Raw genomic sequence first — 230686 nt, forward strand, 5'->3', positions numbered from 1 at the left:
AGTAAGATGTGAGAGGTAACCTATGGTTAATACCAGCCTCAGCAATGACTGGCATCACAAGTATCGAATCACTTTATCCGATCTTGTTCTTATCCTTCCTTCTTATATGGTGTGCGAGGAAAGCTCCTCGCTTATCCATTTTTGTATTACTTACCTTTATCTCTTTTTATACTTATGCCGGTGTTAGTGATGCTCGAAATAATACGCATCTATCTGGAAAAGAATCGAGCATAATGGGAAACGTTCATTCGATCCCAACTATCGATGGATCCAAGCTTTCTTTTGAATATAAAACGATATCTAACGAGAAGTTAATGGTGGTGTACTATATAAGTTCAAAACGCGAAAAGGAAAACCTAAAAAGTCTTAAGGTAGGTTCATCCTGTACACTTTCAGGAGCATTAGAAGCCCCTCTGGCACCGGGTGTTTCATCACAATTTAATTATAAAAAACATCTCCAACATCAGCATATTCATTGGATTTATGAGCTTGATCAATTTCCTCAATGTAACCCCTCGCCTAAATCCCTAGGGACCCTTTTTCAGAATATAAGACAGGAAATACTTGTAGATATTGAGAAACACTATCCTGATGAATTAAAAGGCATATCAGCTTCCCTGCTGATTGGGGAAAGAGGTTTAATGGACCCTGATGTAGAAAAAGCGTATCGAGAACTAGGATTAAGCCATGTATTAGCCGTGTCGGGTTTGCACGTTGGAATCGTGTGTGGTCTGGTGTTTTGGGTGCTTATTCGTATAGGTTTTACAAGAGAGCGTGTATATGAGCTACTGTTCTTTTTGTGTCCTATTTACATGGTTATTGCCGGTGCTGCTCCTTCTGTAGTTAGAGCTTCGATCATGATGATGTTTATCTCCATGATTTTAAGAATGAAACGATCCCCTAACCCGCTTGATGCCATTTCTAGTGCTTGTGTACTCCTTTTGATCTACGATCCCTTTGTTGTTTACCATATCGGGTTTCAACTTTCTTTTCTCATAACATTTGCTTTGATCATCTCTTCAAAAAGTATTTTCCACAGGTATCAAACGCCATTCACTCAATTGTTTATCGTTTCACTGTTGGCTCAAGTTGTTTCCCTTCCCCTTATTTTATTTCATTTTTATGAGATATCCCTCCTCAGCTTACCTTTAAATATATTATACGTACCCGTAATCTCAGTCGTAATCCTTCCTGCTGTATTTGGATTGGCTATTTTAAGGTTGTTCCATCTTACTTCAATCTTTCAAGTTTGTTCTGCCGTCCTATCTTTCTTTGTGGAGATCATTCATCGTGTATTCGTATGGTTGAATCAGTTCAACTTCTCATTGATCTTTGGAAGTCCTCCCATGATTGTGCTCATCTTAGTGTTTATCAGTACCTATCTGGTTCTCTTGATATGGGAAAAGAAGACTGTGATTAAGGGAATGATCGCGTGGGTTTCTGTTATTTTCGTAATCTATATGCTGCCGTATATGAACCCCTATGGTACAGTTGCGTTTTTAGATGTTGGACAAGGTGATTGCATCATCATCACACTGCCTTTTCAAAGGCAAACCATTGTCATCGATACTGGTGGAACACCAGTATTTGGTGAGAAGGAAAGGTGGGAGCAACCACAAAGCCAATTTGATGTAGGCGCTGACATAGTCGTACCGTATTTAAAATCAAAAGGCATACGTTCTATCGATCTTTTGCTTTTAACTCACGGTGATTTTGATCATGTGGGTGGGACGATAGCAATTTTGAATGAGATTAGTGTTAAGCATATAATGTTGGATCGAAGTGATGAACAGACGAATACTGAAAAAGAGATCATGCAACTAGCGAATAAGAAGGGGAGTAAAATGTTAAAAGCAAGTGAAGAATTAAAATGGAATTCTGGTGGAGCGTTCTTTTCGATTGTTCAAGCTTTACAGGTTAAAGAAGAAAACGATGGTAGTATCGTTCTTTATGCGGAGCTAGGAAAGTATCGCTGGCTATTTTTAGGCGATATAGAAGAAGTGGGTGAAAAAGAGTTGCTTAGTTCGAATGACAACATAAAAGCTGACATCCTTAAGGTTGGGCATCATGGAAGTGATTCATCGAGTTCGGAAGAATTGATTCGTGGAGTCGATCCAAAGATCGCGGTAGTCTCAGCAGGAAAAGATAATCGCTATGGACATCCACATCCCGATGTGATTGCACGCTTTAAAGAACTAGGTGTGAAGATGATGAGAACGGATGAGAGTGGTACGATAACTTACAAATTTCTCTTAGGTAAACGGGGGACATGGCACGGTCAAAGAAACGAAAAATAGACTGCCTGAAGGCAGTCTATTTAGCTGATTGCTTTAATTGCCACAGCTGTGAAAAAAATGATGGAAAAGAATAGAAATGGTACAACAAATCCAACAGCTGATTCAACTGCATCATTGGACTTATGCTGAACATCTTTTTCGAACTCGTTCATTAGTCTTCCCTCCTGCTTCCCTGTTAGTATGAACAATCAACTACCTTCGTAGTCATTATGTAAGAAGGTATCATACAGGTGCATTTCATTCCATATTGTAACATGTTTTATATGAGTTGTCTTTATTGTGGTGTGGGAGATTTGTCATTTTGAAGAATATTGGATTAACAATGAATTCGCTCCCTTTCCTGTAAAGAGTTGTCACCTATACTTTATCTTTGCATAGGATATCCTATCTACTACAACAGAATATCGTTGGTGGGCGGGAGTCCTAGGCCCCTCTCATCAGCGTTTACTATAAATGGGAGGCTGGTGTCTGTAGCCGGCTTCCCTTTTATGCTTGCCAATAACGATGTCTCCAATTAGGATAGAAATGGACAAACGAAAATTGAGGTGTAGGATTATGTCCGTTTCGGAAATTAAAAAGAAGATAAAACAAGGCAATCTTGACCCCGTTTATCTTTTGACGGGTACAGAAGCATTCTTAATTCATGATTTAGTGAAGTTAATTATTGAGAAAGGACTTCCTGAGGAAGAAAGAGAATTTAGCTTAGCTACATATGATTTGAACGAGACGCCAGTTCAAGAAGCGATCGAAGAAGCAGAAACGATGCCGTTTTTAGGAGAAAAGAGAATTGTCATTTTGAAAAACCCTACTTTCTTAACTGCGGTAAAAGATAAAAGCAAAGTCGAACATAACATCGATGTGCTTGTAAAGTATGCAGAGAATCCTTCACCGTTTACTATTCTCATTATAGAAGCTCCTTATGAAAAATTGGACGAGCGAAAAAAATTAGTCAAATCCTTAAAAAAGTCAGGAGCTTTTGTAAAAGCCGAAGCTCTACAAGATCATCACCTGGGAGATTGGCTTCAACTAAGAGCGAAGGAGCTCAACGTGACTTTGGATAAAGAAGGGGAAGAGCGTCTCGTACAGCTCATCGGTAGCCACCTGATGTTGTTACAACAGGAAATTGACAAGATGGCTCTTTACGTTGGCGAAGGTGGAACCGTAAGCGAGGACATCGTCGACCTATTAGTCGCTAGGACGTTAGAGAACGATATTTTTGCGCTAATCGATCGTATCGTGAGAAAGGATCTAAATACAGCCTTTCGTATTCTTTATGATTTGCTGAAGATTAATGAAGAACCGATTAAAATCTTATCTTTAATAGGACGGCAATTTCGTATCATCTATCAAGTCAGTGAGCTTGCTAAACGAGGGTATGGTCAAAAACAGATGGCTTCACAGCTGAAGCTGCATCCTTATGCGGTAAAGATTGCACATCAGCAAAGTAAAGCGTTCAATGAAGCTCAGCTTTTATTTATTTTGGATCAAATTGCAGAGACTGACTATGAGATGAAAACAGGAAAGATGGAGAAAAAATTACTGTTAGAGCTGCTTCTAACGAAAATAAAAAGTATTTAAAAAAGCTGTTGGGGTTGCCCCCAACAGCTTTTAACATTTTTAGAAATTAAGCGGAGATCTCGTTATACATTTTAGCAAGACGAGATTTTTTACGTGCTACTGAATTCTTATGGATGATTCCTTTATCAGCAGCTTTATCAATGCGCTTAGAAGCTTCACGTAGAGCTGTTTGAGCAGCATCAACGTCTTTTGCTTCAGCTTTGTTTTCAAAGTCTTTGATAGCAGAACGCATTGCAGATTTGATCGCAATGTTATGAGCGCGACGATCTGAAGAAGTCTTAACGCGTTTAACCGCAGATTTAATATTTGGCATACCTTTCACCTCCTTGCAAGGCTTCACAATTCCATGTCATATCCGTGCATAGAACAAAAAACATTCTATCAAATAGATCGGCTAAATGCAATAGAGAATGAAAAGCTAATACAAAGGAAAGGCTAACATTTAAAAGATGGAAATTAGAGGTGAGCCTATGGTTGATTTAGATATGTACCAAGTGAGAACAGATTTAGCGGTTGAAGCTCAGGAAATGGTGAAAGAGAAAAAAGCAAAGGAAATGAAATCTGAAAAACCAGATGAGCTACAAGGTGTAATCGTAAAGGAAAGAGACCAAGAAGGGGTAAAGATCACCACGGTTGAAGTGACAGAAGCAGGGGAGAAAGAAATAGGGAAAAAAGCTGGCCATTATATCACGTTTGAAGTGCAAGGAATCCGTAGAAAAGATTCAGCTCTTCAGGAAACGGTTCAGAAAGTATTTGCAAAAGAATTCGCTGCATTTATTGATCAACAGGGCATAAAAAAAGACGCGAGTTGTTTAATTGTTGGGCTTGGGAATAGACAAGTAACGCCTGATGCACTCGGACCCAATGTTGTTTCGAACTTATTAATCACAAAGCATCTATTTGAATTACAGCCAGAGACAGTTTCAGAAGGCTTTAGACCTGTGAGTGCTATTACTCCTGGAGTGATGGGGATCACAGGAATTGAAACGAGTGACATCATTCACGGCGTTATTGAAAAAACGAAGCCTGATTTTGTTATTGCAGTAGATGCATTAGCTTCTCGTTCGATCGAGCGTGTAAATACGACTATTCAAGTTTCCGATACTGGAATCCACCCGGGGTCAGGTGTAGGTAACAAAAGGAAAGAGCTAAGCTTTAAAACACTCGGTATTCCAGTCATTGCGATCGGAATTCCAACCGTAGTCGATGCTGTATCGATTACGAGTGATACGATCGATTATATCTTGAAACATTTTGGACGTGAACTTAAGGAAAAAGATAAGCCATCTAAATCTCTTGCTCCTGCTGGGATGACCTTTGGAGAGAAAAAGACATATACAGAAGAAGATCTTCCTGATGCAGAAAAGCGTCAGACGTTCTTAGGTATGGTCGGCACGTTAGAAGACCATGAAAAGCGAAATTTAATCAAAGAAGTGCTAGCTCCTATGGGGCACAATCTTATGGTTACTCCAAAGGAAGTCGATGTTTTTATTGAAGATATGGCGAATGTTATTTCTGGAGGACTAAATAGTGCTCTTCATAGTGAAGTCGATCAAAATAATAGTGGCATGTACACGCATTAAGTCATAAAGAGTAACAATTTGCATACGCATAATGAATAGGACAGGCATTTAATACGGAAGGGGTATGGCTATGGTAGCCTTTTTTCTAAAGTGCTTTCTGCTGATCTCTTTATTGTTGTTCGGTGTTTTACTTGGAATGGAACAAGCTTCAAAAAATATGAATACAATGCAAGGAAGCGATGAGACAGGCGCGTTTCAGCTGACGAAAGCATCAGAAGGAGTGGAAGCTGAGATTCTTGGGACTTCCATCACCAATGAAGATATAGAAGAAAAGCAAAAGATCCTTGAGAATGCCAATGAATTTAATGTATTGGGTGATTTGGGGACGAAGATCAGTGGAGTAATTTCCTCTATGATTCAAACATTGCTCACTTTTATACTGACACTTGTTACTGAAGTTCTTTCTCTTTTTAAATAAAATAAGTCACAGAAGTGGCTTATTTTTTTTGATGAAGAGTTCAGCAGGATTGCTAATTGATTATGGACAGCGGTATTGCTATAATCTATACTAGCGCAGTTTCGCCTTTAGGAGTGATTATAGATGAACCGTGAACAGAAATTAGAAAGACAGTCGAGGATTCGTAACTTTTCCATCATTGCACATATTGACCATGGAAAATCTACGTTAGCCGATCGGATATTAGAAAAAACCGGCGCCCTCACTGCACGAGAAATGAAAGACCAGACGCTCGATGCAATGGATCTGGAACGTGAAAGAGGAATTACAATCAAACTGAATTCCGTTCAGCTAACTTATACAGCGAAAGATGGCGAAGAGTACATCTTTCATCTCATAGACACACCTGGACACGTAGACTTCACATATGAAGTTTCAAGAAGTCTTGCAGCTTGTGAAGGTGCGTTGTTGATTATTGACGCAGCGCAAGGCATTGAAGCTCAAACACTAGCGAATGTGTACCTTGCTCTAGACAATGATCTTGAAATCTTACCTGTTATCAATAAGATCGATTTACCGAGTGCAGAGCCTGAACGTGTTGCTCAAGAAGTTGAAGATGTAATCGGTCTCGATACTTCAGACGCTGTATTAGCTTCGGCTAAAAACGGCATTGGAATCGAAGAAATCTTAGAGCAAGTTGTTGAGAAGGTTCCTGCACCTCAAGGTGATCCGGAAGGCCCTCTTCAAGCACTGATCTTTGATTCGCTCTATGATCCATATCGTGGTGTAGTTGCTTACATACGAATTACAGAAGGTTCCGTTAAGGTCGGCGAGAAAATTCGCATGATGGCTACTGGAAAAGAGTTTGAAGTTACTGAGCTAGGTGTATTTACGCCAAAGCCTCAGTCAAAGGATGAGCTAACAGTTGGAGATGTAGGTTTCCTTACTGCAGCGATTAAAAATGTTGGAGACTCCCGTGTGGGTGATACGATTACATCCGTAAAGAATCCTGCTGATAAACCACTACCAGGTTATCGCCGTATGAATCCAATGGTATACTGTGGGCTTTATCCAGTAGATTCTGCTGAATATAACGATTTAAGAGAGGCACTCGAACGTCTAGAGTTAAACGATTCTTCTCTTCAATATGAAGCAGAAACATCTCAAGCTTTAGGATTTGGCTTCCGTTGCGGATTCTTAGGTCTATTGCATATGGAGATCATCCAGGAACGTATAGAGCGTGAATTTAACATCGACCTCATCACTACAGCACCAAGTGTTATTTATCAAGTTAAGTTGACTGATGGTGAAGAGAAGATTATCGATAATCCAGCCTTGATGCCTGACGCCCAATCGATTACTGAAGTTCAAGAGCCGTTTGTAAAGGCTACGATCATGGCGCCTAACGATTACGTTGGTGCAATTATGGAACTATGTCAGGGAAAACGTGGAGAATTCATCGACATGCAGTACCTTGACGAGACGCGGGTAAACATCGTTTATCACATTCCACTTTCTGAAATCGTATATGATTTCTTTGATCAGCTAAAATCAAGTACAAAAGGGTACGCCTCGTTCGATTATGAGATGATGGGTTATAAGCCATCCAACCTCGTTAAGATGGATATTCTGCTTAATGGAGAAACGATCGATGCACTTTCCATCATCGTCCACAGAGATTTCGCTTACGAACGTGGTAAAGATATTACTGAAACGCTAAAAGAATTGATACCTAGGCAGCAGTTTGAAGTGCCGGTTCAAGCGACGATCGGACAGAAAGTTATTGCTCGCTCAACCATTAAAGCAATTAGAAAGAACGTGTTGGCAAAATGTTACGGGGGAGACATCTCTCGAAAGCGTAAATTGCTTGAGAAACAAAAAGAAGGTAAAAAACGAATGAAGACGGTCGGTAAAGTCGAAGTTCCACAAGAAGCCTTCATGGCAGTTCTTCGTCAAGATAATACTAAGAAGAACTAACCCGTTCTATTTGAAGAAGACATGTTATTTTTATAGTATTAGGTTAAGGAGACCGCAGAATTTTCTGCGGTCTTTAGATTATGATTAGAAAGCAGTGATTAAAATGGTCAACGCTGTTTATTTACACATTCCATTTTGTGATTATATATGTCATTATTGTGATTTTAATAAAGTGTTTATGCAGGGGCAGCCTGTGGTGGAGTATCTAGACCACATGGATATCGAGATGGAAAAGACGCTCAATCGCTTTCCTACATCTTCCATCAATACTATTTTCGTTGGGGGAGGTACCCCTACCGCTCTAAACGATCAGCAGCTAGAACAATTTCTGCACTCAGTGACTAGCAGATTCCAGCCATACGTAGAAGATGGGTTAGAGTTCACGATGGAAGCGAATCCAGGTAGTGTTACACCAAGTAAACTAGAAATCATGAAAAAGTACGGTGTGAACAGGCTTAGTATTGGGGCGCAGGCGTTTCAAGATTCTTTATTAAAACGTCTTGGAAGAGGTCATAATGTAGATGAGATCGGGGAGATCGTAACGATGGCCAAGCATGCAGGGTTTGACAATCTCTCTCTAGATCTAATGTTTGGACTGCCAGAACAAACGGTAGAGCAGCTTTCAAGTTCCATTGATGAAGCGGTCAAACTTGGTATCACTCATATTTCTTCTTATTCGCTTCAAGTTGAAAAGAAAACCGTGTTTTATAATCAATGGAGGAAAGGTGAGCTACCTCTACCGACTGAAGAAACTGAAGCTGAGATGTATGCTGAGCTGATTAGACGTTTGGAAGAAAAAGGGTTCAATCAATATGAAATTAGCAACTTCGCGTTACCTGGTTATGAGAGTCAACATAACATCACGTATTGGAAGAACAATGAATATTACGGAATCGGTGCTGGAGCGCATAGTTATGTTGATGGGGTGAGACGTGCGAACGCAGGTCCTCTAAAACAATATATGACTAAGATCGATGAACATGGTTTCCCTTATATGGATGAAAATGAACTTACAAAGGGCGAGATGATGGAAGAAGAGATGTTCATGGGTCTTCGCATGAGAGAAGGCGTCTCAAAACAAACGTTTGAGATAAAATACAATCAGTCAATCGAATCCGTTTTCGGTAAGCAGCTAACAAATCTAATCGATAAGGAACTGCTTAAGGATACAGGAAGTCATATCGCTTTAACAGAACGAGGGTTTTTCCTAGGAAATGAAGTATTTCAGGAATTTCTTGCAGTGTAACCGTTTCGTATCGGTCAAAAGTATCGCCCGTTCAGCGTTTCAGAAGCGGGTCTAAAAGCAACGACCACAACACGTAACGTAATCATTGACAACTAAAATAATTTTCTGTTACCTTATTATTAGATTTAGCACTCGAGGAAACAGAGTGCTAACAGAGGTGATGAGAGGATGTTAACTGAACGTCAACTGTTTATTTTACAGATTTTGATCGAGGATTACATTCGAACTGCTGAAGCTGTAGGATCACGCACGCTCTCAAAGCGAAAAGAAGTAACGTTTAGTTCAGCTACAATTCGTAATGAGCTTGCAGATTTAGAAGATATGGGGTTTATTGAGAAAACTCACAGTTCTTCAGGTCGTGTTCCTTCAGAAAAAGGCTATCGCTTCTATGTAGACAATCTTCTATCACCGCCAGTCTTATCTAACAGTGATGTGAAAGATATTCACTCGCTTTTTGCAGAAAAAATGGTCGAGGTTGAGAAAGTTATCCAGCAATCTGCTAAGATCCTTTCTGAACTAACACAGTATACATCGATTATTCTTGGTCCTGAGGTTTTCGAAACAAAGCTTCGCCAGGTGCAAATCATACCACTCTCGAAAGAGACGGCCGTCGTAATTCTGGTAGCTGACAGTGGCCACGTGGAGAATCAAACCATTAAGATTCCACCATCTGTAAGCATGTCTGATATCGAAAAGGTCGTTAACATTATGAACGAACGTCTTAAAGATGTTCCATTAGTATCACTTAAATCGACCATGATGCAAGAGATGGCTACAGTTTTGAAAAAACACATAGAAAACTATAATCAAGTGAATACGATGCTTGATAATCTTTTTCTCTATACCAATGCAGAAAAAGTGTACTACGGCGGTAAGACGAACATTCTAGCTCAGCCCGAATTCAAAGATGTTGAGAAAGTAAGACTATTATTAAACACCTTTGAGCAGGATGATTTGATGTACAACATCCTTCGTCCTGAGAAGAAAGGGATCGAAGTTAGAATCGGTCAGGAGAATGATCTTGAGGCGATGCAGGAATGTAGTATCGTGACAGCAGACTACTTTATCGAAGGGAAACGTATGGGGTCACTCGCTTTACTTGGACCAACGAGAATGGAATATCACCGTTCGATGAGTCTTTTAGGCTTTCTGGCGAATGACCTTACGAGTACATTAACTGAGCGATATCGAAGTTTCAAACACTGGTAATTTGGTAATAGTGAAAAGGGTGGGAGATCGATATCTTCCATCTATTTCTATGAATATACATGTAGATTACGTTGGGGAGGTGAAATTCGTGGAAAAGCAGAACAGTCATCATGAGGAAGAGATCGTAACTGAAGAAGCTGAAAATCTTGAACAAGAAGTTGAAGAAAATCAGGAATCTGAGGTTATCGAACCTGAAATGAATGAGGAATCAGAGCTTGAAAGCTTGCAGAAGCAAGTTGATGAGCTTGAAAATAAATATTTGCGTACACAGGCGGAGTATGATAACTTCCGTCGTAGAACGCGTGAAGAGCGCAGTGCTGATGCGAAATATCGTTCTCAAAAACTTGCTGAAGAACTTCTACCGGCAATCGATAATTTTGAGCGAGCGCTTGCTGTTCAAAGCGATCATGAAGAAGTGAATTCTCTACTAACTGGCATGGAGATGGTCTATCGTCAGCTAAAAGATGCTCTTGCAAAAGAAGGTATTGAAGAAGTAGGAGCACAAGGGGAAGAATTTAACCCTCACCTGCATCAGGCAGTTATGCAAGTCGAATCAGATGAGTATGATTCAGATGTCATTGTAGAAGTGTTGCAAAAAGGGTACAAGTTGAACGAACGTGTCCTTAGACCTGCAATGGTAAAAGTAAGTTCATAATTACATATGAAGATATAGGAGGTAGAAACAATGAGTAAGATTATTGGTATTGATCTTGGTACAACAAACTCTTGTATTGCTGTTATGGAAGGCGGCGAAGCGACGGTAATTCCTAACCCAGAAGGTAACCGTACGACACCTTCAGTAGTAGCATTCAAAGATGATGAAAGACTAGTGGGTGAGGTTGCAAAGCGTCAAGCGATCACGAACCCGAACACGATTCAGTCAATCAAGCGTCATATGGGTACAGACTACAAAGTCGATGTAGAAGGTAAGTCTTATTCTCCACAGGAAATCTCAGCGATTATCCTTCAAAAACTTAAGTCTTACGCAGAAGACTATCTTGGTGAAGGCGTAGAAAAAGCTGTTATCACAGTACCTGCATACTTTAACGATGCTGAGCGTCAAGCAACAAAAGATGCTGGTAAAGTTGCTGGTCTAGAAGTTGAGCGTATTGTAAACGAGCCAACGGCTGCAGCGCTTGCTTATGGTCTAGATAAAGAAGACGAAGATCAAACTATCCTTGTCTTTGACCTTGGTGGTGGTACATTCGACGTATCTATCCTAGAATTAGGCGGAGGCGTATTCGAAGTTAAATCAACAGCTGGTGACAACCGTTTAGGTGGAGATGACTTTGACCAAGTGATCATCGATCACCTTGTTGCTGAATTCAAGAAGGAGAACGGTGTAGACCTTTCTCAAGATAAGATGGCACTTCAGCGTTTGAAAGATGCTGCTGAGAAAGCGAAGAAAGACCTTTCTGGAGTAGCTCAAACTCAGATTTCACTTCCATTTATTACGGCTGATGCTTCTGGTCCTAAACACCTTGAGCTTAACTTGACTCGTGCTAAATTCGAAGAACTTTCTGCAAACCTTGTAGAACGCACAATGGGACCTACTCGTCAGGCTCTTAAAGATGCTGGCATGTCACCTTCTGAAATTGACAAGGTTATCCTTGTAGGTGGTTCTACTCGTATTCCTGCAGTACAAGATGCGATCAAGAAAGAAACTGGTCAAGATCCACATAAAGGCGTTAACCCTGATGAAGTAGTTGCACTTGGTGCAGCAATCCAGGCTGGTGTTATCGCTGGTGATGTGAAGGACGTTGTTCTTCTAGACGTAACACCACTTTCACTTGGTATCGAAACAATGGGCGGCGTATTTACAAAGCTTATCGAGCGTAATACAACGATCCCAACAAGTAAATCACAAACATTCTCGACTGCAGCTGATAACCAGCCTTCAGTAGATATCCATGTGCTTCAAGGTGAGCGTGAGATGGCTCAGTACAACAAGACACTCGGTCGCTTCCAGTTGACTGATATTCCTCCAGCTCCAAGAGGAACTCCTCAAATCGAAGTATCATTTGATATCGACAAAAACGGTATCGTGAACGTTCGTGCGAAGGATCTTGGTACAAACAAAGAGCAATCTATCACAATCAAATCATCAAGCGGTCTTTCTGATGAAGAAATTGAGAACATGGTGAAGGATGCTGAAGCGAACGCAGAAGAAGATAAGAAGCGTCGTGAAGACGTAGAAACTCGTAACGAAGCAGATCAGCTTGTCTTCACTACTGAGAAAACTCTTAAAGACCTCGAAGGTCAAGTAGAGGAAGAAGAAGTGAACAAAGCTAATGAAGCGAAAGACAAAGTTAAAGCTGCTCTAGAGAATGATGACATTGAAGCGATTCGTTCAGCAAAAGATGAACTTCAAGAAGTTGTTCAAGCTCTAACGACTATGATGTATGAGCAAGCAGCTCAAGCTCAACAGGCTCAGCAAGCTGAAGGCGCTGGTTCTGAAGCGAAGCAAGATGACAACGTCGTTGATGCTGAATACGAAGAAGTTAATGAAGACGACAAAAAGTAATAAATAAGATAAAGAAAAAGTCAAAGTCAAGCGTATCTCGGCTTTGACTTTTTTCTTAGTGGAAGCAAGTTTTTAATAAAATGTGGCGCGGCCATTCTATCTTTCGTTTTAGTATGACAATGCCGGCCTGCGGGCCTTGCAATATAGTATTGCAGTTCGTAATAAATCAATGGTAAGATAAAGGTTATGTGAAGAGAATCGGGAGTGGATACGATGAGTAAACGAGACTATTATGAGGTGCTTGGCGTAAGCAAAGATGCCTCAGAAGCTGAGATGAAAAAAGCTTATCGAAAGCTTGCTAAACAATACCACCCGGATATCAACCAGGAACCGGGGGCAGATGAAAAGTTTAAGGAAATAACTGAAGCATATGAAGTGCTGAAGGATCCGCAGAAAAAGGCACAATACGATCAATTTGGTCATACTGATCCTAACCAAGGATTTGGAGGCGCAGGTGGCGACTTTGGTGGCTTTGGTGATATTTTCGATATGTTCTTTGGCGGCGGAGGTCGAAGAAATCCAAACGCACCGAGACAAGGTGCTGATCTCCAATATGCGATGACACTTACTTTTGAAGAAGCGGCTTTCGGAAAAGAAACGGATATTTATATTCCAAAAGAAGAAGATTGTTCTACATGTGAAGGTTCGGGTGCTAAGCCTGGAACTACACCTGAGACGTGCCACCACTGTGGAGGTAATGGTCAGCTTAACGTGGAGCAGAACACACCATTTGGTCGTGTTGTAAACCGAAGAGTATGCCATCACTGTGAAGGTACAGGCAAACTTGTTAAAGACAAATGTAAAACATGCCGTGGAAAAGGTAAAGTTGAAGTTAAGAAGAAAATTCATGTTAAGATGCCTGCTGGAATTGACGAGGGTCAACAGATTCGAATCACTGGAAAAGGTGAAGAAGGCGTTAACGGTGGACCTCCAGGAGATCTTTTTGTTGTCGTCTATGTTAAGCCGCATGAGTTTTATGAGAGAAACGGAGACGACGTGCATTGTGAAATGCCGATTACATTTGCTCAAGCTGGTCTTGGCGATGAAATTGAAGTACCAACCCTTCATGGTAAAGTCATGCTGAAAGTTCCAGCTGGAACGCAAAGCGGCACAAACTTCAGATTAAAGGGCAAAGGGATACAAAATGTACGTGGTTACGGTCAAGGTGATCAACACGTGAAGATCCAAGTTGTAACTCCGAAACATTTAACTGATCGCCAGAAAGAACTTTTACGTGAATTTGGTGAGATATCTGGGCAAGTACCTGAGGAACAGCATGAGAATTTTTTCGCTAAAGTGAAAAAAGCGTTTAAAGGGGAATAACAAAGGAGAAAGCTGGTAACAGGAAGCAGGTCTAGTGATTAGACCTGCCTGTTTCCTTTCCGAGAAAAAAGGATCCAAAGAGGAGTGGAAATGAATGAAATGGTCTGAGATTAGCATTCATACAACAAATGAAGCGATAGAAGCAATATCGAATATATTGCATGAAGCCGGTGCAAGTGGGGTGGTTATAGAAGACCCTATGGACCTTGTTAAAGTTTGGGATACCTCGTTCGGAGAAGTCTACCAGCTTAATCCAGATGATTACCCTGAAGAAGGGGTTGTTCTTAAAGCATACTTACCTGTGAATAGTTTTCTTGGTGAAACCGTTGAACAAATAAAGGAAGCGATCAATGGGTTGCTTGTGTATGATATCGACCTTGGACGAAACACAGTTCAGATTAGTGAAGTAAACGAAGAAGAGTGGGCAACAGCTTGGAAGAAATACTATAAGCCAGTCAAAATATCTGAGCGAATAACCATCACTCCAACTTGGGAAGAGTACACGCCGGTTAATACAGATGAGATCATTATTGAACTTGATCCAGGAATGGCGTTTGGTACAGGAACTCATCCGACTACTGTCATGTGCGTTCAAGCGCTTGAAAGGATTATCGAACCTGGTCAAAAGGTGATTGATGTTGGAACTGGCTCTGGAGTATTAAGTATTGCCGCTGCAAGCCTCGGAGCTGAGACTGTTGAGGCGTTAGATCTTGATGATATCGCTGTTAAGAGTGCGTACTTAAACGCAAAACTTAATAAGATTCATAATAAGATAGATGTCAGACAGAACAACTTACTTGATAATGTAGAGGATACGTATGACGTGGTCGTTGCAAACCTTCTATCGGAAATCATAGTGCGTTTTACTGATGATGTAGCGAGAGTACTTAAGCCTGGTGGAGCGTTCATTACTTCAGGTATTATTACCGCGAAAAAGCAAGAAGTTAAGCAGTCGATTATGGAACAAGGTCTTGTAATAGAGGAAACTCTCCAAATGGAAGACTGGGTTGCTTTCATAGCTAGAAAGCCCGTCGAGTAGGGAATTCAATGCAAAGATATTTCATTCCAGATGCTACCATAAATGATGAGACGATTAAGATAGACGGTGAAGATGTCAAGCATATAGCTAAAGTCATGAGGATGGAGGCGGGCGATGAAATCATCGTTTGTTCTTCTTCTGGACAATCAGCTGTATGCGAATTAACAAGTGTGGAACAGGGCCAGGTGTTAGCAAAGCCTGTTCGATGGTTAGGTGAAGACAAGCAACTGCCTCTATGTGTGACCATCGTTCAAGGTTTACCAAAAGGGGATAAACTGGAGTTGGTCATCCAAAAAGGCACAGAGCTTGGAGCAGATCAGTTTGTTCCTTTTAAAGCAGAGCGTTCTATTGTAAAATGGGATAAGCAAAAAAGCGACAAAAAACTACAAAGGTTAAATAAGATTGCAAAAGAAGCCGCTGAACAATCTCACCGAACGACGATTCCCGCAATCGATGAGCCTTGTACGCTCTCACAGCTTATCGCATTAAGCGAGTCTTATGACCATAAGATCATTGCTTTTGAAGAAGAAGCAAAAGCTGGAGAATCTTCAAAACTTGCTCAAACGCTTCAACAAGCGAATGAGAATGACCGTTTCCTAGTTGTATTTGGTCCTGAGGGTGGTCTCTCAGACAATGAAGTAAGAAAACTTGAAGAGTCAGGTTTTACTTCCTGTGGTCTGGGTCCACGAATTTTGCGAACTGAGACGGCTGCTTTATATGTACTTGCAGCAATCTCATATCATTTTGAATTAATGAGGTGATCCTATGCCTTCAGTTGCTTTCCATACATTAGGTTGTAAAGTTAATCATTATGAAACGGAAGCGATATGGCAGTTATTTAAAGAACAAGACTATGAAAGAGTCGAGTTCGATCATGCTTCGGACGTATATGTAATCAATACGTGTACGGTTACGAATACTGGTGACAAGAAGAGTCGCCAGGTTATTAGGCGTGCGATCAGAAAGAACCCAGATGCAGTCATCTGTGTTACGGGCTGCTACGCACAAACGTCCCCTGCAGAAATAATGGCTATACCAGGGGTAGACGTTGTAGTTGGTACACAAGACAGAGTTAAAATGCTCGATTATATCGAACAATATAAACGAGAAAGAGAGCCTGTAAACGGCGTAAGCAATATTATGAAGGCTCGAGTATATGAAGAACTAGAGGTACCTGCCTTTACTGACAGGACTCGTGCATCCTTGAAGATTCAAGAAGGTTGTAATAATTTCTGTACGTTCTGTATCATCCCATGGGCTAGAGGCCTCTTACGCTCTAGAGAACCAGAAGCAGTTATCGAACAGGCGCAACAGCTTGTTCAAGCTGGATACAAGGAGATCGTTCTTACAGGCATCCATACAGCAGGATATGGAGAAGACCTTAAAGATTACAACTTTGCTCAACTTTTACGTGATTTGGACGCAAAAGTGGATGGTTTGAAGCGTATAAGGATCTCTTCTATCGAAGCTAGCCAAGTTACTGACGAAGTTATAGAAGTATTGAATGCTTCGGACAAAGTTGTGCCACACCTCCATATTCCACTTCAGTCTGGATCGAATACGGTTCTTCAAAGAATGAGAAGAAAATATTCGATGGAAATGTTCGGAGAACGTCTTGAACGTTTGAAAAAGGCTCTACCTGGACTCGCGATTACGTCTGATGTGATCGTTGGCTTCCCTGGTGAAACTGACGAAGAGTTTAAGGAAACATATGATTTTATTTCGAAACACAAATTCTCAGAACTGCACGTTTTCCCATTTTCTAAACGTACAGGAACACCTGCTGCAAGAATGGATGATCAGGTTGATGAAGAAGTGAAGAATAAACGTGTTCATCAATTAATTGAGCTTTCGAATCAGCTTGCAAAAGAATATGCTTCTCAATATGAAGGTGAAGTACTGGAAGTAATTCCCGAAGAAAAATTCAAAGATTCACCTGAATCTAACTTATATGTAGGGTATACTGCTAACTATATGAAGGTAATTGTTGAAGCTTCTGAAGAAATGATCGGTAAGATCGTTAAAGTAAAGATCACGAAAGCTGGATACCCTTATAACGAAGGACAGTTTGTTAGAGTGATGAACGAAGAGGAACCAGCTTCAGCTGTTGCATCATTATAAATTAAGGACTGCCGAACTCCTTAAGTTTCGGCATACATAAGATTTGGAAGGATGATATGAAATGAACCAAGAACTAGCAAACATGATCGATCACACTGCACTTAAACCTGATACTACTCGTGAGCAAGTAGAAAAGCTTTGTCAAGAAGCAAGAGAGTTTAATTTTGCATCTGTATGTGTAAACCCTACATGGATTACATTAGCAGCAGACATGCTTAAGGGTGCAGAAGCGAAAGTATGTACAGTAATCGGTTTCCCACTTGGAGCTACGACTACTGAAACAAAAGCATTTGAAACGAAAGATGCGATCGAAAAAGGTGCAACTGAAGTGGATATGGTAATTAATATCGCTGAGTTAAAAGCGGGTAACGATGACTATATCGTTAACGACATCAACGCAGTTGTAGAAGCAGCAAAAGGCAAAGCACTTGTAAAAGTTATCATCGAAACGTGCCTTCTAACTGACGAAGAGAAGAAGCGTGCTTGTGAACTAGCTGTTAAAGCTGGAACAGATTACGTGAAAACTTCTACTGGATTCTCTACTGGTGGTGCAACTCCTGAAGATATTAAGCTTATGAGAGAAACTGTTGGACCTGAAATCGGCGTTAAAGCTTCAGGTGGCGTACGTGACCTTGCAGGAGCACAAGCAATGATCGATGCTGGTGCTACTCGTATCGGTGCAAGCGCAGGAGTAAAAATCGTACAAGGCGAAACTGCTGACACAGATTATTAAGAGTAACTAAAAAACCAACCCCTAGGGGTTGGTTTTTTATATTGCCTTGCCGCCATGTAGGCGTTCGATCATAGTAGCAAGGATGCCGGCTAAAGGTAAGAAAAGCAGGGATGAAAACACATTGAATATGATTGAGACGTGAGCGAGTTGCACATCTGGTAATGTGGTAACGTATTCCACCATTCTACTGAACACGTCGATTAAAGGATAAAACAACAATACACCAAGAACATTGATCCAAATGTGTGCATAAGCTGATAATTTAGCTTCTCTCGAACTTCCGATACTTGCGAGCCATGCAGTTACACATGTGCCGATGTTAGCTCCATATAGAATCGCGATTGCAGAAGGAAGTGTGAGCAAATCTTGATTGATGAAGCTCATTGTAATTCCAGTCGTAGCTGAGCTCGATTGAATAAGCGCAGTAAGGATCGTTCCAATTCCTATCCCGTAGAGTAAACTCGTGTTCGTTTCGTTAATAATGTGATCGAAAAAAGATAAAGATGATAGCGGAATGGACATTGCTTCAAGCCCGTGCATCGAGACAAAGATACATCCTAGTCCAAACAAAACTGTTCCGATACTAAAAAGGATTTGTTTTCTAATCTGTAAGAAGATGAAGCCTACAATCAATAAAGGTATCGTAAACTGGTCAGGATTCAATGTCATTAGTTCTGCTGTAATCGTAGTACCGATGTTAGCACCGAGTATAATACCGATTGATTGTCTAAATGTTAACAGCTTTGTGGCGATCAGCCCTACAGTTATAACCATGACAGCTGAACTGCTCTGGATGAGGGCAGTCACGAGCATCCCCATGATGAGACCTCGAAAAGGAGTTGCTGTCATCGAGGTTAACAGTCTCTCAACCTTAGCTTGAGAAAACGTTTGGAGGCCGATGCGAAGAATCGCCATACCAAATAGAAAGATACTGATAAAAACGATAAACGATGCCACGTAGGGACTCATATCTCGCCATCTCCTCTCCATAGAAAGTGTATGGACAGGACCGGAAACACATGCTTGTTTTTTATTAACATAAAAAAATCAAATAAAGAAATGTTGATAAACCGTTCGGCATGTATTATAATTGCAGGTGACATGTCTTTGTTAGAAAGTCATGTGTTATGATTGTGTATGTTTTGGAGGGAGGGATAGAGATGGCGGAAACTCGCGTGCGTAAGAACGAGTCGATCGATGATGCTCTGCGTCGCTTCAAGAGAACGGTTTCTAAAGAAGGCACTTTGGCTGAAGTTAAGAAGCGCAAGCACTATGAAAAGCCAAGTGTAAAGCGTAAAAAGAAATCTGAGGCAGCAAGGAAAAAGCGTAAGTTCTAAGAGAGGGTGTTAGGTCAGTGAGTCTAAATGACCGTTTAACAGCAGATATGAAAGTAGCGATGAAGAACAAGGAAAAGCAGAAACTATCTGTTATTCGTATGGTGAAATCTTCACTTCAGAATGAGTCCATTAAATTGGGTCATGACCTGACGGAAGAGGAAGAACTTACCGTTCTCACTCGCGAAGTTAAGCAACGCAAAGACTCCCTCCAAGAATTTGACAAAGCTGGTCGAAGTGATCTTGTGCAGAATCTCGATGAAGAGCTGTCGATTTTAACTGCCTACCTGCCGAAACAATTGTCTGAAGAGGAAGTCGAAACACTAGTTCAGCAAGTGATTGCAGAAACTGGTGCTACTTCCAAACAGGAAATGGGTAAGGTAATGGGTGCGCTTATGCCTAAAGTAAAAGGCAAAGCGGACGGCGGACTTGTAAATCGCCTTGTACAAAAGAACTTATCATAAATATGATCAAGCTAAATCACGCCCTGTGTAAGCAGGGCGTGTTTTTATGTATTGTGTCACAATTCTTGCTAGCTTTTCCTTATTCAATTTGTCATACTTATAGTAAATTACATACATTTTTGAAACCTGTTTGTGAGTTGATCCGTATATATAGAAAGCTTGAAAGGAGGGATTGACATCAGAAATGACGCCATCAAGCTAATGGGAATCATCGCGGTCTTAATGGCTATTGGATTCTCGTTCTTTGGACAAAGTGCAAACGGGCAAGGAGAAGGACAGGTCGTTTATTTTATACCTGTTGAGCAGGAAGTTGAACGTGGTCTAGAGGCATTTTTGAAGCGATCGATCGAGGATGCTGAAGAAGCTGGTGCAGACCATATTGTTCTAGAAATAGATACGCCTGGTGGTGCAGTAAACGCTGCGGATAATATTGGAGAAATCATCAAAGCAACAGACGTACCGATCACTGCGTATATCGCTGATAGAGCTTTATCTGCCGGTGCTTATATAGCTCTCAATACAGATCAAATCATAATGGAGCCAGGTGCATTGATGGGATCAGCGGCTATAATCGATCAATCAGGTAATACTGCTGGTAAGAAAGCTGAGTCGTTTTGGCATGCAGCGATGAAATCAGCAGCTGAATTGAACGATCGTGACCCAGAAATCGCGCTTGCAATGGCTGATCCAGACGTTGATCTACCTAAGTACAACGCACCAAAAGGGGAATTATTGACCCTTAATGATGTGGAAGCTAGTGAAGTGGGGTACTCCGAAGGTACTGCTGAGGACAGGACAGAGTTAGTGCAAATACTTAATCTTTCTGATGCAAAAATGATGGATGCTGAAGTCACCATAGCTGAAAAGATAGCTAGGTTCGTTACAAATCCAATCATCATACCCATCTTACTTTCTATTGGGAGTTTAGGTCTCGTATTGGAGCTCTATTCTCCAGGTTTTGGGATCCCTGGATTCATGGGTGCAGGTGCACTATTGCTATTCTTTTTTGGACATATGATAGCCGGTTTTGCAGGGTGGGAATCTATCTTGTTGTTAATAACTGGTATCGTCCTAATTCTTGTGGAAATCTTTATGCCGGGCTTTGGTATATTCGGTGTATTGGGAGCATTAGGAATTGTGGGGAGCATCGTGCTTGGCTCAGGTCAGTCATTACAGTATGTATTGATTGCAGTTCTGTTAGCAGTGGCAATAACAATCGGCGGCTCTTACCTCTTTATCAAATTATTTGGCTATCGAGGCTTTTTCAAAAAGATCGTTCTATCTGATTCTACCAAGTCAGAGCAAGGGTACGTATCGAACGTCTCTCGAAATGAGCTGATTGGAAATGAAGGTACTACGGTGACGCCATTACGGCCTGCTGGAATAGCAGATTTCGGTGATGAACGATTGGACGTTGTTACAGAAGGTGATTATATACCAGTAGGTACCACTATTACGATTACGAAAGTCAACGGATCGCGCATTGTTGTTCGAACCGTTAACAAATAAAAAGGAATTATAGGGAGGAAAACAATGGATACAGGTTCATTAGGTTTGATCATTATAGTCGGTCTTGTGATTATTGGTCTTGCGATCTTATTCACATTTGTACCGGTAATGCTATGGATTTCAGCTCTCGCAGCTGGTGTAAGGGTAAGTATTTTTAATCTTGTAGGAATGAGATTAAGACGTGTTATTCCATCACGTGTTATTAACCCTCTTATCAAGGCTGTTAAAGCAGGTCTTGATCTGAGTACCAACCAATTAGAGAGTCATTACTTAGCGGGTGGTAACGTTGACCGAGTTGTAAACGCGTTGATCGCTGCCCACCGTGCTAACATCGAACTTAGCTTCGAGCGTTGTGCAGCAATTGACCTTGCAGGTCGTGATGTGCTTGATGCTGTTCAAATGAGTGTTAATCCAAAAGTTATCGAAACTCCGTTTATCGCTGGTGTTGCGATGGATGGGATCGAAGTAAAAGCGAAAGCAAGAATTACAGTACGTGCAAACATCGACCGCCTTGTGGGTGGTGCAGGTGAAGAGACTGTTATAGCTAGGGTTGGAGAAGGGATCGTAAGTACAATCGGTTCTTCTCACGATCATAAGAAGGTACTGGAAAATCCAGATATGATTTCTCAAACCGTTCTATCAAAAGGTTTGGATGCAGGAACAGCATTTGAAATTTTGTCGATCGATATTGCAGATATCGATATCGGTAAAAACATTGGAGCTGTACTTCAAACTGATCAGGCAGAAGCAGACAAGAATATTGCACAAGCGAAGGCAGAAGAGCGCCGTGCGATGGCTGTTGCTCAAGAGCAAGAGATGAGAGCAAGAGTTGAAGAAATGAGAGCGAAAGTTGTGGAAGCTGAAGCCGAAGTACCAATGGCTATGGCAGAGGCACTGCGTTCAGGTAATATTGGTGTAATGGATTATATGAACCTAAAAAACATTGAAGCCGATACTGATATGCGCGATATGATTGGAAAATCAGATCAAGAAGAAGATGAGGATGATCGTTAATAATCCTCTCAGCAGATGGAGGTGACGATGTTGGAGGGTATTATTGAATTACTGTTAAATAACATCGTTTTCGTAATTATTGCAATCGGAGGGATCTTAAGTTTCTTCAAGCGAATGGGCTCGGAGGAAGAGGAAACAAAGCCTCCTTCTGGTCCTAGACGAAGCATAGGGTCAAATCAGGAGAATCCCTATTCATACGAGGACAACTCTTCAGAGCAGAGCTTTGATTTAAAACCGGAGCAGTATGATGCTTACGAAGAGGCTTTAGAACGTATCTCATCTAGAGATAATGCGTCTGAAGAACTTAAGGTGTATAAGCCAAATTCTTCAAAGCACCGTGAGTTTGGTGGAATTTCTATAAAGAAGAAGGATGTTAAGAAAGGGGTTATCTGGTCAGAGATCCTCGGACCTCCACGGTCAAAAAACCCGCATCCTTCAATGATGAAGATGAAGAATTCCAGAAGGTAATTTAGAGGTCTCATTCATCTTATTAAGCCGTCGAGAAAAACTCGGCGGCTTTTTTGTATGGAAAATGGTTCAGAGTACTTTGATGAAAAAGTGATAGTTTGGCTTTGAATATCATAAAGATGAGATGAAAGGGGGAGTATCCATGGCAAAATGGAGGCATGGCCTAAAGGGATGGTTAACGAGTAGATTAAAGCTTCCTGCAGATGCAGTCATGGACTTACCGCGTATCACAATGGTGGGACAGCTTCATATTTACATAGAAAACCACCAGGGTGTATTAAAATTTTCTAATGAAGAAGTACGACTCCTCCTAAAACAGGGTCAGTTGTTGATAAAAGGAAAAGACTTCATGCTAAAAACGATATTGCCAGAGGAAATTTTGCTCGAGGGAAAAATCGAACACGTTTCCTATCTTGAGAGACCTGAAGACTTGTAGGGGGCTTTCAAGACCCGAACTGAATACAGGGGGTCAATGATGAAAGAATATATTCGAGAACTCTTTTCAGGATACGTTCGGATTAAAGTCGTGGGAAGTTATACTGAATTGTTTATTAACCGCTGTATCGAATACGGCATTCCCATCTGGAATATCAAACGCTTAGATGAACAAACAATCGTATTATCCTTATATATTTCTGATATTAGGAGGATAAGACCACATTTAAAAAGGACGAGATGTAAGGTTAGAATCCATGAGCGAAAAGGATTTCCGTTTATGGTTCAAAGAATTGTTACATCTAGAGGGTTTCTTGCTGGAGTAATCGGTTCTATTTTACTGATCTTGATTTTATCCAATATGGTCTGGGCAATCTCCGTTAATGGTGCCTCACCTGAAGTAGAGCACAAGCTTAGAAAAGCTGCGTATGAACTTGGTATCAAAAAAGGGAAGTTCATTTTCCAGCTTCCTACCAACCAGGAAATCCAGCAGGAGCTCTCAGAAAGTTTGAAAGAAGTGACATGGATCGGTGTTAAACGAAATGGAACCTCTTATCATTTTCAGGTTGTTCAGAAACAACTTCCTGAAAAAGAGCCTGCCGCAGATCCTAGACATATCGTTGCAAAAAAGAAAGCTGTGATTACGAAAATGTACGTTGAAGAGGGTCAAGCTAAAGTGAAGGAAAATGCATATGTAAAACCAGGTCAGTTATTAATATCAGGATTTATTGGGAAAGAAGAAAAAAGCCAACTCGTTCCTGCTAAAGGAAAAGTTTACGGTAGAACATGGTACGTCTCATCTGTTGATATTCCACTAAACTCTTCATTTGTGACGCACACGGGTGAGAGCAAAACGAATTATTCTTTACGTGTTTATGGGTTCAATATTCCTATTTGGGGATTTAAAGCACCCGATTTTAAGCATTACGAAGTGAACGAGCGCGAAACAAATTTCCGCTTTCTTAAATGGCAATTGCCAATTTCGATTTCATTCAAGCATATGTTAGAAACGAAAGAGGTCGAGCGAACATATACAAATAAAGAAGCGGTTGATGCAGCACTGACTGTTGCTCGTGAAGACATTAAGGATAAAACAGCGGAAGATGCTGAAATTAAAACAGAAAAGATTTTGCACGAGAAGGTAGAGAATGGTAAAGTAAACGTAAAGATACACTTTGAAGTGATAGAGGAAATTGGAAAAAATATACCTATTGTTCAAGGAGATTGAGGTCTATTGACAGAACGAGTTGTTGACTTATCATTACAATTAGAAAATTCTAACGAAGCTCAGACTCTATTTGGTCCAGGAGATGAGCATCTCAAAATAATCGAAGAAGCACTAGAGGTTTCACTGGTTACGCGTGGTGAAGGGATAACTGTAAAAGGCAGCGAAGAGGCTGTTGATATGGTGAAGGACGTTATGTCCACCCTTCAGTCACTTATTAAACGAGGAGCTAGCATCTCTGGTAGAGATGTTGTATATGCATGTCAACTTGTTCAACAAGGCATGATCGATCAGCTCCTTGAGCTCTATCAAGAAGAAATCACTACGAACGCAAAAGGTAAACCTATTAAAGTCAAAACTTTAGGGCAACGTCACTATGTGTCTACTATGAAGAAGAACGACTTAGTATTTGGAATAGGGCCCGCAGGTACAGGGAAAACCTATCTAGCTGTCGTAATGGCGGTAGCAGCATTAAAATATAATCAAGTAAAGAAGATCGTGTTAACTCGTCCTGCTGTGGAAGCTGGGGAGAGCTTAGGCTTCCTGCCGGGTGATTTAAAAGAGAAGGTCGATCCTTATTTACGCCCTTTATATGACGCTTTGCACGATGTGTTAGGAGTCGAACAAACCTCACGCTTAATTGAACGTGGGACGATTGAAATTGCCCCGTTAGCATATATGAGAGGTAGAACACTTGATGATAGCTACGTTATTCTAGACGAAGCTCAGAATACCACATCTCAGCAAATGAAAATGTTCTTAACAAGATTAGGGTTCGGTTCTAAGATGGTTATCACTGGTGATATCACACAGATCGACTTACCAAAAGGCAAAGAGTCTGGACTCGCTGCAGCCGAAAAAATATTGAATCGAGTGAAAGATGTTTCGTTCATCTATCTTCAGCAAACGGATGTTGTACGTCATCCTCTCGTTCAAAGGATTATTGACGCGTACGAACATACCGATAAGTAATCATAAACTACCTGAGTTCTACACAAATAGAGCTTGGGTAGTTTTTGTTTTGAAAAGCTGTTTGATGTGCTTATTTTGTCTATTCTCATCCTTTTTGAAGAGAATTCTGATAAAATATTAGAAGGGTATTCGTGTTAAGGGTTAAATCTGTGAGGTGAAGCAATTGATGTTTACGAGGATTAAGAGCTTTATCCAGCATAATCTCCGTCATCTTGAAGGTGGTCAAATAACCAAGTGGTCGTTATATGCTGTAGCTGCAATCGTTATGTACGTAACCATGCTTTCAAATGTAATACCAGAGTCTTTAAATATTTCTTTGTATTCAAGAGCCAATCATGATATTGCTTCACCGATTACGATCGAAAATAGAAAAGCAACTGAAGAAGCACGTTCCAAAGCCGCTCAAATCGAAGGCAAATATGTTTATAGAGATGAAGTGCTGCAAGGTCAAGTAGACAATCTCAATGACTTGTTCTCAGGAATCGAGAAAGTAAAGATGACTGAAGAAGGCGATAAAACGGTCACAGAACAACTAACAGAATTAAGAACACTTTTATCATCTTCTATGGCTGAAGATATTAGCAATGATACGCTGAAACCATTATTAGAAGCAGAACGTACTCAGATCAGCTTAATTAAGGAACTTACGCTTTCTGAAGTGATGGAAGTAATGACAGATAAAGTTTCGATCGACAACCTAGAACAAGCACAAAGCGATGTTGAAACGAGCTTATCGTTAACTTCTTTGCCAAAGGATCAAAAACAAGCTATGATAACAGTTGCTCAACAGGCAATCGTTCCTAACTATTTTTTAGACCCTGAATTAACTGAGCAAAGTCGGCAGGAAGCGATTGAATCCGTTCAACCTGTTATGATTCGAGAGGGTCAGATCATCGTTCAAGAAGGTATGATCATCAATCGAGAAGTGATGGACAATCTTAGACTAGCAGGGCTGTTAGATGACGGCTTCGATCCTATCCCATATATCGGTTTAGCATTACTCGTCCTGTTGCTAACAGGCTATTTATATTATTTCGTTCAAGATATTGAAGATCGGGTGCGTACGAAAAACACGAATCTTTTAATTATTGTACTAGTGTTTTTTAGTACCTTGCTCGTATTGAAACTTTCTAGTCTACTCGGTACGGTCGAGTTTCCTGGTATTACATATATCGTACCAGCGGCTGTAGGATCTATGCTTATAAAGATGTTGTTTAATGAGCAGATTGCAATCGCTTCCAGTCTATTGTTCGCTGTATGTGCAGGTGTGTTTTTCAATGGAGAAATTACTGGACCTATGAACGCTTCACTTTCCTTTTATGTACTCATGAGTTCGTTGTCCGGTGTGTTTTTTCTCGGTAGAAGAAACCTCCGCTCGAATATTCTTAAGGCTGGTTTGCTCGTTTCATTGATAAACATTTTATCTGTGGCAATATTATTAATGTTGAAGAATGGTCAATATGGTGGTGTTGAAATCGGATACCATATGATATTCGCTTTCCTATCCGGGTTTCTATCATCTGTTCTTACATTAGGGTTGATGCCATTTTTTGAAGCTGGGTTTCGAATTGTATCGACTACCAGATTAATCGAGCTATCAAGTCCGAATCATCCTCTTTTAAGAAAAATACTCGTTGAAACGCCAGGAACGTATCATCATAGTGTCATGGTCGCAAATTTATCTGAAGCTGCTTGTGAGGCGATTGGAGCGAACGGACTTTTAGCTAGAGTTGGAGCGTATTATCACGATATTGGGAAAACGAAGAGACCTCACTTTTTTATTGAAAACCAAATGAACATGGAAAATCCACATGATAAGATTGCTCCGCAGTTGAGTAAAACAATCATAATCTCTCATGCTACGGATGGAGCAGATATGTTAAGGAAACATCGCCTTCCGAAGGAAATCGTGGATATCGCTGAACAACATCATGGTACAAGTTTGTTGAAATATTTTTATTACAAAGCACTCGAGCATACAGACCATGGAATTCCAGAATCAGATTTCCGTTACCCAGGTCCTAAAGCACAAACAAAGGAAGCTGCTGTTGTAGGAATCGCAGATTGTATTGAGGCTGCTGTAAGGTCTATGCCGAAGCCGAATCCTGACAAAATTGAGACGCTCGTTAAGAAGATCATCACAGAAAGGCTCGAAGATGGACAATTCGATGAGTGTGATCTATCACTGAGGGAGCTCGATATTGTAGCCAAAACGATACTCGAAACCTTAAACGGCATCTTTCATAGTAGAATCGAGTATCCAACAGAAATAAAAAAGAAGGTGACATCATGAGCATAGAAATAGAATTTTTTGATGAAACAGAGAAGATAACAGAGGAACATTTTAAGCTGATCAATGATTTACTTAGTTATGCAGCAGAAAAAGAAGAAGTAAAGGGTAGTGAACTGTCCATTACATTCGTTGATGCAGATAGAATTACTGAGATCAACCGAGAATACCGCGGCAAGGATTATGCTACAGATGTTATCTCATTTGCACTTGATGACGGTGAAGAAGATCCGGTTATTTTCGGTGAAGATTTCCCTCACTTACTCGGTGAAATTGTGATTTGTGTAGAGAAAATTTCAGAACAAGCAAATGAATATAACCATAGTTTCGAAAGAGAGCTAGGCTTCCTTACTGTTCATGGGTTTCTTCATCTACTAGGTTACGACCATATGACTGAAGAAGACGAAAAGGAAATGTTTGATAAACAGAAGGACATTCTGGAGCAATATGGACTTACACGATAGGAACTCAAAATCCAGGCTTACACGATTTTTGAATAGCTTCAAATACGCGTCACAAGGGTTCAACTATTTAATTCGAAATGAGCAAAACTTTCTATTTCACCTTATCGTAGGGATGATCGTACTAATCATGGGACTCATTCTAAACTTATCATTAGTGAAAATGAGTATCCTACTATGTGTAATCGGAATCATGTTAAGTATTGAAGCCCTAAATACAGGCATCGAAAGAGTGGTTGATTTGGTTACGGAAGAAGAGCATCCTATAGCTAAGGTAGCAAAAGATGTATCAGCAGCAGCAGTCTTTCTTTTTGCGATTATTTCGGTTATAATCGGATTCCTTCTATTTTTTGAACCAATCACACGTTTGTTACAGTCATAAGGAGGCTACAAAACATGGATAAAAAAATGTTGATAGAAGAGGCAAGAAAAGCAAGAGAAATGGCATATGTGCCATATTCGAAATTCAAAGTAGGAGCAGCATTACTATCAGAAGATGGTACTGTATTTGGCGGGTGTAACATTGAGAATGCTGCGTACAGTATGTGTAATTGTGCTGAACGAACCGCTCTATTTAAAGCATATTCAGAAGGTCACACGAAATATAGCGCGATTGCAGTCATTGCAGATACGAACCGACCAGTACCTCCGTGTGGAGCGTGTCGACAGGTTATCTCTGAACTATGTGACCCAGCTATGCAAGTGATCCTTACTAATCTAGATGGACAAATTCAAGAATTAACAGTCAGTGAATTGCTTCCTGGCGCATTTTCACCGGAGGACTTAAATGAGTAAAGAAGCGTTTAAATCTGGCTTTGTTTCCATAATCGGCAGGCCAAATGTTGGTAAATCGACGTTGTTGAACCACGTGATTGGCCAAAAAATCGCCATTATGAGTGATAAAGCACAAACAACACGAAACAAAGTACAAGGAGTTTATACATCGAACGATGCACAAGTTGTCTTCATCGATACTCCAGGAATCCATAAACCTAAGCATAAATTAGGCGATTTTATGATAAAAATGGCCCAGAGCTCGCTGAATGAAGTTGATCTTATCCTATTTGTGATCAACGCTGAAGAAGGATATGGAGCAGGAGATCAATACATCATCGAACGTTTACAAAACGTTGATAGTCCTGTTTTCCTAGTCATTAATAAAATTGACCAAGTTCATCCAGATGAACTATTTCCATTGATTGATTTTTATAAAGATAAATATTCATTTGCAGAAGTCGTTCCTATTTCTGCTTTGCAAGGAAACAATGTGAATACCTTACTCGAACAGGTTATTAGTTATATGGAAGAAGGTCCTCAATACTACCCGAGTGACCATGTTACAGACCATCCAGAACGGTTTATTGTTTCTGAACTTGTTAGGGAGAAAGTCCTTCATTTAACGAGAGAAGAAATTCCTCATTCCGTAACTGTTGTAACCGAACAAATGAAACAGCGAGAAGGATCAGATGTGATCGATATCCACGTAACCGTCGTTGTAGAGCGGTCTTCTCAAAAAGGTATCATCATTGGAAAACAAGGAAAGATGCTTAAAGAGATTGGAAAGAGAGCAAGAAAAGATATCGAATCGTTGTTAGGATCAAGGGTTTACATGGAAATCTGGGTAAAAGTAGTGAAGGATTGGAGAAACAAAATGACTTCACTCAGAGACTACGGCTATAAAGAAGACGATTATTAAGAAAAAATTTGTCAAATATTCCATCACATAAACCAACATAACAAAGGTCAAGCTACTTAGTAAGAGGAAAACTTTTTACAAATTGAAAGGTGGGATCTGAGATGTTGGAATTTACCTGGAAAGTGTTTTGTGAAACAGGAAACATCGATACTTATCTTCTTTTAAAGGAAATGGAATTCCTGGATACAGAAGATGCTGAGCCACTGATAGAACATGAAGAGGTGCCTCGTACACACTTGACATTGTGATGGAATTAGAGACAAGGAATGGGTTGGTGAAGCTCCTTGTTGAAAAAAGTAGAAGGTATTGTGATAAGAACGGTTGATTATGGAGAAACCAACAAAATAATTACTCTTTATACAAGAGAGACGGGTAAGGTTGGCGTCATGGCAAGAGGCGCAAAAAAACCAAAAAGCCGTCTTTCTTCCGTTTCTCAACTATTTGTATATGGACATTACTTATATCACCACACATCAGGACTTGGTGGGTTAAATCAAGGTGAACCAATCGACTCCTTCCGTTCAATACGTAATGATTTGTTTTTAACATCCTATGCAGCTTACGCTGTCGAGCTCGTTGATAAATTAACGGAAGATAACAAACCAAATCCGTACTTGTTTGAAATGCTTTATCAGGTCATGCATGCGCTAGATGAAGAGAAGGATCCAGAAGTTGTGCTGTTTATTTTCGAACTTAAAATGTTGCGTGTTGCAGGAATCAATCCTCAGCTAAGTTCTTGCGTAAATTGCGGGTTAGACAATGGGAAGTTTGAATTCTCTATACGAGAAGGCGGTTTTCTATGCCATCGTTGTTTGTCTATTGACCCTTACCATATTCCACTCAAGAAAAAGACGGCTGAACTTCTACACCTGTTTTCACACATGGATCTTGGACGACTCGGCAATATTTCTCTAAAGACAGAAACAAAGAAAGAAATCAGAGAAGTATTAAACCAGTACTTTGATGCATATTCAGGACTTTTTTTAAAATCAAAGAGATTTCTTGAGCAGTTGGATCGTTTTAAGCTTGAATAGCAAAAACCCTGGCACGTTTCCAGGGTTTTTGCTATTTAATGTTAATTTTATGCAGAAAGCTTACGGATAAAATCGAACACTTTTACGAAAAGTCATTAATAGTATATAATAATGAAAATAAAGTATAACATTTTAGTAAGGTGGTGAGCCAAATCGAACTGAATAACCGTCAAGAAACAATCCTTCAGATCGTAAAGAATGAAGGTCCAATAACGGGTGAACATATTGCTGAGAAACTTAGTCTAACACGGGCTACGCTTCGGCCAGACCTTGCCATTTTAACGATGGCTGGTTATCTTGATGCGAGGCCAAGAGTAGGGTATTTTTATACTGGTAAAACTGGTTCTCAGTTACTTACCGAAAAAGTTAAGAAGATTAAGGTAGACGATTATAAGTCGATTCCGGTTGTTGTGCAGGAAAACACGAGTGTGTATGACGCGATTTGCTCGATGTTTTTGGAAGATGTAGGAACATTATTCGTGGTTAACAAACAAGCTCACCTCGTTGGGGTCCTATCAAGAAAAGATTTGCTAAGAGCTGCTCTCGGTAAACAGGATTTACAGAGTATCCCGGTAACGATTATTATGACAAGAATGCCTAATATTACAGTTTGCTTTCAAGATGATATGCTTATTGACGTAGCGAATCGATTGATTGAAAAGCAAATTGATGCACTACCCATCGTCAAGGAAGTGTCTGAGGGTATGGAGGTAATCGGAAGGATAACGAAAACCAATATCACAAAAGCGATGGTCGACTTAGCAAAGAATGAAATTATTTAGTATAGGAGGTACATATGACAAATACAACAAATCGTGCGGTCGTTTATGTTATTTCTGACTCCGTGGGTGAGACTGCTGAGTTAGTCGTAAAAGCTGCTACAAGCCAATTTGATCCTACTGACTTTGATGTCAGAAGGGTGCCATATGTTGAAGATACTGCGACGATACAAGAAGTAATGACACTAGCAAAAGAAATGAACGCGATCGTTGCTTTTACTCTTGTTGTACCACAGCTGCGAGAGTTTCTATTAGATGTGGCAGCAAAAGAACGTGTTCAAGTGGTTGATATCATCGGACCGATGATCGACCACATCCAAGAGGCGATTGGTAAAGAGCCCCGAAACGAGCCAGGGCTAGTACATAAGCTTGATGAAGATTACTTTAGAAGAGTTGAGGCAATCGAGTTTGCAGTAAAATATGATGACGGAAGAGATCCTAGGGGAATTGGGCTAGCGGACATCGTCCTCGTCGGAGTATCTAGAACGTCTAAGACGCCCCTTTCTCAATATTTAGCGCACAAACGGCTTAAAGTTGCGAATGTTCCTATCGTCCCTGAAGTGGAGCCTCCAGAAGAATTGTTTAAAGTATCTGAAGGCAAGTGCTACGCGTTAAAAATAAGTCCAGAAAAATTAAATGATATACGAAAAGAACGTTTGAAAGCATTAGGTCTAAATGCAGAAGCAAGTTATGCAAACATGTCTCGTATTAAAGAGGAACTAGAATATTTCGATAAAGTTATCCATAAAATGAATTGTCAGGTAATTGATGTTTCCAATCGTGCAGTTGAGGAAACAGCTAATTTAATTCTAAGCTTGTACAGAGGGAAGCATTCGTCTTAATTCTATATGAAAAACATACTACCAAGAAAATGTTCTGGTAGTATGTTTTTTTGCGATAAATATCTGTTCAATTTAAATAATTTAGTATATAATCAAATATTGTCAATAAAATTTGTCTATAATCATAATAATAACTTTACCGACCGCTACACCATTGCAGAAGCGGTTAAAATTCTGAAAGTTAAAACATAAATGCTAAAAGAAGGATAACTCAGGGAGATGTAGAATAGAGAATTATGACGAAAAAGAAACTGACGCTTTTTGTCGATGCAGACGCATGTCCTGTTCCAATTAAAGAAGAGATCGTATCTTTTCAACCAGCACTTATGAATGCTGAAATTGTTTTTGTAGCTTCATATGCTCATATGAGCACAACGTTCCAAAGTGCAAGGTGGGTTATGGTAGACTCAGAAAAAGAAGAAGCAGATCTTTACATTCATCGCCATGTTACAAAGGGAGATATCGCCATTACGCAGGATTATGGACTGGCAAGTCTTCTTTTACCAAAAGGCGTTTTTATTCTGTCCCCAAGAGGGAAAACGTACACAGAAGAGAACATTTCCACTCTTCTACATACGCGGTATCTAGCTTCAAAAAGTAGACGTGCTGGCAAACATACGAAAGGACCAAGGAAGTTTACGAACGAGGATCGTGAAAACTTTCGTAAAGAATTTATTAAAATTTTGTCGAAATATGAAGGAGATTATTTCTGTTTATCGAAACTATAAAAGCCTGTTGGTGATAAATGATGAGTGGCAGAATCCCAGAAGAAAAAATTGAAGCGATTCGCCGTTCCACAGATATTGTGGATGTAGTAAGTGATTATGTCCAACTGAAGAAGCAAGGCAGAAGCTTTTTTGGACTTTGTCCATTTCATGGAGAAAGTACACCTTCTTTTTCGGTAGCTCCTGATAAACAAATCTATCATTGCTTTGGATGTGGAACAGGTGGAAATGCCTTCTCATTCCTAATGGAGATCGAAGGATACAATTTCATAGAAGCTGTTCAAATTTTAGGACAAAGAGCTGGTATCGAGCTACCTGAAATCAATAGTGATCATCAATCGAACTCCAAGGCTTCATCCGATAAAGATGTCATGTTAAAAGCACATGATTTTCTAGGTAAACTGTATAATTATTGCATGCTTAACACTTCGGAAGGGAATCAGGCTAAAGAGTACCTTGAGAAGCGTGGTTTTACAAAAGAAATGATTGAGAAATTTCAACTAGGGTATGCACCTGAATCGTGGGACTACGCTACGAATTATTTAACCAAAAGAAATTACCCTCTTTCGAAGGTCGCGGATGCAGGTCTTCTCTCAAGAAGGGAGTTTGATGGAAAATACTTTGACCGTTTTCGAAATCGAATCATGTTTCCAATTTGGGATGCGAAAGGTAGAACGGTCGCATTCGGAGGGAGAATCGTTGGAAGTGGTGAGCCAAAGTATCTTAATAGCCCAGAGACTCCTATTTTTCAAAAGGGAAAGATGCTTTATGGTTTCCATCTGTCACGTTCTTCAATTCGTATGAAAGATCAAGCAATCCTTCTCGAAGGTTATGTTGACGTGATTAGTGCTTACGGGAATGGGGTAGAAAATGTTGTAGCGAGTCTTGGTACTGCTTTAACAAAAGAACAAGCACGTTTGATTCGTAGGCAAACTGATTCAGCAATCATCTGCTACGATTCAGATAAAGCGGGTATAAGTGCAGCGTTAAGAGCAGCCGAAGAGCTTCAAGAAGCTGGCTGTTACGTAAGGATTGCCAAAATGCCTGATGGTCTTGATCCCGATGACTATATCCAGAAATACGGTGGAGATCGTTTTGAAAAGGATGTAATAGGGGCAGCGCCAACTGTAATGGCTTTTAAAATGGAGTTTTTCAGAACTGGAAAAAACCTATCGGATGAAGGAGAACGAATCCGCTATATCGAAGAAGTACTCAGAGAAATAAGCGGACTGACAAAAGCTGTTGAACGGGATCACTATCTTAGACAGCTATCACAAGAGTTCTCGCTTTCGCTTGATGCTTTAAAACAGCAAGCGGCCCAATTTTATAAGGAGAGGAAGAATAAGAAGGATAATGCCCCTCCTAAAAGGGATAATAATGCTAGGAAAAATTTCTATGTGAAGAAAAAACTTCTGCCCGCGTTTCATAATGCAGAACGTATCTTACTTGCTTACATGATGCGTGATCTGGATGTAGCTGAAAAAGTTCAGGAAGAAGTTGGCGGTTCGTTCAATATTGACGAGCATAGTGCGATTGCAGCGTATTTATATAGCTTCTATGCTGCAGGCCATGAGGCAGATATCAGTCACTTTATGGAACAGCTCACTGATTCAAACCTTGTAAAGATTGCTTCTGAGCTTGCTATGATGGATTTAAATGACGACGTGTCGGATAAAGAGTTACAAGATTACATTCGACAGGTGTTAATTTATCCAGAATGGATAAAGATAGAAGAGAAAGAAAAAGAGAAAAAAGAAGCTGAATCCAAACAAGATTTTGTACAGGCAGCAAAAATCGCTATGGAAATTCTTGAGATGAAAAAGAACCTTAAAAATTCATCTTAAGCTTACGAATAATTGATGTGTTGAGATGTATGGAAGGAGGGGATCGAATGGCTGAGAAACCTACACGCCAGCCGGCGGAAGGTGAATTAACCATCGATCAAGTAAAAGAGCAGTTAGTAGAGCTTGGAAAGAAGACAAGCTTGATTACTTACTCTACGATCGTTGAACGGTTATCGCCGTTTGAGCAAGATTCAGACCAAATGGATGAATTTTTTGAGTACTTGGAGGAACAGGGTATTGAAGTTATTGAAGACAATACAGATAACCCTTCTCCGCAAGAAGTTCAAAAAGAAGAAGAGTTCGATTTAAACGACCTGAGTGTACCACCGGGTGTTAAGATAAATGACCCAGTACGTATGTACCTTAAGGAAATCGGTCGTGTAGACTTGCTATCAGCAGATGAGGAGATCAACCTTGCTCAACGTATTGAGGAAGGCGATGAGGAAGCGAAACGTCGTCTAGCTGAAGCAAACCTTCGACTTGTGGTAAGTATCGCCAAGCGATATGTCGGAAGAGGTATGCTGTTCCTTGATTTAATTCAAGAAGGAAACATGGGACTAATCAAAGCCGTTGAAAAGTTTGACTATCGTAAGGGTTATAAATTTAGTACGTATGCAACTTGGTGGATTCGTCAGGCCATCACTCGTGCGATTGCCGATCAGGCTAGAACGATACGTATCCCGGTTCACATGGTTGAAACGATCAACAAACTGATTCGAGTACAACGTCAACTTCTACAGGATCTCGGTAGAGAACCATCCCCTGAAGAGATCGGTAAAGAAATGGAGCTTTCACCTGACAAAGTTCGCGAAATCTTAAAGATTGCTCAAGAGCCAGTATCTCTTGAGACACCGATCGGAGAAGAGGACGACTCTCATCTCGGTGACTTTATCGAAGACCAGGATGCTTTAGCGCCATCAGATGCCGCTGCTTATGAACTATTAAAAGAGCAGCTTGAAGACGTATTAGATACTCTTACTGATCGTGAAGAAAACGTACTTCGACTTCGCTTTGGACTAGACGATGGCCGAACAAGAACGTTAGAAGAAGTAGGACGCGTTTTCGGCGTTACACGTGAAAGAATTCGTCAAATTGAAGCAAAAGCGCTACGTAAGCTTCGCCATCCTAGCAGAAGTAAGCGCCTAAAGGATTTCTTAGAATAGAATAATCAGTAAAACTCTCTGGCTGTTGAACTACAGCAGGGAGTTTTTTTATTCTAGCTAAATTCTCCTAGCTAAAGATACATTTCTTGTCATTTATTTTACTGATTTTTCATTCGATTTGCAAATCCACATTTCGGTTAAAAAATTATGGAACCTTCTGTAGCAACAAAAAACCTAAGGAATTAACGAAAAATTAACATTGTATAATTATTTTATTTTTTTAAATGTTGAAAAAACAAAACATAAACGAGATAATAAAATGTAAGCGTATTCAAATAGTGTTTTAACAGGAGGTTCTTTAGCATGCATTTTGACTTAACAGAAGAACAGAAGATGATTCAAAAAATGATTCGTGAATTTGCAGATGAAGTGGTTGCTCCAGATGCAGAAAAGCGTGACAAAGAGAAAAAGTTTCCTTTAGAAATTTTTAAGCAACTGGGTGACCTTGGAATCATGGGCTTGCCGTTCCCTGAAGAGTATGGCGGTGGAGGAGCAGATACGATTAGCTTTGCGATCGTTGTAGAAGAATTAAGCCGTGCTTGCGGATCAACGGGTATCACTTATTCAGCTCATGTGTCTCTAGGTGGCGCTCCATTAAACCTTTTTGGAACTGAGGAACAAAAACAGAAGTATCTTGCACCGATCTGTTCAGGTGAATCTTTAGGAGCTTTCGGTTTAACAGAACCTAACGCAGGGTCTGATGCTGGGGGAACAGAGACAGAGGCCTATCTCGAGAATGGTGAATGGGTGATCAACGGCAGCAAATGTTATATCACCAACGCATCATATGCGAAGCATCTCGCTTTAACAGCAATCACAGATCGTAAAGATGGACAGAAGGAGATTAGTGCAATAATCTCGCCAACTGATGCTAAAGGGTTTAGAGTAATCGATAATTATGAAAAGCTCGGTCTTCATTCTTCAAACACAACAGAATTAGTTATGGAAGATGTGAGAGTGCCTGAAGAAAACCTTTTAGGAAAGCGTGGGGACGGTTTTAAGCAGTTTTTAATTACATTAGATGGTGGACGTATCGGCATCGGCGCGATGGCTGTAGGGATAGCTCAGGCGGCATACGAGAAGGCGTTGCAGTATGCGAACGAGAGAAAACAATTTGGACGTCCAATCTCTAAGTTTCAAGCGATTCAATTTAAGCTAGCTGATATGGCGATGAAGATTGAACTTGCCAGAAACATGGTACACAAAGCTGCATGGTTAAAAGACCAAGGCAAGCGATTTACAAAAGAGGCATCGATATGTAAGCTTTACGCATCTGAAATTTGTATGGAGGTCTGCGATCAAGCTGTTCAAATACACGGTGGTAATGGATACATGAGAGATTATCATGTTGAAAGGTACTTTAGAGATGCTAAGCTTCTAGAAATTGGTGAGGGAACTTCCGAGATTCAACGTACGATTATTGCTCGAGAAATTGGCTGTTAAACTGAACGAGCGCTCGGTTAGAATAAACGATAGGAGTGAGTGTATGTCGGAACTGCTTCATGAAACGATTGGTGAAATGCTTGAACGCCAAGTTGAACGTTATCACAGCAGGGAAGCTGTGGTTTATTCAAAAGAGGGATTACGCTATACGTTTAAAGAATTTAATGAGGAAGTTGACCGCACTGCCAAGGCTCTCATGAACCTTGGCGTTGAGAAAGGTGAGCATGTGGCAGTATGGGCGACAAATGTTCCGGAATGGCTTCTACTTCAATTCGCGACGGCAAAGGTTGGTGCAGTCCTTGTAACAGTCAATACAAACTACCAGAGTACCGAATTGGAGTATGTGTTAAAGCAGTCCGATGCTACGAGGCTATTCTTGATAAACGGGTTTAAAGGCACGTCCTACCCTGAAGCATTCCTTAGTCTTTTGAAACGTGACGACAAGATAGTGAATGGTAGTTGTGCAATAGGAGCACTGCCCCATCTAACAGATGTGGTATACATTGGATCTGACCGTTATGAGCAATTCAAATCTTGGCATGCTTTTGTGGACGGATATAAAAACATTCCGGAAAATCAGCTGCAAGAACGAAAAGAGAGCCTTACTCCTGATGAAGTGATCAATATGCAATATACATCTGGTACGACTGGGTTTCCGAAAGGTGTTATGCTCACGCACGCCAACATCCTGAACAATGGCTATCATATAGGACAATGCATGGAGCTTTCAGAAAAAGATCGCTTGTGCATTCCTGTTCCTTTCTTTCATTGTTTCGGCTGCGTACTAGGCACCTTAGCAGCATTCTCTTCAGGAGCATCAATTTTCCCAATAGTAGAATTTGACCCTGAACAAGTACTTGAAACGGTGGAGAAAGAAAAATGCACTGCCCTTCATGGAGTACCTACGATGTTTATATCTGAATTGAACCTTCCATCGTTTAGTAAATATGATCTGAAAACGTTAAGAACGGGAATAATGGCAGGTAGTCCATGTCCGATCGAAGTCATGAAGAAGGTCATGGATGAAATGAATATGACTGAAATTACGATTGCATATGGGCAGACAGAAGCATCTCCTGTTATTACTCAAACTAGAACGAACGATCCAGTGGATTATCGAGTGAATTCAGTTGGTAAAGCTCTACCGGAAGTGGAAGTTAAGATTGTTGATCCGGTTACAGGAAATGACGTAGGAACAAATGTAACGGGCGAACTGTGTACAAGAGGGTATCACGTCATGAAAGGCTATTACAAAATGCCTGATGAAACTCGAGAAGCCGTTGATAATGAAGGTTGGTTACATACAGGAGACCTAGCTGAAATGGACGAGGAAGGATATGTGAAAATCACAGGCCGTTTAAAAGACATGATTATCCGCGGTGGAGAAAATGTTTATCCTCGTGAAATCGAAGAGTTTTTATACACACATCCAGCCGTTCTGGATGTTCAAGTAATCGGGATACCTGATGAGAAGTATGGCGAGAAGGTCGTTGCATGTATTCAGAAAAAAGAAGGGCACGACCTAACAGAAGCCGATATTCTGGAGTATTGTCAGAATAAGATAGCGAGATATAAAACGCCAGCACATGTTTTCTTTATCGATCACTATCCGATGACGGCATCTGGGAAAATTCAAAAATATCGCCTTCGTGAGACGGCAGTGAAATGGGTAGAGCAAAACACTGGAGTATAACCCACTTGATGCACCAGCTCAATTGCTGGTGTATTTTGTTTTATGAAGAATATTTGCTATGATAGAACAAGGTTAAACAAAGATTGACAAATATGTGATTTGCCACCGTTCCCCTTTTCTTTCATAGCGTTTTCAAGTAAAATATATAATGATTTGTTTACTCTTACATATTTGGGGAAAACTACATCAGCGAATCGGTACAAGGAGGAAAAAAAATGAAAAAGAATCCGCTTATTCCATTTGCATGGACAGCAGTCATCGGATTTATTCTCATTATTGGCGTTTCTTTTTGGGCAATGCAACAGGGAGGCGAAGAAGAAGCTTCTGGAGGAAAAGAAGGACAGAAAGCTGAAGCAGCCGCTCCTGAAGAGATCTATTCTCAGAACTGTGCATCCTGTCATGGTGGAGACCTTGGAGGACAAGTTGGCCCAGCATTAAATGCAGTGGGTAGTAAATTATCCAAGGATGAAATCCTTGATATTATCAACAATGGTAAAGGCTCTGGTATGCCTGCCGGTCTAATTCAAGGAGAACAAGCAGAAGCTGTAGCCCAGTGGCTTTCTGAGAAGAAATAAGATGTGTATTGAAGCTTTCTGTGCAAACAGAAGGCTTTTCTATTTGTTAAGAGCGAAATTGGTATGAAGGTGTAAGCTGATGACTCTTAAGGGAAACATATAGTGAAAATCTAATAAGTAGTGGTGACATAATGAACGATAAACTATTATCAGAGCGTTTGAAAATGGTAGCGAGTTTTGTACCAGAGGCTAGTTCAGTTGCAGATATAGGCTCAGATCATGCATACTTGCCTTGTTATTTAATGAATCAACGAAGAATTTCCCATGCGATAGCTGGGGAAGTGAATGAAGGTCCTTTTCAATCTGCTGTTAATCAAGTGAAACGAAGTGGCTTTACAGAAACGATATCAGTAAGAAAAGGAAATGGGCTAGAAGTTTTAGAACCGCGTGAAGTAGATGTTATTACGATTGCAGGTATGGGAGGGCAACTGATTCGAAATATTCTTCTTGAGGGAATAGAAAAGTTAGAGGGTGTCTCTCGACTTATTTTGCAGCCAAATGTTGCTGCTCACCTTTTAAGAGAACGACTTGCAGATTTGGGATGGGAATTAGTAGACGAACGTATTCTCGAAGAAGATAAGAAGATCTATGAAGTTCTCGTTTTTGACCGCGGTGACGGTAACAAACCATATCAAGATTTAAGTGAGCGTGAACGTGCCAAAGCACTGCTATTCGGACCGATGCTTACTCTAGAGAGGAATCAGGCGTTCGTAAAAAAATGGAGCCATGAACTAGAGAAAAGAGAACGAATTCTACGTTCTATGGAAAACTCTGATGCTACATCTGAAAAAGAAGCGCAAGTGAAAGATGAAATCCAATTAATTAAGGAGGTCATTTCATGAGTAAACAAGCTTCAGGACAAGCGATCATCCAAGAATTCGAATCTTGGTCAAAAAAGAAATATGCGGAAGACGGTGATCCGATAGGCCTGCAGGTTGGCCGTCTTAATAAAAAGATTAATAAGGTTATGACGACGCTTGATGTACTGCCGACAGTAGTTGAAGAAGCGATTCGTGAAGAGGTAGACTTAATCATCGCCCATCATCCTATCCTCTATAAACCGCTTAAGAAAATCAACTTGGATACTGAACAAGGAAAGATGATTGAACAGCTTATCAAACATGATATTACCGTTTATGCAGCTCATACAAACTTAGATGTTGCACCAGGTGGAGTGAACGATATGCTAGCGGAAGCGCTAGGGCTAATAAATACACAAGTACTTGTAAACACGTTCAAAGAGCCTTATAAGAAAATCGCAGTTTTTGTGCCGGCAACACATGAAGCAGAAGTTCGAGAAGCCCTTGGTCAAGCGGGTGCAGGGTTTATCGGTGGGTATAGCAACTGCACATTCAGTTCTGAAGGGACTGGCAGGTTCAAACCAACGGAAGGTACGAACCCATATATAGGTGAACAGGGCAAGATCGAGTCTGTAAATGAAGTGAAGGTAGAAAGCATCTTTCCTGCTGGTGAACAGACAAAGGTTTTGAGAGCAGTTTTAAAGGCACACCCTTATGAAGAAGTAGCGTATGATATTTACCCAATCGAGAATGAAGCAAAATCATATGGCCTAGGGCGTGTTGGTTATTTGGAAGATGAAATGACTCTTGAAGCCTTTGCTCAAATGACCAAAGACCAGTTAGGTTCTAAAGGTGTGAGGATAGTAGGCGACCTTTCTTCAACGGTGAAAAAAGTTGCCGTGCTCGGCGGTGATGGCAATAAGTTTATCAGTGCAGCACGATTTAGTGGAGCGGATGTGTTTGTTTCTGGAGATATTTATTACCATGTCGCACATGATGCGATGATGGAAGGATTGCAGATCGTCGATGCAGGTCATAATATCGAGAAAATTATGATCGAAGGAGTTAGGAAGAAGCTTCAATCGTTTATGGACGATAAAAAGTATTCGACTGAAGTAATCGGATCAGCAGTAGATACGGACCCATTCAAATTTAGATAAAAAAAGATTCCGTCCATGACGGAATCTTTTTTGTTTATTTCTTTACTTTTACTTTTGGAAGAATCTTTGAAGACGGAACATTTCGTTCTCTTCCCCAAGTTTCTGGGTTCTCTGCATCGTATTGATCTAAGAAACGAATGACTTCTTTAGTAATAGGTGTCGGAGTAGATGCACCAGCAGTAACTCCTACTGTTTCAACGCCATCGAGCCACTCTAACTGTATTTCAGTTACATCAGCAATTCTGTATGCTGGTGTGCCGGCAACTTCGATAGAAACCTGTGCTAATCGATTAGAGTTGTTACTCTTTGGATCTCCGACTACAAGCAATAGGTCTGTGTCACCAGCTTGTTCAGCTACCGCTTCCTGTCGAACCTGTGTTGCGTTGCATATCTCATTATGAATAACAGCATGAGGATATTTTTCCATGGATCTTTCCATGATTTCTTGAACATCCCATTGACTCATTGTCGTTTGGTTTGTAATGATGATGCGTTCTGAGTCGATGTTAAGATCATCCACTTCTTCTGGTTTCTCGACCAGGTGAACGATATCAGGAGCGATTCCCATAGCACCTTCAGGCTCAGGGTGTCCTTTTTTACCTATATAAATGACATGATAGCCTTCTTCTTTTTTCTCACGGATTAAATCATGAGTTACTGTGACGTCAGGGCATGTAGCATCAAGTACGGTAAGCCCCTTTTCTTCAGCAAGCTCTCTTACTTGTGGAGACACACCGTGCGCAGTGAAAATAACAGTTCCTTTATCGACCTGTTTAAGAATCTCCATGCGGTTAGGACCATCGAGCGTGATGATTCCTTCATCTTCAAACGCATCTGTAACGTGTTTATTATGAACAATCATGCCGAGAATGAAAATTGGCCTTGGTAATGTTTTATCCATTGCTGCGTTGCGAGCGATGACCATAGCATCGACTACACCATAGCAGTATCCTCTAGGTGAAATTTTCTTTACGTTCATCGAGTACCTCCTCAATCCAGATGGATTGTCGTATAACCTATCTTTGGTTAATTATAAAGCAGATTGAGGCATATCTCAATGAATTGACGTTAAACGTATAGTTTTGGCTTGGATTTGCTTGTATGATTTATATTCGCTTTTGAACTGCTTTTCGTACTCTTTTTCTTAGCTTTTGGGGGTGGTGCCTTCTTAGTTACATTGCTAACTTCTTCATTCGATTCTGTTTCTTCACTAACGTCGGTTTCTTCATCTTCTGTACTAGAAGAGTTTTTATATTCTTTAAATAAAGCAATCATTTCGGGCAGTTGTTTTACCATCGGACCATATTGTTGGACCATCGGTTTGATCGTATCTGCAGCTTGCATGACCTTTTGGACATTTTGTACCATGCCCATCATGTCCATTCCGCCCTGCGAGCTTCCCTGTAATAAGTTCGTAAGCATACCACCAGCTCGTTCTGCTCCTCCAAAACCGCCGGCTTGCATACCTTGAGAAGATCCAGGAGGCAGTGGAAGTGATTGAGTTGAACCTCCGCCTAACAGTCTAGATAGGAGCCCGCCCACTCCGGATTGAGTAGGTTGAGGAACGGTAGGACCTGGTGCTCCTCCAAATCCACCGGAGAATGGAAAACCCATCCCCGAACCTAAACCACCTGGAGGGGAGGGAGGGAATTGATTCATATGTTGTCCTCCTTTCCATAAGGTGACCATTGTATATTCTGATTAATAATAAGATATGCTGATAAAATTTGAAGGTGTGGGAACTTGAGATAATGGGCATGACAGAAGTAAGAAGGTTTGTATACACCAGTAGTATGTATGGCGTATTTGTCTAATCTGGTCTATAATACAAGGTGGATTAATGGATGGAGGAAAGATAATGAAACAACTTTTTAATAGATTAGAACTTAAACCGTTTTTAATCAAATCACTCGAACAACAAAATTTCACAAGGCCAACAGAAATTCAAGAGCGTCTTATCCCTGCGATTCGTAACGGAGAGAGTGCTATAGGACAATCCCAAACAGGATCTGGAAAGACTCTTGCTTTCTTATTGCCTTTAATTCATAGGATCGATCAAACAAGTAATGAGTGTCAGGCGGTTATTACAGCACCGACACGTGAGCTTGCTAATCAAATTTATGATGAAGCAGTAAAGCTTGTGGCGACACTTCCTGAAGAAGAAGCGATTTCGATCAAACAAGCAGTTGGTGGAACAGATCGTAAACGAATGATCTCTAAGATGAAAAACACACCTCATATCGTGATCGGAACGCCAGGAAGAATTAAGGACCTCGTAGAAGAGCAGGCATTGAATGTGTATACAGCCTCGATGCTCGTTGTAGACGAAGCAGATCAAATGCTCGATATGGGCTTTATCGAAGATGTCGACTACATCGCTGCTAGGATGGCCCAGAAGCTACAGATGCTAGTATTCTCAGCTACAGTGCCACAAAGCTTACAGCCTTTCTTGAAGAAATATATGAACAACCCGAAGTTTGTTCAGGTAAATGCTGAAAAGGTGACTGCCGACAAGGTAGAGAATATTTTTGTACCTGCAAAATACCGAGAAAAGAATGATGTTCTTCTAAATATAACGAAAGCAATCAACCCTTATCTTGCGCTAGTATTTACAAATACGAAACAAACAGCGGATGAAGTAGCTGATTTCCTTATTGAAAGTGGTTACGATGTTGAAAGGCTTCATGGTGATGTACAACCTCGTCAACGTAAACAGATCATGAAGAAAATTCAACGTGCTGAATGTCAGTACGTAGTGGCTACTGATCTGGCATCACGAGGAATTGATATCAAGGGTGTCTCTCATGTTATTAACTACGAGCTACCGAAAGATTTGGATTTCTATATTCACCGAGTTGGTCGAACTGCAAGAGCAGGACTAGATGGTATCGCGTATACGCTAGCAGAACCTTCTGATCAGCAGGCGATTCAAAAATTGATCGATAAAGGAATAGACGTTATCTATAAAGAAGTGAAGAATGGGGAATGGGTTGAAACAAAACCATTAACACCAAGGAAAAAACCTACCTCTTCTAAGCCAGATGTATTCGTACCAAAGCCTAAAAAGGTCAAGCCGGGTTATAAGAAGAAGATGGAGCGCGAACGCGAGCGTCTTCAACATAAGCGCAGAAAATAACCACAAAAGCCCTCTTAACATGAGAGGGCTTTTGTTTACTTTACCTTGTAAAAGCAGCTGTGCTATCATAAAAGTTGTGTTAAGAAAGGATGAAGATATATGCTTAAGATTGGATCGCACGTCTCTATGAGTGGTGATAAGATGCTCTTAGCTGCAAGTGAAGAAGCAGCATCGTATGGAGCTACTACGTTTATGATCTATACGGGAGCTCCACAGAATACAAGAAGAAAAGCAATTGAAAAACTTAACATCGAAAAAGGAACAGCACATATGAAGGAGCACGGCATCGAAAACATCGTTGTACATGCCCCATACATTATTAATATAGGAAATACGACCAAGCCTGAAACGTTTCAACTAGGCGTAGATTTTCTTAGATCGGAAATCGAACGTACCCATGCACTTGGAGCTCGTCAAATCGTTCTACATCCTGGTGCACACGTGGGAGCGGGAGCAGAAAAAGGCATCGACAAAATTATTGAAGGGTTAAACGAAGTTCTTACTGCTGATCAAGAAGTACAAATTGCTCTTGAGACGATGGCAGGAAAAGGCTCAGAGTGTGGAAGAACGTTTGATGAACTTGCAAAAATCATCGATGGTGTCTCACATAACGAAAAGCTTTCAGTATGTTTCGATACGTGCCACACCCATGATGCTGGGTATGATATCGTTAATAATTTCGATGATGTTCTAGATGAATTCGATAAGATTGTGGGAATTGACCGTCTAAAAGTACTGCACGTTAATGATAGTAAGAATGAGCGTGGTTCTCACAAAGATCGACATGAAAACATCGGCTTCGGCCATATTGGCTTCGATGCTTTAAATAAAATCATTCATCACGAGCAGCTCAAAGACGTGCCAAAGATATTAGAGACACCTTATGTAGGGGAAGATAAGAAAAACAAAAAAGCTCCTTATAAGCTAGAAATCGAAATGCTTCGAGCACAGAAGTTCGATGATCATCTAAAAGAAAAGCTAATGACGAAGTAACAATTAAAAAAACCGCTGAAAAAGCGGTTTTTTATTACTCGTTGAGGAAGGATTTTATCAGCTTATTAACTTGTGATGCTACTCCAGGATTCACTTCACGACTAATTTTCATCAAAATTCTTTTTCTCTGAGCTTTGTTTGATATATCGATGTTTTCTTGTTTTAGTATCTGAACGATTTTCTCAGCATCTTTTCTTGAAAGCGTTAGATTATATTGCGAAGAGAGCTGAAGTAACTCATCAGTGGTGATCCTGTTAAGTTTGAAGTTAACAAGTTGAAGCTGAATTGGATTCATCACGATTCCTCCTTTGACTATCACATACTATGCATGTAGTCGTTCGAGGTGTTAACAAAATGCAAGGATGATCCATGGAATGGTATACTAATTTGTGAAATGTTTTATATAATAGTATTTACATATTTACTATGCCTAGGAGGGCACAATGCAAAAAAAACAACATCGAAAAGAAAGTAAAACGCACCTTGTCTATCGGTTGTTGATGATTTCGATAGGCGCTTTTCTTGCCGCAGCAGCAATTGAATTATTTCTAGTTCCTAACCAATTGATCGATGGTGGAATCATCGGTGTCTCGCTGATTCTAGATCACATCACTCCGTTCAATTTTGCCGTGTTGGTCATCATCTTAAATATTCCGTTCATGTATTATGGGTACAAACAGATAGGAAAGACGTTTGCTTTTTCCACTTTGTTCGGTATTATTGGACTCGCAGCATTTGAGACACTCCTCCATCATACAGAACCTTTCACAACTGAACCGATATTAGGAACAGTTTTTGGAGGACTTACACTAGGAGTAGGCGTGGGACTTGTCATCCGTCACGGCGGATCAATGGACGGCACTGAAATCTTGGGTATCTTACTTACGAAAAAAGTTCCGTTTTCTATCGGTGAATTTGTCATGTTCGTCAATATTTTCATCTTCACCTGGGCAGGATTTGTCTTCAGCTGGGAAAACGCGATGTATTCAGTAATGGCCTACTATATTGCGTTTAAAACGATCGATACCGTAATTCAGGGGTTAGATGAGACGAAAGCTGTCCTTATCGTATCGGATGCATATGAAGAAATCTCAAATGCTATTCTTGACCGATTAGGTAGAGGGACAACTAAGCTTGTTGGTAAAGGCGGATATACGGATGAAGAAAAAGAGGTCATTTACGTTGTTATTACGAGGCTCGAAGTAACGAAGTTAAAAGGTGTCATATACGATATCGATGACCATGCATTCATCACGATTATGAATACTCAAGAAACACGAGGAGCAAAGTTCAAATCTCCTATTCATTAGACTTCCTATGTGGAAGTCTTTTTTGTTATGTGAAGGGACGTGCAGAAGCACTATAGTAGAAATGTTTGAGATTAACGTGATAGGGTATAACCTTAACTGGTGCTCTCCAGAATTAAATACCAGTTGTAAAGGAGTGCAAGACTATCAATTTTTCTCAACGAAATTCCAGAACGAAAGTATCAGTTATCACTGCAGTTGTTCTTACAATCGTACTAGTACTAGTTCTCATTAATTCTCATCTACTAAAAGAACAAGTTGCTGACGCTGAAACAACAGTCGGGGTTCTAGATAAGAAATCAACATCCCAGAACGATTCAATGAAAGCTCAAACGGAGCTTTTGAAACTGGAAAAAGAAACAGGTTATTCTTTGGATGCTAGCTCAATTAGTATCGAAGAATGGAAACAAGCAAAAGAATACTCAAAGAATTTTTATGAAGACAGCGATGGAAAATTTAAAGAGAAATGGGGATTGTTCCTAGCTTTTCAAGCGATGAAGTCTGATATCGATCCAGCCATTGTTTATGAGTTATTGAAAGTGGAAACTGGTGATAAGTTCGATCCTGAACTCACAGGTCCACAAACAAAGTATGGACGAGCATATGGAATGGCACAGTTCATGAAAAACACTGCCCCATGGATAGCAGATATGGCCGGTATCGATTATTCTGAAGAAAAGCTATTTGATCCCTATTATTCCATGACGTTATCGGTCACGTATTTAGAGTACCTTTATCAAAAATATGATAATTGGGATGAAGCCCTGACGGCTTATAACCGTGGCATAGCTGGTTTGGAGACTTACGTATTAGAAAAAGGAACGCCGAAGAGCGATTATTCTGAAGAAATACAAGAAAAAGCAAGTCTCCATGAAAGTTAATACCGACATTGGAATAGCACCTGCGTTTCATTACATGAAACGAGAAAAGGACCCGACCGGGTCCTTTTCATATGGTTAGAGTGGGTCTTGCATCAATTTCCTTTGACTATCTATAGTAAGTTCATTCGGCTTTTTTGAAATATAATGATACTGCCCTTTAGCATCCTGTTGTCTGGCTTTCACATTATCTTTCCAGATGATATCAAGGGTACCCTTTACTTTTTTCTTCAATTCATTCTGATAAATTGGGAAAAGGATTTCGATTCGCTTTTCCATGTTCCTGGTCATCATGTCTGCAGATGACAAGAATGTTTTCTCTTCTCCGCCATGATGAAAATAGAAAATTCGAGTGTGTTCTAAAAACTGCCCTACGATGCTACGCACGGTAATCCTATCACTTATCCCGTCGATTCCAGGTCTTAAGCAGCAAATTCCTCTAACGATGAGATCGACTTTAACACCTGCTTGTGATGCACGATAGAACTGCATAATTAAGTCTTTATCCGTCAAAGAGTTCATCTTAGCGATAATGTGACCTTTGCCTGTGTTTTGGTGATGCTCCATTTCTTCTTCAATCAGATTGATGAACGTATTCTTTATTTCAATTGGCGCAATAGAAAAATGATACCAATCTGGTTTCGTCCGATAACCGCTTAAATAGTTAAAGAAATTGGTTGCGTCGATTCCGAGTTTTTTATCTGACGTAAGCAGTCCCATATCAGTGTAGATTTTTGCGGTTGCGTCATTGTAATTACCTGTACCAAGATGGACGAATCGTTGAATGACGTTTCGATCTTTTCTAACCACAAGAGTAATTTTACTGTGTGTTTTTAAAGACGTCATTCCATAGATTACATTAACACCTGACTTCTCAAGCTTTTTAGCCCATTGAATATTATTTTCTTCATCAAACCGCGCTTTTAATTCAACAAGTACAGTTACGAGTTTTCCGTTTTCGGATGCTTTGGCCAACTCGTTAATAATTGGTGAATAATCACTTACACGGTATAGCGTTTGTTTAATAGCTAGTACTTTTGGATCGCTAGCAGCTTGTTGAATAAACTGAACAATAGGTTCAAAAGATTCGAAAGGGTGGTGGAGTAATATGTCTTTTTGGAGTAAAGTTTGAAAAATAGGTTTGTCATTATTTAATGCACGAGGGTATTTTGGAATTACTTTATCGAATACTAGATGGTCGGAAGTTTTACTTAAGATTTTATAAAAACCGAATAGAAACGTTAGGTCGATTGGTCCGTCGACAATATAGACATCCTTATCGTGTAACTCTAGATTATCTTTTAGAAACTGGATAGACTTTTTGTCATTCCAGTCTCTTCGTACTTCAAGTCTAACTGCAGCTCCCCATTTACGCTTTTTCAATTCCTCTTCAATGACTTCTAAAAGGTCACTCGCACCTTCTTCATGAATTGAAAGATCAGCATTTCGCGTGATACGAAACTGGGAAGTGGAAATAACGCGATATCCTTCGAACAGTTTGAAGCAATTGTGACTTATCACGTCTTCAAGTAATATGAAAGATTGTTCACCTTGTTCAGAGGGCAATTTAATAAATCGTTCAAGTGCTGGAGGTATACGAACGATAGCAAGATAATGCTCTGCATCACTACTGTCTACTTTCTCTAACATAACGGCAATGTTCAATGCCTTGTTAGGGATTACAGGAAATGGTCGGTAAGCATCTATTGCCATCGGTGTTAAACTAGGGTAGATTTGGGATTCGAAATGTTCGTCCAAAAAGGTTAAATGCTCTTGAGAAAGCTCGTGTATTTTACGTAAACGAATCTTTTCTTTTTCAAGTTGTGGTAGTATCACATGGGAAAACGTCTCATATTGACGGTTGACTAATTCGTGATTGATTCGGAAAATTTCAGCAAGCTGCTCTTTAGGTGTAAGGCCAGCTTTGTTTTCTGGTTTGTCAAATCCGGCTGCTACCTGATCCTTAAGTCCTGCAACTCTTACCATGAAAAATTCGTCCGAATTCGAGCTGAAGATAGCAAGAAACTTAAGTCGTTCTAGCAAGGGGTTTCTTGGATCAATTGCTTCTTCAAGCACCCGTTCATTGAATCCAAGCCAGCTCAGTTCTCTATTATTGTAATAAGTAGAAGCGCTGATATCCAATTCTTCTGTGGTGTAATGGTGTTGGTTCATTGATTTACCTACCTGCCTTTTTGTCGACTTGACTAAAGTGTAACAGAGAACTTTTTACTATTGTTATCACGAAATGTAAAGATATTGTAAAAGAAATCAGTCATTTAGGTGGAACTCAATATAAACCATTTTATTTATCCCTTTTTCTAAATGCTTAATATGTTTTTCGCATTTAGCTTTCTCGAAATAGTAGTGTCCATTCACAAATATCTTGAGTTTTAACGACCCATCATCGAGAATATCTAGTGCAAAGTGCTTAATGATATTTCTGTTCGTTATATTTAAGCAGTGGGAGAGTTTCAAAATAGCCCCAACTACTTCAAATTGTCTTCTTTCGTCACTGTTGAACCAATCTGTAAATGGTTCGATGAATTGGTTAAAACTTGAACGATTTTTAAATGAAGAGAGTAAGGCTAGAATAACTCGTTCCTTATGATTAAGTCCGTTAATCGCAGTGTTTGTCAGGATGTAGAATGTATGATGATTTACAGATTCACCTTCGATATGATGTCCGAGATAATTTAGTTGTGAAGCCAATTCAATCTGTTTTTTCCACTCTGACCAAGTAATAAAACCTGCTTTCTTGAAGCATTCGGTCAATTTAAGAGCTGTTTGCGTGAGGTGTGTGACTTTGTTTTGATCGATTTGATATTTATGACTTAACTCTTCAACACTTTTAGCAGTAACACTCGGATAGCGTTCCCTGAGACTCTTCTCAATCAAGGTGTCATACATATAACCTTCTCTAAGACCTTTCCTACACATAAGAAAAGAGGGGGCTTCAACATATTCAGTAAATGAGGAGATGGCTTGGATTGCTGGTATGATGATGTCTGCTCGTTCTTTTGAAAGTCCTTCTATCTTCTTTCTGTTAGATAGTGTTTCTTGTCTCAATGTCTCGATAACGGTTTTCATCTCTTCTGCAGGAAATTCATAATGGTGTATGCCAGATAAAGGGTATGCACATTGCCTTTGATGAATGAGTGAGAGGTTTCTAGCACTACCTCCAATGCCTGCAACCCGTGCTCCTCGAACCTTTATCCACGGAATTTTTGAGAATTCATGCTGTACATGTTTGGTGATCTGTTGTAGTTCCGTCATGGTTGGCTTTTCATTTAAAATGAAATCTTGATTTAATGTCAATGCTCCAAATGGAAAGCTGTGATAATGCTTTATTTTTCTGTTCTCAATATATGTAATTTCGGTGCTGCCTCCACCTATGTCAATCGTATAGCCATCCTGCAAGTTTGTAGTGTGGATAACAGATAGGTAACCAAAGTACGCTTCTTCTTGTTCGCTCAACACGCGAACTGTCAAATCTGTTTCTTTCTCTATTCGTTCTACGATTTGTTTTTTATTCTTCGCTTCTCGTATCGCTGCAGTAGCGATGATCTCAATTTGTTCTAGTTGGTAGTGATTTGTTATTTCGTGAAACAGTGATAAAGTGTCTAATATAACATCGATTCCTTTTTCGTTTATCGAATGACTCTGATTAAAGTATGTTCTTAGCCTAGCTGTATATTTTAAATTTTGCACTTCTTGAAGTTCATTAAAGGAATTAAGTTTATAGATAACAAGCCGAATTGTATTCGAGCCCATATCGATGACTCCGTAGTAAGGTTGTGTAGGCAATGTCAACATCCTCTCTAAGCATGTGATTAATGCAAGTATTTTGAATATAAGAGATTAATCGTATAAAATTTACAAAACCACTTAATAAAGGTATACTACTAATGTAAATCGTAATCATTCTTATAAAAATAAAATGGCAGGTTTTAAATAATGACAAACACAAATATGGTGGATGCAACGAACGTTTCGTTTCACTATGGTGATCGTTATGTTCTAGAAGATGTGTCCTTTACTGTTCCAAAAGGTGCCTTCGTAGGATTAGTAGGGCCTAACGGATCAGGTAAATCAACACTAATTAAGATTATACTTGGTTTATTAAAGCCACAAAAGGGTCAAGTACATTTGCTTGGAAATCAGGTTAATAAATTTCAACAGTGGAGCAAGGTAGGGTACGTTTCTCAAAAAGCAAACAGTTTTAACTCAGGCTTTCCTGCTTCAGTATTTGAAGTCGTATCCATGGGGCTTACTAGCAAACTTGGCTTGTTTAAGTTCATGAACGCTAAGCATAAAAAAGCGGTATATGACGCACTCGCACTTGTTGGAATGGAAGCCTATTCCGACCGAAATATAGGGGAACTATCAGGTGGGCAGCAACAAAGAGTCTTTATCGCTAGAGCATTAGTGAGTGACCCAGACTTTCTCATACTAGATGAACCTACTGTGGGCGTTGATGTTGGTTCTACAAGTGAATTTTATAATTTGCTCGGAAGATTAAACAAAGAGAATGGCATCACACTGCTGCTCGTTACGCATGATATCGGGACGATCACCGATAAGGTCACGCATGTGGCTTGCTTAAATCGAACCTTGCATTTTCATGGTGAAACGGAAGAATTTGAACAGTTTAACGAAAGTGACCTCTCTGACTTTTATGGACACCATGTACATGTTTTAAATCACGACCATGGTCATGGAGGAGTCTAGATGATTCAAGCATTATTGAAATTTGAATTTTTACAGAATGCATTCTTAGCGGGAATATTAATCGGTGTGATCGCTCCGCTTCTAGGAGTGTTTCTTGTCGTTAGAAGACAGGCGTTGATTGCTGATGCACTTTCTCATATCACCTTAGCAGGTATTGCCGCTAGTCTTCTTATGGGGAAATATGTAACAAGTTGGCAGTTAGTTAACCCTGTTTATATGGGGATGGGCTTTTCTGCAGTAGGCTCTTTGTTTATCGAACAACTTCGAAAAGTTTATAAGCATTTCGAAGAGCTTGCTATTCCGATTACGCTCTCAGGTGGAATTGGATTAGGCGTTGTTTTCATATCCTTAGCTGATGGATTTAATTCGGATCTTTTTAATTATTTGTTTGGAAGTGTAATTGCAATAAGTAGAAGTGATTTGTTAGCAGTTACTGTTATTACGATCATTGTCTTAGCTGTTGTGATCTTATTATATAAAGAGCTTTTCTTCCTATCGTTCGATGAGGAGCATGCTGTGGTTTCAGGAATAAGAGGGAAATGGATTCACATCGTCTTTATACTGATCGTAGCATTTGTGATAGCTGTATCGATGCAGATTGTTGGAGTCCTATTGGTTTCAGCACTGATGACCCTTCCTGTCGCTGCAAGTATTCGTATTGCGAAAGGATTTAAACAAACGATCTTCCTCTCCATCCTCATAGGAGAAGCTTCAGTGATCGGTGGATTGATTCTTGCCTACTATCTCGATATAGCACCTGGCGGAACAATCGTACTTTTATCTGCAATCATATTAGTCATAATTCTCATCTTAAAACGCTGGCAACAAGGGAAATCTTAATGTGAAGAGGTGGAAAGATGAATGTATCTAGTGCACTAGAAATCCTAAAAAACGAAGGATATAAATATACTGAAAAACGAGAGGACCTTGTGGTATTTTTTGCCAAAGAAAAAAGGTATCTTTCTGCAAGGGAAGTACTGACGTATATGCAGAAAACATATCCTGGCATGAGTGTGGATACAATTTACCGAAACCTTACTCTTTTTAGAGATTTGGGTATCCTTGAGGAAACAGAATGGAATGGTGAAAAACGCTATCGCCTAAGCTGTGCGACTGATGCTCATCATCATCATCTCATCTGCCTTGATTGCGGAAGAACACGGCAAATCGAGGCTTGTCCAATGGACAATATTCCTGTTTACGATCCAGATTTTGAAGTAGTAGGGCATAAATTCGAGATTTACGGTAAATGCGGAGAATGTCAATAAGGTATGAAAGAAGCGGAAGGGGCTACCTTCCGCTTTCGTAATGATAAAGCCATTTTTTTGCTTCGATCCAACTGTTCATCCGAATCACTCCCGAGGGAACTGCACCTTGGTTATACGGTGTATTAAAAAGGATGACGGGAATGTTACAGTCTTCAGCGATCGCACACGCATTATCGTGTTTATCTTCGAAGAAAACGTCAACTTGATGACGCTTTATGGATTCGATCTTGTTGTGTTTACCGATTAATTCAATATGATGATACGGTACATCGTTAGTGGTAAACCATTCTTTCGTCGTTTCAAACAGGTGATTCCCTCTTGCGCTAATGTAAACAAGCTCATAATCATCTTTCCATCCGTGTAAAGTGGGGTGAGCGTGTTCTGCCATAAACGCGTTGGAATAAATTCTTTCTTCATTTGCTTTTAACCAATTTATAAAATCATCTTTAGAAACATTTAATAGTCCTGCAAGATCATATTGTGTAATATCTTCAAGTACTAATTGTTTGTTGAAGGACGAATTCAAATAAGGTAAAAAGGTTTTTGGGCTTGTAATAGTTCCGTCGATATCAAGCCCTAGTCTTTGTAGTGGCATAAAAAAACTCCTTTTCATTCACTCTCCTTCAATCATATCATATTCAGTGGATCTCGATTGAGGAATTGGTAGTAACTTACTTCATAATAGCAAATAACCTTCCGTATCTTTGCGAATACTAAACATGCTCCACTACAGATTAAAGGTGAGGGATGTATATGACAGAAGACAGACGTGAGGATTTGGAACTTCTGGAGGAAGAAAGAGTTGATCTACAATCGGAAGAAGATTATCTCGAAGAATCAGCTGCAGAAGTAGCACCTTCTGGAGTTCTTGATCGTCCTTATTTACAGTCGCCTGAAAATGAACGTCCAAGAGCTGAGGAGCGCGAAGAACATTTTGAAGCTAAAAGACAGGAGCAAGAGAAAACAGGAGTCGGTGTCGGTATAGCCGCACTAGCTCTTTCGGTCATCTCCCTGTTCATTTTACCCGTCATATTTGGAGCAGCGGGTATCGTAGTAGGGTTTATAGCGAGAAGGAGAGGACTTACGACTCTAGGTAGCTGGGCTATCGGTGTCGGGGTAGCCTCAATGATCATTTCGTTATTCTTCGCACCGTTCTTTTAGTGGATAAATGTAAAAAGAGCCTGTTCATTTGAACAGGCTCTTTCTTTATGCGTTTGATTCAGCTTTTGCTTTTTCTTCTTCCATCTTCTTGTAATGCTCTTCAGCAATCTTATCGACTTCTTTTTTCAGTTCGTCAACCATAATTTCTTCCGGGACTTTTCTTATGATTTCACCATGACGGAAAAGTAGCCCTTCACCACGTGCACCTGCGATACCGATATCCGCTTCACGTGCTTCTCCTGGTCCATTTACTGCGCAACCTAGCACTGCAACTTTGATTGGAGCCTTAATCGTGGAGATGTATTCTTCAACTTCGTTGGCGATACTGATCAGATCGATCTCGATCCTTCCGCAAGTTGGGCAAGAAATCAACGTTGCTGCATTAGAAGCAAGTCCAAACGATTTAAGAAGTTCTCTTGCGACTTTGACCTCTTCTACAGGGTCAGCACTTAGAGAGATACGTGCAGTATTCCCGATCCCTTTTGAAAGAATGACTCCGAGACCTGCTGCGCTTTTTACAGTCCCTGCAAAAAGAGTACCTGATTCTGTAATTCCTAGATGCAGCGGGTAGTCAAAAGCTTTCGCAGCAAGTTCGTATGCTTCTGTTGCAAGGTTTACATCGGAAGCCTTCATAGACACAATGATGTCATAGAAATCAAGGTCTTCTAGAATCTTAATGTGATGAAGTGCACTCTCTAACATTCCTTGTGCTGTTGGATAACCATACTTCTCCAAGATCTTTCGTTCAAGTGAACCAGCGTTTACTCCGATACGAATAGGAATGCCTTTTGCTTTTGCTGCTTTAACAACTGCTTCGACTTTCTCTCTTCGTCCGATATTACCTGGGTTGATACGGATCTTATCAGCTCCACCTTCGATAGCTTTGAGAGCGAGCTTATAATCAAAATGGATATCTACTACAAGCGGAATGTTGATTCGCTTCTTTATTTCTGGAATGGCATTTGCTGCGCGCTCATCAGGACAAGCAACACGAACAACCTGACATCCAGCTTCTTCTAAACGCTCGATCTCAGCCACAGTGGCTTCGACGTCGTGTGTTTTAGTCGTTGTCATACTTTGAATGACGACTTCATTGTTTCCACCTATAGTCAAAGGACCAACTTTTACAGGTCTTGTCTTTGTACGGTGAGTAATTTCATTCATGCGAAAATCGCTCCTTTTACATGTAGGATCATACCTCATGATTAGATAGCTTAAATTATTTCTTTCCTGCATAAGGATTTAGACTCATTAATAATACTATCTCATTGTAGCAACTTATGAATACGATTGACAAGAAATAATCACTGGGTTTCCACATCCATGTAAGATGGAACTTTATATTGTTCTCCTATTTGGATATGTGTAGGGGGAATTCCGTTTAACTGTTTAAAATCATTTACCACAGTATCTATAGATACTGGAATCGAACCGTTCGTCTTTTCAACAATTGAAAGAACTGTATCTCCCGCAGCTACTTTGTAGAGGACATAAGGCTTTTCTCCCTGCTCGTTGGATTCGGAAACAACTTGTACTGCAGGAGGATTATACGTTGCAAGAGTCCCGGTAGTTAAATCGTAATAGGTGGTGTGAAGGACGAGAATTATTATAAAAGCAGTTAGTAGTTTACGCATTGCAAACCCCGCTTTCTTAACTGTTTTTACTTTTACCTTATGCTTGTCCCACGAGGTTATTCCTCTGTTTTTCGAATTTTCTTTTCTTTGAGGAAGGACTGCAGTAAAATAACATGCATATAGGTGTATTACTTTCCTTACTTCTAAAATAAAGGAGAATGAATGATGATCAAAAAACTTTTACCATACTTATTAACAGTTAGTTTGCTTGTGTTCGTATTACCTATAGATGCATTGGCTGATGCCAGTGAAGGGGACGTCATCATTACGCTTGGTGAAGATTTATCAGAGAGTCAACAACAGGAATTATTGAAAGAAATGAATGCTCCAGAAGAAGCATTAACCGTTACGGTATCGAATGAAGAAGAACATAAATACCTTGGTGATTATATAAGTAAAGGCTTGATCGGAACACGTGCTCTTTCATCATCATCGATCACGATAGGCAAAAAGGATGAAGGGTTGAGTGTAGAAACCAACAATATCAATTGGGTAACCGATGAGATGTATACAAACGCTTTGATAACGGCTGGTGTTAAGGATGCTGCCGTTTATGTCACTGCACCCATTGAAGTGTCTGGAACGGCTGCACTCACTGGTTTGATAAAAGCGTATGAAGTCAGTATGGACAAAGTGATACCAGAAGAGCAAAAACAAGTCGCAAATGAAGAGCTTGTAAAGACAGCTAAGCTAAGTGAAAGCATTGGAGCTGAAAAAGCTACAGAATTAATGACAAAGATAAAAGATGAGATAGCATCGAATCCACCTGAAACAGAAGAAGAGCTTAGAAGTCTAATTCAACAAATCGCAAAAGACTCAGGTATTGAATTAACAAATGAGGAGTTAGACGGCCTTGTTGCGTTATTTGAACGAATGAAGAATTTAAATATTGATTGGGACCAAGTTAGAAGCCAATTAGAGAATGCAAAAGAAAACTTGAATGAATTTCTAAACAAGGAAGAAACAAAGAATTTTATTAGCAAGTTTATTGATTTTATTAAATCGATCATCGATAGCATCGCTGGGGCGTTTCAATCATAAAAACCGAGAAACTTTTTTGATCTTCATTCGTATATAGGATAGAGGAATAAATAGGGAGGCGGTTTTGGATGGATATTTTAGCTGTACCTGCGATTGGATTCATCGTCGTCTTATTAGGGGTCTTATTCTTATTCGGGGAAATTCTAGTGCGCACAAAAGGTATTTTTGGACTGATTGGGATATTGATTTTAACGCTTTATTTCAGTTTCCACCTTACGTCGACAGTTTCAATCCTCTGGATGGGATTGGTCTTTGCAGTAGGTCTTGGTTTAGTGGTGCTTGACGGAAAGTTACTAAACGATGGTACCTTTGGATTAATTGGTATCCTTATCATGATTACTGCTGTCGCGTTACCTTCACCTTCTTTCATATACGGACTTCTCGTATCTAGTGGTTTTCTATTAGGAGCAGCTGCATCATTCTTATTCTTGAAGGTATTTACTGCGAGGAAGATGTGGACGAAAATGACCTTAAAAGATCGATTAAGTGGTGATATGGGTTATAACTCGATGAATAGTGAATACAAAGACCTGGTAGGTCATACAGCAAAAGCGATCACACCATTTAGGCCAAGTGGAACGATCGAAGTGAATAATAAGAAGTATAGCGCTATTTCAGTTGGAAGATGGATCGATGAAGGTACTACTGTAACGATAACAGATGTGGATGGAACAAGAATCTTGATAGAAGAAAAAGTAGCTGATGAAACACTGCAAGTGTAAAGAAGTCCTCCCGGCACACCGGGAGGACTTCTTTTTGTTCTAACGATTATTCTTGCCTCTTTTTGGGGAGTGGAATTTCTTTCAGTACCATATACAATAGCAAGATCGCTACGAACCAGTATACTAAAAAGCCAAATGGAACTTGCGTACGTAACAGGCTCATAATAGTGAAAAATAACGTCGGTATCGTTACAGAATAGGCAGAAAGTATCCAAAGCTGCTTATAGGAAACTCTTCTCTTGGTCATATTTTTCAAGGTCAAACCAATTGTAGCAAGGACCGTCACACCTATAAATTTAAGACCTGTTTGTAAAAGATACACGACGAAAATGACAAGGGGTATAAAGATAGGAAGCAAATCATCGAGTGTTTGTGACAGTTCAATCACATCACTTTTTGTGAAACTCATCGTACTGAAGTTACTATAATCAAATTCCTGTAATGTACCAGAGTCTTTAATCATTATTCTGTCTCCTAAAAATGCAATGACAGTCTGATATCCTTCTACATCATCAGGTTTTGTTTCACCAGTAGCGTCAAAGATAAATGTTTCTCCGTCTTCCTTCGTTATATACGGCTCATCTTGATCAGCAGATAACGTTCCATCTACAAGTTTAAATTCAGGAACGTCACTTATATGGGATTTCAATTCATCGTAAGCATTCGTAAATGTAACGGTGGTTAGAATTCCAACTGGTACGGATGCAAGAAGCATTAAAAGAAAAACATATAAGATCGGTTTTCCAAGCTTTTGAAAACGAAAGCGCGCCATCATCTTTGGAGAGTAAAGGCTGTAAAATAGTTGTTTAAATATGTTCAAATTCAAATCTCCTTCCATTAATTACACAAACCCATAAACTAGTTTAGCTTATATTCCACTTAGGGAACAATAAACTCGGTTAAAGTTTTTCATTCCCTTTGTGAATAAATCATTACAAAATCTATATTTAGTCTTTACAAAAGAAAGGGTGATGTAGATAATAGACAAGGGACTTTGTTGAGTATTGTCGAAAAAAATAAAATGGTGCAAGGGGTTGAAATGATGGAACTCAACGTTCAGGAGATGATCTTTCAGTTTGTGGGAGGTCTAGGTATTTTCCTGTTTGGACTTAAGTATATGGGTGATGGCCTTCAAAGATCAGCGGGCGATCGATTAAGAGATATATTAGATCGCTTCACAACGAACCCATTCATGGGTGTGTTAGCAGGTATAGTCGTTACTATCTTGTTACAAACCAGTTCAGGAACTACAGTTCTTACAGTAGGACTAGTAAATGCAGGATTTATGACTCTTAAACAGGCTATCGGAGTTATAATGGGAGCAAATATAGGAACAACTGTAACAGCATTCATAATTGGTATACCTATCAAAGATTACGCACTACCTATCCTATTTATTGGTGCAGCATTGATCTTCTTTGTTAAAAACAAAAAGATAACGTATCTTGGACAGATCATCTTTGGTTTTGGTGGTTTATTCTATGGTTTAGAACTGATGAGTAACGGTATGAAACCTTTAAGAACTCTTCAGGTATTCCAAGATCTTACGGTTAGTATGAGTGAAAACCCAATATTGGGAGTAGTCATTGGTACCGTATTTACTGTCATCGTACAAAGTTCAAGTGCTACGATTGGCGTTCTGCAAAGTTTATTCTCTCAGGATGCTATGTCCCTACAAGCTGCTATGCCAGTTCTATTCGGAGATAACATAGGAACGACAGTAACTGCTGTTTTAGCATCGATTGGTGCCTCAGTTGCAGCAAGAAGGGCAGCACTTACACATGTTATATTTAACTTAATTGGTACTACAGTGTTCTTGATTATATTATCACTGTACACACCTTTCATTGCATATATCCAAGATGCACTTAATTTAAATGCAGAAATGACTATTGCATTTGCACACGGTATTTTTAATGTTTCTAATACAATCATTCAGTTCCCATTCATTGCATTACTTGCTGTATTAGTAACAAAAATTATTCCTGGTGATGATACTGCGATCGAGTATAAGCCAAAGCACCTTGATCCGGTATTTATCGAACGTTCTCCATCTGTCGCGCTTGGACAAGCAAAAGAAGAAGTTATTCGTATGAGCGAATTTGCTTATAAAGGTGTAAAAGAAGCTTCGAAATATGTCACTTCAAAAGAGCAAAAAAGTGCAGAGAAAACTGCTCAATATGAAGACGCGATCAATAACTTAGACACAAAGATCACAGATTATTTAATTCAGCTATCTGCAACCTCTCTTTCAGCTGAGGAGTCAACTCGACATGGTATGTTGATGGACTCGGTTCGTGATATTGAGCGAGTTGGAGATCATATGGAAAATATCGTCGAGCTCGTTGATTATCAGATCAGCAACAAAGTGAAGATGACTGACGTAGCTATGAAAGACCTTGATCAAATGTTTGATCTTACGCTAACGACTCTTCAACAGGCATTTGATGCATTGGATAATTGGGATGTTGAGAAGGCTCGAGAAGTTGTGAAGTTAGAGAATAAGATCGATAAAATGGAAAGATCTCTTCGTAAGCAGCATATCATGAGGTTAAATGAAGGCGAATGTACAGGAAGTGCAGGAATCGTCTTTGTAGATATGATCAGTAACCTAGAACGTATAGGTGATCACGCTGTTAATATTGCAGAAGCAGTTATCGGAGAAGAGTAATAAAAAGTCGGGGCTTAGCTAGCCCTGACTTTTTTTATTCTATATAATAGAAGAAAAAGGGGGGCAACATGGATATCTTATACTGGGTACTCATAATAGCATCGTTTGTAGTGGCGTTTGTAGGACTAATCTATCCAATCATTCCATCGGTTCTTTTTATTTACATAGGATATATTGTGTACGGTGTATTTTTCGAATTTAGTTCAATGACAATTTCTTTTTGGATTATTCAAATTCTATTTACCGCGCTACTATTTCTTGCTGATTATGCTAGCAACTTATTTGGAGTCAAGAAATATGGAGGATCGAAAGCAGCCATATGGGGAAGTACTATAGGGTTATTGGTCGGACCTTTCGTTATCCCTTTTCTAGGAATTATTCTTGGTCCTTTCATTGGGGCAGTGGGAGCGGAGTTAATCTTTCATCGAAAACCATTAAGAGAGTCGATTAATGTAGGAGTCGGATCTTTACTTGGTTTTCTTGGGGGAGCGTTAATGAAAGGTGTTATTCAGGCAATAATGATTGTTATCTTTCTTGTTTATGTTCTTTAGTAATCTTGATGAAGGGACAAAACCATGCTATAGTAATTTCATCGCTGATTTTTCAGCAATAAAAATTATATCACAAAAGTTATTGACTTCTTTTTAAACTATATGGTATAGTTATTCTTGTCGTTAAGAGATATTCCACAGTAGCTCAGTGGTAGAGCTATCGGCTGTTAACCGATCGGTCGTAGGTTCGAATCCTACCTGTGGAGCCATATGGCGGTGTAGCTCAGCTGGCTAGAGCGTACGGTTCATACCCGTGAGGTCGGGGGTTCGATCCCCTCCGCCGCTACCATATTAACTTAACACAATGGCGATTGTGGCGAAGTGGTTAACGCACCGGATTGTGGTTCCGGCATTCGTGGGTTCGATTCCCATCAGTCGCCCCATTTACATTGGACCCTTAGCTCAGCTGGTTAGAGCTGACGGCTCATAACCGTCCGGTCGCAGGTTCGAGTCCTGCAGGGTCCACCATACGCGGAGGAATACCCAAGTCTGGCTGAAGGGATCGGTCTTGAAAACCGACAGGGGCTTAACGGCCCGCGGGGGTTCGAATCCCTCTTCCTCCGCCATCTTTCTTCTAAGTATGGAAAAGTAAGTTAATAATCGTATGATTTTATCGTCGCGGGATGGAGCAGTTCGGTAGCTCGTCGGGCTCATAATCCGAAGGTCGCAGGTTCAAATCCTGCTCCCGCAACCAAAATAAACTTTTAACTACGTCGAATAAACATCGTTGTTAAAAGTTAATCGTAGTCCCTTTAGGGGCAACCTAAACGCATAATAAACAGTTACATCTTTAAATTGTAAAGACATTCTACATAACCATTCACGTTTAGATTGAATTATTAATTGAATTAACAATCATGGCTCTGTAGCTCAGTCGGTAGAGCAGTGGACTGAAAATCCACGTGTCGGCGGTTCGATTCCGTCCGGAGCCACCATATTAACATCGATTCACCACCTTGTAGGTGGTTTTTTTATGTTTACGATTCTTTATGTGTGGAATTATAAAAAGTGGTGACGATATCACGATGTTAAACATTTGAAAACAAAGGATAAATCTGCTACTGTAAAAATGTGATACATTGTGATCATGACTTGTGACGCAATAGTCACAAGGGTTACATACTTTTAAAGGAGGAGATTTACAATGGCTAAATTTGAACTACCACAACTACCTTACGATTTTAACGCTCTAGAGCCACATATCGACGAAGAAACAATGAAGATTCACCACGGCAAACACCACAATGCTTATGTTACAAAGCTAAACGGTGCACTTGAGGGTCATGAAAACTTAGCTGACAAAAGCCTTGAAGATCTTCTTGGCAACCTGGATGCTGTACCTGAAGGAATTCGTACTGCAGTAAGAAATAATGGTGGCGGACATGCTAACCACACACTTTTCTGGCAAGTACTTAGTCCAAACGGTGGCGGCGAACCATCAGGTGACTTGAGCGAAGCAATCAAAAAGAAATTTGGAAGCTTTGAAAGCTTCAAAGACGAGTTCGCTAGTGCTGCTGCAGGACGCTTTGGTTCTGGCTGGGCATGGCTTATCGTTAAAGGTGGAGAACTAGAAATCACTAGTACTCCAAACCAAGATACTCCTGTAATGGAAGGCATTACTCCAATTCTTGGCCTTGACGTTTGGGAGCATGCTTACTATCTTAAGTATCAAAACAAGCGCCCAGATTACATCAGTGCATTCTGGAATGTTGTTAACTGGGATGAAGTAGCTAAGCGTTACGAAGCTGCAAAATAATCGCCAAAACCCCGACAGTATTGTCGGGGCTTTTTTATGGTTCTATTCTTGTATAGACGCTTCCCAGATGTTCTAATAGATAGCCAATAACAAGGTCTGTAATTGCACAGCCATCATTGAAATCGTACTTGCTATAGGAAAAAATTTGATTTTCCCTGATCGATATGAAGAATGTAGGCAGCGTTAATGAATTTTTTTCTTCATTATATGTATGTGGCTGCTCAAGTTTTGTCGCAAAAGAAATCAGTTGTGATAAAAGAGTATTCTTAATTTGATGAGAAATGACGTCCCCTGTATAGATAAAATAATACATCGAACTCTCCTTTCAAAAACATCTTACCCATTTCTAATCTTTCGCATAAGGAGACAGAATTAATACAAAATAAGGGAGGAGGAAAAAAGGGGAGTTTGCCATGAAAGTACTTAAACACGTAATGGGTGATATAGCTGTTACAAAAGATCTACTCTTATTATTAACGATCGGCGGATTGTATGCTTTGAGCATTGCTCTTTCAAATACGTTTGTAAACGTTTATTTATGGAAACAAACAGGTGAATTTGCAGATATTGCGATTTACAACCTTTCAGTTGTCATCAGTCAACCGCTTACATTTATTTTAGCTGGACGATGGGCTAAAAAGATGGATCGAGTGATTGTATTGAGAATCGGCGTAATCTTTTTGGCGCTATTTTATATTACGGTTTTACTACTAGGGCAAAATGCTGGCCAGTTACTCGTCTTATTGGGAGCACTGCTTGGAATTGGGTTTGGGTTTTATTGGCTTGCGTTTAATGTATTAACATTTGAAATAACTGAGCCTGATACGAGAGATTTTTTTAATGGTTTTCTAGGACTTCTAACTTCTTTTGCTGGAATGATCGGTCCTATTTTCGCAGGAGTAGTCATTTCAAGTCTTGAATCATACACGGGGTACAAAATCATATTTGGAGTCTCACTGGTGCTTTTCTCAGCTGCGGTTATCTTGAGTTTTTTCTTAAAGAGGCGATCAGCGAAAGGCAACTTTTCATTCATGAGAGTTTTCAACGAACGTAAATCGAACAGCGATTGGCTAAATGTTCTTCATGCTCACTTCTTCCAAGGGTTAAGAGAGGGAACATTTATTTTTGTCATTGCTGTTCTCGTATTTATTACGACTGGCAGTGAGCTTGCGATAGGAACATTTGGTTTGGTGAATTCCGCTGTTTCGTTCCTGGTTTATTACCTTGCGACAAGATTAATAAAACCACGTTTTCGTATAAAAGCAATTCTTTATGCAGGAATTATGCTATATGTCTCAGTGGTTATTCTTTTATTTGAATTAACGTTCCCGCGCTTGCTGCTTTACGGCATTTGTATTTCAATCGCTTATCCCGTTTTGTTTGTTCCATATGTATCACTAACATACGATGTGATCGGAAAAGCTTGGAATGCTGCGGAAATGAGGATTGAGTACATTGTAGTAAGAGAGGTGTATTTAAACTTTGGAAGGGTTGTATCGATTACAGTGTTTCTAATAGCGATCTCGATTTCAAACGATGTTCAAATCGTACCTACACTATTGATGATCCTAGGAATTGGTCATTCCATTATTTTCTTCTTCTATAGAAAACTCAAGATTGTTAGGGCTTTTAGTGAAAAGTCGGTAGAGCCAGTTCAATAGCTCATTATACCCTTTACAATTGGTGTATCACTAAGTATAGTAAATAAATATGGGATAGGGCACCTGTACTCTACAGGTGCCTAATTGTTTGTTGAAAGGAAGAATAACGTGAATCCTAATAGAAAGAAAAAGAACCACGTGCCGATAAGGTTAAATATATTATTCTTGTCCGTTTTTATTTTATTTTCAGTTCTTGTATTGCGTCTTGGCGTCATTCAAATTGTGGACGGTGAAGAATATGAACGGGTATCAGAGCAGACTGAAAATGTAACGGCAGAATCAAGTGCGCCTAGGGGAAAGATGTATGACCGTTACGGAAGAGTTCTTGTAGATAATAATCCCGAGTTCGCTCTTACTTACATAAGAACACAAAATACGAATCAATCAGAACGATTAGATCTTGCAAGAAAACTCGCCGAACTAATCGAGAAAGATTCTGAAGAAGTTACAGATCGGGATTTAAAGGATTATTGGATCGTGACTCGCCCAGAAGAAGCGAAACAGAAGCTCTCAGAACAAGAGTGGGAGAATTTAGATTCAACAGAGGCTTACAAGCTCCAAATAGAGCGCATCGATGATAAAGATTTAGCTGAAATAAAAGCTGATGAGACTGAACTAGAAGTAGCAGCCATAAAGAGAGCGATGGATAATGGGTACGCTCTTTCTTCTCAAACGATTAAGATGGGGTTAACGGAAGATGAGATCGCACGCATTAGTGAAAACCTCGGTGAATTACCTGGAGTTGATATTCAAGCTGACGCGACAAGGGAATATCCATATGGTGAGACGCTTCAAACAATCTTTGGAAATGTAGGACACATTCCTCGTGAAAGCCTTACTTACTACCGAATTAGAGATTATGATAGGAATGACCAAGTAGGTATTAGCTATCTTGAGAAGCAATATGAAGAATTTCTCAAAGGACAAAAAGAAAAACAAAAATTTGTAACGGATAAATCCGGTGAGCCGATTGGTGAGCCAGAAGTAATAGAGGGACAACGCGGAAATGATCTTGTTTTATCGATCGATATCGATCTACAACAACAAGTAGAGGAAATTTTAGAAGAAGAATTACGTGATGCCAGAAAATATGGTGCGACTAGAGGGTATGTTGTGATGATGGACCCTGCTACTGGTGAAGTTCTATCAATAGCAGGTAAAGCTTATAATAATGGGAAGTATACGGGCAGAACCTTTGGTGTGATCGGAGATTCATATGCGATGGGCTCTACGATTAAGGGAGCTACAGTATTAACTGGGTATCAATATGATGTCATTAATCCCAACGATATGCTAGTAGATGAGGTGCTTCGATTTTCGAATGGTCAAACCAAATCTTCTTATACCTCTAGAGCGATGGGCAGAATATCGGATTTAGTGGCAATACAAAAGTCTTCAAACGTCTATATGTTTAAAATCGCAATGATGATGGCAGGGTATGACTACGAACCTAATAAGAGGAGTAGCTATAATCCTGAAGCGTACAATCAAATGAGAGAAGCATTCTCTCAATTTGGATTAGGTGTTCCAACTGGAATCGATCTCCCTGGTGAAAGTGCAGGTCTTAATGGAGGAATTGGGGTGTTCGGTAATTTACTTGATTTGTCGATCGGACAGTATGATACGTATACGCCAATGCAAATGGCGCAATACGTTTCTACGATTGCAAATGGAGGCTATCGCATTAAACCTCATCTATTAAAAGAAGTACATGAACCATCAGAAAGCGATACACTGTCCAATACTGTTCTTTTTCAACATACTCCTGAAGTATTGAATAAAGTAAAAATGAGCAAAGATGAAGTAGAACACATTCAAAGGGGAATGTGGATGGTTATGAATACGAAAGAAGGAACTGCAGGAACGAATTATAACTTCTTTCAGAGTGATGACTATGTTGCAGCTGGAAAGACAGGAACGGCTCAGATCGGAGAGGAGTACAATTTGACCCTTGTAGGATTTGCTCCTTATAACGATCCTGAGGTTGCCTTTTCTGTTGTCATACCGGAAGTAAACGATTCGAGCTCTGGCTTTGTTAATAAGAAAATAGGCGGAAGAATATTAGATGCCTATTTCGACCTCAAAAACAAGGCGAAAGTACCTAGTGGAAGTGAAATTGAAAATAAGGATAAAGAATGAGATAAAAAACCGCAGAAATGCGGTTTTTTCTTTTTGGTTTGGGAAGAGTAAGGATTAATCAGGTCTAAAGTCCTGCGATTTCGACAACAATTCACAATTATATGCAAGAAAATCAGCATTTCTACAAGCATTTACACTATCTTTACAATCGGTTTATATGCAATTAATAAACAAGCTGTATTCTTGTAATTGTGGTTGAGAGGTCAGTAGCAGTCCTAATGACCCATACAAAAAAACACATCCATTTAGGGGGAAAAACACATGAAGTTTAAAGGCATCGCACTAATGCTAGTAATGTCATTGATTTTGGTTTTCGCAGCAGCTTGTGGAAACAACTCAGAAAACGCAGGAAACAACGCTGGCGGTGAGTCTGGAAACGGAGAAGAAGTATCAGGAGAAGTAATGGTTGACGGATCTTCTACTGTATTCCCGATCTTTGAAGCTCTAGCTGAAGAATATGCAGCTGCTCAACCTAAGGTTCAAGTTAGTGTAGGTGTTTCCGGTTCTGGCGGTGGATTTGAAAAATTCTCTAACGGTGAGACTGACATGAGTAACGCATCTCGTCCGATCAAAGAAGAGGAAGTCGCTGCACTAGAAGAAGCTGGAATTGAATTTACTGAATTCGAAGTTGCAAAAGATGGACTTTCTATCGTTGTAAACGCTGAGAATGATTGGGTAGATCAGCTTACAATTGAAGATCTCAAGAAAATCTGGACTGGCGAAGTTTCAATGTGGAGTGAAATCAACTCTGAATGGCCTGAAGAAAAGATCGAACTATTTAGCCCAGGTACTGACTCTGGTACGTATGACTATTTCAATGAAGTTGTTCTAGAAGAAGAGCAAATGAATAAAGAAGCTACACTTTCTGAAGATGACAACGTTCTTGTTAACGGTGTAACTGGATCTAAAAACGGTATGGCATTCTTCGGATATGCTTACTACCTTGAAAACAAAGATAATTTAAATGTTGTTCCAATTGTAAATGGTGAAGGCGAAGCAATTGAGCCAAACGCTGAAACAATTCAAGATGGAACGTACGAGCCACTTTCTCGTCCACTATTCACTTATGTTAAGCATTCTGCTGTAAAAGACAATCCTGCAGTATATGACTTCAATAAGTTTATGATTGAAAATGCTGGTGAGATGGCTGAAGCTGTTGGTTATGTAGCTCTACCTGATGAGAAGTATACAGAAGCTATGGATAAGCTTAACGAGATCGCTGGAAAATAATGAATTGAAAACAGTTTGGTGAGGAGTGAACTTACTCCTCACTTTAACCTGTTTTGCTCTAGTGTGAGGGGGAGTACTATTATGGAAAGATCAATTCGTCAGATGATTAAAGATAGAAAAGATAAGCAAAAAACAAGATTAAATTTTATGGAGAAATTGGTTCCTGGTTTATTGCTTGTATGTGCTATTCTTTCAGTTCTAACGACGCTAGGAATCGTGTTTACACTTATTGTTGAAACCATTACGTTCTTTAGCCGCGTTTCAATAGTGGAGTTCTTTACAAATAAAGATTGGTATCCTTTCTTTGAAGGAGATCCTGACTATGGTATTTGGCCGCTTATTTCAGGAACTCTTATGATTACAGTTATTGCTATGCTTGTAGCAATCCCATTCGGATTAGCTGCTGCCATTTATTTGAGTGAATATGCAAGTGATCGTGTAAGACGATTTATTAAACCGATATTGGAAGTACTAGCAGGAATTCCAACGATTGTTTACGGATTCTTTGCGCTAACATTTGTAACTCCGGTATTGCAGAACGTTATTCCAAATCTTCCTGTATTTAATGCTTTGAGCCCAGGAATTGTGGTTGGGATTATGATCATACCAATGGTCGCTTCCCTATCTGAGGATGCTATGAGTTCTGTCCCAAATGCAATTAGAGAAGGTGCTCTCGGACTAGGTGCAACTCGTTTTGAAGTTGCGGTGAAAGTCGTTCTACCTGCAGCTCTCTCTGGTATCATCGCTTCATTTGTTCTAGCTATTTCAAGAGCGATTGGAGAAACAATGATCGTAACGGTAGCTGGTGGTGCTACACCTAAGCTAACAATGGACGTAACCGAGTCTATTCAAACGATGACTTCGTATATCGTTCAGGTGAGTCTTGGAGATGCTGGATTTGGTACAACGATCTACTATAGTATCTATGCAGTAGGGATGACGCTGTTCTTATTCACTCTGATCATGAACCTCATCGCTCAATATATTTCTCGAAGATTCAGGGAGGAATACTAATGCAATTAATCGATCAATCAAAAGTTAAAAGTAAAATGCAAACGAGGTTGATGAAGAACAACGTTCTAAAAGGAGTCTTTTTTGGGGCTACTATGTTCGCACTTGTTGTTCTCGTTATCCTCCTTTATCGGATATTCACTCAAGGAATTGGGTATTTAGACTTGGAATTCTTTCAAAACTTCGCATCACGTTTCCCTGAAAAAGCAGGAATAAAGGCTGCATTTTATGGGTCACTGTGGGTAATGGGAGTCATTGCACCTGTTTCATTAATTCTAGGAGTTGGAACAGCGATTTACCTTGAAGAATACGCAAAGAAAAACCGATTTACAACGTTCATTCAATTGAACATTTCAAATCTTGCGGGTGTGCCATCTATTGTATTTGGTTTACTCGGTCTAACTGTATTCGTTCGTATGCTTGAGATGGGACGTAGTGTTCTTGCCGGTGGGTTAACGATGAGCTTATTGATCTTGCCGATCATCGTTGTAGCTTCACAGGAATCCGTTCGTTCTGTGCCGAAAGAATTAAGGGAAGCATCTTACGCAATGGGAGCGACGAAGTGGCAAACCATTCGCAGAGTCGTACTACCAGCAGCAATTCCAGGAATCTTGACTGGGGGAATCTTGGCACTATCAAGAGCTATTGGTGAAACAGCACCACTCCTAATGATTGGAGCTCTTACGTTCGTTGCCTATTTACCTGAGAACCTTCTTTCTGGTTTTACTGTTATGCCGATTCAGATCTTTAACTGGACAAGTCGTCCACAAACTGAATTCCATGACGTAGCGGCAGCTGGAATTATCGTTTTACTCGCTATGCTTTTAATCATGAATTCTATCGCAGTGTTAATTCGTAATAAATTTTCAAAACGTTTATAAGAAAAGTCGTGCTCTACTCATCAACATGAAAAGGGGAATGTTATCATGAAAACAATTATGGATGAAAAAAAGATCCAAAAACCTCAACGTGCTGAAGCTGAACAAAAAGCAGATGGTCAATCAGTATACAAAATTGAGAATTTCAACTTATGGTATGGGAAAGATCAAGCGTTAACGGATATTAACTTTGAAATTCCTGAACATAAGGTCACTGCAATTATCGGACCTTCAGGTTGCGGAAAGTCTACATTTATCAAAGCCCTAAACAGAATGGTTGAAATGGTGCCGATCGTAAAAATGTCTGGTGATATTAAATACCGTGACAATAATATCTTCGATAGCAAATATAAAGTTGAAGATCTTCGTACAAAAGTAGGAATGGTGTTCCAGAAGCCAAACCCATTCCCGAAATCTATCTATGAGAATGTGGTATACGGCCCTAAAATCCACGGAATCAAGAATAAAAAAGTACTCGATGAAATCGTAGAGAAAAGCTTAAAAGGCGCAGCTCTATGGGAAGAAGTGAAAGATCGATTGAATGAAAATGCATACGGTCTTTCGGGTGGACAGCAACAGCGTCTTTGTATTGCACGCTGTCTTGCAATCGAACCAGATGTCATCTTGATGGATGAGCCAACATCCGCACTTGATCCGATCTCTACACTTAAAGTTGAGGAACTCGTTCAAGAATTGAAGAAAGAATTCAGTATCATCATCGTTACGCATAACATGCAGCAGGCAGCTCGAATCTCCGATAAAACAGCCTTTTTCCTTAATGGTGAAGTGGTTGAATTCTCTGATACGAACAAGCTGTTTTCTAATCCATCAGATAAGCGTACAGAAGACTATATTACTGGCCGTTTCGGTTAAAAATTTCGGGGGTGACTGTTTATGGTAGTTAGAGAAAATTTCCAAGAACAATTAGATGAAATCAAAGCTCAACTGTTAGAGCTAGGTTCTCTTGCTCAGCTCGCTGTTGACGAATCAATTAAAGCATTGAAAAACCAGGATGTAGAGAAAGCTCTTGAAATCATCGATAATGATCACGAAATTAATGAACTCGAAGAAGAGATCAACGAAAAAGTAATCTGGCTTATTGCAAAAGAGCAACCACTTGCTTCAGACTTACGTCGTTTGATTTCAGCGCTTAAAATTTCTACTGATGTTGAAAGAGTAGGCGATCTGGCTGTTAACATCGCGAAGTCGATCATCCGAATCGGTGATAAACCTTTCGTAAAGCCAATCGAAGAGATACCTGCTCTTGCTGAAAAAGCAAACAACATGCTAAGAGAAGTATTGTCATCCTTCTATGAAGAAGATGTGAATCAAGCGAAAGCTGTTGCGGATGCTGATGACGAAATCGATACGATGTATGGTCGATTGGTAAAAGAACTACTCGAACTCATGACAAAATACCCTGATAGTATTAGTCAGATTCAGCAACTCGCATTTATCTGTCGTTACATTGAGAGAATTGGTGATCACTGCACGAATATCTCTGAAAGTGTGATTTATGTTGTAAAAGGTAAACGATACGATTTGAACGCTTAATATGTAAGCCGTCTTCCTATATAGGAAGGCGGCTTTTTTTATGTTTATCTCTCGTACAAGTAATCTCTCGAAGGTTTGTGAAATACACTAAAATAGATGTGGACGAGGAGGGACAAGATGCCTAGACACTTAGTGATTGGAAACGGACAGCTCTTGATCAATATGGATCAGTTCTTGCAGATTAGAGATATCTATTACCCTTATGTAGGTCAGCAAAATCATGTTCAAGGACATGCAAACAGGATTGGGGTATGGGTAGATGGGAATTTTTCGTGGTTACATTCATCCGAATGGGAAATAAACCCTGATTATGACGAAGATACTCTTGTTACTTACAGTTCAGCATACCATCCTCATCTTGGATTGAAATTGATATTTGAAGAAGGTGTCCATCAGAGGGAAATGTTGATGATACGTAAGATCACGATTCAAAACTTAGAAGAAAAAGAAAAGGAAGTCCGTTTGTTCTTTCATCAAGACTTAAACATATATGAAACTGAAGTAGGAGACACGGCTTACTTTTGTCCAGACACTAAATCCATTATTCATTACAAGCGGTATCGATATTTCTTGTTTAATGGAGAGGTGGATGGTGGAGGTATCGAGCAATATACAACAGGGGTCAAACGATTTCAATCTGCAGAAGGTACGTGGCGCGATGCAGAAGATGGTCACCTCCATGTGAATCCGATCGCACAAGGATCTGTTGATAGCACATTTTCGCTTGAAACGAAAATTGCTGCTAACTCTGAAACGACTGCCTATTATTGGATGACAGTCGGCAGAACGAAGGAAGAAGTTAACAACCTACATGCGTATGTGAGTGAAATCGGAACTCGTTTAACGGTTGAGAAAATCCGAATGTATTGGAACAGGTGGGTAAACAAATCAGTTATTCCTGAATCTGATCTTAGTCCTCATCTACTATCTCTATATAAGAGAAGTCTTCTTATCGTTCGTACTCAAACTAACCAGAACGGAACGATCATCGCTGCTAATGATTCTGATATCCTTCATTATAATCGCGATCACTACAGCTATATGTGGCCGAGAGATGGGGCATTGATAGCCGCTTCATTATCTAAAGCAGGTTATCACGGCATGGTCTCAAACTTTTATAGATGTTGTGCTGAGCTGTTGTCCGTTGATGGCTACCTTCATCATAAGTATAATCCAGATGGATCGGTTGGTTCGAGCTGGCACCCTTATATCGATCGAAAAGGATCTCCGCAGCTTCCTATTCAAGAAGATGAGACGGCTCTTGTTCTTTGGGCCTTTTGGGAGCATTATCAATCAACGGGAGATATCGAGTTTGCTCAATCACTTTATAAATATCTTATTCGGCCTGGTGCTAGATTTCTGCTCGATTATATGGATGAATCGCTCAGTTTACCTCACCCTTCCTACGATCTATGGGAAGAGCGTCTAGGTGTGTTTAGTTTCACTGCAGCAGCAACGTATGGTGGGTTAATGGCCGCATATTCATTTGCGACACTATTTGGTGAAGACGATCGTGCAGAGAGTTATTTTGCAGGTGCAGAGAAAATTAAAAAAGGAATCGAAAAACATTTTTACGATGAAGACCGCTCGTGTTTTATTAGGGGGATTTATACAAATAGTGAAACAGGGGAGATAACGAAAGATTATACGATCGAGAGTAGTGTATTTGGATTATTTGCATTTGGAGTACTACCGCCTGATGATCCGAGGATTGTTAGAACAATGGAATTAATAGAAGAGCGCCTTTCTGTAAAAACATCCGTCGGTGGAATAGCTCGCTACGTAAGCGATTATTACTTTCAACAATCACAAAACGTAGAAGAGGTACCGGGAAACCCTTGGATCATTTGCACATTATGGATGGCGAAGTGGAAAATCGCAAAAGCAAATTCGGTCGAGGAGTTAGCCCAAGCAAAGGTACACCTTGAATGGGCACACCAGCACTCCTTATCAAGTGGCATACTGCCTGAACAAGTCAATCCCTATACAGGAAAGCCGCTCTCGGTTGCTCCGCTTACGTGGTCACACGCTACGTATGTTGATGTAGTCAAGGATTATATAGAAAAATATAAAGTTCTCTCAGCACTAAAAACAACTTGATAGAACCATATTTGTTTGTTATCATAATAAAGTATGTTGTTAAATGAACAGTTTGATAGGATTTGGAGGGATATTCATGCGCGTACAAATTACATTGGCTTGCACTGAAACTGGCGATCGTAACTACATTACAACAAAGAACAAACGTACAAACCCAGATCGTCTTGAACTTAAAAAATATAGCCCAAGACTAAAGAAACACACGTTACATCGCGAAACAAAGTAAGCAGTAGGTTATCCTACTGCTTTTTTATTTGTCTTCTTTCCCTTACACTGATAGTAACGATCATATAGAGGAGAGGTAATGATGCAAACAAAGCAAATGTTGCGAACCAATATGAAAAGCCGTCTAAAGGAAATGACAAACAAGGAAAAAGTAGAACTTGATGACCGGATCCTCGAAAACCTTTTTACATATGATCCCTATAAAGAAGCAGAGACAATCGGACTAACAGTTGCAATGAAAAATGAAGTGAATACAAAGAAAGTTATTGAGCATGCGTGGTCAGTTGGGAAGAAAGTTGCTGTACCGAAATGCCATCCAGAGGATAAGTCGATGACATTCCGCTACTTAAACAGTTGGGATGAATTAGAAACAGTGTATTTTGGTTTGAAAGAGCCTAAACCCGAGCTTACAAAAGCTTGTGAGCCAAAGAACATTCAGCTATTGGTCATACCGGGATTATTGTTTGATGAGAACGGTTACAGGATTGGATTCGGAGGAGGCTATTATGACAGGTTTTTGCAGCAATATGATAATCAAACCGTGTCATTAGCATATAGCATTCAATTAGTCGAGAAATTACCTGTCGAGCCTTTCGATCTTCCAGTTGAAACACTCATTACAGATAAAAAGATTTTACGCTTCACATGATGCTCCTTTATTTCATCGTTATTCTTTTGACAGGTGTCGTTGGCTTGAAGATGGGAGCATTGTCTAGAAAAGGTACTGTTGCCGCTATATTCACCGGAAATGCCATCGCATATGGTTTTGGGTGGAAAGGGTTAGTGTTACTAGGGGTTTTTTTTGGAACTTCTACACTATGGAGTAAGTATAAACAAGATCGAAAGCAAGAAACAGAACGAATCGTTGTAAAGGGTTCAGCGAGAGATGAGTACCAAGTGTTAGCTAACGGAGGAGCAGCAGCATTTGCAGGTGTTATGATGGCAATGTTTCCTTCTCTATGGTGGATTGCTTTTTTTATTTCAGCTCTTGCTGCATCAAATGCAGATACGTGGGCATCAGAGCTCGGCGTACTCTCAAAGAGAGACCCATACCATATCCTCAAGTTACGTACTGTACCTAGAGGCACCTCTGGGGCAGTGAGTATGCCTGGTTTACTAGCATCATTTCTTGCTTCACTACTAGTAGCGGGAGTCGGCTTCTTTCTTTTTGATCTACCATTCACACTTTTTCTTGTGATCACTGGTGCTGGAGTGCTGCGTAGTATGATCGACACCATAATCGGTGCTACCATTCAGGAAGAGTTCTATTGTGAGACGTGTTCTCTCAAAACTGAACGCACCGTACACTGTGGGGTTGGCACCACAAAGATAAAAGGAATTAGTGGAATAAATAACGATGTCGTTAACATGGTTTCCTCTCTATGTGGAGGCATAGCTTGTGGAGTGTGGTTCCTATGAAAGCATGTGGTGTATTGTTAGCAGGAGGAGAATCACGAAGGTTTGGTCACGATAAAGCTTTTGTCCAATACCAAGGTTCACCTTTCTATAAGACAATCGTCAATGAGTTAACGAAACATGTGCATAAATGTCTCATCGTTACAAAGCCAGAGCTTATGGCGAGATTCAAATCGGAAGAGCATGCAGATATTATTGTGGATGATCGGAGATTTAAAGGGATGGGCCCACTAGCAGGTCTTATTTCTGCGATGGGTGTAATAAATGCAGACTACTATGTTGTGGTTGCTTGTGACATGCCACTCGTTACTGCAGATCTTTTTTCTAAACTTATACAAGAGGCAAAACACCATCCGGAAGCTGATGCCATTATCCCTATTGCTAATGGTCATATACAGCCACTTTGTGCATTGTACAAATACACTTGTAAGGACAGCATCGAAAATGAATTACTACTAGGCGATAAACGAGTGATGGCTGCACTTAAACAGCTTAAAGTACGACATGTGATGATTGAAGATAAAGACCTTGAATCCTTTACGAACGTGAATACCATAGAAGAATATATGTTAATCCGAAAGGGGCCGAATCAATGAGTCAGTACCAGCGTTATTCACGTCAGATGTTATTTTCACAAATTGGAGAAGAAGGACAGAAGAAATTTGGGGACACAAGTATTCTCATAGTTGGAATGGGCGCGTTAGGAACTGCTATAGCTAATCATATGGTAAGAGCAGGCATAGGCAAAGTTCGAATCGTTGACCGTGATTATGTAGAGAAGAGCAACTTACAACGTCAGATGTTATTTGACGAGGATGATGTTGAAGCTACTTTGCCAAAAGCTGTTGCAGCGAAACGAAAGCTTGAAAAAATGAACTCTGAGGTGACGATCGAAGCCATTACGGCTGATGTAAACGCGTCAAATATTCTTGAACTAATGGAAGAGATCGATATGGTGATGGATGGAACGGATAATTTCTCTACGCGCTTCTTACTCAATGATGCCGCATTCAAACAAGGAATTCCTTATGTTTATGGAGGTGCTGTTAGTTCTCGTGGAATGACCGCTCTCTTCATACCTGGTGAAACCCCTTGCTTGAGATGCTTTATTCAAGACGCCGGAGGGACTACTGGTGAAACATGCGATACGATTGGTGTTATCTCGCCAATTGTAGATATTATCGCTTCTTATCAAGTGACAGAGGCGATGAAATACATTGTAGGTGCTTATGAGAAATTAAATCGTTGTTTACTGACTGTAGATATATGGAATAATCACACGTATTCCATGAAGTATTCTTCGCCGAAAACAGACTGCCCTGCTTGCCAAAAGAAAGAGTTTCCAGCATTACAGCATGGTGCAGCCAGTGAGGTTGCTTCCTTATGTGGTAGAGAAACGATACAGATCAATCTTGAGAAGGCGTTTGATCTGAAAGAGTGGTCTCTTAGACTCGAAAAAGTTGCTAAAGTAAAGAAAACGCCGTTCTTACTCAAAGCAGAGCTAGAAGAAGGTGAGCGGTTGGTCATATTTCCTGATGGGCGAGTGCTCGTTCAAGGAACAAGCGATAGTGGGCGGGCTAAAGCTCTTTATTCTAGGTATATCGGCATGTAACACAGCACCAGTTCTCACTGGTGCTTTTTTATATGTCTTGACAGACTAAAGAATTAGGTATAAAATAACGGTATTACTTAAACGCACAAAAGCATAAAAGTGGAAAAGTTATGAATCAGTCGAGTAGCTTGTGAAATAGCAGCATCAGAGACCCGGTGGAAGGTGTGAATCGGGGCAGTCAGAAAGTGAACTTACAGCTGAGGAACTAGGTAGTAATACCCGGCATTCCAGTCGATATTATGGAGCTTAAGAGGACAGCATATGCTGTTAATTAGGGTGGTACCGCGAGACAATTCGTCCCTTCTTTATAGAGAAGGGATTTTTTTATGGAAAAATAGAGATAGGACAAACTTATTAATAGTCATTTAAGAAAAAGGGAGAGTTAAACTGTGAAAAAATTATCATTTTCATCTGCGCTCATCGTCATTTCATTACTTATGGGCTGGATGCTTTTCAGTATTATCATTATGAAGGTAGAACCACACATGCCTCTTTTAGTTGGAATTGTAGGGACTAGTCTTTTTGGTCTTTTAAGGGGAATCAAGTGGGACTCCATTGAGAAAGGCCTGCTAGAAAGTATTACAACTGGATTAAAACCTGTTTTGATCTTATTTATTGTGGGAATGATGATTGCAATCTGGATGCAAAGCGGGACAGTTCCTGCACTGCTCTATGGAGGACTCAAGTTTATACAACCTGAATGGTTTTTAATTAGTGCTTTATTAATTACAATTATTGTTTCGAGCTTCACGGGTAGTTCATTTACAACAATCGGTACGATAGGTATTGCTATGATGGGAATTGGAACAGCGATGGGAGTCAATCCAGCTCTAGCTGCAGGAGCCGTCATATCTGGTGCTTGTTTTGGAGATAAGATGTCTCCATTATCAGATACGACAAACTTCGCTCCTGCTGTGTCTGGTGTCAATCTATTTACGCATATAAGACATATGATGAATACGACTATTCCTGCCATCATCGTGACGATTATCTTTTTCTTCATCATGAGCAATCAATTTTCCGCTTCTGTTGATCCAGAAGATTTATCGAAATCCCTTTCCGTGCTATCGAGTGAGTTTAACCTCACGTTTTGGACATTATTACCTCCATTGGTAGTTCTCATTCTAGCTCTTAGACGTGTTCCTGTATTATTAACGTTAATTTCTGGTTTGATTGCAGGGATTCTAGTTGCGATTGGAGCACAAGGAGTCTTTTCTGCAACAGCGATCTTGAACACGATGCAAAATGGATTTGTACTTGAAACATCGAGTGAGCTAGTTAATGGAATTATTAACAGAGGTGGCTTACAATCGATGATGTGGAGTGTTTCCTTAATTTTACTTGCTCTTGCACTAGGTGGTGTACTGCAAGTATTAGGAATTATTCAAGCGCTCATGACGGGGCTTACAAAATTATTGAATCGCAAAGGACATTTGATCTCAGCAACTGCTGGTTCTTCTATCGGGGTCAACTTGTTAACGGGAGAACAATATTTATCAATCTTGTTACCAGGCCAAACCTTTGAGCCGTTCTTTGATAAGGCTGGTATCGATCGAAAGTACTTATCGAGAACGCTAGAAGATGCTGGAACACTTGTGAACCCCCTCATTCCTTGGGGAGTTTCTGGAGCATTCTTCGCAGAAACACTAGGTGTTTCTGTACTGAGCTATTTGCCGTTTGCTATTTTCTTATGGCTTTCTCCGATATTTACGATCGTATTAGGATACGTAAACGATATGCGCTTTCAAAAGTCTAAAACGCTCCAAAATGGATAAAACAACACCCTCCTGTAAACAGTATTAGTAACATACTGTTTACAGGAGGATATACCATGAAACTATCTAGATTGATCTTGTTGCTATCGTTTGTAATCGTTATTTATGAATACCGTTATAGAATAGTAAACAGCTTACTTGGCATTGCGATGGTAAGACGTTTCGTAGTAGGGAACTCATTGAAGATACCAGGTGTTCGCAAAAAGCTGTTCTCTTCGTTTTTATCTTAAATCTCTGCCATCTGGCGGAGGTTTTTTAGGTGGTGGAAACATGTATTGGACACATATTTATTTTGATTTAGATAATACCCTCTATGATCACGAGAAAGCTTTTCGTAAAACAATACTGCATTGTGCTGATGAAATGCTTACTAGAAAAAACGCATCTGTTTCTCCTGATAAGTGGTTTGATGTTTTTAAACATTACTGTGATGAATATTGGGAGTACTATGAATCTGGACAGTGGACGAGAGAAACGTATCAGATCAATCGCTTCCAAGCTGCTAATAAGACATTCGATATCTCAACATTTAATGAGGAAGCACTCATCTTTCAAGATCAATATGAAGCCAACGTAGCAGCATTCGCAGAATTATTTCCAGGTGCAGAAAGACTTCTAAATGAACTCTCAGATCAACATGTACGCTTAGGTATCATAACGAACGGTTCTAATGAGGTTCAGCGTTCAAAAATCAAAGAGTTACGATTAGATACATGGTTCAAAGATGAAGATATTTATATTTCTGAACAAGTTGGTATTGCAAAACCAGATCTTCAACTCTTCTACTATGCTAAAGAAACGAAAGGAAACTACTTATATATTGGAGACTCCATGAGTCAGGACATCAATCCCGCTATAGAAGCTGGATTTGATGTCATCTACTTTAATTCAAGACAAACGGCTTCAAAATCAATAGACAAAGCTGTACCTGAGGTGATTAGCTTTCAAGAACTTTCAACTGTGATAAAGAAATATTAAGCTAATTCTTATCAGGCTCTCTAATGATAGGTTTATTAAGATATTGTATGAGCTGAACATTTTTACCACTTTTCGTTTGATAAAGCACTAATAAATATGGTGATTCTTTGTGAAGGAGGATATATGGAATCGTACTTCCTATAGGTGTTTCAAATTCACCTTCTTCTGGCTGAATCCCAAGAAAATAGTATTTATATAACCCCTCCCATATTCCTCCGATCGCATCTACCGACTGTGCCTTTGTTAGACCAGGTAGAGGAGAATCTTGATAGTTGTGCAATTTTGTTAATGGAATTATATAATAATCACTTGGATTCACCTGAAACTGATCGAGTAATGATTTAAATACGATCTGTGCCTGTTGTGAAGTGGCGTGATCTAAGAGTTTTTTCCACTCTTCCTCCTCACTGCTGGTTGGAACTGTGAAGGATTCGAGTGGTGTCATCGGAGAATCAATCACGTAGAGTTGATCATAGCTCATCGCTTGTGCGCTTTTAATAACATCATTAGGGTAATGAATCTCACCATAATGGTACGAGATCGCTTCGTAATGACCGCTATCTTCACTCTTAACTTTTTTTCGATTGGTAAGCTTTTTGGCATTTTCTTCCCACTTGGACATCGTTTCTAATAAGCGTCCTTCTTCATACAGTAATGTGATGTCCTGCCTGAGGTATGCTGTTTCACTCAAATTTGATTCTGTTTTCAAGCTTAGCGTGTATTCATCTTCATCTTCCTGCGTTAAGATGGAAAGAGAGGTTTGTGATGACTCAAACGTTGTGTTTGGATCAGGAGGAAAATAAGTGAATGTTTCCCTCACCGGATTACTGTTTGTGTTTACGAGGATGAGTGCAAAAAAACCTATCATACTAAGCATGATGATATAATGTATTTTCTTAATCATCCTGAACCTCCAAAATTAATAAGCTTGTCATCATACTATGATGGAATGTTGATTTTTAGTAGAGTAAAAAGCATGACGATTATTGGGATAGGAAAGGGAGTATTCGAAATGGGTAATCAATTTAATGCAGATGAATTATTGAAAACGACAGAGGAACTAGTCAGTATCCCTAGTCCATCAGGATATACAGATGAAGTCATCAGCTGGGTTGAAGGAAGACTGCAAGAATTAGGGATGTCATGCAGGAGAAATAATAAAGGTGGCCTTCTCACAACGATTGAAGGAAAAGACACGACGAAACATCGGATGCTAACTGCTCATGTTGATACTTTAGGGGCGATGGTAAAAGATATTAAGAGCGATGGTCGACTCCAATTATCATTAATCGGAGGTTTTCGTTGGAATGCCATCGAAGGGGAATATTGTGAAATCATTACGTCCTCTGGTAAGAGGTATACTGGAACGATCTTACTTCATCAAACATCTGTCCATGTGTATAAAAATAACGGTGAAATTAAAAGAGACGAGAAAAACATGGAAGTTAGATTGGATGAGCAAGTACACTCTAAAGAGGATGTATTGAATCTCGGAATCAGCGTAGGAGACTTCACATCGTTTGACCCTCGCGTTCAAATAACAGAAAGTGGATTCATTAAGTCAAGGCACCTAGATGACAAAGCGAGCGTTGCTTTGCTTCTAGCAACGATTAAGAAGGTTAAAGAAGAAGAGATAACCCTACCTTATACGACACATTTTCTTATCTCTAACAATGAAGAAATAGGCTACGGTGGAAACTCAAACATTCCTCATGAGACGATTGAATACATAGCAGTGGATATGGGGGCTTTGGGTGATGGACAATCGTCAGATGAATATACGGTTTCCATTTGCGCAAAAGATTCAAGCGGTCCCTATCATTATCGCCTTAGAAATCAATTAGTGAATTTAGCAGAGTCTTTCGATATTGACTATAAAGTAGATATCTATCCATATTACGGGTCAGACGCATCCGCGGCTATACGTGCAGGAGCAGATATTCGACATGCTCTTATCGGTCCAGGAATCGATGCGTCCCACGCATATGAGCGCACCCACAAATCATCCATGCTTCACACAGCAGAATTAATATATCGATACATCCAGTCTTCGATGATCGATTAAGAAAATCAGCCCTTTCGGCTGATTTTTTTTGTGCCCAATTATTCTTCATGTATGCACAATATGGTATTGGTTAATGATGGATATATGGATATGAGGAGGGGGACGTATGTCTGAGGATAAAATTAAAAACCCAGTAACGAAGTCATTTGCAGATAACGTGAACTATTTACATAAAGAGCTCGGTGTCGGAAAAAGCTTTGATGTTATTCAGCTTGACTTACAATACGCAGGTAGAAGCATGGCGATGTTTTTAATAGATGGCTTTGTGAAGGATGATATTCTACATTACTTGATGAAATTACTTTCGCAGTTAGATCCAGATCAGCTTGAGCCAGATCCACTAGAAAAGTTGATGCAGGTTCACTTACCCTACGTAGAAATTGATAAACAGAATGATCTTGATGCGGTAATCGATCAGGTGTTATCAGGCCCTACTGCTCTAGTAGTAGATGGGATTGATGAAATCATTATGATCGATGCTAGAACTTACCCAATAAGGGGTCCTCAGGAACCAGACTTAGAAAGAGTAACAAGAGGCGCAAGAGATGGGTTTGTCGAAACAATCGTATTCAATACTTCGCTAACAAGAAGAAGAGTGAGAGACAAAACGCTCAGGATGGAGTATATGCAGGTTGGAAGGCGTTCTAAAACGGATGTCTGTATCAGTTATATAGAAGATATCGCGGATCCTTCAATTGTGAAACGAATTAAAGATTCTTTAGAAAAAATTGATACAGATGGCATTCCGATGGCTGAGAAGACCATTGAGGAGTTTATCTGTGGTCGTCCTTTGAATCCGTACCCTCTCGTAAGGTATACAGAACGCCCAGACACTGCAGCTGTACATCTTTATGAAGGACATGTTTTGATCTTCGTAGATGGTTCTCCTAGTGTATTGATCACACCAACTACGTTTTGGCATCACCTTCAACACTCGGAGGAATACAGACAAAAGCCGTTAGTGGGTGCATACCTAAGACTGATTCGCTTTTTTGCTGTTTGGCTAGGTATTTTTATCTTGCCGTTATGGTATTTGTTTGCATCGAACCCTGAATTACTCGGTGAAAACTTGCAGTTTATTGGAACTGAAGATACAGGAACCATACCGATCTTCCTACAATTCTTAATGATTGAGATCGGACTCGATATTTTAAGGATGGCTACGATACACACCCCTTCTTCACTTGCTACAGCCCTTGGTCTTGTAGCTGCCATCCTTATCGGACAGGTTGCGGTTGAAGTTGGTTTATTTATCAATGAAGTCATTCTATACTTAGCATTAGCTGCGATGGGTACATTCGCTACACCTTCTTATGAATTGAGTCTTGCGAACCGTATCGTCCGAATTGGACTGTTGATTTTGACTGCCGCTTTTGGAGTAGTTGGATTTTCGATTGGAATCACGCTATGGATTCTGCTGCTCATCCGTACAAAATCATTCCATATTCCCTATCTATGGCCGTTCATTCCGTTTTCTTACCGTGCATTTCGAGATGTTATCCTACGTTCTCCAATGCCGATTAAGAACAGAAGACCAACCGTACTGCATCCGAAAGACCCAGATCGGTGATAATTAGGCATTCTCTTAAGAGAGAATGCCTTTTATTTGTGCGGAATCATTTTACTTGAGGGTGTGGATTGCTATAATAAAACTGGTGAGTAAAATGAAAAAAACAGTCTTTGAAGTACAACAGCTCCTAAAAAGGTTCGGAATGTTCGTCTATACTGGGAACAGACTAGGAGATCTTGAACTGATGGAGGAAGAATTACACGAGTTATATGACATGAAAATGATTGATCAAGATTTGTATCTCGAAGCAAGAATGATACTTAAAGCTGAAATGACTAAAGAGAGGGACAAATATGAATCAAACAATTGAAACACTACTAGAACACCGTTCTATCAGAGCATTTGAAAACAAACCTTTAACAGAAGAACAGATCTACACCATTGTACGATCGGCTCAAGCTGCCTCGACTTCTAGCTATATTCAAGCGTATTCAATCATTGGGGTCAAAGATGAGATGAAGAAGAAAAAGCTAGCAGAATTAGCGGGTAATCAGAGTTATGTTGAAAAGAATGGTCATTTCTTTGTCTTCTGTGCTGACTACAATCGCCACCATGAAGCAGCGAATCTTCATAACATAGATGTAACAGAAACAACTGAATCAACCGAGAAATTTATGGTTGGCTTGATCGATGCGTCATTGGCTGCTCAAAATGCCACGATCGCTGCTGAATCTATGGGTCTAGGCATATGCTATATCGGCGGACTTCGAAATTCACTAAGTGAAGTAAGTGAGCTTCTAAACCTTCCTTCCAAAGTGATTCCTTTATTTGGTCTTTGCGTAGGTTATCCAGAACAAACACCAGATAAAAAGCCGCGATTGCCCATGCGAAATGTTTATCACGTTGACGAATACGAACCTAACAAACAAGCGTTCATAAATGGATTGAAGGAATATGATGAAACAATTTCTTCTTATTATGAAGAGAGAACACAGGGGCAGCGTAAGGCTGGGTGGACTTCTCTCATGGCAAATAAGTTAGCAAATCCCGTTCGAACTTATATGAAAGAGTTTCTACAGAAAAAAGGTTTTCCGTTAAAATAAGACAGAGAGAAAAAGGTGGATGATGATGGTGGAAAAGAAATGGTTTATCGGAGTGGACCTTGGAGGCACAACAATAAAATTAGCATTTATTAATTATTATGGGGAAATACAGCATAAATGGGAGATTCCTACTGATAAAAGTGAAGAAGGGCGTCATATAACGACACATATCGCTAGAGCTTTGGATGATAAGATGGAAGAATTGGGCTTACCGAATAGTCATTTTATCGGAATCGGTATGGGAGCCCCTGGCTTTATTGAAATGGAAACTGGATTTATTTATCATGCGGTGAACATCGGCTGGAGAGATTTTCCTTTGAAAGACAAGCTTGAGATGGAAACGGGGCTACCAGTAATCATTGATAATGATGCCAACATAGCTGCTCTTGGTGAAATGTGGCGAGGAGCAGGAGATGGAGCAAGAGATCTCTTATGTGTAACCCTTGGGACTGGGGTAGGTGGAGGAATTATCTCTGGTGGAGAAATTATTCATGGAACGAATGGTATGGCTGGAGAGATTGGTCATATTACATCGATCGTTGATGGTGGCGTTCAGTGTAACTGTGGAAAGAAAGGGTGTCTAGAAACGATTGCATCTGCTACCGGTGTTGTCAGAACAGCGCTCGAAACGATGGATGAACATCCAGAAGGATCCTTACATAAAATAAGCGGAGAAATTACGGCACGTGACGTTTTTGACGCGTATCGAGCAGGTGATGCTCATGCAACAGAAGTCGTAACCTTCACTACATCTCATCTAGGACTTGGCGATCGCTAACCTTGCGAATGCTTTAAATCCGTCGAAGATCGTGATAGGCGGAGGCGTGTCTAAAGCTGGAGATACATTGCTTTTACCATTAAAAGAAGAATTCGATAAATTTGCACTTCCACGTGTAAAAGAAGGTGCTGATTTTGCAATTGCAACGTTAGGAAATGATGCTGGCGTCATTGGTGGCGCTTGGTTAGTCAAGACGAAGCTTATGCAAAAGTCCTGATAAAACATGTTTAATCCTTAACATTACCGGGAATTAATGAGGTCTGAACAATAAGACCTCTTTTTTTTATGTAAAATAACCCAAATTGAAACTTTTTATTCGGATGAATCGTTATTATTAGTAGGGAAAAGACAAGTTTTTAAATGAAAACGCAGATTTTGGAGGAAAATAAGGAGAAAAGGTAGTTGAATTATTTCCAAAAACGTACTATCATATCGTTTATGTATGGTTGATAACGAAACAGATGGTAGCTCTTTCCTTATAGCCAACTAAGGAGGTACTAAGTAAATGATGAAAAAGCTACAAAACAAATATTCATTTTTCTTTATTGTAGCAATTATGCTTTGGATTAAAACGTATTTTGTATATGAATTTGCTTTTAACATTGAAACAGAGAATAAAATGGAAGGGATTATCCTCTTTCTGAATCCATTAAGCTCTATTCTATTGTTCCTAGGTTTTGCTTTATTCGCATCTCCTAAGTATAGAAACAGAGTTCTACTAATAATCGATTTCATTGGTTCTTTCATATTATTCGCTAACGTCGTTTATTATCGTGAGTTTACAGACTTCATCACGATCCCATTGTTATTCCAAACAAATAACATGGGTGAACTTGGAAACAGTATTACGGAGCTCGTAAGTGGATATGACTTCTTCCTCTTCCTTGATATCATTGTGTTAGCTGTTTACCTCATGGTACGTAAGACAAAAACATTTGAAGTGAAGAAGAAAGAAATCGCTATTGTTTTCGCAAGTGCAATTGCGCTTTTCGCAGTCAACGTAGGTCTTGCAGAGACAGAACGTCCACAACTGTTAACACGTACATTTGACCGTGAAATGCTTATTAAATATATCGGAACATTTAACTACCATGTTTACGATGCTGTTCTCCAGTCTAAAGCAAAAGCGCAGCGTGCTTTTGCAGATGGCAGTGAGATTGTGGATATTGAAAACTATGTCAAAGCCAATCACGTCGAACCAAACCCAGAAATGTTTGGAAAAGCAGAAGGTAAAAACGTTATCCTCGTTTCACTCGAATCTACACAAACCTTCGTTGTTAACGAAGAAGTAGATGGTAAGGAAATCACACCTTTCCTTAATGATCTAATTGAAGATAGCTATTATTTCCCTAACTTTTATCACCAAACAGCACAGGGGAAAACATCTGATTCAGAATTTATTGTTGAAAACTCCTTGTACGGACTTCCAAGTGGAGCGGTTTTCTTTACACATTCTGGAAATGAATACAATGCTAGCCCTGAGGTTTTAAGTGAAGAAGGTTACTACAGTTCAGTGTTCCACGCAAACAACAAGAGTTTCTGGAACCGTGATGTTATGTATGATGCTCTTAAATATGACAAGTTCTATGACATCAATGATTTTTCTGTAACTCCTGAAAACTCGATCGGGTGGGGACTGAAAGATGAGTACTTCTTTGATCAGTCGATTAAATATTTGAAGACAATGCCTGAACCTTACTATGCAAAGTACATCACGCTCACAAACCATTTTCCTTTTACACTTGAAAAAGAAGATGAGTACATTCCAGAGTGGACTTCTGATGATGGAACAGTGAATCGTTTCTTCACGACTGTAAGATATCAGGATGAAGCACTTAAGAAGTTTTTCGAACGCATGAAAGAAGAAGGGCTATATGAAGACTCAATCTTCGTATTGTATGGAGACCACTATGGAATTTCTCAGAACCACAACAAGGCAATGGGAGAATTCCTTGGTAAAGAAATCACGCCATTTGAGACCACTCAATTACAACGAGTACCATTAGTCGTTCATATTCCTGGTCAAGAAGGGGAAGTGATGGAACAGGTAAGCGGTCAAATTGACCTGAAACCAACAATTATGCACCTTCTCGGAATCGAAACCAAAGATATGATTAAGTTCGGTAACGATTTATTCGCAGAAAAGCAAGATAACTTTACAATTCTTCGTGACGGAAGCTTTATCACCGAAGACCACCTTTATACCAATAACGTTTGTTATGACAAAGAAACTGGAGAGGAAACGGATAAAGCTGCCTGTGAACCATACATGGAGAAAGCTAAAACGGATCTTGCCTATTCCGATAAAATCGTCTACGGCGATCTGCTTCGTTTCTTTGGTGAAAACAACGAACAACCCGCTGATGAAAGCGAAAAAACAGAACAGTAAGTAAAGAACCATGCCCACAGGGCATGGTTCTTTTGTTTTGGTTTATTAGCATACTACGATGAGCTCTCTACATAGCATAGTATGAAGGCTTCTAGGGTGGAGGGATTGGATATGAGAGTAAGAGTGAAGAGTGGAGATACAATGTGGAAGTATAGCAGAGTATTTCAAATACCAATGCAGCTTATCATCGATAGCAATGAAAGCGTTGATCCAAATCGGCTAGTCATAGGAGATATGATCAATATACCTGGCTACGTAACGAAAAGCTATACGATACGAAAGGGAGATACGCTCTGGAGTATAGCTTTGTGGTATGACGCGCCTCTGGATGGAATCTTACTCATTAATGATGCCAATCCTTTCGCGTTACAAGTTGGAGAGAAAGTAAACGTCCCCATTCGAATGATTTGGCCTCTTGTGAATCCAGAGCAAAATTATACTTATGAAACGATGGTAAAAGATATACAAAAGCTGTTAGCTGTTTATCCGTTTATAAAACGGTCTGTTATCGGTGAGTCTGTTATGGGGAAGCCTATTCCGGAATTACGAGTAGGCGTGGGTTCCAAGAAAGTCCATATGAATGGGGCCTTTCATGCAAATGAATGGCTGACAACAGCCCTATTGATGAAGTTATTAAACGATTACTTAATGGCACTTACGAACACTCAGGTGCTAAGTGGTGTTTACTTGCCACCTCTTTACGATTCTACGTCCCTTTCAATTGTTCCGATGGTAAACCCTGATGGAGTAAACTTGGTCATTGATGGCTTGCCAGAAGAAGAGCCATATCGCACGTTAGCGAACGATCTAAATAATGGGAGTGGAGACTTTAATCGCTGGAAAGCGAACATACGAGGTGTAGATTTAAATAATCAGTATCCTGCTAAATGGGAAATAGAGGCAGAACGGAAGCCGAAGAAACCATCACCGAGAAATTTTCCTGGTTATGAACCTTTAAGTGAGCCTGAAGCAATTGCAATTGCAGAACTCTCACAACGTAGGAATTTTGACCGAGCACTTGCATTCCATTCTCAAGGAGAGGTCATCTTTTGGGGATATGAAGGTCTTGAGCCGCCTGAATCTGAAGTTTTAGTAACTGAATATTCAAGGTTGAGTGGCTATCGCCCGATTCGCTATGTTGATAGTTTTGCAGGCTATAAAGATTGGTTTATTCAAGATTTTAGAAGACCAGGCTTTACAGTAGAGATAGGAAAGGGAGAAAACCCGCTTCCTATAAGTCAATTTGGTAAGATTTATAACGATACGATAGGGATATTTCTATCCTCTCTCTATATGTAATTTACTTGTCATCATTATGATTGTTTGCCATAATGAAAGAGAACTGAATAGTTGTTGACTAGGGGTGCCTACGTATTCGGGTAGGCTGAGAATAGGAAACCAATACTTTCTATACCCTTGAACCTGATCTGGTTTATACCAGCGTAGGGAAGTCGGTAGAGGTATTTAATATGATAACTGCCCTCATTCCATACGCGGAATGAGGGCTTTTTATATTTTTCTGAGAAAGGAAGGATAAAAATGAAAGATTTTAACCTATATGTTATCACCGGTGAAGAATTTCATCCTGATAGAAGTTTATATGATGTGATGGAGGAGGCAATGTTAGGCGGAGCTGAGATTATCCAACTTCGTGATAAGCACAGTAGCAAGAAGGTGATTTTGGAAAAAGCCAGGATACTCCGTGAATTGACAAGTAAGCACAATGTAACGTTTATCGTTAATGATCATATTGATGTTGCACTGGCTGTAGATGCAGATGGTGTTCATCTAGGACAGGATGATCTACCGATAAGCGTAGCGAGACAAATTATAGGTACGGATAAAATCATAGGAATCTCTACCCACAAGATAGAGGAAGCGCGCCTTGCAGAAAAAGAGGGTGCGGATTATATAGGAGCTGGACCTGTTTATAAAACGAATAGTAAAAGCGATGTGGTCGATCCAGTGACTACAGCTTACATTAAAGCCGTTGCATCAGAAATTACCATACCGTTTGTTGCAATAGGTGGAATCAAGCTCCATAACGTGGAGGAAGTTTTGAGTGCTGGTGCGTCCCGAATATGTGTAATTAGTGAGGTTGTAGGTAGCTCTAACGTTCAAGGTACTAGTGAAGCATTCATTGATAAGATTATTCGTTCAAAGGAGGTTAATCATGAGACTGCATATTAATGGCGAAACGTATGACCTTGAAGTAGCGACTATGGCGGATGTGGTTCATCACTTCCAGTTACAAAAAGGTTTGGTAGCGACTGAATTAGATGGAACGATTATAGACCGTGACCGTTGGGACGATACGGAGCTAAGAGATGGCATGAAAATTGAACTTGTTCAATTTGTGGGAGGTGGATGAATATGAACGATGTACTAACAATCGGTGGAAAACAATTCGACTCTAGATTGTTCCTAGGAACAGGGAGGTATCCAAATCCCTTTGTACAAAATCAGGCAATAGAAGCTTCAGAGGCTGAAGTATTAACCTTTGCAATCAGGAGAGTCAATTTGAACTCTCCTGACGAGGACGCGATTCTTCAGCACTTGGGTGACAAAACGTTTCAATACTTGCCCAATACATCTGGTGCTACATCTGCTGAGGAAGCGGTAAGAATTGCTAAATTAGCTAGATCTTCAGGGTTGAGCAACTGGATAAAGATTGAAGTGAGCAGAAATGATAAGACGCTATTGCCAGATCCAATCGAAACAGTAAAAGCGACAGAGATCTTAGCGAACGATGGATTTGTAGTCTTACCATATACATCGGATGACCCAGCATTGTGCTACAGGTTACAGGAAGCTGGAGCAGCTGCAGTCATGCCCGGCGGGTCTCCCATCGGAACTGGGCTAGGAATATTGAATCCATATAATATCGAACTCATTACAGAGGAGTTGACGGTTCCTGTCATCGTTGATGCGGGACTAGGTAGCGCAGCAGATGTAACAAAGGCGATGGAGCTTGGTGCCGACGGTGTGCTGTTAAACACGGCAATAGCAAAAGCAAGAAATCCGGTCAAGATGGCTGAAGCAGTAAAACACGCGATTAAGGCAGGAAGACTTTCTTATTTATCAGGTCGAATACCTAAGAAAAAGTATGCCACTGCGAGTAGTACGGTCGACTATATTTCGAAGTAGAAGGGTGTTGTAAGCATGGCTAGCGTTTCAATAGTTGGTGGAGGTGTCATCGGCCTGTCGATCGCTTATGAGTGCAGGAAACGAGGATTTGAAGTTACCGTAATTGAATCGGGAGTATGTGGTGGACAAGCATCTGGTGCTGCTGCTGGGATGCTTGCTCCTTATTCCGAGATAACTGAAGACCCTGATGATTTTTTTAAATTATGCCAAAGAAGCCTTAATCTATACCCTGATTGGGTCGAGCATATCATGCAATCATCGAATGAATCATTTGAATTTAGCAATTGTGGAAGCCTTTATGCTATTTTTCATGAAGCCGATCTCCTTTCGCTAGAAGCAAAGAAACGGTGGCAAAGTGAATATGGAATACAATCCTACTTGTTATCAGGAGATGAAGCTAGAGAAAAGGAGCCTTTACTCTCTGACGAAGTATACGCTGCACTTTGGTGCCCTGCTGAAAGTCATATCTATGCACCGGGATATGTAAAAGCATTGATTCAAGCATGCAGAAATGCTGGTGTTAGCATCATAGAACATGCTGGCGAGGCAGAGTTAGTAGATGGTGAGCCTCACCTCGTTAGCACAGATAAAGGTTTGATAAAAGGTGACTTTATTGTGCTTGCAACCGGAGCATGGTCACAGAACTGGGAAAAAGGACTAAATTGCTCATTACCTGTTTTTCCGATCAGAGGACAGATTTGTGCATATGATGGCCCATCATTAAGTCATATCGTGTTTACCAGTCAAGGTTATTTTGTTGGAAAAGAGAACGGAACGCTAATTGCAGGTGCTTCTGAAGATATTGCCGGTTTTGACACTAGTGTTACGGAGCATGGGATAAACCGTTTAGAATCTTGGAGTAAAAAAGTGTTACCTGATCTAAGGGAAGAACGACCGTTTCATAAATGGGCAGGGTTAAGGCCAGCCTCACAGGACGGTTTTCCGATCATAGGAAAGGTTATTGAAAAACCATCAATCCTCATAGCATCAGGACATTACCGTAATGGAATATTACTCAGTCCAGTAACGGCTGAAATCATCGCAAATGAAATCGAAGAAATGCCTCAAGAAATTCCAATCGAGAGCTTTAGACCGGAACGGTTTCAGTTCGTTTAGAAAGGAATGAAAGGAAATGTATAAAGTACTTACGATTGCAGGGTCTGATAGCGGAGGGGGAGCTGGGATTCAGGCTGATCTAAAGACGTTTCAAGAGAGAGATGTCTACGGGATGAGCGTTATAACTGCACTAACTGCCCAAAACTCTCTAGGTGTTCATGGCATCTATCCACAATCTTTAGAAGCGATATCGAAACAAATCGACGCAGTATTATCGGACATCGGAGCGGATGCGATCAAAACAGGGATGCTCTTTTCTGCAGAAATCATCCAAACCATTGCTTTGAAATTGAAAGAGTACAACATAACGAACCTCGTGATCGACCCTGTCATGATTGCAAAAGGAGGTTCGACGCTTTTAGAAAAAGAAGCAGTTGAGTCATTAAAAACAGACCTATTGCCGTTAGCCTCCGTTATTACTCCAAATATTCCTGAAGCTTCGGTGTTACTGAACGGTATGGAAATTCAAACGATCGAAGACATGGAAAAAGCGGCAATGGAACTGACTAACTACGGATGTCAAGGAGTGTTAGTCAAAGGTGGCCATATGAATGGGAAGGATTCTGTAGATGTTCTTTACGTAGATCAAAAATACTATTACTACGAATCTAAAAGGATCGACACGAAACACACTCATGGTACCGGCTGTACCTTTTCGGCTTGTATCGCAGCAGAACTTGCAAAAGGAAAGTCCATTTCTGAGTCTGTATCCGTTGCGAAAGAATTTATTACTTCTGCGATACAGCATTCCCTTCCTCTAGGTAGTGGAATCGGTCCTACTAATCATGCTGCTTATCGAATAAATCAAAGCGTTGATACCCACTCCTATTGAAGTGGGTATTTTTATTGAACCCTTATAACTGGTGAATAGAAACTGGATATGTTATAAACGATAATGATAACTCTATTGAAGAAAGGTCAAGTAATGAAACCAATAATCGCTGCAAAGAATGTGAGAAATGAACGTGTGAAGAATGTTGATTTTGAACTGATGGAAGGAACGTTAACTACGGTTATTGGACCTTCAGGTTCTGGGAAGAGTAGTTTACTCATGCTATTGAATCGCCTAACGGATCCTGAAGAAGGTGAAATTTCCTACAAAGGGAGGCCGATGGCTGACTATCCGATTGACGAATTAAGAAGAAAAGTGGGGATGGTGTTTCAGCAAGCTAACTTATTCGATGGTACCGTTGAGGATAATTTGAAGTTCGGTCCTTCACTAAAAAAGGATTGGGATTCTAAACTTGGCGTTTCTCTATTACAAAAAGTCCATCTACCTGAGGACATGCTAACGAAAGATGTTGAACATCTTTCTGGTGGGGAACAACAAAGAGTAGCGTTAGCTAGGACGCTTGCTAATGATCCTGATGTGCTATTACTCGATGAAGCAACGAGTGCGCTAGATATGAGAACAGTCGAACTAATAGAAGAATTATTAGATTGCCTCGTAACTGAAGAAGGGAAGACAATCGTAATGATCACGCATGATTTGAAACAGGCGAAAAGAATTGGGACGTACACCCTCTTTATGAATGAGGGAAGTCTTGAGGAAAAAGGGAACTCTAAAGAGTTATTTAATAATCCGACTTCTGAAGCTCTTATGAGATTTCTTGAGGGTTAAGGTATGACAGAGATATCAAATTTGTCCCTTCTCACCATGATTATTTTTGTAATGATACCTGTCTCAATGTCATATTATTTCTCGCTCGGAATAAGTAAATCAGCGATATGGTCATCTTTTCGAGGGGTCGTTCAATTATTTCTGATCGGTTATGTTCTTACTTTATTGTTCTCATTAGAAGACTGGCAAGGTGTAGGCTTATGGGTAACCGTCATGCTTGTGATTGCCTCGTTGCAGGCAGCTAAGCGAGGTAAGGGTGTTCCTTTTGCCTTTACGCTATCGTTTGTTTCTCTATTGATTATTGAGGTTTTCGTCCTTTCCGTTTGGATTGTATTCGATATTATCCCATTCAAATCAGAACAGGTTATTCCGATGAGTGGTATGATCATTGGGAACAGTATGGTAGCTACAGGGCTTGCATTTGAGAGAATGAAAAATGAATTCAATGACGGCAGGGGTAAAATCCTCGCAGCATTATCATTAGGAGCTAAGCCAGCAGAGGCGTCCAAAATGATTATACGAAAAACAATCAGAGCATCAATGATTCCGAACGTAGATACACTGAAAACAATCGGGTTGGTTCAGCTCCCCGGAATGATGACTGGACTTATTTTAGGTGGAGCTTCTCCAATAGATGCAATTAGGTATCAAATCGTTGTATCCATAAGTATCTTTTCGTGTGTTTCAATATGTGCAATGATTATATCGCTTGTTACATATAGATTTTTCTTTAACAATGATATGCAATTACAAACTCTTGGAGGAGGAGATTGATGTGGCAATTGTAGATGTAACAGTTATTCCAATTGGAACCAAAGAGCCAAGTGTTAGCAAATATGTGGCTGAGGTCCAAAATATCCTAGATTCTTATACAGATCGGATTAGTTACCGTTTGACACCTATGAGTACACTGATCGAAGGTGAGTTGTCAGATCTATTAGAGGTCATTCAAGCGATCCATGAATCACCATTTCAACAAGGGATCGAAAGAGTAGCAACAAATATTCGAATAGACGATCGAAGAGATAAGAAGGTTAAGATGGAAGATAAACTAGCGTCAGTAAATAGACATAGAAACTAAAAAAAAACAGCCAAATGGCTGTTTTTTTAGTGGCCTCCGCCGCCTCCAGATCCGAAGAGAACATCGATCATTGTAGCAACGGTAAATGCGCCAAAAACTAGAACAGTTAAACCTGCAAAGGCAAGGCCCATAAAGTTTTTTTCACGAAAGGAACGTAATAAGCCCCAAACAGAAAATAACGTGACGAATGCAAAAATAATTGCTAAACCCATCCGGAATACCTCCTTATCCATGCAATCATTATCAGTATACCCTTAATTTAGGATGATATGGCATGGTTAAATCTGAACAAATTTTAACTTTAATGGATATGTACATAAGTCCTTTATTATTTTAACCGTTTTCTTATGATTTGTCGAGGCGTCATTCCTTCAAAAATGTTAGCTCGATTTGGTAAGCCCTTGCGATGCCTTCCATCAACTCTTTTTGCATAACGTCTACATAAAACACATTGTTGTCAGAAGCAATGAGATGTTCTTCAATTTGGAGAAGCGCCATTTCAATTTGTTCTTCATCCCCTCTTTCAATAGAAAATGCTGTTACCATATCTTCGTATAAATAATGCCTGTTGTTTTGAGAAGTAAATCCATAGTCAGGTAGTTGAGGGGTCGTTCTACATGATTCGGATAACCTGATGAGCGTATATGTTTCACCAAATGCATGTTTTGAGTCATAGAATTCTGCTAGCAAGCTAGCTTCTTCTTCATGAGATACAATGACGAGCTTTCCATCACGGTCGATCGCATGAACGAGTTCACCTGTTTTTTTTACAAGCTGAGAAATGAGACCTGGCAAAGCACCAGAAGGAGGGATCAATTCGACTCCATAAACGATAGACATCTCGTACATCTCCTTTTAAATCGAGTTTTTTATAGTGTAGAATAAGTAACATAAACTTTCAATGGAGGCGATTTGAATGAATTGGAAACAGATAGCGGTTGGTCCTGTACAGGCTAACGCAGCAATAGTATGGAACGAAAAGAAAGAAGCTCTCATCATCGACCCAGGAGCAGAAGGGCGTAAGATTTCAGGAGAAATTGAATCTCTAGGACTGAAGCCTATTGCAGTGTTACTCACGCATGCTCATTTCGATCATATCGGAGCAGTTGATTTTATTCGCAACCAATATCGTATTCCGGTCTATTTACACAAAGCGGAAGCGAAGTGGCTTGAAGATCCGAAATTGAATGGTTCTTCACTGTTCCCAATGGTAGAAGATATCGTCGCGAAACCAGCTGACAATCTTATTCAGCAAGAACAATCGTTAACTGTCGGATCGTTTAGTACTGATATATATGAAACACCGGGACATTCTCCAGGGAGTGTATCTTTTCATTTCAAAGAGCTTGGCGTTGTGTTTTCAGGAGACGCACTTTTCCAGGGAAGTATCGGCCGTACGGATCTTCCATTAGGAAACCATGAGCAGTTGATCGAGAGTATACATAGCCGTCTTCTAAAGTTGCCTGAGAGTACGATTGTAGCGTCAGGTCATGGTCCTGCTACGACAATCGAGGACGAAATGATGAATAATCCGTTTTTAAATGGTTTTACCCTATGAGATATGTCAATTTTAACTAAGATTAAGTCAGAAATAGCTAACTCTACTGAAAAAGCAATCTCTTATGAACGGTTTATGGAAATAAGCTTGTACGACGAAGAAGGGTATTATGGAACTAACCGTAAAAAGACTGGTAAAGCAGGAGATTTCTACACTTCTCCTGGGGTACATGAGGTATTTAGTCGTGTTATGGGAAGAGCTCTTGCAACAGCGATTGAAACAGATGTACTACATCCCTCAATCGTTGAGATTGGAGCAGGAGAAGGTGAATTTCTGCTCTCATGCCTTGATGAGATACAATCGTTCGATAAGGAACTGTACAAACGTCTTACGTACTATGTAGTCGAGACAAGTCCATATCATAGAAAAATCATTGAGAATAAAACGAAGAACCTCGATAAAGTTATGGTTTACAGCTCGATCGAAGAGTTAAAGAGCGCACTCAAATCATTCGAAGGCATCATCTTTTCAAATGAGTTACTAGATGCTTTTCCAGTCAGAGTGGTTGAGAAAAAGAACGGGATGTTGTACGAAGTTCTAATTGGGCTATCCGAGATTGATGGAAAGTTAATCGAGGTATACAAACCTTGTACAGATTCAGCTATCTTAATTTGGATAGAAAACTATGGCTTCCTAATGAACGAAGGGCAAAGAATAGAGGTCCCTCTTTATATGATGAGTTGGTTTATCTCCATTGCTAATTGGATGAAGAAAGGGCGAATCTATACGATCGATTACGGCTACACAGATGACGAGTGGAATCATCCAGCAAGAAGCTCAGGGAGCTTAAGAGGTTATTATAAACATCAGCTCGTTCAAAACCCTCTAGAAAATATAGGTGAAATGGATTTAACGACTCACATACCGTTAGATGCTTTGAGGAGGATCGGTGAAGAACATCATTTTAGATGTCTTGAATGTGAGGTACAGGGGCGCTTTCTCGTTAATCATGGCCTGCTGGATTTCGTTGAAGATAACCGAGAGAATGATCCATTTTCCCCTGTACACAAAAAAAATAGAGCTGTAAACTGGCTGTCACAAATGAATCAATTTCAGGTTGTCGTGCAGCAAAAGTAAGCAACGAAAAAGACGATGCACATGCATCGTCTTTTTCGTTGCTTTAATTAATGACCGCCAGAGCCTGGTGTCATCATAAACACTGACCAGTAGGAAAAACCGACCATAAATAACGTTAAGTATACACCGAAAATATAAAGATAAGTACGTTCAGTTAAGTTCAAAAGACTTAACGCAAAAAACATGCCGGCCTGACCAAGGAAAAGCAGTCCGACTACAGGCATACCACCGACAAAACCCATCAGTGAGAAGATACCTGTCCAGAAAGCCAATACTTTGTACATTCTAGGCATAAGAAGTTCCTCCCTTGCTCGTTCATTCCCATACATATCGTATTATATATGAGTTGTTGATAAAAAGTAAATGCTAGCCTCATGGCAAATTTGTGTCGAGTACATCCTACCCTTGTAAAGGGTTCCAATTTATTATCCCAAATCGTTATTAAAATTACAAATCATTTTCTTGTACAATATTTGTTTAATAGTTGTATAATTTGGGTAGAGTTACTTAACGCGAAAAAATGAAAAGGGGAGAAATAAAATGGAAGATAAATTATTATTTTATACGTATCCAAGCTGTACATCATGTAGGAAAACGAAAGCTTGGCTAAAGGAAAATCATGTTGATTTCGAAGAAAGACATTTATTTAAGGATACACCTACTATTGACGAGTTGAAGCAAATTATCACGATGTCAACAGAAGGCATAGAAGAAATCCTAGCAAAAAGAAGCACATCATTCAAAAAGCTCGATATGAACATCGAAGACCTAACTGTGACTGAGATGCTCGAATTGATGCATAATGAACCAAAATTACTAAGAAGACCAATCGTAACAAATGGAAAAAAACTTATTGTTGGATACAATAAATCTGAATTACAGAATTTAAACCAGCGAAAGAAAAGTTTCGCAGTAGTATCATAAAATTGGCTGGGCTAGCTGGATTCGAACCAACGCATGACGGAGTCAAAGTCCGTTGCCTTACCGCTTGGCTATAGCCCAATGCCTGTTTACAAATGTTAGTATGAGCCTATAGTAAAAACTTATACATTTATTTTGGAGTTATTTTAATTACTTGGACCAAAAATAGAAAAAACGGTAATGTCCAACCAGTTTCTTGAATACGATGAAACATAATCTATGTCACAGCGATATGCAGGAAGTTTTTCCGCGTATCGCTTTTTATTGGTTTGTTACATAATTGTGAATTGAGAAGGGTTATTTACCTCCACGATGAAGCTAATATGGTAGAGGGAGGTAATAATAATGGAATGGGAAATTAAAAACGTTGTGACAGATAGAGGATATTTTGAAGTGTTTGTAAAGGGGAGTGGCTCTCCAATATGTGTGACGCACCTATATTCAGAATTTAATGCGTCAGGGGATTATTTTGCAGATACATTTACAGATCATCACACTGTTTATCTCGTTAACTTAAAAGGTGCCGGAAAATCTTCTGCAGCGGATGAACCTCATGAGTATTTTATGCTCGACACAGTATTTGATCTAGAATCGATCCGAAAAGAGCTAGGCTACGAAAGCTGGTCATTCGCAGGGCATTCAACGGGAGGAATGCTAGGCTGTGTGTATGGGATCTATGCTACAGAAGGGCTTTCTAAACTAATTCTTGCAGGTGCAGCTGCACGTGAATATGCTTCTTCGTCTAGAAACTGTATCTATCATCGTGAACATCCAGAATATGATGACATGCAGCGTTATATTGAACAATTGAAAAATCCTGCCTTATCTCCAGATGAGCGTCAAACGATCTCAATGAATCGTACAAAACTTTCTCTTTATAACCCAGATCAGTATGAAGAATTATTTTCTAAGGGAATACATAAGGGGCTTTCGGCAGTAAGGATGAATTTTTTTGCTAGAGAAATCATGCACTTCGATGTCACGAGACAGCTCAAGAAGATAACCGCGCCTGCGATGATCCTATGTGGTAAGCATGATGTGCAGTGTCCATTACCTTTTTCACAAGAAATGGCTGACAGTATTCAAAACTCAGAGTTCGTTGTTTTTCATGAAAGTAATCATTATCCATTCCTTGAAGAGCGGAAAAAGTTTCAAAAAGTCATACAAGATTTTCTTGAAAGGTAAGAAGGAATAAAGAATCAGGTAACGAATACTTCTTCTTACGGTTTGAAAAGTGTCGTTTTCTGCCGTCATATCGAAGCGGAAGAAGGTGTATTTTATCTGAACATCGAAGCAAAAGGCCAAGAAATTATCAAACAAGCAGTGGAGGTGGGAGCATCAGACGTTCATTTTCATCCTAAAGAAAAGGGAACGTTGATCCAATTTCGAGTGGATAATAAGCTTTATGATGCAATGTGGCTCTCTTCTTCAATAAGTCAAAAGGTGTTATCACATTTTAAATTCCTTAGTGGAATGGATATTGGAGAGAAACGTCGTCCACAAAACGGAGCGATGGACATTGTTCTTTATCCCCATCGTTTTCACCTTCGTTTATCTACAATCCCTACGCCATATCACGAAAGTCTCGTACTCCGCATTCTCCCACAAGATGAAACACATGCCTTTAAAGAACTCTTCTTATTTCCTACAATAGCAAACCGTCTCCTTCAAATTGTCAGCTACAATAGTGGGCTTTTCATGATTACTGGTCCAACAGGCTCTGGAAAAACCACTACGCTTTATTCTCTTCTGCAAACCCTCAGTGTAAAACGGCAGCGTCGTGTATTAACGATCGAGGATCCTATTGAGAAACGAAACCCTGACTTTATACAAATGGAAGTGAATGAAAAAGCAGGGCTGTCTTTCTATGAGGGGTTTAAAGCAGGACTACGACATGATCCAGACATACTAGTCGTTGGTGAAATTAGAGATGAGAAGACAGCGCAGCTTGCGATAAGAGCAAGCATGACAGGGCACTTAGTTGTATCTACCCTCCATACAGGCAGTACGCTTGAGTGCATCCCCCGCCTTCTTGAGTTTGGCATCCCCCTTAGCTATATCGCACAAACCCTTAGAGGAGTAGTGACACAAAGACTCGTCGCTATTAAATGCCCTTTTTGTGAAGTTTGTTCACTTGAATGCTTAAAGAGAAGAAAGCACCGAAAACTCGCGGTCGTTGAAATACTTGCCGGTTTACATCTCCAAAAAGCACTTCATGATCCGACGCTCCTTTCAATACAAGGTCAAACGACGATTAAGGATTATGTTCTCAGAGCGTATGCCCTCGGATTTATCGATAAAGAAACTGTTGAAAGAGAATTGGGGTTATGGAACCGTGAATCGATCCAAATGGAGGCTTGAGCAGAAAGCTGATTTTCTTTGTCGCACAGGTAAGATGCTAAGAGAAGGGTACACATTAGGGAATGCCCTCGAAGTTTATTCGATTTATCAAAAAGATCATATTAAGAAGAACATCCAAACGATGATCATTCGTCTAAAAGAGGGAAACGCATTCCACGATGTACTATCCGAGTTTCAATTTCCAGATGATATCCTCTCTTATCTGTGTATGTCTGAACAGCGTGATTTCGCTAATGGCATTGTTGCTTCAGGAGAATTGATGAAGAAGAGGAGTGAATGGCAGAAGCGACTGAGAAGTACCCTTGCATATCCCATCATCTTATTCTGGATGACAGCTGTTATGCTGTTCATTGTAGGCCACTACTTATTACCGAAGTTCAACGTTCTCTACCAGTCCCTCGATGTTCCTCTTCCTATCGTTTCGCGTCTCTTCATGTATCTTATCCAACTAACCCCACTATTTTTAACTTTATTAGTTTGCACGATGATCGTAAGCTATCTTTTTTTCGTCATGAAACAAAGACAGTCGTCTGCTGTTGCAAAAATCCAAATGTATTGTAAGCTCCCATTCGTAAAAACCTTCCTTCCAATATACATCACTCATCATCTTACTCTTCATCTAGGTTTGTTATTGAATAGTGGATTATCAATTTCAGCTGCGTTCGAGCTACTACGAAGACAATCTCACTTCATCCTTTTACAAGAAGAAGCACACCGGATTTCGATTTCACTTTTGAAAGGGGAGAAGCTAGAAGGTTTGTTCGAATGTAAAAGCCTCTATATTCAAGAAGTAAAAGAAATTTTCATGCATGGACAAGCGAGCGGTAATTTGGGCAAGGAGTTAATACTTTATGGGGAGGTGATGGGGGAAAGGTTTGAAGAGCTTGTAAGAAAAGGATTTTTGGTATTGCAGCCTATTAGTTTTGTTGGAGTAGGTGTAGTAGTTATGCTGATGTTTATGTCGATATTATTACCGATGTTTTATTATTTGCAATCTATCTAGGAGAGGAACATGTGTCGATGAGAATACTTATAAAAAACGAAGCGGGTTTTACACTGATCGAAATGATGATCGTGATCATGATCATTTCGATGCTATTATTAATTGCTGTGCCAAGTTTAACGAAGAATAACGAAGTGGTTGGTGAAAAAAGCTGTGATGCAACAGTCAAAGTGGTTAAGGCTCAAGTTGCAGCCTATAAAGCTGACAACGACAGTTTGCCTACTTCGATCAGTACGTTAACGAGTGAGGGCTATTTAGAAGAAGGAGCAACGGTATGTCCGAGTGGAGAAGCGATTACAATAGATGGTAGTGGGGTTGTATCTGTTGAGAGTACATCGTGATCAGCTGTCTTGTTCTGGTTATACATTAATCGAAATCTTGATCGTTTTATCCGTGTTCTCTATTTTGCTTGGAATGGTGATTTTGCAAATCACACCCACTCAGACAGCCTCTTCCACACGGCAATTCCTCGAAAAATTACAATCTGATATACGGTATACACAGCAATTAGCGTATAGCACAGGTAAACCTCATCGTTTGTCTATCGCTCCATCCTCACACACATATACCATCATCAATAATGCAGCGAACGTAGTGAAATCAGTTAAACTCCCAGAGAATATTACAATTCATCAAGGCACATTAGGACATCAAATCATTTATGTCGGGAGTGGGAATATACAAAAAGCAGGAACACTATTGATCAGTGATGGCAAGGAGGAATATAAACTTGTCGTTCAGCTTGGAGCGGGTCGTTTTTATATTGAGAAAAAATAATGGGTACACACTGATGGATGCGCTGGTTGGTTTGACGATCCTGACCACACTCTCCATAAGTATCTTACCTCTATACACCCTCCTATATGAGAAGCGCATCATTACATCACAACGAGTAGAGAGTCTAATGATTTTGGATGGAGTCTGGACTGACTATGTTCTACTACATTTACCGCCCCCTACTATGATTGAAAAAGAAACAGAAATTTATATGGTTGATTTGGAGCATAATCGGTTGTGCGTTAAGTCGCAAAACGGTAAGGGTGTCTGTCGGAGTTTACCTCATGGTTCGTAGCGAGAAAGGGTTTACTTTGATCGAAGTATTGATCACGCTTATGGTAGTACTTGTTTTGATTGGGCTACTTCCATCCTTGATGGTAGCATCTGTAAGACCAACAGGTTTGGATTATCAGCTTGAAGAAGAACAGCTCTTTCATTCGTTGCTATCAAGAGAGGTTAGAGGAGCAACCGCTGTGGTAACGAATGGGAAGCAGCTCACCCTTACTAGCGCAATGGGAGACACCATTTTATATGAACAGTACGGAAATGTAATAAGGCGGCGTGTGAATGGAGCAGGTCACGAAGTTGTACTACAAAAAGTGAAGACGATAAAAGTTTTAGTGCAGGGTCAGCGTGTTATCGTTACCTTCGAATTTTCTAACGGATCTAAAAAGGAGGAAATGTATTATCAAATGGGAGGAGCGTCTTAACGAGAGAGGATACATGACGGCAACCATGATGTTAGTAAGCACGCTACTGATTGGATACATGCTTCACCTTAGTACGATTACAGCAAGTGAACGAGCATTTGTTGAACAGAAGGAATTGCACCTTAACAAGGTAGCCTTGCTAGTTCTTGGTATGAAAGATACAATTTTATATATACAAAAAAGTGGAACGATTTATGGAGAAAAAAGCTTTGCCTATAAAGAAGGTACGTTGATTGCCAAAATTACCTCGATCTCAGATAGTGATCAACAAATTATTTTGACTGGCGTAACTGCTTCAGGTCAGCAAACATCTGTAACGTTCTACTATGATCGATTAAATAACAAAGTGTTGAAGTGGGGAGACGAGTTAGGATGAGAGCAGTATACTTAACAGGGTTCATGGGATCTGGTAAAACATCTGTAGCTTATCAGTTGGCAAAAGAACTATCGATGCCTCTTGTTGATACAGATGAAACGATCGTTTCTAAAACGGGGAAAGAGATTTCTTCGATCTTCGAAAATGAAGGTGAGGAAGCCTTTAGAGAGTATGAGACAGCTACCCTTAAAAAATTACCAGTAGAAAATGTCATCGTTAGTACGGGTGGTGGCATCATATTAAAAGAAGAAAATCGGAATCTTATGAAACAAAATGGAAAGGTGATCTATTTACACTGCGAACCGCGCGAAATCGTAAAACGACTTGAAGGTGATTCTTCAAGACCGTTGCTCGATGTTAAGAATCGAAGCGAGCAGATTGAAAAGATTTTTTCTGAGCGGATTTCATTTTACGAAGATGCGCATGAAACGATTGATACAACTAACTTAACAGTAGAGGAAGTCGTTGAACAAATAAAGCGTTTAATCGGTTAAATGTAGCAAGAAGTGGACATCCTAAAGCTAGAATAACGTAAAGGGTGATCCTGATATGTCCTCGAATGATTTAGTGAAATTTATGACGCAGCAAGTTGTTTCTTATATAGATCAGCCAAAAGAAGAAAGAGTAAACCAGAGGGAGAAACGAAAAGCGGCCAAGCAGCCTTTTCTATTTCGATGGTTTGGCGTTATTCCGATGGCGATCGGCATGTTTATAAGAAGGAAGAAATAATGCTCGGACCCATTGTCCGAGCATTTTTATTATGGGGAAAGATAAAAGATACCTCCGTTAATAACCTCCGCTGTAATGACTGGCTCATATTGTTTTCGTAATGCTTCTTTTTCAACAGCATAGCTTTCAGCATCAACATTATCTTCATAAAATTGATCGAGTAGTATCTGATCTGCAGCCCACCTTTTTTTCGCCTCTTCAGACCATGAATGATCTTCTTTGGCGATTACCATTTCAACAACTTTCTCGAGCCGTGCGATTCCGCTTGCTGGTTTAATGATCGGACTGATTGTGAACGTGTAGTCAGGAATTTTTGGAGTTAAGTTCTTTTCATTAAGTTTGTCATGAAAATCATCTACTACTGTTCCACTAACAAGGTGTAGACCGAGTGACAGGAGACGGTCTTTTTTTCGATCACACCGATAAGAAACTTTAACGTTCAAACATAGCCATGGGTGAAGAGGAGAGTGCTGCTGTGACGTCGATTGAATGTTTTCATAAAGCCGTATGAACGATGCTAGTTTTTTTGTTGATGAAAAGATTTGATGAAGCCTTGGTGCTCCGAAGTGGACGAACTCTCCTTTAATCTCATCCTCATCCTGGTTCGTGATCAACGTTAACGACATTGGATTAGGTGTTCCACCTGTCTTTTCTAGATAATGCCAATAAAAAGGGCGGTTCATCAATTCTTTGTCTAAATCGACCGTCAGTTGAACAGAAAGGACACCTTGTTTTTCTTGTATGATTGGACAATCGTTCGCAAGAAAGTATGAGCGTAAATAGTTATGAATATTTTCTTGTTGCATCACTTTCCTCCTTGTGATAATTGATCAATTCTTTTATGTTGTCCATTTTAATGCGGATTTCACCCTCACTTTCAGAATGAAGTAAGATATCAGAAATATGTTTTTCGATATCACGCATACCCAAACGGGTCAGGATTTCATCCAATTGTCCTATGACGCTTTCAAATAACTGGATCTTTTCATAAAGAAGTGAAAGGATGTGTTCTTCGACGGTATTTTTCGTAGCAAAATTATAAATATGAACGTCTCCTTCTTGTCCCAATCGGTGAATTCGCCCAATACGTTGTTCGATTCTCATTGGGTTCCAAGGAAGGTCATAGTTAATGATGTGCTGGCAGAACTGTAGGTTTATTCCTTCACCACCTGCTTCTGTCGCAATCAATACTTTGGCGTGATTTTTAAAAAGTTCTTTCATCCAGTCTTTTTTGCTGCGCTTGAACCCTCCTCGAAACGGAACAGATGAAATACCATGCTGTTGAAGAAACCACTGCAGATAGAGCTGAGTAGCACGATACTCTGTAAAGATGATTACTTTCCCATCGATTGATTGAATGATTTCAAGCGCTTTTTCGGCTTTCGAGTTTGAAGGAATCGTTTCGATCTTCTTCATAAGTTCTAAAATGATGGACTCTGTGTTGTCTTCTATCGTCTCTTTTTCAAGCATCTTCTTAAGCGTCATGTAAGCCGCTTCACGGCTAGAACATATTTCACGAAGCAACGTAATGATAGAAAACTGGCTTCTTGTTGCAACTGGATGTTGTTTTAAACTTTCCACAGCTCTATATAGGGATTCTTCTTCATCGCTTAAGTGGATCGGTACAGTTTTTACAATGCGTTCTGGCCAGTCCATCTCAGTATCTTGTCTTCTATTACGAACCATAACCTTTTGGATCAACGTACGTAAGCGTTCTTCGTCCTCGATGCTTTTTTCTTTCCCCTTATAATCCTTCTCAAAATGTTCATAGCTTCCAAGGTGCCCTGGTTTTAATAATGATACGAGGTTAAAAACTTCCTCCAACCGATTTTGAACAGGTGTTGCTGTAAGGAGAAGACAGAATTTCTTTTGTAGGTGTTGGACAAATTCATAGTTTTTAGTACGGCTATTCTTCAGTCGGTGAGCCTCATCGATAATTACCATATCGTAGTCTTGTTCATAGACGATCGAACGGTGTGGTTCTCGTTTTGCCGTATCGATTGAGGAAACAACAACATCGCATTGATCCCAAACATAACTTTTTCTTTGAACGACAGCAGGTATGTAAAACTTTTGATTCAATTCCATCGCCCATTGTGAGACAAGTGACGCAGGTACGAGGATGAGTACTTTTTTTACAAGTCCTCTTATCATGTATTCTTTGATGATGAGTCCAGCTTCAATCGTTTTTCCTAACCCTACCTCATCTGCAAGGATTGCTTTGCCGTTCATGTCTTCTACTACTCTTCTTGCGGCTTCAAGTTGATATGGATGAGGCGTCAAATGAGGAAGGTGAGCTGGAGCCTGTAATCCCGTAAATGAGGGGATCGTCGTATGTCTTTCTGCTTCTATCGCTAGTTTAAAAAGTTCCCAGTTTGTCCATGGGCCATCATCTTCTATGTGTTTTAGAAAATCAGATTTCCATTCCTCGTTAAAGGCTAGTTCCATCCTCATTATGAAAACCCTCTCTTAATAATTGTTATTCACGAATCTTAAAAGGAAATGGTTGCTTATTGTTCGTGATTTATCCACTTGTGATAATACTCTTATTCTTAAAAATATTGTTGCCAATGCATTAATGGTAGTGGTAGGATTGAAATCGAAAGCACTATTAGTATGAAACAAACAGTATCATCCAATACCTTAAAACTGAAAATTGGCGAATGAAAGCAAGAGGAGAGACTGTCGCAGGACAGCGCCGAAGGAGCAAGCGATTATGTGAATCTCTCAGGCAAAAAGACTCTTGCTAGACGCACCTCTGGAGAGAGCTATTTTAGCCGCCAAAGATGTAATTCCCTTATCTTGGGAAGAAACTTTCAGGTCAACAGGACAGAGAAACTATGCTGCAAACAGCGGGTTTTTCTGTCTTTTTTTGTGCTTGGTAAGATGGTTTTATGAAGTCTCTCTTTTGTAGAAAGAAAGCACTGAGGTAAAAATCAAGGAGGGTAATGATGGAAACATTATTGAAAACACCGTTATATGATACCTATAAAGCTATGGGAGCGAAGACGATTGACTTTGGAGGATGGGCTCTGCCAGTTCAATTCTCGAGTATAAAAGAAGAGCACCATGCTGTAAGAAATAAAGCAGGACTATTCGATGTTTCTCACATGGGTGAAATCGAAGTAAGAGGTGAAGGTGCATTAAGCTACCTTCAGAAAATGATGACCAACGATGTGAGTAAGCTTAAAGTAAACGGTGCTCAATACACAGCGATGTGTTATGAAGATGGTGGAACAGTCGATGATCTCCTTGTATACAAGTTTTCTGATACTCATTACTTATTAGTCGTGAACGCAGCGAATATTGAAAAAGATTATGACTGGTTGAACAAGCATGTCGATGGAAACGTTTCACTTGAAAACAAATCCGAAGAGATGGCTCAGCTTGCGATTCAAGGACCAGAAGCGGAGAAAATTTTACAGCGTTTGACTGAGGCTGATTTAAGTGAAATTGGATTCTTTAAATTTAGGGATGAAGTCGATCTATCAGGTGTAAAGTCTTTAGTTTCGAGAACGGGTTATACAGGAGAAGATGGTTTCGAAATCTATTGTGCTTCTGCAGATGCTCCTAAGCTATGGAACCTAATCCTAAAAGAAGGAGAATCAGAAGGGATCTTACCTTGTGGGCTTGGAGCAAGAGATACGCTTCGTTTCGAAGCGAAGCTCGCCCTGTATGGTCAAGAATTAACGAAGGATATTTCTCCATTAGAAGCTGGAATCGGATTTGCTGTTAAGACGAAGAAAGAAGAGGACTTTATTGGTAAAGAAGCTCTTGTTTCACAGCGTGAGAATGGTCTTGAGCGTAAGCTAGTAGGTATAGAAATGATCGATCGAGGTATTCCTCGTACGCATTACAAGGTTTATATTGGTGAGGAGCTTATTGGAGAGGTAACAACAGGTACTCAATCGCCTACGCTACAGAAGAACGTTGGACTAGCATTATTGAAGAAAGAATATACAGAACTTGGTACGGTAGTAGAAGTTGAAGTAAGAAAGAAGCGGTTAAAAGCAAAGGTAGTTTCAACACCATTTTATAAAAGACAGAAATAAATGGGAAACAACGAGGAGGAGAATACATGAAACATCGCTATCTGCCTACAACGGAACAAGACAAAAAAGAGATGCTCGAAACAATCGGTGTGAATTCAATAGAAGAATTATTTGCAGATATTCCTGAATCTGTTCGATTTAAAGGAGATCTACAAGTAGAAAAGCAGCTTTATGAGCCAGAACTGATCCGCTATATGTCTAAGCTCGCTTCAAAAAATGTGAACACGATTGAAAATGCCTCGTTTCTAGGAGCTGGCGTCTATGATCATGCGATCCCTTCCGTGGTAGATCACGTGATCAGGAGATCTGAATTTTATACTGCATATACGCCATATCAACCTGAGATTTCACAGGGTGAACTTCAGGCCATCTTCGAATTCCAAACGATGATCTGTGAACTAACTGGAATGGATGTTGCGAACTCTTCTATGTATGATGGTCCAACTGCGCTTGCTGAAGCTGGATTATTGAGTGCAGGACAAACAAAGAAGAAAAAGATCATCGTATCAAAATCCGTTCATCCAGAAGCTAGAGCTGTTATCGACACTTATTCAAAAGGGCAGCATCTACATGTAGTCGAAGTAGATTCGGTTAATGGAGTAACGGACCTTGAAAAGTTGAAAGAAGAAATGGATGATGAAACGGCATGTGTGATGGTTCAATATCCTAATTTCTTTGGCCAGTTGGAACCTCTTCCAGAACTTGAAAAGATCGTTCACGAGTACAAATCGATGTTCGTGGTATCAAGTAATCCATTGGCGCTCGGGCGTTTGACGCCTCCAGGAGAATTAGGTGCCGATATCGTAGTAGGTGACTGTCAGCCATTTGGAATTCCTGCACAATTTGGGGGACCGCACTGCGGGTATTTCGCAGTAACGAAAAAATTGATGAGAAAAGTGCCGGGACGCTTGGTAGGTGAAACAAAGGATGAAGAAGGTCAGCGAGGATTTGTACTAACGTTACAAGCGCGCGAACAGCATATCCGCAGAGATAAAGCTACTTCTAATATTTGTTCCAATCAAGCTTTGAACGCGCTAGCTTCATCTGTAGCAATGAGTGCTCTTGGTAAAGAGGGTGTTCGAAAAATGGCAGAACAAAATATCAAAAAAGCTCATTATGCAAAAACACAGTTAGAAAAAGCAGGAGTTGCTACTGTATTTGATGGTGTTTACTTCAATGAGTTTGTTGTGAAACTGAACGGTTCTGTTAAGGAATTGAACAAAAAATTGCTGACTAAAGGCATCATTGGCGGATACGACTTAGGACGTGATTATCCTGAATACGAGAACCATATGCTTGTAGCGGTTACAGAAAACCGTACAAAAGAAGAAATCGATACGTTTGTAAAAGAAGTGGGGGGAGCGCAATGAATACGAACCAAGACCAATCATTAATATTTGAACTTAGTGAACCTGGGCGAATTTCTTATAGTCTTCCGGAGCTTGATGTCCCTGAATTAGATTTAAACGAGTGGCTACCTGAAGAATTTAACCGTCAAAATGAACCAGAGCTCCCTGAAGTATCTGAACTTCAATTGATGCGTCATTACACTGCACTATCAAAACGCAATCACGGTGTGGATTCTGGTTTTTATCCGCTTGGTTCATGTACGATGAAGTACAACCCAAAAATTAATGAAGACGTAGCAAGATACCCAGGATTTGCGTTCATTCATCCACTTCAAGAGGAGGACACAGTCCAAGGTGCGCTTGAGATGATGTACAATCTCCAGCAAAACTTGGTAGCTGTTACAGGAATGGATGAGGTGACACTACAGCCAGCTGCAGGTGCTCATGGGGAATGGACTGGTCTGATGATGATCCGTGCGTATCATGAAGCAAACGGAGATTTTAATCGTACGAAGGTAATCGTTCCTGACTCCGCTCATGGAACCAACCCAGCTTCAGCAACAGTTGCTGGATTTGAAGCTGTTACAGTGAAATCAAATGAAAAAGGTATTGTAGACCTTGAAGACCTTAAGCGAGTAGTCGATGAGGATACTGCAGCTTTGATGCTTACAAACCCTAATACTCTTGGATTGTTTGAAGAGGATATCATCGAAATGGCTCAGATTATTCATTCAGCCGGCGGGAAGTTATATTATGATGGTGCGAACATGAATGCCATCATGGGAGCTGCTCGTCCAGGAGATATGGGCTTCGATGTGGTTCATTTAAACCTTCATAAGACGTTTACTGGCCCTCACGGAGGTGGAGGTCCTGGTTCAGGCCCTGTTGGAGTTAAAGCAGACTTAGTTCCTTATCTTCCAAAGCCAGTTTTAGTAAAAGAAGAAGATGCGTACAGATTCGATTATGATCGTCCTGATTCGATCGGACGCGTAAAACCGTACTACGGCAATTTCGGAATTAATGTTCGCGCATATACGTATATTCGTACGATGGGTCCTGAAGGATTAAAACAAGTGTCAGAAAATGCTGTTTTGAATGCTAATTATATGATGAGACGCTTACAGGATGCATTCGTGCTCCCTTATACTCAGCATTGTAAGCATGAGTTTGTCATTTCAGGCAAGAAGCAAAAGAAACTCGGGGTTAGAACCTTAGATATGGCGAAGAGGCTGCTAGACTTTGGCTATCATCCTCCGACGATCTATTTCCCAATCAACGTTGAAGAATGTATGATGATTGAGCCAACAGAAACGGAATCGAAAGAAACGTTAGATGAATTCTGTGATCGCCTCCTCCAAATTGCAAAAGAAGCAGAAGAGAATCCAGAAATCGTCCAGGAAGCTCCACATACAACAGTAATCAAAAGGCTCGATGAAACGACTGCAGCAAGAAAACCAATCTTGCGCTACCAAAAAGCATAACAAAAAGCAGCTGCACACAAGCAGCTGCTTTTTACTTTTTCTTCTTAACTTTGCCGCCCCATTTTTTGAAGCCGCCTTTTAATTGATAAAGATCACGAATACCGTTTTTCTTAAGCATGCTTGCAGCACGCGCAGTGATGATTCCATTATGATCATACATATAAACAGGTTGATCTTTACGGATTTCTTTCATTCTCATCTTAAGCTGACTAACTGGAATATTTCTTGCACCGAGGATATGACCATTTTCGAAATCTTTTGGTTCCCGAATATCGATTAACTGGGCTTTTCGATAACCTGCCCTAAACTCTTCCTCGGTTAGCGTTTTCAAGTTCTTTTTTTGTAGAAATCTCGAAATGACTACATATACAATGATTGCAACTAGTAACGCGATAATCCATTCCATTATTCCGTACACCCTTTCAACTAAAATCGACAATACTAAGTTTACACGTCTTTTCGTTTTTCCGCAAAAAGAAAATAGCAAATTAGGAGGAAAGTTTATTGGTTATCTCGTTATAGCTTTGCTAAACTAAACGAGTATGGTGGAAATATGGAAAGATAAAGGAGTATTTGTATGAGGCAATGGGCATTTATTAATTCAGGAGATCGTTCTCCTGCCTATAATATGGCACTTGATGAAGCATTATTAAAATGGCATAGCGAAGGGTTGATCCCTCCCGTTATCCGGTTTTATGGATGGGACCCAGCTACTCTATCAGTTGGCTATTTCCAGCAAGTAGATCGAGATATTGACCTTACAGCAGTTGAAAGATACAATCTGGGTTTTGTAAGAAGACCTACCGGTGGACGTGCTGTACTGCACGATAAAGAAGTTACATATAGTGTAATCGTAAATGAAGATTATCCAAACATGCCAAAAACCGTTACTGAAGCCTATAGGGTGATCTCTGAAGGTCTGAGGTTGGGCTTTGTTGAGTTAGGACTAGATGCGTACTTTGCCATTCCACAATCTGAAGAGGAGAAAGCTGAACTCCGCTCGCCAAGGTCTGGCGTTTGCTTCGATTCCTCTTCTTATTATGAACTAGTCGTTGAAGGGAGGAAGGTCGCAGGGAGTGCACAGACGAGGCAAAAGGGTGTTATTCTTCAGCACGGTTCTATCCTACTAGATATTGATGAGGACAAACTATTCGATTGTTTCAAATTTAAAAATGAGCGGATACGTGAAAGAATGCAACGCGGTTTTAGAAAGAAAGCAGTAGCGATAAATGCATTAAGAAGTGAACCAGTGTCAACAAATGATGCGATCCAGGCATTCTATAATGGATTCGAAGAAGGTCTTGGAATTGAACTCGTGCCGTATGAGCTCTCAGATGAGCAGGAAGCTTATGTGAATAACCTTGCTGAAGAGCGCTATATGAGCGATGAGTGGAATTATAAAAAATGAGCATCCGAACTGGATGCTTTTTCATATTGACTTCATAAGAACAAGTGTTCTATTCTAAAGAAAGGTACATATAACTATTAAAAACACGATGGTAAAAAAAGCAATTAACGAAATTTCTCTTTTTATAGGGTTATGAGCTGTCCTGCTATCATAATCGATTGTTTTCAATGAAAATCGCTCGATTTGAAAGTTGACAAATTTAGTTGAATCATGGCGAATCACTATATATAGTGTTTGATAAATAAATTAAAGTACTATATGTAGTTTAAAATGATTGTCTCGTGAATGGACATGTGCTACTATTAATCCAGATGATACTTAAGAGTTTTTACATCGCTGTTGTAAGAGATAAAAGATTTTGAAACGGAGGGGTTCAATTGACCATTAAGACTGGAGAAAGAAGACGGTCAATCAACATTGAGCAGTTAAACAAAGATATCGAAATGTTTTCCCAAGTTCATCCCGTTACGGATGACATGCACTTAAGTCACGATGGTGTAAGTCGACTGGTGATGTTGGATCGATATGCTTTTAAAGATACAGAGAAAAGAACCCTGAAAAAAGGAGACTTTGTCGTACTAACGATTAAGGAAGACCCGAAGTTTCCTGCACGAGGACTTGGCTTTATCGAAGAAGTCGATCACGCCACAAAGAAAGCACATGTTGCGGTTCACGAAGATTATGTAGCTGTATTAGATTCTGAAGAAGAACGAGAAACAGGAATGATCGTAAGGTCTCTTGATGTTATAGAGAAGCCGCTGGAAGTTTATTATGAGCAGATCGCACGACGAAATGCACGTGGTCTTGCTGAGGTAGAAACAACGAGTGGTGAAAAAGAATATTGGGAAGAGCGGTTTTATAAAGAGCTATCTTCGATGAACTTTGTACCAGCTGGACGAGTTCTTTATGGTGCTGGTGCCGAAACAGAGGTTACCTACTTTAACTGCTACGTAATGCCTTATCCTCAAGATTCACGTGAAGGGATTTCTGAGCACCGAAAACAGGTGATGGAAATTATGAGTAGAGGCGGAGGAGTTGGCACGAACGGCTCAAGTCTACGCCCTCGAAATGCACTTGCAAGAGGTGTGAATGGAAAATCTTCAGGATCTGTTTCCTGGTTAGACGATATTGCAAAATTAACACATCTTGTTGAGCAAGGTGGATCAAGACGCGGCGCGCAAATGATCATGTTAGCAGATTGGCATCCTGACATTATTGAATTCATCATCTCTAAAATGCAAAACCCAAGAATTTTGCGATACCTAGTAGAAAATACAAAAGATGAGCAGATTAAGAAACTCGCAGAGGATAAGTTGAAGTTTACTCCTCTGACAGAAACCGAACGTTCCATGTATCAAAGCATTCTAAACTACCGAAGTATTCAAGGTTATGGAGGCTTCGAAGAAAAAGTAATTCAGAATGCACACGAAAAGATCCAAACCGGAGGGACATATTCTGTTCATAATCCAGATTTTCTTACCGGCGCGAACATTTCAGTATGTTTGACAAAAGACTTTATGGATGCGGTTGAAAATGATGACGACTACGCTCTCAAGTTCCCTGACGTAGAAAACTACACAAAAGAGCAGATGGAAATCTATAACCAGAAGTGGCATGAAAGTGGAGATGTACGAGATTGGGAAGCGCAAGGATTTCCTATACGTACTTATCGAAAAGTGAAGGCGAAAGAACTTTGGGATTTGATCAATATTTGTGCAACATATTCAGCAGAACCTGGTATTTTCTTTATCGATAATGCGAATGAAAAAACAAATGCAACTTCTTATGGACAAAAAGTTGTAGCTACAAACCCATGTGGTGAACAGCCTTTAGCTCCATACAGCGTATGTAATCTAGCTGCAGTCAACCTTGCTGAAATGGCAGACAAAGATTCAAAATCAGTTGATTTTGATAAATTGAGAGAAACGGTTGAAGTTGGCGTTCGTATGCAAGATAACGTAATTAATGCAACACCATATTTCTTAGAAGAAAACGAAACACAGGCTTTAGGTGAAAGACGTGTTGGTCTCGGTGTAATGGGATTACATGATCTTCTCATTTATTGTGAGACTGTATATGGATCTGAAGAAGGAAATAAACTGACAGACCAAATCTTTGAGACGATCGCAACCACTGCGTATCGCGCATCCGTTGAGCTTGCTAAAGAAAAAGGAAGTTTTCCTTTCCTAGAAGGCAAAACTGAAAGTGAAACGAATCGTCTTCGTGAAGCGTTTGTGAACACTGGCTACATGCAGCAGATGCCAAATGATATCAGAGATAGCATTCTTGATTATGGAATCAGGAACTCTCATTTACTTACCGTTGCACCAACGGGAAGCACAGGAACGATGGTAGGTGTTTCTACTGGTCTTGAGCCGTATTTCTCCTTCTCATACTACAGAAGTGGACGTCTTGGTAAGTTTATCGAAGTTAAAGCAGATATTGTTGAAGAATACTACTCACGAAATCCTGAAGCTGATTCTGAAAAGTTACCTGAATGGTTTGTATCAGCTATGGAACTGGCTCCTGAAGAACATGCTGATACACAGTGTGTTATTCAGAGATGGGTCGATAGTTCAATCTCTAAAACGGTGAATGCGCCGAAAGGCTATACAGTAAAACAGGTAGAAGAAGTGTACGAGCGCCTATATCATGGAGGAGCGAAAGGCGGAACAGTATACGTAGATGGAAGCCGTGACTCACAAGTTTTAACGTTAAAGGCTGAAGAGAATTCATTTGAGCAGCTTCAATTTGAGGATGGTATGGAAGAGAAGAAACAGGTTGTTTTGGTAGATACCATTACAGATTTAAGATCAACTGACGTTACGATAGGCTCAGAAGTAGGGAACACGTGTCCCGTATGTAGACAAGGTCAAGTTAAAGAAATTGGCGGATGTAACACGTGCGATAATTGTAATGCTCAGCTTAAATGTGGACTTTAATAAAAATCTCGATACACAAGGAATAGGCGATATGCTTATTCCTTGTTTTTATGAAAACAAGATCGATGAAAGTGTAGACCAATTAAATTGCTCCTCATGAAGAGGAACCTTTCCTTGTCTCAGCCCATACTATGGTGTATGCTTTTATTGATTGGCTTAAATGGAATAAAAGATGGAGGGAATCCAATGGCCACTACTCCAAGTATGGAAGATTATATAGAACGTATTTATTCACTAATTGACGACAAAGGTTATGCACGTGTTTCTGATATTGCAGAAGCTTTAGAGGTACATCCCTCCTCGGTAACCAAAATGATTCAAAAATTAGATAAAGGTAAATATGTGGTTTATGAGAAGTATCGTGGCTTTATGCTAACTCCCAAAGGGAAAAAACTAGGGAAGAGACTAGTGGACCGTCATGCGTTATTAGAACAATTCCTTAGTGTAATCGGCGTGAATGAAGAAAACATATACGAAGATGTAGAAGGTATTGAACATCATCTTAGCTGGGATGCAATCGACAGAATTGGAGATCTTGTTCAATATTTTGAAGAAACAGAAGACCGCGTTGGAGCTTTGCGTGAAGTGCAACGTAAGAATGAAGAAGATGAGCAATCCGAAGTATAATCGGATTGTTCTTTTTTTTGTACTAAATCGTCTCATATAAGATTACGATTTAATAAGGAGAAGGGGTGGTAGTGCGTGTATATCGATGGAGTATTTTCTGGTGGTGGAGTTAAGGGAATTGCTTTAGTTGGTGCTTTGCAAGCTGTTGAAGATAAAGGGCTCCAGTTTAAACGCACTGCAGGAACAAGCGCAGGTGCACTGATTGCGGCTTTGATCATAGCAGGTTACACAGGTGACGAAATAGAAAAAATCCTTCTCGATACAAACTTAAATGCACTACTCGACCGGAAGCCAGGATTTACATTTCCGTTAATGAGATGGTTGATGCTGTATTGGAAACTAGGTCTGTATTCTGGAAAAGATCTAGAAAAGTGGGTGCAGGGACTACTTAAAAATAAAGGGATCGAAACGTTCGGGGATATTGAAGAAGGGTCGCTTAAGATAATCGCGTCTGATATCACAAGAGGCAGGTTGATCGTCATTCCTGATGACTTGGAGCAGTATGGGTTCGTACCCGAGCAATTTTCAATTGCGAAAGCGGTACGAATGAGTGCTGGCCTTCCATTCTTTTTTAAACCTCATCCGCTTTATACAATCGATGGAAAAAAACATTTAGTTGTAGATGGAGGAATATTGAGTAACTTTCCGTTATGGGTCTTCAAGCCAGATGAATCGAATAAGCAACTACGTCCTGTGTTAGGTTTCCAGTTGAGTGCTAGCTTTGACAAAATTCCTGGTCATAAAATAAAAAATGCGATTGAGCTGTATCAGGCTTTGTTTGAAACGATGAAAGAGGCACATGACGCACGTTATATCGAAAAGCAAAAAGCTCAAAACATTGTGTTCATACCGGTTAAACAAGGAATAGCGACTGACTTTTCACTAGAGAGACAAGAGCAAAAGAAGCTTATCTCATTCGGGAGGGAGCGTACTGAGCAGTTTTTAAGAAGATGGAGAAAGCTACCGGAATCTTTTAGGACTTAATAACAAAAGCAGGCTGAGAAGTTCTCAGCCTGCTTTACTATGTTTTAAAAGAGTGCGCGGTTTTTCTTTTTACCTTTTCTACCTTCAATCACAGTAAATGGATTAGGTTTTTTATCGTCATTTAATGGACGTTTTTTCGGAACTAACCGTTTGGATGGAATGACACGAAGGTGAGATGCGCTTTTACGAGTTGCGCCTCGTTTCTTCTGCAACTTAGAAGATTGCTTGGCAGCTTTCTGGTATGCAGAATTAACTTTGCCCATCCTTTTAGCCATAACCTTACGGACGATGAATATCACTAGAGCAGCGATAGCAGCTGTGATGAGAAGATACTTTAAAAGACCCATAGGATCAGTAAATAGCCTCCAAATAAATCCGAGAGCGGCAAGACCGATTATTGTATAAATAAGAGGTTGAACAACACGGTGTGACAAATGATTCACCTCCTGTTCGTCATTAAACAACTTGAGTGCTTGTTAAGCCTTCTTCGTGCTTTTTATCACGGGCAAGTAATTCCTTAAATGAACAAATCGCAACTTCAACTTGCTTATCATCTGGGTTCTTTGTAGTTAAGAGTTGAACCCATAATCCTGGATAACCTAACACGCGTAAAACAGGGATATTTCGGAATTTATTCGTTAATTGTAGTACTTCAAAAGAAACACCAAGTACTACTGGAATCAATAATACACGATAGATGAGTCTTACTAGGAGCGGATCAGAGGGAACCATTAAGTAGATGAAAACCCCGATTACAACTGTAAAGAGTATGAAGCTACTACCACAACGAAAATGTAGTCTAGACTGCTTCTGAACATTCTCGATCGTGATTGGAAGTCCAGCTTCATAGGCATTGATCACTTTATGTTCAGCCCCGTGGTATTGAAAGACTCGTTTGACGATAGGTGTTAAGGATATAAAATATATATATCCAAGTAATAATACGAGTTTAATCATACCTTCAATGATATTTTGGATAACGTGACCTGGAAATATAAATTCTAGCGAAGCAGCTGCAAGTGCAGGTAAGATGGTGAAAATCGTTTTCACGAAAGCAAATGAAATGACCCCAAGTGCTGCAGCTCCAAGCAAGAACGTCATTTTAGAAGGTTCTTCTTTTTTTAGAGCTTCTTCATCATCAGCCGGATCAACATCATACCGCTCAGATGAAAAGTTCAGATGCTTCGTACCGTTTCCGCTTGCATCAATAATGGCTACGACTCCTCGTATAAAAGGAACCTTTTTCAATTTAGTTAAAAGTGGCTTTGGTTTCTTAGGTATCTCAAGATAATCGATCGAATCATCTTTCCGTCGAATTGCAGTTACAGATGTGTGTTTACCTTGAAACATCACACCTTCTACAACCGCTTGCCCACCGTATGCGGGTTTTTTTGTGTCTGACAATGTCTCTCACCAACCTAATTTTGTTTAAGTGGAATGAATTTAATCATCTCACTACCTTGTAAATGTCTTTCTTACATTCTACAAGAAACATGGAAAAACCTCTAGGTAAGCGATGTTAATATTCATTTTCCCCAACAAACTTTTTTTTAATCGCCTCAATAGGTGAATTATAGATAAATAATCCATTCTATTCTGGGATAGACTACTATCGGAGGTGTAGACATGGAAAAAGAGAGCCAAAACGATGAAAAAGAATTAGAACAAGATAAGAAAGAACAGCCTCTCAGTTTTACGGCAAAGGTCCTTAATATAGGGCTAGCTGGAGGGTTAATATGGGGATTGATCGGATACGTGACATATTTATTCAAGTTCACAAAGGTTCCTCCATCTCTTATCCTCTCCCCGTGGGCGCTAGGAGAATGGAAAAACGATCAGCTCGGACAGTGGATTGGAATCATCGCCATTGCAATCGTATCAATAGGCGTCGCTTTTCTTTATCGAGCTACGATGGTGAAAATAAATAACATGCTTGCTGGACTAGCATACGGCATTCTGCTTTGGATCATCGTGTTCTATTTACTTAACCCAATGTTTCCTGACCTTCCCTCAGTTATGAAGCTAGATAAGAATACTATTGTTACTACGATATGCCTCTACGTTCTTTATGGTGTATTTATCGGGTATTCCATATCGTTTGAGTATCACGAAAATCAGCAAAACGGCGCGTCCTATTCAAACAAATGAAGCTATGGTAGAATGTTCATGGAACATTCTTCTTTTTTTGCATTCAATTCCGTCAAAGGATACCGAGACTTCTAAATCTCATAGATCGTAAAGGGGCTTAAAATGAATCATTTCTACGTACTAAACGGGCCGAACTTAAATCGATTAGGCAAAAGAGAACCAGGGATTTATGGTAACGAGACATTGGAGACGCTTGAAGTGCGCTTAAATGACTTAGCTCGGCAGCATGGGGTTTCTCTAACTTTTAAGCAATCGAATCACGAAGGGGATTTAATCGATTGGATTCATGAAGCAGAGAATGCTGCAGGTATTATCCTAAACCCAGGAGCTTTTACACACTATAGCTACGCGATTCGAGACGCGATCGCTAGCGTAGATGTACCGGTGGTCGAAGTGCATCTGTCAAATGTACATAAACGTGAACCATTTCGTCACCAGTCTGTTGTTTCACCAGTTTCAGAAGGTCAAATTGTAGGTTTTGGAATGAAGGGCTATGAGCTAGCTTTATTGTCATTTCTGTAAACAAATAAGGAGGACTAAGTAGATGGAACGTATAGCGAAACTAAGAGAGTCATTTAAAGAATATGAAATTGATGCAATGTTGATTACTTCAGCTAGCAACCGAAGATATTTTTCTCATTTCACTGGAAGTTCTGGCGTCGTATTAATCACGGAAAAAGATGCGAAGTTTGTTACAGATTTTCGTTACGTTGATCAAGCTAACGAACAAGCAAAAGGTTATGACATTGTTCAACACAAAGGTCCGATTATTGATGAAGTTGCAAAAGTGGCAAATGAGCTAGGCGTTAAAAAGCTAGGCTTTGAAGAAACACAACTTACATACAACGTATTTAAAGCTTATGAACAAAAGGTAGAGGGAACTCTTGTACCGATCAGTGGCCTTCTTGAGAAGCATCGCATGATCAAAGATGCGAATGAATTACAAGTCTTAAAAGAAGCTACAGAGATTGCAGATGCAGCATTTCAACACATCACAGGATACATCCGTACAGGTATAACAGAACTTGATGTATCTAATGAGTTAGAATTCTTCATGAGAAAAAATGGCGCTACATCTTCTTCTTTTGATATTATCGTTGCGTCAGGAAAGCGTTCAGCGCTCCCTCATGGGGTTGCATCTGACAAGGTGATCCAGAAGAACGAACTTATTACTCTTGATTTCGGGGCATATTACAAAGGGTATTGTTCAGATATAACTCGTACAGTTGCGATTGGGGACCCTGGTGAAGAATTGAAAAATGTTTACCACACAGTCCTTGAAGCGCAGATGAAAGCCATGGACCAAATTAAACCAGGACTAACTGGTAAAGAAGCAGATGCGATTTCTCGTGACTATATCGCTTCTAAGGGATACGGTGAATTCTTCGGACATTCTCTTGGTCACGGTATTGGCCTTGAAGTTCATGAAGGTCCTGGCCTTTCATTTAAATCCGATACCGTCCTAGAGCCGGGAATGGTTGTAACGGTTGAACCAGGAATTTATCTCTCGGGCAAAGGTGGCGTACGCATCGAGGATGATACGGTCATCACTGAAAAAGGCAACGAAAAGCTATCTCATTCTACTAAAGAACTATTAATTCTTGGTGAATAATAAACTTGAGGAGGACAAGACATGATTTCGGTAAACGATTTTAAAACAGGTCTTACGATTGAAGTAGATAACGGAATCTGGCAAGTTGTAGATTTCCAACATGTTAAACCAGGTAAAGGAGCTGCCTTCGTACGCTCTAAGCTAAGAAACTTACGTAGTGGCGCAATTCAAGAAAAAACGTTTCGCGCTGGTGAGAAAGTAGCGAAAGCGCACATCGAAAACCGTAAGATGCAGTACTTATATGCAAGTGGCGAAATGCATACGTTCATGGATACAAACTCGTTTGAACAAGTTGAGCTTCCTGCTGATCAAATCAAGTATGAACTAAAGTTCTTGAAAGAAAATATGGAGATCTCAATTCGTATGTATGGTGATGAAACGATTGGAATCGAGCTTCCAAACACCGTTGAATTAGAAGTAACTGAAACTGAGCCTGGTATTAAAGGTGACACAGCATCAGGTGGCACGAAGCCTGCAACCGTTGAAACAGGTCTTACAGTACAAGTACCTTTCTTCGTAAACCAGGGAGATGTGCTTGTTATCGATACAGGAAAAGCAGAATACGTATCTCGCGCGTAACAATTGAACCGCTCTTGAAAGGAGCGGTTTTTTTTGTTGATAAAAAATGAGTGATTACTCACTTTAGTTATCGTATAATAAAAGTGAGTAATCACTCATTTTGAGGGAGGGAGTTTCGTGACCACTACGATTATCGATGCGAATGTGACAAAGCGTTTTGGGAAGAAGAAAGTACTTGAAGATGTGACGTTAACTCTCACTAACAATGAAATTTTCGGACTTCTTGGTCCATCTGGATCAGGGAAAACGACACTAGTTAAAATTCTATGCGGTATTGATGTGCCTACTGAAGGACATGTATCCGTTTTTGGTAAAAAGATGCCTGATTTAGAATTGATTAAGCGAATTGGATATATGGCCCAGGCTGATGCGTTATATCATGAATTGACAGCAAAGGAGAACTTGGTTTTTTTTGCAAGTATTAGCGGGGTAAAACGTAATAAAAGGGCAGAGCGAATTCAACAGGTCATGAAGCTAGTTGATTTAGAAAGTGACCTCAATACTAAAGTAGAGACTTTTTCTGGTGGAATGAAAAGGCGACTGTCACTTGCAATTGCCTTGTTGCACGAGCCGGACATTCTCGTTTTAGATGAACCAACTGTCGGAATTGATCCTGCATTACGAAATAAAATTTGGGATACCTTTGAAACATTAAAAGAGAGCGGTGTGTTAATCGTCGTAACGACTCACGTAATGGACGAAGCTGAACGTTGTTCTAGACTTGGAATGGTTCGGGATGGACAGCTTATCGCGATTGGAACTCCTGATGAAATAAAGACCAAAACCGAAGCATCAACAATCGAACAAGCTTTTTTATCATATGGAGGGTGAGTGTCATGAGAGTGTTAGCAGTCGTAAATCGCATCCTAAAGCAATTTTTGCATGATAAGCGGACGATGGCATTGATGATACTAGCTCCCATCCTTGTCCTAACTATGTTATCTCTCGTCTTAAATGGAGAAGAGTTGGGATTAAAGATTGGCTTAATCGATGTCCCAAGCACTGTTTATACTAATATGGAGCAAGAGAATGTCGCATTTGTTAAATTAGATTCTGACACAGATGTTAATGAAACGCTTGAGCAAGAGGGGTATGACGCGATCTTAACTTTTGAACAAGGGGAAAGTAAACTAATACTAGAGGGTAGCGATCCATCTATAAATAATGTGATCATAGATAACATTAAAAATGAGATTAGCCCAAATACAACACCCGTCTCACTATCGGTAGAGCATTTGTATGGCTCTCAGGATCTAACTACCTTTGATAACATTGGACCGGTTTTGGTAGGCTTCTTCATATTCTTTTTTGTATTTTTAATTGCTGGAGTTTCGTTTTTAAGAGAAAGAACGCAAGGAACGTTGGAAAGATTACTTGCTAGTCCTATCAAAAGATGGGAACTGGTGATGGGATATGTCATCGGCTTTGGAATCTTCACGACGATTCAATCGTCCATTATCGCCCTTTATAGCATTTATGTCATCGACTTAATGATGGAAGGTAGCTTTTTCTATGTGTTAATCATTACTGTCATGATTGCATTAAGTGCGCTGACGCTTGGAATACTGTTATCAGCCTTCGCAAAGAATGAACTTCAGATGATTCAATTCATTCCTCTAGTAGTCGTACCTCAATTCTTTTTTGCAGGGTTGTTTAAATTAGAAACGATTTCGGATTACCTGAGTTGGCTAGGTCCGTTAACACCTCTCTATTACGGTGCAGATGCACTTCGAGACGTGATGATTAGAGGACAAGGATTGAATGAAATCTGGACGAACTTAGTAGTGCTAGGAGGTTTTTCAATCGTTTTTATCATAATGAATATATTTGCTCTGAAGAAACACCGTAGCATATAAGGAGAGGGTGTAATGGGTAAGCAAGAAGATATAAATGAATTATTTAAGTCAAGTGAAAGTGATGTCTATGGTGAAGGGTTAACTCCGAAGCAGAAACGTATTCTTGAAGCGGCAATCCAAATGTTTTCTGAGAAAGGGTACTCGTCTTCTTCGACGAGTGAGATTGCGAAGCGAGCAGAAGTAGCAGAGGGAACGATTTTTAGGCATTATAAAACTAAAAAAGAGTTACTGTTAGCAATTGTGACGCCTGTTATGAGTAATCTGCTAGCACCCTTCATTATTAGAGACTTAGATAAGGTTCTTAAGAAAAACTATAAAAGCTATGAAGACTTTCTCATTGCAATCGTGAAAAATCGGCAGGAATTTATTGGAAAGCATAAATCTATAGTGAAAATTTTAATTCAAGAGATCCCTTTTCATGATGAACTTCGCAGCCAGTTTATCGACCGAATTGGAAAAGAAGTTTATACGCGATTAGAAGCAATCGTGTCGCATTTTCAAGCTAAAGGCGAGCTGGTTGAAATGCCTACTCAAACAGCGATAAGATTAACCGCCTCATCAATAGGTGGTTTCCTCTTTGCAAGGTACATCCTCCTTCCAGAGCACGATTGGAACGACGAGGAAGAGCTAAAACATACGATCCATTTTATTATGAATGGAATGAAAGCAAGATAACACCTAGCACTTATGCTAGGTGTTTTTCTATTCCATCTATCTTGAGTAAAACAAAGGTTGTTAGTGAAATTAGTACCTTTCAGGTAAGACATAATTCATATAGCACCGGAATACTAGTGTAAGGAGTACATGCTAGGAAAGGGGGACATTTATGGAAGAAGTTCTACGTGTCCTGCCCGAAGGAGTAAAGGAGATTATCAAACAGTATTCAAAACAGGAAAGAGGTGGGATCGAAGAGATTAGATTACGAATTAACCGGCCTCTAGAAGTGATTATTAACGGCAGCCCACAGTTTCCTCGTCTTAATGGTAGAGAGTACTACGTTTCAAGAGAAGATGCTTCTCAAATGACGAATAAATTAAGCCAATATTCTTTGTATGCGTTAGAGGAAGAGTTGAAAAAAGGCTTTGTCACCATTCAGGGTGGCCATAGGGTGGGGCTCGCTGGGAAGGTGATTACATCCAACGGGAGTGTTAAAGCGATTCGAGATATCGCCTCATTCAATGTAAGAATTGCTAAGCAAAAGATCGGGATTGCTACCCCGCTATTATCATACCTATATTCAGATGGTTGGATGAATACAGTTATCCTTGGTCCTCCAAATTCAGGGAAGACAACATTGTTGCGTGATCTTACAAGATTGATGGCTGAAGGAGATAAAGGAAGACGGATCGCCTCTTCAAAAGTGGGCATTATTGATGAACGATCTGAAATTGCAGGGTGTGTAAAAGGCATACCTCAGCATCAATTAGGAAAAAGGGTCGATATTCTTGACGCGTGTCCAAAAGCTGAAGGAATGATGATGATGATTCGCTCGATGAGTCCTGACATTCTGATCGTGGATGAAATAGGTGGACTTAAAGAGAGTGAAGCCATTATCGAAGCCGTTAACGCAGGCATCAGACTTGTTGTGACGGTGCATGGAAATACGATAGAAGATTTATATAGGCGACCGAGCATTCAAGAATTGATAAGATCCGGAATGTTTAAGCGCTTCGTTGAACTTTCCAGAACAAGAGGGCCAGGTACTGTGAAATCGGTGAAAGACCATAAAGGAAATGAAATACGTCGTTCGAAGGTGATCTAGCATGAAGCTACTCGGTGCAATTTTAATTGTATTAGCAAGTACCTGGGCAGGTGTCGAATGGTCTAGGACGGTAAGTGAGCGGTCTAGACAACTCCGAATGCTAAAGTCAGCCCTTCAGTCTCTGGAAGCTGAAATCGTTTATGGCATGACGCCTTTAAGCGTAGCTTGTAGTCATATTTGTAGACAAGTAGGTCATCCTGTCTCATGGTTTTTCGACTCTTTCAGAAAGAAGCTAGAAGAAGGCCATACGACGGCATATGATGCCTGGATGAAAAGCATGGATGAAGTTTGGAAGTATACTGCTTTCAGACAGGAAGAGAAAGAAATTATGAAACAGCTTGGTGCAACGATTGGCCAACAGGATCGTGAGCATGAGCAAAAGCAGTTGCAGCTTGCTTTGATCCATTTAGAGAGAGAAGAGCAAGAAGCGAGAAATAATCAAATGAAATATGAAAAGATGTTCAAAAGTCTCGGGTTCCTAGGAGGTATTCTTCTCGTCATTCTATTGATTTAGTCACTGGGAGGATAAGCGGATGAATCATGATGTGAACAAAATATTTCAGATTGCTGGGATCGGAATCATCGTAGCGATGCTACACACGATTTTAAAACAGATGGGGAAGGAAGAATACGCTCAGTGGGTCACATTAATAGGTTTTATCGTCGTTTTGTATATGGTGATCACGATAATCGATGACTTATTTCAGAAAATCCGGGGAGTCTTTCTTTTCCAGGGTTAGGGGGTGTCGGCGATTGATATTGTACAAATAGTTGGAATAGGGTTGATCGCAACATTCCTAGCCATTGTCGTTAAAGAACAAAAGCCGGTCTTCGCATTTACAATTACCGTGTTCACAGGAGCAATAATCTTTCTATATCTCATAGGGGAAATCCAGCATATTATTCAGATGTTGGAAGGCCTAGCTTCAAAGGCAAATATAGAGATCATCTACGTAGAAACTGTGTTGAAAATAATAGGGATTGCTTATATTGCTGAGTTTGGTGCACAGATAACGCGAGATGCCGGTCAGGGCGCGATCGCTTCAAAGATTGAACTTGCCGGTAAGTTACTGATTATGGCAATGGCAATTCCTATCCTTAAATTAATCATTGAAACAGTTTTGAGATTGTTACCGACATGAGTGAGAGGAGGAATGGGACATGCCTCTTAAGAAACTGATGCTCTTGCTGTTTTTCCTCTTTATCTTTTATCCTTCTGAGGCTTTAGCTGATGATGGTGAAAGCAAGGAAACGATGACTGATCAATTTGTAGACAAGCAGTTAAATTCGCTCGGCTTACAAGAAATTCAAGCATATTGGAATCAAGTGCTTGATGAGTATGGGGGATTCTTACCAGAAAGTCAAAAAGGTACGTTTTTGGAGTTTGTAAAAGGAGAAAAGCAGCTATCTTTGAAAGCTTATTTCATAGGATTTGTGAAATTCCTTTTCCATGAACTATTAGTACATGGAAAGTTACTAGGAAGTTTAATTTTGCTTACTATTTTTAGCATATTACTCCAGAACATGCAGAATGCATTTGAACATAAGGCAGTAAGTACAGTTGCCTACTCTATTACCTATATGGTGTTGATCATTCTAGCTTTGAACAGTTTTCATGTAGCGATTCAATATACAGAGACAGCGATTACGAATATGATGAGTTTTCTCCTTGCGCTGATTCCACTCTTGCTAGCTCTCATGGCATCCGTGGGTGGAATAGCATCCGTAGCTTTCTTCCATCCGATCGTTTTGTTTTTAGTGAACACTGGAGGCTTGTTAATTCAGAAGTTTGTTCTACCTTTATTATTTCTATCGGCGGTGTTGGCTATCGTTAGTACGATTAGCGAACATTATAAAGTTACACAGTTATCTAATTTACTTCGAAATATAGCGATCGGAACACTGGGAGTGTTTTTTGCTATATTTCTAGGCGTGATATCTGTTCAAGGAGCAACGACAGCTGTTGCTGACGGAATCACGATTAGGACTGCAAAATTCGTTACAGGAAACTTCATCCCGGTTGTCGGTAGGATGTTTACAGATGCAACAGATACAGTCCTAAGTGCATCGGTTCTATTAAAAAATACTGTTGGACTAGCAGGGGTTGTTATTCTGCTCATGCTTTGTGCTTTTCCGGCATTAAAAGTACTTGCTCTAGCGCTGATCTATAATATCGCTGCAGCAGTCATCCAGCCTTTAGGTGGCGGTCCTATGATTCAATCTCTAAACGTTATTTCAAAAAGTGTACTATTTATTTTTGCAGCACTATCAATTGTATCTCTCATGTTTTTCTTAGCCGTAACGATCATTATTGCTTCAGGAAATATTACTTTAATGGTTCGTTGAGGGGGGGGATTGGATGGATATTATTACAGGGTGGGTAACAAACATTATCTTGCTTATCCTGATTGCAACTGTTCTTGAACTGCTGTTACCGAATTCTAATATGCAACGGTACGTGAAGATGGTGATTGGACTCATGTTGATGGCAGTTATCCTTTCACCTTTGCTTAAGATATTTACGGAAGACTTTGACGCAATGCTTAGATCGGTTACGATCAGGGATTCAAATACGAGCATCCAGATGGAAAATAGCATCGAAACAAAGAAAAGTGAAATACAAGCTTCAAACTCTGCATATATTGAAGAACAAATGGCTGTCCAATTGAAAAGTCAAGTTGAAAAGGAGTTGAGGGAACAATTTAATTTAGAGATTAGCGATCTTGCGTTAGCTTTAGGGGAAGTTGAAGGCGAGAAAAATATCGATCAAATAGCAGTCAAAGTTAAAGAATACAGTGAAGAGACAGCGGTGAATGATATTGAAGCGGTATCGATATCGTTTTCTGAGAGCGAAGAGGAAGAATTGAATGCAGATGCCAAGAAAGTAGCTTATTTTTTAGCAGATGAATGGCAGCTTTATCCGAATCAAGTTGGAGTTGAGGTGGAGGGGGGTGAGTAGGTGCCATGGAAAGTAAGTCAAGTTGGCTCGATCAATTAAAAAAGCCGAAGAAGAAAAAAGGAATGCCGCTTTTATATCTTGTTATAGCAGTGGGGGTAGGGATACTCTTCATGTTTACCGAAAACTTCTTCGCATCGCCAGGTCCAGCACAGGTGGTTACGTCAGATAAAACTGCTTCGAATGAAAGTGAACCTGCATTTGGTCAGAAAGCTTCAAATCCATCAACGATTGCAGAATATGAAAACCATTATGAAACACAGTTGAAAGAAGCGCTGGATGAGGTGAAAGGAGTATCGAACGCTACTGTAATCGTAAACTTGGATTCCACCGAAGAAAAAATAGTAGAGAAGAATCGCACTTCTACAGATAAATATACTTATGAAACACCGAACGAAGGTGGATCTAGGAAAATCGAGGAACAATCCAGCGAGGAGCAAGTGGTCGTAATACAAAATGATCAGGGTCAAGGTCCTATCGTTGTTTCAACTAGAAAGCCAGTCGTACGTGGTGTGGTCGTTGTGGCTGAAGGTGCAGAAAGTGCTCAAACGAAAAAGATGATTGTAGATGCAGTAACAAGGTTGTTAGATGTGAAGAGTCATAGGGTTATGGTACTTCCGAAAACCGAAAAGGGGGATTCATAATATGGTCTTGAAAAAGCAAACTGTCTGGCTTCTTACAATGCTTAGTTTGATTATCGTTCTATCGGCTTATTATATCATGACACCTAATTCTGAAAACGTGGCTTTTGTAGATGATCAAGAACAGAGCCAGGAGGAATCTAAGAAAGAAGATGCGAAAGAAACAAATGCAGATGAAGATATGGTAACATCGAGCGTCTCAAGCGATGAAACGTTTGCAGCACTTAGGTTAGATATTCAGGAAGAACGAGACGCCGCAATTGAGGAATATACTGCAGTGATTGCAAGCGAAGCTTCAACGGATTTAAGGAACGAAGCTCATGAACAACGTCAAGAATTACTAGCTTTATCACAAAAAGAATCTGTCCTCGAAAATTTAATAAAATCAGAAGGATACAGCGATGCGATTGTATATACACTGGCTGATAACAAAGTGAGGGTCATCGTTAAAGCCGAACAGCTATCGAATGAAGAAGCCAACAACATCATGGTTTTGGCTCAAGAACAGCTAGGAAATCAGCAGCGAATCGCAGTTGAATTCCAGCCAGTAAAGTAACGTGAAAGGTGGAGGAGACTCCACCTTTTTTATTTTGGTTACATTTATATCGTTTTTTAGTTTCCTTAATGAAAACGATTACGTAATTTGTTACGCTAAATAGAAGACTGATTTAGCTAAACTACCATCGACCAATATGATATGTTATGATAAATGGGCTTATGACCTGCTCATATATAATGGTCTTAAATCATGGGGTGTATTCTTTCTGCTATTAGTAGGAAATACTATTGAGCAGAATATCTATGGTATAATCAGTAGTAAACGAGGCATGGTTCAAAAACGCCTCATTATAAAAAACAATTGTAAATGATAGGGAGTGTAGATTTTGTTAAAAGTTCAAGAAATCCGCGAATTGATTAAATTAATTGATGAGTCGAGTATTGATGAATTTGAATATGAAAATGAAGGTTCTAAGGTAGTTTTAAAGAAGAACGACGTTCAATATGCTCAAGCGCCGCAAGCAGTTCAACAGCCTGTTATGCAGGAAGCACCTGTAGCAGCACCTCAACCAGAAGCGAAAGCTCCTGTTAAAGAGCAAGCAAAAGAAGAATCAGCAGATCAGCAAGTTGACGACTCATTACATAAGATTGAATCTCCGATGGTTGGTACGTTCTATGCTCGTCCTAATCCCGATTCAGATGCGTACGTAAATGTTGGGGGAAAAGTGTCTGAAGAAAGCATCGTATGCATTATTGAAGCTATGAAGCTCTTTAATGAAATCGAAGCAGAAGTTAAAGGGGAAATCGTTGAAGTACTAGTAGAGGACGGGCAGCTGGTTGAATACGGACAGCCTCTGTTCCTAGTGAAAGAATAAGGCGGTACGCATATGACTATTAAAAAGATACTCGTTGCTAACCGAGGAGAAATTGCTGTACGAATTATTCGTGCTTGTGAAGAGATGGACATTGAAACAGTAGCAGTATATTCCCAGGCCGATAAGGAAGCATTGCACGTAAGACTTGCTGATGAAGCTTATTGTATTGGACCAACTGCAGCCAAAGATAGCTATTTGAACTTCACGAACATTATGAGCATCGCAACTGTAACAGGTGTAGATGCAATCCATCCAGGATATGGTTTCCTTGCTGAAAATGCAGACTTTGCTGAACTGTGCCGTGAATGCAATATTACGTTCATCGGACCAAGCCCTGAAGCAATCAGTCGTATGGGCACAAAAGATGTTGCACGTACAACGATGAAGGAAGCGGGAGTACCGATCGTTCCTGGTTCTGAAGGTGTCATCAAGGACGCAGATGAAGGTGTCGCTTTGGCTAATGAAATGGGATACCCTGTCATCATCAAAGCTACTGCTGGTGGTGGAGGAAAGGGAATTCGTATCGCGAAAGATGAAAAAGACCTAGTCAAAGGAATCAATATTACACAACAGGAAGCTTCCACTGCATTTGGAAACCCTGGGGTTTATATTGAAAAATTCATCGAGGACTTTCGCCATGTGGAGATCCAAGTATTAGCAGATAATCATGGAAACGCGATCCACTTAGGTGAGAGAGACTGTTCGATCCAAAGACGTCTTCAAAAGCTAGTAGAAGAAACACCATCTCCAGGTCTCGATAGTAAGATCAGAGAAAAAATGGGGGATGCAGCCGTTAAAGCTGCAAAAGCTGTTAATTATTCTGGAGCTGGAACCGTTGAGTTTATTTTCGAACCAACAGGGAACTTTTACTTCATGGAAATGAATACTAGAATTCAAGTTGAACACCCTGTAACAGAAATGGTTACTGGAGTTGACTTGATTAAAGAACAGATTAAAGTAGCTTCAAACGAAGAATTGAGCTTTAAACAAGAGGATGTTACCTTTAAAGGCTTCTCGATCGAATGTAGAATTAATGCAGAAGATCCTGACAAGAACTTCATGCCTTCTCCTGGTAACGTGCATATGTATTTACCGCCAGGCGGCTTCGGTGTACGCGTTGATTCAGCGGTATATCCGGGCTATGATATTCTGCCGTTTTATGACTCCATGGTTGCTAAACTGATTACGTATGGAGAAACTAGAGAAGAAGCGATCTCGAGAATGAAGCGTGCACTTGGTGAATTTGTGGTAGATGGTGTTAAGACCACGATACCTTTCCATATGCGACTCATGAACCACGAGAAATTTGTAAGCGGCGACTTTAACACAAAGTTTCTCGAGAAATATGATCTAACTGAAAAAACTACTAATTCTAAGTGAGGTGTTCATAAATGAATGAAGTTCAATCTTTTGAAATGGAAGAGCACGATACAGGGCTTGGAAAAGTCGAAATATCTCCGGAAGTCATCGAGGTCATCGGAAGTATCGCCGCATCGGAAGTAGATGGTGTAGCTGAGATGAGAGGGAACTTTGCCTCTGGTGTCGTTGAGCGCTTTGGTAGAAAAGACCATCGCAAAGGAGTAAGAGTTGAGCTTGGCGAAGATGGCATCATTCTTGATGCTTTCGTAGTTGTGAGCTATGGACTCTCAATCCCTGAAGTATGTCAGCAAATTCAAGAAAACATTCGACAAGCTCTTCTTACGATGACTGCTCTAGAAATCAGTGCAGTCAATGTAAGTGTAGTCGGTATCACATTTGATAAAAAAGAAACAGAAGATGAAGAATAAGTAGAGGGGATCTGATCCCCTCTGCTTTTTTGTTTTTAGAGAGATTCACAATTGGAAAACCTGTATTTGTCTATTACAATATGCTATCATCTATTGGTATAGCAATATTAGCGTAAAAGGGGTATAGCAATGAAAAGAAGACATGCAAGAGAAAAGGCCATACAGGCGTTGTTTCAAATAGATGTGACAGACACCGATCCGAAAGAGGCGCTGGAACACGTATTAAGCGATGGAGAAGGTGACGAGTTTTTATCTGAGCTTGTCTTTGGAACGCTTGAAAACCTAGAGGAAATAGATGAAAAAATAAAAGCCAATCTCGTTAACTGGAACTTTAACAGAATTGGAAACGTGGATCGATCCGTATTAAGGATGGCCTGCTATGAAATGACTGCAAGAGAAGATATTCCAGTTAATGTAAGTCTGAATGAAGCTGTAGAACTTGCTAAGATGTTTGGTGGAGATGAGTCTGGACGATTCGTTAATGGCGTTTTGTCTAAAATGATTCAAAAAGCTTAACAAGTTTGCGGTGGAAGGAGGGGGAAGATTGGTAACAGATCGATATATTACAGTAACTGCTCTAACAAGGCATGTGAAAAGAATGATCGACAATGAGCCTGCACTACAGGATGTATGGCTTAGAGGAGAACTTTCTAATGTGAAGCTGCATAGTAGAGGGCATTTATATTTTACTGTTAAAGATGACAAATCTAGAGTGCAGTCCGTTATGTTCGCTGGCAATAACCGTCATATGAAATTTAAACCTGAGAATGGTATGAAGGTATTGATCAGAGGTGAGATTTCAGTCTTTGAACCATACGGACAGTATCAATTGTATGCTAGGGAGATGCAACCTGATGGCATTGGAAACCTTTATCTAGCTTATGAAGAACTTAAGAAGAAGTTAGAGTTTGAAGGTTTATTCTCAGTTGATCGAAAAAAACCGATACCTCGATATCCTTCTGAAATAGGTGTCATCACTTCTCCTACTGGAGCTGCGATCAGAGATATCTTCACAACGATTAAGCGTCGTTATCCCTCTGCACGAATCACTGTTTTTCCTGTTCTCGTTCAAGGTGTGAATGCCAAAGACTCTATCGTCAGAGCGATAGAGATGGCAAACTCGATGGAAATGATCGACGTATTAATTGTGGGTCGAGGTGGCGGATCGATCGAAGAGCTATGGGCTTTTAATGAAGAGGACGTTGCTAGAAGCATCTCTCGTTCGAAAATCCCTGTTATTTCTGCTGTTGGACATGAAACGGATTACACCATTTCAGATTTTGTTTCAGACTTAAGAGCACCTACTCCTACTGGCGCAGCTGAGCTAGCAGTTCCTAGCATGTTAGAGCTGAAAGAACGTCTGGAACAGAGGGTACATAGACTCATTAGAGTCATGAAAGAAAAGAAGCAAAGTGAACAAGAACGACTTTTACGCCTTCAAAGATCGTATGCCTTTCGCTATCCGAACCAGTTGTTAAGTCAAAAAGAGCAGGAGCTTGATTTACAAGTCGAACGGCTTCGTAAGACGATGAAACGCCAGATCGACTACACGAAAGAGCGTGTTGAACGAAATCATAAACAGCTTCTTAAAAAGCACCCAGAGCAATTGGTAAGAGAATCTGCGAAGGGACTTGAAGACCTACGTTCATCGTTATATAAAGAGATGTCTAGGGTTGTTCAAGGCAAGCAAAGGGATTTCGCACATGCAACGGGTAAGTTGGATGCACTCAGCCCGTTGAAAATCATGAAGCGTGGCTATAGCCTTGCATACAAAGAAGACAAGTTAGTGAAGTCAGTTAAGCAAGTTGAGCCTGGTGATGTCATAAAGGTTCAGATGACTGATGGAAAGATAGATGCTCACGTATGGGGATTGGAGGAGAATGATTCACATGGAGAAGAATGAAGAAAAATACGAAAACGTTACGTTTGAAGAAGCGATGCAGAAACTTGAAGAAATCGTTGGCTCTCTTGAAGAAGGGAATGTTCCACTCGAAAAAGCAATTTCACTCTTTCAAGAAGGGATGAACTTATCGAACCTTTGTCATGATAAGTTACAGTCGATCGAAGGGAAAATGGATCAGATTGTTGGTGAGAATGGAGAGATTAAACGCTTCTCGGTTCAGGAGGATGAGGCGTGACGTCAGATCTGACTACTTACATGAAAGAATGTAAGAAATTAATCGATGGAGAGTTGAATGGGTTCATCTCACAACTAGAAATGCCGAGTGAGTTGAAAGAAGCGATGCTATACTCTGTAGATGCAGGAGGGAAGCGGATTCGACCTATTCTTATGTTGGCAACAGCAGAAGCGTTTGGCGCATCCAAAGAAAAAGCATTTCATGCTGCGAGCGCCGTAGAAATGATTCATACGTATTCGCTGATCCATGATGACCTCCCTGCTATGGATGATGATGACTTGAGACGGGGAAAGCCAACGAATCACAAAGTGTTTGGTGAGGCTGTTGCAATCCTTGCAGGAGATGCATTACTTACACAGAGCTTTGAGGTTATTAGCGATTCATTGTTACGAGACGATCAGAAAGTGAAGTTAATAACGCTTATGGCACGTGCTGCTGGTCCTAGCGGGATGGTTGGCGGACAGATAGCCGATCTTTCTGGTGAAGAACAAGAACTCACTCTTGAAGAGCTTGAATACATCCACCATCATAAGACGGGGAAACTGCTTGTATACTCGATTCTTGCGGGTGCGGTAATCGGAGATGCAACTGATGAACAAATGTCTCATTTAAAACAATTTGGAGAACATTTAGGACTCGCTTTTCAAATTAGCGATGACATTTTAGACGTTGAGGGTGACCAGGAAAAGATTGGGAAGTTACCTGGAAGCGATGAAACGAATAAAAAGAGTACCTATCCAAAGCTTCTTACTTTGGAAGGTGCAAAAAATAAACTAGCCTCTCACTATGATGAGGCGCTACTGCATTTAGCACAAGTTGGGGTAGGTACTGATCGGTTGCGTTCTCTTGCTAAATTTATTATAGAAAGAGATCATTAGAACAAAATTGAGAATATATAAGTATTGTGGTATAATACAAATAGACTGAGTGGTGCAGTATTCTAGTCAGTCCGGCTATTCTGAAGGCGGGCCTAAAAATCCGCCATAGGGCACATCGATGAAGTTCCTGGTGTTGGCTTGAGTCGCCCAGACTTGGGTCGATGCTGGGAGTTAAGGTCGCAGGGCGATCCACAAAGGCATGTGGGCGTTGACCCTGCTTCCGCGGAGGCCTATTCTTGTAGCTTGCGCGGTTAACGCCGCCAGCTATGAAATGGGGTATGAACCTGTTTCAGTCGCCAGGGATGCGGCTGAACAGCGTAGCCTGCCTTGAGTGGAGCTAGAGGGGATTATGGTTTATTGGAAAGGCGTTGCTAGGCCAGCATGCTTTTTCTACCACCCATATGAAATCTGCTCTGCAAAAGAGGCTAGGAATTGACCAGGACTGTTGAGGAAAACTCCTAGACTGTTCCGAGTGACACTTAAAGGGGATTATAGTGCGGACTAAGTGGTAATCCAGTCTAGCCAATGGTGACACGCTAAGACGGATGTAAAGGGAAACCGCCTGGACGGCGACGTTCGGGTATCCGTTTGGGAAAACCTACTGGACCTAAGCCGCAGTCTTTACTCTTTAAGTGACCACTCTGCGATACATAACGACGAGGTTGTTCACTTGACAGGATGAGGGAATTGAACTTCCTCATGTTTCACCTGTTATGCTGAACACCTCTTTTTATTTCATATTCACAAGGAGTAAAGATGAAAGCTTCGATATCAAAGTCCATAAACTGGAGTTTAGCGATTGCCGTTATCACACTTGTGTTAGCGGCTATTTTTTCAATCATATCAACAGCTGTTTTGAGTGGCGTAACCTGGGCACTCGGAATGGTCGTCGTTTTACTGATCGTTCTTATAGGAATATTTTTTGATACAATAGGAGTAGCTTCCACTGCTGCCAATGAAGTGCCGTTCCATGCGATGGCAGCGGAACGACTGACTGGAGCAAAGCACGCTATCTTCATTACACGAAACGCAGACCGCGTGGCAAGTTTCTGTAATGACGTGATCGGGGACATTTCGGGTATCATAAGTGGTACTGCAGCAGCTGCCGTTGTCGTTCAGTTGACACTTCAACTTGGACATGACGAAGGATCTCTGTTTCAATATATAGTATCAGTAGTATTTACCAGTGTTGTCGCTGCCTTGACTGTAGGGGGAAAAGCCCTCGGTAAAACGTTTGCAATTCATTTTTCTACACAAATCATCTTTCAAGTAGGTCGATTCTTATACTTAATTGAAAAAACGTTCAAAATTAAGATGGTTGCAAAACAGTCCAAGAAGAAAAAGAAGCAAGCGTAAATCGAAATATAGAAGGGGAGGACATTCCCATGGATTTGGAAAAAATCGAGAATCCGAAATTTTTAAAAAAATATAATGTTGAACAAATGACAGAGTTAGCAGAAGATATTAGGGAGTTCTTGATTAACAAACTTTCCGTAACAGGGGGACACTTAGGACCGAATCTTGGTGTCGTAGAGCTCACGATCGTGTTACACAAAATCTTTGACAGTCCGAAAGATAAGTTTCTTTGGGATGTAGGGCATCAAGCATACGTCCATAAGATTTTGACAGGAAGAAGTACGCAATTCGATACTCTCAGAAAATATAAAGGACTCTGTGGGTTTCCAAAACGGAATGAAAGTGAACATGATGTATGGGAAACAGGTCATAGTTCGACTTCTCTCTCTGCAGCTATGGGAATGGCGGCTGCCCGCGATATTAAAGGAACAGACGAAAATGTCGTGGCGATCATCGGTGATGGTGCATTAACGGGTGGAATGGCTCTAGAAGCACTCAACCATATTGGTCACGAACAAAAAGATATGCTCGTCATATTGAATGATAATGAAATGTCCATTGCTCCTAACGTTGGTGCACTCCACAATGTTCTTGGGAAAATGAGGACTGCTGGTAAATATCATAAAGCAAAAGAGGAACTTGAATACTTATTGAAGAGAATTCCCGCGTTCGGTGGCGCATTAGCTTCCACAGCTGAACGTGTGAAGGATGCAATGAAATACCTTTTAGTTTCTGGAATCTTTTTTGAAGAGCTAGGTTTTACGTATCTCGGTCCGGTGGATGGTCATGACGTGGACGCTCTTATGGAAAATATTAACTATGCCAAGAAAACAAAAGGACCAGTGATCGTTCACGTTCTGACTAAAAAAGGAAAAGGCTATCACCCCGCTGAAAACGATCAAATTGGGACGTGGCACGGTGTGAGTCCATACAAAATTGAAGCTGGAGAGCAAATTAAGCCTAAAGCTGCTGCCCCTGGTTACAGCAAGGTAGTTAGTGAAACGGTTCGAAAACTAGCTGAAAAAGATGATCGGATCTCAGTTATTACCCCTGCTATGACAGTTGGGTCTAAGTGGGAAGCATTCGAGAATCAATTTCCAGACAGATTGTTTGATGTAGGGATCGCAGAGCAGCATGCAACAACGATGGCTGCGGGACTTGCTACTCAAGAATTAAAACCTGTACTGTCTATTTACTCTACGTTTTTACAACGTGCATATGACCAATTAGTTCATGATGTTTGCCGTCAAAACCTGAATGTATTGATCGCTATAGACAGATCTGGCCTAGTCGGTGCTGACGGTGAAACGCATCAAGGTGTATTCGACATCTCATTCCTTCGTCACCTTCCAAATATGGTTCTAATGATGGCGAAAGACGAGAATGAGCTACAGAACATGGTCTACACAGGATACAAATATAATAGTGGTCCTATTGCAATTCGCTACCCTCGTGGAAATGGCATCGGGGTTTCAATGGATAAGGAACTAAAAGAAATACCGATCGGTTCTTGGGAAGTGTTAAGAGAAGGATCTGATATTGCACTTCTTTCATTCGGTCCTACCCTACAAGATTTATTAAAAGCAGCCGAGCAATTGGAAAAGGAAGGCATTTCAGCAAGAGTCATCAATGCGCGCTTCATCAAACCGCTTGATGAGAAAATGATGTCAGAGCTTATCCAAGAAGGTATCCCGATGCTGACTGTTGAGGAATCGATTTTGCAAGGTGGTTTCGGAAGTGCTGTTTTAGAGTATGTAAATGACAGTGGGTACCAGCATGGAACGATTGAGAGAATGGGTATTCCTGATACGTATATTGAGCACGGAAGTGTAGGAGAACTGTTGAAAGAAATTGGTTTGACTGCGGAAGATATTGCTGAAAAGGCAAAGAAAATATTACCAGCAAAGCAAAAGAGGGCATAGAGTAACATGGCAAAAAAAGAAAGACTAGATGTGCTCCTTGTTAATCGAGGGCTGATCGATACAAGAGAAAAAGCAAAGAGAGCGATTATGGCGGGTTTGGTGTATTCTGAATCCGAGCGATTAGATAAGCCAGGAGTCAAAGTTAACGATGATATTGTTCTCCATGTCAAAGGCGACACACTCCGTTATGTTGGGCGAGGCGGTCTCAAGTTAGAGAAAGCAATCGAGACATTTGAGCTTGATTTAAGGAACAAGGTCGTCCTTGATATCGGTTCTTCAACAGGTGGTTTTACAGATTGTGCCTTACAAAACGGGGCTTCAACAGTTTATGCACTCGACGTTGGATACAATCAGCTGGCATGGAAACTTCGTGTAGATGACAGAGTGGTAGTCATGGAAAGAACAAACTTTCGATATTGTACGAAAGATGATTTTACAAGTGGATTACCTGAATTTGCTTCCATCGATGTCTCGTTTATTTCTCTTAAAATCATCCTTCCTGTCTTGAAGACGATCTTTGAAACGAGTGGGGAAGTTGTCGCACTTGTCAAACCACAGTTTGAAGCTGGAAGAGACGACGTAGGAAAAAAAGGAATCGTCCGAGACAAAAAAGTACACCAAAGAGTATTAGAAGATATGGTCGAATTTGTGACTGAATCTGGTTATCAAGTCAAAGGGCTTTCGTTCTCTCCTATTACAGGTGGGGAAGGGAATATTGAGTTTCTTTTGCACCTTGGATGGAAACAGGTTCATGAAGGTTTAGTAGAAGTAAATGTAGTTGAAGTAGTCGATCAGGCACACAATCAACTTTGAAGGATACATACGTGTATCCTTTTTTTAATCGATCTGGTTACGAAAATAGCGTACGATTCAAATGAATATTTATGTATGCCTATACAAAAAGAGGATAGGGCTATATAATAAGGCTGACGTTACATATGTGTATTTTTTTGGAGGGTTTTAAATGAATAAAGGTCAACGCCATATAAAAATCCGAGAGCTAATAGCCAATCAGGACGTAGAAACTCAGGACGAGCTTGTTTATTGTTTAAAAAGTGCAGGGTTTAATGTTACACAGGCGACTGTTTCAAGAGATATAAAAGAACTCCATCTCGTAAAAGTACCTACGATCGATGGTAGGTATAAGTACAGTCTTCCAGCCGATCAGCGATTTAATCCTCTGCAAAAACTAAAAAGAACGTTAACTGATGCTTTCATTAGTATTGATGATGCTGATCATTTAATCGTTATGAAGACGTTACCAGGAAATGCGAACGCTATAGGAGCATTGATCGACAATTTAGATTGGGAAGAAATAATGGGAAATATCAGTGGGGATGATACAATCTTAATTATTTGTAAGAAGCCTGAACATGCCCCTCTGATTTCTCAGCGCTTTATCGATATGTTGTAATATGATGATCTTTGAAGGTGGGAGAATATGTTAGCCGAATTATCTATTCGCAATTTCGCGATCATTGAAGCGGTAACTGTATCGTTTGACCGTGGCCTAACTGTGCTTACTGGAGAAACCGGAGCAGGAAAATCCATTATTATCGATGCGATCGGCTTACTGGTTGGTGGTCGAGGTTCTGCTGAATTTGTAAGATATGGCACAAAAAAAGCAGAAATTGAGGGTTTGTTTCATATTGACGAAAACCACCCATCGATACAAAAGCTAGAAGATGTCGGAATCGAAGTATTGGATGATATGGTGGTGTTGAGAAGAGATATATCCAGTGCAGGGAAGAGTATCTGTCGAGTGAATGGCAAGCTCGTTACGCTTGGAATCTTGCGAGAGATTGGTCAATCATTGATCGATATCCATGGTCAACATGAACACCAAGACCTTATGCAACCTGATAAGTATCTTTCTTTGCTTGATAATTTTGGAGAACGTTCGATTGGTCCAGCCTTGGAAGAATATCGAGGGATATACAACCGCTACAAAAAAGTTCGAGAACAGCTGAAGCATTTGACTGAAAACGAACAGCAAATGGCACAAAGACTTGATTTGATTCAATATCAGCTTGAAGAGATTACAAAAGCGGAATTAATCCCGAATGAAGATGAAGATCTCATGGAGGAAAAGCTCCGTTTAGGGAATTTTGAAAAGTTGTTTGGTGCACTTCAGGATGTTTATCATTCACTCCAGGGGGATAACAAAGGTCTAGACTGGTTAGGCTTAGCAATGTCCCAACTCGAAACGGTCTCAGATCTTGATGAAGAGTTAAAAGAGTACCATGAAGAAGTGGCAAATCAATTTTACCTTTTAGAAGAAACGTTAGGCAAAATTAATTCATATAGAGATCAACTCGAATTTGACCCGACGAGACTAAATTTTGTTGAAGAACGTTTAAACGAAATACAAGGGTTAAAGAGAAAGTACGGTGAGTCTGTCGAAGAAATCCTAGAGTACGCTGCTTCGATCGAAGATGAAGTCGATAAATTAACTCACAGTGAAGACCGAATTGTAGAGCTTGAAAATGGTTTAGCTGACATAACGGCGGATTTAAGGGTTGAGGCTGATAACTTAACAAAGCTTCGGAAGCAAATTGCCGACAAACTTGTTAGCGCTATTCATGAAGAATTACAAGATCTATATATGGAGAAGACAGAATTTGCTATCAACTTTAATGTGACTGGAAAACAGGAGTTCCACATGTCTGGTAAAGATGACATCGACTTCATGATATCAACAAACCCTGGTGAGCCTTTAAAACAACTTTCGAAGACCGCTTCAGGTGGAGAATTATCGAGGATCATGCTAGCTCTCAAATCGATTTTTTCAAAACATCAGGGAATCACATCCATCATATTTGATGAAGTCGATACTGGCGTAAGTGGACGAGTTGCTCAGGCGATGGCAGAAAAAATCCAACGTCTTTCTTCAGGTTCTCAAGTTTTAGTCATCACGCACCTTCCTCAAGTAGCAGCGATGGCTGATCATCACTTATATATTTCTAAAGAGGAAACAGGAGAAGGTAGAACGAAAACGAGCGTTGGAAAATTAAGCACTGATGAAAAGATAGAAGAACTTGGAAGAATGATTTCAGGTGCTGAGATGACTGAATTAACGAAGAAGCATGCAAAAGAATTATTATTGCAGGCTGATCAAATAAAAACATAAGATGAAATGCTATCCAACTAAGGATAGCATTTTCATTTTTATCGGTTATAATAACCGTCTGCTAAGGCAAAATTATAAGTACAGCCATGTTGGAGGTGTGGGCAAGAGCGAGGAGAGTGAAGGTTTGAAGACACAGATAATTAGAAAAGTGATTGGTGCAGTTCTCCTTGGTTTAATAATTGCTTTTGGATTTTCAAATCCAGTTCAATTATTTCTTTCGATTCCAGATGAAATCGTTTTGTTTGAAGGAGATCAAACTGACATCTCATCTGTTATGACCACCGCTTCAACTGTAAAAAATCCTGACGTGATTAGTGTTAACAAAAATTCAGATCAGATTACAGTTAAAGGTGTAAGCAGTGGTTCAGATATACTTGATTTTACAGTAGGTACGTTTCCTATCAAGCAAGTAGGTGTTAAAGTCCTTCCTGATTTTAAAGTAATACCTGGTGGACAATCGATAGGTGTGAAGCTGAATACCCGTGGTGTACTCGTTGTAGGACATCACCTTATTCATACAACTAAAGGAGACCGTTCCCCCGGCGAAGTAGCTGATATTCAAGTGGGAGATATCATTACGAAAATCAATGGTCAATCCGTCCAAAAAATGAGTGACATAGGAACGATTGTAAAAAAAGTTGGACAAGATGGTAATGCTTTAAAAGTAACGATTGTACGTGAAAATAAGGAACTAAACAAAAAATTGGTTCCTGTTAAGGACAAATCGGACTCAAAGTATCGAATCGGACTTTATATTAGAGATTCTGCTGCAGGAGTAGGTACCTTAACGTTCTATCATCCAGACAGTAAGAAATACGGTGCTCTAGGTCATGTAATATCGGACATGGACACAAAGAAACCGATCGTTGTGCATCATGGTGAGATCTATAGCTCTTCAGTTACTTCGATTGAAAAAGGGAGCAATGGGCATCCTGGTGAAAAACTAGCCAGATTTTCAAATACCGATCATAAGTTAGGAACGATAACTCGTAACAGTCCATTCGGTATCTTTGGTGAAATGAACAATCAAGTTAAGAATGGCATGTATGATAGACCAATGCCGATCGCATTATCACATCAGGTGAAAGAAGGACCGGCTAAAATCTTGACTGTTGTGAAAGGTAGCGAAGTAAAAGCATACGATGTTGAAGTGGTTAGCTCTATTCCACAGAAGTTTCCTGCTACTAAAGGAATGGTCATAAAAGTTACTGATCCTGAATTGTTAAAGGAAACCGGTGGCATTGTACAAGGAATGAGTGGAAGCCCGATTATTCAAGACGGGAAAGTTATCGGAGCAGTAACGCACGTGTTTGTAAATGACTCGACATCTGGTTATGGGGTTCACATAGAATGGATGCTTGAAGAAGCAGGAATCAATATTTATAAAGAAGATCGTAATGGTCAGCGAACAGCGAGCTAAAAAAAGCTCAATGTTCGCTTTCTTTCGTTATATAAGCATGATATACTTTGTATGAAGAAAATTCGACAAAAGTAATAGAGTATTCAGAAAATGTAGAATAATGAAGTAAGCTGAAGAATTAAAGAGATAAATGCAGGATTTGTATTAAATTTAAATGTTTTTAGAAATTTTAGAGGAAAATTATGTGGCCCGTTGAATTTCTATATAACGGTAACCAAACTTGGGAAGGAGAGACGGAGCCGTGCAAAAAATTAAAGTTTGCCTAGCAGATGATAATCGGGAATTAGTTAACTTAATTGAGGAATATATGTCTCGACAGGAGGATATTGAAGTTGTAGGGACTGCGTTCAATGGCCAAGAATGTCTTGAGGTACTCGAAGAAGAAGAGCCTGATGTGTTAGTTCTTGATATCATTATGCCCCACCTCGACGGACTAGCTGTTCTTGAACGTTTACGAGAAATGAATTATACGTGCAGCGTAATCATGTTGACGGCATTTGGACAAGAAGATGTAACGAAGAAGGCGGTCGATCTTGGAGCTTCGTATTTTATACTTAAACCGTTCGATATGGATAACCTTGCTAGTCATGTGAGGCAGGTAAGCGGTAAGAAAACGACATTTACGAACAGCACACAATCTTATAAACGTCCAGCTAGAGAAAACAAGCCTAGAAACCTAGATGCGAGCATTACGAGTATCATCCATGAGATTGGAGTACCTGCACATATCAAAGGTTATATGTACTTAAGAGAAGCAATTACGATGGTATACAATGACATTGAATTGCTCGGGTCGATCACAAAAGTTCTATATCCTGATATTGCGAAAAAGTTTAATACGACTTCTTCTAGGGTTGAGCGTGCAATCCGTCACGCGATCGAAGTCGCTTGGAGTAGAGGGAACGTTGAATCGATATCCAACCTGTTTGGTTATACGGTCAGCATGTCAAAGGCAAAACCAACGAACAGTGAATTTATCGCAATGGTTGCAGATAAACTCAGAATCGAACATAATTCGGAAAACTATTCACACACAAGATAATAAGCATAAAAAAACAAAGTCGATCAGGACTTTGTTTTTTTATGTCTATTTGAAGAAAATCGCTGTTGAACTTTATTCCGCTTTCGATCTCGATAGAAGATAAAACCTCCTACGAACGCTAGTCCAGCTAGAAAAAACACTAAACCTAAAATAAATTGTAAAATGAGCGAAGTAAAGGGAGGAATCGTTATCCCGAATACAACATCTCTCATTAATTTAATTCCATAAACCCCAATTAATCCGGGGATCAGCACAATAAGGAGAGCTAATAATCGCATATGGTGCGCATCCTTTCTACAAATACTATTGACATTGTAGCGAAGTAAACAGTTCGTGTCTATGACAGTTGTAAACGCTTTTTGACAAATTTTCGAAACGAACCATGCATGATTTGTCAAAACTGATATTTAGTTGTATGATAAGTATGAAATATATTGCATGTGAGAAATGCAGGTGATGAATAATTGCGCAAATGTATGATCGTTGGAGCTGGGAACGGTGGTAACGCGTTACTAAATATCCTTCGAGAAACAAAGATGATGAATGTCGTAGCGGTTGTGGACCTTAATGAAAACGCACCTGGTATGATTACAGCTAAAGAGGCAGGAATAAAGGTTTATAATGACTGGACGATTCCATTATCCCATTTTGAAATCGATGTCATTATTGAAGCAACAGGGAGAGACAGTGTTTTTAAAGAAATACGTGAAAAACGCAGTAAGAAAACTGTACTCATTCCAGGAGCAGTTGCAAACGTCGTATTGCACCTGATCGAAGAAAAAGAATTGTTGATCGATACGCTCCGGCATCAATCGAAATTACAAGAAATCATACTCGATTCCACACATGATGGAATGATCGCGATAGATAAAGATGAATGTGTGACGCTGTTTAATAGGAGCGCAGAAAAAGTAACCGGTATTAGTAAAGAAGAAGCTATTGGTAAGCCAGTAGGCTCGTTGATGGCGACGAGTCGACTCCCTAGGGTCCTTGCCAGTGGACACTCCGAAGTGAATCAGGAACAGCTTTTACCAAACGGAAAGAAAATTATAACAACAAGGATACCATTATTAGACAGCAATGGGTCTCGTGTTGGAGCGATGGCAGTCTTTCGAGATATGACTGCAATCGAAGAAATGGCTCAAGAAGTTACGAACTTAAAAAGCATTCAGTCTATGTTAAAGGCAATTATCCAATCATCTGATGAAGCGATATCTGTTGTTGATGAAAATGGTAGAGGGTTGATGATCAATCCTGCTTACTCCAGATTGACCGGATTAGATGAAGACGAAGTGATCGGAAAGCCAGCAACAACAGACATATCTGAAGGTGAAAGCATGCACATGCGTGTATTGAGCTCTAGAAAACCTGTCCGTGGCGTTCAAATGAAAGTCGGTCCAAAGAAGCGTGATGTGGTTGTTAATGTTTCCCCAGTAATCGTTGATGGGCGGTTAAAAGGAAGTGTAGGAGTCATCCATGACGTATCTGAACTGCACTCGTTAAACAATCAACTTCAAAGAGCAAGACAAATTATTCGAACCCTTGAAGCGAAATATTCGTTTGAAGACATTATTGGAAGCTCTGAAGAAATGTCGTTCTCTATACAACAAGCAAAGCTCGCCGCCTCAACGCCAGCAACTGTGTTGCTGAGGGGGGAATCTGGGACAGGCAAAGAATTATTCGCGCACGCGATACATAATGCAAGCGATCGAAAGTTCAACAAGTTTGTTAGAGTCAATTGTGCTGCTATCGCTGAATCCTTGCTTGAAAGTGAGCTTTTCGGTTATGAAGATGGTGCTTTTTCAGGAGCAAGACAGGGCGGAAGAAGAGGTCTGTTTGAAGAATCGAACGGCGGGAGCATTTTTCTCGACGAAATCGGTGAACTATCTCTAAGTACACAAGTAAAACTGTTGCGTGTTCTTCAAGAGAAAGAAATCGTTCGTGTAGGTGGTACGAATCCGATATCCATCAATGTCAGAATAATCGCTGCTACGAATGCAAAACTTGAAAAGAGAATAATGGATGGTTCATTTAGGGAAGATTTATATTATCGATTGAATCGCATGCCGATACAGATACCACCACTTAGGCAACGGAAAGAAGATATAGGCTTTCTATCGGACCATTTGATAGCCAAGATTAATCAGGACTACGGGAGAAATGTTGAAGGCATTACTCCTAAAGCGTTAGAGTATCTCAAGCAATATGAATGGCCAGGGAATGTGAGAGAGCTTGAAAATGTTTTGGGAAGAATTGTCATCCATATGGATGCAGCTGAGTCAGTTATCCAACTGTCTCATATCCCATCGTTATTAAGTGAGACGAAAAATGCTGATCTTCTCTCGGTTGAAAGAACTCCTGAGAAGTCTCTGTCACAACTAGTGGATGAGTTTGAAAGGAAAACGATTGACCAAACCCTTCAATACTATGGCGGAAACAAAACGGCTACTGCCAAAGCACTAGGAGTATCTTTAAGAAACCTCTATTATAAGATGGAGAAACACGGGGTTGAATAAAGTGGCATGCAAGAATTTGCGCACTTTGCAAAAGGTTGCATGGTAATGATGGGGAAAATGCGCGATCTAATACCTTTTTAAACTTGGCATGAAAATTGCATTATATAATGTGGTGGACACGAAGGGAGAGACATCATGAACCTAAACAACTTATTGAAGGAAGCTACTGAGCAAACGAACAAAGTAGTGGCTTTAGCAGCAGCTGCAGATGAAGAAGTGATCGAAGCTGTGAGAATGGCTGTGAATCAAAAGCTCGCTTCGTTTATTCTCTATGGCGATGAAAAACAAATCATGTCCATATTAGAAAAGAAAGATCTCACTCATTCTGAAGATGTACGTGTCGTGCATTCCTCAGATGATAAGGACTCATGCAAATCAGCTGTAACCGCTGTCAGAAATGGTGAAGCCGATGTCCTGATGAAAGGGATGGTTTCGACTTCAACCATTCTAAAAGAAGTGTTAAACAAAGAGTATGGCCTTAGAAAAGGCAAAAGTCTTTCGCATCTTGCGGCGTTTGATGTGCCTGGATATGACAGAATGATCTTTGTTACTGATTCTGGCATGAATATAGCACCTGACCTTCAGCAGAAGGTTGATATCGTAAACAATGCAGTAGAAGTAGCTACTTCGATCGGTATAAAAACACCGAAAGTTGCACCTCTTGCAGCGGTAGAAGTCATTAACCCATCGATGCAAGCAACCCTCGACGCTGCCGCTTTAAGTCAGATGAGCGTTAGAGGTCAAATAAAAAACTGTGTGGTCGATGGCCCACTTGCTTTGGATAATGCTATTTCAGCTAAATCCGCAAGTCACAAAGGAATAAAGAGTGAAGTAGCTGGATTTGCTGATATCTTGCTAGTGCCTTCAATCGAAGTAGGCAATGCACTTTATAAATCTCTTGTCTATTTCGCTAATGCGAAGGTCGGGGGTATCATCGCAGGAGCTAAAGCTCCAATCGTATTAACTTCACGATCTGATGATGCAGAAAGTAAAGTTTATAGTATCGCTCTAGCAGTAAGCTCTACCAATAAATAAGAACGATCAGGGAGGAAGATTTAAATGGAACTATTCAAATATATGGAAACTTATGATTATGAGCAGGTTGTTGTGTGTCAGGATAAAGCATCAGGTTTAAAAGCGATTATTGCTATCCATGATACGACTCTTGGACCAGCACTAGGTGGAACAAGAATGTGGACATATGATTCAGAAGCAGATGCTTTTGAAGATGCTCTTCGATTAGCGAAAGGGATGACCTACAAAAACGCAGCAGCAGGTTTGAACTTAGGTGGAGGAAAGACAGTTATCATCGGTGACCCTAGAAAAGATAAGAACGAAGCAATGTTTAGAGCATTCGGACGTTATATCCAAGGCTTGAATGGTCGTTACATCACCGCTGAAGACGTTGGTACAACGGTTCATGACATGGATACGATTCATGAGGAAACGGAATACGTAACAGGAATTTCTCCTGCTTTCGGTTCTTCAGGTAACCCATCTCCTGTAACTGCTTATGGTGTTTATGTTGGTATGAAAGCTGCAGCGAAAGAAGCTTTCGGTACGGATTCACTTGAAGGTAAGACTGTAGCTGTTCAAGGAGTCGGTAACGTAGCTTACAACCTTTGTAAACATCTTCATGAAGAGGGCGCGAAACTCGTTGTTACAGATATCAACAAAGAATCTGTAGATCGTGCAGTTTCTGACTTTGGAGCAAAAGCTGTAGATATTGATGATATTTACACAGTGGATTGCGATATTTTTGCTCCTTGTGCCCTTGGTGCAGTCATTAACGATGATACGATTGGGAAGATTAAAGCAAAAGTAATCGCAGGTGCCGCAAACAACCAGCTTCGTGAAACGACACACGGGGACCAAATCCATGAAATGGGTATCGTATATGCTCCTGACTATGTGATTAATGCAGGTGGAGTTATCAACGTTGCTGATGAATTGTATGGTTATAACCGCGATCGCGCGATGAAGCGTGTTGAAGGAATCTACGACAATATCGCTAAGGTCATCGAAATCTCTAAACGAGACGGTATTCCTACTTATGCAGCAGCAGATCGACTTGCTGAAGAAAGAATCGAAGCAATGAAACAATCAAGAAGCCAATTCTTGATGAACTCTCAACACATTTTAAGTCATCGTAAGTAACGGAGGGTTTCAAGTGACTGATAAAGAATATCGACTACTGGTAATCAACCCAGGTTCAACGTCAACAAAGATTGGTATTTTTGATAATGAGCGAGCAGTGTTTGAGAAAACACTCCGTCATGATGCAGAAGAAATCAATCAATTTGAAACAATCATCGATCAGTATGAATTTAGAAAGAGCACGATTCTAGAAGCACTAGATGAAGAAGCGATAAACATTTCGCGACTTGCCGCCGTGGTAGGTCGCGGAGGCCTTCTTCGCCCGATAGAAGGTGGAACTTATTCTGTTAATGAGCAAATGCTTGAAGATTTAAGAAATGGATTTTCTGGTGAGCATGCTTCCAACCTTGGCGGAATCATCGCCTTTGAGATTGCAGAACAACTTAACATTCCATCCTTTATTGTTGATCCTGTTGTGGTTGATGAACTACAGGACGTGGCTAGACTTTCTGGTGTCCCAGAAATCGAGCGTAAAAGTATCTTTCACGCATTGAACCAAAAAGCAGTAGCTAGAAGGGTTGCTGGACAGCTAGACAAGAAATATGAAGACCTTAATTTGATCGTTACTCATATGGGCGGTGGAATTACTGTTGGCGTCCATAAAAACGGGAAAGTGATCGATGTTAACAATGGTCTACATGGAGAGGGGCCTTTTTCACCTGAACGAGCGGGCACAGTTCCCGTGGGTGATTTAGTTTCAATGTGCTTCTCAGGAGAGTACTACGCTGAAGAAATCATGAAAAAACTAGTAGGACAAGCAGGTTTCGTTGGCTACTTAGGTACAAATGATGCTGTGAAAGTAGAAGAATTAATCGAAGCTGGTGACGAAAAAGCTAAGCTTGTCTATGATGCGATGGCATATCAGATCGGCAAGGAAATCGGTGCTGCAAGTGCGGTTTTATGCGGTGAAGTAGATGCGATCGTGTTAACTGGTGGAATGGCTTATGGCAAACAATTCGTAAAACAGATCACAGACCATGTTAAATGGATTGCAGATGTCATGGTTCACCCAGGAGAGAACGAACTTCAAGCTCTCGCAGAAGGTGGCTTGCGCGTACTAAGAAATGAAGAGGATGCGAAAGAGTACCCCAACACAACGGTTAGTACGATGGTTTTAAAATAATTTTTTCGCAAAAGGAGAATTTGGATGGCTGAAGAGTACGATCTCGTCATAATTGGTGGAGGTACGGGCGGTTATGTTGCCGCGATCCGTGCCTCTCAACTCGGTTTAAAAACAGCGATTGTAGAAAAACGTGAGCTTGGAGGTACATGTCTCCATCGCGGGTGTATTCCAAGTAAGGCGTTGCTAAGAAGTGCTGAAGTTTTTGCGACAGCAAAACACGGTGAAAAATTTGGTGTGACGGCAAAAGAAGTTGCGCTTGATTTTGAAAAAGTTCAAGAACGTAAACAAAGCATCGTAGATCAGCTCCATAATGGTGTGAAACATCTTATGAAGCAAGGGAAGATCGACGTTTACGAAGGGTTTGGAAGAATTTTAGGACCATCTATTTTCTCACCGATGCCTGGAACCGTTTCCGTTGAAATGAACAACGGGGAGGAAAACCCTATGTTGATTCCAAAGAACGTCATCGTTGCGACGGGATCAAAGCCTAGAACATTGCCAGGACTTGAAGTGGATGAAGAATATGTCATGACTTCTGATGAAGCACTCCGTATGGAATCTCTTCCTTCATCGATCATCATCGTTGGAGGTGGTGTTATCGGTATCGAGTGGGCTTCCATGCTATCAGACTTCGGTGTTGAAGTAACCGTACTTGAATATGCTGATCGAATCGTACCGACAGAAGATCATGAAGTATCAAAAGAAGCAGCTCGTTTGATGAAGAAAAAGGGCATCAAGCTTTTCACTGGTGCTAAGGTTATGGGCGACACACTTGAAAAAGGCGAAGGTGTTTCCGTACAAGCAGAACACAAAGGTGAAATGAAAACGTTTAACGCGGAAAAAATGCTCGTATCTGTAGGTAGAGAAGCGAACGTAAAGAACATCGGACTTGAAAATACGTCGATTAAAGTTGAAAAAGGCGTTATTGAAACGAATGAGTTTTTCCAAACAGCTGAATCTCACATCTATGCGATCGGTGATGTGATCGGAGGAATGCAGCTAGCACACGTTGCCTCTCACGAGGGAATTACTGCGGTTGAACATTTGGCTGATCAAGATCCTGCACCAATGGATTATTCAAAAGTACCAAGCTGTATCTACAGTAGTCCTGAAATGGCTAGCGTAGGATTAACGGAAGAAGCTGCAAAAGAGCAGGGTCATAACGTCAAAACTGGTAAGTTTCTCTTTAAAGCTATCGGTAAAGCGCTTGTCTTCGGTGAATCAGATGGGTTTGTAAAATTAGTTGCAGATGCAGATAATGATGACCTTCTAGGTGTACATATGATCGGTCCTCATGTTACTGACATGATTTCTGAGGCAGGACTTGCGAAGGTACTAGATGCAACACCTTGGGAGATCGGTCATACGATCCACCCTCACCCAACCCTTTCTGAAGCGATCGGTGAAGCAGCATTAGCAGTTGATGGTAAGGCGATTCATTCTTAATATAACTCGAATGAGGAGGTAGAAATAATGGCTAACAAGACAGAAAAGCGTCACGAAGCTCTAGGGCTAACTGATGAGCGTGTACTAGAAATGTACGAAACGATGTTATTAGCTCGAAAAATTGATGAACGGATGTGGCTTTTAAACCGCGCAGGAAAGATTCCTTTTGTTATTTCATGTCAGGGACAAGAAGCGGCTCAGGTAGGTACAGCATATGCAATGGATCCAGAAAAGGATTTTGTAGCACCGTACTACCGTGATATGGGTGTTGTCTTAACATTCGGAATGACAGCCAAAGACCTAATGCTATCAGGTTTTGCTAAAGCAGAGGATCCAAACTCTGGCGGAAAGCAGATGCCAGGACATTTTGGTCAGAAAAAGAACAATATTATTACTGGTTCATCACCTGTAACCACACAGGTCCCGCATGCTGTAGGATTTGCGCTAGCTGGACGCATGGAAGGAAAAGATTTGGTAACGTTCTGTTCATTTGGTGAAGGGTCGTCAAACCAGGGTGATTTCCATGAAGCTGCAAACTTCGCAGGTGTGCACAAGCTTCCAGTACTCTTTGTATGTGAGAACAACAAGTATGCGATTTCTGTTCCTGTTTCAAAACAGTTAGCTTGTGAAAAAGTGTCTGATCGTGCAATAGGCTATGGTATGCCAGGTGTAACAGTTGATGGAAACGATCCATTAGCGGTATATGAAGCTGCAAAAGAAGCTGTTGAAAGAGGTCGTCGTGGAGAAGGACCAACACTTATTGAAACGGTTTCCTATCGTTTGACTCCTCACTCAAGTGATGATGATGATCGCGCTTATCGTACGAGAGAAGAAGTTGAAGAAGCTAAGAAGAAAGACGCTGTTATCACGTTTGCTGCTTATTTGAAGGAGTCTGGTGTTCTAACAGATGAGATTGAAAATGAAATCAACGAACGTGTGAAAAAGGAAGTTGATGAAGCTACGGAATACGCAGAAAATGCGGATTATGCACCTGCTGAAGATGCTATGAAGCATGTATATGCAGAGTAAGGGGGAGTAATAATGCCAGTCATTTCATATATTCAGTCAATCACACAAGCACTAAGAGAAGAAATGCAGCGTGATGAGAAGGTATTTGTACTTGGAGAAGATGTTGGTGTAAGAGGTGGCGTTTTCAGAGCGACAGATGGCCTTTATGATGAGTTTGGAGAGCATCGCGTGATCGATACACCACTAGCAGAATCTGCGATTGCTGGAGTTGGAATCGGTGCAGCGATGTACGGTATGAGACCTGTTGCTGAGATGCAGTTTGCTGACTTTATTATGCCAGCTGTTAACCAAATCGTCTCAGAAGCTGCGAAGATTCGTTACCGTTCTAACAACGATTGGAGCTGCCCGATCACAATAAGAGCTCCTTACGGTGGCGGCGTCCATGGTGCATTGTACCATTCACAATCTGTTGAAGCATTGTTTGCAAATGTTCCAGGATTGAAAATTGTAATGCCTTCTACTCCATACGATGCGAAGGGCTTACTAAAGGCAGCTATCAGAGATGAAGATCCAGTCTTATTCTTTGAACATAAACGTGCTTACCGTTTAATAAAAGGCCAAGTGCCTGAAGAAGATTACACCCTTCCAATCGGTAAAGCAGACGTGAAGCGTGAGGGTGAAGATATTACCGTTATTACATATGGTCTTTGTGTTCACTTTGCTTTGCAAGCAGCTGAAAAACTCGAGAAGGACGGCATCTCAGCTCATATTCTCGATCTTCGCACAGTATATCCGTTAGATCGTGAAGCGATCGTTGAAGCAGCTAAGAAAACTGGAAAAGTACTTCTCGTAACAGAAGACAACAAAGAAGGTAGTATCATGAGTGAAGTATCTGCCATCATTGCTGAAGAGTGTCTATTCGATTTAGATTCTCCAATACAGCGCCTTGCAGGTCCAGATGTTCCGGCAATGCCTTATTCACCACCGATGGAGAAGTACTTCATGATCAATCCTGATAAAGTTGAAAAAGCAATGCGAGAGCTTGCTGAATACTAAAAGCGTATTTCGAGGGAGGTTATAGCATGGCAGTTGAGAAAATATTGATGCCTCAGTTGGGAGAAAGTGTCACTGAAGGTACGATAGAAAAATGGCTAGTTGAAGTTGGCGATACTGTTAATAAGTATGATCCAATCGCGGAAGTCAATACAGACAAAGTAAATGCTGAAGTGCCATCTTCTTTTACCGGCAAGATTAAAGAACTTGTAGCTAATGAAGGTGACACGTTAGAAGTCGGTGAACTTGTTTGCTATATTGAAATTGAAGGTGGAGGTTCTGCTGAAGAGACGCAAGAAGACTCTACTGGACAAAAAGCGATAGAGAATATTTCAGAAGATAAGAAAGAACAAGAGCAGGAAGATCAAGCGATGAAGAAGCGTTACTCTCCTGCAGTATTACGAATGTCACAAGAGCACGACATCGACCTTGATCAAGTAAGCGGTACGGGTAAAGGTGGACGAATTACTAGAAAAGATCTTCAGAAGATCATAGATTCTGGTGAAATTCCTTCACCTAAAGCCGAGAAGGAAGCGCCGAAGCAAGCAGCACCTCAAGAAGCACCGAGTGCTCCAAAAGCTCCTCAAGCAGCGCCTGAGAAGGAAGCAGCAGAAGTTCCTGTTGGTGAAGGTGATATTGAGATTCCTGTAACCGGCGTCCGTCGTGCGATCGCTAACAATATGCTTCGCAGTAAGCATGAAGCTCCTCATGCGTGGACGATGGTAGAAGTCGATGTGACGAACTTAGTTGAATATAGAAACAGTATTAAAGATGACTTTAAGAAAAAAGAAGGCTATAGCTTAACATTCTTTGCTTTCTTCGTGAAAGCTGTTGTCGAAGCTTTAAAGGAATTCCCTCAAATGAATTCGATGTGGGCTGGTGACAAAATTATTCAGAAGAAAGACATCAACATCTCGATTGCAGTTGGTACTGACGATTCTCTATTTGTTCCGGTTATTAAAAACGCTGATGAAAAATCCATCAAAGGCATTGCTCGTGAAGTAACAGAGCTTGCTAAAAAAGCAAAAACAGGTAAGCTTAAAGGCGATGAAATGCAAGGTGGAACCTTTACGGTAAATAACACAGGATCATTTGGTTCTGTTCAGTCAATGGGGATTATTAACTACCCTCAAGCTGCTATTCTACAAGTTGAGAGTATCGTTCAGCGTCCAGTTATTATGGATAATGGAATGTTTGGCGCTCGTCACATGGTCAACTTATGTTTATCTTTAGATCACCGTGTGTTGGATGGTATGATCTGCGGTAAATTCCTTGCGCGTGTGAAACAAAACCTCGAGAATATTTCTAAAGAAAATACTTCTGTTTACTAATAAAATCGGCCGTCTCAACGATGAGACGGCCATTTTCTTTAATAATCAAAAAGGATTCTTGGAATTTTCAACGCATTCGCGATACAATATAATGTAAGATGTACCGAGATAAGGGAGGAATTATGGAATGTCTATGGATTTTAATCTATTTATGAATGATGTGGTCGCTACAGCAAGAGAAGAGATTAAAGCTGCTGGCTATCAAGAACTAACGACTTCTGAAGAAGTTGAAGAAGTCATGGCGAAAAAAGGAACGACTCTTGTAATGGTCAACTCAGTGTGCGGCTGTGCTGGGGGCGTTGCACGTCCTGCAGCCAAAGTAGCTGTTTCTAACGAGAAAACACCTGATCATCTCGTAACCGTTTTCGCAGGCCAAGATAAAGAAGCTACTGCAAAAGCGCGTTCTTACTTTACTGGATTCGCACCATCTTCTCCTTCATTTGCACTTCTCAAAGATGGAGAGATCATCAACATGGTAGAACGTCACGAGATCGAAGGAAGCGACCCGGAAGAAGTAGTGGGAATGCTTCAATACCTTTTCAATAAATATTGCTAATAACAGAAGGCGGCAGGCTTGGACCTGTTGCCTTTTTTCTGTTATTTTAGAAGGTTTCCGTTTAAGGATGAGACTTTGTAGGATATTAAGGAAGTATAACGAGGTGGAAGGAAGTATAGGAATTGAAACTGAAAATCGGTTATCGAACATTAAAAACCGCAATAGGTACAGGAACAGCGATCACGATCGCACAAATTTTCTCACTAGATAACTATGTTTCAGCGGGGATCCTTACGATACTCTGTATCAAACCTACGACGAAACGGTCGTTTCTTAGTTCGTGGCAAAGGTTTCTTGCCTGTTTGCTTGGAATTTTGTTTAGTGCAGTATTTTTTGAGGGGATCGGGTACAATCCGTTAAGTATATCCCTATTGCTACTTATGTTTATTCCAGCAGTAGTTGCAATAAAAGCGACGGAAGGCGTCATTACAAGTTCAGTTATCATTCTTCATATTTATAATTTTGGTACGATAAGTTGGGATATCGTCTTCAATGAAGTAGCGATTATTGTGATTGGAATAGGGGTGGCGCTGCTATTTAATCTTTATATGCCTAATTTAGAAAAAGATCTGTTGAAGTACAGGGTACAGATTGAAGAAAAGTTTTCGGTGATCTTGATGGAATATGCCGTCTATCTTAGACATGGGGAAAGTTCCTGGGATGGTAAAGAGATGCTTGAAGTCGGAGATGCTCTACAAGAAGCGAAAAGCATTGCGCTCAAAGATATCGAGAATCATATGCTGCGTGATGATGATAAATATTATAAGTACTTTAAAATGCGTGAAAAGCAATTTTTCATACTAGAAAGGTTACTTCCGATCATTTCTTCTCTTGATCAAACCTACATACAAGGACAGAAGATGGCTGAGTTTATGGAGAAATTAAGTCATGCTGTAAAGCCGCAAAATACGGCAAGCGTCTTTCTTGATGAGCTATACGAAATGAGAGAAGAGTTTAGAAATTCAGCGTTACCATCAGATCGATCAGAGTTTGAAACACGTTCTGCCCTTCACCATTTCTTGAACGAGATCGAACAGTATCTATTATTAAAGCGGTACTTAAAGCCAGGAGCTTTTTCAAAGGACGAATGATTTCATTGCAACGATGCATCCTAAGAAGAAAAAGGGGGGTTTTTCTTGGGATCGTTCTTTTTCACAATGTTGCTTACGATGTCGGTCATCTTCCCGATTGGTGACACCATAGTTGGGGATCCATATATTATTGTAAACAAGAAGACGAATCAAGTCGCTTTCATTCAACAAGGAAGAATCGAGAAAGTTTTACCTGTAGCTACCGGTAAAAGTAATGAGTTGACCCCAGAAGGCACATTCACGATCGTTGTAAAGGCTGTAAATCCTTATTATCGAAAGAAAAACATTGCCGGCGGTGATAAACAAAACCCGTTAGGAACGAGATGGATCGGTTTTGATGCGGAGGATACAGATGGAAGAATATATGGATTACACGGCACCAATAAACCTTCATCGATCGGTAAGTATGTAACAGCAGGCTGCGTGAGACTTCATAATGAAGAGATTGAAAAGCTGTTCGATGAGGTACCGATCGGAACGAAAGTTTTGATCACAACGAGCCCTGAATCCTTTGAAACGTTAGCAATAAAAGTTGGTGCTCTTTCGAAACAAAAAACAGAAGGTGCTGTCTTACACTAAGACAGCACCTTCTGTTTTTATATTTTTTAAAATAACATCGCTGTAGCTCCAGCAAATAAGCTTAGTAGCATCGAGATGATCATGATGTATACAACGACCTTCGTTGTTTTTCGGGGCATGAAAGTCCCTCCCTCAATTGAACATTCTATCGTTATTTTACATGTATTTGTATGGAGGTACAAGCTTAATAAACGAACAACTTCTGAGCTGATTCTACAATTTTTTTGTATCCAGGAAGGAAAACGCTTTCTTTATGAAGAATAGTATATAAGTTAGACATCTTATTTCGGCATAATGCGACTAGACAGGGAGGAATGGGGATGACAACAGATCAGAAGGATTTTCAAAAGCAATTCGAAGAATGGAAAGCGTTAACTGAGAAGTTATTAAACAAATTTCCTGAGAAGAAGGAAGAGTTTGTTACGAGTTCAGGAATCGAAATAGATCGTCTTGCTCACCCAAATGTGCTAGATGAAACATATATGAAGAAACTTGGTTTTCCAGGTCAGTACCCTTATACACGTGGTATTCAACCGACGATGTACAGAGGGCGAACGTGGACGATGAGGCAGTACGCAGGATTTGGATCTGCTGAAGAAACGAATTCCCGTTTTAGGTATCTACTAGATCAAGGTCAAACCGGCTTATCAGTAGCGTTCGATCTACCAACGCAAATCGGTTATGACTCTGATGATATGATGGCAAAAGGTGAAGTAGGGAAAGTAGGAGTAGCGATCGATTCACTCGATGACATGGAAGCGCTTTTAAAAGATATACCGTTAGACAAAGTTAGTACTTCTATGACCATCAATGCCCCTGCTGCTGTATTACTTGCTATGTATATTGCTGTAGCTGAAAAGCAGGGTGTTTCTCAAAGCGAAATTTCAGGTACGATACAGAACGATATATTGAAGGAGTATATTGCAAGAGGAACTTACATCTTTCCACCTAAACCATCGATGAGGTTAATCACGGATATATTCGCATATTGTGCAGAACATGTGCCGCGTTGGAACACGATCAGTATTTCTGGCTACCATATTCGTGAAGCGGGTTCTACAGCTTCTCAGGAGCTTGCGTTTACGATTGCGAACGGTATCGCTTATGTAGATGCTGCGATTGAAGCTGGGCTAGCAGTTGATGATTTTGCTCCTCGCCTTGCGTTCTTTTTCAACGGGCATAATCAATTTTTAGAAGAGGTTGCAAAGTTCAGAGCAGCACGAAGAATTTGGTCAAAAATCATGAAGGAACGCTATGGGGCTAAGAAGGCTAAGAGCTTGCAGCTGCGCTTCCATACACAAGTTGCTGGTTCAACGCTGACCGCACAGCAGCCTGATAACAATATAGTAAGGGTTACGATTCAGGCTTTAGCTGCCGTTCTAGGTGGGACGCAGAGCCTTCATACAAATGCCAAGGACGAAGCACTTGCTCTTCCTACTGAGGACTCTGCTCGTATTGCGCTTCGTACTCAGCAGATTATTGCAAATGAGAGTGGCGTGACCGACACAGTTGACCCATTAGGCGGCTCTTATTATATTGAGAAGTTAACAGATGAGCTAGAAGAATATGTATTCAATTATATCGAGAAGATCGATGACATGGGTGGTGCAGTGTCCGCAGTTGAACAGGGCTATATGCAGCGTGAAATACATCAGGCAGCGTATGAAACGCAGAAGAAGATTGAATCTGGGGAAGAAATCGTTGTAGGCATGAACAAATATACATTAGAAGATGAACCGAAGCCTGAATTACACCGTATCGATCCAGAGCTTCAACGAAAACAAATCGAAAAACTAACAGAACTTAGAAGTCGTAGAGATTCTAGTCGAGTGAGCGCTCGGTTAGCAGAATTAAAAGAAGGCGCGAAAGGTGATGCCAATTTAATGCCGCTTATTTTAGAGTGTGTGAAAGATTACTGCACAGTGGGAGAAATTTGTGGCGTACTTAGAGAAGAATTTGGAGAATATACAGGAGTTTAACTGGGGAGTGGGATGCTATGAAAAAAATACGTGTATTGATTGCAAAACCAGGACTTGACGGTCATGACAGAGGAGCACTCGTGGTAGCTCAAGCTCTTCGGGATTATGGGATGGAGGTCATCTATACAGGGCTAAGACAAACACCTCAACAAATCGTAGCTGCTGCCATCCAAGAAGACGTAGATGCGATCGGACTTTCTTGTTTATCAGGAGCTCATAATGAGTTGTTTCCTGAAATTGTATCGATGCTTAAAGATCGTGAGGCTGAAGATATAATCGTAGTCGGAGGAGGGGTGATTCCGTGGGAAGATATTCCTTTCCTCGAATCAAAAGGAGTTCAAAAAGTGTTTACCCCAGGAACTCCTACAAAAGAAACGGCTATTTTTATTGAGAAAGCAGTTAGGGAACGAGATGGTCTAAGTGAAGAGGTCTATACACCTCCTAAGAAAATCGATCACATAGGTATCGCAGTTTCTTCCCTTGAACAAGCGCTGCCGTTTTACGTTGATTCACTTCATCTTCAGCTTGAAGCCATTGAGGAAGTGCCGTCTGAAAAAGTTAAGATTGCTTTTTTGAAGATTGGTGAATCTAAGATCGAGCTTCTAGAACCGTTAAATGATGAAAGTCCTATCACTTCCTTTATTGAGAAGCGAGGTGAAGGCATACACCATATCGCACTTTCTTCTGACAACATTGAGGATCGACTTCAAGAACTTTCAGAGCGGGGAATCAAGCTTATTCACGATAAGCCTGTTAAAGGCGCAGGGGGCGCAAATATTGCCTTTTTGCATCCTAAGTCAGCTGGGGGAGTATTATACGAACTATGTGAGAAGGATACAAAGGAGGCGGAATAATGGATATGTACGATAAAATTAATGAACTGTACGATCGTCGAAGAGAAGTAGAGATGGGTGGCGGAGATGAACGAATAAGGAAGCAACATGATAAAGGAAAATTAACGGCTAGAGAACGAATCGAACTACTCGTTGACAAAGGTTCTTTCGTAGAACTTAATTCGTTCATTGAACACCGTTCGTTGGACTTTGGTATGTCTGATCAAAAGGCTCCTGGTGAAGGAGTTGTGACAGGCTACGGAAAAGTTGACGGTCGCCCGATCTATGTATTTGCGCAGGACTTTACAGTATTCGGTGGCGCTCTCGGAGAAATGCATGCCATGAAAATAGCGAACGTAATGGATTTAGCGGCAAGAAACGGAGCCCCCATTATCGGCTTAAACGACTCAGGTGGTGCGAGGATTCAAGAGGGTGTGGTATCATTAGACGGGTATGGACAGATCTTTTACCGTAATTCAATCTATTCCGGTGTTATCCCACAGATTTCAGTAATCATGGGTCCTTGTGCAGGTGGTGCAGTCTATTCTCCTGCTATAACAGATTTCGTATTTATGGTTGAGGATACGAGCCAAATGTTTATTACTGGGCCTAAGGTAATCGAAACAGTGACGAGAGAGAAGATAAGCGCGGAAGATTTAGGTGGTGCAAAAGTCCACAGATCTAAAAGTGGTAATGCTCACTTCACGGGTAAAACCGAAGAAGAAGTTCTTTCAGATGTGCGTCGTTTAATCAGCTACCTTCCTTTAAATAATGAAGAAAAGGCGCCTGTTAAGGTGGAGTCAGAACGAGAGGATTTCTGTGCAGATTTAGCAGATATCGTGCCTTTTGACTCAACGCGGCCTTATGATGTTCGTACTGTTATCGAAGAGGTTGTTGATCCTGGTTCATTTTTTGAGGTTCAACAGCATTTCGCTAAGAATATCGTAATTGGATTCGCAAGACTGAAAGGTGAAACAGTCGGTATGATTTGTAACCAGCCTAAAGTGATGGCTGGCGGTCTCGACATTGATTCTTCAGATAAATTATCACGCTTCATACGCTTTTGTGATTCTTTCAATATTCCTCTCATTACATTTGAGGACGTAACGGGCTTTTTCCCAGGAATCAAACAGGAGCACGGCGGGATTATTCGCCACGGAGCGAAGATTCTTTATTCTTATTCAGAAGCAACGGTTCCGAAAATCACTGTGATTCTTAGAAAAGCATATGGTGGAGCGTATGTAGCATTGAATTCTAAATCGATAGGTGCAGACTTAGTTTACGCTTGGCCAAATGCAGAAATTGCAGTCATGGGTCCTGAGGGAGCGGCGAACGTCATCTTCTCAAGGGAAATCAATGAAAGTGATAACCCAGAAGAAACGAGAGCTGCAAAGATTCAAGAGTATCGCGAAAAGTTTGCAAACCCGTACATAGCTGCTTCTCGTGGCATGGTAGACGACGTGATCGACCCTAGAGAAACTCGAATCAAACTTCTTGAAGCATTGGAATTAATGCGGAATAAAAAAGACGAGCGTCCTAAGAAGAAACATGGAAATATTCCATTATAATCAAGTGATATAGGAGGCATACACCATGATTAATGAGCAACGTTTACTCGATGAGTTTTTAGAACTTGTACAAATTGATTCAGAAACAAAAAAAGAAAAGCGCATCGCAGCCATTTTAAAAGAAAAATTCACTTCTCTAGGTGTCGAAGTAGAAGAAGATGATGCTGCTGAAAAAACAGAACACGAAGCGGGTAACCTTATTTGTACACTGAAGGGTAACGTGGAAGCCGATAGTATATACTTCACTTCTCATATGGATACTGTTGTTCCAGGACAAGGAGTTAAACCAACTGTAGAAGATGGATATGTTCGTACGGATGGAACGACGATCCTAGGAGCGGATGATAAGACGGGCTTAGCAGCTATGTTTGAAGCAATCCGTGTTTTAAAAGAGCAAAACATCCAGCACGGGACAATCCAATTCATCATCACTGTAGGAGAAGAATCTGGACTGCAAGGTGCAAAAGTACTTGATCCCGAAAAGCTTATTGCAAAATTTGGCTATGCGTTAGACAGTGACGGAGAAGTTGGTAAAATCATTACAGCTGCTCCAACTCAAGCAAAGATCCTAGCAAAAATTCACGGTAAGACTGCGCACGCTGGTGTTGCGCCAGAAAAAGGTGTTTCTGCAATTACGATTGCTTCTAAGTCTGTTGCCAAAATGCCACTTGGTCGACTTGATGATGAAACCACTGCAAATATTGGTCGTTTTGAAGGTGGCTCCCAAACAAACATCGTATGTGACTACGTTGAAGTGTTAGCGGAAGCCCGTTCACTCGTGCCAGAAAAAATGGAAGCTCAAGTGGAGAAAATGAAAAAAGCTTTCGAAACAACTGCAGAAGAAATGGGTGGATCGGTGGACCTTGATATTCAAGTCATGTACCCAGGCTTTAAATTTGGTGAGGGAGACCATGTAGTTGAAGTTGCGAAGAGAGCGATGAACGAGATTGGTCGCTCGCCTGAACTATTAACGAGCGGTGGTGGAAGTGACGCGAATATCATTGCGGGTCATGGTATACCTACAGTTAATCTTGCCGTAGGCTATGAAGAGATTCACACGACAAATGAGCGTATGCCTGTGAAAGAATTGATAAAAGTCTCTGAAGCAGTTGTTGCGATCATTAAAGAAGTTGCAAAAGGGTAAATTCTTCACAATTTAGTTACGGTTTAAGGTTGTCTAGCTAGTCTAGGCAGCCTTTTTACTATTAAATTGGAAAATGTAAAGTTAAAATATGTTAAACTATATTCGTGATAATTTAACAATATATTGGAAGTGGTGTTAATCATGGACTCTATTCGAACTCACAAACTATTAAACTACATGAGAGGAACATACAAAGTACTCGAAAATGAATGGCAAAAAAACGCAAGAGAAATTGGTCTTACACAGGCAGAACAGCATGTGATGTGGATCGTATTCACCGAAACAGAGGTAACGATAACGAGAATATCTGAAGTAGGGCTTTGGGACGTTTCTACTGTGATGCAAGTTTTAAAACGCTTAAAAAATAAAGGGTTCGTCGCAATAGAAAAGAAAGCTAGCGATCGAAGAATCTCTTATGTTAAATTAACAGAATCAGGTCTAACGAAGATTGACGCAAGTACGAAATACTCGTATTCTGTTGGAGAATACATAGATGAATATCGTAGACGTTCTGCTGAACATGCAGCATTTCTAGATGATCTTTATCAATTTCAGCTTGAATTTAACAAACACTTTCATGGTAGTGAGTTCGTCAATTGGATCGAAAAGCAGAAAGAGCGTGATTTGTAAGACGGGAACTTTTCCTGTCTTTTTTTTGCAGAGGTTTATCGCTCGTTATAGCTTATGGTTTTCAGATCATCCTAAAGAGGAAGGAGGCTGGTGTTAATGAATCAATTCAATAAAAGCGGTGGGAGAATAATTTTTCATGTCGATATGAACAGTTTCTATGCTTCTGTTGAAGCGGCTCATAACCCAGACCTTCGAGGAAAGCCGCTTGCTATCGCGGGTAATGTTGAAGAAAGAAAGGGAATCGTTGTAACGAGTAGCTATGAAGCTCGAAAAATGGGGGTCAAGACGACAATGCCACTATGGGAGGCGAGGAAGCACTGCCCAGAGCTTTTAGTAATGCCACCAAACTTTCCGCTATATCGGCAAACTTCCCTGCAAATTTTCGAGCTTCTAGAATCGTATACGCCACTTGTTCAACCCGTCTCGATCGATGAAGGGTATCTAGATATCACAGACGACTGCAAGGGAACCAATCCGGTGTCGATTGCAGAGGAGATTCAAAGACGGATTTTTAAAGAAATTGGCATTCCATGCAGCATCGGCATTGCACCTAATAAATTCTTAGCAAAGATGGCTTCCGATATGAAAAAGCCGCTTGGTATCACTATATTACGTAAAAGACAGATCGACGAAATCCTTTGGCCGCTTGATGTTGGAGAAATGCATGGAGTTGGTAAGAAAACCAAAGAGAAACTTAAAGAATTAAACATCACGACGATAGGGGAGCTCGCGAAAGCAAACCCGGTGCAACTCGAAATCAAGCTCGGGATTAATGGGAAAAGGTTGCACGAGCGCGCAAATGGTATCGACGATCGACCAGTAGACCCCGATGCGATCGACGATTTTAAAAGCGTAGGCAATTCTTCTACTTTCCCAGAAGACTTAGTGGATCGCCAAAGGGTGTTTACTGCGCTCACGAACCTTTCTGACTCAGTCGCAAAACGGATGGAGCAAAAAGGTGTTTTAAGTTTCAATGTGCAGTTAACCATTCGCTATAGTGACAGGACAACGATTACGAGAAGCAGGAAATTACAAAACCCAATCTCGAAATCAGCAGACATCTTAGAGGCAGCAAAATACCTTTTTTCAAAGAACTGGTCTGGTCAACCGATCCGCTTGCTAGGGATAACTGGTCAACAGCTTGTCGACCGTGATGAAGCCACAGTACAGCTTGATTTATTTTCCTTTGAGGAAGACTCTAAACGTGCTGACCTATATGACACGATCGGTTCGATACGAAAGAAATTCGGTGAGAGTTCATTGCTAAAGGGAAATCAGCTTCAGAAAGACGGAAGTCACAAACTACGTGATGAAAAAAGAAGAGGAACAAGTCTAGATCGAGATTTTCTTTGGAAATATAAGAATAAGAAATAATCATGAAGGAGCATACTTAATGTCGATTTCACTAAAGATGGAGCAAGTACAAAATGAGATAAAAAAAGTGCTTGTAGGGAAAGAAGAATTAGTTGAGCTAGTGATGATTTCGCTATTGAATAACGGTAATATCCTTCTAGAAGATGTACCAGGTACAGGGAAAACGCTCTTAGCAAAATCGGTTGCAACGCTGCTCGGAGGCAGCTTTAGAAGAATTCAATTTACTCCTGACGTTCTACCGAGTGATGTTACAGGCATCGAGTTTTTTAACCCTAAAAATCAAGAGTTTGAAATGCGTCCAGGTCCAGTTATGACGAACGTGTTATTAGCAGATGAAATCAACCGTGCGACCCCACGTACTCAATCAAGCTTACTTGAAGTGATGGAAGAAAAACAAGTTACGATAGAAGGAAGAACATTAAAACTTCCACAGCCTTTCATCGTGATCGCAACCCAAAACCAGCTTGAATCTCAAGGCACGTTTCCTTTGCCAGAAGCACAGCTCGATCGTTTTTTTATGCAGATGAAGAGCGGATACCCAACCTTTGATCAAGAGAAAAAAATGCTTACTATGATGAAGAACGGTATTCCAATCGACGATCTTTGTGCTGTTTTTACCACTGAAGAAATGATTGGATTGCAGCAACAGGTAAATGATGTGCATCTAGAAGATGTTTTAGAGAATTATTTATTATCAATCGTTCAAGCAACCCGCACGTCTGAAATGATTGAGGTAGGGATAAGTCCTAGGGCAACGATTGCATTTATGAAAGCCGCAAAAGGAAAAGCATTTATCCAGGGAAGGCGTTTTGTTATCCCAGAAGATATTCAATTCGTGGCACCTTTTGTGTTAAGTCACCGCCTCGTATTATCGCTAGAAAGTTCAATGAGGATGACAAAGATGCAGGCTTTAGAAGCGGTATTAAAAGAAGTCGATGTTCCAGTTGAAGTGAGTTCCAGTGGAATGAATGTTTGATGATGGATGGTAATCACGTGTCGGTATCTAATTCTCTGCAAATTCCTTCAGCTCTAAGTTGGATTGTTCTCTTTGTTGGCCTATACTCGCAAAACACGCCACTTCTATTGATAGCTATTTCATTCATCTTTCTTAATATGTTTACTAATTGGTATTTAAAAAAGGTTACAACTTCTGTAAATGTGAAGAACGAACAAACTACAATTAAACTTTTTCAGGAGGAGAAAACGGAGTTAACCTTTCAAATAGCGAACACTGGGAAGCTCCCTATTTGGAATGGTAAACTTAGATTTTCTTTAGATTCCATCGTAGTAGCCGAATTAAAGACAAACGAAGATTCTGCTACGTTCATTACTTATAGTATTCCACTTTCACTCCCGCCAGGAACAACCAAAACACTTTCTATCCCTATCCATGCAAAACAGAGAGGAACGACGAAAGTGAGACGTGTAGAACTTGTTGTGGAAGATTTGTTTGGTTTTGGTTCAACGAGGTGCAAGTTCAACGATTTCATTGCAAGCGAAATTCTCATTTACCCAAAATTAGGAGAAGTGAAGGGTGGAGAACAATTTTCGATTTTGACAGTCGGTACGACACCAGCTGATTACTCATTATATGAAAATCTAGCAGCTCCCTCTGGAGCAAGAGAGTATGTTAGTTCGGACTCTTTCAACCGTATTCATTGGAAAGCGTCAGCTAAGACGTCAGAATTGAAAACGAAAATTTTTGAGCGTTCGATCGAAATGAAATGGGTGTTTATTTTAGATGTGTCAGTAAAACGGTATAGTATCCCTGCACAAGTGACCCAACACCTCGAAAAGTACATAAGTCAGTTAGCATATCTATGTGTGAAAGCAACAAAATTGGGCTACGCTTTTGAAATTCATATTAATTTAGATCCCGGAGGCTCATCTCCTTATATGATGCTCCATTCTGGAGAAGGAAGCGTCCACCTTAATAAGGCATTGGAATTCCTTTCTCGAATCGATAGAGGCATGCCGATTATATCGCAAGTTCGTATGGTAGCCATGCTTAAGAGGAACTTATATAGTAAAGATTCAGTAATCATTAAAGTGGGTGAAAACGGATTAAGTAAAGCTGAGTCTTCTTTTTATAAGGAGCTCGATAAGAAAGGAAGCAGGTGTTTTGAAGTGGAAAGCTCAGAACATGGTGCATTTCTTAGAAAGCTAGCAAAGGGGCGAGTCCATTGAGAAAACCATTCTCTACAGTGAGATTGTTCCATTATTTATCACTAATCATGCTCGTTTATCTTTTTACCATGTTCGTTTATTTGTTTGACGTTTCGTATCCACCTCTCCTTCCATTCATTACGATGACTTTGATTGGAGGATTGCTCCTCGTCTTTTGGTCTACACAAAAGAAAGTGTACCAATTGTCTGGAGTGAAACTCATTCTAGGTGCGACGCTCCTTTTACTTGATGGATGGATAACTGGTTTGCAACTATGGAAAGCGCTTCTATTAACGATCGGTGTAAGTTTTGCGATTTATTTAAGTTTAAAAGATGATGAACGTACTATGAGCATTTTCTCAATGTTTTTATGCTTCATAGGAACGATGATCTACTATATGATCGCTCCTGTTAGTGAGTTTAAGCATTTCGTTTTCATCATACCGTTTGTTCAACTTCTTTTCTTATTAGGAAATAGATTAAGTTATCAGTTGAGAAATGAAGGTGAGACGAGAAGGAGTTCGTTTTGGTCTTATAACACGATAACAGTCTTGTTTGTATTAGTTGCTATCGGTGCTGTCATTTCCATTACATTAAGACCTTTCATATTGAGTGTTATTTCGACAGTTTTTGGTGCAATAAGCTATATTTTAGGCCTACCAATATACTGGCTGACATTATTGATTACGTTTAACTCTAGCGAAGAAGATTTAGCTTCTTTTCAAAAGGCAGCGAATGGAGAACCACTAAAAGATAATGAGATTGAACAGCTTAGTAAAACGTCACCTTTTGATTATGAGCCGTTTCTTTATGTGGTAATAGCAGTGATCATCGCCATTTTAATCATTTGGATAGCTAGAAAAAAGGTGGTCCTATCACACTTCACTCCATCAGTTACTTCTACGTTTATAGAGCGGTCCACTAATGAACTCAAAAGGAGCACTCGAATAAAAAGGAAGCCTCCAGAGAATGAGGTTAGGAGATTAACGTATCAGTTAGAATTAAAAGCAATGAAATATGGATATCAAAGAGAAAAGAGTGAGACGTTGTTAGAATGGTACAAACGATTACCTGGATATGCTGATGAACATAAGCATATCGTTCAAGTGTATGAAAAAGTACGATATTCGAACAAGTCAGTCACAAAAGAAGAGGTTCTTCACTATAAAGCTTGCCTGAAGAACCTCATGCATGAGATGAAACGGTCAAAGAAGAGGAAAGAAAACAAGAAGCATCAAGTCAAATACGAGGTGTGAAACAATCGGAACAATCATCGTTCTCGTTCGATTATAGAGGTATCCCCAAGTAAAGCCTGCTAGTAGAGCAGCGACTATCAATAAAAACGTTCCTGCATAGATGTGGGCACTCGCATACAGTACAGTAGCCAATAGAATTGAAGAAGTACTTTGAATTTCATCCATTTTACCTTGTACATACCCTCGCCAAAATAACTCTTCTCCAGGGATGATGATTAGAATAAGACTTACGTAATGCCACGTTTCTTTTGGTGAAATCAGGTTATACAACGATTGCAAACTTGCGATCATATCAGGGAACAACATGAGCATCATTTGCTTCCCTATATAAAAGATAAGGTAGAGAAGGACACCACTTCCAACACCGATGAGAACGTGATTATATGTGACCTTTTTCCATGATGCAGATCGATATGAGTACAAGATCAATAGGAATAAGGATAAAGTGAAAGCTTGCCAAAAGAACAAGTCAGAAAGCAGGAAGAAACTTGAGAAAAGCAGCAAATGAGCAATGATGATCGAAATAATAACCTTTCTATTTCTAAGCATGAGTTTACTCCTAGGATTGTAGTATACTAACTAGTTTAAAGGATAAAACATCGATTTGCGACAAAAGGTGTTCGAAAGGAGAGAGTTAAGTGGAGCTTCTATTTCTTGGTACCGGTGCTGGCGTACCATCCACGAAACGAAACGTGAGCTCATCGGCTCTGCGTCTTGAAAGCGGAGAAATATGGCTTTTCGACTGTGGTGAGGCTACACAGCATCAAATATTGACCTCAACTATCACGTTGAGTAAAATTACAAAGATTTTTATTACGCATTTACATGGCGATCACATTTTCGGCTTGCCAGGTCTACTTGGGAGTCGCTCCTTCCAGAGCGGAGAATCCGAACTAACGATCTATGGACCAGCAGGGCTAGAAGAATTTATACAAGCTTCCTTAAAAGTAAGTGGTACATACCTTCGTTACCCTCTTACCGTCATCGAGGTTAATGAGGATACTGAAATTCATATTGACGACTATACAATCCAAGTAGCTCTACTAGAGCACGGCATAACTAGTTTCGGGTATAGAATTCAAGAATCCAACAAACCAGGACGATTAGATGTAAGGAAACTTAAAAAGCTAGGCGTTCAACCAGGGCCATCTTATCGAATATTAAAAGCAGGTGGTCAGATCGAACATGATGGAAAAACGATAACACCAGAAGAGGTTACGGGGCCGCCTATAAGTGGTCGTTGTATCGTCATATGTGGAGATACTCGGTATAGTCAAAAAACGATTACGTTAGCGCGCAGAGCAGATTTACTCGTACATGAAGCAACGTTCTCGAATGAGAAAGAAACACTTGCTTACGATTATTTTCATTCTACTACTGTAGAAGCAGCAAAAATTGCGCGCGATGCAGAAGTTAGTCAGCTCGCACTTACTCACATTAGTTCACGGTATCAAGAAGAAGATCTCGATCGAATGGTAGAGGAAGCGAAAGAAATATTTCCGAACACTCAGATCGTGATGGACCATAGCTCGATAACCATCAAACAGCGTAACAAGTGAGTGGAAGAAGTTTCCTTTTAGTGAAAGACCCTAAGAAGCAGGTGAAATCACTGCTTCTTAGGGTCTTTTGTATATCGTTACTGAAATTAATTCCAACCGCGTTCATATTGCTTAGGTGGTTTAAGTTCGGCATTCAGTTCAACTGAAGCTTTTCTTGGCCAGTATGGGTCACGTAGTAGCTCTCTCGCTAAAAACACGAGGTCTGCTCGTCCGTTTTGAATGATTTCTTCAGCTTGAAGCGGGTGAGTGATCAATCCAACTGCGCCAGTAGCGATCTTAGCGCCATGACGAATTTGTTGAGAATGCGTAACTTGGTATCCAGGATACGGATTGATCTTTGCAGGCACGATTCCACCAGTGCTACAGTCGACGAGATCCACGCCTTGCTTCTTCATTTCAGATGCAAAATAAATAAAGTCGTCGATCTTATTTCCTTCTTCGTTATACTCATCTGCAGAAATACGAACAAACAACGGGCCGTCCCACACTTCTTTAACTGAATCGATGGTTCTCTGTAGGAACGTATAACGGTTTTCACGTGAGCCGCCATATTCGTCATTTCGGTTATTCGTAAGAGGGGATAGGAATTCACTTATTAAATAACCGTGAGCGCCGTGTAGCTCAATGACATCGAAGCCAGCTTCTTTCGCACGTCTAGCACCTTCCCTGAAGGCATCGATCGTTTCATTAATCTGCTGCTTGGTCATTTCTTCAGGGGTTTTCATGCCATCGTCGAATGGAATTGCCGATGGAGCAAGAATGGGGCCATCGACCCTCGCTTTTCGTCCTGCATGTGCAATCTGAATACCTACCTTTGCTCCATGTTCTTGTGAGAGGTGAACAATTTTCTTGAGACCTTCGATATGCTCATCGCTCCAGATTCCTAAGTCTTCAGGTGAAATACGCCCTTGCTTCGTAACTGCAGCGGCTTCAGTGAAGATGAGTCCTACTTTCCCCATCGCTCGTGATGTATAATGCGTATAATGAAAATCCGTAGCCTTCCCATCCTGCGCTTCGCAGGAATACATACACATAGGACTCATAACGATTCGGTTAGCAAATGTAACGTTTTTGATCGAATAAGGGGTAAATAGTGCTGCTGTCATTTCATCTTCGCTCCTTTTCATTCCAATAGTTGAAGTATAGCACGGATCAATTAATAAATCTGAGATCTTACCTTATAATGTATTGCCAGAGCACCTTCCACCACTTGCGTCTTTCTTGAGGGATATGCTCGTTCTTCATAATTTTTAGTGCAACATCTGGAACGTCTGTAATGATGCCATCCGCTTCCCATTCCAAGAACTGTTTGATGAGCCGTTCATCGTTAATGGTATAGGGCCTTACATTAATTCCATGAGCCTGTGATGCTTTCGTTAGTGATCGATTAACAGCACGGAATTGAGGGTGAATTGCTTTTGCTTTTATTTGTTTTGCGTAGTCCCACGGTTCCTCTAAGCTTGCCTTATAGATCGGAGCCGTTTCCACTTTCGACCATAGCTTATGAACATCGACGAGCCGGTTGTGTGCAAAGCTTGATATGACGGTATTTTTTTCTGAACGATGTTTCTTAATGAGTGGTACGCTTTTTTCTACGAGCTCCGTATTCGTATCACTATAATACTTTAGCTCGATGTTTAACCAAAGGTCAGGGAACTCGTTCGCGAAAATCAGTACTTCTTCGAGTGAAGGGATTACTTCTCCTTTGAACGATGGTGAAAACCAGCTTCCAGCATCGTGCTTTCTTAAGTCTGAAAACGATGTTTCGGTAACGATGCTTCGACCGGAAGCTGTACGCTTTAACGTCCTGTCATGGATGACGACAGGCACGTGGTCACTAGAAAGCTGGACGTCAAGTTCAATCCCTCCGGCACCTAGCTCAACAGCTCGTTTAAATGCACTCATCGTATTCTCCGGACACTGTTTACTTGCGCCTCGGTGTGCAAAGATAATCGTCATGTTTTCCTCCATTCTTGCTGGTCTTTTCGAGAGCAGTATGTATAAAATATTATATACAGTTTAAATGTTTTAAAAAGTCTTTCGATTCTCATATAACCTACCAAAAACGGGTTTCATTTGCAAAACGATAGAGAGATGAAGGAGGGCATTCTCATGGGAAAATGGCAAACAAAAGAGACGCTACTTTACTTGTTAACAAGACTAGTTGATCACCAAAGCGTCACAGGATCTTATCCTGAAATAGCACTTGCCGAATATATCCATCTACAGCTGCAAGACCTCCCTTACTTTAAGAAAAATCCCGAGCAGCTTGCTCTTCACCCAACAAGTGATGGCCGTTTTTTTGTAACTGGTCTGGTTAAGAATGGAACATCGAGGAAAACTGTTATCTTAATCAGCCACTTTGATGTTGTCGACGTTGAAGATTATGGACAGTGGAAGAACCTTGCGTTCAGCCCGTATGATCTAACTGAAGAATTTTATAAAAATAGCGATAAGCTGCCACTTGATGTCCAACAAGACCTCAATCATGGAGAATGGTTGTTTGGACGTGGAGTCATGGATATGAAATCTGGTTTAGCTCTACAAATGAGCATGTTAGAAAAAGCCAGCCTTGGAGAATTCGATGGCAATATTCTACTCTTGACTGTACCAGATGAAGAAGCGAATTCGATTGGCATGATTGAAGCTGTTCCTATTCTTGTCGAACTTGCAGAACAATATGATTTGAAGTATACAGCCTGCTTAAACTCAGAGCCGGTGTTCACTAAATATCCGGGCGACCAGAATATGTATGTCTACTCAGGATCGATCGGAAAATTGCTTCCGGGATTCTTCTGTTTTGGGCAAGAAACGCATGTAGGTGAACCATTTTCTGGATTGAATGCAAATTATATGGCTGCAGAAGTTACAAGGGAGCTCGAGCTAAATCAGGATTTTTGTGAAATTGTTGAAGGGGAAATCACGCCGCCTCCTACAAATTTGATGCAAAAAGATTTGAAGGAAGAGTATTCTGTACAGATTCCCCATGTAGGTGTCACGCTTTTTAATGTGCTTGGAATGGAGAGCAGTATTCAGGAGATAACCGATAAATTATTTAAGTCTGCGGAAAAAGCAGCTAAGCGAATCGAGACCCACTATCTAGATCGAGCTCGTTCGTTCTCAAAGCTTCAGTCCTTTCGACCTGAACCATTCCACGTACGCGTCCTCTCCTACCATCAATTGCTTAATAGAGCAGTAGAACTTTTCGGAGAGCCTGAAATTAAAAGGCGACAGGACTATATCATGGCGAACTATAAAGATCTAGGTGACCGAGATTTATCAACGAGAATGGTGTTTGACCTCGCTTCTCTATGCAAGGAGGATGGGCCGATGATCATCCTATTTTACAATCCGCCTTTCTATCCTGCAGTCTCTTCGCGTAATGATACGTTTATCCAAGAAACGATCAAAGAGGTCATCTCATATAGCGCGAACAAGCACAATGTTGTATTGAAGCATCAGAACTATTTCCCGGGACTATCTGATCTTAGCTTCGTTGGCCTTGAAAGGACAAAAGAAACAATTAAACCATTGAGTGATAACATGCCGTTGTTTGGACAATCATATAACCTTCCATTGGAAGCACTCGAGCAATTAAAAGTGCCTGTCATGAACCTTGGACCTAAAGGAAAAGATGCACACAAATGGACTGAAAGGTTAGAATTAACATACTCATTCGAAACACTATTAGATACGCTTCCATTCACGATTAAACAATTGCTGCGGTAATGTCGCTCGACTGTCTTATTAACAAACGTATGGGTATACTTTAATGAAAAGGGAGTATCGTTTAAATAAGAGAGGTGTGAAGAGGGTGAAGGAAACGACATTTGTCATTAAGGGAATGACCAGTCATCAATGTAAGTCTTCTATTCGAAGTGCATTACTCGACTTAACCGGCGTGGTTGCTGTTGAAGTTTACCTTGATGAAGGGAAAGGCGTCGTAGCATATGATGAAAAGGAAGTAAGCGTAAATGAGCTCACTTCTACCATCAAAAAGAGAGGGTACGAAGTGAATTAAAGCTCCAACTCAATAGTGTCGATCGACCAGCTGAGGTTTGGCTGGTTTTTTTGAGACGTCATCTGCGTTATCTAAGCTGGATGGTTCCGGTTTATTTATAAAAGTGGATTAAATATGTCTTAAAATAAACAGGTAATTCATGTAAACTGTAAGATGATGTTTCCAACCGCCTTTCGTTAAGTGGTTGTTCAAAGGAGATACCGTTATGAATATCATATCTATTTTACTTGGAATTCTGTTTGTTCTTAACTTAGTGTTAGCAGCCGTCGTTATTTTTCTTGAGCGAAAAGATGCTGGTGCAACATGGGCCTGGTTGATGGTATTACTTTTTATCCCTCTCCTAGGCTTTATCATGTACTTAATTTTTGGACAAAACTTAAGTAGACGGAGGCTCTTTGATTGGGAGAACATTAAAAAAGTAGGCATCGAAGACCTTATCCAAGAACAGGTCAGTGAGATTAAAGAAGGCATCTACCCTTTTCGCCACGAAGAAATTGCGAGGCACAAGGACATTATCTACATGCACCTTGTTAACGATGATGCTGTGCTTACGCAAGATAACGATATAAAAGTGTTTACGGATGGTGAAGAAAAGTTTGAAGCTGTCTTACATGATATTGAGAATGCGAAAGATCATATCCATTTTCAGTATTATATCTTTCGCAAAGATAATCTTGGAAGAAAAATTGCTCAAAAGCTAACCGAAAAAGCACGAGAAGGTGTTAAAGTCAGGGTTCTTTACGATGAGATGGGCTCAAGAAGAACAAGGAAACGTTTTTTCCGAGAGCTGATTGAGGCTGGCGGAGAAGTCGAAGTGTTCTTCCCTTCACGAATACCATATGTAAACCCACGTTTGAACTATCGCAATCATAGAAAACTTGTTATTATAGATGGCCGTATCGGCTATGTAGGTGGGTTTAACGTTGGTGATGAATACCTTGGCCTTAACAAGAAGTTTGGCTATTGGAGAGACACGCATCTTCGAATGGAAGGAAGTGCAACTCATGCCATGCAGACGAGGTTCCTTCTTGATTGGAACCATGCAGCGCGTAATAAAGTGGGATACGAAGCAAATTACTTTCCTGTTTTACCGACGATTGGAGACGCTGGCGTACAGATCGTAAGCTGTGGTCCAGACTCAGAATGGGAGCAGATCAAAAACGGCTATATCAAATTAATCTCCTCAGCCAAAAGAACGGTTTACATTCAGACACCGTATTTTATTCCTGATGCAAGTTTGCTCGATGCGCTTCGGATTGCGGCTCTAAGTGGAGTTGATGTCAGACTCATGATACCCAATAAGCCTGATCATATGTTTGTTTACTGGGCAACGTATTCATATGTTGGTGAGCTCTTAAAAGCAGGAGCAAGGATCTACATTTACCAAAACGGATTTATCCATGCAAAGACCATTTCGGTAGATGGTGAAATATCATCCGTAGGGACAGCGAATATCGACGTAAGAAGCTTTAAGCTGAATTTTGAAGTGAACGCCTTTATTTATAATGAACATATCGCCAAGCAGCTAGAAAAAACGTTCTTAGAAGATATGAGTAAAAGTGATGAATTGACAGCGGAAGGATATTACGATCGCTCAACGTGGATAAGGTTTAAAGAATCTATATCAAGATTGCTTTCTCCAATTCTATAGTAAGCCGTATGAGAGGTACCATTTATGGTGCCTCTTTTTTATACAAAAAATGTTCATGAAAAATTTAAATAATTCAAACTCTGTAGAACAACATGACAATATGATGTGTTAAAATGATTGGGAAGATAAGGAAAATATTGAAGGGAGAGGCACGAATTGATAAAGAAAAACATAAAAAAGACACATGTGCCTTTTCGATTAAATATACTATTCCTCTGTGTTTTTCTTTTGTTTTCTGCTCTTGTGTTGCGGTTAGGTGTCATTCAAATCGTACAGGGTGAAGATTTTGAGCGACTGACGGAACAAACAGAGAACGTGACGGCGAAATCATCTGCGCCAAGAGGGAAGATGTTTGATCGTTATGGTAGAGTCCTTGTAGATAATGAACCTACATTTACCCTTACATATATTCGTACTCAGAATACCAAATCGAACGAAAGGTTAGAGGTAGCCAGAAAGCTAGCGAACTTTATTGAAGTAGAAACGGACAACGTTACGGAACGAGACCTGAAAGACTACTGGATTTTAACGCAACCTGACAAAGCGAAGGCAAAGCTCTCTGACAAGGAATGGGGCGAGCTCCAACCAAAAGACGCCTACCAGCTACAAATTGATCGCATCGATGAGAAAGATTTGAAGGAAATAACCGAAGATCCAGAAGAAATGAAGGTTGCTGCGATTAAACGTGAGATGGACACAGGCTATGCGCTGTCTTCTCAATCGATAAAAAAGGGTCTGACTCGGGAAGAAATCGCGACTGTGAGTGAGAATCTAGATATCCTTCCAGGTGTAGACATTCAAGCGGACGCGGAGCGTATTTATCCTTATGGCAACACCCTTGAAACGATGTTCGGAAACCTTGGGCAGATTCCTCAAGAAAATATCGATACCTATAAAATGAGAGGTTACGATCATAACGATCTTGTAGGGGTCAGTTACCTTGAAAAAGAATATGAAGAATTATTAAAAGGTCAAAAAGCAAAGAAAAAATATATTACCGACAAATCTGGTAAACCGATTGGCGAACCGGTCGTAACACCTGGTAAGCGAGGAAACGATCTTGTACTAACGGTGGATATTGATTTGCAGAAGGAGCTTGAATCTATTCTTGCAAACGAGCTACGAGGGGCGAGAGCGAGTGGCAATCCTAGCGCTGATCGCGCTTATGCCATAGCGATGGACCCGATGACAGGCGACATCTTAGCATTTGGTGGAACGAAATACGACTCGAGTGAAAATGACTATATCGAGTATTCCTATGGCACGCTTTCAGAAGCGTACGAAATGGGGTCTGCTGTCAAAGGTGCATCTGTTTTAACGGGGTATGAGACTGGAGTTATCGGTCATGGAACGGTTCTATACGATACACCCATCCAAATCCCTATGACACCAACAAAAGCTTCTTACACGAACATGGGATACGTTAACGATTTAACCGCACTCGAACGCTCTTCTAACGTGTACATGTTCCGGATCGCGATGATGATCGCAGGATACGACTATCAGCCAAATACGGGTGGAATTCCATGGAATCCCAATGCTTATGACACGGTCAGGTACAACTTTAATCAGTTTGGGCTTGGAAAGAAAACAGGAATCGATATGCCGATCGAAACGTCTGGAATCAACGGTGGATATAATGTTCTTGGTAAACTTATGGACTTGATGATTGGACAGTTCGATACGTATACGCCTTTGCAAATGGCTCAATACATTTCCACAATCGCCAATGGTGGAAACCGAATTCAGCCACACTTTCTAAAAGAAGTTCATGAGCCATCAAACGTGAGTGGACTTTCAAACATTGTTGTTGAGCAGTTCGATACGAATGTGTTAAACACCATACAGATGAGCAACAGCGATATCGATAGAGTCCGAAATGGCTTACGGCTTGTAACGAATGGGAACAGAGGAACGGCAAGAAATGAATTTAGTGGTACAAGTTATTCACATGCGGGGAAAACTGGGACTGCACAGGTGAAGGATGATCGCTATAATCTCTCATTTGTTGGTTTTGCGCCATACGATAATCCTGAGATCGCCATCTCTGTCATCGTTCCGAACATGAACGATGATGGTAATCATGTGAATACACGTATCGGAAGACAACTTTTTGACGCATATTTTGATTTGAAAGATAAGCCTAAGCCTTCAGCCCCTGAAAGTAATGCTGAAGAGGAAGAGTGAAATTAACAACCCCTCACCAACGTGGTGAGGGGTTGTTTGTTAAATAAGTCCTAATGCATCAAGCATAACGGCAAGGATTAAGAGTGGCGCACCGAAACGGATAAGGTAATACCACGTTTCGAACAGTCCTTTTTTAAGTCCTCCTCCACGTTTAAGCTCCTCATATAAATCCGTCTTTTTCATTTTTAGTGGAACGAAAATTGCGATCAATAATGAGCCTAGAGGGAGTAAGATGTTGCTGACTGTATAATCAGCAAGGTCAAAAATGGTTTTTCCAAATAGCGTTACATCTCCTAGTACACCGTATGAGAGGGCGGAAGGAACTCCTACAACAAAGATAGCAAGACCGATGATCCACGCCCATTTTTTACGCTTTTCTAAATCTCCTTTTGAAATAACAGATACGATAATTTCAAGCATTGAAAATGCAGATGTCAGTGCTGCAAATAAGAAAAGTACTAAAAACGCAATGAAAAACAGCATGCCGAACGGCAGTTGACTGAAGACAGTCGGTAATACATTGAACAACAGTACGGGGCCAGCACCTGGTTCAAGTCCAAACGAAAAGACTGCTGGGAAAATTGCGAGCCCGGCTAGTAGCACGATAAGAATATTCAAAGACACGATCGACATCGCTGAACGTGGTAAACTTTGAGTTTTTGGTAAATAAGAGCTGTACGTCACCATAACAGAGACGCCGACGCTCAGTGTAAAGAACGATTGTCCCATTGCTTCTAGGATGGTTTGAGACGTTACTTTCGTGAAGTCAGGCTGTAGTAAAAATTGTATGCCTTCCATTGCTCCATCGAGTGTGACAGCTCTTAGCACTAAAATGATAAAAAGAATGAAAAGTGCTGGCATCATGATTTTGCTTGCCTTTTCAATCCCTTTCTCTACTCCTCTTGAAACGACGAATATCGTCATCAAAATAAAGAGGAGCTGGACACCAACACTGATAAGTGGATTTGCGATCGTTGATCCAAAAATCTGCATGTATTCATCAGAGGATAGTCCATACATTTGCCCGGTTATCGCCTTATAGAGATAAACGATGATCCATCCGCCAACAACGCTATAGAAAGAAAGCAAAATAAACGAAGTAACCATACCTAGAATACCGACGCGATACCATTTTGACTGAGGGGCGATCGTCTTGTAGGAATCTACCGCATTGCTTTGAGCGGTTCGACCAATCGAGAACTCAGCAAGAAGAAGAGGTAGTCCTAGTATTAAAGTAAATAAAATAAAGATGAGGAAAAATGCGCCTCCTCCGTTTTGTCCAGCTGTATAAGGGAATTTCCAAATTGCGCCGAGGCCGATTGCGGATCCTGCAGCAGCTAAAATAAAGCTCAGTCTTGATGACCATTGTTCTTTCTGACTCATACTTTTCTCCTTTCATTCATGGGTAAAGACTCGCTGCAATAAAAAATCGTCCCTACGGAATCCGTAGGGACGATTGAATATCGCGGTACCACCCTGGTTGTGAGAAAGATCTCACCACTTTGTATGTTTAACGATCTTCACCGTCTTTTGCCAAAGCAAAAGAAGCTCCAGAAATGAAATTCACCGTTCCTTTATGCACCGATTCGCAGCGACCATCGGCTCTCTTTTCCAGGGAAAGGGAGGCTACTAAGTTTCCTTCAAAGCAATTTCATGTGTAGTTGGTTATACAATTTTTATCATGAACAAGATGGAGTGTCAATCATGTTTTTTCTTAAATCTCTTATATTTCGCTTAATCCTGTTCATCCTTGTTGTGATCTTCTTCCTCGAAATGAGCGTCCACAGGTCCTTTTTGCTTTCTGTCTTTCTTTTTTCTTCTTAGCGTTTGTAATATTTTTTTGTAGTTTAATGAATACACTTTTGGCTCATAGTGCTCAGAAGCTCTAATGTCTTGAGAAGATGCTCTCATAAATGACCAGCCGAGCATAATCATGATAAAGAGTAGTGGAAACCCTCCAACGATACTTGCGGTTTGAAGTGTACCGAGGCCGCCTATGAACATTAACGTGAGTGGCATCAAACATAATGCGAATGCCCAGAATAGTCTGTTCCAACGTATCGGCTCATCTTCCACTTCTTTTTGTACTACCGAAGCGAGAATATAGGAACTCGAATCAAATGTTGTCGCAAGAAAGATAATCGCTAGCACCGTAAATACAAAGATCATCAGCCACGGTAATGGGAGCTGTCCGATTGTTTCTAGAATTGCTCTTGGTGCTCCTTCATCGTTCAATACGCTGATCACATCGAATTTACCTGTAAGTTGCATGTGAAGCCCATAGTTTCCAAGGATACCGAAAAACAACAAGCTTCCGAAAGTTCCGTATGAAATCGTACCAAGAATCATCTGTTTAATTGAACGTCCTCTAGAGATCTTTGCTACGAAAAGCCCAACAAACGGAGCGTAAACGAGCCACCATGCCCAGTAAAACACTGTCCAGCTTTCAGGGAAACCGGTCTTTTCATATGGACCAAGAGTATTATACGGCTCTGTCCACGTGCTCATATGAAAGAAGTTATCCATCAAGAGACCGATACTATTCGTTGTTGTCTCAACGAGAAATCGTGTTGGTCCGAAGATCAATACGAATAGCAATAGGAATATGGCTAAAACGAGGTTCAAGTCAGAAAGAACCTTTATTCCTTTTCTAAGGCCAGAATAGGCGCTTATTGCAAAGATTAAAGTGACGAGAACGAGTATCATTGTCTTTAAGACCATGTTTACAGGGAGTCCTGTCAACATATTGATTCCTTCAGCAATCATCGGCGTCCCAAGAGCGAGAGTAGTTCCCGCACCACCTAGTAGTCCAAACATGAATAATACATCGATGATTGTACCTAAAGGTCCGTCAGCAAGATTTCCGATTAAAGGTCTCGTCGCCTCGCTTATTTTAAGGACAGGCTTTTTTCTAACGTAATAGAAATACGCGATGGGTAGAGCTGGTAATGTATAGATTGCCCATGCGATCGGTCCCCAGTGAAAGATACCGTATGTACTAGCCCACAGTATGGCGTCCTTCGTACCTGGTTCAAGTCCAAATGGTGGCCCTTGAAAGTAATAAGCCCATTCAATCGTTGCCCAGTAAAGAATACTCGAACCTATACCTGCACAAAAAAGCATCCCCGCCCATGAAAAGTTATTAAATTCCGGGCGTTCACCTTCGTCTCCGAGTCGTACCCGGCCATTCTCACTAAATGCAACATATATCAAGAATAAAAATATTCCGAGTCCAACAAGTAAATAGAGGACACCAAACCTTGTCGTCATAAATGTATTTGCTTTATCAACGACCACTTTACCAGCTTCAGGAAAAAGAACGAGTGGAACAGTTACTAGTAACAACAAGAATAGCGCTCCGAAAAACGTAGGCCAATCGATTAACCGTTTGTTCATCAACTTTAACTCCTTTACGAGAACTTGTGCCGTTTTAGTTTTAGTTAACTTGTGCATTTTATTCGCAGGTGAGTGGGAGAGCGGTGAAATGAAGAGATATTTGTTATGATGGAGAAGAAATCGTTAGGTTAAAGTGAGGGAGCTTTGTGGAAAGGTTTACTGAAAACGCAGTTCGCATTATAAAAGAAATTCCGCGAGGACGTGTGATGACATACGGTCAAATCGCCAGGATAGCGGGGAGTCCGAGAGGTGCAAGACAAGTCGTTCGGATCCTACATTCTATGAGTAAGAAGCATGGGTTACCATGGCATCGAGTGATCAATGCAAAAGGGGAAATCGGTTTACGTGAAGAAGAAGGCGTGTTCATACAACGAGTAGCTTTAGAAGACGAAGGAATAACGTTTTCTGAGAATAATAAGGTGAGCTTGAATAAATACCAGCATCACCCGGATGAAGAAGCACATGAAAAATGACTCCCTTGGTAGGGAGTCATTTCTATTAGCTATTTACTGTTTTCGATACAAGAGATCAATCGGTCTTCAATGTCTAGACCGATGCCTTTAAGTCGATCATCTTCAGTTAGATCGAGCAAGGTGGTTGGTTTCGGCATGCCTATTTTTGTTAAGCCATTATCTTCATAAACGACGATTTTACATGGAAGAAAATACCCTACGGTTTTATTTTCTTTAAGAACACGATCAGCTTCCTTCGGGTTACATACCTCTAATACGCGAAAAGGTGTATTGAATTCCATTCCTTTTTCCTGGAGCTTTGAAGTTAAATCAAAGTCCCAAAGCACCCCGAAACTTTCTTCTTGTAATGAAGCACTTAAATCCTCCACTGCTTTATCAATCGTCTTCGTCGTGTCAATTGTGAAATGAAAACTCACTATGAAATCTCCCTTCTTGTACGTTTTGCATCTACTCGTTCTATACCCTGTAACGTATAGATTAAACGGACAATATTAAAAGAAATGACACGACTACTTAAATGAACTTATTTAGACATTTTAAACGCAGCGTTAAGCTGTCCGCGAATCATCTCATCTCTAATCTTACCTTTATCCTTTTGCTTATCTTTTTTGTACATTTTCTTTATTTCGAACGTTTGCATGCCATCTTCAATTTGGTTTGCGATGTCCATGAGTTTTTCCACATCGTTAAATGAAAACTTTCTCGTGCCTCCGCCTGATCGTTCAGGAAGAATTAATCCTCTTTCTTCGTAATACCGGATTTTGCGGAGTGATAAACCTGTTAATTCACTGACTGATCCGATCGGAAGAACTTTTTTCTCTTTGTAAGACATTATTATTCACTCCCACGCTCTCGTTCATATTGGTGTAATGGTTTCATATACTATAAAATTCATCTATCAAACTAATAATCTTCTATTTAGTATAGCATACACGACAACGATTCGTTAGAAGGGTGTTAGAATATCTAACATATTGTATGAGTTGGTTTGAAAGAGTGTGTCAGAAAAGGTGTCATGCACCTTGAGAAACAGTCATAAAGGTGGGAGAATAAAAGTGTGCAAACGGTTGTACAGATTTTTATTAGGAGGTGGCTAATTGAAGTCTCAACAAACCTTTCTATTAACTGAAAAGATAACGACAGCCTTTTTGATGCATGTGGTAAAGACTGCAAACCTTTTTTCAAGCTACATCGTTGTTGAAATCTCTAATACCACTTTAAATGTTAAGAGCTTATTGAGCATGAGTGCTTTGAATGGTTACAGAGGATCACTAGTTGTTATCGCTGTCGGTACAGATAGTAAAGAGGCATTAGAGACGTTAAGTAATTATTTCTTAGAACTTCAAAAAAGAACGATATAACATGGCAGTCGTGCTTACACTCTCTTTTCTTTAATGAGTGAGTGACCGAGTTCTTCTGAACGTTTTCTAGCACCTGTGATGCTTTCTAGAACGGCTTCGTCGAACTTATAGTTTTTTAAAATCGACAGTCCGGCATGAGTAGTTCCACCAGGGCTGGTCACTTTCTCCCTAAGAAGAGAAGGGGATTGCTTCGTTTGGCTCAACATCATTGCAGCACCTGTCATCGTTTGGATAATTAAGTCACGAGCGGTTTCTTTATCTAATCCATTCAGGTTCGCTGCTCTCTCCATACATTCGACCATGTAGTAAAAATATGCAGGGCCGCTTCCAGATAAACCTGTCACCGTGTCTAGTTGATCTTCTGACACATGAACGATGGTGCCGATCGTTTCGAATAGACTCGCAGCAAAACTCTCCTGTTCAGTGTTGCTATAGTGTCCAGATGAAATAGCTGTAGCAGAAAGGCCGATTGCTGCAGATGTATTTGGCATCGCTCTTATCACTGGTATGTTCGGTCCAATGCACGCTTCAATATAGGTTGTTGTAATCCCGGCAATAACAGATATGATCAGGTGATTTTCCGTAACATAAGGCTTTAAGCTCATAAGTGCATTCTCGGCATCTTTTGGTTTCATAGCCAGAATGATAACGTCCGACTTCGTTACGATTTTTTCATAGTCCTGCGTCGTCTCAACGTTATATTTGACTTGTAAATCTTCAAGTCTTTTGATATCGATGCGGTTTAGCAGTATGATTTGCTCTGGCGTAATGAATGTTTTTGCAATCATACCTTCGATCATCGATTCGGCCATCGATCCGGCTCCGAGAAAACCTATGTGCAGCGAGTTCATGATACCCTTTCCTCTCCTTTCAATTTAAAACGCCCACTCATCCTATAGTTAAAGGACGAATGGGCGTAATCCGTGGTACCACCTTCATTTGATATCTAAGATATCCTCAAAACCCCTATAACGTGGGGGGACGGCCGTGTTTCCACAGCTAGCTCATGGGTAGGTTCAAAGTTTGCAGGTAGTAAGGAATCTTTCAGCCCGTGGATTCCTCTCTCTGAACTATGCTTTTACTTCTACTATTCCCGTTCGTAGCTAAAGGTCGTTTAGTTTTACATAGTATGCTACGAATTAAAAAAATTGTCAATGAGTTTTTATAATTTTCTGACTTAATTATACTGATATAATGACAAAAAGTAGGATGAAGAGTAGAATGGAGTTAGGAAATCAAGGATAGGCGGTGGAGCGATGAATGCGACGATGGCAGATGAAATACTCTCCTTCACAGTACCGACGCCATTTTTAGTCGGGCCTGTGAATTGTTTTTTAATCAAGGGTGATGCGGTAACACTGGTTGATACAGGTCCCAGAACATCACGAGCGAAAGAAGTCCTTGTATCGCAGCTGAAGGACCATGGGTTTTCTTTGGAAGACGTTGATCAAGTGATTTTAACACATCATCACCCTGATCATATCGGGTTAGCGGGATTGATGAGAGAGATGGGTAAGAACGTGCTTGGTCACTGGAAAAATGATCGTTGGCTTGAAATGAAAGATAGCTTTTTGCAAGAGCACGAGATGTTTATGAGAGGCATCTATCAAAGTGCGGGCGTCCATGATCGTTTTTTACATCATGTCCATGATGTAAAAGAATATCTCTCCTTTACAGATCGGGCTACGTGTGATGTCCATCTTACTGAAGGCGATGAGGTTCCTGGCTGCAAGGGATGGAAGGTAATCGAAACTCCTGGTCATGCACAGAGTCATATTTCTCTTCTCCATGAACAGACTGGAACGATGATAGCAGGGGATCACCTCATTAAGAATATCTCATCGAATCCTATACTGGAGCCTCCGTACAACGGGCAGCCAAATCGTCCGAAGCCACTGCTGCAACAGCGCGAATCGTATTACAAAACGCTAGAATTAGCACCGTCTTTTGTTTATACAGGCCACGGTGATCCGATTGAAGATGTCGAGGTGTTAATCAAGGATCGTCTGCGACAGCAGGAAGAACGAGCCAAGAAAGTTGGAGCGTTATTAAAACAAGAGCCGCTAACCGCTTTTCAAGTTTGTCAAAAGCTGTTTCCAGGTATTTATAAGAAGCAGATTGGTCTTACTCTTTCTGAGACCATCGGTCAGTTAGATTACTTACAATCTGAAGGGATGATAACTCAAGTTAAAAGTGGAGAAGTCGATCTCTATAGACATCAATAATCGTTAGGAGAGAGTCATGAAGAATATTAAGAACAAAGTTATACTTATAACCGGGGCTTCAAGTGGAATAGGCCGCCAGTTAGCTCTGGATTTAGCTAAAGAAGGCGCAAGACTTATCCTCGTCGCGCGAACCGAAGAAACGTTGCTTAGGTTGAAAGAGCAAATTGAATCGGAAGGTGGCTATCCTCCTGCCGTATGGCCGATGGATGTTGGAGATGGGGAGAGAGTTGATCAACTCCTTCCTCGATTATTAAAAGAAATGCCTCCGATTGACATTCTGATCAATAACGCTGGCTTCGGTAAGTTTGACAATTTCGTCGATGCCGATATGAAAGAAATCGAGACGATGTTCGATGTGAACGTCATAGGATTGATGAGATTTTGCGCGAATGTTTTACCAGGCATGGTAGAAGCGAAAAAAGGCCTAGTCATCAATGTTGCTTCACAAGCTGGAAAAATCGCGACACCTAAATCAGCTGCTTACTCCGCTACAAAGCATGCGGTCCTTGGGTTTTCAAATAGCTTAAGGTTAGAGATGAAGCCTTATGGAATCAACGTAATGACCGTCAATCCTGGGCCGATTAAGACTAATTTCTTTGAAGTGGCTGACAGCAGTGGCAATTATACAAAGAACGTAGAAAAAATGATGCTGACTCCTGAAAAGGTTTCGGGTGAGATCTTATCAGCTATTGAAAAAGGCAAACGAGAAGTGAACCTTCCTGGGTGGATGAATGCCGGAGCGAAGATTTATCACGCAGCCCCTGGTCTAATTGAAAAAGTGGGCGGACGATTTTTTAATCAGAAATAAACAAGGAAGCATCAATCCTTTTGATGCTTCCTTGTTTTGTTTTATCTCATCACACTACCACCAGAGATCTTTAATGACTCTCCAATAATGTTTTCGGATGCGCGCGATAAGAGGTAGATGATGCTGTTTGCTACTTCTTCTGGCTGCGTGATTCGTCCAGAAGGTAATCCTTCTTCTACCGCTTGTAATTCTTCTTCGTAACTTTTACCTTCCCGCTTTCCTTTAGCTTCTATTGCATTTCTTCCCATTTCGGTGTCGACAAATCCAGGGCATACGGCGTTAACGCGAATGCCGTGCTTGATCGCTTCGTGGGCGAATGATTGTGTGAATCCAGTTATTGCGAATTTTGATGCGCTGTATGCTGTGTTTCCGTATGTACCTCTTAATCCTGAAAGTGAAGAGAGGTTCACGATTCCACCTTTTTTACCCTCGTTACGCATGTGGTTATAAACGAGCTGCGTAAGAAGCACTGTAGCAGTGTAGTTCAGCTCCATCACGTTACGTAAATCTTCTTCCTGTAAGTGATCTAGCGTATCTCCACCACCAATACCTGCTGAATTTACGAGTCCAGTGATCGGTCCGTTTTCCTTTGCAGCTTTCTTGATAAGATGCGAGCGATCTTCTGCGTTCGTTAGGTCAGCAACAATACTCGTGACGTTTGCGCTCTCCACTAGTTCCTCGCATTCTTTTTGTAATTCTGAAAGTTTTTTTTCGTTGCGTCCTGTAATCGTTACGGCTGCACCTGTTTGTACCGCTACTTTCGCTGTCACATATCCAATTCCACCGGTAGCTCCAGTGATCAAGATATGTTGGTTATTTAAAGCGTCTTCCTTGAATAGCTGCATGTGTTATCCTCCTTGCAAATAATTTAACGTAACCATTCCCGCTATCTCTTTACTAAAACATGAAAACAGGTAGCTTTAAGAAAAGCTACCTGAAAATGCCTTACTGTACGCCGACAGCGTCGAATGCTTGTTTAACGGATTGTACTTCTGAACTACTTGCACCGTACAAATCTGTAGCAGCTTGTACTGCTGAAGAACGCATATGACTGAAGTCGGAAGAAGCTGTTAAATATTGCGTTAACGTGCGGTAATAGATGTCACCGAGCTTGTCCTTACCGATACCTGATACGGTCACGCCATAAAATGTTCCACCTTCGCTCAGTAGGTAAGCGGCTTTGTTCATGATTCCGCTGTTGATGTGTACACCACCATTATCCTGTGTCCCCGTATAGCGTTCTGAGTAATGAGCTGGATCTCCGAATTGAGTAGGATCTGCCATAGATCGAAGCGCATCACCAGATGTCCCAGGGGTATAAATATCTTCTCCGATTAGCCAATCGGGGTTATTGTTATCATGAAATTCAACAAGCGTTCCGAATACATCAGACATCGATTCGTTCAAAGCTCCAGACTCATTTTGATAGATCAAATCGGCAGTAGTGTCCGTAACCGCGTGAGTTAGTTCGTGCGCCACGACGTCCTCTCCGCCTGATAGAGAAACGAATGTAGAGCCGTCACCCTCTCCATAAACCATCTGACTACCATTCCAAAAAGCGTTATTGTAGTTTCTGCCGTAGTGTACAGTCGATTTTAGCGGTGCGCCGTTACCATCATAACTGTCTCTATTAAAGACTTGTTTGAAATAATCATACGTTGCTCCTGCGTAGTAATGTGCATCTACTGCAGCGGCATCATAGCTCGCATGGTACTGATTATCTGAATCTGACCAAAGGGACCCAGGTAGTTTTGTTCGATTCGATGCATCATAGGTAAAGACGCCTCCACCTCTCGTCGTATCTTTTAAGTAATAGGTTGATGAAGAGAGGAGTGTGTTGAATGACTTCGTATCACCAAGGACTCCAGTGCCTGTCCCGGTTGTTGTCGTGCCAGTGATATCACCACCGCCGCCCGGTTTGCCGACACCTTGTTTTTTGGCTTCGTGAATCGCGTTGAAGCTTGTTAGCACTTCTCCTGTCACAGCATCGATAAGATAATTCCAATTTCCTGGCTCAGGGGATAGGAAGTTAAGTGTTACATGATAGGCGTAACTAGCAGTATGCCCCTGTGGATATACGACAAGGTCTGACTCTGGTTTTTGTTCGTAATCAGGCGTGAAACCAAGAGCTTCCTCCGCTTTTTTAATTGCATCCTGCTTTTTAAATTTAGCTGCTTTCTTTAGTTCTTTCTTTGATTCTAGATCTGAAATGACTTGCCCTGAGACAGCTGTTAATACGCCATCTTTATTTACGTGAACCGTTTGGGTAGAGCCGTAAACTGGCGTCCCCTCATGTAACTGTTGGAGGCGAAATACGGTAAACCCGAGATCATCTTTCTCACGCGATAAAATTTCAAAGGATTGCTCGGCGGTCTTTCCGCTGAAATTGTAGTAATCTTTGTTTTCGTTTAAGTAATCGAACAACACCTCGTTTGGATTTTTTGCGGAGGCCTTTGTTAACTGGCCTGATACAAACGATGGTGTTTCTTTTTTGTTATGTACGTTAGTTGCTAACGATGAGGGTGGTGCAAGCATGCTTCCTACAAGCCCTGCAGATAATCCTAATGCTAAAAGTTTTTTCTTTCTCATTTGAATCCTCCTTTTATCAGATGAGAAAACCATAGCATATAAAACTAAATATTCAAATAAATTAGATAATTTTGATAATATTACCTACTTTAAGTTAATTGGTTGTGAATCTATAGACCTAGGCAATATAGCTTTTAGGACTAATGTATCAGTCCTTGATGTTAGGCAGGGATGATGCGAATCGGGAGAAATCGCTAATTCTCTTGGGTTGGTCACCTCTACATCTTTTGGTTGGAAGAAAGTACTTATTGATATACGAACGTATATTCGGGTAAAATACGGGTATAGATATACAGAACTAGTGTTCTTATTTTCGATTATTTGAAAGGAGTGGTGAAGGTGGATTATTCAACGTTAAAAAAGAAAACCATTTTGTGTGTTGATATGAAAAGTTTTTATGCGAGCTGTTCTGCGGTCGAGATGGGGCTCGATCCCTTAACGTGTCATCTTGCTGTCGTGGGAGATACGGAGCGTCAGGGTAGTGTTGTTTTAGCGGCCTCGCCTGCACTAAAAGAAGATTTTAATATCCGAACAGGAAACAGGCTTTTTGAAATTCCTGATGATCCCCGTATTCATATCGTGAATGCAAGAATGTCATCCTATTTGAAGCAATCGATGGAGATCACAAGGTTATTTCATCGGTATGTTCCAAAAGAGTGTATCCATACGTACAGCGTGGATGAATCTTTTCTTCAAATCGACGGGACTGAGCGTCTTTGGGGAGGACGCTTTGAGACGGCTAATAAAATCAGGAAAGAAATCAGTGAAACGTTCGGTTTACCATGTGCGATCGGTATAGGTCCTAATATGCTGATGGCGAAGCTTTGTCTGGATTTAGAGGCCAAGAAGTATGGCGTTGCTGAATGGACGTATGAGGATATTCCTGAGAAGCTCTGGTCCATTTCGCCTCTAAGTAAGATGTGGGGGATCGGTCCGCGTCTCGAGCGCACTTTAAATCGGATGGGAATTATGAATGTTGAGCAGCTCGCAAAATACCCGCTACATCTTCTTGAACAAAAATTCGGAGTGATGGGTAATCAGCTCTATCACCATGCATGGGGAGTAGACCTTTCCGACATTGGAGCTCCGATTATGCAGGGACAGATTAGCTTTGGTAAAAGTCAGATTCTACTGCGGGATTATCACGAACAAAAAGAAATCAAACACGTTATTTTGGAAATGAGTGAAGAAGTAGCGAGGCGTGCGAGGAGAGCCGGGAAAGCGGGGCGTACGATCAGCCTCGGGATCGGCTATAGTAAAGACGAAGGAGGCGGTGGTTTTCACAGGTCGAAAAGCATCGATAGCCCCACTTCCATCACACTTGAAATCTATAACGTGTGCTTGCAGCTTTTTCAGGAATTTTATAGAGGGCAAACGGTTCGGAAAATTTCAATCGCTCTTTCAAATATTTGTGATGACGAGGAAGTGCAGCTCGACCTTTTCAATATGAAACGGCCGAAGCAACGAGACCTTGGATACGTAATGGATTCGATACGGGAGAAATACGGATCCGATTCTCTGCTTCGCGCTGTTTCCTATACGAAAGCCGGTACAGCATTGCATCGAAGTAAGCTTGTCGGAGGTCACAAAGCATAGAAAGGGGTTGATAAGATGATTCGTGACCGAGGAAATATCAAATGGACATCGATGATGTTACCAGAGCATGTTAAAGAGTTAAGAGAATGGAAAGAAGAAGATCGGAGAAGAGAACAGCCTGAGCTTGATGAGCAGAAGATGGAGGAGATGAACGACACCATTTGCGAAGCGATGGCCTTTCACCAGCCGCTTACATTTCACTACTTCAAGAACGGTACGAAGAATGTGTTGACAGGATATGTTCATTATATCGACCAGCTCAATAAAGAATTGCGAATTGTTGACCTAGATGAGAAGAGGCAGAACATTCCGTTTGCAAGCCTCGTGCATATCGGTGAAGGCGACTAAGATGGTAACACTCTCCACAACTGAAGACGTTTTTCCTCAGCGAAAAGGGGTAAAATACGTACAAACTAGTATACGGAGTGAACTGTCAGATGCTATCTGTAGAGAGTCTCAAACATTATAAGGAAAACATAAAAGGAATCGATATTCACTATGAATATCATGAGAACGAAGTGACGTCCGACCGTCCTGTACTAACATTACTGCATGGGTTTTTATCTTCGACTTTTAGTTATCGACGGTTGATTCCCTTGCTTTCAAAGCATTACACGATTGTAGCCGTGGATCTCCCGCCGTTTGGAAGAAGTGAAAAATCGAGTCGGTTTGTTCATTCTTATCAAAACTTTGCGGAAGTCGTGATCGAACTACTCGAGCGGCTAAGTATTGACGAAACCGTTATGATCGGTCATTCGATGGGAGGGCAAGTGGCATTAAGAGCCGCAAGTATCGATGAAGACCTAGTTAAGAAAAACATTTTGCTCAGTAGTTCAGGCTACCTTGAAAAAGCGAGGCAGAGTTTAGTGTATTCCTCTTATTTGCCCTTTTTCTCAATGTATTTAAAGCGCTGGCTTTCGCGAAAAGGAGCAAAAGGGAATTTGGTGAACTGCGTTTACGATCCGAATTTAATCGATGAAGAGATGGTGGATGGGTATGTTCAGCCTTTCTTTCATGAAGGGATTTTCCGTTCTCTCGTACGAATGATTCGAGATCGTGAAGGGGATTTATCACAAGAAGAATTGAGAAGAATTCATACGCCGAGTTTACTGATATGGGGGGAGCATGATCGAGTTGTACCGCTTCAAATTGGAAAGCGGTTGGCAGAAGATCTGCCGAATTCAGAGCTGATCGTATACGAAAAGACGGGTCATCTTCTTCCGGAAGAGCAGCCTCGTTCGATTTTAAGAGACATTCAGAAATTTATTCAGGCATAAGTCGAAGAGCGACACGATTCGACTTTTTTCTTGACGAAAAAGAATAATGCGTGATAAACTTCATAACACTAAATCGAATAGTTCTTATCAAGAGAAGTGGAGGGAACTGGCCCTGAGAAGCTTCAGCAACCTCTGATATGTCAGAAAGGTGCTGCTTCCAGCAAGAGAGATCTTGAGAGATAAGAGTGAAAGCCCTCTTCTCTTGAAGTGGGCTTTTTTGATTGCTACAAACTTTACGAACAAGGAGAAACATCATGGACAAAGACATAAAAGGGAACGGCTTTGCGCTGCTTCCACTCGGTATATTTATTTTACTTTTTATTGGAACGGCAGTTGTAACAAAAGATTTTTATAGCATGCCTGTTGTGCTTGCTTCACTGATCGCTGCAGGCGTTGCACTTGCGATGAATAGGAAAGAAAGCTTCATGACAAAGGTCGAGGTGTTTTGTAGAGGAGCAGGGAACTCCAATATCATCTTAATGATTCTTGTTTTTTTATTAGCGGGAGCATTCGCTGAAACAGCCAAGAAGATAGGTGCAGTAGATTCGATTGTGAATCTCGGCATCTCAATATTACCAGCAAGCCTTCTCGTTGTTGGTTTATTTTTAATCGGATGCTTTATTTCGATATCGATGGGGACGTCGATGGGAACGATCGTAGCACTGGCTCCGATTGGAATTGGAATTGCAGAGCAATCAGGGATTCCTGTAGCTTTGACATTGTCAGCGGTCATCGGAGGAGCGATGTTTGGAGATAACCTCTCGATGATTTCGGATACGACGATTGCAGCTGTTCGGACGCAAAACACGAAAATGAAAGATAAGTTCAAAGTGAACTTTTTCATCGTTTTACCGGCTGCAATTATTACTGCCATTATATATGGATTCTTAACGGTAGGGGAAAGCGCGACAGTAAGTGGAGGTAAATCATTTGATTTTATCACAGTACTCCCATACCTTGGCGTATTGATCGCAGCGATTGCAGGCGTGAATGTACTGATCGTACTCGTTAGTGGGACATTGTTCGCAGGTGCTGTGGGCTTATTTAACGGGACGTTTGGTTTAAGTGGGCTCGTTTCTACGGTAACGGATGGCATCAAAGGGATGGAAGATCTCGCCATGATCGCATTGATTATTGGTGGGATGATCGAGGTTATCCGATATAATGGAGGCGTTCAGTACGTTCTCGATAAAATTCTTCATCGAGTGAGATCGAGAAGAGGGGCAGAGTTTGGTATCGCTGGGCTCGCTACGGTTTTAGACTTATCAACGGCAAATAACACGATATCAATCATAATGGGTGGACCACTCGCGAAGAACATATCAGAAGAGTATCAAGTTGATGCTCGAAAGTCCGCAAGTATTCTTGATATATTTTCTGGAAGTGTTCAGGGCATGCTGCCATACGGCGCACAGTTGTTAGCAGCGGCTGGACTAGCTTCGATCTCGCCTTTAGCACTCATACCATATTCAATCTATCCAATTCTTACAGCGGTCGCTGGTATTGTGGCAATTACCATCAATTATCCTTCATTTCGAAAAGAAGAAGCAGTAGAATAACGAAACAACCAGGCCTGTCAAAATGACGGCCTGGTTTTGTTTATTCTTCGATCTGCTTTTGTAGGTTTACAATTTTTTGAGGCAATATATAAAGAAATTCAATCAATGAGTCCAATAAATCAATAATTAAATTAGCTGTTTCTTCACTTGCAGAATTTTCAAGGCATAAAAGGTTGTGGAGGTTACTTCCTTTTCCTAACAGCTGCCCGAGCCGTACGATTGGCTCTTCAAGATCAACTTGTTTGGCCAGGCTTTCGAGCTGTTTTGATAGAGGTTGAGAAAGTTCATTTTCAGCTAAAAAGCTTCTAGTGATGCTCTCTAAAACGCGGTTTGCCATAACGGCTGTAGCAGTCCAGTCTTTCATATTATGTACGTTAACTGCTGAACGATAGACCCGCTCGAGGTCATCTGGCAGCCTCGCAGTGCCAACCAATCTTCCAAGAGGTTCTCTAGTGAAAGAAGTTTGGTGAACAAAGAGCTCTACTTCTTCACCTTGATCGCTTGTAGACGTTTTAATCAATACAAAGAGTATGGATTCTTTACATACCGAACATCTTGAAAAGGTTGAAAAGACCGTTTGGTTGATCTGGTAATCGAATTTCAAATGAAAAGAAGCGGTGTTTCCGCACTCTGGACATTCTGTATTGGCGGACTTTGGTAGTTTTGTTTGTCCGTATTTTACAACAGAATTAATTGTCGTTTGTTGTATTTTTCTCATCTAATACCCCCTGAATCGATTTTGAGCTTAATCTTTGATCTCTTATTGATACGGGTGTTGAGAATAAGGTGGATGTAGTAGTAAGAATATTATAACATTTTATCTTATCAACTTACATTATTCGCCCCGATTGGTAATTTAAGGGGGCGCATTGTGGAGAATAAAAGATTTGTGTTGATTCGAGACAAAAGCCTCTATGTAATCCTGTTTTCTAAAACAAAATTGACAACAAATCAAGCCTGTGAACAAGTATGGTTAAAACACCGAAGAGCAAAAGTACGATTAACATTCGCTTCTTCACATCAACCTGCAATCCCTGCTAATTCAAGAGAAAAACGCTCATACGCTAGAACACTCATTCCTTCTTGTTATACTATCGTTAATGTTATTTTATCTGAATCGCTTCAGATAGAAAATACCCCCAGCAACAAAAGGTTGCTGGGGGTATTTTTATTGACGGATGAAGCCTTCTTCATCAAGGTACTGGATCGCTTCGTTATAAGAAGGGAAAGTGCCATCAAGCATGTCACCGGCATACACATTCCAAAGCTCTAGCTCAGGCTCATACGCGAGGTGCAGCGTTTGATCTTCTTCGTTCATCCAGATTTCTTCTTCAATATCTTCTCCTGGCAAAACAGAAAGAGAGTGAATCGCTTCTCCGATTATTTTTCGAAGATCATTACTTGAGAAGTCACGAATGTTCACCATTCCTCTATCGTCTACTGGGTACTCTTCAAGTAGCTCGCCATAGACAAATCCGTTCCCATTCGGGTGCAGATGATAGACGACGTTCTTTTTATCCATAACACTTTCTTCAAAATGAAAGTTAACTCTTCCCATCGATACATCTTTACGCGTTAATTCAGGGAAAGTAGATTCTATAATGTGTAGCTTTTCTTCAAAAGTTAGCATAGTGCCTCCTGTTAATAACATTTGTATAGTAAGTCTGTGCTTACGACCAAACGTGTATTCAACTCTTCTTCATCTTGTACTATAAGAGTGTATCAAAATGTTAATCAATGTGGAAGGTATGATTCTTCGTCTTCTCAATGTAAAATAAAATAAAAAGCCGAGGGGAAGACCATGAAACGATTAGAGCTTGCCAAACGTGATGCGAAGGAACTTGTAAAGAGTCACTTTCCTCACTGTAATGTAGCACTTTTAGCTGGAAGTATTGTTAGAGGAGAAGGTACGAAAACGTCAGATCTTGATCTTGTTGTTTTCGATCCATCGGTTACGAATTCTTACAGGGAAAACTTATATTACAAAAAGTGGCCGGTAGAATTATACGTACATAATTTTAATACCTATCAATCCTTTTATAATAGCGACTGTGAGCGTGGTAAACCTTCGATGCCTCGAATGGTTGCAGAAGGAATCATTCTGATTGATGAAGGAAGCTGTAAAGAATTAAAAGAAGAAGCGAAGCGAATTTTAGAGGCGGGGCCTAAAAGTTGGGATGAAGATACAATTCGTTTGAAGCGATATTTTTTGACAGATGTGCTAGAAGATTTTATTGGTGCAACAGAGAGGGGAGAAGAATTGTGCTGCGCTCTAGCACTCTTAGAGCAGCTGCATGAGTTTATCCTTAGAATGAATAACCACTGGACAGGTTCTTCGAAATGGATTATGAGAGCGCTCAAACAATTTGATAGTGAGCTAGCTAGTGAATTTGAAGAGGTTTTTGATAATTATTTCAAAACCGGAAGAAAGGGCGATGTGATCAAGTTCGTAGATGATCAGATGTCACCGTATGGAGGGCGCTTGTTTGAGGGGTTTTCAATGGGAAAAAATTAATTTTAAAAAAGTGGTTTAGTTTTGATTATAAGGGGGTAACTATAAACTAGCTTAAAAATTCCCCCTTTTTTCCGTCCGGTTTAACCGGGCGGTTTTTTTTTGATCTAAGCGGGTATCAATAGTTAGAAGCAATTAGAATAATTTTGGAAAATTATAAAAAAATTAGCATTTTTGCTTGCTAGTAGACAAGTAAACTATTAAAATTAAATAAAGAACGTTTTCGTTCGCTAAAAAGAAGGAGTGATAAGCATGAAGAGCACAGGTGTCGTTAGAAAAATTGATGAACTGGGCCGTATCGTCATTCCAAAAGAACTGCGCCGCACACTTGATATCCAGGTGAAAGACCCAATGGAGATCTTTACGAGTGAAGATCGAATTGTTTTAAAAAAGTACCAACCGGAGATGGCGTGTATGATTACTGGAGAAGTCTTAAATGAGAATAAGTACTTTGGCAATGGAAACATCATATTGAGTCCAGAGGGAATGGCTATTTTAAGAGAAGAAATAGAGAAGACACTAGAAGTAAAAGCATAGAGTGATGAAGGAGAGAAAAGCATGCCTGGTGCGGCATGCTTTTTTTTCATTTCCTCAGTATCGTAATTTTAACAGGACGTTTTTAATATCCTCATCCTCCATCATTAATGCTCCGAATTTGCGAGTGATTTCAGTCAAAGCTACATCATGATAGAAGAACTCAGTAAAGAACGTCACTAGGGGACGAGAGCTCGTATGAATCGCTTGCCAGCCTGTTTCTTCGTAACCAGCAAATACGAGTTCCTTATTATCAACAATGAGGATGCGGCTTCGCTGCAGCGCTTCATGTTGAACATCAGGTATCAAAGTTGTGATCGTATCTATTTTTGTATCGAGCTCCCCGATCGAATGAAGTTCAACTGAAATTCCATTCATTTGCTTTTCTTCAATAGTTGAAATGTGCTGTGAGAGATCGTCTGACCAACCAGAATAGACGATCGAAGAGGTTGCCTGTTTTAGAAGGTCAGCTACAAGTGAGTCAATCGATTGGTTATCTTTAAGACTCCAAACGCGGTCATCCAAAGGTTTTTTCCTAGCTTCATACGATTTTAATTGGTCGATATTTCGATTAAAATCACGTTGTAATTTTTCGATGGCTGAGTTTAGCGGAAGTGGTCTATATAATCTCTTTTTTTCAACTGTTGATTCCAAAACCATTCCTTTTTCTCCCATTTTATAAAGGACTTCATATACTTTCGAGCGAGGGACGCCAGATTGTTTTACGATCGCAGATGCGTCAAGCGCTTCCTCTGTCGTAATCAACGCTTCATAAATTTGACTTTCATACTGTGTGAATCCAAACTGCTGCAACATCACTATGCTCTCCTTGCTTTTCGCACTTTCCTACATCTTAGCATAACAACTAACGTTCCTGAAATTAACTATTGCCTTTTTGTTGAATGGGAGTTACCCTTTTAGTGGTAACTTAATGAGAAAAGGCGGATTATAATGAATAAAAAAGTATATTTACTGACAATCGTTTCGTTCGTTGTCGGGATGGTAGAACTGATTATCGGAGGTATTCTTGATCTTGTAGCGGAAGATTTAGGTGCTAGTCTAGGGAAGACAGGTCTATTGATCAGCGTATTTTCAATCGTATTTGCACTCGCTGCACCCATTTTATTATCCTTGACAGCAAAAGTAGAGCGAAAGAAACTTACGATACTCTCGCTAATCGTATTTTTGCTTGGGAATGCTTTGGCCGTTCTCAGCAATACTTTCGCAGTTCTAATGGCGGCGAGGGTGATATCAGCAGCTAGTGGATCACTTCTCGTTGTGCTTTGCGTCACGATCGCATCAAACATCGTAGAAAGTAAATACCGAGCTCGCGCGATCGGCGTCGTGTTTATGGGAATAAGTGCGTCACTTGTTCTTGGAGTACCGATAGGTCTTATGCTAGGAAATGCTTTCGGTTGGAAGGCACCATTTGTACTCATCATCGTATTAACGATTTTGTCAATTGCAGGCGTTCACTTTTTCATGGAGAGTATTCAACCGAAGCCCGCGATTCCGATGAGAAAGCAATTGCTGACTCTAAAGAATAGCAAGGTCTTTTCAGCACAGTTGACCTCATTTCTATTTTTAACAGGACACCTTACACTTTATGGATATTTAACTCCGTTTTTGAAATCCTCACTCGGGTTATCAGGAACATGGGTGAGCATTGTATATTTGATCTTTGGAGTCGCTGCTGTAGCAGGAGGGGGATTAGGTGGTGTCGCTTCTGATCGATTCGGAACAAAGCCAACTATAATCTCTGTTATCGTTGTTTTTGGAGTTTCGATGTTCCTTATTCCATATACAACGTTTGCCTTTCCGTTATTCCTAGTTGTAATGGTCGTTTGGAGCATGCTTAGCTGGGGGATTACGCCAGCACAACAAAGTTATTTGATTGAAATTGCGCCAGAATCATCTGATATACAGCAAAGTTTAAATAACTCTGCATTGCATCTAGGTATCGCACTTGGCTCAACTGTCGGTGCTTTCGTGATCGAAAAGGGCACAGTTGAAATGAATGCGACGGTTGGAGGGATGTTCATCATTCTCGCTCTCGTTAGTTCTGTCGTTTCGATGAAAGGGAAAGATTCGAGTATTTCTTCTCTATCAAATAGAAAAGCAGGTTAATTGAAGCTCATTCATAAATATGGAATAATGTCCATATTAAACGTGAAAGGAGCATCACAATGCACGTACTAGTTATCGGAGCTAATGGTCAAATCGGTCAAAAAGTTGTGGATTTACTTCATAGTAGTGAAGAACACACGGTGAAAGCGATGGTTCGTAAAGAAGAACAGGCGGAAACTCTAGCGGATAAAGGTGTAGAAGCAGTCGTAGCGAGCTTAGAAGATTCAGTTGATGAAATCGAAAAAGCGATGAGTGGAACGGATGCGGTCATTTTTACTGCGGGATCTGGCGGAAAAACAGGTGCTGATAAAACGCTGTTAGTAGACCTGGACGGAGCTGTCAAATCGGTTGAAGCTGCAGAGCGAAACGGTATCGAACGCTACGTGATGGTAAGTGCGTTCCAAGCTAATAATCGTGAAAACTGGAACGACGCTCTTCTCCCATATTATGCAGCAAAGCATTATGCAGACAAAGCGTTAGAAGCAAGTTCCTTATCTTATACGATTGTAAGACCGGGTGGGCTTCTGAATGAAAATGGAACTGGCAATGTAGCGGTTGGAGAACAACTTGAACGAGGATCTGTGCCTCGTGAAGACGTTGCGCGAGTAGTTGTTGAGGCATTAACGAACCCAAACTTAAAGAAACGTGCGTTTGATTTAACATCTGGAGATACTTCTATTAAAGAGGCGTTGCAAAGTTTATAAACGAGAAGCTTATAAGGAACAGACTGTCGAGATCTATCGACAGTCTTTTTTTGAGGACGGTGAGATAAAAAAAGATAGAAAGGATGATTGCTTTTATTGAAGTATGTTTAATGGTAGTCTAATCAAGGTATTCTAAATATGAAATTGATGTTGAGTTTAGGAGTCTACATCTTTACAATATGTAATGTGTACATAAATTCTCTTATTAAAGGAGTCGAACAATGGAAAAAGTATTGATTTTTGGACATAAAAACCCAGATACAGACACGATTACATCTGCGCTCGTTTATGCAGATTTGAAGAGAAAGCTCGGCAAGGATGTTGAACCTGTTCGCCTTGGAGCTGTTAATGCTGAAACACAATATGCATTAGATAAATTCAATGTTGAAGCACCAAGAATGGTCCAAACGGTTGCGAACGAAACGAATCATGTCATCCTCGTTGACCATAACGAACGCCAGCAAAGTGTAGAGGATATTGAAAAGGTACGCGTTCTTGAAGTCATCGACCATCATCGAATCGCAAACTTTGAAACAGCTGATCCTGTTTACTATAGAGCTGAGCCTGTAGGCTGTACAGCTACGATTCTAAAGAAGCTTTATAAAGAAAATAACGTACAGATCGATAAGCCGATAGCTGGCTTGATGTTGTCCGCAATCATTTCTGATTCGTTACTTTTTAAATCTCCGACGTGTACAGAAGAAGATATTGCAGCCGCACGTGAATTAGCAGAGATTGCAGGTGTGGACGCAGAAACATACGGACTTGAAATGCTGAAAGCAGGAGCAGATATGAGTAGCAAGACTCCGTCTGAGCTAATCAGCCTAGATGCCAAGGAATTTGGTATGGGATCATCTAAAGTTGAGGTTGCTCAGGTCAACGTTGTAGATCCGCTTGATGTACTATCTCGTCAGGATACTGTTGAAGAAGAAATCAATAAGACAATAGAAGAGAAAAACCTTGATCTATTCGTACTTGTTGTAACGGACATCTTAAACAACAACTCAACCGTCTTAGCACTAGGTAAGGATGCTGAAAACGTTGAGAAAGCATTTGATGTAGAACTGATCAACAGACTAGCAGTTCTCGAAGGTGTCGTTTCTAGAAAGAAACAAATCGTTCCAGCTTTACAGGAAACGTTCACTTCATAGAGTGACGAACCCGAACCGAATCTTCTATTCGCGTTCGGGTTTTCTATACATAAGAAATGCACGGTAACAATCGATTAGGGACGAGTTTTTCGTTCTTTAATCGGTGGATATTCAGTGAGCTTGCCTTCATATACCAGGTTCAATTTGTCACACGTTCTGAAATCTTCTGGAGTGATTAAGGCGGGGAGTTTATCCCAAAGGGTGATGCCCGAGCGTTCTAACACTTCAGCAACAAATTGAGAACAGAAATAGGAGTTACTGAACTCGACTGGTTCGTTAATCGATACACCAAGTACTCCAAGAATATTATATAGAAACTTTTGTTTATTTCTAATGAAAATCTCCAGCACGCGCTTCATTTTAGTAACCTCTCTTTCCGTTACTTGTAGACCGTAGATGACGCACGTCGTCTCGGGATATTTGCTGTAAGTACCTGTCAACACATCCTCTTTTACAAAGCCTCCATGTAGAGGATTGTTAGGATTTTTGCGACCAAAGCTATACATATCTCTCAGTTCGATATCAAACGCTAAAGAAGCGTGATTATAAGGAGCTTTGGTGTATCTTTTTATAGATTTAGTAAATAACGTTCCCGTATCAGATAAAAGGATATAGACTGTATGATCCATACTGTCCCCCGATCAACATATAATTTGCGTGTTACAGAAAGGGTGGTTTTCCCTGCAAAACACAATTTGGACCTTATCTATTATACTAGTAATTCTTACCATAACACACTCGCTATTCCTAGTTATTAAAAGAAAGTATCCATACAAGGATTATTCTATATTGTCAGTCCGGATTAAAACGTGGTGGGGTATGTTTGGAGTGTTTTGCTTCGCGACCTTATTCAATCCAATCGTATCTTTACTCTCATTGATGTTTTTATGCTTCTTTGCATTAAAGGAGTACTTTTCCATGATGAAGACGAGAAGGGCGGATCGAAGAATCTTCCTATGGGCGTATCTCGTGATACCCATACAATTCTATTGGATACTTATCGAGTGGTACGGTATGTTTATTGTTTTTATACCTGTTTATGTCTTTCTGCTCCTCCCTTTACCTAGAATAATAGGAAAAGGTACTTTAGGCTTTTTAAGATCTGTTAGCTCAACACAATGGGGGTTGATGCTGATGGTGTTCGGTTTGAGTCATCTTGCTTATTTCCAGGTCGCAAGTCCGACGTATGGAGCGAATTTAGTCCTCTTTCTTGTTCTGCTTACTCAGGTGAACGATGTCGCCCAATTTTTAATTTCGGCATATGTGGGTAAAAGAAAGATCGTACCCTCTTCAAACCCATACATTACCGTTGAAGGTGTGCTAGGTGCGCTACTAATAACGGCAGGAACAGCCTTCTTTACGTATTCTTACTTAACGCCATTCGTCTCAACTTTTGGCATATTATCAGGCATCTTAATCAGTGTTGCCGGTGGATTAGGGAGTTTGACTATATCGGTGTTAAAGCGTGATTTGCTTCTTGGAGATGGGGGAGTACAGTATGATCATAATAAAAGCTACCTAAGTCGTGTAGATAGCTTGGCTTATACCTCACCAGTCTACCTCCATGTGATCAGATACTTTTTTGATTTTATGTAAGAAAAAAGACAGCAAGGTTGCTGTCTCAGATTGTCGATAATTCTATGTCATAATTCAGTGCTCCCGATGCCGTAGTCGATGACGATCGCATGCTTTCCGCGGACGAACGTCCAAGCCCGAGGTGAAACCCACACCCCGGACTCGGCCGCCCGTTCTACCGCAGGAGTCCGCGATCGTCTCTCCTACTTGATGAGAATTAAACCAGAACGAACACCGTCCCAATGGATAAACAGACGAAATGAGGGTTATAACCTTTGATCACCCAATAACATAAATTAGAACTGAAATAATAGATTCCTCTTTTTGCAACACCGAGACTTTCTCTACAAGCATAGACAGCAAGGTTGCTGTCTCTTTTTTTGTATTTAATAAGAAGATTGCAGCGTCTGCGTTATTCTCCTAAAAGTGACAGTCCTCCATCGACGATGATCGTTTGACCACGGATCATCTTGGCTGCTGGTGTTGTTAAGAAGTATGTTGTATCTGCCATATCTGTTGGTTCAACGAGTCGTCCTGCAGGGTTTCGCTTTTTAGCAGATTCGAGTAATTCTTCTCGATTTGGAAAATGCTTCAGTGCGTCTGTATCAACAGCTCCACCTGAAACTGCGTTAACAACGATTCCTTTTGGAGATAGTTCGACCGCAAGATAGCGTGTGATTGCTTCTACGGATGCTTTTGAGACACCGACCGCTACATAATTTGGAAGAGCGCGAATAGATCCTAGGCTAGAAAGGGCTACGATAGCACCTCCGCCATTCTTTTCCATAATTTTTGCGGCTTCTTGAGCGGCGAACAAATACGCTTTCGCGTTGATATTCTGAGTCCAATCCCAATGACTTTCTTCGATTTCCATAATAGGTCGTAGAACGCCGGATGCAGCATTGTTTACAAAAACATCTAGCCTGCCAAACTTGTTTTCCGCTTCTTCAAAAAGTGTTGTGATCTGTGCCACTTCACCGACGTTTGCTTTAACGATATGTACGGAGATGCCATATTCATTTTCAAGTTCATTTTTTGTTTCTTCTGCATCGCGTTTTTTACGCATGAAGTTCAAAACAAGGTTGTATCCTTCAGATGCGAATTTCCTAGCGATTGCTTTTCCAATTCCTCGCGTACCGCCAGTAATTAATGCTACTTTTTGAGCCATTGATGTCACCTCTTCTATTCTAATCACTCTTAATCATACATGAACAAAAGGTGTGTGAAAAGTTCTACAGGCATTCCATGAGTGCTAAGGTCGATTGCGGTATCAGTGAAAACAGTATGATATACTAAACGACAGAAAACAAGAAGCTTATTAGACTGACGATGTCAGTCGCTTTTCGTAGAGTGCGTCCTATTTAATTAAGGGCTCTCTTTCGTTAAAACCATATATTTTCATTGAAAAACACATCCAAATAGGAGAGGTAGACGTTAGCTAGATGTAGACATTCTACTCTTCTGGTGGAGATCACTTGTGAGAATAAAGGAGAATGGTATGAGAGAATTGAGCGATGCTGCCCTTTACGAGAGGGTGCAGGCAAAGGACAAGGAAGCCTTAGAAATCCTTTATGATCGGTATGAAAAATTACTGTATTCATTTTCTTATCGCATCGTAAAGGACGGAGGGCTGTCAGAAGAAGTACTACAAGAAGTGTTCATAAAACTCTGGAAAGGTCGAGCTCAATATAGTGAAGAAAAGGGGAAGTTCTCTTCCTGGATATTGACCATGACACGTCATACTGCTATCGATCATCTTCGTAAACAATCGAGAGAGCCAGATTTTGAATTAGATGAGCGAGATGCTCTTCATAGTGATGAAGCTTCTGTAGAAGACCAAGTCGAGTGGAAAGAAAGAGGCGTCGTACTAAGAGCGGCCGTTTCTAAATTGAAAGAGGAACAAAAAAGGATTATCGAGATGTTTTATTTTAAAGGAATGACGCATAAAAAAATTTCCCAAGAATTTGACCTCCCACTCGGTACTGTAAAAGGCCGGATTCGACTCGCACTCAAACATCTTAAAACTAATCTGGCAGAGAAAGGAGGGGTCTCAGATGAAAAACAATTGTGATCAGCTACTTGACTATTTCAATGGAACGTTAACCGATGAAGAAAAGAAAACGTTCGAGGCTCACCTTGAATCTTGCTCAGACTGTAGAGAGGAGTTGCAAGAGCTGGAAGATTTAACTAGTGACCTTCCTTATCTCTCGACACCAGAAGAGCCTCCTTCAGGAATGAAAGAGCGAGTCCTTCAGAATGTTTTTGAAAGTGCGTCTGAGGATATGGGCGAAACAAACACGAAAGAAAAGAGTTCCAATGTAACTCATTTGAATGAAGCCAAACGATCTCCGAAATGGTTAGCTCCAGCCCTAGCTGCTGCGTTATTTCTATCGCTTGCTGGAAATGCTTATACGTATATCACAGATGAAGGAGCAACCTCTGAAACAGAAGTATCGTCATTGTTAAAAGCAGTACAGTTAGAACCTTCGGGAGCTTCGACATCTAAAGGAGCGGCAGCTTTAGTATCTGACAATGGCAAAACCAATCTAGTTGTTCAAGCAGATGATCTTGAAGGTGTAGAGGATGATCAGGTGTATCAAGTTTGGTTGCTAGAAGGTGAAAAGCCGTATAGAGCAGGTTCATTTGTACCAAGTGAAAACGGAAAAGGTGCCGTTTCCTTCGAAGTTAAATACGAAGGAGATCATGATTGGACCGCAGTGGCAATCACTCTAGAACCGAATGCGAAGAGTAAAACTCCTAAAGGTGAAATCGTCATGAGTTCAGGATTGTAAAAGCGATGATAAAAGCAGGGCTACGATAAGAGTTCCCTGCTTTTATTTATGGTGAATTTTAGGAGAATCAGCAGTGGTTTCTAGTCGATAAGAACGGGGTATATTGTACTAAACATAAAAACGGATTTGAATAATTTAAGAAAATTTATTATGATTAGTAACTATGTGGTTACTATTTACTAGATATTTTCGTTAGCTGCATAATAAAATGAGGAGTGGATGGAATGGATAAAGTAACAAAAGTATTCTGGATAGGCCTCGCAATCGCGATCGTCTTCGTAGGATGGGGCGTGATTATGCCTGGGAATCTTGACCAGGTTATGACCACATCGAAAAGTTTCTTTTTAAATCAGTTTGGATGGTTCTATCAATTAGCAGCAACATTTTTCCTGATTTTTGCCATTTATTTGATTTTTAGTAGATTTGGTAATATTAAGCTAGGTAAAGACTCAGACAAGCCTGAGTATAACAGGTTAACTTGGTTTGCAATGCTATTCAGTGCAGGAATGGGAATTGGGCTCTTGTTCTTTGGAGTATCAGAACCGATGTCTCACTTTTCTACGCCCCCACTTGGAGGAGAAGGTGGAACTGTTGATGCAGCTCACCAGTCTTTAAGATATACATATCTTCACTGGGGATTTCATGCGTGGGCAATCTACGCTACTATTGCTCTTGCTCTTGCTTACTATAAATTTAGAAAAGGGGCACCAGGTCTTATCAGTGCAACGCTATATCCGTTGCTTGGAGATCGTGTGAAAGGACCGATTGGGATCACTATCGATATCATTGCAGTATTTGCAACGATCTTTGGTGTTGCAGCATCCCTTGGTCTTGGTGCTCAGCAGATTAATGGTGGCTTAGCTTACCTCACGGATATACCTAACAACTTCACGGTGCAGTTGATCATCATCGCTGTCATCACAGTGCTGTTTACAATTTCCGCTGGAACGGGAATTAAAAAAGGTATCAAATATTTAAGTAACACGAATATGATTCTAGCTGTTCTTTTGCTTGGACTATTTATCTTCCTAGGTCCGACGAAATTTATTCTGGACCTATTCGTAACTACTTTTGGTGAATATGTACAAAATATTTTCGGAATGGGGATGCGTCTTGCACCTATGAATCCAGAAAATGAGTCATGGGTTCAAGGTTGGACAATTTTCTATTGGGCTTGGTGGATCGCTTGGTCTCCGTTCGTAGGAACGTTTATCGCCCGAGTTTCTAGGGGGAGAACGATCAGAGAGTTTATGATTGCTGTTACCGTAGTACCTACAGTCGTTTGTGCATTCTGGTTCGGAGTGTTTGGCGGTTCAGCTATTTTCTTCGACTTTAACCAAGGTACAGATATTGCAGGACAGGGACTTGAAACAGCATTGTTTTATCTCTATGAGCAGGTTCCTCTTGGAGGTATCCTAACGGTCGTGACTCTCTTATTAATCTCTACTTTCTTTATTACATCAGCTGACTCTGCTACATTTGTTCTCGGTATGCAAACAACAAACGGTAGCTTAAACCCACCGAACTTCGTTAAGTTCAGCTGGGGCTTTGTGTTGGCTGCATCTGCAGTTGTTCTGATGATTACAGGTGGTCTACAAAGCATGCAGACTGCCATCATCGTGAGTGCGTTCCCACTAACGATCATTCTATTGTTTACATGTTGGGGAATGATTAAGTCTTTCAGTGAGGAAGTGCCTAGAAAACAACGTAGTACAGAGAAGAAGACAAAAGCACCAAAAGATCCAAAAACGGTTTAATAGCTATTCAGCCTTTGAAGATAATAGTCTTCAAAGGCTTTTTATTTCATTAGAAAAACAACACCGGAAGTGCTAAAGAAGGGGAGCGAATCGACGTGTGGAACATACAAGTTAATTTAGCTAAAATAGAATTATGAAAAAAACAATGCATAGGTCGCTTCTTCATTCACTTATTCGCGTAACTCCTGCAGATCCAGGAAGATCGAGATTACACCAGGCTTTACGTATTACGATTAGCGTTCTGTCCTCGTCACTCACTATGCTCATCTTTGCCTTTACATTAGGTGCTTCATTTCCTGCTTCTATATTAGCTGGAGTCGTTAGCTTACTGACATTATTTTTAGTGAATGATGATACAGAGAAAAAGAAGAAATTCTCTACGCTGATTTTAGTTGTTTCAAGTGCAGTTGCGTTAACGGTGAGCACATACTTAAGCATTATTCCATTTGCGATAGATTTCTTATTCTTAATCGTCATTTTTCTAGCATATTATTTACAGCAATTTGGGTTCCGTTATTTCGCAATGTTCACCGTTGCATTTTTATCAACATATTTTTCTACTTTACTACAATTGAAGATAGAAGATATTGGGTGGTATCTTCTTGGTATTGTGATTGGAGGAGGCTATTCATATGTATATCGGTTTTACCTCATAAAAAACCGACCGAAAGTTGAGTTGATTAATAGCGTCCGCTCATTTCACACTCAAACGAATATGACCCTTGATCTGGTGTTAGAGGCGATTGCAAACCCTACTACTAATCAGTCTGTACCTTCTCAGCTTCGAAAAGATATTAAAAAGATCAATTCTTATTCTCAAGTCATTTCAAGCTCTCTTAATAACACAGAGCCTGAGGAAATTTGGCCTGGTATCGATGCTGAGCAATTGAGGTTCTATATATTTGATGCAGAAATGCTAATACAGTCTCTTTATTATGTTGTAGACCGTTTAAAGGATCTGCACGTATTACAACATACGAACATAAGAGTACTGTTGTACAAAGTTGTAGAATCGATACGTGATGCCGAAGTACTGCGTACTCATGACGTGGTTGGTAATCTAAAAAAAACTGAATCGGTTATTAGCGAACTTAGTTCAATGATAAAAGCCATGCAAAAAAATCATGAGGTCGATAAGGACTGGCTTTGGTTAATTAGGAGAATCGAAGCGATATCGAATCACTTAGTAGAGAGCTCCAGGCAATTAGGGAAGCGAAGGGATGTAAATCTGGAATCAGTTAAGAAAGTTCAGGCAGATGAGGTAGCTGACAACACATCAGAAGATGCAAGGCTAGCAAAGAACAAAGCGTTACAAGCAATCGTGGCTGGTAGTGTGGCGATTGTAGTCGGCTATTTCTTATCGCCTGCACATCAATACTGGGTGCTTTTATCAACCTTTATCGTATTGTTAGGAACAGATACGGTTGGTATGACTTTTCAGAAAGCAACCGAGAGATCCATCGGTACAATTTTTGGGGCTATAGCAGGCTTTGGAATTGCGCTTTCCTTATCTGGACAACCGGTATTTGAGTTGATCACATTGTTTTGCTGTGTGTTTCTTGCCTTTTATTTGATGCCTATATCATATGGAATCATGATGTTCTGGATGACTACGCTCATTGCAATTATGTATGACTTCATAATGGGTGGGATAACGGGTGAACTTATTATGTCGCGTGTTATCGATACGTTAGTTGGTGCGGCGATCGGTTCCCTTGCCGCAGCTATAATCTATCCTAGAAAAACAAAAGAAAAAGTAGCTGTCGCAGCAACTGAATTCTTTGTGAAATTAAGAACGTATGTATCGGATTACCTCCATTCTTATACGGAAACGAACTCCCATCACCAGTTTATTAACATGGCGTTTGAGTTAGATGAGAAATACCAGAATGTTCTAAACGATGCGAAGCCCTTAAGAAATAAAGTATCCATCATGCAGAAATCAAACATTGAGCAGTGGATTACAGTTGTTACTGCAATAAATTACTACGCAAAGCACCTCCTTGCTTCTTCAAATCGAAACAGAGCGATACTCTCTGTACCTGAGTTGGAAGAAGAGCTAAAGAAAACTTATCATATTATCAATTACAATATCGAAGCGTTATCGAAGGGCATACACGGGAATTCGAAAACCGTCATGTATAGTTTGGATTCGATTCGTGACAAAGTAGAAAAGTTGGATGCGGGGAAAGATAATAAAGAACTCAAAGGTCGAATCAATGATCTCTATTATGTTTGGAAGATTAACGAGTCTTTGTTGTTACTAAGTAAGAGTTTCGGTATGCGAGAAAAATAGGAGAACCAGGGGACTTCACCCCTGGTTCTTTTTATAATATAGCTAGAAAGAAAATCGTTAGAACTGCGATGAACCCACCTGCCGCAACAGATGTAATTCGATACCTTCCCTCCTTTTCTTTAATATCCATAAATAAGACCAATTGAATGACCACTTGAATCATCGCTAAGAAGATAAGTACATATGGTAGAAATTCATTAGAGATCCATTCACTGTATACGATGTAGAAAGCAATAAGCGTTAGAAGAATCATCGTAACGAACATAACCGAAATTTTTATAAGGTGGTCGTTCTCTTTCTTCATTTCACTCACACCTTTCCGAGTAGATAGACTACTGTAAAGATAAAGACCCAGACTACATCTATAAAGTGCCAGTATAAGCTAGCAATAAACAGCTTTGGTGCAGTTTCTTTAGTGATCCCATACATCATCAATTGAATGAGCAACATAAAGATCCATACGATCCCAAAGAGGACATGTGCTCCATGAGTACCTAAAAGCATATAAAAAGCACCGAGGAAAGGACTACTACTAATCGTTGCGCCTTCCGCGACATAAGCCATAAATTCAATTCCTTCAAGAATGACGAATCCTAATCCCAAACTGATTGTAAGAAGAAACCAAACTAAGGTCATCGTTTTTTTACCAAGTTTTAACGTATAAACACCTAGTGCACATGTAAAGCTACTAGACAACAGCACGATTGTACTTACGATAATCTCAGAAAGGTTGAAGAGTTCCTTTGCTCCTGGTCCGTTGTTGGTTAACTCCTGTACTGATACATAAATACCGAATAAGCAACCAAATACCACTACCTCTGCACCGATCAAGAACCAGAAAGCTAAAATATTCATTTGCGCATGGTGGTCGCTAAATAGGTTTTTTTCAGCTAGAGATGGCATTAGTAACCCACTCCCTTGTCGTTATAGATCACTTTGTTTTTCGGTATGGAATAGCCATTCTTATTCTGGAAAGACCGAATTGTCATAGTAGTGAAGACACCAGCCATACCTAGAATTGCTACAGACCAAATTTCGAAAACAAAGCCAAAGGAAGCGATTAGAAATGCCATTCCCATAAAGAACGGCAATGAACTTGAAGAAGGCATATGGATCTCATCATAATCGCCTTCGAAATCGATGTTGTGTTTCTGTGCTTCATAGGCAGTCCATAACGGCTCACCGGAAGTTACGACTGGAATTCGTGCGAAGTTATAGGGTGGGGGAGGACTAGGAACCGTCCACTCTAACGTTCGTCCACGCTTCATCCATGGGTCGTGTTGCTGAACAAATTTTCCGTACCGAGTCGTGAGATAGATGTTTAGCATAAAAAACAAAACGCCTATTCCCATTAAAAATGCACCGCAAGTACTCACAAAATTAAGCCAACCAAGTCCTTCTCCTTCTGGATATGTAAATACTCGCCTCGGCATCCCCATCAATCCTAAAATATGCATCGGAAAGAAAGTGAAATGAAATCCGATCACAAACGTCCAAAAATTCCATTTTCCAAGTTTTTCGTTTAACATCTTACCGAACATCTTTGGCCACCAATAATAAACCCCTGATAGCACTCCGAAAATCGTCGCGCCTATAATGACATAGTGGAGGTGTGCAACAACAAAATAGCTGTCATGATATTGATAATCTGCTGGAACTGAGCCAAGCATGACGCCAGTAACACCGCCCATTACGAACGTTACGATAAAGCCGAGAGCATAAAGCATAGGGGTATCGAATCTTATTCGTCCACCACGCATCGTAAACAACCAATTGAAGATTTTGATACCAGTAGGGATCGCGATCAACATTGTAGTCAAGGCGAAGAAAACGTTGATATTTGCACTTAGTCCAACTGTAAACATGTGGTGGACCCAAACCATAAACCCTAAGAATCCGATCAAAATGATTGCAAACACCATTGAAGTATACCCGAATAATTTCTTCTTCGAAAAAGTACTGATAACATCTGAGAATATCCCAAAAGCAGGTAGCGCGATGATATACACTTCAGGGTGACCGAAAATCCAGAACAAATGTTGCCAGATCAGTGGATTTCCTTCAGATCCTGATAAGATGATTGTTCCGAAAAGTCGTTCGAACGTTAATAACAGCAAAGCTACCGCAAGAGCGGAAAATGCATACACGATGAGTACCGAAGTAATGAGCATTGACCAAGTTGATAGCGGCATCCTCATAAACTTCATCCCAGGTGCCCTCATTTTTATAATCGTTACGATAAAGTTGATCGCACCCATAATTGTTCCGAGTCCTGCGACTTGTAGTCCGATCGGATAATAGCTGTTCGAAGGTCCCGGGGTAAATTCGTTGAGTGATAGAGGAGCGTATGTAGTCCAGCCAGCATTTGGTGAACCTCCAGCTATAAAGCTGACGTTTATTAAGATTCCCCCTGAAATAAACAGCCAGAGGCTCAATGAATTCATGAATGGAAAAGCAACGTCTCTTGCACCGATTTGCAATGGTACGATCACATTCATCAATCCGATTAATAGCGGCGTAGCAACAAGAAAGATCATGACTGTTCCGTGTGTACTTGTAAGTTGGTTGAATCGTTCTCCTTGAAATACCCAGAATTCATTTTCAGGAAAAGCAAGTTGCATTCGGATCAATAAAGCTTCTAACCCTGCTCTAAGAAAAAATAAGAAAGATACAACCAAATACATGATGCCAATCTTCTTATGATCTGTTGACGTGATCCAACTCCAGAGCCACTTCCATTTATGGTATCTCGTAAGTAAGAAGGTCGTTGCGATGATGATGATCACAAAAGATATGTCAGCTAAAATGATGTCTGATGGTAATGTACGAAAATAATGATAGATGCTATTCATCAGTTGTTCTCACCGTCCTTCATTTTCTCTATCCAAGTTGAAAAGTCATCTTTGTCTAAAACGATCGTATCAAACGTCATCAAAGCATGCTCCGCTCCACAGAGTTCAGCACACTTCCCGCTATATGTACCTGTTTCGATGGCGGTCATCCGTAAAGTGTTTTCCTTTCCAGGAAGAGCATCCCTTTTTCCGCCTAGTTGCGGAATCCAAAATGAATGGATAACATCTTTTGATGAGAGCTTGAATGTAATGGGGCGATCTACAGGGATGCGTAATTCGTCTCTTGAGGTAATGTTATATTCAGGATAGTAAAACGACCACTGAAACTGTTCTCCTGTCACTTTAATCGTTAAAGGATCTTGGTCATTGTTAAAAGGCTCATCAAGCTGATAAGTTGTTGCAAAAGTAGGTACAGCAAGAACGATGATGATAATAAAAGGGATGACGATCCAACTTATTTCGAGCTTTTTATTGCCAGCTTTTTGAGTTGGGAAGTCATCTTCCTGTCCAGGCTTTTCGCGGTACTTTACTAAAAATCTCACAAAAAGAGTAAAAACAACTGCTAGTACGATACTCATCAGTAAAAGACTTAATAAGAGAAGGTCCAATTGCTTTTCGCCCGCTGTTCCTTTTGGATTTAATACAGCGATGGAAGAACAACCTGACAGAAAGAAAGCGGTTCCGATAATGTATAAACTTCTCATGAAGGCTCTCCTCTCTATATAAGTGACTAACAATCTCCATTACCCAATACCCATTTATTTGAAACAGCGCACTCAAAAAGCCACACGAATTGGAGTCGCGTGGCTTTACTCGACATTATGAGCTTTAGTCATGTGCACTTCTTAAACAGAAAATGTTACTTGCTGCTAAATGCGATCTGGATACCGATGATCCCAAGCAAGACACCTTTGATTACATTTATTTTCCCAAGGACCGCTGAATTTTTTAGGAGAAGTCCTTTGATACTGCTAGCGAACAAGCTGATTGAGGTGAAGATAAGAAAAGCTTGGACGATAAATATCATTCCTAACAACACCATTTGTAAAGAAGCATATCCTGAATGTTGATTAACAAACTGAGGAAGAAGAGCTAGGAAAAATAAAGAAACCTTAGGGTTAAGTATATTCATAATAATCCCTTTTCGATAAAGAGCGATATAAGATTGGTCTCGTTGGTTTTTTAGGAGTGTAGATTGCTTCCTTTCGCGAAATGCTTGAAATGCAAGGTATAGTAAGTAAGCTGCTCCCAAATATTTTACGATTGAAAAGGCAAGTGATGATTGGTACAGAATTGCAGATATTCCAATTGCGGCAGCACTTATATGTACAACAAGTCCTGAGCATAATCCGAGAGAAGTAGCGATACCAGCCCGCTTATCCTGAGAAATGCTCTGAGCAAGCACGAACAAGTTGTCAGGGCCAGGCATGAGGGTTAATACTACCGCAGCAAATAAGAATGATAGTAATACGGATAGATCCATGAGATTCTTTCCTTTCTAGTATGGTATTGTTTAAGTATATAAGAGAAACCGTCTTTCAAAAAGGGATTCTGGGAGGAGTTTCAAATTTACACAGATCTATTTAAAGGTGCGGCACCATTTTATGCAGCGTATAGGCTACGTTATCCTTCCGAAGTCATTCGGTTAGTAGTGGACCGTTTTCATCTGTCGTCTCAAGATCGAGTGTTGGATGTAGGTTGTGGACCAGGTCAGCTTGCGATCAGGTTAGCAGATTGGTCAAAACATATCGTAGGTGTAGATGTTGATGAAGGAATGTTACAGGAAGCAAGTAAAATGGCAAATCTATTAAAAATTTCGAATATCGAGTGGAAGTTAGCAGATGTAGAAAAATTTATTAACCTTCAACATCATGAATCATTTAAGTTAGTAACAATGGGGAAGTCTTTTCACTGGCTGAATCGTTCGCATTTTTTAGAAAAGCTTTATCCTACAATCCAAAAAGCTGGTGGAATAGCGGTTATTGACGATTATCAACCAGATAACGTTTTAGAGGATTGGCAGATTGCATTCTCTAAGGTTGCTAAGAAGTGGTATGGCGAGGAGCGTCGAGCAGGTAGCGGTACATATTCCCATCCTACATTAAGTCATGAAGAAGTGATTGAGAAGTCTCCATTTTCTATAGAAAAAGTAGAATGTGAACCTTATGAGCATTATTGGACAATCGAAACGTTATTAGGTCATCATTATTCCACTTCATACGGATTGAAGAGCTACCTGGGAAGTAATGTTGATGATTTTGAAGCTGAAGTAAAACGTGAATTATTAAGTATTCATTCAGAAGGCAAATTTAAAGAAGAGATCAGAGTGAAAGTGTTGCTGGGCTATAAATGACAAATCATTTGGTTTAGTGGTATAATTCTGACATTTATAACGTTTTGGAGGCTGCTAAATGAAACCGATTTTAATAGATTTTCCTCACGAGATTCATACTGAACGGTTGTATATACGATGTCCTCTCCCTGGAGATGGTCTTGTCGTGCATGAATCGATTCAAGCATCAAGAGCTGAATTAAAGCTATGGATGCCCTTTGCGAAAAACGACCAATCTAAGGAAGAGGTAGAAGAAAACGTAAGAGAAGCTCATGCCGCCTTTCTTAAAAGAGAAGATTTAAGGTTACACATCTATCATAAAGATACTGGGGACTTTATAGGGTCATCCGGCTTACATAGAATTGATTGGAACGTTAGAAAATTTGAAGTAGGGTATTGGATTGACACTCGACATTCTGGTAATGGATATATGACTGAAGCTGTTCGAGCAATAACAGAATTTGCGTTCAAGGAATTACATGCGAGAAGAGTGGAAGTAAGGTGTGACACGAAAAATAATCGTAGTATGAGAATCATAGAGCGACTAGGATTTTCACTAGAAGGAATTTTACAGAATGAAGACGTTTCGATAGATGGAGAACAATTGAGGGACACATCAATCTATGCAAAGGTAAGGCAGTGAGGTAAAGTTACCCAATTCGATAAACTAGCAGGAACAAAGCTTCATTATAAAGAAATACCATAAAAGAACTGCAAGGAGGGGACATAGTTGATTGAACGTGCAAGTGCCGAAGAAAAAGAATACATCTTATCGAATTCAATTCAGTCGGTAAATGAGGGGACGACAAACCCTGGAATTATAAAAGAAGACAAAGCGATCGAAATCGTTACTTCAATCCTTGAACGCGGGGGATATCATCTTGTATATCGAGATGGCGATCAAATCGCGGGTTGGGTATTGATTGGAGAAAACACGGATTACTTTACGGGTATCAAACACGGATTCATCTATGATGTATTTGTATTTCCAGAGTTTCGAGGAAAAGGCTATTCAAAAAAATTAGTACAAGCAAGTATTCGTGATCTTAAAGAACAAGGTTTTGAGGAAATACGTTTAAATGTATACTCATCTAATTTTGCGAAATATATCTATAAAGATATTGGATTCAAAGAAATGCAAACCATTATGGTCTACAAATAATCAGGACTGAAAGGCCCCTTTGCTTGAGTAGCATAAGGGGTCTTTTTTATTTTACGACTAATTACCCCAAATTCTATAACCGTTCTAAATCCATTATTATCAAGGGTTCTAGAGGATTATCACGAGTATTTTTAAAAAAATCATAAAAAAGATGATCCAACTTCTAATCCATTCCGTTAGCTAGATGTATAAAAATTTAAGGGGAGTGGATGTAACATGAATACGGAAAATAATTTGAAGAAAAGAGTAATCGACTGGAAGAAAGGACTCATGATCGTCCCACTAAGTTTTTCTCTATTGATGCCGACAGGCGCATTTGCAGATGATCACGGTAACCATGCGGACAAGCCTACAGTTGAAACGCCGGCAGCAGATCTTAGAGCTACACTAGGACATCTACTTAGTGAGCACGCATACCTTGCAGTTGAAACGATGAGAAAAGGAGCAGAAGGTGCGGATGATTTCGAAGCATCAGCTGGAGCACTTAGCGAAAATACAGAAGCGCTAACGGGAGCAATTTCTTCAGTATACGGTGAAGAAGCTGGTAATCAGTTCAACCAAATCTGGAGTGACCACATCGGATTCTTCGTAGATTATGTTAAAGCAACAGGAAGTGAAGATGAAGAAGCAAAGCAAGAAGCGCTTAACAATCTTGAAGGTTATAAAGAAGAGTTTTCAAAATTCCTTGAAACAGCAACTGGTGAACGTCTAGAAGCAGAATCTTTAACAAAAGGTCTTCAGATGCACATCGACCAGCTAATTGGTTCATTCGATAGCTATGTTGCAGGAGATTACGAGAAAGCTTATGCACAAGAACGTGAAGCGATTGCTCACATGCATGGAGTAGCAAAAGGTTTCTCAAGTGCGATTACCGATCAATTCCCTGAGAAGTTCGATGAGACTAAAGCCGTAACACCTGCCTCAGACCTCCGTGCAACTCTTGGTCACCTGCTTTCAGAGCATGCTGGTTTGGCAATGATGACGATGCAGAACGGTATCGATGGTTCAGACGACTTTGAAGCGTCAGCGCAAGCTCTAAATCAAAATACAGAAGCTCTCACTGCAGCAATTTCATCAGTTTACGGTGAAGAGGCTGGCATGAAGTTTAATGAAATGTGGTCTGGTCATATCGGTAACTTCGTAGAATATGTACAAGCAACAGGTGCGGAAGACGAAGCAGCGAAGGAAAAAGCATTAGAGGCTCTAGATAACTACCGTGCTGACTTCTCTAGCTTCTTAGAAACAGCGACAGAAGGCCGTCTCAAGTCGGATGCATTAGCTGAAGGTCTCCAAATGCACGTGAATCAATTAGTCGGAGCATTTGATAGCTACACAAACGAAGATTATGATGCTGCATATGATTCTGTAAGAGAAGCTTATGCTCATATGTACAAGCCTGCTAAAGGACTTTCAGGAGCGTTTACTGACCAGTTCCCAGACAAGTTTGCAATGAGTATGCCAACGGACATGCCAAAAACAGGTATGGGAGGTACTGCTGAACAGCAGATGCCGATCGAGTGGATATTGGCAGCTGTTCTAGCTACGATGGCAGCGACAGGTGTAGTGGTTAGAAGAAAATTGCAGAAAGATAGCTAATACAGCTAATAATCTTCATCGAACAGCAATAGCCCACGCGCTATTGCTGTTTTTTTATCTAAAAACATACTCTGTAAGGTGTATTACAACAAAATTTGTTTGAACAAGATATAATTAAGATAGGAGTTTATTTTTATAAACATAAAATAATTATGGTAAACTTGTGCGCGCACTTTCACGAAATGGAGGTTTTAGAATGAAATGGAAATTATTTATCTTTATAGCCGGTTTGATTATGTTGACAGCTTGTGGCAATAGTACAGAAGGCGAGGCTGGTAATGAAGAAGTACTTTCAAAAGATTGGACGGAAATTGAAAAAGATGCAGAAGGAACAGAAGTTAATCTGTTCATGTGGGGAGGAGATGAAGGGATCAATCGATACATCGATGATTGGGCTGCTCCTGAGCTAAAAGAGAAACATAATATTACATTGAACAGACAACCGATGAATACAGAAGAGTTCATGCAAAAGCTATTAACAGAAAAGAAAGCAGGTAAGAATAAAGGAACGATCGATATTATTTGGATCAACGGTGCAAATTTTAAGAATGCAAAAAACGCTAATTTGCTTCTAGGCTCTTTTACAAATAAATTGCCTAACTTCAAGAAATATATCGGAAATGATGATCCATCAGCAGCTTTTGATCAAGGAACGAAAGTAGATGGTTTAGAAGCACCATGGGGGAGCGTTCAATTTGTATTTAACTATGACTCGAATAAAATTGATACACCACCTAAAACGTTGGATGAATTGAAAGCTTGGATTTCTGAGAACCCAGGGAAATTCACTTATCCTAACGTTTCTGATTTCACTGGGAACACGTTTGTAAAGCATCTGTTGGTAGCTAGTGCGCCAGATCGTGTTGATACGATGGCAAAAGAGTTTGATCAAGATTTAGTTGAGAAGAACGGAGAGTATGTGTGGTCATACCTAAATGAAATTAAACCAAACCTATGGCGAAATGGCGAAACGTATCCTGAGTCATTGACGAAGTTAGATACGTTGTACAGCCAAGGGGAAGTCTGGATGACGATGGGTTTCAATGAAGCGAGAGCGGAAAGTTTAATTAAAGATGGTACGTTCCCTAAAAGCACAAAATCGTTTGTTCTTGAATCACCCGGCTCTATTTCTAACAATCATTATTTAAGCATCCCATTTAATAGCCCTAACCCCTCCGGAGCGATGACGGTCATTAACTTCTTAGAGTCTCCTAAAGCTCAAATTGCTAAGATGGATCCAAAGATGTGGGGAGAAGGGATGGTACTAAACTATGATAAGCTCGAGGAAGAAGAAAAGAATAAAGTTGACTCACTAAATCGCGGTGAAAGTGTAATTTCTTCCGAAAGGTTGAATACGTACAAGCTTCCAGATTTAGATACAGGTTATACGGAGTGGATTACGAATGATTGGGGAAACAAGGTTTTTGAAGAATAAGCATAAAGCATGGTTTTACTTAACGCCTGCAGTGATCATCATCTTATTCCTAGTAGGTTATGGGATGTGGTCTGCTGTAATTCAAAGTATGCAAACAATAGGGGGAAAGTGGACGTTTGAGTTTTACGAGGAACTTTTTAGAAGCGATTCCTTTTTAAGATCCTTAAAGTTTACATTTTGGATTACCCTCATCTCTACCATTCTCTCGCTAGTTATTGGCCTTGTGCTGACTAGAATACTGTATCGTTTATTTCAGCACTCTTTTGTAAAGGGACTCGTATGGATTCCAATCTTGATTCCTCACTTTGTAGCAGGATATCTCGTTTTCCTATTTCTTTCACAGAGCGGATTACTTTCTTCCTTGCTTTTTCAAATTGGATTAATAAACGACAGATCGATGTTTCCGATACTCGTCCAGGATACACGAGGAGTGGGAATCATCCTCACATATGTCTGGAAAGAAGTTCCGTTTGTTATTCTGATGCTTCTCCCAGTTTATTACGAAATCGATCATCGTTATTCAGAGGTGGTTAGAACGTTAGGGGGGAGCAAATGGGATGAGTTTAAAACTGTTGAATGGCCATGGCTTCTCCCGATATTATTAGAAGTTGCCATTATTTTGATCGCTTTTGTTTCGACTGCTTTTGAAGTTCCCTATTTGTTAGGAGTAACAAGGCCTGAAATGTTGCCTGTTCATGCATTCGATTGGTTCTATAGCGGAGATTGGAGCAATCGTCCTTTAGCTTTTGCAGCAATGATCATACCTGGGGGCGTTTCACTCCTCTTAGCGGGAATCTCATTCAAACTTATACAAAAGCATAGGCTACGCTTAATTAAAGGGAGAGTGCGATGAGGTTAAATGAAATTATTTCAGGGAAGAGAAGAAAGGTGATCGTTCTTATCACGTTGCTTGTTTTTATGATGTTGTTTATTCTTCCTCTCATTACGATCGTAGTAAAAAGTTTTGCTTCTGATTGGAAGTGGCCGATTCTGTTCCCAAGAGAACTTGGCCTTGATGGGTGGGAGGTTATTTTTAGTGATCCCGCACTGGTAGATTCTCTCATTACAACGTTAAAACTGGGAATAATGGTAGTACTGTTAAATTTAATCATAGCGATGCCGGCAGCAAGAGCATTAGCGATGTATTCGTTTAAAGGAAAGTTCCTTATCGAGGCATTCCTATTGTCACCTATTTTGATTCCAGGCATCTTATTAGCAATGGGCTTACAGTATACCTTGATTCAGTTTGGATTGGCAGATCGTCTAAGCGGGGTATTACTCGTTCATTTAATACCAACCTTGCCGTACTCGATTCGTATCATGAGGGCAGGGTATGAACGACTTGGAAAAGGCTTGATTGAACAAGCGGCAGTGCTCGGTTCAGGGGCAGTCGCACGTTTTTTTACAGTTTCTCTACCTTTACTGATTCCAAGCATTAGAAGCTTAATGCTATTAACATTTGTGATATCTCTTGGGCAATATGCCCTAACAGCAATTATCGGTGGAGGGGTTGTAACAACACTGCCTTTGCTATACTATCCTTATTTTTCAAGCTCCAATGAAGCGGTTATCGCTGGATTCTCATTATTATTTGCTTTACTTCCACTCCTATTTGTAGGAGTTGCAGAAATAGCATTAAGAGCGGTCATTCGGGTAGTCAATCGAATTTGAAAGGAAGTTTATAGGTATGAATGACCTTATTCAATGTAACCAGTTAACCAAAAACTATTCGGGAGAGCCGATCTTAAAAGGTGTATCTTTTTCTCTGAAAAAGGGAGAACATGCAACGATTGTTGGACCTTCAGGATGTGGAAAATCAACGTTACTACGGTGCCTAGCAGGACTTGAGTCGATCGACAGTGGAGATATTATGCTCAATGGAAAGTCGGTGACAAAAACCAAACCTGAAAAACGTTCGATCGTTCTGATGTTCCAAGATTCCTTATTATTTCCCCATCTATCCGTGCTCGAGAACATCACGTATGGATTGAAAAGGAAAAAGGTTCCTAAAAAAGAGCGGATCTCAGAAGCACTAGACATGATACAAAAGGTTAAGCTTTCACCTTGGAAGGATGCCTATCCGCATGAACTTTCTGGTGGCCAGAAGCAGCGGGTTTCTCTAGCAAGAGCACTTGTGTTAAAGCCAGATTTACTATTACTTGACGAACCATTCAGTTCTTTAGACGCTTCGCTTCGAGAATCTTTAAGGGGTGAAGTAAAGGAAATATTACGGGAGGAAAACATTACATCTTTATTTATTACGCACGACAGGGATGAAGCAATCGAGTTGGCAGACATGCTTGCGGTCATGAATGAGGGTCGATTGATACAACAGGGGACTCCTTATGATGTTGTAACGTACCCTTCCTCTACAGAAAGTGCAAGAATCATAGGGGAAGGTCTTCCTTTAGAAAAAGGATTTGTACCTCAACATCATATAACTGCTATAGATCCACATAATAGAGTTCAAAATGATCAGGAGCTGGTTTCTATTCCTGGAAAGGTAACCGCGCTTACAGTGAAGAACAATTCAGTTTGTTACCGTGTATCTTGGGAGGGTGGAACCATTCTCGTTCCTTCTGAAGACAAATTAGAACCTGGTCAAGATGTTGTGTTAAAAGCAGCGCACGTATACCCGTATGATCGAAACGGACGTGAATGGAGCAATACCCCATGACGATTAGAGCGCTAATAAAAGGGATCGTTGTGATATGTCTTGTGATAGGCATTTACTTGCTTAATGAGAATGTGTTCAACCTGCGCCCTTCCCAAATTCGTTCGTGGATTTCGTCTTTTGGACTTTATGCGCCTGTGATCTTCCTTATAGCTTGTATAGGCAGGCCGTTCATTTTATTTCCAACATCGGTACTTTCTATAGCGGGTGGCTTGGTTTTTGGTCCGTATATTGGAACGCTCTTAGCTGTAGTAGGGGGATCGACTGGAGCACTTCTTTTCTTTCTTGCTGCTCGAAAACTAGGCTTCAAGGCTCTACCAGAAGCTTTGCGCAAGCGAGGAGAGAAATTAGAAAAAGGGCTCTCAGAGCAAGGATTCGCATACGTGTTGCTATTAAGGTTGGTCCCCTTTCTGCATTTTGACCTCGTCAGTTACGTGTGCGGTGTTTCTAATGTTGATAAGAAGAAATATTATTTTGCAACGTTAGTAGGTATGCTTCCTGGTGCGCTTGTTCTGAACTTTTTAGGTGCGAGTTTTTTATCAAACAATATCAAATCGGTTGCAATTGTATCGGTTATTTTATTGGTTCTCCTATTAATCACGTTGTATATACGTAAAAAGGCATTCGGATCAGAATTAGAAGAAGAAATTTAATCGAAGGATGGTGTACTGTGCTCGATACTCATGGCAGGAAATATGTACAGCCTGTTATGGATAGAACCGCAGGCTGGTTACTTAAGATAGGTCTTAGTGCGAACCAGGTAACGATCATATCGTTTATTATCGGGGTCACATCCGGGTTGTTTATTTATCTAGATCATCCTGTTCTAGCGATCATTGTATTATGGGTTTCTGGATATTTAGATGCTGTGGATGGGACGATGGCAAGGAAAACGAAGCCCTCAGCATTTGGAACAGTATTAGACGTAAGTTTTGATCGAGTTGTAGAGATAAGTGTGATTTTAGGACTTGCCTTTGCATTCCCTGAATCGATGTGGGCATTGTTATTATTGAGTACCTCGATCATATTCGCAATGACGATCTTCTTAACGGTAGGAGCTGTTTCAGAAAAACAAGGAATCAAATCATTTTATTACCAAGCAGGTGCAGCTGAACGGACAGAAGGTTTTTTATTGTTTACTGCTATGATTCTCTTTCCTGGGTACTTAACGCTACTTACCCTATTGTTCTTAGCAATCGAACTATTTACAAGCATACAAAGACTTACTGAAGCAAAAAGAATACTCGGATAGAGAGGTGTTTAGATTGGAAAAATATGATCTGATCGTAATAGGAGGAGGTTCAGGAGGGTTAACTGCTGCAGCAGGTGCCGCTAACATGGGCGCGAGTGTAGCGTTGATTGATGACCAGCCAGGACTTGGCGGAGATTGTTTGCATTTTGGATGCGTTCCTTCAAAAGCCTTTATTACTGCAGCAAAAGAGGTTCATGCTGTCTATAAAGGTGCTAAAGAATTTGGCTTAACAGTAAATGGAGAGGTTCGATTCCAACGCGCGATCGAACGCGTTCATGAAGCGATCGAAGAAATACAAGAAGTAGATAGCGATGAACGTTTTGAGGAACTAGGCGTAACAATCTATCGGGGAAAAGGATCTTTTGTCGATGAACATACTGTGTCGATCGATGGACAAACTTCCATTTCAGGTAAGCGGATTGTCATTTCAACAGGGTCCAGCCCGAACGTTCCTCCTCTTGAAGGAGTAGATAACGTCTCTTTCTTAACGAATGAATCCATCTTCAATTTAGATCACCTACCTGAGAGTATTGTATTTATAGGTGGGGGAGTCGTTGGTCTCGAACTTGCTCAATCATTAGCAAGGTTTGGATCGAATGTTACTGTCATCGAAACGTCAGATACTATCTTAAAAAAAGAAGATAGTGACATTATTCCAGTAGCTCGAGAGATTTTAGAAAAAGAACTGTCATTTATCTATAATGCAGAGGTAACAGGAGTATTCACACGTGAAGGAAGAAAAGTTGTCACATATAAAGTTGATGGCAAAGAAGAAGAGCTCGTCGTTCATGAGATTATGATGTCGACAGGACGAAAGCCTAATACCGACAAGTTAAACCTTGAAGCGGCTGGTGTGGATTCCAACAAAGGCTACATTACAGTAAATGAGCAGCTTCAAACATCGAAGTCTCATATTTATGCGATCGGTGACGTCAATGGAGCTTTTCCATTCACGCATGGAGCCGGAATGGAAGGGAAATTGATCGTACAAAATGCTGTGTTCGGTTTAAGAAGAAAAGTGAAGTATGATAATGTACCATGGGTGACGTACACTGATCCTGAAATCTTTCATCTTGGATTAACTGAGAGCGAGGCAAGAGAAAAGCACGGTGAGGATGTACGTATATTCAAAGTTGATATTAGCGATGTCGACCGTTTTATTGCAGAACGTAAGAAAGACGGTCTTGTGAAGGTAATCACTGATTCGAAAGGGAAAGTGTTAGGGGCACATGCAGTAGGCGAAGATGCTTCGAGCTGGATGCAGGAAATTGTGTTTGCAAAAGAACATGGACATAAGCTAGGAGATCTATCGACGGTTATACATCCGTACCCGACCAAAGGAGCAATTCTGAATCAAGCTTCAGATTTATATTGGCGTGAAAAACTCTTCGATGGTGTCATTCCAAAGGTTGCTGAAAAGTACATTAAGTGGGTTCGGTAAGAGAAAAGGATGATTTGATTGAAAAAGAAGTTATTGTTGATCGGTGGAGGTCATGCTCACCTTTATGTGATAAAAAAACTACAAGAAGAAGCAATAGATGCCGAGGTATCAGTCATTTCACCGTCTGAGCACCAATATTATTCAGGAATGTTTTCAGGATTTATGGAGGGGTTATATGAATTAGAAAAGATTCGTATTCACATACCGACCCTCGCTAAAAAAGCAAATGTCACTTTTATTAAAGGCGCAGCATTGTCGATCGATGCAGAAGCGAAAGTGGTGCTGACTGAAAAGGGTGATATCGTTCCTTACGATGTTTTATCAATTGATATCGGATCCTACACGGGTGGGATCGATGTGCCTGGTGTAAGGCAACATGCGTTACGAATTAAACCTACTTATCGAATTGAAGAAGTAGTAAGTAAGTTGTGGGACGCAGATGAGCCGGTTGTTGTAGGTGGAGGTGCAGCAGGAATCGAAATTGCGCTCTCTTTACATGCAAAAAGACGTTCGGAAGATGCTCCAGTAACGTTAGTAACCCAATCTACGCTTTTAGCAGGAGAAACTGAAAAGGCAACGTCTAAGATTCAAGAGATTGCAAAGGAAAAAGGGGTAAAAGTATATGAACATGAAAAAGTATCGAACGTTACTTCCTCCCATGTTATTACTGCCGGAGGTAAGCAAATCGCTTATGATGAACTATTATGGTTGACTGGTCCTAAAGCGCCTGGCATTTTTCAAACGTCAAAATTGCCAGTTGATCCTCAAGGTTATTTGCTAGTCGAAGATACACTACAAGTAAGGGAATACCCTGCTATTTTTGCTGCGGGAGATTGCGCTTCAATAAAGGGGTTTCCGAAACTTCCAAAGTCAGGAGTCATCGCTGTTAGGCAGTCAAAAGTGCTTTGGGATAACATTAAAGCCTTTATAAAAGGAGAAGACGGAACCCGTTTTCAACCGAAGCAAAGTTATCTCTCTATCCTTTCCACAGGAAACCGTGAAGGTCTATTATTATATAGTAATTTAAGTTTTCACCACCATCTTTCATGGAAGTTAAAAAATAAAATCGATCGGAAGTTTGTTGAAACTTACAAATAAACCTAAGAAAGCAGGCTGCGAAGCCTGCTTTCTTAGGTTCACTTCATCACAGGATGTGCAATTTCTTGGCGTTCGCGTTTATAATAGAAGTGAAAGCTTAGTAGCTAAATTGAGGCTTGAACAATTTAGTTAAGCGATATATCTAAAGCCAAGCGTATTAAGTGAGTTTCGTTAGGTTAATTTTTGCCTTGCGATTGTGAGGAGAAAAGGAGTGAAAAGATGAATTTACATTTTACAGATAGAGCGATTGAAAGACTAGAAAAAGAACAAAACGGTTTTCTTAAATTGAACTATGATATTGAGGATTGTGGATGTGTCGTCAACGGTGTAACACAGCTAGTATTAGATTCAGAGGTTGGGGATTATGATCTAGAACTAGAAACGAATTTCAGACCTGTTCTTGTGCAGAAACAATATAAGGTGTTTTTTGATGAAAACATGAAGCTGGACTATTTACCAAAATACCATTGTTTCATGCTTAAAAGCGACAATGAGATATTGAACCCAAGAATGCGATACATCAATCGCATTTCATAATTTAGGAGGCATGTAACGTGTCATTTTTTATGTATTTTCTTATGTTTTTTGTTGTTTATATGATTGTGAAAGGAATCTTAAATTTTATTAAAGAAAAGAAAATGGATCGGATTTCATTCATTGGAGGAATTATTTTAGCTTTAATCTATAGCACGATCCTTACGATTTTCAAAGGATAAAAGGAGCACAAAAAAGTGCTCCTTTTTAATTTACCAAAATCGTAATATGTTAGTTTAGTTCAGCAGACGCTTCTTTTTGATGGAGAGAGCGGTATGGTGTGTGAATGGAACGAGAGAGGTGCGGTTCGATTTCATCGATCGCTTTCATAAGTTTTTCTAAGTCGATACCAGTTTCGACCCCCATTCGTTCTAGCATATAAACGACACTCTCTGTTGCGACATTACCCGTTGCTCCTTTCGCAAAAGGACACCCGCCTAGCCCGCCTGCTGACGTGTCAAACCTTGATATGCCTGCAGTAAGGCAAGCGTAAATGTTTGCAAGCGCCATTCCTCTCGTATCATGAAAATGTGCTGTTAAAAGAGTGTTTTGAAATTCACTTTTTAGTGTATGAAAGAGGTTGTAGGACTCCTCTGGGGTTGCCATGCCAATCGTATCTGCTACACTAAGCTCGTCGACCCCTGCTTCAACGAATGTTCTACAAACACCTAACGTATCCTTTAAGGTCATCTTTCCCTCATACGGGCAGTAGAAAGCTGTTGAGATACAGGCTCGGACAAAGAAACCGTCACGCTTTAGTTCATCTACTAACGCAACCAATTCTTCTAATAATTGAACCGTCTCTTTGTTGCTGTTCTTTTTATTGAATGAATTACTTACACCTGCGAACAGCGCAACGGCTGAAACAGAAGTTTCTTTTACTCGTTCAATTCCTTTTCTATTTGGGGCAAGCACAAAATTTCTTGACTCATCTAGACATGAGTTGACAATTTCTTTTGCATCTTTCATTTGTGGAACCCATTTTGGGGAAACAAAAGAAGTAAGCTCCATCTCACGCACGCCCGAATCTTTCAATGCTTTTATGAATGATATTTTATTTTCTGTAGGAACGTAATTTGCTTCATTTTGAAGTCCATCTCTTGGACCTACTTCGATTATCGTAGCTTGATTTGGTATCATCACGATCAGCCCCTTTATTTGTAAGCGTTATCTTTTTCATTAAAACAGAGCTTATAGACAGTTGCAAGGAAATCGTTAGAATAATGGGAATTCTTTTTGTTTGAAGGAGTTTTCTGATTAAATTAAGAATTATGTAGAAGAGAGTCACTTTAAGGAGGAAAATGACATGAATCAAGATGTAGTAATTGTAAGCGCTGTCAGAACGCCGATCGGATCTTTTAATGGTGCCCTAAAGAGTGTTTCAGCACCAGAGCTTGGGGCACTAGCGATTCAAGAATCGATACGACGAGCCGGCATAACGCCTGATCAAATACAAGAAGTCATCATGGGAAATGTACTTCAAGCAGGGCTAGGTCAAAATCCAGCTAGACAAGCAGCTATAAAAGCTGAGATTCCAGTCACTACTCCTGCGATGACAATTAATAAAGTGTGCGGCTCAGGCTTGAAAACTGTTCACCTTGGTGCGCAATCGATCATGCTTGGTGAACAGGACATCGTCGTTGCTGGTGGAATGGAAAACATGAGCCAGGCACCTTATCTCTTGAATGGAGCTAGGGACGGCTTAAGAATGGGTGATCAAAAGATGATCGACAGCATGGTTCATGATGGCCTATGGTGTGCGTTCAATGATTACCATATGGGTGTAACAGCAGAAAATTTATGTGACCATTACAACCTCAGCCGAGAAGAAATGGATGAATTCGCAGCTCAAAGTCAGCAAAAAGCACAGGCTGCAATTGAAGCAGGACGTTTTACAGACGAGATCATACCCGTTTCGATTCCAAAGCGAAAAGGTGATCCAGTAGTCTTTGATACAGATGAATATGTAAAACCGGGCACAACTGCTGAAAAGCTTGGGAAATTAAAACCAGCTTTTAGAAAAGACGGACGCGTAACAGCAGGTAATGCCTCAGGAATAAATGATGGAGCAGCAGCTGTTGTTTTGATGAGTCGTAAGAAAGCAGAAGAACTAGGTGTTGAATATCTGGCGATTATAAAAGCGAATGCGAGTGGTGGAGTAGACCCTAGTGTAATGGGACTTGGTCCTGTTCCTGCAACGAAGAAAGTTCTTGAGAAAGCAAATCTATCCATGAGCGATATGGACTTAGTAGAAGCAAACGAGGCATTTGCTGCACAGTCGCTCGCTGTCGGAAGAGATTTAGACTTTAATCGTGAGATTCTTAATGTAAATGGTGGTGCGATCGCACTTGGACACCCAATCGGAGCAAGTGGAACGAGGGTCTTCGTAACACTACTTCACGAAATGAAGCGAAGAAACAATCGCTATGGACTTGCTACCCTCTGTATTGGAGGCGGACAAGGAGTAGCGACAATTGTAGAACGACCGTAAAAATGAAGGAGGCATATTCGATATGAAACCGATACTTAACTCATTCGACGAAGCAGTGAAGGATATTCAAGATGGTGCAACGCTCTTAGTAGGTGGATTTGGTCTTGTTGGTATTCCTGAAAATTTAATTATGGCTATCCGAGACAAAGGTGTGAAAGATCTGACCGTCATATCAAACAATTGTGGTGTAGACGACTGGGGTCTTGGTCTTTTGTTGAAGAATAAGCAGATTAAGAAGATGGTAGGTTCCTACGTAGGTGAAAACAAAGAGTTTGAAAGGCAAGTTCTATCAGGTGAATTAGAAGTAGAATTGATTCCTCAAGGTACACTAGCTGAACGAATTCGTGCTGGAGGAGCCGGTATTCCAGCATTCTATACACCAGCAGGAGTAGGCACTCCGATTGCTGAAGGAAAAGAGGTAAGGAGTTTTGATGGAAAGGAATACTTGCTTGAACCTGCGATTAAAGCAGACTTTTCACTCGTTCGAGCTGCCAAAGCAGACTTGATGGGAAACCTTATCTACAACAAAACGGCTAGAAACTTTAACCCTATGATTGCAGCAGCAGGTGAAGTGACGATTGCAGAAGTTGAAGAGCTCGTTGAAAACGGAGCGCTTGAGCCTGATCAAATTCATACCCCTAGTATCTATGTTCAAAAAGTGATTGTTGGTGAACAAGAAAAGAGAATCGAAAGACTAACGACTAGGTAAGGAGGCTAACTATGACAAAAGTGGATAAAGCAGCAGTTAGAGAGAAAATTGCGAGACGTGCAGAAAAAGAAATCAGCGATGGCTTTTATGTGAATCTAGGAATCGGAATGCCAACGATGGTTGCGAACCATATCCCTGATGGCAAAAAGATCGTACTTCAATCCGAAAACGGTCTTCTAGGTATTGGACCTTATCCATCGGAAGGTGAAGTGGATCCAGACTTGATCAACGCTGGTAAGGAAACGGTAACAGCGATGCAAGGAGCAGCTTACTTTGATAGTGCTGAATCGTTCGCTATGATTCGTGGAGGTCATATAGATGTTGCAATTCTTGGAGGTATGGAAGTTTCGAAGAATGGTGACCTTGCGAATTGGATGATTCCAGGTAAGATGATTAAAGGTATGGGCGGTGCAATGGATTTAGTACATGGTGCTAAACGTATCGTCGTGATCATGGATCACGTTAATAAGAGCGGTGATCCGAAAATACTAAATGAATGTTCATTACCTTTAACTGGGAAAGGTGTGGTCAATCGAATCATCACAGACCGAGCTGTATTCGATGTAGCCGATGAAGGGTTGGTCCTCAGGGAAGTTGCTGAAGGATATACTGTTGATGAAATTAAAGCCTCTACTGAGCCAGAAATTATTGTGAAAGACGTCATAATGGACGCATATTAATAGAGAAACGCAGTCTCCGTGAGACTGCGTTTTTACTTACCGGTGCTTATCATAAGTATTGGCTGTTGAGATCGATCGTATCTCGTTAATCTCATTTTGGGTTAATTCAGGCGCATTTTGCGCTGTGAGGTTAGAAAGCAGCTGTTCGCTCTTACTTGCTCCAGGTATTGCAGTTGCTACTGCTGGGTGAGAAAGGGTATATCGTAAAGCAGTTTGCGTCATATTCCGTTCGTTTCCTTGCATATCGGATAGTTTTCTCGCTATTTCAAGTACGTCATCTTTAGAATGCGTTAGAAATCCGTCATCTTTTACTTTATGTTCGAATCGGTCTGTTAGCATGCCTTTAGCGAGTGGTCCTCTTGCAATCACACTGATGTTATTCTTGTGTAGCAAATCTAGTATTTCTTCTTCAGGGCGGCGATCAAGAATGCTGTACTGCATCATGACGGATGCAATAGATGAGCGATTAACATACTCTCGAATCACATTCGGGCGAATACTCGAGATTCCATATTCACGGATGAGACCTTCTTGTTTTAATTCTTCAAAAGCCTCGATCGTCTCATCAATCGGGTCGTCAATCGTACCACCATGCAGTTGGTAAAGATCGATATAGTCGGTCTTCAACCGTTTTAAACTTTGCTTACATGCATTTTTGATATGGTCTTTTGAAGGGTCCCAATACCAACCTTCTTTTCCTTCCTCCCAGTGATTTCCACCTTTTGTCGAGAGGATGACGGATTCTCTTCTGCCTTGAAGTGCTTCCCCAACAATTTCTTCGTTCAACCCAAAATCATAAAGATCGGCAGTATCAATAAAGTTAACGCCGTTATCGATCGCTTCACGAATGAGTGAGATCCCTTTTTCGCGATCCGTGCCGATAGACATCGTGCCGAATCCGATTTCACTCACTTGAAGGTTGGATTTGCCTAATTGATTCTTCTTCATCTTATACCTACCTCCCATTAAAATAACTACTACTAGTGTATCGTGACAAGAGCACTTAACGCTAATGATATGAGTGTCTTGTCACTTGTCAAATCGACTGGTATAGTTAATGGTTGAGGAGGCGTTTTGATGGGGAAAGAAGCTCTGTTAATAATCGATATGAGTAATGATTTTATTCACGACAAAGGGAATTTAACAGTAGGATTAAAGGGTCAAGAAATCGTACCTCATATCCTCTCGATTGCTAGCTCGTTTATAGCAGAAGGGAATGAAGTGATCATCTGTATGGACGCACATCATGAACAAGATTCACATTTTGATTTATGGCCCGTCCATAATGTTATAGGATCTTGGGGACAAGAATTGTATGGAGAGCTCCAAGACTGGTATGAGGAGCATCAAGACAATAGGTGTGTAGAGTATGTACCAAAGCCAGAATATGATGCTTTCTACAACACGAACCTCGAAGAGCTATTGCGGTCAAAAGGAGTAGAAACTGTTCATTTAACAGGTGTTTGTACAGACATATGTGATTTTCTTACCGCTTATGGCGCTTATGCAAGAGGCTTCAAAACCGTTGCACACAAACGTGCGATGGCCACATTCACAGATCATCATGACGTTTTTCTCGAACAGATGAAAACCATCTTTCATACAGAAATAAGGGATTGATAAACTCGTTAGACGCAATGGCTATTTATTTCAAACAACCACTAAAGAAGCTGCCCCATATCGGGCAGCTTTTTATTGAATCAATTTTAAATGTGATTTTGATTTTGATGGAGGTGCTTGGATCCACTCTTCAATCGTGTCGTAGTGTTTCATATAGTGCTTGATCATTAATTGGATCTGCTTCGGTTTCCCTACCATTGTAACTCCGTTGGATTGTATATAAATTTTCACTCGTTTACCCTCCTACTTGATCGATACATAATCATCTGATCTGCCCCTATTATCTGTCTGTTGTGATAGACTTTATGTATCGGATAGAAATTTTAGAACCAGGAGATGAGAGGACATGGATCATCTATATGAAAAGACCCTTCGTTCAGAAACACTCTATGAGGGTCGAATAATTAATTTAAGAGTTGAAGATGTAGAACTCCCGAACGGAAAGAAGAGTAAGCGAGAACTCATCGACCATCCTGGAGCTGTTGCAGTTATCGCAATAACGCCTGATAATAAAATTCTTGCTGTAAGGCAATATAGGAAGGCGCTAGGCAAATCGATCGTTGAAATTCCAGCAGGAAAATTAGAAGTTGGAGAAGAGCCTGAAATTACTGCTGTTAGAGAGCTTGAAGAAGAAACGGGCTATACATGTCAATCGTTAAAAGAAGTCATATCATTTTATACTTCCCCTGGATTTGCGAACGAATTAGTTCATCTTTATGTTGCAGAGGGGCTAGTGAAAAAGGGAG

At 40.4% G+C, this 230686-nt stretch carries 240 protein-coding genes, 8 tRNA genes, 1 pseudogene, 3 riboswitches and 3 other annotated features (2 of these 255 cut by a window edge); of the genes and pseudogenes, 201 read left to right on the top strand and 48 right to left on the bottom strand.

Going from position 1 to position 230686, the window contains the following annotated elements; translation table 11 throughout:
* Window positions 1–12, top strand: partial view of a ComE operon protein 2 gene (locus ACXAEY_RS07105; RefSeq protein ID WP_270179350.1) — the 3' portion only. Its footprint begins 555 nt before the window's first position; only the last 12 of its 567 coding nucleotides appear in the window; its start codon lies off the left edge, out of view; it ends in the stop codon at window positions 10–12.
* A gap of 32 nt (window positions 13–44) precedes the next feature.
* Window positions 45–2297, top strand: a complete 2253-nt coding sequence (locus ACXAEY_RS07110; RefSeq protein ID WP_474811037.1) for a DNA internalization-related competence protein ComEC/Rec2 — start codon at window positions 45–47, stop codon at window positions 2295–2297.
* Window positions 2298–2317: 20 nt separating this feature from the next.
* On the opposite strand, the gene ACXAEY_RS07115 is transcribed toward ACXAEY_RS07110, so the two are convergent.
* Window positions 2318–2449 carry a YqzM family protein gene (locus tag ACXAEY_RS07115; protein WP_224878506.1) on the bottom strand — a complete coding sequence of 44 codons (132 nt, stop codon included), beginning with the start codon at window positions 2447–2449 and terminating at the stop codon, window positions 2318–2320.
* Window positions 2450–2852: 403 nt separating this feature from the next.
* On the opposite strand from ACXAEY_RS07115, the gene holA reads away from it, so the two are divergent.
* Window positions 2853–3875 carry a DNA polymerase III subunit delta gene (gene holA, locus ACXAEY_RS07120; RefSeq protein ID WP_270179348.1) on the top strand — a complete coding sequence of 341 codons (1023 nt, stop codon included), beginning with the start codon at window positions 2853–2855 and terminating at the stop codon, window positions 3873–3875.
* A 46-nt stretch (window positions 3876–3921) separates the two neighbouring features.
* On the opposite strand, the gene rpsT is transcribed toward holA, so the two are convergent.
* Window positions 3922–4188: a 30S ribosomal protein S20 gene (rpsT, locus tag ACXAEY_RS07125; RefSeq protein WP_270179347.1), complete on the bottom strand. Its 267-nt coding sequence runs from the start codon at window positions 4186–4188 to the stop codon at window positions 3922–3924.
* 136 nt (window positions 4189–4324) lie between these two features.
* Here rpsT and gpr point away from each other — a divergent pair, with 136 nt between their 5' ends.
* From gpr to deoC, 12 genes are all read left to right on the top strand, one after another.
* A complete protein-coding gene (gene gpr / locus ACXAEY_RS07130) occupies window positions 4325–5458 on the top strand; it encodes a GPR endopeptidase (RefSeq protein ID WP_270179346.1) in 1134 nt (377 codons plus the stop codon).
* Window positions 5459–5528: 70 nt separating this feature from the next.
* Window positions 5529–5876 (top strand): DUF3679 domain-containing protein, encoded by a 348-nt coding sequence (locus ACXAEY_RS07135; RefSeq protein ID WP_270179345.1) that lies wholly within the window; start codon window positions 5529–5531, stop codon window positions 5874–5876.
* A gap of 123 nt (window positions 5877–5999) precedes the next feature.
* On the top strand, window positions 6000–7832 hold the full coding sequence (gene lepA, locus ACXAEY_RS07140) for a translation elongation factor 4 (RefSeq protein ID WP_270179344.1): 1833 nt from the start codon (window positions 6000–6002) through the stop codon (window positions 7830–7832).
* A gap of 103 nt (window positions 7833–7935) precedes the next feature.
* Window positions 7936–9078 carry a radical SAM family heme chaperone HemW gene (gene hemW, locus ACXAEY_RS07145; RefSeq protein WP_270179343.1) on the top strand — a complete coding sequence of 381 codons (1143 nt, stop codon included), beginning with the start codon at window positions 7936–7938 and terminating at the stop codon, window positions 9076–9078.
* 168 nt (window positions 9079–9246) lie between these two features.
* Entirely contained in the window at window positions 9247–10287 is a 1041-nt protein-coding gene (gene hrcA / locus ACXAEY_RS07150) for a heat-inducible transcriptional repressor HrcA (protein ID WP_270179342.1), read from the top strand.
* Window positions 10288–10336: 49 nt separating this feature from the next.
* Entirely contained in the window at window positions 10337–10942 is a 606-nt protein-coding gene (grpE, locus tag ACXAEY_RS07155) for a nucleotide exchange factor GrpE (RefSeq protein ID WP_270180595.1), read from the top strand.
* A 30-nt stretch (window positions 10943–10972) separates the two neighbouring features.
* On the top strand, window positions 10973–12811 hold the full coding sequence (gene dnaK, locus ACXAEY_RS07160) for a molecular chaperone DnaK (protein ID WP_474811042.1): 1839 nt from the start codon (window positions 10973–10975) through the stop codon (window positions 12809–12811).
* A 213-nt stretch (window positions 12812–13024) separates the two neighbouring features.
* Window positions 13025–14134: a molecular chaperone DnaJ gene (gene dnaJ, locus ACXAEY_RS07165; RefSeq protein ID WP_474811044.1), complete on the top strand. Its 1110-nt coding sequence runs from the start codon at window positions 13025–13027 to the stop codon at window positions 14132–14134.
* 94 nt (window positions 14135–14228) lie between these two features.
* Entirely contained in the window at window positions 14229–15173 is a 945-nt protein-coding gene (prmA, locus tag ACXAEY_RS07170; RefSeq protein WP_270179339.1) for a 50S ribosomal protein L11 methyltransferase, read from the top strand.
* Window positions 15174–15181: 8 nt separating this feature from the next.
* A complete protein-coding gene (locus ACXAEY_RS07175) occupies window positions 15182–15934 on the top strand; it encodes a 16S rRNA (uracil(1498)-N(3))-methyltransferase (RefSeq protein ID WP_474811046.1) in 753 nt (250 codons plus the stop codon).
* A gap of 4 nt (window positions 15935–15938) precedes the next feature.
* Entirely contained in the window at window positions 15939–17294 is a 1356-nt protein-coding gene (mtaB, locus tag ACXAEY_RS07180) for a tRNA (N(6)-L-threonylcarbamoyladenosine(37)-C(2))-methylthiotransferase MtaB (RefSeq protein WP_474811048.1), read from the top strand.
* Between the two features lie 61 nt (window positions 17295–17355).
* The gene (gene deoC, locus ACXAEY_RS07185) at window positions 17356–18027 is read left to right on the top strand and encodes a deoxyribose-phosphate aldolase (RefSeq protein WP_270179336.1); all 672 of its coding nucleotides are present in this window, start codon (window positions 17356–17358) and stop codon (window positions 18025–18027) included.
* A 36-nt stretch (window positions 18028–18063) separates the two neighbouring features.
* Here the strand turns inward: deoC and ACXAEY_RS07190 are convergent, their stop codons facing one another.
* Window positions 18064–18996 carry a Na/Pi symporter gene (locus tag ACXAEY_RS07190; RefSeq protein ID WP_270179335.1) on the bottom strand — a complete coding sequence of 311 codons (933 nt, stop codon included), beginning with the start codon at window positions 18994–18996 and terminating at the stop codon, window positions 18064–18066.
* A gap of 191 nt (window positions 18997–19187) precedes the next feature.
* Between ACXAEY_RS07190 and rpsU the strand changes: the two genes are divergently transcribed.
* The 25 genes from rpsU (at window position 19188) to ACXAEY_RS07315 (ending at window position 41953) form a co-directional block, all read left to right on the top strand.
* The gene (gene rpsU / locus ACXAEY_RS07195; protein ID WP_224593651.1) at window positions 19188–19364 is read left to right on the top strand and encodes a 30S ribosomal protein S21; all 177 of its coding nucleotides are present in this window, start codon (window positions 19188–19190) and stop codon (window positions 19362–19364) included.
* 17 nt (window positions 19365–19381) lie between these two features.
* Window positions 19382–19825, top strand: a complete 444-nt coding sequence (locus ACXAEY_RS07200) for a GatB/YqeY domain-containing protein (protein ID WP_270179334.1) — start codon at window positions 19382–19384, stop codon at window positions 19823–19825.
* 201 nt (window positions 19826–20026) lie between these two features.
* Window positions 20027–21334, top strand: a complete 1308-nt coding sequence (locus ACXAEY_RS07205) for an NfeD family protein (protein WP_442865120.1) — start codon at window positions 20027–20029, stop codon at window positions 21332–21334.
* A gap of 24 nt (window positions 21335–21358) precedes the next feature.
* Window positions 21359–22348: a flotillin-like protein FloA gene (gene floA / locus ACXAEY_RS07210; protein ID WP_270179332.1), complete on the top strand. Its 990-nt coding sequence runs from the start codon at window positions 21359–21361 to the stop codon at window positions 22346–22348.
* A gap of 27 nt (window positions 22349–22375) precedes the next feature.
* Window positions 22376–22816: a hypothetical protein gene (locus ACXAEY_RS07215; protein ID WP_474811052.1), complete on the top strand. Its 441-nt coding sequence runs from the start codon at window positions 22376–22378 to the stop codon at window positions 22814–22816.
* 142 nt (window positions 22817–22958) lie between these two features.
* Window positions 22959–23252 (top strand): sporulation protein YqfC, encoded by a 294-nt coding sequence (gene yqfC, locus ACXAEY_RS07220; protein ID WP_270179330.1) that lies wholly within the window; start codon window positions 22959–22961, stop codon window positions 23250–23252.
* A gap of 39 nt (window positions 23253–23291) precedes the next feature.
* A complete protein-coding gene (gene yqfD, locus ACXAEY_RS07225; RefSeq protein WP_474811054.1) occupies window positions 23292–24479 on the top strand; it encodes a sporulation protein YqfD in 1188 nt (395 codons plus the stop codon).
* 6 nt (window positions 24480–24485) lie between these two features.
* Entirely contained in the window at window positions 24486–25448 is a 963-nt protein-coding gene (locus ACXAEY_RS07230; protein ID WP_474811056.1) for a PhoH family protein, read from the top strand.
* A 166-nt stretch (window positions 25449–25614) separates the two neighbouring features.
* Window positions 25615–27741 (top strand): HD family phosphohydrolase, encoded by a 2127-nt coding sequence (locus ACXAEY_RS07235; RefSeq protein WP_474811058.1) that lies wholly within the window; start codon window positions 25615–25617, stop codon window positions 27739–27741.
* Window positions 27738–28202 (top strand): rRNA maturation RNase YbeY, encoded by a 465-nt coding sequence (gene ybeY, locus ACXAEY_RS07240; RefSeq protein WP_474811060.1) that lies wholly within the window; start codon window positions 27738–27740, stop codon window positions 28200–28202. The genes ACXAEY_RS07235 and ybeY overlap by 4 nt, the downstream gene beginning before the upstream one ends.
* Window positions 28203–28230: 28 nt before the next feature.
* Complete coding sequence (locus tag ACXAEY_RS07245; protein ID WP_270179326.1) at window positions 28231–28581, top strand: diacylglycerol kinase family protein; 351 nt, start codon at window positions 28231–28233, stop codon at window positions 28579–28581.
* A 14-nt stretch (window positions 28582–28595) separates the two neighbouring features.
* The gene (locus tag ACXAEY_RS07250; protein WP_474811062.1) at window positions 28596–28994 is read left to right on the top strand and encodes a cytidine deaminase; all 399 of its coding nucleotides are present in this window, start codon (window positions 28596–28598) and stop codon (window positions 28992–28994) included.
* Window positions 28987–29895, top strand: a complete 909-nt coding sequence (era, locus tag ACXAEY_RS07255; protein WP_270179324.1) for a GTPase Era — start codon at window positions 28987–28989, stop codon at window positions 29893–29895. Before ACXAEY_RS07250 ends, era begins: the two co-directional genes overlap by 8 nt.
* Before the next feature lie 101 nt (window positions 29896–29996).
* Window positions 29997–30143, top strand: a complete 147-nt coding sequence (locus ACXAEY_RS07260; protein ID WP_474811065.1) for a YqzL family protein — start codon at window positions 29997–29999, stop codon at window positions 30141–30143.
* A 36-nt stretch (window positions 30144–30179) separates the two neighbouring features.
* Entirely contained in the window at window positions 30180–30929 is a 750-nt protein-coding gene (gene recO / locus ACXAEY_RS07265; protein WP_270179322.1) for a DNA repair protein RecO, read from the top strand.
* A gap of 140 nt (window positions 30930–31069) precedes the next feature.
* Window positions 31070–31711: a transcriptional regulator CcpN gene (gene ccpN, locus ACXAEY_RS07270; RefSeq protein ID WP_270179321.1), complete on the top strand. Its 642-nt coding sequence runs from the start codon at window positions 31070–31072 to the stop codon at window positions 31709–31711.
* Between the two features lie 14 nt (window positions 31712–31725).
* Window positions 31726–32550, top strand: coding sequence for a pyruvate, water dikinase regulatory protein (locus ACXAEY_RS07275; protein ID WP_270179320.1), 825 nt, complete (start codon window positions 31726–31728; stop codon window positions 32548–32550).
* A gap of 236 nt (window positions 32551–32786) precedes the next feature.
* Window positions 32787–33278: a YaiI/YqxD family protein gene (locus ACXAEY_RS07280; RefSeq protein ID WP_270179319.1), complete on the top strand. Its 492-nt coding sequence runs from the start codon at window positions 32787–32789 to the stop codon at window positions 33276–33278.
* Window positions 33279–33298: 20 nt separating this feature from the next.
* Entirely contained in the window at window positions 33299–35119 is a 1821-nt protein-coding gene (dnaG, locus tag ACXAEY_RS07285) for a DNA primase (RefSeq protein ID WP_474811068.1), read from the top strand.
* A gap of 47 nt (window positions 35120–35166) precedes the next feature.
* On the top strand, window positions 35167–36282 hold the full coding sequence (rpoD, locus tag ACXAEY_RS07290; RefSeq protein ID WP_270179317.1) for an RNA polymerase sigma factor RpoD: 1116 nt from the start codon (window positions 35167–35169) through the stop codon (window positions 36280–36282).
* 303 nt (window positions 36283–36585) lie between these two features.
* Window positions 36586–37725, top strand: a complete 1140-nt coding sequence (locus ACXAEY_RS07295) for an acyl-CoA dehydrogenase family protein (protein WP_270179316.1) — start codon at window positions 36586–36588, stop codon at window positions 37723–37725.
* Window positions 37726–37768: 43 nt separating this feature from the next.
* On the top strand, window positions 37769–39418 hold the full coding sequence (locus ACXAEY_RS07300; protein ID WP_474811071.1) for an AMP-binding protein: 1650 nt from the start codon (window positions 37769–37771) through the stop codon (window positions 39416–39418).
* 215 nt (window positions 39419–39633) lie between these two features.
* Window positions 39634–39993, top strand: a complete 360-nt coding sequence (gene cccA, locus ACXAEY_RS07305; RefSeq protein ID WP_270179314.1) for a cytochrome c550 — start codon at window positions 39634–39636, stop codon at window positions 39991–39993.
* A 131-nt stretch (window positions 39994–40124) separates the two neighbouring features.
* The gene (locus tag ACXAEY_RS07310) at window positions 40125–40835 is read left to right on the top strand and encodes a tRNA (adenine(22)-N(1))-methyltransferase (protein ID WP_474811072.1); all 711 of its coding nucleotides are present in this window, start codon (window positions 40125–40127) and stop codon (window positions 40833–40835) included.
* Window positions 40832–41953 (top strand): Nif3-like dinuclear metal center hexameric protein, encoded by a 1122-nt coding sequence (locus ACXAEY_RS07315; protein WP_474811074.1) that lies wholly within the window; start codon window positions 40832–40834, stop codon window positions 41951–41953. Before ACXAEY_RS07310 ends, ACXAEY_RS07315 begins: the two co-directional genes overlap by 4 nt.
* A gap of 34 nt (window positions 41954–41987) precedes the next feature.
* On the opposite strand, the gene ACXAEY_RS07320 is transcribed toward ACXAEY_RS07315, so the two are convergent.
* Window positions 41988–42932, bottom strand: coding sequence for a 4-hydroxy-3-methylbut-2-enyl diphosphate reductase (locus tag ACXAEY_RS07320; RefSeq protein WP_270179311.1), 945 nt, complete (start codon window positions 42930–42932; stop codon window positions 41988–41990).
* An 89-nt stretch (window positions 42933–43021) separates the two neighbouring features.
* Window positions 43022–43612 carry a VrrA/YqfQ family protein gene (vrrA, locus tag ACXAEY_RS07325; protein ID WP_474811077.1) on the bottom strand — a complete coding sequence of 197 codons (591 nt, stop codon included), beginning with the start codon at window positions 43610–43612 and terminating at the stop codon, window positions 43022–43024.
* A 199-nt stretch (window positions 43613–43811) separates the two neighbouring features.
* Here vrrA and ACXAEY_RS07330 point away from each other — a divergent pair, with 199 nt between their 5' ends.
* Both ACXAEY_RS07330 and ACXAEY_RS07335 read left to right on the top strand, forming a co-directional pair.
* Window positions 43812–45089 carry a DEAD/DEAH box helicase gene (locus ACXAEY_RS07330; protein ID WP_474811079.1) on the top strand — a complete coding sequence of 426 codons (1278 nt, stop codon included), beginning with the start codon at window positions 43812–43814 and terminating at the stop codon, window positions 45087–45089.
* Between the two features lie 99 nt (window positions 45090–45188).
* Window positions 45189–46082, top strand: a complete 894-nt coding sequence (locus tag ACXAEY_RS07335; protein WP_474811080.1) for a deoxyribonuclease IV — start codon at window positions 45189–45191, stop codon at window positions 46080–46082.
* A 34-nt stretch (window positions 46083–46116) separates the two neighbouring features.
* Here the strand turns inward: ACXAEY_RS07335 and ACXAEY_RS07340 are convergent, their stop codons facing one another.
* On the bottom strand, window positions 46117–46377 hold the full coding sequence (locus tag ACXAEY_RS07340; RefSeq protein ID WP_270179307.1) for a DUF2624 family protein: 261 nt from the start codon (window positions 46375–46377) through the stop codon (window positions 46117–46119).
* 148 nt (window positions 46378–46525) lie between these two features.
* On the opposite strand from ACXAEY_RS07340, the gene ACXAEY_RS07345 reads away from it, so the two are divergent.
* Window positions 46526–47392: a YitT family protein gene (locus tag ACXAEY_RS07345; protein ID WP_270179306.1), complete on the top strand. Its 867-nt coding sequence runs from the start codon at window positions 46526–46528 to the stop codon at window positions 47390–47392.
* A gap of 317 nt (window positions 47393–47709) precedes the next feature.
* The gene (locus tag ACXAEY_RS07350; protein WP_474811083.1) at window positions 47710–48270 is read left to right on the top strand and encodes a transglycosylase SLT domain-containing protein; all 561 of its coding nucleotides are present in this window, start codon (window positions 47710–47712) and stop codon (window positions 48268–48270) included.
* A gap of 75 nt (window positions 48271–48345) precedes the next feature.
* Here ACXAEY_RS07350 and ACXAEY_RS07355 read toward each other — a convergent pair whose 3' ends face one another.
* Both ACXAEY_RS07355 and ACXAEY_RS07360 read right to left on the bottom strand, forming a co-directional pair.
* On the bottom strand, window positions 48346–50439 hold the full coding sequence (locus tag ACXAEY_RS07355) for an RNA degradosome polyphosphate kinase (protein WP_474811085.1): 2094 nt from the start codon (window positions 50437–50439) through the stop codon (window positions 48346–48348).
* Between the two features lie 96 nt (window positions 50440–50535).
* Window positions 50536–52071: a Ppx/GppA phosphatase family protein gene (locus tag ACXAEY_RS07360; RefSeq protein WP_474811087.1), complete on the bottom strand. Its 1536-nt coding sequence runs from the start codon at window positions 52069–52071 to the stop codon at window positions 50536–50538.
* A 150-nt stretch (window positions 52072–52221) separates the two neighbouring features.
* Here ACXAEY_RS07360 and ACXAEY_RS07365 point away from each other — a divergent pair, with 150 nt between their 5' ends.
* Genes ACXAEY_RS07365 through ACXAEY_RS07375 form a run of 3 tightly spaced genes read left to right on the top strand, consistent with a single transcriptional unit; the run spans window position 52222 to window position 54263 of the window.
* Window positions 52222–52995 (top strand): metal ABC transporter ATP-binding protein, encoded by a 774-nt coding sequence (locus ACXAEY_RS07365; protein ID WP_474811089.1) that lies wholly within the window; start codon window positions 52222–52224, stop codon window positions 52993–52995.
* Window positions 52996–53835 carry a metal ABC transporter permease gene (locus ACXAEY_RS07370; protein WP_474811091.1) on the top strand — a complete coding sequence of 280 codons (840 nt, stop codon included), beginning with the start codon at window positions 52996–52998 and terminating at the stop codon, window positions 53833–53835.
* Window positions 53836–53852: 17 nt separating this feature from the next.
* Window positions 53853–54263 carry a Fur family transcriptional regulator gene (locus ACXAEY_RS07375; protein WP_474811093.1) on the top strand — a complete coding sequence of 137 codons (411 nt, stop codon included), beginning with the start codon at window positions 53853–53855 and terminating at the stop codon, window positions 54261–54263.
* Window positions 54264–54285: 22 nt separating this feature from the next.
* On the opposite strand, the gene ACXAEY_RS07380 is transcribed toward ACXAEY_RS07375, so the two are convergent.
* Window positions 54286–54858, bottom strand: coding sequence for a 5' nucleotidase, NT5C type (locus ACXAEY_RS07380; protein WP_270179301.1), 573 nt, complete (start codon window positions 54856–54858; stop codon window positions 54286–54288).
* A 158-nt stretch (window positions 54859–55016) separates the two neighbouring features.
* Here ACXAEY_RS07380 and ACXAEY_RS07385 point away from each other — a divergent pair, with 158 nt between their 5' ends.
* On the top strand, window positions 55017–55424 hold the full coding sequence (locus ACXAEY_RS07385) for a hypothetical protein (protein WP_270179300.1): 408 nt from the start codon (window positions 55017–55019) through the stop codon (window positions 55422–55424).
* Window positions 55425–55469: 45 nt separating this feature from the next.
* Here the strand turns inward: ACXAEY_RS07385 and ispG are convergent, their stop codons facing one another.
* Both ispG and ACXAEY_RS07395 read right to left on the bottom strand, forming a co-directional pair.
* Window positions 55470–56588, bottom strand: coding sequence for a flavodoxin-dependent (E)-4-hydroxy-3-methylbut-2-enyl-diphosphate synthase (ispG, locus tag ACXAEY_RS07390; RefSeq protein WP_474811095.1), 1119 nt, complete (start codon window positions 56586–56588; stop codon window positions 55470–55472).
* Between the two features lie 140 nt (window positions 56589–56728).
* On the bottom strand, window positions 56729–57058 hold the full coding sequence (locus ACXAEY_RS07395) for a LysM peptidoglycan-binding domain-containing protein (protein WP_474811097.1): 330 nt from the start codon (window positions 57056–57058) through the stop codon (window positions 56729–56731).
* Between the two features lie 165 nt (window positions 57059–57223).
* Here ACXAEY_RS07395 and ACXAEY_RS07400 point away from each other — a divergent pair, with 165 nt between their 5' ends.
* Together ACXAEY_RS07400 and ACXAEY_RS07405 are read left to right on the top strand one after the other, a co-directional pair.
* Window positions 57224–58099 (top strand): DUF1002 domain-containing protein, encoded by an 876-nt coding sequence (locus ACXAEY_RS07400; RefSeq protein ID WP_474811099.1) that lies wholly within the window; start codon window positions 57224–57226, stop codon window positions 58097–58099.
* Window positions 58100–58167: 68 nt separating this feature from the next.
* Window positions 58168–58821, top strand: a complete 654-nt coding sequence (locus ACXAEY_RS07405) for an NfeD family protein (RefSeq protein WP_474811101.1) — start codon at window positions 58168–58170, stop codon at window positions 58819–58821.
* 46 nt (window positions 58822–58867) lie between these two features.
* On the opposite strand, the gene ACXAEY_RS07410 is transcribed toward ACXAEY_RS07405, so the two are convergent.
* Complete coding sequence (locus ACXAEY_RS07410; RefSeq protein ID WP_270179295.1) at window positions 58868–59641, bottom strand: DUF1189 domain-containing protein; 774 nt, start codon at window positions 59639–59641, stop codon at window positions 58868–58870.
* Window positions 59642–59863: 222 nt separating this feature from the next.
* On the opposite strand from ACXAEY_RS07410, the gene ACXAEY_RS07415 reads away from it, so the two are divergent.
* The 10 genes from ACXAEY_RS07415 (at window position 59864) to ACXAEY_RS07460 (ending at window position 63799) form a co-directional block, all read left to right on the top strand.
* Entirely contained in the window at window positions 59864–61492 is a 1629-nt protein-coding gene (locus ACXAEY_RS07415; protein ID WP_270180593.1) for a Na/Pi cotransporter family protein, read from the top strand.
* A gap of 68 nt (window positions 61493–61560) precedes the next feature.
* On the top strand, window positions 61561–62043 hold the full coding sequence (locus ACXAEY_RS07420; RefSeq protein ID WP_270179294.1) for a DUF456 domain-containing protein: 483 nt from the start codon (window positions 61561–61563) through the stop codon (window positions 62041–62043).
* Between the two features lie 134 nt (window positions 62044–62177).
* Window positions 62178–62252, top strand: a tRNA-Asn gene (locus ACXAEY_RS07425).
* Window positions 62253–62255: 3 nt separating this feature from the next.
* Window positions 62256–62332 (top strand) — tRNA-Met (locus tag ACXAEY_RS07430).
* An 18-nt stretch (window positions 62333–62350) separates the two neighbouring features.
* Window positions 62351–62426, top strand: a tRNA-His gene (locus ACXAEY_RS07435).
* Window positions 62427–62434: 8 nt separating this feature from the next.
* Window positions 62435–62511 (top strand) — tRNA-Ile (locus ACXAEY_RS07440).
* 5 nt (window positions 62512–62516) lie between these two features.
* A tRNA-Ser gene (locus ACXAEY_RS07445) sits at window positions 62517–62609 on the top strand.
* Window positions 62610–62660: 51 nt separating this feature from the next.
* A tRNA-Met gene (locus ACXAEY_RS07450) sits at window positions 62661–62737 on the top strand.
* A 165-nt stretch (window positions 62738–62902) separates the two neighbouring features.
* Window positions 62903–62978 (top strand) — tRNA-Phe (locus ACXAEY_RS07455).
* Between the two features lie 209 nt (window positions 62979–63187).
* On the top strand, window positions 63188–63799 hold the full coding sequence (locus tag ACXAEY_RS07460) for a superoxide dismutase (RefSeq protein WP_270179293.1): 612 nt from the start codon (window positions 63188–63190) through the stop codon (window positions 63797–63799).
* A 34-nt stretch (window positions 63800–63833) separates the two neighbouring features.
* On the opposite strand, the gene ACXAEY_RS07465 is transcribed toward ACXAEY_RS07460, so the two are convergent.
* Window positions 63834–64112, bottom strand: a complete 279-nt coding sequence (locus ACXAEY_RS07465; protein ID WP_474811104.1) for a hypothetical protein — start codon at window positions 64110–64112, stop codon at window positions 63834–63836.
* 100 nt (window positions 64113–64212) lie between these two features.
* On the opposite strand from ACXAEY_RS07465, the gene ACXAEY_RS07470 reads away from it, so the two are divergent.
* The 16 genes from ACXAEY_RS07470 (at window position 64213) to ACXAEY_RS07545 (ending at window position 80378) form a co-directional block, all read left to right on the top strand.
* Complete coding sequence (locus ACXAEY_RS07470; RefSeq protein ID WP_474811106.1) at window positions 64213–65460, top strand: MFS transporter; 1248 nt, start codon at window positions 64213–64215, stop codon at window positions 65458–65460.
* A gap of 108 nt (window positions 65461–65568) precedes the next feature.
* The gene (locus ACXAEY_RS07475) at window positions 65569–67599 is read left to right on the top strand and encodes a peptidoglycan D,D-transpeptidase FtsI family protein (RefSeq protein WP_474811108.1); all 2031 of its coding nucleotides are present in this window, start codon (window positions 65569–65571) and stop codon (window positions 67597–67599) included.
* Window positions 67600–67860: 261 nt separating this feature from the next.
* Window positions 67861–68829, top strand: coding sequence for a PstS family phosphate ABC transporter substrate-binding protein (locus ACXAEY_RS07480; RefSeq protein ID WP_474811110.1), 969 nt, complete (start codon window positions 67861–67863; stop codon window positions 68827–68829).
* A 102-nt stretch (window positions 68830–68931) separates the two neighbouring features.
* Complete coding sequence (gene pstC / locus ACXAEY_RS07485; RefSeq protein ID WP_474814753.1) at window positions 68932–69843, top strand: phosphate ABC transporter permease subunit PstC; 912 nt, start codon at window positions 68932–68934, stop codon at window positions 69841–69843.
* A complete protein-coding gene (gene pstA / locus ACXAEY_RS07490; protein ID WP_270179287.1) occupies window positions 69843–70721 on the top strand; it encodes a phosphate ABC transporter permease PstA in 879 nt (292 codons plus the stop codon). The genes pstC and pstA overlap by 1 nt, the downstream gene beginning before the upstream one ends.
* Before the next feature lie 54 nt (window positions 70722–70775).
* Window positions 70776–71591, top strand: coding sequence for a phosphate ABC transporter ATP-binding protein PstB (gene pstB / locus ACXAEY_RS07495; protein ID WP_442865119.1), 816 nt, complete (start codon window positions 70776–70778; stop codon window positions 71589–71591).
* A gap of 21 nt (window positions 71592–71612) precedes the next feature.
* The gene (phoU, locus tag ACXAEY_RS07500; RefSeq protein WP_270179286.1) at window positions 71613–72272 is read left to right on the top strand and encodes a phosphate signaling complex protein PhoU; all 660 of its coding nucleotides are present in this window, start codon (window positions 71613–71615) and stop codon (window positions 72270–72272) included.
* A gap of 117 nt (window positions 72273–72389) precedes the next feature.
* Window positions 72390–74372, top strand: a complete 1983-nt coding sequence (locus ACXAEY_RS07505) for a glycoside hydrolase family 15 protein (RefSeq protein ID WP_474811113.1) — start codon at window positions 72390–72392, stop codon at window positions 74370–74372.
* A gap of 76 nt (window positions 74373–74448) precedes the next feature.
* Window positions 74449–74598, top strand: coding sequence for a 50S ribosomal protein L33 (rpmG, locus tag ACXAEY_RS07510; RefSeq protein ID WP_136947542.1), 150 nt, complete (start codon window positions 74449–74451; stop codon window positions 74596–74598).
* Window positions 74599–74679: 81 nt separating this feature from the next.
* Window positions 74680–75246, top strand: coding sequence for a 5-formyltetrahydrofolate cyclo-ligase (locus ACXAEY_RS07515; protein WP_474811115.1), 567 nt, complete (start codon window positions 74680–74682; stop codon window positions 75244–75246).
* Window positions 75246–76016, top strand: coding sequence for a DUF92 domain-containing protein (locus ACXAEY_RS07520; RefSeq protein ID WP_474814756.1), 771 nt, complete (start codon window positions 75246–75248; stop codon window positions 76014–76016). The genes ACXAEY_RS07515 and ACXAEY_RS07520 overlap by 1 nt, the downstream gene beginning before the upstream one ends.
* On the top strand, window positions 76013–76609 hold the full coding sequence (locus tag ACXAEY_RS07525) for a molybdenum cofactor guanylyltransferase (RefSeq protein WP_474811117.1): 597 nt from the start codon (window positions 76013–76015) through the stop codon (window positions 76607–76609). The genes ACXAEY_RS07520 and ACXAEY_RS07525 overlap by 4 nt, the downstream gene beginning before the upstream one ends.
* Window positions 76606–77625, top strand: a complete 1020-nt coding sequence (locus ACXAEY_RS07530) for a ThiF family adenylyltransferase (RefSeq protein ID WP_270179283.1) — start codon at window positions 76606–76608, stop codon at window positions 77623–77625. Before ACXAEY_RS07525 ends, ACXAEY_RS07530 begins: the two co-directional genes overlap by 4 nt.
* A gap of 101 nt (window positions 77626–77726) precedes the next feature.
* Window positions 77727–77930, top strand: a binding site (T-box leader).
* Window positions 77931–78014: 84 nt separating this feature from the next.
* Window positions 78015–79400, top strand: a complete 1386-nt coding sequence (gene nhaC, locus ACXAEY_RS07535; RefSeq protein WP_474811120.1) for a Na+/H+ antiporter NhaC — start codon at window positions 78015–78017, stop codon at window positions 79398–79400.
* Window positions 79401–79456: 56 nt separating this feature from the next.
* Window positions 79457–79630 carry a hypothetical protein gene (locus ACXAEY_RS07540; protein ID WP_270179281.1) on the top strand — a complete coding sequence of 58 codons (174 nt, stop codon included), beginning with the start codon at window positions 79457–79459 and terminating at the stop codon, window positions 79628–79630.
* 40 nt (window positions 79631–79670) lie between these two features.
* Complete coding sequence (locus ACXAEY_RS07545) at window positions 79671–80378, top strand: HAD family hydrolase (RefSeq protein ID WP_474811122.1); 708 nt, start codon at window positions 79671–79673, stop codon at window positions 80376–80378.
* Between the two features lies 1 nt (window position 80379).
* On the opposite strand, the gene ACXAEY_RS07550 is transcribed toward ACXAEY_RS07545, so the two are convergent.
* Entirely contained in the window at window positions 80380–81282 is a 903-nt protein-coding gene (locus tag ACXAEY_RS07550; protein ID WP_474811124.1) for a hypothetical protein, read from the bottom strand.
* A 108-nt stretch (window positions 81283–81390) separates the two neighbouring features.
* On the opposite strand from ACXAEY_RS07550, the gene ACXAEY_RS07555 reads away from it, so the two are divergent.
* From ACXAEY_RS07555 to ACXAEY_RS07625, 15 genes and pseudogenes are all read left to right on the top strand, one after another.
* The gene (locus ACXAEY_RS07555) at window positions 81391–82443 is read left to right on the top strand and encodes a M42 family metallopeptidase (RefSeq protein ID WP_474811126.1); all 1053 of its coding nucleotides are present in this window, start codon (window positions 81391–81393) and stop codon (window positions 82441–82443) included.
* Window positions 82444–82549: 106 nt separating this feature from the next.
* Window positions 82550–84013: a spore germination protein gene (locus tag ACXAEY_RS07560; protein ID WP_270179277.1), complete on the top strand. Its 1464-nt coding sequence runs from the start codon at window positions 82550–82552 to the stop codon at window positions 84011–84013.
* 94 nt (window positions 84014–84107) lie between these two features.
* Entirely contained in the window at window positions 84108–84323 is a 216-nt protein-coding gene (locus ACXAEY_RS07565; RefSeq protein ID WP_270179276.1) for a YqgQ family protein, read from the top strand.
* The gene (nfsA, locus tag ACXAEY_RS07570) at window positions 84307–85056 is read left to right on the top strand and encodes an oxygen-insensitive NADPH nitroreductase (protein ID WP_474811129.1); all 750 of its coding nucleotides are present in this window, start codon (window positions 84307–84309) and stop codon (window positions 85054–85056) included. Before ACXAEY_RS07565 ends, nfsA begins: the two co-directional genes overlap by 17 nt.
* Before the next feature lie 28 nt (window positions 85057–85084).
* Window positions 85085–86051 (top strand): annotated as a pseudogene (locus ACXAEY_RS07575) (ROK family glucokinase).
* 288 nt (window positions 86052–86339) lie between these two features.
* Window positions 86340–88223: an LTA synthase family protein gene (locus ACXAEY_RS07580; protein ID WP_270179274.1), complete on the top strand. Its 1884-nt coding sequence runs from the start codon at window positions 86340–86342 to the stop codon at window positions 88221–88223.
* A gap of 111 nt (window positions 88224–88334) precedes the next feature.
* The gene (locus ACXAEY_RS07585) at window positions 88335–89522 is read left to right on the top strand and encodes a M14 family metallopeptidase (RefSeq protein ID WP_270179273.1); all 1188 of its coding nucleotides are present in this window, start codon (window positions 88335–88337) and stop codon (window positions 89520–89522) included.
* Window positions 89523–89572: 50 nt separating this feature from the next.
* Window positions 89573–89689, top strand: a riboswitch (TPP riboswitch).
* A 73-nt stretch (window positions 89690–89762) separates the two neighbouring features.
* Window positions 89763–90413 carry a thiamine phosphate synthase gene (thiE, locus tag ACXAEY_RS07590; RefSeq protein ID WP_270179272.1) on the top strand — a complete coding sequence of 217 codons (651 nt, stop codon included), beginning with the start codon at window positions 89763–89765 and terminating at the stop codon, window positions 90411–90413.
* Window positions 90397–90594, top strand: a complete 198-nt coding sequence (gene thiS / locus ACXAEY_RS07595) for a sulfur carrier protein ThiS (RefSeq protein WP_270179271.1) — start codon at window positions 90397–90399, stop codon at window positions 90592–90594. The genes thiE and thiS overlap by 17 nt, the downstream gene beginning before the upstream one ends.
* Window positions 90591–91370: a thiazole synthase gene (locus ACXAEY_RS07600; protein ID WP_474811132.1), complete on the top strand. Its 780-nt coding sequence runs from the start codon at window positions 90591–90593 to the stop codon at window positions 91368–91370. The genes thiS and ACXAEY_RS07600 overlap by 4 nt, the downstream gene beginning before the upstream one ends.
* A gap of 15 nt (window positions 91371–91385) precedes the next feature.
* On the top strand, window positions 91386–92486 hold the full coding sequence (gene thiO, locus ACXAEY_RS07605; protein ID WP_474811133.1) for a glycine oxidase ThiO: 1101 nt from the start codon (window positions 91386–91388) through the stop codon (window positions 92484–92486).
* 16 nt (window positions 92487–92502) lie between these two features.
* The gene (thiD, locus tag ACXAEY_RS07610) at window positions 92503–93318 is read left to right on the top strand and encodes a bifunctional hydroxymethylpyrimidine kinase/phosphomethylpyrimidine kinase (RefSeq protein WP_474811135.1); all 816 of its coding nucleotides are present in this window, start codon (window positions 92503–92505) and stop codon (window positions 93316–93318) included.
* Between the two features lie 93 nt (window positions 93319–93411).
* Window positions 93412–94107 carry an ABC transporter ATP-binding protein gene (locus tag ACXAEY_RS07615; RefSeq protein WP_474811137.1) on the top strand — a complete coding sequence of 232 codons (696 nt, stop codon included), beginning with the start codon at window positions 93412–93414 and terminating at the stop codon, window positions 94105–94107.
* Window positions 94108–94110: 3 nt separating this feature from the next.
* On the top strand, window positions 94111–94881 hold the full coding sequence (locus ACXAEY_RS07620) for an ABC transporter permease (RefSeq protein WP_270179266.1): 771 nt from the start codon (window positions 94111–94113) through the stop codon (window positions 94879–94881).
* Between the two features lies 1 nt (window position 94882).
* A complete protein-coding gene (locus ACXAEY_RS07625) occupies window positions 94883–95188 on the top strand; it encodes an MTH1187 family thiamine-binding protein (protein ID WP_474811139.1) in 306 nt (101 codons plus the stop codon).
* Window positions 95189–95214: 26 nt separating this feature from the next.
* Here ACXAEY_RS07625 and ACXAEY_RS07630 read toward each other — a convergent pair whose 3' ends face one another.
* Both ACXAEY_RS07630 and ACXAEY_RS07635 read right to left on the bottom strand, forming a co-directional pair.
* Window positions 95215–95400, bottom strand: a complete 186-nt coding sequence (locus ACXAEY_RS07630; protein WP_224878389.1) for a DUF2759 domain-containing protein — start codon at window positions 95398–95400, stop codon at window positions 95215–95217.
* Window positions 95401–95551: 151 nt separating this feature from the next.
* The gene (locus tag ACXAEY_RS07635; protein WP_474811141.1) at window positions 95552–96028 is read right to left on the bottom strand and encodes a hypothetical protein; all 477 of its coding nucleotides are present in this window, start codon (window positions 96026–96028) and stop codon (window positions 95552–95554) included.
* A gap of 76 nt (window positions 96029–96104) precedes the next feature.
* Between ACXAEY_RS07635 and ACXAEY_RS07640 the strand changes: the two genes are divergently transcribed.
* Window positions 96105–96746: an MBL fold metallo-hydrolase gene (locus ACXAEY_RS07640; protein WP_474811143.1), complete on the top strand. Its 642-nt coding sequence runs from the start codon at window positions 96105–96107 to the stop codon at window positions 96744–96746.
* Window positions 96747–96749: 3 nt separating this feature from the next.
* Complete coding sequence (locus tag ACXAEY_RS07645) at window positions 96750–97823, top strand: SAM-dependent methyltransferase (protein WP_474811145.1); 1074 nt, start codon at window positions 96750–96752, stop codon at window positions 97821–97823.
* Between the two features lie 47 nt (window positions 97824–97870).
* Here ACXAEY_RS07645 and ACXAEY_RS07650 read toward each other — a convergent pair whose 3' ends face one another.
* Window positions 97871–98116, bottom strand: a complete 246-nt coding sequence (locus ACXAEY_RS07650; protein ID WP_270179261.1) for a DUF2626 family protein — start codon at window positions 98114–98116, stop codon at window positions 97871–97873.
* A 247-nt stretch (window positions 98117–98363) separates the two neighbouring features.
* Here ACXAEY_RS07650 and ACXAEY_RS07655 point away from each other — a divergent pair, with 247 nt between their 5' ends.
* A complete protein-coding gene (locus ACXAEY_RS07655) occupies window positions 98364–98747 on the top strand; it encodes a Spx/MgsR family RNA polymerase-binding regulatory protein (protein WP_270179260.1) in 384 nt (127 codons plus the stop codon).
* A gap of 3 nt (window positions 98748–98750) precedes the next feature.
* Here the strand turns inward: ACXAEY_RS07655 and ACXAEY_RS07660 are convergent.
* Window positions 98751–98825: transfer RNA gene (locus ACXAEY_RS07660), tRNA-Gln, on the bottom strand.
* A 264-nt stretch (window positions 98826–99089) separates the two neighbouring features.
* On the opposite strand from ACXAEY_RS07660, the gene ACXAEY_RS07665 reads away from it, so the two are divergent.
* The 9 genes from ACXAEY_RS07665 (at window position 99090) to ACXAEY_RS07705 (ending at window position 104700) form a co-directional block, all read left to right on the top strand.
* Window positions 99090–99929 carry an alpha/beta fold hydrolase gene (locus ACXAEY_RS07665; protein ID WP_474811148.1) on the top strand — a complete coding sequence of 280 codons (840 nt, stop codon included), beginning with the start codon at window positions 99090–99092 and terminating at the stop codon, window positions 99927–99929.
* 42 nt (window positions 99930–99971) lie between these two features.
* Window positions 99972–101105: a competence type IV pilus ATPase ComGA gene (gene comGA, locus ACXAEY_RS07670; RefSeq protein WP_474811150.1), complete on the top strand. Its 1134-nt coding sequence runs from the start codon at window positions 99972–99974 to the stop codon at window positions 101103–101105.
* Complete coding sequence (gene comGB / locus ACXAEY_RS07675; RefSeq protein ID WP_474811161.1) at window positions 101080–102108, top strand: competence type IV pilus assembly protein ComGB; 1029 nt, start codon at window positions 101080–101082, stop codon at window positions 102106–102108. Before comGA ends, comGB begins: the two co-directional genes overlap by 26 nt.
* A gap of 17 nt (window positions 102109–102125) precedes the next feature.
* Window positions 102126–102449, top strand: coding sequence for a competence type IV pilus major pilin ComGC (gene comGC, locus ACXAEY_RS07680; RefSeq protein ID WP_474814758.1), 324 nt, complete (start codon window positions 102126–102128; stop codon window positions 102447–102449).
* Window positions 102433–102885, top strand: a complete 453-nt coding sequence (gene comGD, locus ACXAEY_RS07685) for a competence type IV pilus minor pilin ComGD (RefSeq protein ID WP_270179256.1) — start codon at window positions 102433–102435, stop codon at window positions 102883–102885. The genes comGC and comGD overlap by 17 nt, the downstream gene beginning before the upstream one ends.
* A 284-nt stretch (window positions 102886–103169) precedes the next feature.
* On the top strand, window positions 103170–103595 hold the full coding sequence (comGF, locus tag ACXAEY_RS07690) for a competence type IV pilus minor pilin ComGF (RefSeq protein ID WP_474811163.1): 426 nt from the start codon (window positions 103170–103172) through the stop codon (window positions 103593–103595).
* A 13-nt stretch (window positions 103596–103608) separates the two neighbouring features.
* Window positions 103609–103971 carry a competence type IV pilus minor pilin ComGG gene (gene comGG, locus ACXAEY_RS07695; RefSeq protein ID WP_474811164.1) on the top strand — a complete coding sequence of 121 codons (363 nt, stop codon included), beginning with the start codon at window positions 103609–103611 and terminating at the stop codon, window positions 103969–103971.
* Window positions 103968–104465: a shikimate kinase gene (locus tag ACXAEY_RS07700; protein ID WP_474811166.1), complete on the top strand. Its 498-nt coding sequence runs from the start codon at window positions 103968–103970 to the stop codon at window positions 104463–104465. Before comGG ends, ACXAEY_RS07700 begins: the two co-directional genes overlap by 4 nt.
* Before the next feature lie 55 nt (window positions 104466–104520).
* The gene (locus ACXAEY_RS07705) at window positions 104521–104700 is read left to right on the top strand and encodes a YqzE family protein (protein WP_474811168.1); all 180 of its coding nucleotides are present in this window, start codon (window positions 104521–104523) and stop codon (window positions 104698–104700) included.
* A gap of 29 nt (window positions 104701–104729) precedes the next feature.
* Here ACXAEY_RS07705 and ACXAEY_RS07710 read toward each other — a convergent pair whose 3' ends face one another.
* Both ACXAEY_RS07710 and ACXAEY_RS07715 read right to left on the bottom strand, forming a co-directional pair.
* Entirely contained in the window at window positions 104730–105506 is a 777-nt protein-coding gene (locus ACXAEY_RS07710; RefSeq protein ID WP_474811170.1) for a YqhG family protein, read from the bottom strand.
* The gene (locus ACXAEY_RS07715; RefSeq protein WP_270179250.1) at window positions 105484–107154 is read right to left on the bottom strand and encodes a DEAD/DEAH box helicase; all 1671 of its coding nucleotides are present in this window, start codon (window positions 107152–107154) and stop codon (window positions 105484–105486) included. Before ACXAEY_RS07715 ends, ACXAEY_RS07710 begins: the two co-directional genes overlap by 23 nt.
* Window positions 107155–107363: 209 nt before the next feature.
* A riboswitch (glycine riboswitch) is annotated at window positions 107364–107453 on the top strand.
* A gap of 198 nt (window positions 107454–107651) precedes the next feature.
* Here ACXAEY_RS07715 and gcvT point away from each other — a divergent pair.
* From gcvT to gcvPB, 3 genes are read left to right on the top strand one after another with little or no spacing between them, the layout of a single operon-like run.
* Window positions 107652–108752 (top strand): glycine cleavage system aminomethyltransferase GcvT, encoded by a 1101-nt coding sequence (gene gcvT / locus ACXAEY_RS07720; RefSeq protein WP_270180587.1) that lies wholly within the window; start codon window positions 107652–107654, stop codon window positions 108750–108752.
* Between the two features lie 26 nt (window positions 108753–108778).
* Entirely contained in the window at window positions 108779–110122 is a 1344-nt protein-coding gene (gcvPA, locus tag ACXAEY_RS07725; protein WP_270179249.1) for an aminomethyl-transferring glycine dehydrogenase subunit GcvPA, read from the top strand.
* The gene (gene gcvPB, locus ACXAEY_RS07730) at window positions 110119–111582 is read left to right on the top strand and encodes an aminomethyl-transferring glycine dehydrogenase subunit GcvPB (protein WP_474811173.1); all 1464 of its coding nucleotides are present in this window, start codon (window positions 110119–110121) and stop codon (window positions 111580–111582) included. The genes gcvPA and gcvPB overlap by 4 nt, the downstream gene beginning before the upstream one ends.
* Window positions 111583–111613: 31 nt before the next feature.
* Here the strand turns inward: gcvPB and ACXAEY_RS07735 are convergent, their stop codons facing one another.
* A complete protein-coding gene (locus tag ACXAEY_RS07735; protein ID WP_270179247.1) occupies window positions 111614–111988 on the bottom strand; it encodes a rhodanese-like domain-containing protein in 375 nt (124 codons plus the stop codon).
* 171 nt (window positions 111989–112159) lie between these two features.
* On the opposite strand from ACXAEY_RS07735, the gene ACXAEY_RS07740 reads away from it, so the two are divergent.
* The 4 genes from ACXAEY_RS07740 to ACXAEY_RS07755 all read left to right on the top strand — a co-directional run bounded on the left by ACXAEY_RS07740 (window position 112160) and on the right by ACXAEY_RS07755 (window position 117543).
* Window positions 112160–112990, top strand: coding sequence for a lipoate--protein ligase family protein (locus ACXAEY_RS07740; RefSeq protein ID WP_474811175.1), 831 nt, complete (start codon window positions 112160–112162; stop codon window positions 112988–112990).
* Window positions 112991–113433: 443 nt separating this feature from the next.
* The gene (locus tag ACXAEY_RS07745; protein ID WP_474814760.1) at window positions 113434–115932 is read left to right on the top strand and encodes a vitamin B12-dependent ribonucleotide reductase; all 2499 of its coding nucleotides are present in this window, start codon (window positions 113434–113436) and stop codon (window positions 115930–115932) included.
* A gap of 186 nt (window positions 115933–116118) precedes the next feature.
* Window positions 116119–116559 carry a transcriptional regulator MntR gene (mntR, locus tag ACXAEY_RS07750; RefSeq protein ID WP_270179244.1) on the top strand — a complete coding sequence of 147 codons (441 nt, stop codon included), beginning with the start codon at window positions 116119–116121 and terminating at the stop codon, window positions 116557–116559.
* A 75-nt stretch (window positions 116560–116634) separates the two neighbouring features.
* A complete protein-coding gene (locus tag ACXAEY_RS07755; protein ID WP_474811177.1) occupies window positions 116635–117543 on the top strand; it encodes a patatin-like phospholipase family protein in 909 nt (302 codons plus the stop codon).
* A 44-nt stretch (window positions 117544–117587) separates the two neighbouring features.
* Here ACXAEY_RS07755 and ACXAEY_RS07760 read toward each other — a convergent pair whose 3' ends face one another.
* Both ACXAEY_RS07760 and ACXAEY_RS07765 read right to left on the bottom strand, forming a co-directional pair.
* Window positions 117588–117977, bottom strand: coding sequence for an SA1362 family protein (locus ACXAEY_RS07760; RefSeq protein ID WP_270179242.1), 390 nt, complete (start codon window positions 117975–117977; stop codon window positions 117588–117590).
* Between the two features lie 22 nt (window positions 117978–117999).
* Window positions 118000–118947, bottom strand: a complete 948-nt coding sequence (locus ACXAEY_RS07765; RefSeq protein ID WP_270179241.1) for a DUF1385 domain-containing protein — start codon at window positions 118945–118947, stop codon at window positions 118000–118002.
* Between the two features lie 222 nt (window positions 118948–119169).
* On the opposite strand from ACXAEY_RS07765, the gene ACXAEY_RS07770 reads away from it, so the two are divergent.
* From ACXAEY_RS07770 to spo0A, 29 genes are all read left to right on the top strand, one after another.
* Window positions 119170–119691, top strand: coding sequence for a YqhR family membrane protein (locus ACXAEY_RS07770; protein WP_270179240.1), 522 nt, complete (start codon window positions 119170–119172; stop codon window positions 119689–119691).
* Between the two features lie 102 nt (window positions 119692–119793).
* Window positions 119794–120213 (top strand): type II 3-dehydroquinate dehydratase, encoded by a 420-nt coding sequence (gene aroQ, locus ACXAEY_RS07775; protein WP_270179239.1) that lies wholly within the window; start codon window positions 119794–119796, stop codon window positions 120211–120213.
* 22 nt (window positions 120214–120235) lie between these two features.
* Window positions 120236–121303 carry a M24 family metallopeptidase gene (locus ACXAEY_RS07780; RefSeq protein WP_270179238.1) on the top strand — a complete coding sequence of 356 codons (1068 nt, stop codon included), beginning with the start codon at window positions 120236–120238 and terminating at the stop codon, window positions 121301–121303.
* A 21-nt stretch (window positions 121304–121324) separates the two neighbouring features.
* Window positions 121325–121882, top strand: a complete 558-nt coding sequence (gene efp / locus ACXAEY_RS07785) for an elongation factor P (RefSeq protein WP_270179237.1) — start codon at window positions 121325–121327, stop codon at window positions 121880–121882.
* Between the two features lie 117 nt (window positions 121883–121999).
* Window positions 122000–122713 (top strand): ABC transporter ATP-binding protein, encoded by a 714-nt coding sequence (locus ACXAEY_RS07790; protein WP_474811180.1) that lies wholly within the window; start codon window positions 122000–122002, stop codon window positions 122711–122713.
* A 5-nt stretch (window positions 122714–122718) separates the two neighbouring features.
* The gene (locus tag ACXAEY_RS07795) at window positions 122719–123738 is read left to right on the top strand and encodes an ABC transporter permease (RefSeq protein ID WP_474811182.1); all 1020 of its coding nucleotides are present in this window, start codon (window positions 122719–122721) and stop codon (window positions 123736–123738) included.
* A gap of 12 nt (window positions 123739–123750) precedes the next feature.
* Window positions 123751–124413, top strand: a complete 663-nt coding sequence (locus ACXAEY_RS07800) for a TetR/AcrR family transcriptional regulator (protein ID WP_474811184.1) — start codon at window positions 123751–123753, stop codon at window positions 124411–124413.
* 151 nt (window positions 124414–124564) lie between these two features.
* Window positions 124565–125500, top strand: a complete 936-nt coding sequence (gene spoIIIAA, locus ACXAEY_RS07805) for a stage III sporulation protein AA (protein ID WP_270179233.1) — start codon at window positions 124565–124567, stop codon at window positions 125498–125500.
* Between the two features lies 1 nt (window position 125501).
* Window positions 125502–126014, top strand: a complete 513-nt coding sequence (gene spoIIIAB / locus ACXAEY_RS07810) for a stage III sporulation protein SpoIIIAB (protein WP_270179232.1) — start codon at window positions 125502–125504, stop codon at window positions 126012–126014.
* Window positions 126015–126033: 19 nt separating this feature from the next.
* Window positions 126034–126240, top strand: a complete 207-nt coding sequence (gene spoIIIAC / locus ACXAEY_RS07815) for a stage III sporulation protein AC (RefSeq protein WP_224878330.1) — start codon at window positions 126034–126036, stop codon at window positions 126238–126240.
* Between the two features lie 12 nt (window positions 126241–126252).
* The gene (gene spoIIIAD / locus ACXAEY_RS07820) at window positions 126253–126642 is read left to right on the top strand and encodes a stage III sporulation protein AD (RefSeq protein ID WP_270180586.1); all 390 of its coding nucleotides are present in this window, start codon (window positions 126253–126255) and stop codon (window positions 126640–126642) included.
* 19 nt (window positions 126643–126661) lie between these two features.
* Window positions 126662–127846, top strand: a complete 1185-nt coding sequence (gene spoIIIAE / locus ACXAEY_RS07825) for a stage III sporulation protein AE (protein WP_270179231.1) — start codon at window positions 126662–126664, stop codon at window positions 127844–127846.
* Between the two features lie 13 nt (window positions 127847–127859).
* The gene (spoIIIAF, locus tag ACXAEY_RS07830) at window positions 127860–128459 is read left to right on the top strand and encodes a stage III sporulation protein AF (protein WP_270179230.1); all 600 of its coding nucleotides are present in this window, start codon (window positions 127860–127862) and stop codon (window positions 128457–128459) included.
* Between the two features lie 5 nt (window positions 128460–128464).
* The gene (spoIIIAG, locus tag ACXAEY_RS07835; RefSeq protein ID WP_270179229.1) at window positions 128465–129100 is read left to right on the top strand and encodes a stage III sporulation protein AG; all 636 of its coding nucleotides are present in this window, start codon (window positions 128465–128467) and stop codon (window positions 129098–129100) included.
* 1 nt (window position 129101) lies between these two features.
* Entirely contained in the window at window positions 129102–129653 is a 552-nt protein-coding gene (locus ACXAEY_RS07840) for a SpoIIIAH-like family protein (RefSeq protein WP_270179228.1), read from the top strand.
* Window positions 129654–129981: 328 nt separating this feature from the next.
* Complete coding sequence (accB, locus tag ACXAEY_RS07845; protein WP_474811188.1) at window positions 129982–130470, top strand: acetyl-CoA carboxylase biotin carboxyl carrier protein; 489 nt, start codon at window positions 129982–129984, stop codon at window positions 130468–130470.
* 12 nt (window positions 130471–130482) lie between these two features.
* Entirely contained in the window at window positions 130483–131850 is a 1368-nt protein-coding gene (accC, locus tag ACXAEY_RS07850; protein ID WP_270179226.1) for an acetyl-CoA carboxylase biotin carboxylase subunit, read from the top strand.
* Window positions 131851–131861: 11 nt separating this feature from the next.
* Complete coding sequence (locus ACXAEY_RS07855; RefSeq protein ID WP_270179225.1) at window positions 131862–132257, top strand: Asp23/Gls24 family envelope stress response protein; 396 nt, start codon at window positions 131862–131864, stop codon at window positions 132255–132257.
* A gap of 129 nt (window positions 132258–132386) precedes the next feature.
* On the top strand, window positions 132387–132773 hold the full coding sequence (gene nusB, locus ACXAEY_RS07860) for a transcription antitermination factor NusB (protein WP_270179224.1): 387 nt from the start codon (window positions 132387–132389) through the stop codon (window positions 132771–132773).
* Window positions 132774–132801: 28 nt separating this feature from the next.
* Window positions 132802–134160 carry an exodeoxyribonuclease VII large subunit gene (gene xseA / locus ACXAEY_RS07865; protein ID WP_474811190.1) on the top strand — a complete coding sequence of 453 codons (1359 nt, stop codon included), beginning with the start codon at window positions 132802–132804 and terminating at the stop codon, window positions 134158–134160.
* The gene (locus tag ACXAEY_RS07870; RefSeq protein ID WP_442865072.1) at window positions 134147–134395 is read left to right on the top strand and encodes an exodeoxyribonuclease VII small subunit; all 249 of its coding nucleotides are present in this window, start codon (window positions 134147–134149) and stop codon (window positions 134393–134395) included. The genes xseA and ACXAEY_RS07870 overlap by 14 nt, the downstream gene beginning before the upstream one ends.
* A 20-nt stretch (window positions 134396–134415) precedes the next feature.
* Window positions 134416–135273 carry a polyprenyl synthetase family protein gene (locus ACXAEY_RS07875; RefSeq protein WP_474814762.1) on the top strand — a complete coding sequence of 286 codons (858 nt, stop codon included), beginning with the start codon at window positions 134416–134418 and terminating at the stop codon, window positions 135271–135273.
* 756 nt (window positions 135274–136029) lie between these two features.
* The gene (locus ACXAEY_RS07880; RefSeq protein ID WP_270179220.1) at window positions 136030–136629 is read left to right on the top strand and encodes a CNNM metal transporter family protein; all 600 of its coding nucleotides are present in this window, start codon (window positions 136030–136032) and stop codon (window positions 136627–136629) included.
* Window positions 136630–136658: 29 nt separating this feature from the next.
* The gene (gene dxs, locus ACXAEY_RS07885; RefSeq protein ID WP_270179219.1) at window positions 136659–138551 is read left to right on the top strand and encodes a 1-deoxy-D-xylulose-5-phosphate synthase; all 1893 of its coding nucleotides are present in this window, start codon (window positions 136659–136661) and stop codon (window positions 138549–138551) included.
* Window positions 138552–138557: 6 nt separating this feature from the next.
* Complete coding sequence (locus ACXAEY_RS07890) at window positions 138558–139364, top strand: TlyA family RNA methyltransferase (protein ID WP_474811192.1); 807 nt, start codon at window positions 138558–138560, stop codon at window positions 139362–139364.
* A gap of 151 nt (window positions 139365–139515) precedes the next feature.
* On the top strand, window positions 139516–139965 hold the full coding sequence (ahrC, locus tag ACXAEY_RS07895; protein ID WP_270179217.1) for a transcriptional regulator AhrC/ArgR: 450 nt from the start codon (window positions 139516–139518) through the stop codon (window positions 139963–139965).
* Window positions 139966–139992: 27 nt separating this feature from the next.
* A complete protein-coding gene (gene recN, locus ACXAEY_RS07900; RefSeq protein ID WP_474811195.1) occupies window positions 139993–141681 on the top strand; it encodes a DNA repair protein RecN in 1689 nt (562 codons plus the stop codon).
* 124 nt (window positions 141682–141805) lie between these two features.
* Entirely contained in the window at window positions 141806–143101 is a 1296-nt protein-coding gene (gene spoIVB / locus ACXAEY_RS07905) for a SpoIVB peptidase (RefSeq protein ID WP_270179215.1), read from the top strand.
* Window positions 143102–143342: 241 nt separating this feature from the next.
* Window positions 143343–144143, top strand: a complete 801-nt coding sequence (gene spo0A, locus ACXAEY_RS07910) for a sporulation transcription factor Spo0A (RefSeq protein ID WP_270179214.1) — start codon at window positions 143343–143345, stop codon at window positions 144141–144143.
* A 23-nt stretch (window positions 144144–144166) separates the two neighbouring features.
* Here the strand turns inward: spo0A and ACXAEY_RS07915 are convergent, their stop codons facing one another.
* Window positions 144167–144421, bottom strand: coding sequence for a DUF2627 domain-containing protein (locus ACXAEY_RS07915; protein ID WP_270179213.1), 255 nt, complete (start codon window positions 144419–144421; stop codon window positions 144167–144169).
* Window positions 144422–144607: 186 nt separating this feature from the next.
* On the opposite strand from ACXAEY_RS07915, the gene ACXAEY_RS07920 reads away from it, so the two are divergent.
* The 11 genes from ACXAEY_RS07920 to ACXAEY_RS07970 all read left to right on the top strand — a co-directional run bounded on the left by ACXAEY_RS07920 (window position 144608) and on the right by ACXAEY_RS07970 (window position 156964).
* The gene (locus ACXAEY_RS07920; RefSeq protein ID WP_474811198.1) at window positions 144608–146659 is read left to right on the top strand and encodes a sigma-54 interaction domain-containing protein; all 2052 of its coding nucleotides are present in this window, start codon (window positions 144608–144610) and stop codon (window positions 146657–146659) included.
* Window positions 146660–146794: 135 nt separating this feature from the next.
* Window positions 146795–147694 (top strand): phosphate butyryltransferase, encoded by a 900-nt coding sequence (gene yqiS, locus ACXAEY_RS07925; protein WP_270179211.1) that lies wholly within the window; start codon window positions 146795–146797, stop codon window positions 147692–147694.
* 24 nt (window positions 147695–147718) lie between these two features.
* Entirely contained in the window at window positions 147719–148816 is a 1098-nt protein-coding gene (gene bcd, locus ACXAEY_RS07930; RefSeq protein WP_270179210.1) for a branched-chain amino acid dehydrogenase, read from the top strand.
* A 13-nt stretch (window positions 148817–148829) separates the two neighbouring features.
* Window positions 148830–149939: a butyrate kinase gene (gene buk / locus ACXAEY_RS07935; RefSeq protein WP_270179209.1), complete on the top strand. Its 1110-nt coding sequence runs from the start codon at window positions 148830–148832 to the stop codon at window positions 149937–149939.
* Window positions 149940–149963: 24 nt separating this feature from the next.
* The gene (gene lpdA, locus ACXAEY_RS07940) at window positions 149964–151385 is read left to right on the top strand and encodes a dihydrolipoyl dehydrogenase (RefSeq protein ID WP_270179208.1); all 1422 of its coding nucleotides are present in this window, start codon (window positions 149964–149966) and stop codon (window positions 151383–151385) included.
* A 27-nt stretch (window positions 151386–151412) separates the two neighbouring features.
* Window positions 151413–152414, top strand: a complete 1002-nt coding sequence (locus ACXAEY_RS07945; RefSeq protein WP_474811202.1) for a thiamine pyrophosphate-dependent dehydrogenase E1 component subunit alpha — start codon at window positions 151413–151415, stop codon at window positions 152412–152414.
* 12 nt (window positions 152415–152426) lie between these two features.
* Window positions 152427–153410 carry an alpha-ketoacid dehydrogenase subunit beta gene (locus ACXAEY_RS07950; RefSeq protein WP_270179206.1) on the top strand — a complete coding sequence of 328 codons (984 nt, stop codon included), beginning with the start codon at window positions 152427–152429 and terminating at the stop codon, window positions 153408–153410.
* Between the two features lie 26 nt (window positions 153411–153436).
* Window positions 153437–154738: a dihydrolipoamide acetyltransferase family protein gene (locus ACXAEY_RS07955; protein ID WP_474811205.1), complete on the top strand. Its 1302-nt coding sequence runs from the start codon at window positions 153437–153439 to the stop codon at window positions 154736–154738.
* 127 nt (window positions 154739–154865) lie between these two features.
* Window positions 154866–155294 (top strand): BrxA/BrxB family bacilliredoxin, encoded by a 429-nt coding sequence (locus tag ACXAEY_RS07960; protein ID WP_270179204.1) that lies wholly within the window; start codon window positions 154866–154868, stop codon window positions 155292–155294.
* Between the two features lie 122 nt (window positions 155295–155416).
* A complete protein-coding gene (locus ACXAEY_RS07965; protein WP_474811207.1) occupies window positions 155417–156385 on the top strand; it encodes an aromatic acid exporter family protein in 969 nt (322 codons plus the stop codon).
* Between the two features lie 66 nt (window positions 156386–156451).
* On the top strand, window positions 156452–156964 hold the full coding sequence (locus tag ACXAEY_RS07970) for a L,D-transpeptidase (RefSeq protein WP_474814764.1): 513 nt from the start codon (window positions 156452–156454) through the stop codon (window positions 156962–156964).
* Between the two features lie 26 nt (window positions 156965–156990).
* On the opposite strand, the gene prli42 is transcribed toward ACXAEY_RS07970, so the two are convergent.
* Window positions 156991–157083 carry a stressosome-associated protein Prli42 gene (gene prli42, locus ACXAEY_RS07975; protein ID WP_270179202.1) on the bottom strand — a complete coding sequence of 31 codons (93 nt, stop codon included), beginning with the start codon at window positions 157081–157083 and terminating at the stop codon, window positions 156991–156993.
* Window positions 157084–157284: 201 nt separating this feature from the next.
* On the opposite strand from prli42, the gene ACXAEY_RS07980 reads away from it, so the two are divergent.
* The 9 genes from ACXAEY_RS07980 to ACXAEY_RS08020 all read left to right on the top strand — a co-directional run bounded on the left by ACXAEY_RS07980 (window position 157285) and on the right by ACXAEY_RS08020 (window position 167914).
* Window positions 157285–158943, top strand: coding sequence for an acyl-CoA mutase large subunit family protein (locus ACXAEY_RS07980; protein ID WP_270179201.1), 1659 nt, complete (start codon window positions 157285–157287; stop codon window positions 158941–158943).
* A 17-nt stretch (window positions 158944–158960) separates the two neighbouring features.
* A complete protein-coding gene (mce, locus tag ACXAEY_RS07985) occupies window positions 158961–159797 on the top strand; it encodes a methylmalonyl-CoA epimerase (protein WP_474811210.1) in 837 nt (278 codons plus the stop codon).
* Window positions 159797–161344, top strand: a complete 1548-nt coding sequence (locus ACXAEY_RS07990; RefSeq protein ID WP_474811212.1) for an acyl-CoA carboxylase subunit beta — start codon at window positions 159797–159799, stop codon at window positions 161342–161344. The genes mce and ACXAEY_RS07990 overlap by 1 nt, the downstream gene beginning before the upstream one ends.
* A 25-nt stretch (window positions 161345–161369) precedes the next feature.
* Window positions 161370–162488 carry a M20/M25/M40 family metallo-hydrolase gene (locus ACXAEY_RS07995; protein ID WP_474811214.1) on the top strand — a complete coding sequence of 373 codons (1119 nt, stop codon included), beginning with the start codon at window positions 161370–161372 and terminating at the stop codon, window positions 162486–162488.
* Between the two features lie 141 nt (window positions 162489–162629).
* The gene (locus ACXAEY_RS08000) at window positions 162630–163118 is read left to right on the top strand and encodes a MarR family winged helix-turn-helix transcriptional regulator (protein ID WP_474811216.1); all 489 of its coding nucleotides are present in this window, start codon (window positions 162630–162632) and stop codon (window positions 163116–163118) included.
* A gap of 96 nt (window positions 163119–163214) precedes the next feature.
* Window positions 163215–164492: a DNA polymerase IV gene (locus ACXAEY_RS08005; protein ID WP_474811218.1), complete on the top strand. Its 1278-nt coding sequence runs from the start codon at window positions 163215–163217 to the stop codon at window positions 164490–164492.
* A gap of 19 nt (window positions 164493–164511) precedes the next feature.
* Window positions 164512–165468 carry an AAA family ATPase gene (locus ACXAEY_RS08010; RefSeq protein ID WP_474811220.1) on the top strand — a complete coding sequence of 319 codons (957 nt, stop codon included), beginning with the start codon at window positions 164512–164514 and terminating at the stop codon, window positions 165466–165468.
* A 17-nt stretch (window positions 165469–165485) separates the two neighbouring features.
* Window positions 165486–166679: a DUF58 domain-containing protein gene (locus ACXAEY_RS08015; protein WP_474811222.1), complete on the top strand. Its 1194-nt coding sequence runs from the start codon at window positions 165486–165488 to the stop codon at window positions 166677–166679.
* On the top strand, window positions 166676–167914 hold the full coding sequence (locus ACXAEY_RS08020) for a hypothetical protein (protein WP_474811224.1): 1239 nt from the start codon (window positions 166676–166678) through the stop codon (window positions 167912–167914). Before ACXAEY_RS08015 ends, ACXAEY_RS08020 begins: the two co-directional genes overlap by 4 nt.
* Here ACXAEY_RS08020 and ACXAEY_RS08025 read toward each other — a convergent pair.
* Window positions 167864–168463: a lysostaphin resistance A-like protein gene (locus ACXAEY_RS08025; RefSeq protein ID WP_474811226.1), complete on the bottom strand. Its 600-nt coding sequence runs from the start codon at window positions 168461–168463 to the stop codon at window positions 167864–167866. The two genes, ACXAEY_RS08020 and ACXAEY_RS08025, sit on opposite strands and share 51 nt — an antisense overlap.
* A gap of 89 nt (window positions 168464–168552) precedes the next feature.
* Here ACXAEY_RS08025 and rnz point away from each other — a divergent pair, with 89 nt between their 5' ends.
* Entirely contained in the window at window positions 168553–169473 is a 921-nt protein-coding gene (rnz, locus tag ACXAEY_RS08030) for a ribonuclease Z (RefSeq protein WP_270179194.1), read from the top strand.
* Between the two features lie 86 nt (window positions 169474–169559).
* Here rnz and namA read toward each other — a convergent pair whose 3' ends face one another.
* Both namA and ACXAEY_RS08040 read right to left on the bottom strand, forming a co-directional pair.
* Window positions 169560–170579: an NADPH dehydrogenase NamA gene (gene namA / locus ACXAEY_RS08035; protein WP_474811228.1), complete on the bottom strand. Its 1020-nt coding sequence runs from the start codon at window positions 170577–170579 to the stop codon at window positions 169560–169562.
* Between the two features lie 67 nt (window positions 170580–170646).
* Window positions 170647–171432 carry a glycerophosphodiester phosphodiesterase gene (locus ACXAEY_RS08040; RefSeq protein WP_474811230.1) on the bottom strand — a complete coding sequence of 262 codons (786 nt, stop codon included), beginning with the start codon at window positions 171430–171432 and terminating at the stop codon, window positions 170647–170649.
* 153 nt (window positions 171433–171585) lie between these two features.
* Here ACXAEY_RS08040 and ACXAEY_RS08045 point away from each other — a divergent pair, with 153 nt between their 5' ends.
* The 4 genes from ACXAEY_RS08045 (at window position 171586) to ACXAEY_RS08060 (ending at window position 177332) form a co-directional block, all read left to right on the top strand.
* Window positions 171586–173202 carry a M20/M25/M40 family metallo-hydrolase gene (locus ACXAEY_RS08045; RefSeq protein ID WP_474811232.1) on the top strand — a complete coding sequence of 539 codons (1617 nt, stop codon included), beginning with the start codon at window positions 171586–171588 and terminating at the stop codon, window positions 173200–173202.
* An 85-nt stretch (window positions 173203–173287) separates the two neighbouring features.
* On the top strand, window positions 173288–173494 hold the full coding sequence (locus ACXAEY_RS08050; protein ID WP_270179190.1) for a heavy-metal-associated domain-containing protein: 207 nt from the start codon (window positions 173288–173290) through the stop codon (window positions 173492–173494).
* A 205-nt stretch (window positions 173495–173699) separates the two neighbouring features.
* A complete protein-coding gene (gene cls / locus ACXAEY_RS08055; protein ID WP_474811235.1) occupies window positions 173700–175145 on the top strand; it encodes a cardiolipin synthase in 1446 nt (481 codons plus the stop codon).
* 156 nt (window positions 175146–175301) lie between these two features.
* Window positions 175302–177332 carry a peptidoglycan D,D-transpeptidase FtsI family protein gene (locus ACXAEY_RS08060; protein ID WP_474811237.1) on the top strand — a complete coding sequence of 677 codons (2031 nt, stop codon included), beginning with the start codon at window positions 175302–175304 and terminating at the stop codon, window positions 177330–177332.
* A gap of 39 nt (window positions 177333–177371) precedes the next feature.
* Here ACXAEY_RS08060 and ACXAEY_RS08065 read toward each other — a convergent pair whose 3' ends face one another.
* A complete protein-coding gene (locus tag ACXAEY_RS08065; protein WP_270179187.1) occupies window positions 177372–178715 on the bottom strand; it encodes a sodium-dependent transporter in 1344 nt (447 codons plus the stop codon).
* A 62-nt stretch (window positions 178716–178777) separates the two neighbouring features.
* Window positions 178778–178985 (bottom strand) — a binding site (T-box leader).
* Window positions 178986–179066: 81 nt separating this feature from the next.
* Entirely contained in the window at window positions 179067–180728 is a 1662-nt protein-coding gene (locus ACXAEY_RS08070) for a BCCT family transporter (protein WP_270179186.1), read from the bottom strand.
* A gap of 146 nt (window positions 180729–180874) precedes the next feature.
* On the opposite strand from ACXAEY_RS08070, the gene ACXAEY_RS08075 reads away from it, so the two are divergent.
* Window positions 180875–181201, top strand: a complete 327-nt coding sequence (locus tag ACXAEY_RS08075; RefSeq protein ID WP_270179185.1) for an MGMT family protein — start codon at window positions 180875–180877, stop codon at window positions 181199–181201.
* A 29-nt stretch (window positions 181202–181230) separates the two neighbouring features.
* On the opposite strand, the gene ACXAEY_RS08080 is transcribed toward ACXAEY_RS08075, so the two are convergent.
* Both ACXAEY_RS08080 and ACXAEY_RS08085 read right to left on the bottom strand, forming a co-directional pair.
* Window positions 181231–181617 (bottom strand): DUF302 domain-containing protein, encoded by a 387-nt coding sequence (locus ACXAEY_RS08080; protein WP_474811240.1) that lies wholly within the window; start codon window positions 181615–181617, stop codon window positions 181231–181233.
* Window positions 181618–181724: 107 nt separating this feature from the next.
* Window positions 181725–182033, bottom strand: a complete 309-nt coding sequence (locus ACXAEY_RS08085; protein ID WP_270179183.1) for a MerR family transcriptional regulator — start codon at window positions 182031–182033, stop codon at window positions 181725–181727.
* 265 nt (window positions 182034–182298) lie between these two features.
* On the opposite strand from ACXAEY_RS08085, the gene ACXAEY_RS08090 reads away from it, so the two are divergent.
* Complete coding sequence (locus ACXAEY_RS08090; RefSeq protein ID WP_270179182.1) at window positions 182299–182562, top strand: HPr family phosphocarrier protein; 264 nt, start codon at window positions 182299–182301, stop codon at window positions 182560–182562.
* Between the two features lie 14 nt (window positions 182563–182576).
* Here ACXAEY_RS08090 and proC read toward each other — a convergent pair whose 3' ends face one another.
* Window positions 182577–183413 (bottom strand): pyrroline-5-carboxylate reductase, encoded by an 837-nt coding sequence (gene proC, locus ACXAEY_RS08095; RefSeq protein ID WP_474811243.1) that lies wholly within the window; start codon window positions 183411–183413, stop codon window positions 182577–182579.
* Window positions 183414–183461: 48 nt separating this feature from the next.
* Window positions 183462–183672, bottom strand: a binding site (T-box leader).
* 146 nt (window positions 183673–183818) lie between these two features.
* Between proC and ACXAEY_RS08100 the strand changes: the two genes are divergently transcribed.
* Window positions 183819–184787 carry an MBL fold metallo-hydrolase gene (locus ACXAEY_RS08100; RefSeq protein WP_474811245.1) on the top strand — a complete coding sequence of 323 codons (969 nt, stop codon included), beginning with the start codon at window positions 183819–183821 and terminating at the stop codon, window positions 184785–184787.
* A gap of 16 nt (window positions 184788–184803) precedes the next feature.
* Complete coding sequence (locus ACXAEY_RS08105) at window positions 184804–185595, top strand: SDR family NAD(P)-dependent oxidoreductase (RefSeq protein ID WP_474811247.1); 792 nt, start codon at window positions 184804–184806, stop codon at window positions 185593–185595.
* A gap of 41 nt (window positions 185596–185636) precedes the next feature.
* Here ACXAEY_RS08105 and ACXAEY_RS08110 read toward each other — a convergent pair whose 3' ends face one another.
* Complete coding sequence (locus ACXAEY_RS08110; protein WP_474811249.1) at window positions 185637–186440, bottom strand: SDR family NAD(P)-dependent oxidoreductase; 804 nt, start codon at window positions 186438–186440, stop codon at window positions 185637–185639.
* 100 nt (window positions 186441–186540) lie between these two features.
* On the bottom strand, window positions 186541–188184 hold the full coding sequence (locus ACXAEY_RS08115; protein WP_474811251.1) for a M4 family metallopeptidase: 1644 nt from the start codon (window positions 188182–188184) through the stop codon (window positions 186541–186543).
* Window positions 188185–188568: 384 nt separating this feature from the next.
* Between ACXAEY_RS08115 and ACXAEY_RS08120 the strand changes: the two genes are divergently transcribed.
* The 4 genes from ACXAEY_RS08120 (at window position 188569) to ACXAEY_RS08135 (ending at window position 192616) form a co-directional block, all read left to right on the top strand.
* Complete coding sequence (locus ACXAEY_RS08120) at window positions 188569–189780, top strand: Y-family DNA polymerase (protein WP_474814766.1); 1212 nt, start codon at window positions 188569–188571, stop codon at window positions 189778–189780.
* Window positions 189781–189795: 15 nt separating this feature from the next.
* Window positions 189796–190128 carry a YolD-like family protein gene (locus tag ACXAEY_RS08125; RefSeq protein WP_270179177.1) on the top strand — a complete coding sequence of 111 codons (333 nt, stop codon included), beginning with the start codon at window positions 189796–189798 and terminating at the stop codon, window positions 190126–190128.
* 89 nt (window positions 190129–190217) lie between these two features.
* Window positions 190218–191057 (top strand): alpha/beta fold hydrolase, encoded by an 840-nt coding sequence (locus ACXAEY_RS08130; RefSeq protein ID WP_270179176.1) that lies wholly within the window; start codon window positions 190218–190220, stop codon window positions 191055–191057.
* An 81-nt stretch (window positions 191058–191138) separates the two neighbouring features.
* A riboswitch (SAM riboswitch) is annotated at window positions 191139–191243 on the top strand.
* Window positions 191244–191311: 68 nt separating this feature from the next.
* Entirely contained in the window at window positions 191312–192616 is a 1305-nt protein-coding gene (locus tag ACXAEY_RS08135) for a Na+/H+ antiporter NhaC family protein (RefSeq protein ID WP_270179175.1), read from the top strand.
* Between the two features lie 40 nt (window positions 192617–192656).
* Here ACXAEY_RS08135 and ACXAEY_RS08140 read toward each other — a convergent pair whose 3' ends face one another.
* Window positions 192657–193334, bottom strand: coding sequence for a hypothetical protein (locus tag ACXAEY_RS08140; protein ID WP_270179174.1), 678 nt, complete (start codon window positions 193332–193334; stop codon window positions 192657–192659).
* Window positions 193335–193784: 450 nt separating this feature from the next.
* Window positions 193785–194246 (bottom strand): hypothetical protein, encoded by a 462-nt coding sequence (locus ACXAEY_RS08145; RefSeq protein ID WP_270179172.1) that lies wholly within the window; start codon window positions 194244–194246, stop codon window positions 193785–193787.
* Between the two features lie 171 nt (window positions 194247–194417).
* Between ACXAEY_RS08145 and ACXAEY_RS08150 the strand changes: the two genes are divergently transcribed.
* A complete protein-coding gene (locus tag ACXAEY_RS08150; RefSeq protein ID WP_474811255.1) occupies window positions 194418–195131 on the top strand; it encodes a nucleotidyltransferase domain-containing protein in 714 nt (237 codons plus the stop codon).
* Window positions 195132–195380: 249 nt separating this feature from the next.
* Window positions 195381–195665: an AbrB/MazE/SpoVT family DNA-binding domain-containing protein gene (locus ACXAEY_RS08155; protein WP_270179170.1), complete on the top strand. Its 285-nt coding sequence runs from the start codon at window positions 195381–195383 to the stop codon at window positions 195663–195665.
* A gap of 54 nt (window positions 195666–195719) precedes the next feature.
* Here ACXAEY_RS08155 and ACXAEY_RS08160 read toward each other — a convergent pair whose 3' ends face one another.
* On the bottom strand, window positions 195720–196478 hold the full coding sequence (locus ACXAEY_RS08160; protein ID WP_270179169.1) for a TrmB family transcriptional regulator: 759 nt from the start codon (window positions 196476–196478) through the stop codon (window positions 195720–195722).
* 135 nt (window positions 196479–196613) lie between these two features.
* Here ACXAEY_RS08160 and ACXAEY_RS08165 point away from each other — a divergent pair, with 135 nt between their 5' ends.
* From ACXAEY_RS08165 to ACXAEY_RS08175, 3 genes are all read left to right on the top strand, one after another.
* On the top strand, window positions 196614–197789 hold the full coding sequence (locus ACXAEY_RS08165) for an MFS transporter (RefSeq protein WP_474811258.1): 1176 nt from the start codon (window positions 196614–196616) through the stop codon (window positions 197787–197789).
* Between the two features lie 59 nt (window positions 197790–197848).
* Window positions 197849–198493, top strand: coding sequence for an SDR family oxidoreductase (locus ACXAEY_RS08170; RefSeq protein ID WP_270179167.1), 645 nt, complete (start codon window positions 197849–197851; stop codon window positions 198491–198493).
* A 221-nt stretch (window positions 198494–198714) separates the two neighbouring features.
* On the top strand, window positions 198715–199644 hold the full coding sequence (locus tag ACXAEY_RS08175) for a manganese-dependent inorganic pyrophosphatase (protein ID WP_474811260.1): 930 nt from the start codon (window positions 198715–198717) through the stop codon (window positions 199642–199644).
* 74 nt (window positions 199645–199718) lie between these two features.
* On the opposite strand, the gene ACXAEY_RS08180 is transcribed toward ACXAEY_RS08175, so the two are convergent.
* Entirely contained in the window at window positions 199719–200273 is a 555-nt protein-coding gene (locus ACXAEY_RS08180) for a hypothetical protein (protein ID WP_270179165.1), read from the bottom strand.
* 52 nt (window positions 200274–200325) lie between these two features.
* Here ACXAEY_RS08180 and ACXAEY_RS08185 point away from each other — a divergent pair, with 52 nt between their 5' ends.
* Entirely contained in the window at window positions 200326–201240 is a 915-nt protein-coding gene (locus tag ACXAEY_RS08185; protein WP_474814768.1) for a phosphatidate cytidylyltransferase, read from the top strand.
* Window positions 201241–201631: 391 nt separating this feature from the next.
* Here the strand turns inward: ACXAEY_RS08185 and fabL are convergent, their stop codons facing one another.
* Window positions 201632–202387 carry an enoyl-[acyl-carrier-protein] reductase FabL gene (fabL, locus tag ACXAEY_RS08190; RefSeq protein ID WP_474811263.1) on the bottom strand — a complete coding sequence of 252 codons (756 nt, stop codon included), beginning with the start codon at window positions 202385–202387 and terminating at the stop codon, window positions 201632–201634.
* A 330-nt stretch (window positions 202388–202717) separates the two neighbouring features.
* On the opposite strand from fabL, the gene ACXAEY_RS08195 reads away from it, so the two are divergent.
* From ACXAEY_RS08195 to ACXAEY_RS08210, 4 genes are all read left to right on the top strand, one after another.
* The gene (locus ACXAEY_RS08195; protein WP_270179163.1) at window positions 202718–203290 is read left to right on the top strand and encodes an RNA polymerase sigma factor; all 573 of its coding nucleotides are present in this window, start codon (window positions 202718–202720) and stop codon (window positions 203288–203290) included.
* Window positions 203274–204011: an anti-sigma factor gene (locus tag ACXAEY_RS08200; protein ID WP_474811265.1), complete on the top strand. Its 738-nt coding sequence runs from the start codon at window positions 203274–203276 to the stop codon at window positions 204009–204011. The genes ACXAEY_RS08195 and ACXAEY_RS08200 overlap by 17 nt, the downstream gene beginning before the upstream one ends.
* Before the next feature lie 224 nt (window positions 204012–204235).
* The gene (locus tag ACXAEY_RS08205) at window positions 204236–205768 is read left to right on the top strand and encodes a glycine betaine uptake BCCT transporter (protein ID WP_474811267.1); all 1533 of its coding nucleotides are present in this window, start codon (window positions 204236–204238) and stop codon (window positions 205766–205768) included.
* 133 nt (window positions 205769–205901) lie between these two features.
* A complete protein-coding gene (locus ACXAEY_RS08210) occupies window positions 205902–208064 on the top strand; it encodes an FUSC family protein (RefSeq protein ID WP_474811269.1) in 2163 nt (720 codons plus the stop codon).
* 31 nt (window positions 208065–208095) lie between these two features.
* Here ACXAEY_RS08210 and ACXAEY_RS08215 read toward each other — a convergent pair whose 3' ends face one another.
* The 5 genes from ACXAEY_RS08215 to ACXAEY_RS08235 form a co-directional block, all read right to left on the bottom strand.
* Entirely contained in the window at window positions 208096–208368 is a 273-nt protein-coding gene (locus ACXAEY_RS08215) for a cytochrome C oxidase subunit IV family protein (protein WP_474811271.1), read from the bottom strand.
* Window positions 208369–208373: 5 nt separating this feature from the next.
* Window positions 208374–208967, bottom strand: coding sequence for a cytochrome c oxidase subunit 3 (locus ACXAEY_RS08220; protein ID WP_270179158.1), 594 nt, complete (start codon window positions 208965–208967; stop codon window positions 208374–208376).
* The gene (ctaD, locus tag ACXAEY_RS08225) at window positions 208967–210916 is read right to left on the bottom strand and encodes a cytochrome c oxidase subunit I (protein ID WP_474811274.1); all 1950 of its coding nucleotides are present in this window, start codon (window positions 210914–210916) and stop codon (window positions 208967–208969) included. Before ctaD ends, ACXAEY_RS08220 begins: the two co-directional genes overlap by 1 nt.
* Complete coding sequence (gene coxB / locus ACXAEY_RS08230; protein ID WP_270179156.1) at window positions 210916–211620, bottom strand: cytochrome c oxidase subunit II; 705 nt, start codon at window positions 211618–211620, stop codon at window positions 210916–210918. The genes ctaD and coxB overlap by 1 nt, the downstream gene beginning before the upstream one ends.
* Window positions 211621–211775: 155 nt before the next feature.
* The gene (locus ACXAEY_RS08235; protein WP_474811276.1) at window positions 211776–212399 is read right to left on the bottom strand and encodes a LysE family translocator; all 624 of its coding nucleotides are present in this window, start codon (window positions 212397–212399) and stop codon (window positions 211776–211778) included.
* Window positions 212400–212555: 156 nt separating this feature from the next.
* On the opposite strand from ACXAEY_RS08235, the gene ACXAEY_RS08240 reads away from it, so the two are divergent.
* The 14 genes from ACXAEY_RS08240 (at window position 212556) to ACXAEY_RS08305 (ending at window position 224622) form a co-directional block, all read left to right on the top strand.
* Window positions 212556–213269: a class I SAM-dependent methyltransferase gene (locus ACXAEY_RS08240; RefSeq protein WP_474814770.1), complete on the top strand. Its 714-nt coding sequence runs from the start codon at window positions 212556–212558 to the stop codon at window positions 213267–213269.
* 58 nt (window positions 213270–213327) lie between these two features.
* Complete coding sequence (locus ACXAEY_RS08245; protein ID WP_474811278.1) at window positions 213328–213891, top strand: GNAT family N-acetyltransferase; 564 nt, start codon at window positions 213328–213330, stop codon at window positions 213889–213891.
* A gap of 87 nt (window positions 213892–213978) precedes the next feature.
* Window positions 213979–214410: a GNAT family N-acetyltransferase gene (locus ACXAEY_RS08250; protein ID WP_270179153.1), complete on the top strand. Its 432-nt coding sequence runs from the start codon at window positions 213979–213981 to the stop codon at window positions 214408–214410.
* A gap of 249 nt (window positions 214411–214659) precedes the next feature.
* The gene (locus tag ACXAEY_RS08255; protein ID WP_474814772.1) at window positions 214660–216006 is read left to right on the top strand and encodes a copper amine oxidase; all 1347 of its coding nucleotides are present in this window, start codon (window positions 214660–214662) and stop codon (window positions 216004–216006) included.
* A gap of 196 nt (window positions 216007–216202) precedes the next feature.
* Window positions 216203–217441: an ABC transporter substrate-binding protein gene (locus ACXAEY_RS08260; RefSeq protein ID WP_474811281.1), complete on the top strand. Its 1239-nt coding sequence runs from the start codon at window positions 216203–216205 to the stop codon at window positions 217439–217441.
* Complete coding sequence (locus ACXAEY_RS08265) at window positions 217431–218294, top strand: ABC transporter permease (RefSeq protein WP_474811283.1); 864 nt, start codon at window positions 217431–217433, stop codon at window positions 218292–218294. The genes ACXAEY_RS08260 and ACXAEY_RS08265 overlap by 11 nt, the downstream gene beginning before the upstream one ends.
* Complete coding sequence (locus ACXAEY_RS08270; protein WP_474811285.1) at window positions 218291–219112, top strand: ABC transporter permease; 822 nt, start codon at window positions 218291–218293, stop codon at window positions 219110–219112. Before ACXAEY_RS08265 ends, ACXAEY_RS08270 begins: the two co-directional genes overlap by 4 nt.
* Window positions 219113–219128: 16 nt before the next feature.
* The gene (locus ACXAEY_RS08275; RefSeq protein WP_270179149.1) at window positions 219129–220118 is read left to right on the top strand and encodes an ABC transporter ATP-binding protein; all 990 of its coding nucleotides are present in this window, start codon (window positions 219129–219131) and stop codon (window positions 220116–220118) included.
* Complete coding sequence (locus ACXAEY_RS08280) at window positions 220115–220768, top strand: TVP38/TMEM64 family protein (protein ID WP_474811288.1); 654 nt, start codon at window positions 220115–220117, stop codon at window positions 220766–220768. Before ACXAEY_RS08275 ends, ACXAEY_RS08280 begins: the two co-directional genes overlap by 4 nt.
* A 17-nt stretch (window positions 220769–220785) precedes the next feature.
* On the top strand, window positions 220786–221367 hold the full coding sequence (locus ACXAEY_RS08285) for a CDP-alcohol phosphatidyltransferase family protein (RefSeq protein ID WP_270179147.1): 582 nt from the start codon (window positions 220786–220788) through the stop codon (window positions 221365–221367).
* Between the two features lie 4 nt (window positions 221368–221371).
* A complete protein-coding gene (locus tag ACXAEY_RS08290; RefSeq protein WP_474811290.1) occupies window positions 221372–222808 on the top strand; it encodes a dihydrolipoyl dehydrogenase family protein in 1437 nt (478 codons plus the stop codon).
* A gap of 18 nt (window positions 222809–222826) precedes the next feature.
* Window positions 222827–223906, top strand: coding sequence for an FAD-dependent oxidoreductase (locus ACXAEY_RS08295; RefSeq protein WP_474811292.1), 1080 nt, complete (start codon window positions 222827–222829; stop codon window positions 223904–223906).
* 219 nt (window positions 223907–224125) lie between these two features.
* Window positions 224126–224443, top strand: coding sequence for an iron-sulfur cluster biosynthesis family protein (locus tag ACXAEY_RS08300; RefSeq protein ID WP_270179144.1), 318 nt, complete (start codon window positions 224126–224128; stop codon window positions 224441–224443).
* 17 nt (window positions 224444–224460) lie between these two features.
* The gene (locus ACXAEY_RS08305; RefSeq protein WP_474811294.1) at window positions 224461–224622 is read left to right on the top strand and encodes a hypothetical protein; all 162 of its coding nucleotides are present in this window, start codon (window positions 224461–224463) and stop codon (window positions 224620–224622) included.
* A gap of 49 nt (window positions 224623–224671) precedes the next feature.
* Here the strand turns inward: ACXAEY_RS08305 and ACXAEY_RS08310 are convergent, their stop codons facing one another.
* Window positions 224672–225589: a hydroxymethylglutaryl-CoA lyase gene (locus ACXAEY_RS08310; RefSeq protein ID WP_474814774.1), complete on the bottom strand. Its 918-nt coding sequence runs from the start codon at window positions 225587–225589 to the stop codon at window positions 224672–224674.
* Between the two features lie 157 nt (window positions 225590–225746).
* Between ACXAEY_RS08310 and ACXAEY_RS08315 the strand changes: the two genes are divergently transcribed.
* The 3 genes from ACXAEY_RS08315 to ACXAEY_RS08325 are packed head-to-tail and all read left to right on the top strand — an operon-like array spanning window position 225747 to window position 228320.
* Window positions 225747–226931 (top strand): acetyl-CoA C-acetyltransferase, encoded by a 1185-nt coding sequence (locus ACXAEY_RS08315; protein ID WP_270179141.1) that lies wholly within the window; start codon window positions 225747–225749, stop codon window positions 226929–226931.
* A gap of 22 nt (window positions 226932–226953) precedes the next feature.
* Complete coding sequence (locus ACXAEY_RS08320; protein WP_270179140.1) at window positions 226954–227640, top strand: CoA transferase subunit A; 687 nt, start codon at window positions 226954–226956, stop codon at window positions 227638–227640.
* An 11-nt stretch (window positions 227641–227651) separates the two neighbouring features.
* The gene (locus ACXAEY_RS08325) at window positions 227652–228320 is read left to right on the top strand and encodes a CoA transferase subunit B (protein WP_270179139.1); all 669 of its coding nucleotides are present in this window, start codon (window positions 227652–227654) and stop codon (window positions 228318–228320) included.
* Between the two features lie 36 nt (window positions 228321–228356).
* Here ACXAEY_RS08325 and ACXAEY_RS08330 read toward each other — a convergent pair whose 3' ends face one another.
* A complete protein-coding gene (locus tag ACXAEY_RS08330) occupies window positions 228357–229268 on the bottom strand; it encodes an aldo/keto reductase (RefSeq protein ID WP_474811298.1) in 912 nt (303 codons plus the stop codon).
* A gap of 129 nt (window positions 229269–229397) precedes the next feature.
* Between ACXAEY_RS08330 and ACXAEY_RS08335 the strand changes: the two genes are divergently transcribed.
* Window positions 229398–229940, top strand: coding sequence for a cysteine hydrolase family protein (locus ACXAEY_RS08335; RefSeq protein ID WP_474811300.1), 543 nt, complete (start codon window positions 229398–229400; stop codon window positions 229938–229940).
* 72 nt (window positions 229941–230012) lie between these two features.
* Here the strand turns inward: ACXAEY_RS08335 and mciZ are convergent, their stop codons facing one another.
* Window positions 230013–230171: a Z-ring formation inhibitor MciZ gene (gene mciZ, locus ACXAEY_RS08340; RefSeq protein ID WP_270179136.1), complete on the bottom strand. Its 159-nt coding sequence runs from the start codon at window positions 230169–230171 to the stop codon at window positions 230013–230015.
* Window positions 230172–230286: 115 nt separating this feature from the next.
* On the opposite strand from mciZ, the gene ACXAEY_RS08345 reads away from it, so the two are divergent.
* A protein-coding gene (locus ACXAEY_RS08345; protein WP_270179135.1) for an NUDIX hydrolase crosses the window boundary here: on the top strand, window positions 230287–230686 show its 5' portion. Its footprint extends 140 nt past the window's final position; only the first 400 of its 540 coding nucleotides appear in the window; it begins with the start codon at window positions 230287–230289; its stop codon lies off the right edge, out of view.

Source organism: Anaerobacillus sp. ABA4_114 (assembly GCF_056159065.1).

Coding starts and splice junctions, on each gene's coding strand:
- ACXAEY_RS07550 (WP_474811124.1), bottom strand. CDS start 81,282: ATGATTAAGAAAATACATTATATCATCATGCTTAGTATGATAGGTTTT.
- ACXAEY_RS08205 (WP_474811267.1), top strand. CDS start 204,236: ATGGATAAAGTAACAAAAGTATTCTGGATAGGCCTCGCAATCGCGATC.
- gpr (WP_270179346.1), top strand. CDS start 4,325: ATGGAAATTAGAGGTGAGCCTATGGTTGATTTAGATATGTACCAAGTG.
- ACXAEY_RS07890 (WP_474811192.1), top strand. CDS start 138,558: ATGGCAAAAAAAGAAAGACTAGATGTGCTCCTTGTTAATCGAGGGCTG.
- grpE (WP_270180595.1), top strand. CDS start 10,337: ATGAATATACATGTAGATTACGTTGGGGAGGTGAAATTCGTGGAAAAG.
- nfsA (WP_474811129.1), top strand. CDS start 84,307: ATGAATCAAACAATTGAAACACTACTAGAACACCGTTCTATCAGAGCA.
- ACXAEY_RS07620 (WP_270179266.1), top strand. CDS start 94,111: ATGACAGAGATATCAAATTTGTCCCTTCTCACCATGATTATTTTTGTA.
- ACXAEY_RS07875 (WP_474814762.1), top strand. CDS start 134,416: ATGAAAGAATGTAAGAAATTAATCGATGGAGAGTTGAATGGGTTCATC.
- thiE (WP_270179272.1), top strand. CDS start 89,763: ATGAAAGATTTTAACCTATATGTTATCACCGGTGAAGAATTTCATCCT.
- ACXAEY_RS07505 (WP_474811113.1), top strand. CDS start 72,390: ATGCCTAGACACTTAGTGATTGGAAACGGACAGCTCTTGATCAATATG.
- ACXAEY_RS07880 (WP_270179220.1), top strand. CDS start 136,030: ATGAAAGCTTCGATATCAAAGTCCATAAACTGGAGTTTAGCGATTGCC.
- ACXAEY_RS08140 (WP_270179174.1), bottom strand. CDS start 193,334: ATGAGAAAAATACAACAAACGACAATTAATTCTGTTGTAAAATACGGA.
- ACXAEY_RS08100 (WP_474811245.1), top strand. CDS start 183,819: ATGAATGCGACGATGGCAGATGAAATACTCTCCTTCACAGTACCGACG.
- holA (WP_270179348.1), top strand. CDS start 2,853: ATGTCCGTTTCGGAAATTAAAAAGAAGATAAAACAAGGCAATCTTGAC.
- ACXAEY_RS07395 (WP_474811097.1), bottom strand. CDS start 57,058: ATGCGTAAACTACTAACTGCTTTTATAATAATTCTCGTCCTTCACACC.
- ACXAEY_RS08275 (WP_270179149.1), top strand. CDS start 219,129: ATGAATGACCTTATTCAATGTAACCAGTTAACCAAAAACTATTCGGGA.
- ACXAEY_RS07275 (WP_270179320.1), top strand. CDS start 31,726: ATGACAAATACAACAAATCGTGCGGTCGTTTATGTTATTTCTGACTCC.
- prli42 (WP_270179202.1), bottom strand. CDS start 157,083: ATGCCCCGAAAAACAACGAAGGTCGTTGTATACATCATGATCATCTCG.
- mce (WP_474811210.1), top strand. CDS start 158,961: ATGAAAAAAATACGTGTATTGATTGCAAAACCAGGACTTGACGGTCAT.
- ACXAEY_RS07600 (WP_474811132.1), top strand. CDS start 90,591: ATGAATATGAACGATGTACTAACAATCGGTGGAAAACAATTCGACTCT.
- hemW (WP_270179343.1), top strand. CDS start 7,936: ATGGTCAACGCTGTTTATTTACACATTCCATTTTGTGATTATATATGT.
- efp (WP_270179237.1), top strand. CDS start 121,325: ATGATTTCGGTAAACGATTTTAAAACAGGTCTTACGATTGAAGTAGAT.
- ACXAEY_RS07960 (WP_270179204.1), top strand. CDS start 154,866: ATGTCTATGGATTTTAATCTATTTATGAATGATGTGGTCGCTACAGCA.
- ACXAEY_RS08235 (WP_474811276.1), bottom strand. CDS start 212,399: ATGGATCTATCCGTATTACTATCATTCTTATTTGCTGCGGTAGTATTA.
- comGC (WP_474814758.1), top strand. CDS start 102,126: ATGAGAATACTTATAAAAAACGAAGCGGGTTTTACACTGATCGAAATG.
- coxB (WP_270179156.1), bottom strand. CDS start 211,620: ATGAGAAGTTTATACATTATCGGAACCGCTTTCTTTCTGTCAGGTTGT.
- ACXAEY_RS07585 (WP_270179273.1), top strand. CDS start 88,335: ATGAGAGTAAGAGTGAAGAGTGGAGATACAATGTGGAAGTATAGCAGA.
- floA (WP_270179332.1), top strand. CDS start 21,359: ATGGATACAGGTTCATTAGGTTTGATCATTATAGTCGGTCTTGTGATT.
- recN (WP_474811195.1), top strand. CDS start 139,993: ATGTTAGCCGAATTATCTATTCGCAATTTCGCGATCATTGAAGCGGTA.
- ACXAEY_RS07115 (WP_224878506.1), bottom strand. CDS start 2,449: ATGAACGAGTTCGAAAAAGATGTTCAGCATAAGTCCAATGATGCAGTT.
- ispG (WP_474811095.1), bottom strand. CDS start 56,588: ATGAATGAAATTACTCACCGTACAAAGACAAGACCTGTAAAAGTTGGT.
- ACXAEY_RS07280 (WP_270179319.1), top strand. CDS start 32,787: ATGACGAAAAAGAAACTGACGCTTTTTGTCGATGCAGACGCATGTCCT.
- ACXAEY_RS07420 (WP_270179294.1), top strand. CDS start 61,561: ATGGATATCTTATACTGGGTACTCATAATAGCATCGTTTGTAGTGGCG.
- ACXAEY_RS08000 (WP_474811216.1), top strand. CDS start 162,630: ATGGACTCTATTCGAACTCACAAACTATTAAACTACATGAGAGGAACA.
- ACXAEY_RS07665 (WP_474811148.1), top strand. CDS start 99,090: ATGGAATGGGAAATTAAAAACGTTGTGACAGATAGAGGATATTTTGAA.
- ACXAEY_RS07560 (WP_270179277.1), top strand. CDS start 82,550: ATGTCTGAGGATAAAATTAAAAACCCAGTAACGAAGTCATTTGCAGAT.
- aroQ (WP_270179239.1), top strand. CDS start 119,794: ATGAATCATTTCTACGTACTAAACGGGCCGAACTTAAATCGATTAGGC.
- fabL (WP_474811263.1), bottom strand. CDS start 202,387: ATGGCTCAAAAAGTAGCATTAATTACTGGCGGTACGCGAGGAATTGGA.
- ACXAEY_RS07655 (WP_270179260.1), top strand. CDS start 98,364: ATGGAAGATAAATTATTATTTTATACGTATCCAAGCTGTACATCATGT.
- yqfD (WP_474811054.1), top strand. CDS start 23,292: ATGAAAGAATATATTCGAGAACTCTTTTCAGGATACGTTCGGATTAAA.
- ACXAEY_RS08175 (WP_474811260.1), top strand. CDS start 198,715: ATGGAAAAAGTATTGATTTTTGGACATAAAAACCCAGATACAGACACG.
- dnaG (WP_474811068.1), top strand. CDS start 33,299: ATGAGTGGCAGAATCCCAGAAGAAAAAATTGAAGCGATTCGCCGTTCC.
- ACXAEY_RS07950 (WP_270179206.1), top strand. CDS start 152,427: ATGCCAGTCATTTCATATATTCAGTCAATCACACAAGCACTAAGAGAA.
- ACXAEY_RS07540 (WP_270179281.1), top strand. CDS start 79,457: ATGAAACTATCTAGATTGATCTTGTTGCTATCGTTTGTAATCGTTATT.
- ACXAEY_RS07345 (WP_270179306.1), top strand. CDS start 46,526: ATGCAAAAAAAACAACATCGAAAAGAAAGTAAAACGCACCTTGTCTAT.
- bcd (WP_270179210.1), top strand. CDS start 147,719: ATGGAACTATTCAAATATATGGAAACTTATGATTATGAGCAGGTTGTT.
- ACXAEY_RS08010 (WP_474811220.1), top strand. CDS start 164,512: ATGTCGATTTCACTAAAGATGGAGCAAGTACAAAATGAGATAAAAAAA.
- ACXAEY_RS08270 (WP_474811285.1), top strand. CDS start 218,291: ATGAGGTTAAATGAAATTATTTCAGGGAAGAGAAGAAAGGTGATCGTT.
- era (WP_270179324.1), top strand. CDS start 28,987: ATGAGTAAAGAAGCGTTTAAATCTGGCTTTGTTTCCATAATCGGCAGG.
- nusB (WP_270179224.1), top strand. CDS start 132,387: ATGAAAAGAAGACATGCAAGAGAAAAGGCCATACAGGCGTTGTTTCAA.
- pstC (WP_474814753.1), top strand. CDS start 68,932: ATGATTAAAGATAGAAAAGATAAGCAAAAAACAAGATTAAATTTTATG.
- accC (WP_270179226.1), top strand. CDS start 130,483: ATGACTATTAAAAAGATACTCGTTGCTAACCGAGGAGAAATTGCTGTA.
- ACXAEY_RS08195 (WP_270179163.1), top strand. CDS start 202,718: ATGAGAGAATTGAGCGATGCTGCCCTTTACGAGAGGGTGCAGGCAAAG.
- ACXAEY_RS07945 (WP_474811202.1), top strand. CDS start 151,413: ATGGCTAACAAGACAGAAAAGCGTCACGAAGCTCTAGGGCTAACTGAT.
- ACXAEY_RS08155 (WP_270179170.1), top strand. CDS start 195,381: ATGAAGAGCACAGGTGTCGTTAGAAAAATTGATGAACTGGGCCGTATC.
- ACXAEY_RS08135 (WP_270179175.1), top strand. CDS start 191,312: ATGGACAAAGACATAAAAGGGAACGGCTTTGCGCTGCTTCCACTCGGT.
- ACXAEY_RS08145 (WP_270179172.1), bottom strand. CDS start 194,246: ATGCTAACTTTTGAAGAAAAGCTACACATTATAGAATCTACTTTCCCT.
- ACXAEY_RS07745 (WP_474814760.1), top strand. CDS start 113,434: ATGTTTTCCCAAGTTCATCCCGTTACGGATGACATGCACTTAAGTCAC.
- spoIIIAB (WP_270179232.1), top strand. CDS start 125,502: ATGAAGCTACTCGGTGCAATTTTAATTGTATTAGCAAGTACCTGGGCA.
- ACXAEY_RS07295 (WP_270179316.1), top strand. CDS start 36,586: ATGCATTTTGACTTAACAGAAGAACAGAAGATGATTCAAAAAATGATT.
- ACXAEY_RS07365 (WP_474811089.1), top strand. CDS start 52,222: ATGACAAACACAAATATGGTGGATGCAACGAACGTTTCGTTTCACTAT.
- ACXAEY_RS07460 (WP_270179293.1), top strand. CDS start 63,188: ATGGCTAAATTTGAACTACCACAACTACCTTACGATTTTAACGCTCTA.
- ACXAEY_RS08120 (WP_474814766.1), top strand. CDS start 188,569: ATGAAAAGTTTTTATGCGAGCTGTTCTGCGGTCGAGATGGGGCTCGAT.
- ACXAEY_RS07300 (WP_474811071.1), top strand. CDS start 37,769: ATGTCGGAACTGCTTCATGAAACGATTGGTGAAATGCTTGAACGCCAA.
- vrrA (WP_474811077.1), bottom strand. CDS start 43,612: ATGAATCAATTCCCTCCCTCCCCTCCAGGTGGTTTAGGTTCGGGGATG.
- prmA (WP_270179339.1), top strand. CDS start 14,229: ATGAAATGGTCTGAGATTAGCATTCATACAACAAATGAAGCGATAGAA.
- ACXAEY_RS08180 (WP_270179165.1), bottom strand. CDS start 200,273: ATGGATCATACAGTCTATATCCTTTTATCTGATACGGGAACGTTATTT.
- spoIIIAG (WP_270179229.1), top strand. CDS start 128,465: ATGGAAAGTAAGTCAAGTTGGCTCGATCAATTAAAAAAGCCGAAGAAG.
- ACXAEY_RS07545 (WP_474811122.1), top strand. CDS start 79,671: ATGTATTGGACACATATTTATTTTGATTTAGATAATACCCTCTATGAT.
- ACXAEY_RS08115 (WP_474811251.1), bottom strand. CDS start 188,184: ATGAGAAAGAAAAAACTTTTAGCATTAGGATTATCTGCAGGGCTTGTA.
- ACXAEY_RS07990 (WP_474811212.1), top strand. CDS start 159,797: ATGGATATGTACGATAAAATTAATGAACTGTACGATCGTCGAAGAGAA.
- spoIIIAE (WP_270179231.1), top strand. CDS start 126,662: ATGCCTCTTAAGAAACTGATGCTCTTGCTGTTTTTCCTCTTTATCTTT.
- deoC (WP_270179336.1), top strand. CDS start 17,356: ATGAACCAAGAACTAGCAAACATGATCGATCACACTGCACTTAAACCT.
- ACXAEY_RS08160 (WP_270179169.1), bottom strand. CDS start 196,478: ATGTTGCAGCAGTTTGGATTCACACAGTATGAAAGTCAAATTTATGAA.
- ACXAEY_RS08200 (WP_474811265.1), top strand. CDS start 203,274: ATGAAAAACAATTGTGATCAGCTACTTGACTATTTCAATGGAACGTTA.
- ACXAEY_RS07980 (WP_270179201.1), top strand. CDS start 157,285: ATGACAACAGATCAGAAGGATTTTCAAAAGCAATTCGAAGAATGGAAA.
- ACXAEY_RS07800 (WP_474811184.1), top strand. CDS start 123,751: ATGGGTAAGCAAGAAGATATAAATGAATTATTTAAGTCAAGTGAAAGT.
- rpoD (WP_270179317.1), top strand. CDS start 35,167: ATGGCTGAGAAACCTACACGCCAGCCGGCGGAAGGTGAATTAACCATC.
- ACXAEY_RS08085 (WP_270179183.1), bottom strand. CDS start 182,033: ATGTCTTACAAAGAGAAAAAAGTTCTTCCGATCGGATCAGTCAGTGAA.
- ACXAEY_RS07955 (WP_474811205.1), top strand. CDS start 153,437: ATGGCAGTTGAGAAAATATTGATGCCTCAGTTGGGAGAAAGTGTCACT.
- ybeY (WP_474811060.1), top strand. CDS start 27,738: ATGAGCATAGAAATAGAATTTTTTGATGAAACAGAGAAGATAACAGAG.
- lepA (WP_270179344.1), top strand. CDS start 6,000: ATGAACCGTGAACAGAAATTAGAAAGACAGTCGAGGATTCGTAACTTT.
- ACXAEY_RS07375 (WP_474811093.1), top strand. CDS start 53,853: ATGAATGTATCTAGTGCACTAGAAATCCTAAAAAACGAAGGATATAAA.
- ACXAEY_RS07465 (WP_474811104.1), bottom strand. CDS start 64,112: ATGTATTATTTTATCTATACAGGGGACGTCATTTCTCATCAAATTAAG.
- ACXAEY_RS07520 (WP_474814756.1), top strand. CDS start 75,246: ATGCTCCTTTATTTCATCGTTATTCTTTTGACAGGTGTCGTTGGCTTG.
- ACXAEY_RS07340 (WP_270179307.1), bottom strand. CDS start 46,377: ATGAATCCAATTCAGCTTCAACTTGTTAACTTCAAACTTAACAGGATC.
- ACXAEY_RS07710 (WP_474811170.1), bottom strand. CDS start 105,506: ATGCAACAAGAAAATATTCATAACTATTTACGCTCATACTTTCTTGCG.
- proC (WP_474811243.1), bottom strand. CDS start 183,413: ATGAACTCGCTGCACATAGGTTTTCTCGGAGCCGGATCGATGGCCGAA.
- ACXAEY_RS07470 (WP_474811106.1), top strand. CDS start 64,213: ATGAAAGTACTTAAACACGTAATGGGTGATATAGCTGTTACAAAAGAT.
- ACXAEY_RS07400 (WP_474811099.1), top strand. CDS start 57,224: ATGATCAAAAAACTTTTACCATACTTATTAACAGTTAGTTTGCTTGTG.
- ACXAEY_RS08165 (WP_474811258.1), top strand. CDS start 196,614: ATGAATAAAAAAGTATATTTACTGACAATCGTTTCGTTCGTTGTCGGG.
- ACXAEY_RS07970 (WP_474814764.1), top strand. CDS start 156,452: ATGTTGCTTACGATGTCGGTCATCTTCCCGATTGGTGACACCATAGTT.
- ACXAEY_RS07855 (WP_270179225.1), top strand. CDS start 131,862: ATGAATGAAGTTCAATCTTTTGAAATGGAAGAGCACGATACAGGGCTT.
- ACXAEY_RS08330 (WP_474811298.1), bottom strand. CDS start 229,268: ATGAAGAAGAATCAATTAGGCAAATCCAACCTTCAAGTGAGTGAAATC.
- ACXAEY_RS08105 (WP_474811247.1), top strand. CDS start 184,804: ATGAAGAATATTAAGAACAAAGTTATACTTATAACCGGGGCTTCAAGT.
- ACXAEY_RS07415 (WP_270180593.1), top strand. CDS start 59,864: ATGGAACTCAACGTTCAGGAGATGATCTTTCAGTTTGTGGGAGGTCTA.
- ACXAEY_RS07405 (WP_474811101.1), top strand. CDS start 58,168: ATGGATATTTTAGCTGTACCTGCGATTGGATTCATCGTCGTCTTATTA.
- ACXAEY_RS07110 (WP_474811037.1), top strand. CDS start 45: ATGACTGGCATCACAAGTATCGAATCACTTTATCCGATCTTGTTCTTA.
- ACXAEY_RS07530 (WP_270179283.1), top strand. CDS start 76,606: ATGAGTCAGTACCAGCGTTATTCACGTCAGATGTTATTTTCACAAATT.
- ACXAEY_RS07870 (WP_442865072.1), top strand. CDS start 134,147: ATGGAGAAGAATGAAGAAAAATACGAAAACGTTACGTTTGAAGAAGCG.
- dxs (WP_270179219.1), top strand. CDS start 136,659: ATGGATTTGGAAAAAATCGAGAATCCGAAATTTTTAAAAAAATATAAT.
- mtaB (WP_474811048.1), top strand. CDS start 15,939: ATGCCTTCAGTTGCTTTCCATACATTAGGTTGTAAAGTTAATCATTAT.
- ACXAEY_RS07205 (WP_442865120.1), top strand. CDS start 20,027: ATGGGAATCATCGCGGTCTTAATGGCTATTGGATTCTCGTTCTTTGGA.
- ACXAEY_RS07630 (WP_224878389.1), bottom strand. CDS start 95,400: ATGGGTTTAGCAATTATTTTTGCATTCGTCACGTTATTTTCTGTTTGG.
- ACXAEY_RS07355 (WP_474811085.1), bottom strand. CDS start 50,439: ATGAACCAACACCATTACACCACAGAAGAATTGGATATCAGCGCTTCT.
- ACXAEY_RS08335 (WP_474811300.1), top strand. CDS start 229,398: ATGGGGAAAGAAGCTCTGTTAATAATCGATATGAGTAATGATTTTATT.
- hrcA (WP_270179342.1), top strand. CDS start 9,247: ATGTTAACTGAACGTCAACTGTTTATTTTACAGATTTTGATCGAGGAT.
- ACXAEY_RS07330 (WP_474811079.1), top strand. CDS start 43,812: ATGAAACAACTTTTTAATAGATTAGAACTTAAACCGTTTTTAATCAAA.
- pstA (WP_270179287.1), top strand. CDS start 69,843: ATGCAATTAATCGATCAATCAAAAGTTAAAAGTAAAATGCAAACGAGG.
- ACXAEY_RS07995 (WP_474811214.1), top strand. CDS start 161,370: ATGATTAATGAGCAACGTTTACTCGATGAGTTTTTAGAACTTGTACAA.
- ACXAEY_RS07705 (WP_474811168.1), top strand. CDS start 104,521: ATGTCCTCGAATGATTTAGTGAAATTTATGACGCAGCAAGTTGTTTCT.
- ACXAEY_RS07215 (WP_474811052.1), top strand. CDS start 22,376: ATGTTGGAGGGTATTATTGAATTACTGTTAAATAACATCGTTTTCGTA.
- ACXAEY_RS07915 (WP_270179213.1), bottom strand. CDS start 144,421: ATGCGATTATTAGCTCTCCTTATTGTGCTGATCCCCGGATTAATTGGG.
- ACXAEY_RS08130 (WP_270179176.1), top strand. CDS start 190,218: ATGCTATCTGTAGAGAGTCTCAAACATTATAAGGAAAACATAAAAGGA.
- comGF (WP_474811163.1), top strand. CDS start 103,170: ATGGTTCGTAGCGAGAAAGGGTTTACTTTGATCGAAGTATTGATCACG.
- ACXAEY_RS07380 (WP_270179301.1), bottom strand. CDS start 54,858: ATGCCACTACAAAGACTAGGGCTTGATATCGACGGAACTATTACAAGC.
- ACXAEY_RS07555 (WP_474811126.1), top strand. CDS start 81,391: ATGGGTAATCAATTTAATGCAGATGAATTATTGAAAACGACAGAGGAA.
- ACXAEY_RS07310 (WP_474811072.1), top strand. CDS start 40,125: ATGAACGATAAACTATTATCAGAGCGTTTGAAAATGGTAGCGAGTTTT.
- ACXAEY_RS08150 (WP_474811255.1), top strand. CDS start 194,418: ATGAAACGATTAGAGCTTGCCAAACGTGATGCGAAGGAACTTGTAAAG.
- ACXAEY_RS08070 (WP_270179186.1), bottom strand. CDS start 180,728: ATGAACAAACGGTTAATCGATTGGCCTACGTTTTTCGGAGCGCTATTC.
- rpsT (WP_270179347.1), bottom strand. CDS start 4,188: ATGCCAAATATTAAATCTGCGGTTAAACGCGTTAAGACTTCTTCAGAT.
- yqiS (WP_270179211.1), top strand. CDS start 146,795: ATGAACCTAAACAACTTATTGAAGGAAGCTACTGAGCAAACGAACAAA.
- ACXAEY_RS08125 (WP_270179177.1), top strand. CDS start 189,796: ATGATTCGTGACCGAGGAAATATCAAATGGACATCGATGATGTTACCA.
- ACXAEY_RS08245 (WP_474811278.1), top strand. CDS start 213,328: ATGAAACCGATTTTAATAGATTTTCCTCACGAGATTCATACTGAACGG.
- rpsU (WP_224593651.1), top strand. CDS start 19,188: ATGGCGGAAACTCGCGTGCGTAAGAACGAGTCGATCGATGATGCTCTG.
- ACXAEY_RS07650 (WP_270179261.1), bottom strand. CDS start 98,116: ATGCCTAGAATGTACAAAGTATTGGCTTTCTGGACAGGTATCTTCTCA.
- ACXAEY_RS08040 (WP_474811230.1), bottom strand. CDS start 171,432: ATGACGATTATCTTTGCACACCGAGGCGCAAGTAAACAGTGTCCGGAG.
- ACXAEY_RS07635 (WP_474811141.1), bottom strand. CDS start 96,028: ATGTCTATCGTTTATGGAGTCGAATTGATCCCTCCTTCTGGTGCTTTG.
- cccA (WP_270179314.1), top strand. CDS start 39,634: ATGAAAAAGAATCCGCTTATTCCATTTGCATGGACAGCAGTCATCGGA.
- ACXAEY_RS07735 (WP_270179247.1), bottom strand. CDS start 111,988: ATGGAATGGATTATCGCGTTACTAGTTGCAATCATTGTATATGTAGTC.
- ACXAEY_RS08110 (WP_474811249.1), bottom strand. CDS start 186,440: ATGCAGCTATTCAAGGAAGACGCTTTAAATAACCAACATATCTTGATC.
- lpdA (WP_270179208.1), top strand. CDS start 149,964: ATGGCTGAAGAGTACGATCTCGTCATAATTGGTGGAGGTACGGGCGGT.
- ACXAEY_RS08045 (WP_474811232.1), top strand. CDS start 171,586: ATGGGAAAATGGCAAACAAAAGAGACGCTACTTTACTTGTTAACAAGA.
- ACXAEY_RS08315 (WP_270179141.1), top strand. CDS start 225,747: ATGAATCAAGATGTAGTAATTGTAAGCGCTGTCAGAACGCCGATCGGA.
- ACXAEY_RS07335 (WP_474811080.1), top strand. CDS start 45,189: ATGCTTAAGATTGGATCGCACGTCTCTATGAGTGGTGATAAGATGCTC.
- dnaJ (WP_474811044.1), top strand. CDS start 13,025: ATGAGTAAACGAGACTATTATGAGGTGCTTGGCGTAAGCAAAGATGCC.
- ACXAEY_RS08210 (WP_474811269.1), top strand. CDS start 205,902: ATGAAAAAAACAATGCATAGGTCGCTTCTTCATTCACTTATTCGCGTA.
- ACXAEY_RS07770 (WP_270179240.1), top strand. CDS start 119,170: ATGGAAAAAGAGAGCCAAAACGATGAAAAAGAATTAGAACAAGATAAG.
- ACXAEY_RS08260 (WP_474811281.1), top strand. CDS start 216,203: ATGAAATGGAAATTATTTATCTTTATAGCCGGTTTGATTATGTTGACA.
- ACXAEY_RS08065 (WP_270179187.1), bottom strand. CDS start 178,715: ATGAGTCAGAAAGAACAATGGTCATCAAGACTGAGCTTTATTTTAGCT.
- ACXAEY_RS07780 (WP_270179238.1), top strand. CDS start 120,236: ATGGAACGTATAGCGAAACTAAGAGAGTCATTTAAAGAATATGAAATT.
- ACXAEY_RS07135 (WP_270179345.1), top strand. CDS start 5,529: ATGGTAGCCTTTTTTCTAAAGTGCTTTCTGCTGATCTCTTTATTGTTG.
- ACXAEY_RS07320 (WP_270179311.1), bottom strand. CDS start 42,932: ATGAACGTAAAGAAAATTTCACCTAGAGGATACTGCTATGGTGTAGTC.
- thiO (WP_474811133.1), top strand. CDS start 91,386: ATGGCTAGCGTTTCAATAGTTGGTGGAGGTGTCATCGGCCTGTCGATC.
- thiS (WP_270179271.1), top strand. CDS start 90,397: ATGAGACTGCATATTAATGGCGAAACGTATGACCTTGAAGTAGCGACT.
- gcvPA (WP_270179249.1), top strand. CDS start 108,779: ATGAAACATCGCTATCTGCCTACAACGGAACAAGACAAAAAAGAGATG.
- ACXAEY_RS07645 (WP_474811145.1), top strand. CDS start 96,750: ATGTCAATTTTAACTAAGATTAAGTCAGAAATAGCTAACTCTACTGAA.
- namA (WP_474811228.1), bottom strand. CDS start 170,579: ATGACAGCAGCACTATTTACCCCTTATTCGATCAAAAACGTTACATTT.
- ACXAEY_RS08215 (WP_474811271.1), bottom strand. CDS start 208,368: ATGAAGAAAGAGAACGACCACCTTATAAAAATTTCGGTTATGTTCGTT.
- ACXAEY_RS07385 (WP_270179300.1), top strand. CDS start 55,017: ATGACAGAAGACAGACGTGAGGATTTGGAACTTCTGGAGGAAGAAAGA.
- ACXAEY_RS07370 (WP_474811091.1), top strand. CDS start 52,996: ATGATTCAAGCATTATTGAAATTTGAATTTTTACAGAATGCATTCTTA.
- ahrC (WP_270179217.1), top strand. CDS start 139,516: ATGAATAAAGGTCAACGCCATATAAAAATCCGAGAGCTAATAGCCAAT.
- dnaK (WP_474811042.1), top strand. CDS start 10,973: ATGAGTAAGATTATTGGTATTGATCTTGGTACAACAAACTCTTGTATT.
- thiD (WP_474811135.1), top strand. CDS start 92,503: ATGTATAAAGTACTTACGATTGCAGGGTCTGATAGCGGAGGGGGAGCT.
- cls (WP_474811235.1), top strand. CDS start 173,700: ATGAATATCATATCTATTTTACTTGGAATTCTGTTTGTTCTTAACTTA.
- ACXAEY_RS08170 (WP_270179167.1), top strand. CDS start 197,849: ATGCACGTACTAGTTATCGGAGCTAATGGTCAAATCGGTCAAAAAGTT.
- ACXAEY_RS08220 (WP_270179158.1), bottom strand. CDS start 208,967: ATGCCATCTCTAGCTGAAAAAAACCTATTTAGCGACCACCATGCGCAA.
- ACXAEY_RS07615 (WP_474811137.1), top strand. CDS start 93,412: ATGAAACCAATAATCGCTGCAAAGAATGTGAGAAATGAACGTGTGAAG.
- gcvT (WP_270180587.1), top strand. CDS start 107,652: ATGGAAACATTATTGAAAACACCGTTATATGATACCTATAAAGCTATG.
- ACXAEY_RS07840 (WP_270179228.1), top strand. CDS start 129,102: ATGGTCTTGAAAAAGCAAACTGTCTGGCTTCTTACAATGCTTAGTTTG.
- comGG (WP_474811164.1), top strand. CDS start 103,609: ATGACGGCAACCATGATGTTAGTAAGCACGCTACTGATTGGATACATG.
- yqfC (WP_270179330.1), top strand. CDS start 22,959: ATGGCAAAATGGAGGCATGGCCTAAAGGGATGGTTAACGAGTAGATTA.
- ACXAEY_RS08280 (WP_474811288.1), top strand. CDS start 220,115: ATGACGATTAGAGCGCTAATAAAAGGGATCGTTGTGATATGTCTTGTG.
- ACXAEY_RS07515 (WP_474811115.1), top strand. CDS start 74,680: ATGCAAACAAAGCAAATGTTGCGAACCAATATGAAAAGCCGTCTAAAG.
- ACXAEY_RS07250 (WP_474811062.1), top strand. CDS start 28,596: ATGGATAAAAAAATGTTGATAGAAGAGGCAAGAAAAGCAAGAGAAATG.
- ACXAEY_RS07580 (WP_270179274.1), top strand. CDS start 86,340: ATGATGAAAAAGCTACAAAACAAATATTCATTTTTCTTTATTGTAGCA.
- ACXAEY_RS08325 (WP_270179139.1), top strand. CDS start 227,652: ATGACAAAAGTGGATAAAGCAGCAGTTAGAGAGAAAATTGCGAGACGT.
- ACXAEY_RS07480 (WP_474811110.1), top strand. CDS start 67,861: ATGAAGTTTAAAGGCATCGCACTAATGCTAGTAATGTCATTGATTTTG.
- ACXAEY_RS07640 (WP_474811143.1), top strand. CDS start 96,105: ATGAATTGGAAACAGATAGCGGTTGGTCCTGTACAGGCTAACGCAGCA.
- ACXAEY_RS07190 (WP_270179335.1), bottom strand. CDS start 18,996: ATGAGTCCCTACGTGGCATCGTTTATCGTTTTTATCAGTATCTTTCTA.
- gcvPB (WP_474811173.1), top strand. CDS start 110,119: ATGAATACGAACCAAGACCAATCATTAATATTTGAACTTAGTGAACCT.
- phoU (WP_270179286.1), top strand. CDS start 71,613: ATGGTAGTTAGAGAAAATTTCCAAGAACAATTAGATGAAATCAAAGCT.
- ACXAEY_RS07740 (WP_474811175.1), top strand. CDS start 112,160: ATGAGGCAATGGGCATTTATTAATTCAGGAGATCGTTCTCCTGCCTAT.
- ACXAEY_RS07260 (WP_474811065.1), top strand. CDS start 29,997: ATGTTGGAATTTACCTGGAAAGTGTTTTGTGAAACAGGAAACATCGAT.
- ctaD (WP_474811274.1), bottom strand. CDS start 210,916: ATGAATAGCATCTATCATTATTTTCGTACATTACCATCAGACATCATT.
- spoIIIAA (WP_270179233.1), top strand. CDS start 124,565: ATGGAAGAAGTTCTACGTGTCCTGCCCGAAGGAGTAAAGGAGATTATC.
- ACXAEY_RS07795 (WP_474811182.1), top strand. CDS start 122,719: ATGAGAGTGTTAGCAGTCGTAAATCGCATCCTAAAGCAATTTTTGCAT.
- ACXAEY_RS07175 (WP_474811046.1), top strand. CDS start 15,182: ATGCAAAGATATTTCATTCCAGATGCTACCATAAATGATGAGACGATT.
- ACXAEY_RS07350 (WP_474811083.1), top strand. CDS start 47,710: ATGAAAGCTCAAACGGAGCTTTTGAAACTGGAAAAAGAAACAGGTTAT.
- ACXAEY_RS08005 (WP_474811218.1), top strand. CDS start 163,215: ATGAATCAATTCAATAAAAGCGGTGGGAGAATAATTTTTCATGTCGAT.
- spoIIIAC (WP_224878330.1), top strand. CDS start 126,034: ATGAATCATGATGTGAACAAAATATTTCAGATTGCTGGGATCGGAATC.
- ACXAEY_RS07235 (WP_474811058.1), top strand. CDS start 25,615: ATGTTTACGAGGATTAAGAGCTTTATCCAGCATAATCTCCGTCATCTT.
- spoIIIAF (WP_270179230.1), top strand. CDS start 127,860: ATGGATATTATTACAGGGTGGGTAACAAACATTATCTTGCTTATCCTG.
- ACXAEY_RS07700 (WP_474811166.1), top strand. CDS start 103,968: ATGAGAGCAGTATACTTAACAGGGTTCATGGGATCTGGTAAAACATCT.
- rpmG (WP_136947542.1), top strand. CDS start 74,449: ATGCGCGTACAAATTACATTGGCTTGCACTGAAACTGGCGATCGTAAC.
- ACXAEY_RS07525 (WP_474811117.1), top strand. CDS start 76,013: ATGAAAGCATGTGGTGTATTGTTAGCAGGAGGAGAATCACGAAGGTTT.
- ACXAEY_RS08320 (WP_270179140.1), top strand. CDS start 226,954: ATGAAACCGATACTTAACTCATTCGACGAAGCAGTGAAGGATATTCAA.
- ACXAEY_RS08300 (WP_270179144.1), top strand. CDS start 224,126: ATGAATTTACATTTTACAGATAGAGCGATTGAAAGACTAGAAAAAGAA.
- ACXAEY_RS07565 (WP_270179276.1), top strand. CDS start 84,108: ATGAAAAAAACAGTCTTTGAAGTACAACAGCTCCTAAAAAGGTTCGGA.
- mntR (WP_270179244.1), top strand. CDS start 116,119: ATGGCCACTACTCCAAGTATGGAAGATTATATAGAACGTATTTATTCA.
- ACXAEY_RS07715 (WP_270179250.1), bottom strand. CDS start 107,154: ATGAGGATGGAACTAGCCTTTAACGAGGAATGGAAATCTGATTTTCTA.
- ACXAEY_RS07315 (WP_474811074.1), top strand. CDS start 40,832: ATGAGTAAACAAGCTTCAGGACAAGCGATCATCCAAGAATTCGAATCT.
- ACXAEY_RS08025 (WP_474811226.1), bottom strand. CDS start 168,463: ATGCTTAGAAATAGAAAGGTTATTATTTCGATCATCATTGCTCATTTG.